The organism is Gilliamella apicola (genome assembly GCF_003202915.1).
GTDB lineage: Bacteria > Pseudomonadota > Gammaproteobacteria > Enterobacterales > Orbaceae > Gilliamella > Gilliamella apicola_Q.
This window is the reverse complement of sequence record NZ_QGLP01000005.1, coordinates 57,672-288,357: the sequence shown is the minus strand read 5'-3', so window position 1 is coordinate 288,357 and position 230,686 is coordinate 57,672. Positions and strand designations below refer to the sequence as shown.

Here is a 230,686-nt window from a genome sequence, read left to right as displayed (position 1 = left end):
CAATAATTGGTGTCGTCTTTTTCATGTTTATAATTTCTGTTTCGTTATATTTCAGGTTATTTCTCTTGATGATCAGCAAAATCAACTAATAAATTTTTAATATAATCAATGCGATCAATGCGTTGTAAATCAGATTTAATTAATTTTAATCGATTAGTCCCTTCTAAGCGATAAATTTTTGGCGATTTTTGTATTATTTCAATTAAATAATCTACTGAAATTTTGTTATTAGCGCCAAATTCAATAAAGCCACCTTTATCACCCAATTCGATTTTGGTAATACCCAATCTACTTGCTTGATAGCGAATTTTAGTCGTTTCTAATAAAAACAGCACAGGATCAGGCAATTTGCCAAATCGGTCGCGCATTTCGACTTGAATATCAGTCAGTTCATCTAGGTTTTCAATGCTGGCGATGCGTTTATAGAGTGATAAACGAGTATTGACGTCAGGAATAAAATCATCAGGGATTAGAGTCGGTAAGCGTAGTTCGACTTCTGTCTGTTGATTATTGAGTAGTGATTCGAGAGTCGGTTCCTTGCCTTCTTTAAGGGATTTAACCGCATCATCAAGTAATTCGATATAAAGGTTAAAGCCTATGGTTTCAATTTGTCCACTTTGGTCACTGCCCAATAGTTCACCTGCACCACGAATTTCAAGGTCATGAGTGGCTAAAGCAAAGCCAGCCCCTAAATCTTCTAGCGTGGCTATTGCATCAAGACGCTTTTTAGCATCTTTACTAAGTAATTTAGGGTGTGGCGTTAATAAATAAGCGTAAGCTTGATGATAGGAACGTCCAACCCGTCCACGCAATTGGTGTAGCTGGGCTAAACCAAATTTATCTGCGCGTTCAATAATGATAGTATTAGCATTAGGAATGTCGATTCCGGTTTCGACAATAGTAGTGCACACCAATAAGTTGAATCGTTGATGATGAAAGTCATTCATAACCCGTTCGAGATCACGCTCATGCATCTGTCCATGACCGACTGCAACCCGAGCTTCTGGTACCAGTTCGGTTAACTTTTCCGCCACTGTTTCAATATCCGACACATCATTGTGCAAGTAATAAATTTGGCCACCACGCAAAATTTCCCGCAAAATTGCTTCACGAATAACTAGGTTATCATATTCTCGAACAAAGGTTTTCACAGCTAAACGGCGAGCTGGCGGAGTGGCTATAATTGAGAGATCACGCATGCCACTCATGGCCATGTTTAAGGTTCGTGGAATAGGGGTTGCGGTCAAGGTTAGGATATCGATATTGGCACGCATTGCTTTAATTCGCTCTTTTTGACGAACACCAAAGCGATGTTCTTCATCAACAATTAATAAGCCTAAATCTTGCCATTTTACATCTTCTTGTAATAGTTTATGGGTACCTATAACAATGTCGATTTTTCCTTCAGCTAACTCTTGAATTATCGCTTGTTGCTGTTTAGCTGTTTTAAAGCGAGATAAACTTTCGATACGGATTGGCCAATTGGCAAATCTGTCGCAAAAGCTTTCGTAATGTTGTTGGGCAAGTAAGGTAGTAGGAACTAAAACTGCTGCTTGCTTATGATTTATTAATGATAAAAATGCTGCACGAATCGCCACTTCGGTTTTACCAAAGCCGACATCTCCGCAGACTAGGCGGTCCATTGCATAAGGTGAACACATGTCACCAATAACCGCGCCAATGGCATTTTGCTGATCTTCGGTTTCTTGATAAGGAAACGCTTGGCAAAACAGTTCGTATTGTTCACGATCTTGTTTGAATTCAAAACCGGGTTTACTCTCACGTTCCGCGTAAATATCTAACAGTTCGGCAGCAACATCTCGTACTTTTTCGGCCGCTTTTTGTCTTGCTTTACTCCATGTATCTGTACCTAATTTATTGAGTGGCGCATTTTCCTCATCTCCGCCTGAGTAACGGCTGATCAAATTGAGTGATGAAACGGGGACATAGAGCTTAGTCTCATTAGCATAGAGTAAAATCAGGTATTCAGCGGTAATACCACCGGTTTCTAATGTGGTTAAACCTGCATAGCGACCCACACCATGCTCCAAATGCACTACAGGTTTACCCGGTGTTAATTCAGCTAAACTTCGAATTAAGCTATCGGTATTGATCGCTTGTTTGCTCTCTTTTTTACGTCGAATAACCCGACGTCCTAAAAATTCGTTTTCCGTGATAAAAGCAAAATTTTGTTGCAGATCGATAAAACCTTGTTCACTAGCACCAATCATTAAATTGTATCGATTATCTGTGTTTGACAACTGGTCAAGTTGAGTAATGCTGGTTGGATGAATTCGTATCCGACCTAAAATTTCTTGCAAGGCCTCTTTACGACCTTCGGATTCGACCGAAAAGATAATCTTACCGTCAAAATCTTGGATAAACTGCTCAAAATGAGAATAAGGATCTTTCTGTTGAATCTGTATGGCAATTTCAGGTAGTAAACTAAACGGTAAGTTAATACTTTTGTTTGAATCACTGATTTCAGTATGCGACACCGTAATGCGTGGATATTGTTTAAAATGAGCAAAAATTTCATCAGTTTTAGACCAAATAACTGTTGGCGCTAACAATGGCCGCATCGGATCGACTTTACGATTTTCATAACGTTGGTTAATATCCTGCCAATATTTATTGGCGAACGATTCGATATTGGTTGTATTGATAATCAACGTATTCGCTAAAAAATAGCTAAACAGCGGCGTGAGAGGTTCGTTAAAAAATAAGGCCTGCCAATACTCGATACCGGTTGGTAAAATATTTTTACTAACTTGTTGGTAGATGCTTTCTGGATCTAATCTTACTTCAAACTTTTCACGCCATTGACTACGAAATAGTTCGATTGATGTTTTATCAAAAGGAAATTCGTGCGCGGGTAGTAGTTGAATTTGGCTAATTTCATCAAGAGTCCGCTGAGTTTCGACATCAAAGGTACGAATGCTGTCAATTTCGTCATCAAAAAAATCAATACGGTAAGGGGTATCACTTCCCATAGGATAGATATCAAATAGCGCACCGCGAGTGGCATATTCGCCATGTTCCATGACTTGACTAACCGAACGGTAACCGGCATTTTCAAGTTGCAAACGTAGATTTTCACGACTTATGGCTAAACCTTTTTTCATCATAAAGACATGCCTAGCTAAATAATTTTGTGGACAGACTTTTTGCATAAGTGTATTGATTGGTAGGATTAATGCGCCTTTGGTTAAATGGCCCAAATGATAAAGGCAGGATAACCGTTCAGATACAATATCTTGGTGGGGCGAAAAACTATCATAAGGCAATGTTTCCCAATCGGGGAAGAAAATTGCTGGAAAGCGAGAAAATTGTTTTAGCTCCTCATGAAGACGAGTAGTTTGTTGCATATCATCGGTAACAATCACCACTAAACCATCGTGTGCCTCTATTGTTTGCGCACAAAATTGAGATAATGAAGAACCAACAAGTTGACCAACTTGTTTAACTTCACCTGATTTTTTAGGAATGATGTTTGAAATATTATATGTTTTAGGCATGTTGGAGTAATAGATAATTGCGACAAAGTTATTTCACGATTATAACGTAATTATATGGCTGTTTTCTATAACTGTTTAATCCTGTATCATAAGTATCTTATATCCTACGTGTTAAACTTGATTAAAACTTCAGGTACCTTATTACTATTATGTCAAAAATATTTCGTCCATTAGTGTTTTATATAGGTTTTCGCTATGTATACGGGCAAAAAAACGATGGTTTTGGTCGCTTTGTATCATGGCTATCAATGATTGGGATCATGTTAGGCTCCATCGGCTTAATCGTGGTATTGTCGGTAATGAATGGGCTGGAAGATCAGATGCAAAATAGTATCTTAAAATTTTTTCCGCAAGCGCAAGTAACCTCGAAAACAGGTAAAATCGATTCTACGCTAATTAATTCGTCACAATTTAAAAATCTTCCCGGTGTAGAGCGAATAACGCCGATTATTACCAGTGATGTGGTGTTACAAAGTCAACAAAGTATTACTGTTAGTACCTTGATGGGGATCACTGCCGCAGATCACGATCCGATTGAGGATTTTGTGTACACCGGTTCGCTCAATACTTTGCAAGCCGGTAGTTATAATGTGATTTTAGGGCACACGTTAGCCGATCAATTAGGCGTAATAGTTGGTGATAAGATTCGTTTGATGGTGACCGATGCCAGTCAAATTACACCAGTAGGGCGTATTCCTTCACAACGTTTATTTACCGTAAGTGGATTGTTTTCAGTTAATCATGATATCAATCAAGCGTTAATCTATGTCAATCAAACTGATGCTAAAAATTTGTTGCGTTATCCAACTAATAATATTAGTGGCTGGCGTCTATTTTTAACGCATCCACTTGAAATCTCATCAGTAACCAAAACGCCTTTACCTGAAGGTTTGGTATTTACCGATTGGCGAGCCAAACGTGGTGAGTTGTTCCAAGCAATTAAGATGGAAAAAAACGTGATGGGATTATTGATTAGTTTGATCGTGATTGTTGCGGCTTTTAATATTATCACTTCACTTAGCTTATTAGTTATGGAAAAACAAGGCGAAGTAGCCATTTTAAAAACGCAAGGTTTGTCACGTTTTAAGATTATGTTGATTTTTATTATACAAGGTGCCAGTTCTGGCGTTATTGGTACCTTACTAGGCAGTGCCATAGGGTTGTTAATTGCCTCATATCTCAATGAATTGATGTCGGTTCTTGGGTTATCCTTTGCAGGTATTGAATTACCTAGTTTGGTTAATCCTTCACAAATTGTATTTATTATTTTCGGATTACTTATGTTATCGTTAATTTCAACTATTTATCCTGCATATCGTGCAGCCAATATCCAACCAGCCGAGGCTTTACGTTATGAATAATTCACAGCCACTTCTATCTGCTAAAAATCTAAATAAAACCTATAAAGAAGGTAAAATGGTGACTGAGGTATTGAAAGATGTATCGTTTGATATTTATCCTAAATCTCTGCTGGCTATCATTGGTAGTTCAGGTTCTGGTAAAAGTACCTTATTGCATCTGTTAGGTGGGTTAGATCAACCGACTTCCGGTGAAATTATGTTCAAATCCCAACAACTTAATCGCTTATCAGAGCAAGAAAAAGCACGTTTACGTAATCAAGAAATTGGTTTTGTTTATCAATTCCACCATCTATTACCTGAATTTACTGCTCTTGAAAATGTAGCAATGCCTTTATTGATCGGAGGTGTTTCACCAAGTGAAGCTAAAAAACGTGCTATGGTGATGTTAGAGTCGGTGAATTTAGTTAAACGCGCTAATCATCGTCCAGCTGAATTATCCGGCGGTGAGCGGCAACGCGTCGCTATTGGCCGAGCTTTGATTAATAATCCAGCTCTAGTCATGGCTGATGAGCCCACGGGTAATTTAGATAAATCAAGTGCAGATGCAATTTTTGATTTATTGGTGAAACTTAATCGTGAGCACGGTACGGCATTTTTAGTGGTAACACATGATCTGGCTTTAGCAAATAAACTCGATCAACAATTGATTATGAGTGATGGTCAGTTATCCTACCGTAATTTGGCGAATTAAAGGTAAATGGATAACTAACTATGAATTTATCATTAATCACCGCTATAAAATTCCGTAAAGGGCGCCGTAAAAGTGGTATGGTTTCCTTGATATCCATTATTTCAACCTTAAGTATCGCTATTGGTATTGCCGCACTGATCATTGGCTTAAGTGCAATGAATGGTTTTGAACGAGAACTAAATGATCGTGTTTTATCGGTGGTGCCTCATGGGCAAATTTATTCTTACACTGGCAATTTGGAAAATTGGCAACATGTTCAAAGCGAACTTCAAGAGAATAACCATATTTTATCCGCTGTGCCTTTTGTTAGTTTTGCCGGTTTGATTGAAAACGCTAGCAAACTTGGTGCGGTTGAAGTGCAAGGACTCGATCCTGAGCAAGAAACCAAGATCAGCTTATTACCAAATTATGTACTTAATAATAGATGGCAAGATTTTAAAGCTGATAATCAGCAGATCATTTTAGGAGCAGGTTTGGCTAAATTACTTGCTGTGGAAGAAGGGCAGTGGGTTACTTTATTGATTCCAGTTTCCAACAATCCAGAACAACTTAAACCACCTCGTCGGGTTCGTTTGCAAGTACATGGCATTTTAGATTTAAGTGGTACGTTAAGTAATAATGTTGCGTTACTACCCTTAACAGATTCACAAAAATTGTTAAATATTGGTGACAGCGTCACTGGGTTGATGATTAATGTGAATAACGTCTATCAAGCTAATGACATTATCGGTCAGGCCACATTAAATCTGGAAGAAAATCTCAATTTCAACAGTTGGGAACATACTTTTGGTTTTATGTACCGTGACATTCAGATGATTCGACAAATTATGTATTTAGCTATGATTGTAGTGATTGGTGTAGCTTGTTTTAATATTGTATCGATGCTGGTTATTGCGGTTAAAGATAAACAACGTGATATTGCTATCCTTAAAACCCTTGGTGCTACCAATAATCTTATAAAACGTATCTTTATCTGGTATGGTGTGATATCTGGTTTAATTGGTAGTGTGATTGGTGTGGTGTTAGGTGTTATTGTTGCCTGGCAACTTTCAAATATAATGGGCATTGTTGAATCGATGATGGGGCATAAAATCTTGAACAGCAATATCTATTTTGTTGATTTTTTACCATCCGAAATTCATCTATTTGATGTTGTTATTGTGTTTATTACCGCAATGTTACTAAGTTTGCTTGCTAGCTATTATCCCGCTCGCAGAGCTTGTAAAATTGATCCGGCTCGAGTTTTAAGTAGTTATTAATTGAACCACGATAATTAAAAAGGCGCAAAGTTGATTTGCGCCTTTATTGGTTAATAATGAAAGCCACCATCCATTTGATAATATTTGTATAGTAGATATAACAGCAAACATGAAATAGCAAATAGCAGCAAAATTAACTTAGTATAGATTTGACATTGGTAGCGGAATTTTTTCAGGCAAATAGTGACTAATCCTCCCAAAATAAACCCGCTAACTGCACCTCCTATATGAGCCATGTTGTCGATAGAAGGCAGCAAACCTAATCCCGCTGTTAGTATTAAACTGACTACAATTGATTTGATAGGCATCTCTTGCAGATCTGTACGATTAATCAATGAATAGGCAAGTAATGCTGTAATAATCCCTAAGATAGCGCCTGACGCGCCGCAGCTAACAACACTATGATGCAGGGTCGAAATATCACTAGCTAAGCTACCAAACAGGCCAGACAATAAGTAGATTCCAATAAAAGCAAATGACGGAATTAATCGTTCTAAAATAATCCCCACGCTCCATAGCGCCAGCATATTCATTGCTAGATGGATTAATCCTTCATGCACAAAAATATTGGTCAGTAAGCGCCAATATTCTCCGGAAAAGGTGAGTAGTGAAACATCTGCGCCCCAGTCAATAAGAAAGTCCATTTTTGTATGGTTCAGAAAAGCTCGTGAATCAAGGAGATGTGAAATTACAAACCAGGCAACATTTAACAGAACTAAAATACTGGTAATTTTGGCTTGTTGAAATAAATATCGGAAATTTTTGAAATAGCTCATGTACTGAGTCTTCCTTTTGAAAAACACAAATAGAATTAAGATAGATGACAGAGTTAATCTAAACGTTTGCCTAAAATAACTAAATCACGTTTAACGCCATCAAGTTCAGCAACTTTTGGCAGTAATGCCCATTGCTTGTAATTCATTTTTTCGAATAGATTTAAGCTAGCAATATTATGCCCAAAAATATAGCTGAGTATGGCTTCAATACCAGCTTGTTTAGCAAATGATTCCATCTTAGCCACTGTGATTTGACCGATTTTTTGGCCTCGAAAATCTTGATGAATATATAGGCTTATTTCAACTGTTTTATCGTAAGCTGGACGACCATAAAAAGATGACAAACTAACCCAGCCACAAGGTTGATCGTGATATTTGATTAACCAAAGCGGACGCTTCTGCGGATTATGCTGTTCAAACCATGCAAAACGACTTTCGACTGAAACCGGCTGCAAGTCTGCCGTTACCTGACGACTGGCAATAGTCGAATTATAAACCTCCACGATAAATGGTAAATCATCTAAGGTCGCATCTGTATAGGTAATCATAACGGTAAAAAAGATAGTGGTTAATTGGCTTTCATTGTAATGATTTTACCACTGGCAAGCAATATTTGTTAAAGACGATTTGATAACCTAAAAGCACATAATCACTGCAATAATTGTTCCCCAAAAAACATTTCTTAATATTTTTTGTTCAATCATTTAAATAAATAATCTGTCTAAAAAAGTATAGGAATTTAGTTTTTCAGATTTAATTGTAATTTTTATGCTTTAGTTTTGATGGAAATAATTAATTATTGCCTGGTTAATCGCCGTCATTTTTAAGTTTTTACGCCATATAAGATAGATATTTATTTTTAATTTTTTATCTTGATTACTGATCAATTTTTTATAGGTCACGCCATCGACTTTTGCTTGTGCCATAGATTGTGGTAAAAGCATCATTGCTTTCCCTAATGCAACTTCGAGTAGCATCGATAAATTATCCGCGAGTTCAGTACGACGTTGTAATGGATGGTTTAAGCTATTAAAAACCTGTTCACATTGGTCGTAAAAAAGTGGATTTGAGTGTTGTTTAAACCAAAATAGTGGTAAATCAAGTACATCATTTAGGTTTACTTTGTCTTGTTTGCTGCATGGATGATTAACGGGTAAAACCAAGGTTAATGGTTCTTGATAGATTAGCAGTGAGTTTTCAGTAAAATCTCTGGCGTCAGAAACAATTGCAAAATCGATATTGCCTTTTTGTAATTCAAGCTGCAACTCTTTAGATGTGTAGTTGTGCTTATATATTTCAGTTTCATCAGCAAACTCCGTTAAAAACGTCTTGAAATAAGGAATATAGTCAAAGCTTAAAGTTTTAGTTGTGCCTATAAGCACTTTTTCTTCATTGTTGGTTGATTTAACTATAGAACAAAGATCATTTAATAGTTGTTTTGCTTTTAGTTTTAATATTTCACCTTCGTTGGTTAATACAATGTTATGCGTATTTCTTAAAAATAGCGGGCTTTGCAGGGTTTCTTCCAAATTTTTAATTTGCGTTGAAAGAGGAGGTTGGCTAATACCCAGTTTTCTAGCTGCAGCAGTAAAACTAAGCTCGTCACAAACAGCAACAAAATATTGTAATTGCTTAATTGTTGGTAATCTTTTGCTATAGATATCCATAATTTTTACTGTCCCTAATCGGCTTTTAGGCTGAGGTGTAGCCGCTTTGTAATTTATAAACTGCAATGATTATTCGGATATTATGAATTAGATTGTTATCTTTTGCATTGGTTTATCATGTTTTTTCTGCAATACGATTTTCGTATAACAAAATATGTATTTCTAAATAAGCGTTTTATTAGTTAATCTCTTAGCAAATTAATCAATCAATACTCTTCAAGCAATGTCTAAAGAAGATTTTATACAGATCAAATCGAGTCTCATCTTATCAGCGCTATTAATCGAATTACTAGTCGGCTCGGTTTATATCAGCCAACTTATCTTTCAAGAAATATCACAAAGTTATCATATTGATATTTTAGCAGCCAGAAATGTGTTTAGTTTATCTTGCTTTTTTTATGCTATTTCGTTTTTTATTTATGGTCCGCTATCAGATAAAGTCTCAACAAAATTATTAGTTCTACTTGGTAGTATTGGGGCGGTTTGTTGTCTATTTTTGTCGGTGATTATTGATAATTTTAATTTATATTTAGTCATTATGTCATTAATCGGCTTTTTTGCCGCAGCTGTTCCTGCAGCATTGTTTGCTTATACGGCTAAAAATACCCCGAATCATAAATTATCCCAAGCAATGGGAATTATGATTTCAGCTTCGATTGTTGGCATTATTTTTAGTCGCAGTGTGGTCGCGATGTTGACCGATTTTTGGTCTTGGCAAGTTGCATTTACCATTTATGCCGGTTTGATAATTGTAACCTGTCTCTTTGTTCCTTTCGGTATAAAGCAATCAGCAAATCCAAATTCAACTACCAGTGTACTTGGCACTTATTTGGCTGCGATTAAATTATTATTCGATAAAATAGTCGTTATTTTTTTAGTAGTCGGATTTTTATTATTTTTTGTTTATTTGGGCTTATCTTCTTTACTCACTTTTTATTTAAAGGGCGCGCCTTTTCACCTTTCTTCAACCGTATTAGGATGGCTTAACTTTGCTGGTCTTAGTGCGGTAATTGGCAGCATAATTAGCGGAAAGTTATCGCAAATTGTTAATGAAAAATACCTTTTGCTTATTTGCTTGCTTGCGGTATTTATCTCAGTTGTCACGATCGGATTTAGCTCATCTTTGTCTGTTATTGTAATAGGAATTTTTTGCCTGTTTCTATTTGTCTTTGCTATTCAACCATTAGTTATTGCCATGCTAAATAAAATTGTGCCAATTAATTCTCGAGGTGCGATTTCATCTTTATATTTACTCGCTTGTCTGGCAGGCGGCAGTATTGGCACATATTTACTCGGTATCGTTTATCAAAATAATGATTGGAGTGAGGCAATAAGTGTTTGTGTTTTTTTTGCAGTAGTTAATCTAATCCTAACTTTATTTGGTATTCAACTTGTTAAAAACAAAGGAAAATATTGACTAAAGTTAATTATTTATAAGTAAGGAGAATTAAAAATGAAAAAAAGTCTATTTCGTCTATCGATATTTATATTTTGCTGTTTTTATGGAGCATTTTGTATGGCAGATTTAACCAAGATTTCCTCGAGTTTTAGTGCACCAACCGGTATAGCATTTGATAGTAAGGGAGTAATGTATGTAACCAATTGGTCAGGTAATTCAATCACCAAAGTCAAATCTAATGGTGACAAAGAGACTTTTTATTCAGGGATATCTTCACCAGCTGGCATCGTTATTGATGCAGAAGATAATGTGTATGTCTCATCATATGGTGATGATTATATTTTAAAAATCAACAGTAATGGTAAAGCAGAAAAAATATCTGATGGTTATCATACACCTACTGGTATTGCTTTTTCTAATCAAGGTCAATTACTCATTACCAATCGCTCAACTGGTGAAATAGTTTCTCTTGATCTTAAAACCAAACAAAAAAGTATTATTGCTCGTGGATTAACTACACCAGTTGGTGTTACTCAATTAGCTGATAATAGTGTCGTTGTTTCGCAATATAGTGGTCGTTTAACTATGGTTAGCCCAAATGGTGATAAGACAGAATTAGGTGCAGAATTTACTCGTCCTGGTGTTGGTATTACTTTAGTTACTCCAGATGTCGTAGCGGTTATTGACAATGGTGCTGGAATGGTGAGAAGCGTTGATGTTAAAACTAAAAAGGTAACAAACTTAGTTAATAATTTATCTGGTGCGGTCGCATTAACTTATCACAATAACCATTATTATATTGGAACATGGGGTGACGGAAGTGTCTATGAGTTTAATCAAAATTAAACTCCGATAGCTCCATTAATTCGCTTTATTGATTATTGAGTGGATTACTTAAAAAATACTGAGGAATAGGGATTTTTAAGATTTAAAATTTAACTCACTTATTAAAGTCATTTACATTATCTAGCATAATGAATAATTTACAATAGTTCATTATTTTGTATAATGCAACTGCTAAACAGAATTAAAATACTATTTAGGAATGTAAATGAAACAAAGAATTAAAGAGCCTTATTATGCTTTTAATCCTAATAAGGCTCATTTTTTATTTGAACGTACTATTACATTTGAATCTCAAGCTGCGCTTTTTGCAAAAATTCCTCGTATTATCCATCATCTCTATTTCCCGAGAAAATTATTTATGCTATTTATTGGCTTGATTTTTGTCTATGTGGTGATGATTTTTCTGTATGCTATCCCCATAGCTGCAACCAATTTTGCCAGAGGATTTCTGGGAATTATTCCTCTGATTGAAGCTGGGATTATAATTTATTTTATACAGTTTTATCTCTATCTCTATCTTGAGATCCGCTTAATTAAGAATATCTATAAAAAAGTGAAGTGGCCAGCAGAGTGTTATTGTGCCTTTTTTGAGGAAGGTATTTATATAAAATCGCCCGGTATGGATGGTATTTTTTATTGGGATGATTTTATGTGTATGGGCTGTAGTTCTCAAGCATTGGGTTTTAACTTTTGTCCTGCTCGTACGCCAAAAGGGAAGTTTTTTAAACAATATTATCCTCGTTTAGATAATTTTTATATTTTTATTGATGGTGACGAGGAAATTTTATCGTTAATGCATGCTATTGATCAACAATATAAAGATCTTATAGCATTTAGGTAATCAATTATAATCCATTATAATTTAACCAATTCACATAGTGATTAAATGGTAATCTAAACTATTCAAGCTAAATAGATTACCATTGCTATAATCTTGGGTTTTGAAATTTTTATAAAATCATTAAATAAATTACTAATTCTTCTTCTAAATAACCAATATTTTTCGTAATAATTTACAATATAAGTATCATGAAGATAAAATGAACAACAATGATTGTTCTTATTATTTGTTAATTATTAAAGAAATTCAAATCATTAAGATTTCGGCGTATTTTATTAATAAAATATATCTTTTTATATTGGGATGAAATAAAAGGAATTTTTCAAAATGGCAATAGTAAAATTTATTAAAAGTAAATTATTTGTTGGATTATGTTTATTGATTGTACTCACACCAACTGCGTTTTCTAAGTCCCTAAGCAATTCATTACCATATGGATGGTCAAAAATAAAAGATATGTCCAATATTAAAGCTATAAATAAAAAATGTGAGTTTGATCATTCGGCTGATTATACAAATTCAGATATAGAAATTTTTCAAAAAAACTGCCCTTTAGAATCTATTTCTGACTATGACATACCTGAAAATATAAAAAAAGAACATTCTATATTAGGTAAAAAAATATATCTTTATCAGTCAGATAAATTTTCCCTTTTTTTAGAAGAAAAACCTATAACAGATCCTGATATTGATCCATATTTTAATAGTCCTACAACTATTTTATTTCTTGAAAAAGATGACCAAATTGTCGATGAATTAACGGTTAGTTGGCATTTTACTGGTGAATTTGGTTTTACAAATGAACTGAGCTACTATATTGATAAAAAATTTAATATTTTTATTATAAATCACGGCGTTACTGAGGATGGTGATTGGTTGAAATTATGGGCACATTACAAAATAGATCCCCAAAAAATTAAATTTGACGCAATAACGGTTAAAACAAAAAGAGAACAAATAGACTTCCCCGATAATTTGACTGTTTTTGCTAATCCAGATTACGATAAAAATTTAGGTCAACTGTGTTTAGAAGAAGAATTAAATACTGAGTGTAGTGAACCAAATACTTATATAGATTATTTTAATGAAGCAAAACAAAACACTGCGTTGTTGGTCAAAAGATCCAAAGCTCCCAAAAATGCTTTTTCATTATTTAAGAAAAAGCTAGATCAAAGATGTATAACAATGCCTAGATTTAATAATAATGAAGAAGGTGTTTTACCATACTTTAAATATCTTTATTTATGCGAAGTGAACGGACTTAAACAAGAACTAATTCGAATTGAAAAAGAGTTGGCTAAAAAATAAAAAAGATATTTATATTAATAATAGTGAAGGATTTTTTACTTAAAATCGATTTTTATAATTTCATCAGGAAATATATTTAACTTGTGAAAACATCAGCATTTTTATGCTGCTTTTGTAGATATATACAAATGTGGGATCTATTATAAAATTTAAAAATTCGCGATAAATCTAAAGAAATAATTGCTGACACTTATCGATAACTCATTTTAAAGTATTTATAAATGTTAAAAATAATTAAAAAACTAGTCATTTACATTATCTAACCCAATAAGTATCATGAAGAAAAATTGAACAACAATGATTGTTCTTATTATTTGTTAATTATTAAAGAAATTCAAATCATTAAGATTTCGGCGTATTTTATTAATAAAATATATCTTTTTATAGTGTTATGAAATATATGGAATTTTTTAAAATGGCAATAATAAAATTTATTAAAAGTAAATTATTTGTTGGATTATATTTATTGATTGTACTCATGCCAACTGCGTTTTCTAAGTCAGTAAGCTATTCATTACCATATGGATGGTCAAAAATAAAAGATATGTCTAATATTAAAGCAATAAATAAATATTGTGAATATGATTTTTTTGCTGATCATACAAAACGAGAAAAAAGATATTTTGAAAAAAACTGTCCTTTTGAATCTTCATCTGATATTGCAGAACCTAAAGAAATACAAGAAGACTATTCACAAGTTGAAAGAAGATACCTTTATCAATCAGATAATTTTTCTCTTTTTTTAAAGGAAAAACCTATAACAGACCCAGATATTGATCCATATTTTAATAGCCCTACAACTATTTTATTTCTTGAAAAAGAAGGGCAAATTGTTGATGAGTTAACAATTCGTTGGCACCATACTCATGATTTTGGCTTTACCGATGAACTGAGTTACTTTATTGATAAACAATTTAACATTTGGTTAATAAATCATGGCGTTACCGAGGAAGGTTATTGGTTGAGTTTATGGGCACATTATAAAATAGACCCCCAAAAATTGAAATTTGAGGCAATAACAGTTAAAACAAGTGGGGAACAAATAAACTTTCCTGATAATTTGGTTGTATTTGCCAATGCTGATTACGATAAAAATTCTGTTCAACAGTGTTTAAAAGAAGAATTTAATAATGAGTGTCATGACGGAAATATTTATACCTATTATTTAAATGAAATAAAAAAGAACACCGCGTTGCTGGTCAAAAAATCCCAAGCTCCTAAAAACGCTTTTTCATTATTTAAGAAAAAGTTAGATAGGTCATGTTTAACAATGCCTAGATTTGATTATATTAAAGGAGCTCCCTTCCCATACTTTAATGATCTTTATTCGTGTGAGATAGAAGGACTTAAACAAGAACTAATTCGAATTGAAAAAGAATTGGCTAAAAAATAATAGAAAAAATATATTCATAATAATAAGTGTGAAGCATTTTTTATTTGAAATCAGTTCTTATAATTTGTTCAGGAAATCTATTTAACTTGTGAAAACATCAGCATTTTTGTGCAGCATATTTATGTCGCTTATACAGATATATAAAATGATGGGATCTATTATAAAATTTAAAAATTCGCCAAAAATCTGAGAACTAATCAATAAAAATTTTTCACTAACAGGTAAATCTTTTTTGTGAAAAATTGCGGACACTTATCGATAACTCATTTTGTAGTATTTATAAATGTTAAATTAATTAAGAAACTAGTCATTTACATTATCTAGCCCAATAAGTATCATGAAGAAAAAATGAACAACAATGATTATTATTGTTATTTGTTAATTATTAAAAAAATTCATATCATTAGGATTTCGGCGAATTTTATTAATAAAATATATCTTTTATATTGGGATGAAATAAAAGGAATTTTTCAAAATGGTAATAATAAAATTTATTAAAAGTAAATTATTTGTTGGATTATGTTTATTGATTGTACTCACACCAACTGCATTTTCTAAACCCTCAAACTCATTATTACCATTTGGCTGGTCAGAAATAAAAGATATGTCCAACATTAAAGCTATAAATAAAAAATGTTATTTTGATTATTCGCTTGATTATACAGATTTAGATATTGAAAATTCTATAAAAAACTGCCCTCTAACATCTTCTGATTCTACTTCTGACTCAGATACACCTGAAAATATAGAAAAAGAAGAATCTTTGTCAGAGAAAAAAATATATCTTTATCAATCAGAGCAATTTTCCCTATTTTTAGAAGAATTTTCCCTTAACTTAAGAGGAGAACCTATTTCAGATCCTACTAGTTATGATGCTTATGATAAAATTTCCAGATATATTTTATTTCTGGAGAAAGACAATCAAATCGTTGATCATTTAACTGTTAGTTGGTTCGAAATAGGAGATAGTGGTTTTACAGATGAACTGAGTTTTTATATTGATAAAAAATTTAATATTTTTATTATAAATCACGGCGTTACTGACCTAGGTGATTGGTTGGGGTTATGGGCGCATTATAAAATAGACCTCAAAAATTTGAAATTTGAGGCAATAAAGGTTAAAACAGAAAGTGAACAAATGAATTTTCCTGATAATTTGGTTGTATTTGCCAATGCTGATTACGATAAAAATTCTGTTCAACAGTGTTTAAAAGAAGAATTTAATACTGAGTGTAATAACCAAAATACCTATAAATATTATTTTAATGAAGTAAAAAAGAACACAACATTGCTGGTCAAAAAATCCCAAGCTCCTAAAAACGCTTTTTCATTATTTAAGAAAAAGTTAGATAGGTCATGTTTAACAATGCCTAGATTTGATTATATTAAAGGCGGTCCCTTCCCATACTTTAATGATCTTTATTCGTGTGAGATAGAAGGGCTTAAACAAGAACTAATTCGAATTGAAAAAGAATTGGCTAAAAAATAATAGAAAAAATATATTCATAATAATAAGTGTGAAGCATTTTTCCTTAAAATCAGTTCTTATAATTTGATCAGGAAATCTATTTAACTTGTGAAAACATCAGCATTTTTGTGGCAGCATATTTATGTCGCTTTTGCAGATATATAAAATGATGGGATGTATTATAAAATTTCAAAATTTGCCAAAAATCAGAGAACTAATCAATAAAAATTTTTCACTAGCAGATAAATCTTTTTTGTGAAAAATTGCGGACACTTATCGATAACTCATTTTATAGTATTTATAAATATTAAAACTAATTAATAAATTAGTTTTAATATTTTGTATTTTTGTTTTGTCGCAATGGTGATTTCGCATAATTATAAAACTCGTCATAATAGATTAGACAATTCCAATTTGCTTCAATGGCGATTAAGTTTGCTTGATTATTCATTTGATTCTTTAACTGATTTTAAATATAGAAAAACCGTTTATAAAAGTTTGAATAAAACGGATATTAAAAATAAATATTAAAAATGAAGGTAAAAGTAAAAACAGTAGTACTTGATTGTAACAAACTGTTTTATCAATAAAATAGTTACTTTACATTTTACCGATTTTTGGTTTCTTTTATTATTTTGACGTTTTTAAATTTCAATCACCACTCTTCCGCGGGTGATATCGCTAATACTCTTTTTAAGGGTTGGTAAATTGTCTTGTGTGATAGCAATAGTCGCTTTGACACCTTCAGCATCAAAATCTTGCTGTTCAATAATTGCATTGAGATCTTTCAAACGGTTTTCTATAATTGGCCATTCATTATAATAACAGTGAAATTGTAATGATATTCTGGCAATAAGCTCGATCAATTCTGCTTGTTGTAAGCAGTGGCTAGCTGAACCCCCATAGGCGCGGATTAATCCGCCAGTACCTAATTTGATACCACCAAAGTAGCGGGTGACTACCACCACCACCTGATCACAATCTTGACCTTCAATAGCAGATAGAATAGGGCGGCCAGCGGTGCTGGTTGGTTCACCATCATCGTTGAAACGATATTGTTGACCGATTTTCCATGCCCAACAGTTATGAGTGGCATTAGGGTCACTGATATTATCGATAAATTCAGCAGCTTGTTGGGCATTAATAATGGGTGCCGCGTTGACGATAAAGCGGCTTTTTTTTATCTCTTCGGTTAATTGGCTAGGATTTGCTAATGTATAAGGCATACTTATTCTGGTAAAATCGTTTTATTGCAACTCATAATACTGAGCAAAATTGAAATGTCTATTAATTTAGCACAATTAAAACTTTCACAACAACAATTAGCCGAGCAGGTAAGCTTGGTGGATAATTTTAATCCAACAATAAAACTAATTGGTGGTACAGATGTTGGTTTTGAACAAGATGGTAAGGTAACACGTGCAGCGATAGTGACGTTGACTTATCCTGATTTTGCCGTGGTTGAGTATCATATCGCTCGATTAGAAACTAGTTTTCCTTATATTCCGGGTTATTTGTCTTTTCGTGAATATCCTGCCTTGCTCAATGCATGGCAACAGTTAAAACAAAAGCCCGATTTATTATTGGTTGATGGGCAGGGAGTTGCACATCCAAGACGATTAGGTATCGCTAGCCATCTAGGGCTATTGTTAGATATGCCAACGATTGGCGTAGCAAAAAGCAAGTTATGTGGGCAGTATGAAGTGCAACCTAAACTTGCTGGAAAGGTAACGCCTTTACTCGATAAACAAGAGCAGATAGGTTGGGTATTGCAGAGTAAAAATAACTGTAATCCGTTATTTATTTCCGCAGGACACAAAATTAGCCAAACTAGCGCATTACATTGGGTAAAACAATGTTTACGAGGTTATCGATTGCCAGAACCAACTCGCTGGGCGGATGCAATTGCCTCAAATAAACCATTATTTAGAAAGTTTAATCATGCCAAATAATCAATTACCGTTAAAACAAGGTGGATTTACCTTTAAACGTTTTTTTGTTGCTCATGATAAAAGTCCAATGAAGGTGACAACGGATAGTTGTTTGCTAGGAGCATGGACACCCATTAATCTTGATGTACAAAATGTTTTGGATATTGGTACCGGTTGTGGTGTTATTGCCTTGATGCTAGCACAACGTTTAGAGAACCGATTATGTCAAATCGATGCAATCGATATTGATCCCAAAGCGGTAGCTCAATGTCAGCAAAATAGTTTAAATGCCAATTTTCTAACGATTCGGGCATTAAATATCGATGTTAATCAATTTAGAATAGATGACCACAGCTGTTATGATTTGATTGTTTCTAATCCGCCTTATTTTCAATCAGCCGTTGAATGCCGAAACACCGAACGTCAGTTGGCACGTTATACCGAGAGTTTGAATTATCAACAGCTTATAGATGTGGTGAGGCGTTTATTAAAACCAAGTGGACTATTTTGTTTAGTATTACCTTATCATTTTGCTGATCAATTTAAACAATTATGTGAGTTAAATCAGTTATATTTACATTCAGAAATGGTAGTAAAATATACCGCGGATAAAGATTTCTCATTATCGTTGATGGCGTTTTCATTCAATCAAAATGATAATTTTCAATGTCAATCATTATGTATGCGGGATGACGATGGGCGTTATTCTCAACAATTCAAGCAGTGGTTAGCTGATTTTTATTTGTTTCGTAAATAACGTCTTATCATTTTGCTAATCAATTCAAACTATTATGTGAGTTAAATCAGTTATATTTACATTCAGAAATGCTAGTAAAATATACCGCGGATAAAGATTTCTCATTATCGTTGATGGCATTTTCATTCAATCAAAATGATAATTTTCAATGTCAATCATTATGTATGCGGGATGACGATGGGCGTTATTCTCAACAATTCAGGCAGTGGTTAGCTGATTTCTATTTGTTTCGTAAATAACGTCTTATCATTTTGTTGACATAATTCAAATAATTATGTGAGTTAAATCAGTTATATTTACATTCTGAAATGCTAGTAAAATATACGGCGGATAAAGATTTCTCATTATCGTTGATGGCATTTTCATACGATCAAAATGATAATTTTCAACGTTAATCATTAGGTATGCGGGATGACGATAGGCGTTATTCTCAACAATTAAGTCAATGGTTAGCTGATTTTTATTTGTTTCGTAAATAACACCTTTATGCATTATTGCGGAATAATGTAGAAGTAAATTATCGCTATAATAGCAAGTATAACGATAGCAACGGCATAAATTTTGTCATGCAGATAGCTAAAAGAGGAAAGGTGTCGCTGCTTTCTGGCATAAAGGTAGAACAGCAAGCCAACACTATATAAGATCATTGAAAGTAACAAATAAGATACACCACCAGCATAGATCAACCAAAACCCATAAATTGAACCCAATCCACCAATAAACAGTAGATATTTTTTTTGTTGTCTGATGGCTAGTTTAAATACAAACAGTGCCGATAGTAGGTAAGGGATAAGCACCATTGAGGTTGATAATTGAATCAGGGTGTTATAACCCGATTGATAAAAATGCGCCAGAATTATCAGTACACTAATTAAACCGGTAGTTAACCATAATGCATTGGCTGGTGTGCTGTTTTTATTCAGTTTGCCAAAACAACTAGGCACGGTGTGTTGATTACCTTGGCCGGCAAGAAATAGCATTTCAGCCGCTAACATTAACCAAGATAATAAGCCACCACAGACCGAAACAATCAAACCGATATTAATACATTTCGCTCCCCAACTCCCGACTACATGCTCGATCACTAATGCCATTGAAGGGTTTTTCATTTCGGCAAGTTCCTGTTGAGGGACAATACCTAAAGATAGTACCGAAACACAGACTAATAATAGACTGGTAATGGCAAAACCAAAAAAGGTCGCTCGACTTATAGTGATTATGTTTTTAGCACGAGCGGCATAGACGGTTGCACTTTCAATCCCTAAATAGACCCATACGGTGTAAAGCATGGTATTTTTTATTTGGTCAAGGATTGACCCTAATTGTGGTGTCCCCCAAAAGTCCATCTTAAATGTATCCACTTTAAACGCTAACACGACACAAATAATAAATAAACAGATAGGGACAATTTTTGCTAATGTCACTAAACAATTAAGTAAAAAAGCTTGATAGATACCTTTTATAACAAAAAAGTGGATAATCCATAAAAAGATAAGTCCGGCAATGACGGCTGGAATAGTTGTACCATTGCCAAAGAAATCGAAACAGTCAAATGATCCTAAGGCACTAAATAGAATGACTAAATAGCTTGTACATGACATCCAAGCGGAGATCCAATATCCCCAAGCCGCATTAAAACCGATATAATCACCGAATCCTTCACGCACATAACCATATAACCCTTCATTGATTTTGTAAAATCGGATTGAAAGATATTGAAAGATTCGGGTAAGCAAGAACATGCCGAATAAGGTTATCACCCAAGCAATTAAAATTGCCCCAGCACCTGATCCTTCGGCCATATTTTGTGGCAGACTAAAAATGCCACTACCAACAATACTTCCTACCACCAGTAAAGTGAGGGGAAGTATACCAAGCTTTTTTCTTACTGGTGTATTCATATCGTTTTCTTTCTTTTAATGGATTAAATTTTATTTGTTTGGTTAAAATCGCAATGACATACAACTTACACCGCCATCAATTTTACGATATTCCGAAGTATCAACCTCGATCACTTGATAGCCTAGAGCGGCAATTTTTGCTTTAGTTATTGGATAACCAGCTGGCATGATGACGCGTTCATTAACCCAGATACAGTTAGCCGCATAGCTCTCTTCTTCAGGTATTTCAATAATATTGAGATGTTGAAACTCAGGTTTAGTAATAAATTCCCCTGCGGCTAATAGATTATTATGTTCCAAATAGGCAAGGCCAGTTTTTAGGTGTAATACTTTCTCTAAAGTTACTACAGAACCTGATAATCCATATTTTTCTAAGATAGCTACCATTTGTTTAGCACCTTCTTGGTTGGTTCGTGCTGATAAACCAATGTAAAAGTGCTTGTCGACCATCATAATGTCACCAGCTTCGACGGTGCCGGGAGCTTGTATATATTCAACTTTATTCGGATAAAAGCGATTAATTGCCTCAGTAATGAGTGTTGTTTCGGCTCGGCGAGTTTCAGCGCCAGGTCTAGTAATAATGGCACAATGCGGTGTACAAAGCGCAACATCTTCGACAAAAACAGAATCAGGAAATTCTTCACTGGCAGGCAGAATGGTGATATCTACATCACACTGCTGTAAAGCACGGATATAGTTGTTGTGTTGATCTAATGCTTTTTGATAATCCGGTTTACCTAAGTTAGCCGAAGTTAGACCATTAATTAACGATTTTGCAGGTGTTCTTGCAATAATATGGCTAAATTTTTTCATTATTAAGTCCTTTAAAATAATTATGCGTTATTTTTGAATAATAATTCACTTTAAAAACAAAATCAAGCTTAAAATAGATGATTTATGCATATAAATGCAAGTTTATCTGTTAGGAGATAGTTGAATTGGTTATAAAGAAAATATTGATGTGGCTTAACTAAGAATTGTTAGTTGGGAAAATAAAGAAATTAATAAATTAAGATAGTAGATTATTTTTAGGACGACAGCTCGCCCTAAAAAATAAGTGTTATTCACCGGCGAAATCGACTAAGGTATAACAATCAATGCCCATTTCGGTTAATTTAGCTTTACCATGTAAATCAGGTAAATTAATGACAAATGCGGCATCCTCAGCAATACCACCTGCTTTTTGGATTAATTTTGCAGTAGCGGCAACAGTGCCTCCGGTTGCAAGTAAATCATCAATAATTAAAACTCTTTCGTTAGGTTTGATCGCATCGCAATGCATTTCTAAGGTATCAGTACCATATTCGAGTTGATACTCTTCTCTAAATACGTTACGCGGTAACTTATTCGGTTTTCTTACTGGTACAAAACCAACGCCTAATGCTAAAGCAAGCGGTGCGGCAAAGATAAAACCACGCGCTTCAGTACCTATAACTTTATCGATTTTTTTATCTTTATAATGTTCAATTAAAAGATCGACAGCGGTTCGAAAAGCGATTGGGTTCTCAAGTAAACTGGTGATATCACGAAACAAAATACCTTGCTTAGGGTAGTTGGGGATGGTGATAATACTATTTTTAATAAGTTCAAGTTTTGATTGAGTCATTGTAAATGTTCTCTAACTATTCTCTTTAAGAGCGACTAATTTTTTATTATATACCTTTGCCCTTTAGACTGGCAATAAACAAACAGTTAACGCACCGTAAAATAGCGAGTTTGCTTAGTTTCAGTACTAATAGGGAGATTTTTTAGGTATTATTTTATCAGGTATATTTTTTTACAACTTTTTACAAATAAATACATTAATTAGACAGTTTATTTGGCAATTGGTGAATAATTAAATAAACTTTACAAAGGAAGGGAAACACAATGAAATTTATTAAACTATTTGCCATGTTAGGGCTTTCAGTCTGTAGCTTATTTAGCCACGCTGAACCAATTAAACAAATTCAAGTTCGTTCAGAATTGTCTTCACCAATTATTCTAGAAGGTAATCCAGAAGCAAATTACTTAAAAATCTCGTTAACTGGTCAAAAAGTTGATACCAACAAACGGGTACCGCTTAATTTAGCTATTGTTATTGATAGATCAGGTTCAATGGGTGGCGATCGCATTGAAAAAGCGAGAGAAGCAGCTATTTTTGCGGTCAATTTGTTGAATGAAGAGGATACATTATCTATTGTTGCCTATGATAACGAAGCAGAAGTGATTGTTCCTGCAAGCAAAGTAAAAGATAAACAAAAAATCATTCAACTTATTAATAAGAATGTTATTGCCGGTGGAGGAACGGCCCTATTTGCCGGTTTGAGTAAAGGAATTAAGCAAGTTGAAAATCAGCTTACCAAAGATAAAGTTAATCGTATTATTTTGCTCTCTGATGGTCAAGCTAATGTTGGACCAAGTTCTGTCAATGAGCTATCTGAGTTGGCAATTATTGCAGCGAAAAAGAATATTGCGATCACCACCATGGGGATTGGCTCAGGTTATAATGAATTATTAATGTCATCGATCGCCAGTTATAGTGATGGTAATCATGTATTTGTCAATAACTCATCAGAGCTTGAAAATGTGTTTGTTCACGAGTTTACTGATGTAATGTCCACAGTTGCTCAAGACGTTGTCATTACTATTCAATTGAAAGAGGGTGTTAAACCGGTGCGGCTACTTGGTCGCGATGGGGTGATTAAAGGGAATCAAGTCACGGTTAAAATGAATCAACTGTTTTCAAATCAAGAAAAATATGTATTGCTAGAGGTGCTTCCGGAGGAAGGAAAAGTCGGTCAAAGTAAGACATTAGCTGAAATTGATTTAAAATATGATAATTTATTGGTCAATAAAGCGGAACATGAAACTCAATTGGTTAGCATTGCTTATACTGACAATAAAAAATTAGTTCAAGATTCTATAATTCAAGATGTTTTAGCTGAGTCAGAAATACAGAAAGTGACTCTTGCGAATGAAGAAGCTTTGTCGCTTTACGATAAAGGAATGCATGCGGAAGCAGAAGAAATGCTTATGCAAAATAGTAGTAGACTAGCATCATTTTCAAACATGATGATATCACCTTCATCAAAAGCAAGAATAAATAGTCAAATTGAGAAAAATAATATTATGGTTGATGCAGTTAAAAATCAGGATAGCAATGTTTCCCGTAAAATAATGACTCAACAACAATTTGAATCAAAAAGTAATGTAATTAAAAAATAGTTATGAAAAAATAGTTATGAAAAAATTAACAACGATTTTATCTTTATTGGTATTAATGGCATTCATCAGCTATTTAGGTTGGCGAAGTGTTGAGCATGAAGTTTTGTTGCGTGAAAATAATGAAACTTTACTCGTGAAAAGCCGTATAAATAATATCAAATTATCGATTGAATCGTTGTTAAATCAGCGCTTATCTTATCTAAGTAATTTGGCATCACAAATTGATAACAACAATGATAAAGCTGACGATTTATTAGCTACGCAAGCTGATATTAAGAATATTTTCATCGTCAATAAAAATAAGATTTTATTTTTAAGTGATTTTGATGATTCTCAGTGGCATAAGTTGGTTGAATCAATTGCAATGGACAATTCGGTTTTGTTTAAGCAACAAGATCATTCTGAACAATTTGAACCAAGTTCTGGTTGGTATCAAATGTATAACCACTTAATTTATTGGTCAATTAAGTCGGATAATATTATTGGTTTTGAACTTTCCAATATCAAATTTTCATTTGATGTTATCAGTTTATTAGATAAACAAGCTTTTGAGGATAATTTTAGATTATCCGACGGTGATAAACAGATTTATAGCAATGGGGAAATTTTTGATAATGAAATTTCGATTGTCCTTGATTATCCCTTACAAAATTGGCATTTAACTTATTATTATCCCTCGCCAAACTTAGTTAATTTATATCTGCTAGGTGCAGGTGTTATTGGCTTATTCCTTATTGTTCTGCTTGGACTTATTTGCTACGCTTATCGAGAATATAGTCGAACTTTGCGTTTAGCAAAACAGCAGGTGAGTTTTGTTGGGCAAGTTTCACATGAATTTAAAACTCCTTTGACCAATATCACGCTATATTCTGAAATGTTATCCGAGTATTTAGAAGATGAATCAGCGCCAATTCCAGATTATCTACATATAATCAGTGCTGAAAGTAAACGACTAACTCGATTGGTGCAAAATGTGTTAACTTTTAATAAACCTAATAGCGTAAATATAAGATCGGTTGATTTAACCTTACTACTTAAGCAGATATATCACACCTTTAAACCTATTTTAGCAGCTAAATCATTGCAGCTTAACATCACTAAGCTTGATAGTGATTGTATTGTCAATACTGATGAAGATTGTGTAATGCAAATTCTCAATAATTTTTTGAGCAATGCCGAAAAATATGCTGCAAATGGTAAACAAGTTGATTTATCTTTAATCAAATCTGGAAAACAGGTAATAATTACGGTTCGTGATTATGGAGAAGGCATTGCCAATCATTTATTGAAACAGATTTTTGAACCATTTTACCGCGTCAATTCATCGATAACCGAAGGGGTTTCTGGCACAGGAATAGGGTTGACGATTGCTAATCAGTTAGCAAATCAGATCCACGGAGAGATTAAAGTTATCAATCAAAATCCGGGGATGGCATTTTCACTTATTTTAACGGAGCAGGGAAATGAAAATCTTAATTGCTGAAGACGATAAGCATATTCTTAATGGTATGGCAGATCTGTTAGAAAAAGAGGGCTATACCATTATCAAAGCGGCTAATGGTAAAGTTGCACTTCAACTATTTGAACAACATCAACCCGATTTTATTATTTTAGATATTATGATGCCCGAGCTTGATGGTTATTCTGTTTGTCGTGCTATCCGTAAATTAGATGAAGATGTGCCAATTTTATTTTTATCCGCTAAAGATGAAGAGATTGATCGGGTAATTGGTTTAGAACTTGGTGCTGATGATTATATGAATAAGCCTTTTGGTATTCATGAACTTAGAGCGAGAATCAAGGCTATTGCTAAACGTTATTTAAAATTAAAAAACGCTAATACTTCCCAAGAGGATTATTTTCAATTTGGTGATTTAAATGTTTATCCTACTGAATTATATGCAAAAAGAAATGAGCAGATTATTGAATTAACATTACGCGAAATTAAGATTTTGCAGTGTTTATATCAACATAAAAATCAAGTTGTTACGCGAGATATGCTTTTTGATTATGTATGGGGATATGACTATTTGCCTAATAGCCGAACACTCGATCAACATATTTCAAAATTGCGAAAACAAATTGAAATTAACCCAACGATTCCAATTTTAATCAAAACAATTCATGGGATTGGTTATAGGCATTAAAGTTGCCATACACATTATTGATCTGAATTTTACGCTGTTTAAAGTAACCGCTCAGAAGTAAATTACGCTAATTCTTGTTAGATGTAACTTGGCATCAGATCTTTCTGAAGGTTTATATCTCTAAAAATTTAAAACTTTTTTAATTGAGTTTTGGGTATTGACTAACTGATAACTATTTTTTGAGTAATTATCAGTTCTTCCGATTTTTATTTTCATGTTCAATTAACCATTTTTTTCTCTCTAATCCGCCGCCATAACCCATTAGCTCACCATTGGAACCTATTACTCGATGACAAGGAACAATAATAGCAACCCGGTTATTACCATTTGCGCTGGCTACTGCTCGAATTGCCAGTGGATTATTAATTCTCTGTGCTTGCTGTTTATAAGTAGATAATTCGCCATAGGGAATTTGTTTTAAGCAATCCCAGACGGTTTGTTGAAATAGGGTACCAGGTGTATGTAAGGCAACGGTGAAGTGAGTTCTTGTTCCGGCAAAATATTCAGCAATTTCAACTTTAACTTGTTGGATATGTTGATTTTCGCCAAAAATAATCTTCATTTTAAGTAAACTTTGCAGTTGTTCAAATTCTGTTTCTAGCATTCTTCGATCGACAAACTCTAATAGGCAAATTCCTTGATTGGTTGCGCAAACAAACATAGGGCCTAAAGGTGTTGTTAATCTGTCGATTAATATGACGTCTTGTTGATTTTCTGCTGACGGTGACTTTTTCATAATTTTTTTATAGGTATAACCAAAGCCACTTAACGAGTTGTAACCCGTATCAAATGCAGTATTGATTACGTTTTTTCCTGATTTTAATTCTTGAAATGCATGGTTAATTCGGTACATTCGTTGATAAGCATGGAAAGTAATTCCATAATGTTTTTTAAACCAACGGCGAATAGTTTCAGGACTTAAGTTATTTTGCTTTAATTGATAATCGGTGATCTTTTCTTTAGGATGATTATTAATCATTGCGATGGCTTTAATTATCTCTTCGGGTGCTTGATTAGCATTTTCGGTTGGTTTGCATATTTTGCATGGTCGATAACCCGCATCAAGTGCAGATTTGAATGAAGAGAAAAATTCAACATTGGCAAATTTCGGTTTTCTGGCTCGGCAAGTAGCAATACAAAAAACCGAAGTAGTTTTGACGCCAACATAAAAGATCCCAACATAACTGTGATCTCTTTTAAGTAAAGCTTGGTAATAAACCTCTTTTTGCTTAGAATTAGTTATTAACATCTTATATATCTTCTATAATAATTTCGCTAGATGGTTAATTAAGCTTATTAAAAATGACAGTAGCTGTGCAACCGAAAAATTGACAACTATTTTTATTTACTCGGTTGACTAAATATTTTAGCTGTTTAATAAAAATCGATTGCTAAAATAATCAATATCCAATCTAATATTGATGCATCACTCATTATTACGCATATTTTCAGCCATCAAAACTGAATAGTTATGCCTTTATTTACCGGTATTGTGGTTAATATCTCGTCTAAGCACTTAAAATTTTTATCCATTTGCATTATCAACTTTAGTACAAATTGTTTTCATTACCTAAGGTATTTAACATTTTGGAGAGTACTATGCTTAGTTATCTGGATTTTCTTATTATCGCTATGAAGCTATTAGTTGTGTTTATCTGCATTGTGTTATTTTTAAAAATAACCGGCAAGACTTCACTGTCACAAATGTCGAGTATTGATTTTATAGGGAATATGATTTTAGGTGGGATTGCTGGTGGCATTATCTATAACCCCAAATTAACTATCTATGATTTTATCATGGTATTGTTGATGTGGACAGCAATCATGTATACCTCAAATTATCTAAAAAAACGCAGTCAAAATGCTAAGGCATTTATTGTTGGTAATCCAATAATATTGATGGATCATGGGAAATTAAAATTGGATGCCTTCACCGCAATAAATTTAGATCTGGCCAGTTTTGCCGTACTGTTGAGAATGAAAAGTGTTTTTAACATTCATAGTGTCGAGAAAGCGATTTTGGAACCGAATGGACAGTTATCAATCGTCAAGAAAGGGGATAAAGATATATCGGTTATTGTCCTAGAAAATGAACAACCGGTTGACAATATTCTAGAACAACTAGGTAAAGATGAAAAATGGTTAAAAACCGAGTTGGCTAAACAAGGTTATAAAAGTTTCGAAGGGCTTTATTGTGTTGAATATTATGATCATCACCTGTTTGTTATTCCTAACGATGCGGTAAGTTAACCTTAGATTTCTAATTTTTAGAATAATTAACCATACAACTTAATTCGATTTGTATGGTTAATTAGGGGGCACTAAGTAAAATTAGTGGTCTGCATAAAGTGGCGAGGTATTTAATGACTTAGCAATAAAGCTTTTAACAGCCAAGGATTTAAGTTCATTTTGTATGGATATTGCTTGTTCTTCAGAGTCACAACGCGTGAAAACACAGGCACCTGTGCCAGTTAATCTGGTTGGTGCAAATTGCGAGAGATAAGCGATAAGTTGATCGACTTGAGGATAACATTGACGTACTACATTTTCACAATCGTTACTAAGTTTATCAAAAGGAATAGCCATAAGCTGATCAATAGTTCGTACCGGTGTATCACGATGCAATTTAGGATGATTAAATATTTTAACGGTTGAAATTTCAATATTAGGGTAGCTAACTAAATACCAATATTCAGGGATAGTAACTTGTTGAAATTGATCGCCAATACCTTCAGCAAAGGCGGCGTGACCATAAATAAAAATAGGTACATCGGCACCAATTGAACGACCTATTTTCATTAATGTCTGTTGTTTAATATTTAAATTCCATAACTGGTTTAAGGCCACCAGAACTGTCGCCGCATTGGACGACGCGCCACCCAGCCCGCCACCCATTGGGATTATCTTCTCTATAGCGATATCAACACCAAGTTGGCTGTTGTTAGCGTAGGATTTTAATCGCTGAGCTGCAATAGTGATTAAATTTTTAGCCTCAGGAATATGGTCAAATTGAGTTAATAATCTTATTTTACCATCATTGCGCACAGCAAAAGTTACCTTGTCACAAATATCTATAAATTGAAATAAGGTTTGTAAATTATGATAATTGTCTGGGCGGCGACCAGTAATATATAAAAATAAATTTAATTTAGCCGGTGATAACCAATGATTCATGCTTGTATCCGTTATTTCAAAGTCCATTTGATAATTTTTAAACGAATAAGCTCATCACCTTGTGAAAGTTCAATGATCGCCGGTAAATCAATATTTTGATTTTTAAAAGTATAAGTTGCGTAGCTTGGGATCTTCAATTGCCATTTATTATCATTCTGCATAAATGAAGTGGTTACAAGTCTCCCTAAACTGTCTAACTTATCGAGTTGACTGTCATTTGAAAAGCCTTTTAACCAATTATGTAGCGAGTTAAGCGGGATGTTGATGTTAGATACTTTTTTCATTAATTGCTCAACATTAACATCAGTGTAATATCCGCCACTTTTATCGATCATTTCGGCATAATCCGGCTTAGATTTTAATGTTAGCACATTGGTGCCAACTGGAGTCGTTAGTTTCACTTCATAATAATCGGGCGATTGTTGGTCAATTAAAAAACGACCATAGCTCTTCGTTGCTGTTCCGGTATGGGCGATGGTACCAATAACTCGGAATGAATTAATTTGTTCAAGAATTTGTTTATGGTTTTGCCATTGTTGCTCAATAGATGCATTAGTTTGATGTTTAGTTGATTGACATGCGGTAATCAGTAGTGACAATATTAAAAATAGCGAAAATTTGATTTTTGTCATAAAATAACCCAGTGGTAGTTATGGTCAAAAGAGGGAATTATTATAGCTGATAATATTAAGAATAAGAAAAGGTAACTGTCATTAACCTTTATAATTTTTTTCGCTATAATATACAGATTAAGACGCTTTATAAACTATTATAAAAGAATCAAGGCAATGTCTATTACATTATTAGGTGTAAATCATAAAAGTGCGTCTGTCGCTTTAAGAGAAAAAATCGCTTTTTCTAATGAGATTATTGATAAAGCATTATATAGTCTCTATCAGCATCCTCTAGTTGATGGATGTGTCATTTTATCGACTTGCAACCGTACCGAAATTTATCTAAGTTATGAACATGAGGCTGATTTTATTCTCCTAAAACAATCTGTGGAAAATTGGTTAACCCAGTTTCATCACATTGATCTGGCGGTTTTTCAAGACTCGCTATATTGCTATGTAGGTCAACAAGCGGTGGAACATCTTATGTCTGTCGCTTGCGGTATTGATTCATTAATTATTGGCGAACCTCAAATTCTTGGTCAAGTGAAGCAAGCTTATTGTTTCGCTCAACAAAATAATTGTTTGTCAGCTCAACTTGAAAAACTTTTTCAATCTATTTTTCATGTCGCCAAAATTGTTCGCACCGAAACTAATATTGGCGCCAATACCGCTTCAGTGGCTTATGCTGCCTGTCTGGTTGCCCGCGATCTATTTCCTAATACCGCTGAGTTAAGTGTAATGCTAGTAGGGGCAGGTGAGACCATAGAACTTATTTCACGATACTTAAAATCACATGAATTCAAACATATTATTGTGGCTAATCGTACCCGCGAGAAAGCCCTAAAATTGACGTCAGTTATTGATGCCGAGATCATCTCTTTACCGGATATTGCTAATCGACTTAAAGATGTGGATATTGTGATTAGTTCAACAGCTAGCCCTTTACCCATTATTGGCAAAGGAATGGTAGAGCGGACATTGCATGAACGAAATGATAAACCAATGTTATTTATCGATTTAGCGGTTCCTCGTGATGTTGAATCTGAAATTAGTCAACTTAAAAATATTCATCTTTATACTGTTGATGACCTAGAACAAACTGTTCAAAATAATTTAGAGCAACGAGTTATTGCCGCAAATGAAGCTGAATATATTATTCGTGAACAAGCTGAATTATATATCGAATGGTTAAAAACCAGACATGCAGTGCAATACGTAAAACAGTATCGGCATAATGCGCAAATCATCAAACGTGAATTGGAGTTAAAAGCATTAAATGCCATTAAACAAGGTGCCAATGTTGATGAGGTGTTTTTTGAGTTTTCACATAAATTAACAAATAAATTAATCCATGCACCAACACAAATATTACTTGATGCGGCAACACATGACTGTGAAGATTGTTTTAAAGTATTAAGTAAAGGATTGGGTTTAGAAGATCTTTAATAGACCTTATTGATCATCATAGGACGATGTAAAAATTGGATCAAATTGAATTTTTTGCCATACAAAGCCCATGTAGCCGTGTATGTGAAACGGATAAGCAAGGTTATTGTATCAAATGTTTTCGTTCTCGAGAGGAAAGATTCAATTGGCTAACATTTTCAGATAGTCAAAAACAGCAAATTTTACGATTATGCAAACAGCGATCTTTAAGGCGTCGTTATCAATTAGCGCAGCAACATCGACAGCAACAACTACAACAATTACAACAATTACAACAACTACAACAACAAAATAGTTTATCAAATACTCAGTCGGCACAAATGGATTTTATTTTTTAATATTAAAATATCTATTTTCTTATATTACTTGTATTCCAGCCAAACTCGGAGTAGCATTTTTAACCACATTATGGCGATTTATTTTAATTACCATCGCTAACTAATTGGGATTTAAAATATGAAAATGTGTATTGCTTGTGGCATGCCAATGACAGCAATTGCTGATTACCCTCTTCATGATTTGTCAAAAAATTACTGTAAACATTGTGCTCATATCGATGGCACAATGAAAACCTTTGATGAAAAATGGCAAGAAGTTACCCTTAAGTATATCAATAACCATAATGTTGATTATTTAGTCGCAAAAGAGACTGCTTATACCATTCTAAAAAAATTACCAGCATGGAAACGCAGATGGTAGTAGAAATTTTAGGCAACTAACTGCGTTTGTAATAATATCTGTTGCAGATATCACAAAGCTTAGTATAATTGCCAACGTTTACTTATTTACACTTCAAATGCCAGTGTGGCGAAATTGGTAGACGCAGCGGATTCAAAATCCGCCGCCCTTAAAAGCGTGTCGGTTCGAGTCCGACCACTGGCACCACTTCTTGTTCTACTCAGCTTAATAAAAATTAGATAAACTCTTTTTCGTTAACAGCTAACAGGATTCATCTACTATTTTCTTTGCACAAAGCATTTTTGCTAATATCATACATGTTATTACGCAAATAATGATAGAAGCATAGCCTCCACCAAACGGTAAAACGGTAAATATACCCATCAATACTTTGAGAATAAATATCACTGGTAACGAACTTAGAGATAGTTTTGCAGGACTATTTAATAAGCGATCAGTGAAAAGTACACCAAATAATGCTGGTAATAAATATTGTAAAGCGTCAAGAATTGGTTGTGTTAGTATATTGAATAATTGCGTGTCTATTACAGTCGGTTAAATTTCAGTTTAGTGAGGATAGCCTCGAAAAAAACATCTATATTTTTGCGTAACATGGTGCAAACCACACTTAGCTATTGATGTGGATACTCACGAAGCTATTAGTATGGACGCTAGCCTTGTCAAGGTTGGCGATAATTAAGTGCAAAGTCTTGTTGAAGCAAATCATAATGAAAATAGGAAACACGTTGGGTAATGTTGCATTTAAAATCGAAGTAAAACCATACTCATCACTCTATGTCACTGAAATATGCGATTTGTTTCATTCGACTATTCATGCTATTGATACCGATATTTATAGCAAAGCAGAGCAAGAAGCATGGTGCCCAACACCAGCAGATTATCAGATGTGGTTAAAACGTTTAGATAACACTCAGCCTTGGATGGTTATCTTTGGCTCACGCCTTGCGGGGTTTATTTAACTTAAAGATGATGGTTACATAGACTGCTTTTACGTGCATCCTGACTTTCAAAAGCGTGGCATAGCTAGAAAACTCTATGACCATGTGCTTGACTTGGCGAACCAGAAAAAAATTTCACAATTAAGTGTAGATGCTTCAAAAGTAGCCATGCCAATTTTCCAAAAATGGGGTTTTAAAATAAAGCGGGCTAACAAAATATCCAGAAAAAATCAGGTACTGATTAATTACCATATGTATAAATCACTTTGATTTTTATTGAGACCTTTGTACGGTAAAGCTTCACTCAAACTAAATTCTTAACTGCGCTTTTTTGGGACATTTGGGCTTATATTTAGACCTAAATACCTCTAGATAAGTGACTATCTATCGCCATTTCTTGTTTTAGGCATAACTTTCCTGAAGTACAGATAACCCTCGTTTGATACCAAAGTTTAATAAGCGGCCTAAAACATGGCTTGAATTAGTTCTGTCAATGGAGTTTTAAATTAAACCGGATTTACGAAACAAAAGAATAACTAGAAAACTTTATAAAGATAGCCGAAAATGAAATACACATCTGGTTTACCAATGATAATGTCGGACGAGTTTAAAAACATGCGCTGACAGCGCGCTTAAGTGAGCCGTATCCGATAAGTTTGGTCTGAGCGTCATTTGATGTACCGAAAGTTAGATTTTATGACAGGTGTTCACGACCGGAAAACAAAGTACGGCAGGCCCTGCGTAGACAAGTTATTGTCATCTTTGCTGACAGCAGAGGATCAACGGGAAGCTGGATGATAACCGCTACGCTACATCAGAAAGATATCACCGAGGGTCGTTTCAAAGTAAGACAATTGATGAAAAAGGCAGAATTATGCAGTAACCAGCCCGGCGTACATAGTTATAAAATAACGACCACAGAGCGGTCAGATATCCCAAATAAGCTGGCGCGGGATTTAAAATAGTTTAACCAAATAAAGTATGGACGGGTGACATTACTTATATTTAGGCCGGTAAATGGATTTATTGGTAACAATTAAATATCAACAATTTATTTAGTTGATATAGGTAAATGAGAAAAGCTAAAAAAATCAATTGATTATTAATATAATAGAGCTTTCTAACGATAATGATGAAAAATTGTTTTTCATCAGCAAGCAGCTAGACAAGTGCAGGTATTAAAAATATCATTATATTATTCCGCTTAAATAGCGGATAATTTATTTGTTGCGAAAATGGTTATTAGTTTTTATATTTAAAGCAATTTATTTAAATATTAACTGAATTTTTATAGGAACGGAATCAATGAAAAAGATAATAACAACCAAGGTATTTTTAATATTATTTTTCTCACTATTTAATATCTTTAGTTTAATCGAATATTTTAATAACGATTCTGTGATTGAATATGTTTCTTATTTGAAAATACTTTCAATAGTAGCCGTTTTTATTTGCCTGACTTTATTACTGATCAAAAAGATATTCAATGATAAATGGGTACTTAAAACTATGGTTAAGCCTGAAGTAATAAAAACAGTTAATAATAATGAAAAAAATTATGAATTTTTAGATTATGAAATGAAGCAGGGCATTGCTATCTTATGGGAAGGTGATGCAATTTTCGCAACTATTAAAGGTGAGAAAAAAAAACTTACTGGTTATATTAAACAATTGATCTTGAAAGATGATGGTATTTTTTACTTTTCTGTTGCTAAAGGCGAAAAAATAGAACAACTAGCAATTAATGAACCCAATTCAAAAATTAAAATTACCCTCAATGGCACGCAGTATAATTTTAAATCACTATGTAAAGAAGTTTTAAAACTGGAATTAAAACGGATATTTAAGTTTGCAGATCATGTAAAAAAACAATTATCTCTCAATGAGAAATTTAGCCTTACATTTAATCCTCCACAAAAAATGTCAATTTTACTGGATAATAAGATGGAATTATGTGAAATCGAAAAGTACTGTATTTATCATAATAATTATCAAGAATTGTTAATAAAAAGTATTAGTCGACAGAAATATACTTTTCTGCCTATTGATAATATTAAGTCTAAAATCCAATTGGAAGATGGCAAAAAAATTGATATTCGTAAATGGTTAGCGTATTTATGTAATACGACCGATATCAATTAGACCTATTTTTTGAACTAGCATTAATGTTAGATAATTAAAATTATTATTCACTCTGTTATCTGACGAGAAAAAGGCAATATAAAATCAAATGATATTTATACTGCCTTTCACACATTATCAGACCATTTATTTTATTAAAGTGTTAATTTCTTCCCTAACCAGAGGAACAGTTAAACCGACAATAATTTGTATTGCTTGACCTTTGTTAACGACATTAATGGCTCCATAGCTCTGAAAATATTCAACATCATAAACTAATTCAGGATTTGCTACTTGCACACGTAGTCGAGTAGCACAATTAGTTAGATGAGTGATATTATCTTTTCCGCCTAATCCTTCGAGAAAAGCTATCGCTTTTTCCTTGATAACATCAATTTCATCTTTATCTTCACTAAGTGCTTTCTCTTCATCGTTATTTATATGATCGGATGTTTCAGATTTACTGTTTTTGTAATCTGCTTTGCTAAATAATTTGATATTATTATCCGAACGTCCTGGTGTCATTAGATTAAATCTGAGAATAAGGAATTTAAATACCAAAAAGTAAATTGCCGTGAAAATTAAGCCAATCACAATTTGAATGACATAGGTTACCCAATGGTTAGCTCCTAATGGTAACCAATTTTGGAAGATAAAATCGATAATGCCTAGATAGAAATTCCCTGATACTCCAAAGAGATACATCACAGTTGCCATCGTTGCTGCTAATAGGGCATGAACAAAAAACAGCATTGGTGCAATAAATAAAAAAGTAAATTCAATCGGCTCTGTAATACCGGTCAAAATAGCCGTGACGGTTGCACCGATTAATAGACCAAAGGTCATTTTCTTATTTTCAGGTTTGGCTGTTGAATAGATAGCCATGGAGATGCCGGTACAACCAAATACTTTGCCCATACCAATAAGCATAAATCCACCCTGCGGAAAGAGTTCAGTTAATGGTTTCGTACTATTTGAGAATTCTGATATGTGTGAGATCCAATAATTAACTGTACCGCCGTCAGTAACGATCGGACCAAAATAAATTGGACTATAGACAAAATGATGTAATCCAGTTGGGATTAAGATGCGTTCTAAGAAAGTAAACAGCCAAACACCAACAGGGCCAGAGTTAAGAATAATTACTTGCAGACTTTGTATTCCACTTTGAATTGGTGGCCAAACAAGAACGGTTAAAATGGCCAAGATTAACATCAAAGGAAAACAAAGGACGACAATAATCGGTGTGCCAGTAAAGACATTCGCCCAATCCGGTAAACGTAAATCGAAATAACGATTGTGTAACCAAACAGTAAAACTTGCCGTCAAAATTGAACCAACAATTGAGGTATTAAGAGTTAACACTCCACAAATTTCAATCAATCCGGCTTGACCGACCTGATAATTTACACCAAGTTGTTCACTCCATACGTCAATAATTCCACCAATAAAATAGTTAAATGTCAAATAGGAAATGAAAGAAGCTAACACTGCTCGACCAGATGCCTTTTTGGCTAAAGCGATGGGTAAACCAAGAGCAAATAACATTGGCATATTTTGGAATACAACCATCGATGCTTTTTGCAGAATACCAACAATTTTTACATAAGATGAACCTTCGATAGCGAAAGGAAATAAATGGGGATTAAGTAACACAACCGTTAAACCCAATAAAATACCGGCAGCAGGGAATAATAAAACCGGAACAAACATTGCTGCGCCAAAGCGTTGAATTGTATTTCTCATATAGACATTAATCCTTTAATAAGTTGATTAATATACATTTTAATTTACCAACAACTTATACTGGCACTAAGGTTGGTTACCAACCCAAGTGCGGTAGGTTGCAGTTAAATTAATTATTTAAAAAATTGCGGTAGATATTGCTTATTTTCGTTTAATATCTCTTCAACGATTATTTTTGCTTTAGGGACATTAACCACGGTTCTATTAAGGGTTAATGCATTGATAAGTTTTTGTTTCGAACCCTCATACCAAGCGTCAACGACCAGTTTTTCATAGCCTAATTGAATTTCAATCATGGCTTTTTGGAAGGCTGGAATATTTCCAATAGCAAAAGCTTTAGGACCATCGGAAGTGAGCATACAAGGAATTTCCACCATGGCATCATCTTGAATATTATTAATGGCTCCATTGTTAGGCACAATGACCAGATAAATATCGCCTTTGTTATAGGCTAAAGATGCAGCTACGCGGATCATATAACGACCATGAATATCAGCATGAAGATCTTCACCTTGAATTGAATTGTTTTCGATGATGCGACGGCACATTGCAAATACCTGTTTTTCTCGGCCATTAATCACCTGACGAGCACGAGTATTATTGATATCCTCTTTACTGACCATTTTTTCCGGGTAGAGATAATATTGGAGATAGGTATTTGGTAGGAATTCTGGATTATCCCTTAACATGACTTCCATATTTTTAAAGGTCGCTTGCCAAGAAGGATCATTGGCAATAACCGAATCAACTGCGGTAATTCCATCTTTTAAGATAATATCTTTTATCTTTTGAGTAAGATCTTCTCCTTGTTTATTTTTTATTTTGGTAAACCAACCATAGTGATTTAGACCAAAATATTCCGGTACAAAATCCCAAATTTCACAGCCAAGTAATTTGGCATAACTTACCATGATGGCTGCCGGCATATCACAAATATTTAAAATTCGCTTGTCATCCGGAAATTCCCGATTTAAAGCTTCGGCAACAATAGCGGCAGGGTTAGTGTAATTTAAGATCCAAGCCTCTTTTTGATAGCATCGAATATCACGAATAAGATCTATCATATCTCCAATAGATCGTAAACCATAAGCCATGCCACCTGCGCCACAGGTCTCTTGACCGACACATTGATGCGAAAGAGGAATTTGCTCATCACGCTCACGCATTTTCAAGCCACCGGTACGGATTTGCATAAAAAAGAAATCTGAATTTTCAAAGGCCACTTTTCTGTCTGTGGTATAGATAAATTCTTCAATTTCCGGATAAAGTTCTTTAAACATGATTTCAGTTGCTTTCGCATTCAATTCTTGACGAGGTCCATCAATATCATAGAAAACCACGCGTCTTAAAGGAAAGTTGGCCTTTTCGCTAACAAGACTGCTCATAATACCTAAAGTATAAGTACTTCCAGCGCCGACAACGGTTAAATTAATCTTTTTCATATTATTTCCTAATAGTAATGTTGAATAAAATACAAATAGCATACAAATATGTTATCAATAAGTATTTAATAAAATAATACTTATTTAATACAAATGTGAAAAAGATCACAAAATATTTCTGGCGTCTATAAACTTGTTAGGATTAAAATTATTAGTAACTGTATGTTTTTATGTGGATTAATAAGAAATTTATCATATGATGATATTTCATAAATTAGATGATAAGATGATACAAATTTATTCTGCTGAGATATTCAATGGCGAAACCACTTTACCGACAAATAGCTGAGACGTTTGAACAAAAAATTTATTCTGGGGAATTAGACTTAGAGGATGTATTACCTACTGAACAAGCTTTACAAGAACTGTATAAAGTAAGTCGTGTTACTATCCGTAAAGCATTAGAACAGTTAGAAAATCAGGGATTAGTTGAAAGAATTAAAGGTAGTGGTACATATGTAAAGTATCACTCAGCCAAACATGATGCTATTAAATTACAGGGATTTGATGAGAATATCACAGCCTTAGGCCGAATTGCTGGTACGAAAGTAATACATTTTCAGTTAGAACAAGCTCTACCAACTATTGCGAGACAATTAAGAATAGAAGTTGGGACATCGATTTTTTCCATAGTACGGATCAGAACTATTGATAATGAACCGGAAATTTTAGAGCAAAGTTATATGCCACTTTCACTCTTCCCCGATCTTAGTGTTAAAGTTATGGAGTCATCCAAATATCATTATGTTGAACAACAGAAAGGTTACCAAATTTCTCATAGTCGACAAGATGTTAAACCCGTCTTAGCCACCACGATTGTTGCAAAACATCTAAATGTAGAAACCAATCATCCAATCTTACGGCTTCGATCGGTTAGCGAATTAAAAACTGGAGAAACTTTTGAATACAGTATTCAGTATTTAAGAGGTTTTCAATATCGTTTTGAATATATTGCACGAAGGGGATTAGATTAATTGTTATTTGAAAAATATGGATAATCAATTAAAATTATTTTAAACATATGTTAATAAATACCATTGGTATAAATGGTATATAATCTTATTAAATTTCATAATTTTTATATTGTTTCATACCGTTAAGCAGTTTATTGCTCTGTATCTTTTTAAGATAGTCACTATTTTTATTAATCAACTTTATCTAAGTTTGCTAAATCTTTTGTAGTTAACTCGTTGTTGTTTAATCATTCATCTAGAAATAGGAGTAAATAATGGCTAAAAATATAAAGATAAAAAAACTAGCAATATTCATCCCTACACTCTATTGTTCTCTATTTTTTTCTTCATCATTCGCCTTTCAAAAAGGATCAACCGAAGATTTTTTAGGGCATGAAGTAGGGGTTACTTATCACACTGCCGAGCAAGCCGTCAGCAGTAAAGAGTACTTGCCGGTTTATCCTGAAGAAGAAAACCCAGAATTTGAAGCAGATAAACTTGCTTATCTTCATGGATATAATTTAAAAGGTACCGAACGTTGGCAGCAGGCAACAATGGATGCTGATTTGCATACTGCCAATGTGGCTAAAATTTTTTCTCAACCGTTAGGTATCACTATTTCGCCGCAAACAACGCCAACGCTATACAAAATGCTTGGTGATTTACTGGTAGATTCAGCAGATAATGCCACCAAAACAGCTAAAGAGTTTTATATGCGAAAACGCCCTTTTGTCTATTTTGGCAATCATACGTGTCAACCTATTGACGAAGAGGATCGATTACGGCATAACGGATCATTCCCATCTGGTCATACCGCTTATGGTTGGACATTAGCTTTAATACTTGCACAAATTTCTCCTTCACATGCTGAGGCAATAATTAAACGAGGTTATGAATTTGGTCAAAGTAGAATGATCTGTGGTGCGCATTGGCAGAGCGATGTGGATGCAGGTAGAATGGTAGGGGCAGTGGAATATTCCAAATTACAAAGTATTCCACAATTTCAAGAAGACCTTCGTAAGGCAACCGAAGAGGTTAATCAACAATATCGTCTACTAAAATAACAAGGTTATCTCCCCTTAGTTTTCCAAAGAACTTTGGGGAGGTTGGTTATGCTTTTTCAAAGCTATCTAACTCTAAATATTTTAATCAAATATATAGTACTATTAATCCAAACTGTGTAGGATTATCGTCCTGGTTTTATAAAATTTGCCTTAGTATTTATAAAATGAAAAAAATTTATTTTTATCCTCACGTTATTTTTAATATCATTAGAAGTTTTAGTCTCTATTTTGAAAAAGAATAAAGCCAATGTCATTAATATTTCTATTCGTCACGCCAACCAAGATAGTGGTTCATTATTGGCATGGACAAAATCGGATAATCTTTTATCAACAAGGTACCGATGAAAAGAGTAAACAACATGTCGGTAATTATAAGGGAATTAATCGATGCTGTTTTGCAAAATCAAGGAAGTTACTATTTACCTTATCAATTACATGCGACAACTGAACAGTTTCAAAAAGCATATCCACAATTTAAACTTAAAGCTCGTTTAGATCCGCAGAATAAATTTAGTAATATGCTATTAAAGCGCTACCACATCGAAACCGTTCAATAAAATAGCAAGAGCAAGATAATTAGTTATTTTTTGTTAAATAACTAATTATCCAAGATCTGAATGTACTTGATCCAGAAATATTAAACATAAAACTATTTGCATATTTGAATATTACTCTTTTGATTCATGGTTTTAATAAACTTGTTTTTAACTAATGTTTGAGCGCATCTAACACTAATTTAAATACATTGGAATGGCCTTTGCGACTAGGATAATAAATATAAAATGGTTCATAAATAATTGAATATTCGCTTAATAATTCTATTAATTGTCCTGAGGCTAATTCATTTTGCACATCTGGATAACCAATCCAACTAATACCTAAACCATCTAACGTCGCTTGTTTTCTTAGATGATTATTGATAGAGAAGTGACAAGAGGGGTGATATTCAATGGTATTACCTTTATCAAAAAATTGCCAAATTGATTCCATTTCATATTGAGTTGAGACTTTTTTACCAATTAACAGATGGTCATCTAAATCTCCGATCTGTTTAGGTTCATTTCTTTGTTTTAAATAATCAGGACTGGCAACTAAAACCATTCGTAAAGGATCAGATATTTTTACTGCTATCATTTCTTTGGCAAGGTCATTACCAATACGACATCCCATATCAAATCCTTCTTTGACAATATCAACTAAATTGTTGTCACATTGAATTTCTATCTTAATCAGAGGGTAGCGTAATGAGAATTGACTTAATTTAGGATAAATAAAATTTTCAATGGCAATATTTGAGGCATTTATTCTAATTGTGCCTGATGGCGTATGCAAATAATCGCCTAGGGCATTGACTTCTTCATTGATTTGATTAAATAAAGGTGCAAGTTGTTTATAAAGTTGTTCGCCTGCTTCGGTTAGTGATAAGCTCCGTGTGGTACGGTTAAAAAGCCTTAGATTTAAGCGAGTTTCTAAATTTCGCATACTATGACTTAATGCCGATGACGAAACGCCCAACGATTTAGCCGCCCCTATAAAGCTTTTAGCTTCAGCAATAATAATAAAATAATTTAGTTCATTATAGTTATACATACTAGTGTAAATTATTGAATTTAATTCACGATACTATAAATGAATAGCGTGTTTATCTCAATAAAAGTTATCTTTAAAATAACATCATCCAAATTGAATTTTTTCAATTTATCAAGTTATTTAAACTTTTATTAGATAGCGAGGAGTAGTTGTATGGATTATATAAAATTAGGTAATTCTGACATTGAAGTTTCACGATTCTGTTTAGGATGTATGAGCTTTGGGGATCCGGCGAGTAAAATGCATGACTGGACGCTTAATCCAGATCAAAGTGAAGCCATTATAAAACATGCTTTAAATCTAGGAATTAATTTTATTGATACTGCTAACACCTATTCAAGTGGTACCAGTGAGGAATATGTTGGACGAGCATTAAAGCGCAACATTGCGCGAGATAAAGTAATATTAGCTACGAAAGTCTATTTTAATGAAGGACATCTATCTGAAGGAGCAATTGAAAGAGAAATCGACGGTTCGCTTAAACGATTAGCTACCGATTATGTCGATTTATATATTATTCATCGTTTTTATTACAGTACGCCTATTGAAGAAACCATGGCAGCATTAGACCATCTAGTAAAAGTAGGAAAAGTACGCGCATTAGGTGCGTCTGCAATGTATGGTTATCAATTTTATAATATGCAATTAGCTGCTAAACAAAATGGTTGGACTCCATTTGTTTCGATGCAAAATCACTATAATTTATTATATCGAGAAGATGAAAGAGAATTAATTCCTGTCTGTAAGCAATTCAATGTTGCATTAACCCCATATAGTCCATTAGCGGCGGGTAGACTTAGTCGATTAAAATGGCAGACTGATACTTTACGTAGTCAGACTGATAAAACTGCTATTGCCAAATACGATAGTACCCAACAAATCGACATGAACATAGTGAAAAGAGTGAATGAAATTGCCGAAAAATATGCTGTCACCATGACACAAATTGCAATTGCATGGCAATTTGCTAAAGGAGTTGCCTCACCAATAATCGGTGCAACCAAAGCGCAATATTTAGATGATGCGGTTGGGTCTTTGCAGGTTTGTTTAACTCAGGATGATATTGCTTATCTAGAGGAGCTATATACACCACATCGTATAGTCGGTGCACTTTAAGTAAACGTAATAGAGAACATTTAATTTACTGACGAATGTCATTGGGACATTTGTCAGTAAGCGTATTTAAATTCTTCCTGAATTTAACTATTTTTGCATTTCATCATTTTGCCTAAAATTGCACCTAAGCCAATTATCGCAGCTAAAAAGCTCAATGTAACACTAACACCTTCTTCATGGAAGCAATCATATTTCATGGTTTTATTACTAGCAATGCACCAACGTAAAAGCCAGATAATAATAAAGCTAAAAATGAAAGAAGTTTAAATTTGATTATATTTATTACAATTAATAAAATATTTGAAATTAAAACACCAAAACCCCAAATTTGTGAATTCATAATATTTTCTTATTTTAGTTAAAGTAAAAAATTCGGAGATAATAGATTTTATGAATCAATTACAAACAAATGATAATTAATCATGTTCACATGAGCTGAGTTCGGTTAAGAATGTATTAAGTTCCCAAAAATGAAGTTATTAATAACTAGTTGTATTTAATTTATTATTTTTAGTTAAATGGCAAAAATTAGATAAGGAAGTACAATGTTTGATGATGACCGTCTTATTACCAATAATCGATTAATTTCAGGATATCAGTTAGCTAAATTTCACACTTTTGAAGCAGCAGCACGTTACGGTTCGTTTATTCGAGCAGCCGAAGAGCTATGTATTACTCCAAGTGCAGTTAGTCATCAAATTAACAAACTTGAAGAAGAGCTTAATTTTAAGCTGTTTACTCGATTTCATCGCCGTATTGAGTTAACTCAAGATGGTGAAAATCTATTTAATATTTTAAAAAAATCCTTGGCAATTCTAAATAGAGAAATATTTGAAATAAAGAACCAAGAGTTGATAGGACAACTAACCATTTATTCTCGTCCTTCCTTTGCACAAGAATGGCTGGTACCGAGAATATCCGAATTTAACAAAAAACATCCTTATATTACATTGAATATTTTAACCGGCAATGGTGTGGTCAATTTTAATCGGCACAGTATTGATTTAGCAATTTATTATGATGATTTGCAACATGAAGATTTGGATGTTTATCATATAATGAATGAAACCATTGTGCCGGTATGTAGTCCCTCATATGCTGAACAATATCAACTAAATGAATGTATTGAAAATCTAAAATATTGTCTAATATTACACGATAATCAAGCATGGCGATATGATTCAAATTTTGATGAATGGCAATTTTGGGGGAAGCATTTTAAACTTGACCTTGATTTTGAAGATTTACCTAAGATGTTATTTGATAGATTCGATTTAGCTATCCTTGCGGCAATTAATCATTCGGGTATCGCTATGGGAAGAAGAAATATAGTCAACAAATATCTTGCGTCAGGCGAGTTAATCACACCGTTTCCTAATATGACATTAGCCTGTAAACAACATTACTATGTTGTTTCTGCTACCAAGCAACGTAATCCTAAAGTTAGAGCTTTTGTGAGATGGTTAAAAGAAAATTTGCATGAACAATCAATCTGAAAATTGCTTTAAATAAATAGCTACCGTTAAAACTAATGATTAGTTACATGATATATATCTAATATGAATATCGATATAATTTTTTCGTATTACCTCGATAGTTTATTCGCAACTATAATGTTTATCACTGAATTTTAGAATTAGTTGTTAAATAGATTAACTAATCTAACTTGATAGGGAGTGATCATGAAAAAATATATTTACATATTTATTCTGTTGGGATTTATATTGCAGGGGTGTGACAACAAGTCAGACTCAAGCCATACCACCCAACAAGATAAAAAGGAAATTGTGGTTGGTTTACCACCTAGTATGCACAACATCATGATGGAAAAAGTGGTCAAACCCGCTTTGGAAAAACAAGGATATAAGGTTAGATTAGTGAATTTCAGTTCACTAAGAGATTCAAATACCGCTTTAGTTGAGGGCAGTATTGATCTTAATGCTGCGCAACATCAATCCTATCTTGATGTGTATAATAAAGAGACTAAAAGCGATCTGGTCTCTTTAGTCCACATTCCTTCTATTTCTGCGGCGCTTTTTTCACAAAAACATCATTCAATTAATGAGATTGCCGATGGGCAGACTATACTTATACCGAATGATCCGGCAAATCAAGCGCGTTCTTTACAATTATTACAAAGTTTGCATTGGATTACCTTAAAATCCGGAAGTAATGTAGGTATTTTAGATTTAAATGCTATAGACGAAAATAAATATAATTTGAAGTTTAAAGCAATATTATCTGAAATGATGCCGAGAATACTTAATGAAGTTGATTACGCCATAATGCCAGGCGGAATTGCATGGTTAAGTCATATTCCAGCAGATAATGTTTTAGTTCAGGAAAAGTTAACGGCGAACCTTGAATTAATGGTTGTGGTTAAGAAAGAGAATTTAAATACTAAATGGGCGCAAGATGTGAAACAACTTTATCAATCCGATGCACTTAAAAAATTCATTAATCAAGATCCTGATGCAAAAGGGCGTTTTATTTGGCCACAACAATAATCAATCTATTAAAAATATCCTCACATTTGACATTGTTGGGATATTTTTATCTATTGCATAAAACAATTCAAAGGTTGAAGTTAAACTGATGTTTGAGGATTTTCATCAAATTACTTAAAAGTTAAATTATTTATTTATTATAATTTTTAACATGATAGAATTAACATCCCTTAAGTTATAAAATAATAATTGAATGTGATGAAAAAAATACAATATTCCGCATTAATTGCTTGCGGTTTTACGCTTTGTAGCTGTTTTAGTGGTCCAACGTCAGTAGTGCGGGTAATTGATAATCCTACTGCAAATGAAATTGTCATTGCCATTGATGGTAAAGAATTAACCATACCTGCCAACTCTAAAACTTCATATACTTTCGAATATGGTAAACATAGTTTAACCTATAACAATCAGTCGGTTAATTTTGTTGTCAAACCAGCTAAATTTTCTGGTAGCGGTTTTATTAATCCAACCCAAAGCAACTATATGTTCCATACTTTTATCTATGCAACCGACAATACCACCGATGAAGCTTATGATAAGATGTATGAAAAAACGCTTAATAAGGTCACTGTCATTTTGAATGGTGAAAAAGAAGAGGTTGAGCTGCCGGTAAAAGTTGTTAATGATGTTTTCATTGAAGACGAACATAACCGATGGGACTATACTATTGACGAAGAAATGCCTGAAGAAGTTTCTGAAAGAATTAATAGTAATCAGGCTTATCAAGTTCGTAAAACTAAAGTTTATCGTGAACACGAATATATGAATTATCTTAAAGAAGACGGTTTAGAAGAGGATTTAAGCTTCCCTAACGAACCAGTTAAATTGACCGAAATTAATCAATATGTGTTCCCGACAATTAATCTAGATGGAATTAAATGTGAACCAGGTAAAAAATACTTAGCGGAAACATTAGCTAATTGGCAACAACTGTTTACATTAAAAGGTAACGATTTTGCCAATAAGTATGAAGAATTAGGTGGCGATAAAGGTAGATATGCATTAGTAGATTCTAAAAAACTTTGCCCTAAAGAGATCGATCCAGAACAAACCTATTACCCAGCATTTCGTCAATTAGATCAAATTTTAGATAAAACTCGAGATATTCATTTTTACATCATTAAATAAATGTAAAAATCACCTTTTCGAAGAAACAAAATATAAATATAAAAGGCATAAATTCTGATAATTAAATTTATGCCTTTTATTTTTTTATATTAACCATAGCCATTTTCTAATGATAAAATATTACAAATCATTAATATAGGATTAATTAATGTGATGAGGTAGGCAATTTGTAATACAACATTTAAATGATTGGAACAACCTCTTTACCTTAAAGGGTGAAAATTTGACTAAATTATATAGTCAAATAACCACCAAAGATAATTTTAGAGAAAAACGTAGTATGATGGAAAAATGTACTGCAGAAAATGATCCAAATCATACTTATATGTCTGCAACGAGAGAAATTGAATCAGCATTAAGAGATACCGATCAAAAAAATCTGTTCATTATTAAATAATATGGTCATATATTGAGTTGAGTAATAAATACTATATTTATAGGCACCTAATTGAATTACTAGGTGCCTTTTTTCTTAACAAGGAAAAATTATTCTTAGATAAATAATTTTCGTGTTCGTGATCACTAATTAGCACGATTTGTAAATGATTTTATTGATATAAATCACATAAATTATAAAAAAAAGTATGATTAAATTCTAATCAATATAATATCTAAGATGAGTTAATTAATGAAAGGAATATCTTATGAATAAAACAAAATTAAAAATGGCCGCATTGGTCGGTGGGATCATTCTTTGTACTTCAAATGTTTATGCATCACTCGATGATGCCAAACAACTAAAAATCATCAGTTATAATGTTTATAACGGCATGAAATTGGATGAAAGTGAAGGTAAACAGCAATATATAGATTGGGCGAAAGCACAAGATGCTGACATCATCGCATGGCAAGAGATGAATTTCTTTACTCGTGAAAAGCTTGAAAAATTTGCAGCTGATTATGGCCATAAATACGCGGTACTTTTAAAAGAATCTCCAGATGATCCGGCTTTTTTTCCTGTTGCTATTACCTCAAAATATCCTATCGTCAATGTGAATAAAGTAGTCGATAACTTATGGCATGGTGCGTTGTTTGCTGATGTTGGTAATTATCATTTTGTGATCACCCATATGAATCCTTTTTGGACAGCTAAACGGATTGATGAAATCAATTTGATTATTGATTCAATCAAATACAGCCGTGATCCTAACGGAAAATGGATAATAGCCGGTGATTTGAACTCTTTCTCACCAGCTGATAAATCTGACTATGATAAAAGTACGCTTTTAGAGGATATCAAAGAAAAACAGAAGAAAAGACCAATTTTGGAAAATCTGGTCAATGGGCAACTAAGTTATACTGTACAGCAAAACCTGCTTGATGCTGGATATATTGATGCTTTAAAGTTAAAACATAAAGAATTTATTTCAACAGCACCAACTAAAGTATTTTATGATCAAGCATCAGTGCCTTTACGTTATGATTATATTTACGTTTCTCCATCGCTTAAAAATAATGTGATTGATGTTAAGGTGTTAAAAGATGATTTTACAGATAAATATTCCGATCACTATCCGGTTCAGATGATTATCAATAATAAATAATTTTAGTCGATCAAAAGCTATATGAGAAAGATATAGCTTTTGAGTTTCTATTTTACTAAAAAACATCAAGTTAACTGGACTATTGGTAAATAAGCTTTTAGGTGTCTCACTATTATAATGTTATTAATGATAGACATACTATCGAATTAATGCATACTTCCATATCATTTGTTTTTTTTCTTTTGTTTCGTATAGTTATGCCTCAGAAGATTTAGTTAAAACTCAATATAGTACATCACCCAATAACGTATATGTTAATAAAGATAGGCCCTCAATTACCATTGCTAATTTTAATAATGGCGAGTAATGGCAGTGGACAAATTGGCCATTAGTCAGTGATCATATTCCGGTTATCGCTAAATTAACTTTAGTAGAACAATAATAAGTTAACAGAACAATAACAAGTTAACGGGCTAGATGCCTGTTTTTAAATTTCATTAACTAATTTAAGATAAAGCGTTCTGCTTTTTTTGCAGTAATTAGTTTCATTGCATTAATTTGAATAAAGTTTCAGTTAAGTACCTATCATTCTGAAAAACTAATGTGTTAATTCGCACCTTAATAAAACTAAAAAAACAGCGATTTTTGTCATTTCAAGTCGGTTGAATTTATTATTTTTTGGCTACAAATACTGCTCGCATTGGGGCAGGATAACCTTCAACCGTTTTCGATAAATCGTTAGGATCCAAAAATTCAGCTAATGAATCAGATTCCATCCATGCAGTTTTACGTTGTTCATCCAAACTGGTTTTCGACATATCAACCATGTCTACCTCTTTAAAACCACATTTATGTAACCAATTAATCATAGTGGGTACTGATGGAATAAAATAAACATTTCGCATTTGTGCATAACGTTCACCAGGCATTAATGCTTGATTTTCAGCTCCCTCAATAATTAAGGTTTCGAGTACTAGTTGACCACCTTCAACTAACTGATCTTTTAATTGAAAAAGATGATCTAACGGCGATCGTCGATGATATAATACGCCCATTGAAAAAACCGTATCAAATGCCTTTAGTTTTGGCAACTCTTCAATACCCAATGGTAACAAATGAGCTCGTTGATCATTACCTAAAAGTTTGCGAATTGCTTCAAATTGGCATAAATAAAGTGCCATAGGATCAATGCCTACCGCCAATTTAGCGCCAGCACCAACCATACGCCACAAATGGTAACCACTATTACAACCTACATCGAGAACAGTTTTACCTTCTAAGTCCTCGATATGATCAACTAATCTTTCCCATTTCCAATCAGAACGCCATTCGGTGTCGATATCCACACCATAAAGATAGAATGGTCCTTTACGCCACGGCATCATAGTTTTTAACAATTGGGTGATTCGTTGCTGTTCGCCGTCAGATAAAGGTTGCTCTGTTTTTGCTGTTACGCTGCTGCGCAAATCGATTTGAAAAGGAGTAATCGCCGGTAAATGTTTAATACTGTTGATCCATTGAGTGAAGCGATTATCAATATTCTGTTTTTGCCAATTGGCTAATTGAGCAGGTAACACTTCAAGCCAATTTTTAAGTTTATTTTTTGCGATAATTTGGTAAAAATCACCAAAATCAATCATTCTTTTTTCCTTAGTTAATAGATTAGAACTGGAGGTTATTTTATAGCAATGATGGAGCCAAAATTAAAACATTGAAACCATGTGTTTACATGCCCAAATCCAGCGTTGTTTAGACGTTGCTTATGGGTTTCAATGGTGTCGGTAAGCATAACGTTTTCTAGCATATTGCGTTTTTGGCTAATTTCAAGTTCACTGTAACCATTTGCGCGTTTAAAATCATGATGCATATTAAATAGTAATTCATCGATGGTTTTATCACTAAAACTAAATTTTTCCGATAGAACTAATATTCCATTAGGGATTAGTGCTTGATAAATATTATTTAAAACGCGTTGCCGATTGTTAGGTGTTAAAAATTGTAAAGTAAAATTTAGCACCACCATTGAGGCATTTTGCATCTTGATATTACAAATATCTTCACATATAACTTCAACAGGTGTTGTTGCTTTATAAGCATCAATATGTTTTTTACAGCGTTCGACCATCGGTAATGAATTATCAACCGCAATAATACGGCAATTATCTTGTTTGATTTGACGACGAATTGCTAACGTTGCGGCACCAAGTGAACATCCCAAATCATAAATCATTGAATTGGGTTGAACAAATCTATCTGCAAGCATGCCTATCATTGAAATGATATTCGAATAACCGGGGACAGATCGTTGTACCATATCGGGAAAAACTTCGGCAACTTTTTCATCAAAAGTCCAATCGCCTAATTTATCGATCGGCGCTGAAAATAACTGGTCTTTTTTGGTATGCATAAAAGTTATTGGAACTAAAGAATCTAATTCTGCTATCATACCATCTTTTGTCTTCGTTTGTTCGGATAATTATGACTTTGGTTGATTTTACAGCCATTTTGGCAACAATTATTATTAATGTTTTGGTCACATTCTACTTAGGTAGACGCTGGCAGTTTTGGTTTAATGTTCATTTAACCGGTTTTTGTCAGATTATCTATTGGTTTGTGATCTGTTTTGCCGGATTATCGTTAACATTTGCCCGATTATTCAATGATTTTTTAGTCTCATGGTTACATCTTTTATTAATAACCATTTCAGGTTTAATAATTTGTAGTGTTTTCATAACCGTTATTTTTGATGTAATTTATTGGCTTAGTAAGAAACAGTTTAAACCCCATTTATGGTTTAAGGTCAGCTATATTATTGCCGTTTTAGCTTTGTTCTGCTTTGGTCATGAAATGGCGATAAATCCTCAAATAGTCCATTATCAAGTTGATATTGCTAAATCAGCTAAAATTGACCACTTAAGAATTGTTCAACTTTCCGACATTCATATTAATGCAGATACTTCTAGTAAAACGGTGCAACAAATGGTGGAAAAGGTAAATGCCTTAAAACCAGATTTTATTATGATAACCGGTGATACACTAGATGCACGTTTAAAACCTTTTATAGAAAAAGGTTTTGATAAACAGTTTCGAAAATTGCAGTCAAAATATGGTAATTATATTATTTTTGGCAACCATGAATATTTAGGGACTCATGCTACCGATAATCGTGAGGAAGATATCATTGCTGCATTTAAACAAGCAAATTTAAAAGTTTTAAAAGATGACATTGTTTATCTTGATGAGTTGGGTATTACATTAATAGGGCGGGATGATTTTTCTTCATCTCGCTATGATGTTAATCGAGCTTCTTTATCCGATTTGATTATGTTTGCTCAGCCAGAGAAACCAATCATTTTATTAGATCATCAACCACGAAATATTAATGAAGTCTCCGAACAAAATGTAGATCTGATGCTTTCGGGGCATACTCATGGTGGACAAATTTTTCCCATCAATATTTTGGTGGCGATGATGTATAAAAATGGTTATGGAATTTATCAAGATAGTAATCATCATTTCACTAATATCGTGAGTTGTGGTTATGGATTTGGTGGACCGCCATTAAGACTTATGACGCGGTCTGAAATTGTCGTAATCGATGTCTCATTTGCTCCAAAAACGACAGCAGAATAGATTATTTTAAATAGGAATCATATTTTGAATTATCAATTTATTATCAGTAATGAAGAATTAGCCAGTTATTGTCGGAAAATTGAAAATAGTAACGCTATCGCCTTAGATACTGAATTTGTTCGCATGCGAACATTTTATCCTCAATTAGGACTTATACAGGTTTTTGATGGAGAACATGCTGCTTTAATTGATCCGCTTAATATCACCCAATGGCAGGATTTTTGGGCTATTTTAGCGAATCCTAAAATCGAAAAATACTTTCATTCTTGTAGCGAAGATATTGAGGTGTTTCTTCATGCCTTTAATTGTGTCCCAACTCCGGTTATCGATAGCCAAATTCTAGCTTCGTTCTTAGATAATCCAATTAGTAGTGGTTACGCTAGTTTGGTTAATAAATATCTCGACATTGAGTTAGATAAAAGTGAAACACGTACCGATTGGTTAAAACGTCCTTTGACTGATAAGCAGTGTGATTATGCGATTAATGATGTGTTATATCTTTTTCCATTAATGAATATTTTAAAATCTAAGTTAACATCAAACAATTATCTAGATGCTGCTTATCAAGAGAGTCAAAATCTTATTGCGCGAAAATGTTTACCGTTTGATCCGCAAAATGCTTATTTAAATATTAAAAATAGTTGGCAATTGAAAGGTAATAGTTTAGGTCAATTGGCCAAACTAGCATGTTGGCGATATCAATTAGCCAAAACTCAAGATATTGCTTTGAATTTTGTTGTTAACGAAGTGATTTTATGGAAAATCGCTCGTTATCAACCTACCTCTTTAGCTGAGTTAGATAAATTAGGCATGAAGGGAAAAGAAGTGCGTTTATATGGTCAGACCATTTTGACAATATTGCAAGAACCAATACCAAATATTCCTGCCATTCAAAGAATCAATAGTTATCCAAATTATAAAGATACCGCTGATTTATTAAAGCAAATTGCTGAAAAAATTTCATCAAAAACCGGTCTTAGTAGTGAATTAATTCTTTCAAGACGATTAATTAACCAATATGTACAATGGAAAAAAGATAAAAAAGGCGATATCCCAGAGATTTTATCTGGTTGGCGAAAACCGCTCTTTGAACAGTATGACTTATAAACAGGTAAAATATAATTCAGGGATTGATCGTTGTTAACTGGTGTCAAATACCATTGACACCAGTTTATTATTTAGGCGAGTTCATTTAACATCGATTCAACAATTTTTGATGATTGAGCAGCCGCTAATTTTAAAAAGGATTGAAAATCAACTGCCGATTCGTTATCGCCATTGTCGGAAATGGCTCTAACCACCACAAAAGGTATTTTAAATAACCAACAAACATGACCAATAGCGGCGGCTTCCATCTCGACGGCAATCGCCTCAGGAAATGTTTGTTTAATTCGTTCAAGATTACTTTTACCATTAATAAAAGCATCGCCACTCCCTATAGAGCCAGCAACGGCATTAACACCTTGTTTTTTGATGCAGACTTCGGCTAATGCTTGAAAATCCTCATCAGCAGTAAACGAAATAGGGCAACCCGACATTTGTCCAGGTTTATAACCAAACGCAGTAAGATCAACATCATGATAAAAAACATCTTTCGATACAATAATGTCACCTATATTAAGCTCGGTTGACAGTCCACCAGCCGATCCGGTATTAATTACCGCATCAACTCGATAATTATTTAAAAGCAGGGTTGTGCCAGAAGCGGCGGCTACCTTACCGATACCAGATTGTAATAATACGATGTCACAATTGGCTATTTTGCCTATATGAAAATCACATCCTAAATGGTGTTCTAATTGATAATCGGTAATTTTACTTTTTAGTATGGCAACTTCTTCTTCCATTGCGGCGATAATAGCAATTTTCATCAGGTCCTCTTGGCGTTTATTAGCCATATATTTATTCTAAATGTGCTATGATAATTGCTGAATGTTGACTTGACAATAAATGAATATTACGGAGATAAAATTTGCGCACAATTTTTATAACAGGTTGTTCTAGTGGTATTGGATTGATTTCAGCCATTGCGTTGAAAAAACGAGGTTATCGTGTCATTGCTTCATGTCGTAAAGTAGATGATCAAAAAAAACTAATTGAGCAAGGTTTTGAGACCGTTCTGTTAGATTTAGATAATCCTGACTCAATTATTCAAGCCTCCCAAGAGGTGTTAACTTTATGTGACGGTAAATTATATGCTTTATTTAATAATGCTGGATTTGGGGTATATGGTCGATTAAACACTATTAGTCGAGTACAATTAGAATCACAGTTTTCAACTAATTTTTTTGGCGTTCACCAGCTAACGCAACTACTATTACCGGCAATGCTTAAGCATAATGAAGGCCGAATCATTCAAACAAGCTCGATTGTTGGAATTGTGGCCACGCCGGGTAGAGGAGCTTATTCTGCAAGTAAATATGCCTTAGAAGCATGGTCAGATGTATTACGGTTAGAATTAGCTAAAACGAATATAAAAGTTTGTTTAATTGAGCCAGGTCCTTTAAAAACCTACTTTTCAAATAATGTAAATCAGACAGAAAAAGAGAACATTGTAAAAAATCCACCGATTGCTAAACGCTTTACCTTAGCGCCAGAGGCTGTTTTGCCATATTTATATCATGCATTAGAACATGCTAAGCCAAAAATACGTTACAGGGTAACTAAAGTAACTAAATTAGCGGCTATCGCTAAACGTTTGCTTCCTGACCGATTAATGGATAAAATTTTACAAAATAAATAATCATTTAAAATATTTATAGGGTAGATTATGTCAAATCAATTTATTTTTGATGTTAATGAGCAGAATATTCAAGAAATTATCGAAAAATCAGTTAATAATCCGGTATTATTCTACTTTTGGTCAGCTAGAAGTCCTAACCATCAAGAAATGACCGATACACTTACCAAATTAGCCGCCGAGCATCATGGGCAATTTATTTTAGCTAGTGTGAATTGTGATGAGCAACAAATGCTAGCTGCACAATTTGGATTAAGAGCCATTCCAACGGTCTATATGTTTCAAAATGGACAACCTGTTGATGGTTTTCAAGGACCACAATCTGAAGAAACCATTAAAGCGTTTTTAGCCAAAATTTTACCGAATGAAGATGAATTAAAACTGGTTGAAGCGCAAAAATTATTTAATGAAGGGCAATATGCTCAAGCACTACCCTTATTAAAGCAAGCATGGACTACCTTAACAGATCATTTAGGTAAACCAAGATCCGATATTGCATTTATGTTAGCGAAAGCGCAAATTGAACAAAAACAACTCTCTGATGCTAAAGAAGTTTTGGTAACAATACCTTTACAAGACCAAGATTCAGCATTTCATGGCTTGCAAGCTGAGATTGAGCTACTTGAGCAAGCAGCAAATTCACCTGAGTTACAGCAATTACAAGCTGAATTAGCAAAACAGCCAGATAATGTGGAATTGATGATCCAACTATCATCACAACTAATGCAAGTCGGGCGACACGAAGAAGCACTAGAGCTATTATTTAAACCGTTAACTAAGGATCTAAATGCTGGCAACGGACAAGTTAAGAAAACGCTACTTGATCTGCTAGCAGCCCTAGGTACCAATAATGCATTGGCGAGTAACTATCGTCGTAAGCTTTACACGCTATTATATTAAAATTTATGAAACCAAAGTATAAAAGATTTTTTTGGCGTTTTTTGTTGGGGTTATTTTATATGTTAAGCGGTGGTATTTCTTCGCACCCTTTGTTTCGACAAAGTATTCAAATTTTGCAAGAAAAGATACATCGAAGTAAAATTGATGAATTAAACAAAAAATTAGCGGAAAAAAATTCAAATCTAAGACATTTAGGTTAAATTTTATAAAAAGGGATATTCAACAATTGAAGACATTGTTGAATATCCCTTTTTATTTAGTGTTCGATAACGCGAGGAAAGTTTTCATTACTGCGAAGAGTTAAAACCTCAACACCATTGTCTGTCACGAGAATAGTGTGCTCATATTGCGCAGAGAGTCCATGATCTTTGGTTTTAACTGTCCAACCATCTTTCATGGTACGTGTACGCCAATCACCTGTATTAACCATTGGTTCAATAGTAAAAGTCATACCTGGTTTTAAAATTACGCCACCATCATCAGCATCATAATGCAGTACTTGAGGTTCATCATGATATACTTCACCAATACCATGACCACAATATTCCCGAACTGAAGAGAATCCAAACTTATCGACATATTTTTGAATGGTTTTACCAATTTCTCTTAATCGAATTCCTGGTTTAATAATTTTAATCGCTTCATATAAGCTTTCTTGAGTGATTTGACAAAGTTTTTCGCCAGCAACGGTTGGTTTACCCGCGATGTACATTTTGGAAGTATCACCATGATAACCATCTTTGATTACGGTAACATCAATATTAAGAATGTCACCATCTTTTAATTTTTTATCAAAACTAGGGATACCATGACACACAACATCATTAATGGAGATGCAGCTGGTATGTTTAAAACCATGATAACCAATATTGGCAGGAATAGCTTTTTGAACATTCACAATATGTTCATAACAGATTTTATCGAGCTCACCAGTACTAATTCCTGGTTTAACATAGGGTTCGATCATCTCTAGAACTTCAGCAGCTAATTTGCCTGCGATACGCATTTTTTCAATTTCGGCGGGGGTTTTCAACTTAATAGACATTAATGTGTTCCTGTAATTTTCATGGTCATATCCTATCATATACCTCTATTTCGTCAAAGCATAGCAATGGATTAATCATCGTGATTGAAAACTTTAAGTTTTTCGAAAAAAAAGCTGAGTAATGAGTTTTTTGTGTATAAAAAAAGAAAACTAATACAGCTTGAAACCGTTTAATAATATAATAATCTATTATAAGAAAAGGTTTTAACAAGATGCAATGTAACTATTATCAAGAAAAAAAGTGTTTATCCTGCCATAAAATTAATCAAGCGTATTACTCTCAATTAACAGAAAAGCAAGATCATTTATTGCAAACATTAGCAGAGTTTAATCCAAAGCAAGTTAATGCTCCTTGTGCTAGCCCTGAATCAGGATTTCGTAATAAAGCTAAAATGGCGGTGCTAGGCACAGTTGAAAAACCAGTATTAGGCATTCAAAATGATAGCACAATGATTGATTTGTGTGATTGCCCGCTATATAGCACCAATATGCAGCATATTCTAAAACTAGTGCGTACCTATATTCGTAAACAAGGATTAGTTCCTTATAATATTAATAAGCGAAAAGGTGAATTAAAATTTGTCATCATCACTGAAAGTAGGATAGGTGATGAAAGTTATTTTATGTTGCGATTTGTTTTAAAATCTCAAAAATTTGTCGATAAAATTAAAAATAGTTACCATCTTTTACAAGATAAAATAAATAATTTACAAGTTGTCACAATCAATATTCAACCCAATCATGCTGCTATATTAGAGGGGGATGAAGAACTGATTTTAACGGATAATCCTTTTTTAGCATTCCAATTAAATCAAGTACCTTTATATATTAAATCGAAAAGTTTTTTCCAAACCAATAGTTATATAGCCGAAAAACTCTATAAAACAGCAAGTGATTGGGTGGCGGACTTGAATGTAAATTCGATATGGGATCTTTTTTGTGGTGTTGGTGGTTTTGGTTTGCATTGTATACAACATGCTAGGAGACATCACATCCAATTGACTGGAATTGAAATTAGCCCGGATGCGATTGAATGTGCGACTAAATCCGCTGAAAAACTTGGTTATAACAAACTCAATTTTAAATCACTTGATGCCACCAAGTATGTGACTAATGAACAAGATACTCCTGATTTAGTCTTACTTAATCCACCTAGACGTGGCGCAGGTAAGACCTTAATTCAATACTTGCAAACTATAAAACCTAACTATGTTTTATATTCCAGTTGTAACTTAACATCAATGGCCGAAGATTTACGACTTTTGAGCGGCTATCAAATGACTAAAGTACAATTGTTCGATATGTTTCCACATACTTCACATATGGAAGTTTTGGTGCTATTGCAATCTATATAACTGCACTAATTTAGGTTAGTTTTTATTGAATGATAATTAACAACAATAATCAGCAAAAAAGACTGGCCTACTTTTACGTTTCCCCACCTACTAAGCTTTAATAAAGTAAATATCGATTTTAGGATTTCTCACTATTTCAAGTTTTTGGCGCCAATCTAGCTATTATTAACTTTTTGTCTTGCTCACAAGCTTGGTAACCAATTAAAAACTACATTAATTCAATAGTAACATTTGGAGACAAATTATCGTTTTGCTTTGACTCAATTTCGTGAATAGCAAGAACCAATCGCACTATTCAAGTTCTCATCAATATTAATCAGTTAAAACTTCAGAATTTATTCAAGATGAATTTTCGATTGAAGATTTGACTGTTAAAAAACCGGATGGAATCTTTCAGTTAAAACTATCGAATCTTTATCTGAATAAAGGAAATTCAGTTGTTTTATCTGGAGCATCTGTATTGGTAAATCGAGATATTTTCAAAATATTATCTGATCTTTATTCTATTATGATGAGGTTATAAAAATGCCAAAAATGAGAATCCTATTTTTGTCACAGGACACTTATTTTCCAGTTGGAAGATTAGCTCAAGTAATAAGTTATCCTGAACCATTATTGGAAAAAGATTTAAATTTTATTAAACAACTGCTTTTAGATGTGGGGTTATCTGCTGGAAGTATTGATAGAAATTTACTTAATGATAATTTAAAAATACTTTCTGGCGGTGAAAAATAACATGTGATTATTGCTAGAATTTTAATGCATAAACTTGATTGGATTTTTATGGATGAAGTAACTAATGCTTTAGATAAGTAGTCCAAAAGCAATTGTTGAAATTGTTAAAGACGAACCTACCGACAAGTAGTTTTATTATAATTTCTCATACTGATATTGCGAACTATTTTGATAAATGTTACCAATCACGATAAATATAAATTATTTAACTCAATATTCAATATAACAAGGAGTAATAATGTCTGAGTACAAAAATGAGGTTGTTGAAAACACAATAGAAAATTTACATGAAACAGTACACACAATAATATTATCCACGATAACTAAAACAGGTGAGGTAGATACCAGTTATTCACCTTACTTCTTTGATGGTAATGATTATTATATTTTGATATCAAATTTAGCTCCGCATGGTCAGAATATCAAAGCTAATTCTAATATATCTTTTTTAATTATTGATGACGAATGCAACACAAAGAATATCTATGCTCGTAGACGACTCTCCTTTCATGCAACGACAACCATTGTTGCAAGACAATCTGAACTTTTTAATACCATCATTGAACGGTTAGCCAAAAGGGTAAGTAAAATGGTATATATGTTAGCAGAAATGAAAGATTTTAATTTATATAAAATATCACCAACAGTCGTTAGATTGGTTTTGGGTTTTGGAAAAACCTATATTGTCGATCATTCAAATAATCTTGTCACACCGATTGATGAAGACTATATCGCTAATCAGAAAAGCGAACAGATGAATAAACAATAGAATTTTTTAGCATAAGCAGGATTTATAAACTAACCATTATTTATTCAATAGATAATAGTTTTGTTGTTAGTTATGTTCAACTAATTAATCTTCTTTTGTCTATATCAATGGTTATTTTCTCGCAATTAGTAGTGAAATGACCTATATAAACCACTAAACTATGTTAAAATTAAACTAATTTGAACTAAATTTAGGAAATATACAATTATGATTCCTGATGTTTCTAAAGCACTAAGTTGGTTAGAGAAGCACTACACTATTTTACAGGGTATTCAACGTGGGCTTGAACGTGAAACATTACGTATTTTACCTGATGGTTCGCTATCAAAAACACCTTTTCCTCAAAAAATTGGGGCTGCATTAACCCACCCATGGATCACTACCGATTTTGCCGAGTCTTTGTTGGAATTTATCACACCGGTTAATACCAATATCGATTACATGTTGACTTTTTTACGTGATTTACATCGCTATGCAAGTGTGAATATTGGTGATGAGCTAATGTGGCCATTAAGTATGCCATGTTTTGTTGCTAACGAAGACGATATTATCCTAGCTCAGTATGGAACGTCTAATGAGGGCCGTTTTAAAACTGTGTATCGTGAAGGTTTGAAAAATCGTTATGGCGCAATGATGCAGACTATTTCTGGTGTTCATTATAACTTTTCATTACCGATGGCATTTTGGCAAGCAAGAGATGGCGTAAAAAACAGTGAAGAAGGTAAAGCGGTTATCTCGGAAGGTTATTTTACTTTAATACGTAACTATTACCGTTTTGGTTGGGTTATTCCTTATCTGTTTGGTGCATCACCTTCAATGTGTTCTTCATTTATACAAAATCCTGAGAAAGCAAAAGCTTTTATTGAACAAACCAATGGTAATTGTTATCTACCTTATGCGACATCTCTTCGTTTAAGTGATATTGGCTATACTAATAATGCACAAAAACAGTTAGGTATTACTTTTAACCATTTAGATACCTATGTTGAGGGATTAAAAAGAGCCACCAAAACCAAATCACCTGAATTTAGTAAATTGGGGATTAAGGTTGATGGCCATTATCGTCAATTGAATGATAATGTTTTACAAATCGAAAATGAATTCTATGCTCCGATTCGCCCTAAACGTGTGCCACGATCAGGTGAATCACCTTCGGATGCGTTATTACGTGGCGGAATTGAGTATATTGAAGTTCGTGCACTTGATGTTAATCCGTTCTCACCAATCGGTATTACCGAAGAACAGATTCGCTTTATCGATCTATTCTTAATTTGGTGTGCATTAGCACCAGCACCAGAAATGAGTAGTGGTGAATTAGAATGCGCAAAACTAAATTGGAATCGGGTAATTATGGAAGGGCGTAAGCCTGGTTTAGAAATCGGCATAGGTTGCGATAGTTATCGAGAGCCTTTAGCTAAAGTCGGTCATGACCTTTTCAAAGACTTATTACGTGTTGCCGATGTATTAGATCATCAAGATGATAAACAACAATATCGCAAAGTTTGTGAACGACTTGATGTTATGTTTGATCAACCAGAATTGACACTTTCAGCAAGAACATTAGAAGCTATAAGTGATTTAGGTACCTCTAAATTTGGCTTAGTTTTGGCTAATCAATATAAAAAGCAGCTTACTTCAGAACCTTTACAACTATTAACTGATGGCGATTTTGTTCAACAAAGAACCTTGTCGATTGAAAAGCAGCAGAAGAAAGAACAAAATGACACTGTGTCATTTGATGAATATTTGCAAAAAAAAATGAACGGCGTAAATGTTTAAAAATCGGGACTACACATTAAGATATATTGGAAATAGTGATGTTGAATTAATATTGCCTAATCATAAGATGGTTCATAATGAACCATTAATTGATCAGACAACATTTTCGATTTTGGTTTGGAATATATTTAAACAGAAAAGGGCAAATTGTATTCATATTCTTGAGCAATACGCCAATCAAACAAAATTGATATTATTACAAGAAGCACAAACTACACCACAATTATTAAACTTTATCTCTGAACATAGTAAGCTTGCTGATCATGTTCCTGCTTATTGTTTTAATGAAATTTTTGCTGGAGTAATGACGATTACCGATTCAGCACCAAGTAAGATTTTATCGTTTAGAGAAAAAGAACCTTTTATTCGTGTACCTAAATCGGCCTTGATTACCGTTTATCCAATTAAAAATTCAACTCAACAGCTGTTAGTTGCCAATATTCATGCTATTAACTTTAGTATTGGGGTAAAAATTTATCGCCAACAAATGTTCATGCTATTGAATTATATAAAACAACATAATGGACCGGTTATTTTGGCAGGGGATTTTAATGCTTGGAGTCGGCAACGACTGAATCTGCTTTATCATTTGGTTCGTTCTATAAAGCTCAAACCGGTAAATTTTGCTATTGATATTCGAAAAACTTTTTTAGGAAGGCCGTTAGATTTTGTATTTTACCGAGGGTTAAAACTTGATGCGGCCAAAATTATCGATACCGCCGCATCAGATCATAATCCATTGTTTGTTAATTTTAAATTGGATTTGAATTTACCAACTTAATTTTTAACACATCACCTTCTTTAACTCGTCCATTTTTCAGTTTATTCCATTGTAAAAGATCAGTGATTTTCACCCGATAATTTTTGGCAATCGAATAAAGATTATCGCCAGCTTTAACTTGGTAGGTAATTTGTTTTTTGCCATTTTTTAAGATAGTTTGGGTTTCCTTAGCGCTAACGGTACTGTATTGAATAGTCGTCGTAGTCGTTGATTTAATTTCAAATGGCATACTTTTATGAGGTACATCTTCTAAAAGTTCAGTCACTTTATTCGTAACTAGATTCTCTTTTTTTAATTTTTTAAATAGATTTTCTGCATGAGAATAAGGAACTAATAGGTGGAAAGGACCACTTACTGTTTGTTGTAAATAACCGGCATTGTATGTCATTAAATCATTTAGCGATAATCCAGTATATTTAGCTATTTTAGCCAATGAGATATTTTTAGACATATCAATTCTGACTAAAGAATTTTGATAGTTACAATCAGGCAATTTGATACCATAGCGTTTGTTATTTTTAACAATATCGATAATTGCTAATATTTTTGGTACATATTGCATGGTTTCTTGTGGTAATTCCAAAGACCAATAATTAATTGGTAATCCTTTTTCTTTATTTTTTTCTATGGCTCGTCGAACACGGCCTTCACCAGCATTATACGCCGCTAAAGTTAACAACCAATCACCGTTAAAACGGTTATTGAGGTTTTGTAATAGCGAAATGGCAGAACCTGTTGACGCAATTAAATCACGACGACCATCAAAGGTATTGCTATTTATTAAGCCATATTCTTTTGCTGTAATTGGCACAAATTGCCATAAACCAGCTGCCTGTGCAGGTGAGGTAGCTAAAGGATCGTAGGCGCTCTCAATCAATGGAATTAAAGCGAGTTCAACAGGTAGATTATTTTTTCGTAACTGATTGATGATGTAATATACATAAGGTTCAGATCGCAGAGCAACGTTTTCAAATCTCTGCGGATTGCGTAATAAACGTTCTCTTTCGGCAACAACACGACTGTTATTTGGCACATTGACATTAATTTGCGTTAGCATGTAATGCCAAGGATTTTGTGTCACTGAAGCGTAATTAACACCACCACTTCTAACGCTTGAATTAAATATTGATTTAGAATTGTATGTTTTTGAGCCAGCAGTGTACCCAGAACCAGGATTCTGACACCCGACCAAAAAAGCACATAAAATTGTAAATATTAATAATTTTTTCATTAGTTTATAAGTTAGGACATTAATTTAAGCAAAGTATTATACCTAAAAAATATCCTTTTGGCTCCTAAAAAAAACAAACAGTTCTAACTCATTGTTACAACTAAATTTATTCTGTAAAATTTTCTCTTCACAGCGTAAAAATAAGTTGATCTGTTTTTCTTGGGTTAAAATAGACGGCAAAGTGATGTTCTTTTTGCGAACAAACTTATCATACTCGAGAATAGCTTGATCATCAGGGACCATCATTTTGGCAAAGTTTAAATTAGCTAAGGTATATTCGTGTCCAGCACAGACAAGCGTATCATCAGGAAGTTGCTTTAATTTATTAAGCGAGCTTAGCATTAGCTTATAATTACTCGCAAAAATTCTACCGCAACCAGCAGAAAACAAGCTATCACCACAAAATAGATATGGCTGACAATAATAAGCTAGATGTCCTAATGTGTGTCCCGGTACTGAAATAATATCAAATCGAAAATCGCTAATTGATATTTTAGCTAACTTATCTAGATAGTTAATCTGCAAATTAATTTCACTAGGCCCGTAAACTTCAATATCGGGATAAGATGCTTTAAGCTCGCTTACCCCGCCAGCATGATCGATATGGTGGTGTGTAAGTAAAATTGCAAGGGGACAGAGGTGATGTTTTTTTAGATAACTAATTACGGGCATTGCTTCGCCTGGGTCAATGATGACAATTTGTTTATCGTTGTTTTCAAGTAACCAAATATAATTGTCTTTTAAAGCGGGGATCACATGTAATTTATACATAATGTTAGCACCTTGTTAGTTATTTAAACAGTTAAATAGGTAAATAGTTATCTAAAATGTTATCTTGAAATTTTATCTGCTCAATCCGTTGATGATGTTTCGAAAATGGTGTCATGTAAAGTGGGTGATTCTGCTTGCGTTTTAGCAATAATATCACAACGTTCGTTTTCAATGTGACCGGCATGACCTTTAACCCAAATCCATTCGATATGATGTGATTTAACTAGTTCATCTAAACGTTGCCATAAATCAACATTTTTAACTGGCTGTTTGTTTGCAGTTTTCCAACCATTCTTTTTCCAACCATGGATCCAATTCATAATACCATTACGTAAATATTGACTGTCAGAATAAAGTTGAACTTCACATGCTTCTTTAAGCTGTTCTAAAGCAACAATTGCTGCTAATAATTCCATTCGATTATTGGTGGTTTTATAATAACCATTAGATAATATTTTTTCTGTCTGTTTATATTTTAAAATCGCAGCATAACCACCAGGTCCAGGATTACCTAAACAAGAACCATCTGTAAAAATTTCTATTTTTTTTGCCATACTAAATAAACTTTTGCCTATTGAATAATAATTAGGATTAAATTTTGATAAAACATCGGTGATGTTGACTGACCACCGACTAAAGTACTGTGGGTATCAACATCAGCACGTTTTGGTGTTAGACTATACCACTAAATTGTTAATTTCCCAATTCTAGAAAAAAAGAAGAGTATAACGTGATAACACATTCGACACGTCAAATTGTATTAGATACAGAAACAACAGGTATGAACCAAGAAGGCAATAATCACTATGAGGGGCATAAGATTATTGAAATTGGTGCTGTTGAAGTCTTAAATCGACGCTTAACTGGCAACCATTTCCATGTTTACATTAATCCAGAACGTTTAATTGATGAAGGAGCTTTTAAAGTTCATGGCATAAGTGATGAATTTGTTAAAGATAAACCGATATTTAAAAATATTGCTCATGATTTTATTAAATTCATTGATGGTGCCGAATTAGTCATTCATAACGCATCTTTCGACATTGGATTTATGGATTATGAATTTCGCCTTTGTGGGTTAAATTTCAAAACCGCCGATCATTGTATTGTTACCGATACATTAGCAATGGCGCGACGGTTATTCCCCGGTAAACGTAATAACTTAGATGCCCTTTGTGAACGTTATGAAATTGATAATTCACATCGTACCCTCCATGGCGCTTTACTTGATGCCGAGATCTTAGCTGAAGTATATCTAGCTATGACTGGTGGGCAAACAACGTTGGCTTTTAGTGCGGAAGATAACCCATCCGCAATATTAAATAATACCGTCAAAAAAATTGAGCGTAATGGAACTCGATTATCTGTGATTAAAGCGAATGAGACTGAGCTTTCTGCCCATGAATCAATTTTAGAGAAAATTGATAAAAAGAGTGGTGGGGCATTATGGAAAGTGCATTAATGATTGTTTTCTATGCAATTAAACATAATTTTAAAAAATTATATTGACGAAAATAAAAATAATCTTTAATATCACGCCTACTTTGATGCCGAGCATTGAAGAGTCTAAAAAGCGGAGCGGTAGTTCAGTTGGTTAGAATACCTGCCTGTCACGCAGGGGGTCGCGGGTTCGAGCCCCGTCCGTTCCGCCAATTCTTAAAAGTTTACTCAATTTGTGTATAATACAAAAAATTCTATAAAACTATCCATATAAAATTTATAACATTTCTTGATTAATTTTACTTTGATCTATTTATTGTTAATAAATACAAAATAAATTTCGTAACAACAAATTAATTTTTTATACTCTTTTTTTAGCTCTAATTTTTCACAAAAGGTGGGGGCATATTTTGTTTAATATCCCGCTGGTTATTTAAAGAGCTTATTAGTTGAAATTTAGATATAAATTGATATAAAAACGGAGATATATCTCCGTTATAGGTTTTATTTTAGGCTAAAATTTAATTTCACATTACATGCATTAAAATATTTCAGAATTATTTTAAAATTTGTATTTAAAGGATTACCCTCAATATTTTTTATTCTGACAGATGAAACACTTAAACGCTTCGCTAACTCAGTTTAAGATAGCTGAATATATTCTCTTGCTGAAAGTAATAATTGTGCTAGTTTCCATTCTTCTTCAGCTTCGTCATATGCCGTTCGGGCAACTGGATTGGCTCATGCTTTTTTCTTAAGTTCATCAAAGGTTGTATCGTGTTTATCATCATCAATCATCTTCTATGATTGTATCCTTGTTTATCGTATCTTAATCAATATTGTTCTATTGTTTAACTAATTCATGTAAACAAAACTAATTCACGATTATTGATATAATAAATCTGAACCAACTGATTTTAATTTCAAATATAGGTGATATCACAACATGAATCTAGCTTAGCAGTGATATTTCGATTTAAATGTACTATAGCCACTTATATTTAATCTCTCTCTCTAAAAATGGGATTCGAGCCTCATTGTTCTATCATTTGATATTTAATTGTAACTTTCTCTATCTATTTATGTTATCTTCAACAATTATTTGTACAAGTTAAAGTTATTTTAATTGATTAGAAATGTTAAAAAAATCACTATTTATTTTTCTTGGTGGGATCTCTTTTGCTTTAGGTACGGTGGGAATTTTTGTTCCTCTGTTGCCTACAGTGCCTTTTTATTTGCTTACTGCATATCTATGGTTAAATAGTTCTGATCGCCTTTATAACTATTTTACTCAAACGCGTTATTATCAAACTTATGTACAAAAAATGATTATTGAAAAAAAGATTTCAAAAACAGGATTAATAAAAATGTTAACCATGGTATTTATCATTTTATTAATTCCATTTATTTTATTTAATTCTTTGCATGTTAGGATTATTTTGTTAATCGTTTTTCTTGCTCATCTGATATTTGGTTCTTATTATTTTTTAAGGAAGAAATAGGGGGCATAAAAAATTACAGGGCAACAAAGTTACCCTGTAACAATATAAGCATGATAAATCACATTACTCAATTATCTTAAAGACTTTTTTTGATTTCGATTGCCAATAATGGATTCCACATAGCGCCAGTTGCACTCATAACAGCATCAGCCCCATTATTGATAAATTGGTGATAATGTTCACTGTTACTCACGCCACCCACACCGATAATGGCAAATTTTAAATCCATTTGTTTACGATATTTATTAAGTCGACTAACCATATCTAAACCCGCCCAACGAATTGCGTCACCACAGATTCCACCTTCTTTGCGGTTTTCCCCTAATGCTGGATGTCCATTGGCATCTACAGGTTTTGCTGATAGGGTATTGATTGCACTTAAACCATCAATTATTTTACCTACTCGAGTTAATAATGAAACAATTCTTTCATCATCAGGGAAGTAAGCTAATTTTAAGATGAGAGGGCGATCCGGTACCGCATTTTTGATTTCATTCACGATGCGTTCAACTCTATCTACATCAAAACAGAGTAGTTTACTTGCGCCTTCATTCGGGCAACTCAAATTGGCTTCTAAAATTGGCGCATTGGTTTCTCTGACTAATTTAGCAGCTAATGCATAATCCTGCTCAATCGCTCCATTACCTTGAGTACCTTGGAAGCTACCTATAACACATTGCCCAATACCGGCTGCCTTGACTGCATCAGCCATATCAGGCTGCCAAATATCCGGAGCAAATGATGGGACACCAAATGAATTGGTTATGGATAACGGTTGACTATAATTGGTATCAGCTAAAACAGTGTCTAAATTGCATGTAAGTTTGCCTTTAGGGTGAACCGATAAGACATTAGGTAATGGATGGCATTTATGTAATTTAGTTCTAACTGTTTTATAGACACATAAATCGAATCCATAGGCAAAAGCAGCTTTAATATAATTTGCATTCAATAGCGGTCCGGCAGGCTGACCAAATGGAAGATTGACTTCAACATTTAAGAATTTGCTTGGTTTAGTGGAAACTTGTTCTGCCTTGTCTAAGTCGGCAAAAAGGCCAAAAGGGCCTTTGGCATAATTATCTTCATAACTAATAGTTGGATTATAAAAAGGGATCAAAGGTTTCATGCTATCTCCTGTTTATGGCTGTACTTGAAGTGGTATTGAAAAATAATTTGATATAAAATTGAGAGGTTAAATTTATAGATATAAAAAATCCTCCATAAAGGAGGATCCATATTCAAAATAAAAAGACAATTTAATTTTACTTTTGTTATTGGTTTTTTTGTTTGCACCACAAGCATAATCAAATTCTCTTTTCTAAATTTGATAAGCATTCTAGCTGAATAAAAATAAACTACAAGTGATAGATATCAAAAAAATTATAAGTAAATGAAATAGTTACAGTGTTTTTTTTTAGACTAGTATACCTCCCATAATAGGCTGACGATTTCAAAGTAATAAAAAATAGACAACCATTTAAAGCTGTATTAGCAAATTGCTTTATAAATTATTAATAAATATAAGGAATTTTTTGTCGAAAAAATGATATTTAGCGACTAATGAAACTTATGTAAGTGGAGAAGAAAAATTTCGGATGCTATGATCCATATTAACATTTAAATATTAATGATTAGGTATTGAAATATGAAAAACAAAGATATTTTTAAACCAGTACTGTTACCCAATGGTATTACTCTAAAAAATCGTATTATGATGGCGCCAATGACCACATGTTCGGGATTTTATGAAGGTTCAGTCACTCATGACTTAATCGAATATTATCGAGCAAGGGCTGGTGAAATTGGCACAATTATTGTTGAATGTGGTTTTGTAGATAATAAGGGATTAGCTTTTCCAGGTGCTATTGGTTTAGATAATGACGATAAGATTGAAGGCCTAGCTAGGGTAGCCCAAGCTATTAAAGAGAAAGGCTCGAAAGCAGTTATTCAAGTCTATCACGGCGGTAGAATGGTTGACCCTAAACTCATCGGAGGCCAAAGTCCTGTAGGACCAAGTGCGATAGCGGCACCAAGACCCGGTGCCGCCACCCCTATAGAATTAACCGCTGAAGAAGTAGAGCAGATGATAGATAAGTTTGGTCAAGCGGTTCGTCGTGCTATTCAAGCTGGATTTGACGGAGTCGAAATTCATGGCGCTAACACTTATCTCATCCAACAATTTTATTCACCTAATTCAAACCAACGGAATGATAAGTGGGGAGGGAGTCGTGATAACCGAGCACTGTTTCCACTAGCAATCTTAGATATTACTCATGAGATGGTAAAACGTTACGCAAATCCTGATTTTATTGTCGGTTATCGTTTTTCACCAGAAGAGTTAGAAGTTCCCGGTATTCGTTTTGACGACTCTATGTATCTGCTTGAAAAGTTGGCTGAAAAAGGCTTAGATTACATTCACTTTTCAATGGGAGCAATCTTAAGACCATCAATCGTTGATACCGAAGATCCGACACCATTAATTAATAAATATGTGGCAATGCGTTCGGCAACCTTAGCTAAAATACCGGTTGTTGGTGTTGGTAATGTGGTAAATGAGAAAGATGTTGAAGCTGCGTTAGAGAATGGTTTTGATTTAGTGGCAGTTGGGCGAGCTTGTATTGCTTATTCTGATTGGACAGATCGTATTAAAAAAGGCGAACAACTTGAACTCTATATCAACAGTGATAAACGTGAAGAACTTAATATTCCTGAACCTTTATGGCATTTTTCATTAGTTGAAAGCTTAATTCGAGATGTAAATTTAAATGTTAAAAAATTCAAACCGGGTAATTATCAAGAAACTGTCAATGATGAATCTTATGATTATGTTATTAATGTTGAACTTGGTAAAGAATTCATCAAAGATATGCAATTAGTCAACCCGACTAATTATGATAGTGAAGTTTTAAATAACTTTTCGGAAATCAAACATCGCATCATTGATTCAAACAGTCCTCATGTGGATGCCATTTCAGGGGCAACATCGCAATGTGAAGCTTTCAAAAAGGCCGTAACCAAGGCTATGGCTCAATCCAACAAAGAAGCTATTATTGCCGAAGGTGGTGATCCTAATACTAAAGCCTATGATGTTGTGGTTGTCGGTAGTGGTGGTGCAGGTTTGGCCGCGGCTATTCAAGCTCACGATCTAGGTGCAAGTGTAGTTGTGGTTGAAAAGATGTCAGTTATTGGTGGAAATACTAATAAAGCTTCAGCAGGTATGAATGCTGCTGAAACAAAATTCCAAAAACTCAAAGGCATCGTGGATAGTAAAGATCTATTTTATAACGAAACCATGACTGGTGGTAAAAATAAAAATAATCCTGAATTATTACGATATTTCGTTGAAAATGCCCCTGATGCCATTGATTGGTTAGACAATAATGGGATTGAACTTAGTGGGATTACGACAACGGGTGGTATGAGTGTCGATCGTACGCATCGTCCAGCCAGTGGCGCAGCAGTTGGCGGTTATTTAATTAGTGGTTTAGTTAAAAATATTAATCGTCGAGGTATCGAAGTCATGCTTGATAGCAATGTGACTGAAATTATTACTGAAAATCATAAAGTTGTTGGCGTTAAAGTTACCGAAGAAGATGGTTCGATTCAAACCATTAAAGCTAAAGCCGTGATTATTGCAACTGGTGGATTTAGTGCTAACCGTGAAATGGTTGAAAAATATCGTCCTGACCTCAAAGGATTTGTCACGACTAATCACAAAGGCGCTACTGGTTCGGGGATCATGATCTTGGAAAAATTAGGTGCTGGCACGGTGGATATGAAAGAAATACAAATTCACCCAACAGTGGAACAAACGACTTCTTATTTAATCTCTGAATCAATTCGTGGGGGTGGTGCTATTTTGGTTTCACAAGCAGGGAAACGTTTTGTTAATGAATTAGATACTCGAGACAAAGTATCAGCCGAAATTATCAAATTACCAGAACACTATTCTTATATATTATTTGACCAACAAGTTCGGGATGAAAACAAGGCTGTTGAAGAATATGTCTCCCAGGATCTCGTGGTACAAGCTGATTCGATCAATGAGTTAGCACAAAAACTCTCAATTGATGCAAATACGCTATGTAACACCATTGAACGCTATAATCAGTTTGTGAATACTAAACAAGATGAAGATTATGGAAGAACAACAGGAATGCGTCATCCAATAAATAAAGCCCCTTACTATGCAATTAAAATTGCTCCTGGGGTTCATCATACCATGGGCGGTGTGACTATCAATACTCATACGCAAGTACTCGACAATGGTAAAAACGTTATCCAAGGTGTATTTGCCGCAGGTGAGGTTGTCGGTGGTGTACATGGCGCTAATCGTATAGGCGGTAACGCAGTAGCAGATATCATCATTTTCGGTATGCAGGCTGGAAGGCAAGCTACAGACTATATCCATCAATAAATTGATAAATAATTCTTGAGTTTATTTAACATGGTTAATTCACGTTATGAATATACTCAAGCGATGATGGGAACAACGGTATCATTAATGCTTTTTGAGCCAAATGATTTCGTTGTTCAACTTGTGTTTAAAACCATTAATCAGCTTGAAAATAGATTGACTGTTAATCGGCCAATATCTGAAGTGATGTTAATTAATAATGCTGCTGGAAAGCATCCTGTAAGGATTAGTCATGCTGTTTATTCGCTTATAGAGCAAGCTTGCAAAATAAGCTTAATGCCAAACAGTAGTTTTAATGTCGCTATTGGTCCATTAGTTAAACTCTGGAAGATAGGTTTTAATGGCCATCAGATACCTAGTAGCGATCAAATAGTGAATAAAAGATCATTGATTGATCCTAATGATATTCAACTTGATGCTAAGTCATGTTCAGTCTTTTTGAAAAAAGAGGGAATGGAAATAGATCTAGGTGCGATAGCTAAAGGTTATATTGCTGATGTTATTAAAGAAGTTTTACGACAAAATAATATTCATCAAGCAATAATTAATTTGGGCGGGAATGTGTTAACAGTAGGTAAATCACCGATTGATAGCCAAGGTGATTGGCACATTGGCCTTAAAAAACCTTTCTCCTCAACTCAGAATGAATTAGTTGGTCTAATTAAAGTAAAAAATAAATCTATTGTTACTTCTGGAATTTATGAGCGTTACTTTATTCAAAATCATCATCTTTATCATCACATTCTCGATTCTAAAACCGGTTATCCTTTGGATAACGAATTAGAAAGTGTGACGGTGATTTCTGATACCGCCCTTGAGGGTGATATTTATTCAACACTTTTGTACGGTTTTGGTTCAATTAATGGATGTGAGTATTTAAAAAAACATCGCAATCTGTCAGGTATTTTTTTATTGAAAAACAAAACAATAAAATTGGTAAACCTAGACAATTTTGCTTTTCAACTTCTTAATGGGACATATCAAATAAACTAATTTTTTCAATAAGATATGTTTATAACATTTCATTATGAATTTGATCAAATTAATTTTTTAATTAAAAGGAAAAAAATATGAATATAGCAAAGAAACCGCCAGTAAAATGGCTTCCACTTCTCATTATTGCGGGGATATCTGCAATTTTGTGGCTTTTGGTATCCCCACCAGAGGGGATTAGTTTACAAGGTTGGCGAACCAGTATTATATTTGTTGCAACTATCGCCTGTATTGTGGCCGAAATTATGCCTATTGGCGCTATTGGTTTATTAGCCATTACGGTTTTTGCTGTATTAAGACCATCTGGTGCTGAAACAGCTACGGATGCAATCAAAATTTCTTTATCTGAATTAAATAGTAGTTTAATTTGGCTTATTGTTATCGCCTTTATGATAGCCAGAGGATTTATCAAGACCGGTTTAAGCAAACGTATTGCTTATTTTTTAGTTAAAATTCTAGGAAAGAACACATTAGGTCTAGCTTATGGACTATCGGTAACCGATGTGGCTTTAGCTCCAGCTATTCCGAGTACTACAGCTCGAGCTGGTGGGGTTATTTATCCAATAGCAGAAGCTTTAGCGATAAACTTTAAATCCAACCCTAAAGATGAATCAAGAAACCGTATTGGGACATTTTTGATGTTAACCATAAGTCACGTTAATGACATTACTTCAGCAATGTTTTTAACTGCTTTTACGGGAAATTTATTAGCAGCAAAATTAGTCACTTCATCTCTTGGGATCACCTTAGGATGGGGACAATGGTTTATAGCAGCTATAGTTCCTTGTTTGGTTTCATTTATTGTTATTCCTTTAGTAATTTATTTCTTAACCAACCCAGAGTTAAAGAAAACCCCTGAAGCGCCAAAATTAGCTGCTGAAGAACTTAAAAAAATGGGTTCAATCACTATTAAAGAGATCATTATGGGCTCTACCGTGATTCTACTTTTAGCACTTTGGATTTTCGGTAAAAATTTCGGTATTGATTCAACTACAACCGCATTTATCGGTTTAACCATTTTAATCTTATCTGGTGTATTGAGCTGGGATGATATCAAAGGTGAAAAAGCTGCATGGGATACTTTAATTTGGTTTGCCGCACTGTTAATGATGGCAGGTCAAGTAAATAAACTTGGTGTAACTAAGTGGCTGGGTGATACCATCGGAAATGCAGTAAAAGGTCATTTAGGTGATAGTAGCTGGGTTTTAGTTATTGTGATTTTATGCATTGCTTATGTTTATTTGCATTACTTCTTCGCAAGTGGTAACGCGCATATTGCCGCATTGTTCCCAGTATTTTTATCTGTTGCAATTGCATTAGGTGTTCCACAAATGATAGCTATATTTGCTTTGGTAATTTGTACTAACTATTTCGGTTCAATTACGCAATTTGCAAATGCACGAAACCCATTACTTTTTGCCGAAGGTTTTGTACCAGTAAAAACTTGGTGGAAAGTTGGATTTATTTGTAGTGTGGTCAACCTAATTATTGTCTTTACCATCGGTATATTATGGTGGAAAATTATTGGATTAGGTTAATATATTCGATAACCAAAACCGCCAAAGTAATGGCGGTTTTTTAATTAATTGTTAGAATAATAATTCAAATTAGAAGGTTTCAATTGATAACTTCCAATCATTAACCGCTTTCCAATATTTTTTTTCTTGCTCTAAATCTAACAAAATCAAACGATTATTTTCAACAAAATGTTTATTAATGGCTAACGTCACTTTAGTTGATTTTTCTTTGGATAAAACTAACTGAAAAGCATTTAAGTCTAAATCAGTATTGCGTTGGTTGTTAATCAGTATCGATAACCTTAAAATTTGTAACATCGCCATAATATGTTTGAATTCAAACAAGCTAAAATAAGGGAACTCGTCAATATTAATTGATTTACGATGATAACGAACTAAGGTGGATAACAACAGTTGTTGTTCTTCATTGAATCCGGGTAAATTACTATTTTTTAATATATAACTTGAATGTTTATGAATTGAGGAAAAGTTTATTTTCAAACCGACTTCATGTAACTGAGCAGACCAATATAAGATTGACTCCACACTATGCGGTACGATCATTGAAGTTTGATCTTTCCATTGAGAAAAAAAGTACTTTGCCGTTTTTACAACTTGTTTAGCATGACGTTCATCAATATTATAATGCTGTGATAGTGATTCGGCGGTGGTTTCCCGTATATCACGGTAATTTGGGCCATCGATAAGTTCGTACAATACACCTTCACGTAAAGCACAAGGACTAAATTGCAGTTGCTGCAAACCTAATGCATTAAAGACACCACTAAATATTGCAAGCCCACTGACAAAAACATTCTTTCTTTCATCAGATAGGGATGGGTAATCAATAGCATGAAAATCATTAAATTCTAAAACATAACTGATTAAGTCATCTAATCGTTTGGGGGTGATAATCCCATCATTAACCCCAAGATCAAGTAAGATATTATAGATACTTTTAATGGTACCTGACGTGCCAAAAGCAGCGGTAATATTCTGTTTTTTTATTATATTAATTAAATTTTCGACTTGTTGTTCTGCGGCTAATTTTGCTTGTAGAAAGGAGTCTTTGTCGATTTTTTTTTGTGGAAAATAGTGTTTAGTATAGGTTACACAACCCATTGGTCGACTGGCAACAAGTATTGGTTTTAGATTATTACCTTTACCTATTGCTATTTCAGTTGAACCACCACCAATATCAATAACAAATTTAGTATCACTTTCGTTGGTTGACTCGGCGGTCATTGTACCGAGATATATCAATCGTGCCTCTTCCTGCCCAGAAATTATTTCAATAGGATAAGGTAAAACTTTGGCCGCTTCATTCAAGAATTTGTGTCTATTGGTCGCAATACGTAGCGTATAAGTGGCGACAATTCTAACATTTTCTGGAGGAAATCCATTTAATCGTTCGGCAAATAGTGCTAAACACTCTATTCCTCGCTGAATACTTGATTCACTCAATTCATTACATTCATTTAATCCGGTGGCTAAATGAATATTTTTCTTATTTTTATAGATGATTTGCCTAGCCCCATCTATATTACGGACTATAACCATGTGAAAACTATTAGAGCCTAAATCTACGACAGCATATTCATTGAATTTGTTCACGTTTAAAATCCTTAGACCGATGATTCCATATGTTTTAAATAATCATAAATGGCATGTTGTGCCCTTACTTTTTTCTTATTACCTCGTTGAACATAATTGTTCGTATTATCTTTGTCAATAATCCTGGCTTTGACATTATCGTTACATTGCAAATTAAAAATGTCATGAATAGTCGATTTTAAAATGGGATCGAAAATTTTAACTCCCACTTCAATTCGGTTATCTAGGTTACGTGGCATCCAATCAGCCGATGAGATATAAGTATCTTTTTTACCTTCATTTTCAAAAATATAGACTCTAGCATGTTCTAAATATTGGTCCACTATACTAGTAACATAAATATTTTCACTTAAATTAGGAATTTGTGGTACTAGCACACAGGTTCCTCTGACAATCATCCTAATTTTGACACCGGCACAAGAAGCTCGATAAAGTTGATCTATCATCTCTTTATCTGTAATAGCATTAAGTTTTAGATAGATCCCTGATGGCTTGCCCACTTTGGCATTATTGATTTCACGCTCAATAAATTCATAAAAACGCTGACGAGTGTTTTGCGGAGATACGAGTAGATGATTAAATGAAACTGGTTTGAAGGGATTTTCAATGAAGTTAAATACTTTGATCACTTCATCAGTAATAGCCGGATCGGCGGTTAATAATGAAAAGTCAGTATAAACCCGAGCTGTTTTCTCGTTGAAATTACCCGAACCTATATGGGCATAGCGAACAATTCTATCGTCTTCTTTTCGATCAATTAAGAATAATTTAGCATGAATTTTCAGTTTTGGTTGTGAGTAGATAACTTTTATACCACTACGAATTAACCTTTTAGCCCATTTTATATTTGCTTCTTCATCAAATCGAGCTTGTAGTTCAACTACTACTGTGACTTTTTTACCATTGTTGGCGGCATTTATTGCTGCATGAATAAAGCGAGAATCTTTAGCAACTCGATAAATATTCATACGAATATGAGTGACAGCAGGATCAAACGATGCTTGTCGCATAATCTCAAGCACATGACCAAATGAATAGTAAGGATAATAGAGCAATACATCACGATCTTTGATGGTTGCAAAAGCATTGCGGAATTTTTTGAATCGATTATAAGCAAGACTAGGTAAATGTTTATTAAGTAAGTTTTTAACACCAAGATCTGGAAAATTAGCTAAATCTTTGAAGTTAGGATAACGTCCTCCGGGCATGGCATCTTGTTCGGTTAATCTTAATTTATTTATCAATAATTCAAATAATGCTTTAGGCATATCTTTTTGATAAGTGAAGCGTACCGGTTGTGCCGTTAATCGTTGTTTTAAACCTTGAGACATGAGTTCAAGTAAACTATCAAGTTCAGTGTTTAATTCATATTCAGCATCACGGTTGATATTAATCGAATAAGCATTTAATTCTACAGCATCAAAAAAAACTTTAAAAATATCCGCTAAACAATAACGCAAAATGTTATCTAAAAAGATGATTGATTTATTTTTGGTGGAAACTTCTGATGGCAACAGCACAAAACGCGGAGCATTATCGGTGGGTAGTTCGAGTAATGCATAACTAATTTTATCTTTACAAATAATTTCAACGGCTAAATAAGCATGATCATCTTTTAAAAACTGGATTAATTCAGTATGACTATCTAAAAGAATAGGGGTGATGTACTGCCTCAAATTTTGTTTATAATAGTTTTTTATCCAAGTTTCTTGGTAAGTGGTAAGTTGCCTTTCATTTATTAAGAAAATCTGATTCCTTGCCATTTCTAATAATAGCTCGTTATAGAGCTGATCAAACTGTAATTCAAGTTGAATGACTTTTTGAGTAACCTGCCGTAATAAATGTTTAGCATTTGAGGTAGATTGAGCCTGTTCTTGCTCAATAAGGACATATTTTTTTAAATTTGCAAATTGGACTTTATAAAATTCATCAAGATTGCTTGAGTAGATGCCTAAAAAACGGATTCTTTCTATAAGAGGATTACTTTCATCTGCAGCCTCTTGTAATACCCGTTGATTAAATGACAACCAACTTAGCTCTTTGGGTAAATATATTTTTTCTATTATCATTTTTTTATTATGTCCATTCCACTAATTTCATATATAACAGAATAGCGGAAGTTAAAAAAAAAGCTAGCATATAGCTAGCTTTTTATCATTCATTTAAACAAAATTAAAAATGGTTAGATGCGATGAACAGAAGTTGTGTTAGTTGTTCCACTTGGAACTAATGCACCTGATACCATAACTATAGTATCACCTTGTTTAACATTACAAATTTTAACTGCCATTTCTTTACCTAAACGGTAGAAATCGTCTGTTGAATTAATTGCATCAATTAAAATAGGTTCAACACCTTTAGATAATGCTAATTGATTAACAGTTTTTTGGCTTGAAGATAGCGCCAAAATACGAGCCGTTGGGAAATAATGGCGAAGTTCACGAGCTGATTTACCACTACGAGTTGCAACAACTATTAATGGAACATTTAATCGTTCTGCGATTTCCACAGCACCACAACATACAGCAGCAGTAATACGTAATGTTTCTTCTTTAGTTGTTAACTCTAATTTAGCTGGAATAGTGCCATCAGTACGTTTACAAATAGTCGCCATCACGCTAACTGCTTCAAATGGATATTTACCTTTAGCACTTTCACCAGATAACATAACTGCATCTGTACCATCAATGATCGCATTAGCAACATCACCCGCTTCAGCACGAGTAGGGCGTGGATTTTTGATCATTGAATCTAACATTTGCGTTGCCGTAATAACTGGTTTTGACGCTTTGTTACATTTTTTGATCATCATTTTTTGAGCAAAAATAACTTCTTCAACCGCGATTTCTACACCTAAGTCACCACGAGCAACCATGATACCGTCAGATGCTTCAAGAATTTCATCAAAATTATCTAAACCTTCTTGGTTTTCGATTTTAGAGATGATTTTAATTTCTTCACCGCCGTGAGCTTTAAGATGAGCACGAATATCTTCTACGTCAGAACGTTTACGGATAAATGATGCTGCAATAAAGTCAACGCCTTGCTCACAACCAAAAATTAAATCATTTTTATCTTTTTCAGCAAGTGCAGGTAATTTAATTGAAACGCCAGGTAAGTTAATACCTTTGTTTTCACCAAGGTCACCGTTATTCAATACTTTACAAATAACTTCGTTACCTTTGATTTCTTGAACATCCATAGCGATTAAGCCATCATCCACCAACACTCGGTTACCTGGTTTTAGATCTTGAGCGAAACCTTTATAAGTAACTGCTACACGTTCTGAGTTACCAACTACATTTTCATCTGTAGTAAAAGTGAAAGTTTGACCCGCTACTAGTGATACATCATTACCACCTTCAAGCTTAATAGTTCGGATTTCAGGCCCTTTGGTATCCAGCATAATGGCTGCTTTCAAGCCAGTTTCTTGCATTACTTCACGTAAGTTTTTAATTCGATTACCATGCTCTTCAAAATCACCATGAGAGAAGTTTAAACGCATTACATTCATGCCTGCATTTAATAATTTTGTTAACATCTCTTTTGATTCGGATTTTGGACCTATAGTACAAACAATTTTTGTCTTTTTCATAATATTATCTACTAGTTGTTAAAGTTAATGTACAAATTTGAATAAATGGTTTTAATTAAAAATATTTAAACAAAAAAAACCAATGCTAATGCATTGGTATAAAAAGGGGAAGAGTAACTTCTTTAAGTTACTCTTATAAAAAACCATATTTAAAGAATTAATTAATTTCATCAAAAAACGGTATCCTTAAAACTTTTTATATTATAGTCTTATCGACATTTTAAATAAAGTTTTTTATCAAAAAACTAAACATCATTTGCTTAAGAAAAAGTAGAATTTCATTCTTGTATACAATTTCAGCTTAGAAGTTATAAAAGATATTCAATCAAATTACATCAGATCCTTAAGTTGGTAAATTAATTCATTATCTTTATTTTTTAATGTTAATTGTTCGTTGTTCAAAATAACTGATGCACCATTTTGAATTAATTGAGTAATAATAGTATCTAATTTATCCAATTGGTTATCTTCACAAACCATGTGTGTTATATTTAATGTAGGACTTATAATCGTATCATTTATTAATGTTACTTTGGTTGTAAAATAATTACACATTTGTCCTGAAATGTTTAGGTTTTCACCAAACTCAAGTTCTGCATGTTTATCAGGTGAAATATCTTGACCATTAGCTTTAATTAACACAAAGCGATGGTGCAGCAAATCTTCTGCTTTAACCTTGTTGGATTGATCACAACCTGTCATTATTAGAGTTCCAATAAGTAGTACAGCTAATAGTAAAGTCTTTTTCATCTTAATTCCTAATAGAAGGTTAAATTTGTTATAATGAATTCAATTAAAAATTGGATACGATTATTTTACTTTTATGTTAACTCAACAGCAAATTAAATCTTTAGAATCAATGACTTTCTTAGATAAATACAAAATAAGAAAGCTTTCAAATAAAATACCAAATTTTAACGATATTCAATCAGCTATTAATCAAGCTGTTGAACATTATCATGACCGATTAAAATCGTTACCTAATCACATTAATTTTCCTGATAATTTACCTGTAGTCGATAAAAAACAGACGATATCCGAAGCAATAAAAAATAATCAAGTTGTGATTATTGCCGGAGAAACTGGTTCAGGAAAGACCACGCAAATACCTAAAATATGCTTAGAATTAGGTTTAGGGGTCAAAGGTCTCATTGGTCATACCCAACCGAGAAGACTAGCTGCTCGCTCGGTTGCAAATCGTATAGCAGAAGAATTAAATACAGAAATAGGGCAATTAGTAGGTTATAAAGTTAGATTTTCAGATCATATCAGTGAAACTACCTTAGTTAAACTTATGACTGACGGGATTTTATTAGCAGAAATTCAGCAGGATAGATTATTACTTCAATATGATACGATTATTATTGATGAAGCTCATGAACGTAGTTTAAATATCGATTTTATTTTAGGTTATTTGAAACAATTATTACCTAAACGCCCTGATTTAAAGGTCATTATAACTTCAGCGACAATTGATGTTGAACGTTTTTCAAACCATTTTAATCAGGCGCCTATTATTGAAGTGTCTGGGAGAACTTATCCTGTTGAAGTTAGATACCGCCCAACTATTTTTACTGAGGATTCTGAAAACGATAAAAATAATGATTTTCAACCTATTATTGATGCAATCGATGAATTATCAGCTGAAAGTGCTGGGGATATTTTAATTTTTCTAACTGGAGAGCGAGAAATACGTGATCTGGCTGAAACATTAAAAAAATTAGAGCTCAAGCATACCGAAATTTTACCTTTATATGCGAGATTATCTGCAACTGAGCAAAATCGTATCTTTCAATCACACACTGCAAGGCGAATTGTTTTAGCAACAAATGTAGCGGAAACATCGTTAACTGTTCCAGGTATTAAATATGTTATCGACCCGGGTTTAGCAAGAATTAGTCGTTACAGCTATCGTACCAAAGTTCAACGGTTACCGATTGAGCCTATTTCTCAAGCGTCAGCAAATCAACGCAAAGGGCGTTGCGGTAGAACTTCCGATGGTATTTGTATCCGTCTATATGATGAACAAGATTTTTTATCTCGACCAGAATTCACTGAGCCCGAAATTCTCCGAACCAATTTAGCTTCAGTTATATTGCAAATGACATCATTGGGATTAGGTGATATAACGGCTTTTCCATTTGTTGAGTCTCCTGATTCTAGGTATATTCGTGATGGGGTACGGCTATTAGAAGAATTAGGTGCTATATATACTAAACATCATCATTATCATTTAACCGAGATAGGGCGAATTTTATCGCAATTACCAATCGATCCTAGACTAGCTAGAATGTTGGTTGAAGCGAGACGATTAGGTTGTATAAAAGAAATAATGATTATTACGGCTGCATTATCTATACAAGATCCTAGAGAACGACCATTTGATAAGCAACAAGCTTCAGATGAGAAACATCGTAGATTTGCAGATAAGGAATCTGATTTTATCTCACTGATTAATTTATGGAACTATGTAGCAAGTCAACAAGCTGAGTTGTCTGGTAATCAATTTAGACGATTATGTCAAAAAGAATATCTTAATTATCTTAGAATTCGTGAATGGCAAGATGTTTATACGCAAATTAGGCAAACAGTTAAACAACTCGCTTTTCCTATTAACAGCCAATTAGCTGATTACCGATCACTACATACGGCACTGTTAAGTGGCTTGTTATCGCATGTTGGAATGAAAGAAATTGAAAAGCATGAATATATTGGTGCAAGAAATATTAAATTTTCTATTTTTCCAAATTCAGCCATTTTCAAAAATCAACCCAAATGGTGTATTGCTAGTGAACTTGTCGAAACAAGCCGATTGTGGGGCAGAACGGCAGCTAAAATTGAAGCAGAATGGATCGAACCAATAGCCAAACATCTAGTAAAATATAGTTATAGCGAACCTAGGTGGTCTAAAAAACAGGGAACGACTATTGCTAATGAAAAGGTGACGTTATTCGGCTTACCAATTCTTGCCAGTCGCATAATTAATTATAGTAAAATTGATCCAATATTAAGTCGTTCTTTATTTATTCGCCATGCTTTAGTTGAGGGCGATTGGCTGACTAATCATATTTTTTATAAACAGAATCAGAATTTAATTAATGAAGTAGAAGATCTTGAACATAAGTCTCGGCGTCAAGATATTCTAATTGATGATGATGACCTGTATGATTTTTATGATAAACGAATAGACAAATCAATTATTTCTGCAAAGCATTTTGATACTTGGTGGAAAAACAAAAAAAAAGTTGATCCTGATTTTTTGAATGTTGAAAAAAATATGTTGATTAAACAATCAGCACAACCGGTAAAACTTAATGATTATCCTGATTTTTGGTATCAGGATAATTTGAAATTACCATTAACTTATCAATTTGACATTGGTAATTCTCGTGACGGTGTAACAATATCTATTCCGCTTAATGTATTAAATCAAATAAAAAATAAAGGATTTGACTGGCAAGTTCCTGGTTTTCGCTATGATTTAATTATTGCTTTAATCAAATCGTTGCCTAAATCATTACGTAAAAGTTTAGTTCCTGCACCTAACTATGCTGATGCGTTTTTAAGTAGAGTCAATTCAACCGAGCATCCTTTACTTGAAGCATTAGAAAATGAATTTAGAAAAATGACGGGCGTTAGAATTAAATCCACCGATTGGCAGTTAGATCAAATACCCAATTACCTTAAGATGAATTTTAGTATTGTAGATCATCATCATGAAATTGCTTATGGTAAAGATCTAATGAAGCTTAAAGAACAACTTAAGAGCGAAGTTCAAAAGGCTTTATCATCATTGACTCAAAAAAAATCATTACAAATAGAGCAAAGTAATATTACCGATTGGGATTTTGGTGTGTTACCAAGTATATACGAAGAAAAACAGAATAATTACACAGTCAAAGCTTATCCTGCAATCATTGATAACCAAAATTCGGTTAGCATAAAACTCGTTGATTCAATTGAAGAACAAAGGCGATTGACAATGCTTGGAATTAGGCGGCTGTTGATTTTAAATATTCCATCGCCAATAAAATATCTACATGAAAAGTTACCAAATAAATCTAAATTAGGCTTATATTTTAATTCGTTTGGTACTGTACTTAATCTTATTGATGATTGTATTGCTTGCGGAATAGATCATTTAATTAAAAAGAATAATCAGAAGGTTCATAATCAAGAACAATTTCAACAATTATTAACTTATACTAAAAATCATATCAATGAAACAGTGGTAGATATTGCAAAACAAGTTGAATCAATATTAACTCTTCATTTTAATATTAATAAAAAATTAAAAGGTCGAGTTGATTTATCCTTAGCATTTGCATTATCAGACATAAAACAGCAGGTTAGTGAATTAATTTATAAAGGTTTTGTTGCCAAAACAGGTTATGACAAACTACACGACATTTATCGTTATTTATCTGCTATTGAAAAACGTTTAGAGAAGCTTAGTATTAATATTGCGAAAGATAGACAAGCGATGAGTGTTATCGAAGATGTAAAAAATGAATATCAAAATTGGGTGAATAGTTTGCCAGAAAATCAAAAAACATTGGGCAAAGTTACCAATATAAGATGGATGATAGAAGAACTTAGAGTCAATCTATTTGCTCAGCAACTTGGAACACCATTTCCAATTTCTGCAAAACGGGTAAAACAACAAATTGAAATGGTATCTTCTGAATTGTGATAAAAAATCGAGTTGTAAAAAAGGGCGTTTAGACGCCCATTTTTATTATTTATAAAGATCAACAAATACTGTGATATTTGGTCCTTTTGAATCGTGAGCAATTCGAGCAATGTGGTAATATTTTGCACCGCCTTCAATAGCACGTTTTCCGGCTTGATAGGAAATTTCCTGATCAGTTACATAATATCCTCTGAACTTTATCGTATCAAAAGCAACCATCTTAGCAGCTGTTGCGTCATTAAGTTCCTGAATTTTTCGCCCATCAGACAGCGTAACCGTATAACGAGTAACTCTTTGAGGTTCGGTAACTACAGAGTTGTTTGTTCCACTATCTGATGGTGTTGCAACTTTAGCAGTTGTGGCTGTAGTTGTGGTAGTGCTTTTTTCAATAACTTTATTATTAAATTTATCTGCATAATATTTTTCATTGAATGCAGAAGAGGAATAATAACCAGGTTTTTCAACTTGCATTGCGGCTTCACCACCTTGAGCTAAGGCCAATTGACCGGCCTCAGAGTCATAAGGTATTGCGTTTTCAGGTTGTAACTTACGTTCTGGAGCATCTTTTTTAAACAAATAAGCAGCTATTTGTAAATTACTCCCTAATTCTGAACGAGAATCAATATAGAAACCATATGCACCTTGAGCAGATGCTTCTTTAGCTATAGCTTGGTTTATATCATAATCAGTTGGAAAGTAACCACGAATACGCACAATATTAAATGGCTCTAAACGAATAGCTTTTGATTTTGGGTATTCATATACTCCTTCAAACTTACGTAAAGTTTCTGTTTTTTCGACAGCTTTAGGTGCATCTGATTTGTATAATTTTGCGTAAACAATACGTAATGTATCATTGGAAGGACTAATATTTGTTGTTGTTATATAAAAAGAAGCTGCACCCTCATTATCTGCAGCTTTTGACATAGCCATAACATAATCGCTATCAGTATAAAATGCACCACGAATTGTAATACTTTTAAAAGATTGCATACTGTTGGCTTGTTCTTCTGTTAATTGCTGTGCAGCAAAAGAACAAAAAGGAATAAGCGCGACAGAGATAGCGATAATTGTTTTTTTTAAACTTGTCATATAAAAAACCTTACAATAAATTTTCGATTATTTTAGCACAAATAAATTCAATTTACTAAATCTATTAAAGCTTCCAAATTATTAATATATATGTATTTACCTTTAGCTGATAAAATATTTTGCTCTTGCATTTTTGATAAATTACGACTAACAGTTTCAATGGTTAATCCTAAATAATTAGCTATATCGGCACGACTCATTGATAATTTTATACTTAAAGAAGTGTGTCCTCTCTGCTGATATCGAAGGTAAAGAGAGTAAATAAAAGTGGCGAGACGTTCATCGGATTTTTTCTGAGAGTAACATAGAACCAATTTTTGATAATTATAAATATCGGCACTTAGTAATTTCAATACTAAATCTCTAACATCTTTATGAGTATCAATCATGTTCATCAATTCATCATAATAAAGTTCACAGATTGATGTATTGCTTAACGCTTGAACATTATTGTTATAAACTTTTGTTGAAATAGCGTCTAATCCAACAATATCTCCAGGTAAATAAAATCCATTAATTTGTTCATTGTTATCAGGTGTTGTTACAAAAGTTTTGAGTGCACCAGAGTGAACAATGAAAAATTTTTTTAATGGTTTTTTTGCTTTAACTATTATTTCGTCCTTGGAATAAGATTTTTTACGTTCTAAAACACTACTTAATGTATTGTTGAGTAACCTTGGAACACACAGTCCGCTAATACTACATAATTCACACGGAACAGAATAACTATTGGAACGTAATGTCTTATAAATACTATGCATATTATCCTAAATATAAACGCAATAAATTTGGGGGTGATAAGGGTACCATATATTGCGATAAAACAAAAATCACCCATTTCTTGTTTATTTTATTATTCAATAAAAAGAAAAGGAATAGAAAATCACCGTTAAATTTTTTACTTATCATAAAGAAAAGATAAGTAATTTAAATAATATAAATCAATTTTTTGAAAAAAAATAGTGTTTTACAGATTTAAAATCGTTGATTGAAGATAACTTACTAAATGGATTCTATTTAATATTTATTATTTAACATAATATACATTATGCGCACTAAAATAATTTTATAATAGGGATGCTAAATGATGCTAAATCATGATGCAAATTTAAATAATAAAAGGTTTTCATTGCTATCATAGCTATCATAAGATGTCGGCTCTTAATACCCAGGATGTTGTTTGCTAAAAATCAATATCAATATAACTCTATCCATATTGCATTATTTTTCTGTTGTTATAGATATAGATTATGTATATGTAATTGAAACTTATTTAAACCAACTTAAACCAATCGATAGTAAATTTTGCAGCTAACATCAGAAAATATTACGAGACATCGAATTATGATTTTTTAACTAACCACTAACTAACCACTTTTAATCATTATCATTTATAAACATAATCATTTATAAACATAATTAAGGAATATTTTATGAATTATTATAAAGAGGTTTTCTTCTAAGTATTTTAATACATCAGGAGGAAATATGATGATTAAAGTCATCAATAACATTAAAGGTTATAAATCGACGATGGATTTCATTACTATCACTCATGAAATCCATTGACCAACACTCTCTTAGACTGCTTGTGGTACTGATAATGGCTCTGAATAACGTAATGGCAATTGTTTATTACAGATATTGAGTTTTAATTGACAATAAAGCCGATAAAACCGTTTATGATTCCACGTATATCCTCATTTCCTGATTGGATGAAAACACTTAGGAAATTCTCAACATCTTAGTTTTTACGATCTGACGTGGCACTATAGCTTTTTTATTATTTTTTGCTGCTGAGAAGTTAAACTTAATTAAGCATACATCTGTTTGAGTTTACGATTTTCAGCTTACAGTTGTTTTAATATCCCAAGATTGCATACCGCCTTATTTATCTCTCCATTTATAAAAAGCACACAGCCATATTATATTGACGGTAAAGCTCTTTAACAGTAACACCTGCTTTAGATTGTTTTAATAATATCTAGACTGTTTTGTGCTCTGATAATTTTTTTCATATTGAAATTCTCCTCGAAAATATTATAGCGAATTTGCTACTTTTTTATGTACTATTTTAATAGAATTATAATCTAATTAAATTTCTCTATAAAATTCAATTGTTAACCTCCCTATTAAAGCTAGCAACATTAAAGCATTAAATTTTAAACAAAATGTCTCAGTGGATATTAAGAATGGTGGAATGATTAGAAATAAATTTAAAAGGTAATTTTTATTAATAAGTATTTTCCTTTATTTATTAATTCCAATACCGCAAATTGGTCAATATGATAAAACAATAAAATATAATTATAATGGTTCTATTCTCTTTTTTAAGTTATTATAACAACCCTCCTTTCTTATAAAATAAATTGATATTAATCAATATATTGGAGTTAGAATAATGTATATTATGTTAAATATAACGCATTATTGCGAACTAAGATTGAATTTATTATTCATCTAAATATTTATCAATAATTACATTTTAATAACAATATCATTTATTTTTTACCAATAAAATCAGTTCGCTACCTGGAGACGATTGTTTAAGAATATGTGTTTTAATCTTACCCCAAACTTGCATTTCACAAGCTTTACAATTAAATTTTAGGATTAACTCTTCATTATTACTTTGAACTAATTTCATTGGAGTTACTTTGGTTTTTACTCCTAAAATGCCTTTAGCTTGTTTGGGACATAAATTAAACGCAAATCTAAGACAATGCTTGGTCGTCATTAAAGGTACGTCATCTTTAACTTCATGTGCTTCAAATGCACTATCAATCAATTTAACCCCATGTATAGCATAAAATTCACGAGCTTTCTGATTATAAACATTAGCCAAAAAGCTTAATTGTTGTTCTGGATATGTTGGCACTGGACAAACTTCTGGTTTACGGTTATTTCTACAATAATGATTTAAACGTTCTAATGATAATTTATCAATGATATCTCGTCTTAATTGGTTTAATTGACTGCTCGGAATAAAATAAATATTTTTTAAATTAATAATGATTTCAGATTGATAATATGTCGTTTGACCTAACTTTGATAAACTGTCTCTAATAGTATTTAGTGCTTTATCCTGTTGTTTGGCTAATTCGAATTGACCTTTTAGTTCAATATTAACGCAACTACCCTCTTCGCTTGTTGCGAATAATTGTATGCTATTTGTGCTATTTTTAAGCTCAAACTTCACACCGATTCGACGAGAACTTGATTCTTTTAATAAAATTTGTTGCCAATTATGATCCAAATTACGATTAATTTGATAAGGTAATTTTATGGAATGTAATGCATTAGGTATTTCATTAGAAAATACTCGATAAAGATTATTAGTAATTTTTTCTACTTTATCTGCTCTAAAACCTAAAATTTCTCGTTTAATTAATACATTTAAACCATCACCATTGATTAACGGATTTTCTGATTTGATATCAATTGATTGTTTAGCAATTTTTATGATTTCACCTATAGGTAACCCAATAAATTTGGGAGAATCAAAAGCACCAATATTGGGTTGTCTACCACGAACAAAATAATCGGTAGCTCCTCGATGAAATGTTCTATTTGGATCTGGAGCAAAAAAGAGTTCTGTTTTACCACTTGATGCCTTTATAAAATCTGTGTTCATTTCTAAGATTTCATCTAATTTTTTACGATAAAATGCGGTAATATTTTTTACATAACTCAAATCTTTATACCGACCTTCAATCTTAAAAGATCTTACCCCTGCTTGTATTAGCTGGATTAAGTTATCTGATTGGTTATTATCCTTCATTGATAAAAGATGCTTTTCATACGCTACAACTCGACTTTGATCGTCTTTCAATGTAAATGGTAAGCGGCATGCTTGGGAACAATCACCTCGATTGGCACTTCTGCCCGTTTGAGCATGAGAAATATAACATTGACCTGAAAATGCAACACATAAAGCACCATGAATAAAAAATTCGATATTGGCATCGATTTGTCGATGAATATTCGCTATTTCGGTTAGATTTAGTTCTCTAGCTAAAACTATTTGAGAAAAACCAACATCAGAGAGAAATTTAGCTTTTTCCGGCGTTCGAATATCCATTTGAGTACTAGCATGTAGATCGATTGGTGGAATATCCAAGGCTAATATTCCCATATCTTGAACTATTAAAGCATCTACACCTGCATTATATAGTTGCCAAATTAGTTGTCTTGCAGCTTCAAGTTCATTGTCATGAAGAATGGTATTTAAAGTTACAAAAACTTTGACATAAAAATGATGAGCAAATTCGACTAATTTAGCAATATCATTTACTGAATTACCTGCATTATGACGAGCACCAAAATGGGGACCGCCAATGTAAATAGCATCAGCTCCATGTAATATAGCTTCTTTTGCAATTTCTATATTTTTTGCAGGACTAAGTAATTCTAATTTATTGTTAGTGATATTTTGCCGATACATAAAAAATACTCAGGGAATATAATAGTTTGAAATGATCATTACATTTTAAAATGGCAAATAGAATAAATATTTGCCATTAGTGTTTTTTAATCAAATTTTTTAATCAATATAAGATTGATTACGTAATGCTTCAATACGTTTATCTAAAGGTGGATGAGATAAAAATAATTGCGAGAACTTAGCTTTCTTTTCACCATTGATACAAAATGCCAATATTGAGGCTTCTTCGTTTGGTTCATGGCTTATTTTTAGTTTTTCTAATGCGGCTATCATTTTAGTTGAGCCAACCAATTTTGCTGAACCTGCATCGGCATGAAATTCTCGGTAACGCGAGAACCACATCGCAACCATACTAGCTAAGATTCCAAAAATAGTTTCAAATATCATCGCAATCACATAGTAAGCTATATCAGCTAATGTTTCACTACGTTCTTCCAATGCTTTAGCAAACACAGAGGCTATAATTCGTGAAATGAAGATAACAAACGTATTTAGTACACCTTGTAGGAGTGCCATAGTCACCATATCACCATTAGCAACATGACTCATTTCATGTCCGATTACGGCTTCAGCTTCGTCTTGAGTCATCGCTGACAACAGACCAGAACTTACTGCCACCAATGAATTGTTTTTAGTTGCGCCAGTTGCAAATGCATTAATATCATCAGCTTGATAAATTGCAACTTCTGGAGTTTTTATTTTTAGTATATTAGCTTGACGACTAACAATATCTACTAACCATTGTTCTTGAGCGTTGCGAGGATTTGTAATTTTTTCCCCACCTACAGAGCGCAGAGCCATTCTTTTGGATAAAAGAAGGGAAATAAAAGAACCACCAAAACCAAAAATAGCAGCAAATATGAGTAATCCTAATGTACTATGAGCGTTAACCCCAAAGATACTTAAAATTATACCAAATACAAACATAACAGCTAAGTTAGTTAGAATAAATAATCCAACTCGCATCATAAATAATTCCTCACTAATATTTTTCTAAAATAAATAATTTTACTCAATAAGATAAATAAAATTTAAAATATGATCGCAAAAATGTTTCATTACTACAACCTCTTTGATAGGAAATTTTGAAAGGATAATTTAAGTGGTTATTGAATAACCAACAACGTAATTGGAGGCAGTAAATTGATGTTAAGATTTAAGTTTTAAGATTTTGGCGGAGACCCTATCAGCCGCATCCCACACACATATTTTTTACTTTGGCTGCTTCCTTCCGGACCTGACCTGATGAGCAAAAAAATGTTGCAAGAGGACCCATAGAGCCTCCATTGAAGAGGCAGTATTATGCTTTAATTAGCAATTTATTACAATATTTTTTTATAAAAATTTAACCTTTCTGTCTTGTAATAACAACAGAAAGGTTATTACTTATAAAACGAAATTTAAGAACTAATTTAACTTATAGCGTTAAATTTTTCTCGATTCGTTCTCTAAATTTAATACCAGGTCTAAATGTCACAACTCGTCGAGCTGAGATATCAACACTTTCCCCGGTTTTTGGATTACGACCTGGTCGTGAATTTTTATCACGAACAGCAAAATTGCCAAATCCAGAAAGTTTAACCGGTTCACCTTTTTCTAAAGCAACTCGAATTTCTTCGAAAAAAAGTTCAACTAGGACTTTAGCTTCTTGACGATCAATATCAAATTTATCGGCAAGACGATCTGCAATATCAGCTTTAGTTAATGTCATAATTATTATTCTCTTAATTGGGCATTAAAACGATTTTGTAAAGCAATAATACATTTGCTTACAATGTTTGTTATATCTTCTTCTTCCAGTGTACGTGATTTGTCTTGTAAAATCAAACTGATAGCAAGGCTTTTCTGGTTTTTTTCGATATTTTCGCCTTGATAGACATCAAATAAATTAACTCTTATAAGCTGTTCACCACCAGCACGCTTACACTCAGTAATAATATCTGCTGCTGGTATAGTATTTGATACGACTACAGCTATATCACGCTTGTTAGACGGATATTTAGATAATTCATGAGCAACAGGAACTCTTTTGCCATTAATTTTATCTAAATTTATTTCAAAAACAAGCGTTTTACTATTTAAAGATAATTTTTTTTCAATTTCTGGATGTAAAACACCAAAATTGCCGATAAGCACGTCATTTATGTAAATTGCCGCACTTTGGCCGGGATGTAATGCCTCAAGTTCTGATTTTCTATATTCGACTTTGTCAATACAACCTAAAAGAGTGAATAGCAACTCTAGATCCCCTTTTAAGTCGTAAAAATCGATATGTTGTTTAGGTAATGTCCAGTGTTCTTCATAGAGGCTACCGGTCACAACACCTGAAAGCATCAATTCTTGACGAACGCCAAATTCATCTGAATTGTCAGGGATAAAACGCAAACCTGTTTCAAATAATCTCATTCGAGATTGTTGGCGGTTTTGGTTGTATAACACAGCATCTAATAATCCAGACCATAAGGACAAACGCATAACCGACATTTCACTCGAAATTGGGTTTGGTAATGTGATCTGTGCTTGTTGTGGATGTAATGCTTGTTGAATTTTAGGATCAACAAAACTATAAGTCACAGCCTCTTGATAACCTTTATCAACAAATAAATTTTTTACTCTAGACAAAGGAATCATACTTTCTGGTTTTGGCTTCATTACAGATTCAATCTTCAAATTCACATTAGGAATGTTGTTATAGCCATAAATACGAGCGACTTCTTCAACTAAGTCTTCTTCAATTTGTAAATCAAATCGCCAACTAGGTGATTTTACCGTCCAAACGTTTTCCTTATAGGAAACTTCACAACCTAATCTAATTAAAATGTCAGTAATTTTCTGAGTTTCAATTGAATAACCAATAATTCGATCTACTTTATTTCTACGTAATTGAATTGTAGCTTGTGCAGGAAGTTCTTGTTCGTTGGTAACTTCAGTGATTGGACCAACATCACCACCACAAATATCAATGATTAATTGTGTTGCTCTTTCTATAGCAGAAAATTGTAAATAAGGATCAACACCTCGTTCATAACGATGAGAGGCTTCAGTATGTAAGCCATACTCACGTGCTTTTCCTATTATAGCTAAAGGAGAAAAGAATGCTGATTCAAGGAAGATATCTTTAGTTGTATTAGTAACACCTGATTTCTCCCCCCCCATAATACCAGCTATAGCTAAAACTTTTTGATGATCGGCAATTACTAATGTTTCTTCATTAAGTTCAACTTCATTACCATTGAGTAACACAAGTTTTTCTGCTTGATTTGCATAACGAACAACTATACCCTTTTCTATCTCGGCTAAATCAAACGCATGCATTGGGTGACCAAGTTCTAATAAGACGTAGTTAGTAATATCGACAATTGCGTCGATAGAACGAATACCACCCCGACGTAACTTTTCTCTCATCCACAGTGGCGTAGTTGCATTAACATTGATATTTTTAATGATTCGGCCTAAATACCGAGGAGCAGCATTAGTTTCATTAACTTGTATTGACAAAGTATCTTGAATAGTAGGCGTAAATTCTTGAATTTTCAATTCTTTAACTGGAATATTATTCACAGCAGAAATATCTCTTGCAACACCAATGATGCCGAAACAATCGGCACGGTTTGGTGTTACACTAATATCAATCATTACATCATCTAAATTTAAATATTGTCGTATATCTTGTCCTAAAGGGGCATCCTCTGGTAATTCAATAATTCCATTGTGATCGTCGGAAATGCCTAACTCAGAATAAGAACACAACATCCCTTCCGATGGTTCACCTCGGAGTTTTGCTGCTTTGATTTTAAAATCGCCTGGTAATACAGCGCCAATTGTGGCACAAGCTACGGTTAAACCTTGACGACAATTAGGTGCGCCACAAACAATATCCAATAATTCTGGTTTACCAATATCTACTTTGGTTACTCGTAATTTGTCAGCATTAGGATGTTGTTTACATTCAACAACTTTTCCCACTACTACACCGGTAAAATCACCAGCAACTTTTTCAATATCATCTACTTCTAAACCAGCCATAGTTAACTGGTCAGCTAGTTTTTCGCTACTTATTTCTGGATTGATCCATTCACGTAGCCAACTTTCACTAAATTTCATGTTTTGATCTCCAGAATTAATTAAATTGCTTTAAAAAACGTAAATCATTTTCAAAGAAAGAACGTAAATCAGTGACACCGTAACGCAACATGGTCAACCTCTCTATTCCCATTCCAAATGCGAAACCACTATACACTTCAGGATCTATCCCTACATTGCGTAGTACATTCGGATGAACCATACCACAACCTAAGACTTCTAACCATTTACCATTTTTAGCCTTAATATCCACCTCTGCAGAAGGTTCCGTAAAAGGGAAATATGCTGGTCTAAATCTGATTTCCATATTATCTTCAAAGAAACAATGAAGGAAATCATGTAACAAGCCTTTCAAATGGGTAAAACTGATATCTTTATCAACCAATAAACCTTCCATTTGATGGAACATTGGTGTGTGAGTCTGATCGTAATCATTACGATAAGTTCTTCCCGGTGCAATAATCCGGATTGGTGGTTTCTGATTTTCCATAGTTCGGATTTGAACGGTTGAAGTTTGGGTACGTAATAAACGTTTTGCATCAAACCAAAAGGTGTCATGATCAGCACGAGCAGGATGGTGTGCTGGGATATTTAATGCATCAAAATTATGATAATCATCTTCAATTTCTGGTCCAGTCTCAACAACAAAACCTAGTTCACCAAAAAATTCCACTAACCGATTAATTGTTTTAGTAACCGGATGTAACCCGCCTAATTCAAGTGATTTGCCTGGAAGTGTGATATCAATAGTTTCATTTGCTAATTTTGCATTAAGAGCCTGACGCTCTAAAAAATTACGCTTTTGATTTAATAATTCAATAACTTGTTGTTTAGCATCATTAATCTTCTGACCTACAGCTGGTCGCTCATCGGCGGAAACATCACGTAAAGAAGCCATTTGCATGGTAAAATAGCCTTTCTTACCAAAATATTCTACACGAATCTGCTCGATGGTATTAATATCATTAGCACTTTCAATAGCAGATTTGGCATTGTTTACCAGTTCAACTAATTGAGACATACAGTTCTCCTGCTTATTATTTATTACATAAAAAAAGCCTCTTCTGAGGCTTTTATAATTATTTTTCGTTTTTCATTTGCCTCATGAACGAATAGCAATACTGAAGCTAAAAAAGAAACGAAAAATAACTAGATTCATAATCAACGCTTAAATAATTAAGATTATAAAACATAAAAGCCGAGATAACTCGGCTCTTATAAAGCTATTAAAGTGCAGCTTTTGCTTTTTCAACTAATGCAGCAAATGCATTTTTATCAAATACTGCAATATCAGCAAGGATCTTACGATCGATTTCAATTGAAGCCTTCTTTAAACCATTAATGAAACGGCTATAAGAAAGACCACATTGACGAGCAGCAGCATTGATACGTACAATCCATAATTGACGGAATTGACGTTTACGTTGACGACGGTCACGGTAAGCATATTGTCCTGCTTTAATTACTGCTTGGAAAGCAACACGATATACACGTGAACGAGCACCATAATACCCTTTTGCTTGTTTTAAAATTTTCTTGTGACGTGCACGAGCAATAACACCACGTTTAACACGAGCCATAAACTATATCCTCTAAATAATTAATCAATATTTAAGCGTATGGAACACACGCCACTACTAAACCTAAATCGCCTTTTGACACAGTAGTCAAACCACGTAAATGACGTTTACGTTTAGTTGATTTTTTAGTTAGGATATGGCTCTTGTTAGCTTGTTTATGCTTAAAGCCACCAGAAGCTGTTTTTTTAAAGCGCTTTGCTGCGCCTCTTACAGTTTTAATTTTAGGCATTTTATAATTCCTACTTCGCATTGTTAATAAAAATAAAATAATGGTGTAATTTTTAGAAAACTAAAGATTAACTTGTAAAACCATTACTTCTTCTTCGGCGCTAACACCATAATCATTTGACGACCTTCAATCTTAGTTGGATAAGATTCAATTACCGCCAAATCAGCTAAGTCTTCTTTAATGCGATCAAGCATTTCTGTACCTAACTGTTGGTGAGCCATTTCACGTCCACGAAAGCGCAACGTGACTTTAGCTTTATCGCCATCTTCAAGAAAGCGAATCAGGCTGCGGAGTTTTACCTGATAGTCGCCTTCGTCTGTACCAGGTCGGAATTTAATTTCCTTAACCTGAACAACCTTTTGCTTCTTCTTCTGTTCTTTTGTTGCTTTACTCTTTTCATAGAGGAACTTGCCATAATCCATAATTCGACAAACAGGTGGCTCTGCATTAGGACTTATTTCAACTAAATCTAACGTTGCTTCTTCAGCTTGCTTTAAAGCTTCATCTAAGCTAACAATACCGAGCTGTTCACCATCGACGCCGGTTAACCTCACCTCGCGAGCGGTAATCTCATCATTGATCTTATGCGCGCGTGTTGACTGAATTCGTTTACTGACTTTAATATCTCATTCCTCCAAAGTAATTTATCATTAATTCATCTGTTCTAATGAACGACTATGAATTTCATTAAGCAATAATTCTATAACATGTTTCACTTCAAAGCTACCAAGATCTTTACCTTGGCGAGTTCTAACTGAAATTGTTCCTGATTCCATCTCTTTGTCTCCACAAACAAACATATAAGGAACGCGTTTTAGAGTATGCTCGCGAATTTTAAACCCAATTTTCTCATTTCTCAAGTCTGCTTTTGCTCTAATACCGATTTTTTGTAGTTGTTCGGTTAATTGTTTTGCATAATCAGCTTGATTATCGGTGATATTAATAACGGCAACTTGTAATGGTGCTAACCAAGTTGGGAAGAAACCAGCACAATCTTCGGTTAAAATTCCCATAAAGCGTTCCATCGAACCTAAAATCGCTCGGTGAATCATAACCGGAACGTGACGTTCGTTATCTTCACCAACATATGTTGCATCTAATCGTTCTGGCAACATAAAGTCGAGTTGAATAGTACCACACTGCCATGCACGACCTAAGCAATCATGAAGTGTAAATTCGATTTTTGGTCCATAAAAAGCACCTTCACCAGGTAAATACTCAAATTCAATGCCATTTTCTGTTAAACATTCAGCTAAATCTTTCTCAGCTAAATCCCAAGTTTCATCTTTACCAATGCGTTTTTCTGGGCGAGTAGATAATTTAACGGTGATGTCTTTGAAACCAAATGTGCTATAAGTATCATAAACCATTTTGATACAGTTATTAACTTCACTTCGAATTTGGCCTTCAGTACAGAAGATATGCGCATCATCTTGAGTAAAACCTCGAACTCGCATTAAACCATGCAAAGATCCAGATGGTTCATTACGATGACAACTACCAAATTCGGCCATGCGTAGTGGTAAATCACGATATGATTTTAAGCCTTGATTAAAAATCTGAACATGGCCTGGACAGTTCATTGGTTTAATACAGTATTCACGATTTTCTGATGAGGTAACAAACATTAACTCTTTATAGTTGCCCCAATGCCCTGTTTTTTCCCATAATACACGATCCATCATAAATGGACCTTTCACTTCTTGATAATCGTATTCTTTTAGTTTGGTACGAACAAAAACTTCAAGTTCACGGAAAATAATCCAACCATCATTATGCCAAAATACCATTCCAGGTGCTTCTTCCTGCATATGATACAGATCAAGCTGCTTACCAATTTTACGATGGTCTCGTTTAGCCGCTTCTTCTAAAAATTGTAAGTAGCTATCAAGTTGTTTCTTATCAGCCCATGCAGTACCATAAATACGTTGTAACATTTTATTGTCACTATTACCACGCCAATATGCTCCGGCGATTTTTTGCAATTTAAAATGGTGACAAAAACGCATATTAGGCACATGTGGCCCGCGACACATATCAATATATTCTTCGTGATGATAAAGCGCCGGCGTAGAATCTTTGGGGATATTTTCATCTAAAATAGCAATTTTATATGGTTCATGACGTTCCCAGAATACTTCTCTAGCGCGTTCCCAACTTACTACTTCTTTTTTTACTTCATAATCTTTTTTGGCCAATTCATGCATACGTTTTTCTAAAGCATCAAGATCTTCCTGAGTTAAAGAGTGATCTAAATCAACGTCATAATAAAAGCCATTATCAATTGTTGGTCCTATCGCCATCTGCGTATTTGGCCATAATTGTTTAATAGCATGACCTAATAAATGTGCACATGAATGACGAATAATTTCAAGCCCATCTTCGTCTTTTGCGGTAATAATAGCTAAGGTAGCATCTTGATCAATCACATCACACGCATCTTTACGCTCGCCATTAACACGACCAGCAATACAAGCTTTAGCAAGCCCTGCTCCAATACTTTGAGCAACTTCTAATACAGAAACCGGTTTATCGAATTGACGTTGACTTCCGTCAGGAAGAGTAATAATTGGCATAATAAATCCTTATAACAGTGGTGCGCCACACGAAAGCGCACATGCGTACATAAATAAATAGACGGAGTATACTATCACTTATCATAAGGATTTTAAATAGGTTTAAACTTGATTTAAAATTAGACTTTATTGATTTTATTATTGGATGTTATTTTCTGTGCAATATAATTGTCCAAATTAATTTATTTTAAAAGTTAAATCAATATTAATTGAATCTATATATTAGGGATTAAATAAAGAGTTTAAATAGCCTAGCTTTAGTTGTCTAACAAAAGGCTAGGCTTATATAAATTATAATTCAGCTAAATAATTTTCCGGTATAATTGGCATAGGACCACTTTGAGTACAGACGTAAGCAGCCATATGATTTGCTTTACTATTAATTTCCTTTAAATCTTTACCTTTTAAATATAACACACTACTAATAGCCATAAATGAATCACCAGCACCGACAGTATCAATTGCAGTGATTTTCTCTGCAGGATGATAATTTTGCTCGCTTTTTGTGATTAGGTGACTGCCATCACTACCACAAGTATATATTAATAACTCAAGTTGATAATGCTGATTAAGATAATCGAAAAGTACTTTGGGGTCAGAATTTATTTTTAACAAATCGGCAATAATTGGTAATTCTTCATCATTTAACTTTAAAATATTGGCATGTTCAATACACAAAAGTAAAGTCGCGTTATTATAATGGTTTTGACGCAAATTAATATCAACAATGAGTTTGGTTCTTGGTGAACGATAAGTAATAATTTCTTTCAGTAAGTCATGATTATGTTGATTGCGTTGAATTAAACTACCAAAATAAATTGCATCTAAATCGTCTTGTTTAATAAGTGCTAATAGCTGATCAGTTAACTGAATATCATCCCAAGCAACAGGATTAACTATATCATAAGTTGGTTTCCCTGCTGAATCCAATTTGACTAATACCGTTCCTGTTGGATAACTTTTTGATATTTGAAGTTGTTGGGGAATTTGTAGTTTTTCAAGTTGATTGCTCAATTCTTTACCATTTTCGTCATCACCAATGGCTGAAACCAAAATTGCGTTTGCTCCAGCTGATTTCGCATGATAACAAAAATTGGCAGCAGCCCCGCCAATTTTTTTTCCGTTAGGTAAACAATCCCATAAAAACTCACCTATTGCGACAACTTTTATGTCATTCATTTTCAATTAGTCCTTGTTTGACATCAATGTTTTTTTCCATACTGTCGGCTTGCTTTTGCCAATCATCAAATTGACCATATGCTGTATATATAGTTGATCCCGTTGGTAATTCAGGGTATTCATTTTCACCATTTGTCCCCCAATTCACCCAACCTGAATCTTTACGTTGAACAATTTGATAACGTCCGACAATATTGCTCGTATACCAGACCATAGCATACCCTGATTCCTGATTAATTTCAGCCGTTTTATTTGCAGCAAGTGGAAAAATAGTCTGTTCAGGTACACTGTTAACATCGACTTCTTTTGCGAATAATACTGCTTTATTTCGGTCGCTATTATGTACTACATGATGTGCTTTACGTAAAATCGTTTTAACATGTGCTTTTATTTCTTCATCACTCAATATACCTTCTTTAACACAAAAAAGTCGCCAGAAGAAATCCCAAGATACAGCATTGATGTTATCACCTATTGATTCGCGATAACGTCTTGCATTTGGAGGAAGTTTATCAAGCGGTTGAGATAAAATTCGATTTACTTCATCCGCTAGAATGTTAGCATACAGATCTCCCTGCCGATAATAAGTACCACCATAACTAGCAAAACGAGAAAATACCACATTGTTTTGACCACTCTCATACTCATCACCAACAGTTATCTTATTTATCACAGGCATCCCATCAACAGAAGTTTCAAAATCATCAACATAATAAGTACGTCTAAACCATGGTGATTGATAGAAAAACTCCCACACAATTGAGAATGCTTTATCATGCAAAGCTGGATCTAAGCCATTGGGAATTTTTCCATTGAAACGATATCGACAATAGATTGGCCCTTCAACCTCTGTTTGGCACTCTACGATGGTATGCTCAGGTGGATTAATTAAACCATTAGCAGGAGTAAAAAAAGGTCCATAAAAACCACCTATAGCATTAGAACAATCTTTAATTAAATTACGCCCTTCTGCTTTAGCTGCGAAATAACGAATTCCCCATTTCCCATATGATGTTCCATCAGCAGTACCACGACATAATTCTAAAATATAGTGCCCAGTATCAAGTCGTTTTACACCATCATTTAAAGTTGGCGCTAGTTGTTTTATGCCACTTACATTGCTTATTGACGTTTTTTCATCAATATACAAAGTATAATTTTCAACTAACTGCTCTAAATTGGTTACTATAAAGGCGATTGAGCAAGCCGAGATTAATGTATTAGTATCATCATAAACGATATCAAACAATTGATGTGGTATAACTTTTCCTTGCTCATTAACTAGTTTTAATTTAGATGGATCTATTGGTTGTTCTTTGAAAAAAAGACTCGCGATTACCGGTTCATTATGTCGAGTAATACCATCTGGGTTATTTAACATCAAAGTACATTTTTTCATTCTATTATCCTATTAATTAAATTGGTTATTATTCATATATAAAAAAAACAAATTAGCCTAAATTAGTTTGCTTTCTTGCGTTTTAGCATATCGACATAGACGGCTAAAAAGATGATTACGCCTTTTGCAACTAATTGCCAAAATGAATTAACACCTAATAAATTCAAACCATTATTAATAATGCCGATAACAATTACGCCTAAAATAGTGCCACTAATGCGACCTATTCCTCCTGACATCGAAATACCCCCAAGCACACAAGCTGCTATGGCATCCATTTCATAGCCCTGCGCAACTGATGGTTGTCCTGAATACATTCTTGCTGCAAGCACTATTCCTGCGAAAGCAGCTAAAAAACCGGCAATGGTATATACAATGATTTCAACTCGTTTGATGGCAATACCTGATAATCTTGCTGCCTCACGGTTACCACCGAGAGCATAAATATAGGTACCTAAACGTGTTCGATTAACTACCACTAACATAACGACAATAAATACCAACATATAGATAACAGGGTATGGAATCATGCCTAAGTAACCTGTACCGATACTCGTAAAACTCTCATCAAAGATACGAATTGATTGACCACCACTATAAATATAACCTACGCCACGAGCGATCATCATCATTGCTAATGTAACGATGAATGGTGGAATACCTGTATACGCAATAGCAGCCCCATTTGCTGCACCACATAAAGTACCAATAAACAAACCCAACAAAATAGCAGGAATAATGCCCATTTCACCGATTGAAATAAACCCAACCGTGAGTGTCCCTGCCATAGCGACTATCGAACCCACCGATAGATCAATACCACCCAATATGATAATTAATGTCATACCTAAGGCTAAACACATATTAGTGGATACTTGTCTTAACACTGAAAGCATATTTTCTTGAGAAAGAAATACCGGGCTGGCAAAACTTAAAATGATACTAATTAATAGAAGCGCAATTAAAATTCCTATATTATTTGTAATAAAATTTTTAAAACTTCTAATAATGATATTATTGATTATTGTAGAGTGATGATAGCTCATATCATCTGATTGTTTCATTGATTGGCTAGCCATTTTAAGCTCTCCCTGTTGCTAATTTCATAATTTTTTCTTGTGTAAGTTCTGATTGCGATAATTCACCTTGAATTTGTCCATTCGCGACGACACAAACACGATCACACATATTGATAATTTCTGGTAATTCTGAGGAAATCATAATAATAGCCATTCCACTTGCACAAAGTTCATCGATAATTTGATAAATTTCAGCTTTAGCACCAATATCAATTCCTCGAGTAGGTTCGTCTAAAATGATGATTTTCGGTTTAGTTGCTAGCCACTTAGCTATCACAACTTTTTGTTGATTACCGCCACTAAGTTGACCAACAATTTTGTCAGCATCAGGGGTTTTTATATTGAGCTTATCAATATAGTATTGAATGATATCTTTCTGTTTTTGTTGATTAACTAAACAACCATGCATAAATTGTTTCAATACCGTTAATGTTAAATTGAAAGCGATACTATTACCTAAAATAAGCCCCTGTTTTTTCCTATCTTCAGGAACTAAGGCTATTCCTATATCAATAGCATCTTGCGGAGATTTGAGCTTAACAAGCTTATTGTCAAAATAAATTTCACCACTATCATATTGGTCTGCACCAAAAACTGCTTGCATGATTTCACTTCTACCAGCGCCCATAAGACCGGCAAAACCTAAAATCTCTCCTTTCTTTAAATGAAAATTGACGTTCTTAAATACTCCTTTTTTCGAAAGATTTTTAACTTCTAATAAACGTTCTCCATTTTCTTGATAGTGACGTTGATAATAATTATTTAAGTTACGCCCAACCATCAATTTGACTAATTCATCAATATTGGTTTGTTTAGTATTGACGGTATCTATATAACTACCATCCCTAATTACAGTTATTCTGTCTGTGATAGTAAATAACTCATCCATACGATGAGAAATATAAATGATACTTACGTTATGTTCGGTTAGTTTTTTAATCATAATAAAAAGCTGTTCAACTTCTTTATTAGTTAAAGAAGATGTTGGCTCATCCATGATTAAGATACGAACGTTAAATGAAATAGCTTTGACGATTTCGATAAGTTGTTGTTGTGCAATGGTTAACTCATGTACAGGCCGTAACACATCGATCGTTAACCCCATATTTTCCATCATTATTTTGGCTTTGGCGATCATTTGACGATGATCTTTAAAACCTAGGCGTGTTCTCGGTTCACGGCCTAAAAAAATATTTTCGTATACACTAATATAAGGAACTAAGACAATCTCCTGATGAATAACATTAATTCCTCTTGCTTGTGCATCTTTAATACCATTAATTATCTCAGTTTTACCATTAATCTTAATTTCACCGGCATCTGGTTTATAGATGCCGCCAATAATTTTGATTAAGGTTGATTTGCCAGCGCCATTTTCGCCCAACAATCCATGAACTTCACATTGTTTAAGGTTAAAGTACATATCTTTTAACGCATGGACACCAGCAAATTTTTTTTCTATATGAGATAGTTGTAATGCAACTTGTTCCATATAAATATCACCTTATTGATTTCAATAGATATAACTTGATTAAAGTCATTGATTACTGCCAGACTTTTACTCCATATTGATCAATCATTTCTTTGGTAATTGGAAAAGTTGGCACTAATATTTCTTTAGCAACGCTTTCTCCAGCTAGAACCTGTTTACCGACTTTATAGGTTTCTTTAGCTAATTGAATTGGAGCTTGAGCTACAGTTAACGTTATATCGCCATCGCTAAATGCTTTTTTACCATCAGGTGAACCATCAACAGTATAGACCTTAACATTTTTAAGTTTATTTGATGCTTTCAAAGCAACAACAACACCTAAAGCAGAGGGATCATTTACGGCAAAAAATGCTTGTAAATCAGGATGAGCTTGAATAATATCTTCGGCAATGGGCATTGTGACTTCTAAAGCACATTTGCCATTTTGTTGAGACACCACATCAAACTTGCTTCTGTTTTCACCTAATCCCGCATAAAAACCATCAGCTCTTAGAACACTAGCACGATTAAAAGGACAATCAATAACAGCAATTTTGGCACCATTAGGATAATCTTTAGCCATTTGTTCGCCATTAATTTTACCGGCCAAGAAATTATCTGAAGCTACTGTGCTAACCACTAAATCATCATCACTAATAGGATTATCAATCACTACCACTGGAATCTGTTTTTGTTTTGCTGCCAATAATCCTTGGCGAATACCTTCTGAATCAACAGCGATTAAGTAAATAATGTCAACTTTCTGATTAATAACATCTTCCATCATTGAAATTTGTTTAGCTTGATCATATTGAGGATCGACAAGAATATATTGATCACCATTTTGTTTGGCAATTTCAGAAAATGTATCGGATATTGCAGTAAAAAATGAATTGTTTAAAGTTGAAGTAATAAAAGCAAATTTAATAGGCTTTTTTGTATCAGCATTTACAAGTTGAAAACAACTTGTAAAAATAATAAATGTAATTGTTAAAAACGATGTTATGAATTTTTTCATAAACCCACCTCAGATAATCAAATGATTTGTAATAATAATTTCCTTAAATACTAAAACCCAAAAATATTTTGCAATATATTTTGAGTAAATTCAGTCTAATTATCTGCAACAAGCTTAACAATATTAATCTATTTCTTTTTATTATTTATGATATCAAAGTCACTTTTTTTGATAACTTGTAAAATTTAATTTATCAAGTTTAATGGTTATGTCATACTAGGTATATTCAATTAATGTTCTATAGGTAATATGATGGCAAATAAATGTGAGCAGATTTATCAGGAAATATTATTGCAAATCAAAAGTGGAATTTTAGATTGTAATAGTGCCCTTCCTTCTTCATCTGATTTAAGCACAATATATAAGACTTCCCGACCAACAATAAGTAAAGTATTTTCAAGATTAAAAACGGAAGGTTATATTGAAGGTAAACAAGGTGGTAAATTTTATGTTAGGCAACCCAAAGATCAACAAGTAAGCAAATATATTTTTGGAATATTGGCTCCTCGTTTAGAACAAGATGAAAGTAGAATGATTCTTGATAGTTTATATTCTGAAATAGCAAGTTTAGCCAATAATTATCAGTTTTCTCTTTTATGGGCTGGTATGCTAACCAAAAGTCAGGATATTCAATCTATTTTAAATGACGTAGAAAGAGTCATTATTAATTATACAAAAAATAATATCAACGGAATATTTTTCACACCTTTAGAGTTTCACCCTTACGCGAATATTATAAATAAAAGAATAATGGATTATCTGAAACTCTACAATATTCCCTGTATATTGTTAGAAAGAGACTATTGTGTTTTCCCTTCTCGAGGTAAAGCTGATTTAGTCAGTATCGATAACATTGCCGCCGGTTACGTTGTCACAAACCATTTCATTCAACATAAAAATACTCGAATTGCTTTTATCTCAAAAAGTGATTCGGCTAATACTATTGCTTTAAGAATAATAGGATATAAACAAGCACTATATGACGCAGGTATTACAAAAATTAATGATTGGATAATTCAAGTGCCACAAATTGATGAAAAAGTAATTAATCAATTAGCTAAGTTGAACATCAAACATGTAGTTTGTGGTAATGACTTTACAGCAATGCAATTAATCTCATTGAATCAAAGAATAAATCCAAAACAAAAATTATTTACTATCAGTTTTGATGATGCTGACTATGCTGGCCATCTATCTACCCCGCTGTCTACTTATAAACAACCGTTAGCAAGTATAGCTTTAACTGCGGTAGAAACATTAATCCAAAGGATAAATAACCCAACCTTACCAATTCGTACTATATACGTAAATGGTGAATTAGTTATCCGTGCATCAAGTGGAGCATAATAAAGAACTCAATAACCAGTCAATAAAATACAGCCAAATTTAATATATATTTACATAATATTCAAATGCATAATATTGTATATATTACTGGACATACTTAGAAATGGAAATCTTAATGAATAAATTTTATAACCTATATAATGTACTAGTGATTGGTTTAATCAGTTTAATTTTAAGTGGATGTCATCAGGCAATCAATACAAATAATACTTCAAATGATAGAGGATGGGGTCGAATCTCATGTTCGAGAAGTTAAATTAGCGCGTATTAATAACACACCAATAAACGTTGCTGTAATCCATTATTCTAAGAAAGCATTTATGCATAGAAAAAGTTCAGGAACTCCTGTTCAATGGCGATGTTGGTATGTCAATAATTGATGATAACAATAATAAATGGTCGCTTTTCAAACAGGATGATGAAATCAATATGCTTGGTGAAGCGGACAAAAATTATCAACTTTATTATGTCAATTATTCAAGAAATACTTACGAAATTATAGCTAATCTGTTGATGGACTAGATGTTATCAACGGAAAAACAGGTTCATTGAACAATAATGGTTATATTTTAAGACCGTATAGTAAGCTATCAATTAAAAGATTTCGAAAAAATGACCGTGAAGTTGTCTCATTTACATTTTCTCAAGCACTTAAAGCTTATGCAAATCATACCGATCAAGGTTCAGCAAACAATATTGGGGTGATTGGTACAGCAATTTTCCAATTGGAAAATGGTAATCAATATAAGAAATCATCGAATTCTAACGCTTTCCCTGCCGATAGTTATAATAATAAATATGCTAAACCACCAAGATACTAAGTTTAATCGAGTAAATTATACTTAATAAGCTATTCCACCAATAATCATAGGTAGAATAGTGAAATCAAAAGCTAAATTTTCAAGAATAATTCTCTACTCTTAAAAGGTTTTGATCCTATATATGGTTTTAAAGCCATTCGCGTAAAGCGCTTTGCGGCTTTAAGTGTATCGGTATTATGAAACTTTCTATTACCTAAAGCTAAAACTTGCTCGCCAGTAAAACTGGTACTATTTTGTAATAGACTACTAATAAATCCTTTTTCAGATAAATATTGATAATGCATCGATTCAACAATATTATCCCCAGTTGCACTACAATGAAAAAAATCCACGTGATACCCCAAATTATCAAGTAAAGCCAATTCAAATGCTCGCAGTACATTTTCAGCAGGAACTTGTTGTGCTAGTTGCTGTATACTCGTCAGATAATCATCAAATAATGTGGTAAATTCGGTTTCGGCAACTAGCACTCGATGTAATAGCTCATTTAAATAGAATGCACTATATAAAAATACAGAAACTAGCGGTAAGGTAAGCGATATCGCTTCTACTTGACGTAAAGTTTTTATTTCACCTTTTCCGGAATACTGAACAATTAATGGCGTAAAAGGTTGTAAAATACCTTTTAGTGCCGATCGTTTACGTCTAGCGCCTTTTGCCAAGATGATTACTTTTCCGACATCTTCAACGAATAAATCGACTAATAAACTACTTTCACTATATGTTCTCGTATGAAGTACAAATGCTCTTCGCCAATTTTCCATCTACACTGCCTGTCAATTAAATTACTAGTTTTTTTGATCAAAAATAGAGATTGGTTAAAATTTAAATAATTTTGTGTAATTTTAACCTGAATTTATATTAAAAATCCTATATAATAGATAGTTATATATGGGATAACTAAAAAAGAGTCGCTATGGAACTATTTTCAACAATATTACTGATAGTATTAATTGTATCACTTTCCGGTGTCATTATAAAAATGTTACCAATACAAATCCCATTACCACTAATGCAAATATTACTAGGTAGTATTCTTGCTGCTTTAGGCATTTATTTGGAGTTTAATTCAGATTTATTTCTTGTTTTATTCATCCCCCCTCTACTTTTTGCTGATGGTCGAAAAACTTCAGTAAAAGACTTTGTACATAACGTAAGAGAAATTGTTGGATTAGCTCTTGTTCTTGTCGTTATCTCCATTGTTGCTTTGGGGTATTTTCTCCATTGGATGTTACCAGATATTTCAATGGCAGCTGTATTTGCTTTAGCGGCAGTATTATCACCTACTGATGCCGTTGCACTAAGTGGTATTGTTGGTAAAGGAAGAATTGAAAAAGAGAAGATGGAAATCATTGAAGGTGAAGCCTTAATGAATGACGCTTCTGGTCTAGTTTCCTTAAAATTTGCTCTTGCAATTGCTGCTGGCGCATTTGAATTCAACTTATTACAAATCAGTATATCTTTCTTTGTGGTTGCTATCGGTGGTTTAGCTGTTGGGGTTATATTCACATGGTTATATGCGCGTATTTTACGTAAAATAAACCAACTGACTAATAATGACCCTGCAATCCAAATTGTACTGTTATTCCTATTACCATTTGCTGCTTACATCATTGCTGAAGAATGTCACTGTTCAGGCATTTTAGCGGCAGTAAGTGCTGGTATGACAGTTAATCATTCAGGAATGATGCGTAATGCGCCTTTGACAACGCGTTTACAATCAGATAGTGCCTGGTCGATGTTAACTTTCGTATTTAACGGTTTTGTCTTCGTTCTATTAGGTATTCAGTTACCAAGTATTTTGACTAATACATTTGCTGAAAATCAAATCGATACATCAATTGAATTATGGCAACTATGTCTAATTGTATTATTCGTTTTTGTAGTATTAATGGGGACTCGATTTGCTTGGCTCTGGGCAATGAAAAAGATGCCAGCAATGCCATTTGGTACTAAACGTTCACTAGCATTTAGTTCATATACAACACGCGATCTTTGGATCTCGACTTTTGCTGGAGTTCGCGGAGCAATCACACTAGCTGGGGTATTATCTATTCCAATAACCATCGCTGGTCGGTATCAATTAGTATTTATCGCCGCAGGTATCATCCTGATATCATTAATATCAGCTATTATTATATTACCTATTTTATTACGCGGCAGTGTGATTCTGGATAATTCCGAGCAAGAAAACGAAATTTTAACTGTTAAAGGACAAATGGCTGAAGAAGCTATTGTTAGTCTTGAAAAAATGCAGGCTAGTCTTTTACAGGAAACATCTGATGCAGGTTTAGATCAAGAAATTATTCACGAAGTTGGTTCTCGGGTTATTGGTTCATTGAGACGCCGCACTGGCCTTAAAGATTTGGAACAAAAAGCACTTGAAGCAGAAAATCTTGAAAGACGTATGCGTTTAGTGGCAATTGGTGCGGAACGTACAGCATTACTACAAATGAAAGTTCGTGATGAAGTTAGTGAAGAGGTTTATGAACATTTAAATACTGATTTAGATATTTATGAGAAGATGATCTCTGGAGATGCCTAAATGATTGGCAACAAACACCAATTTCTTAGCACAATGCATTCACAATTTGTCGAGAAAGCGCCAAAAATGTTGGGGATGACATTACGATGTATCCCCTTCAACTTAAAAAAACGAACTATCGAACAATTATTACAATTACAATTCAAGCACTCACTTGAAGATGGTGATTTAGATTTTTTAGAAAGTCGTTGGCTTAAAATCCAAGTTACAGATCTTCAACTAGTTTGGTTTGTCAGTTTAATTGATAACAAACTCGTGGTTAGTCGCGAGGAAATACCTAATGTAAGCTTCATTGGTAATGCCAATGATTTAATTATGATTGCGACTAGACGACAAGATCCTGATACCTTATTCTTCCAACGTCGATTAATTGTTGAGGGTGATACTGAATTAGGTCTTTATATAAAAAACTTAATGGACTCAATTGAAATAGAAGCTATGCCAAAATTCTTAAGATTAACACTTGAAAAGCTAGCTGACATTATTGAAAGTGCACCCAAAAACTAAATGACTAGATTAAGTCTATATAAGAAAGAGAATAATAAATTCTCTTTTTAATAACGAAAAAATCTAGATCTAAGCTTTATAAATTTATTTCTAAATTTAATTATTTGATGTAAATAAACAGATTTTTTATTGGATAACAGCCGTTTAATAAACTGTTATGCTTGCTAACGTTGATTAGAATACTACAACGTTGATATTACCTTCCTTATCTATCTCTTACACAAATGTTTCATGACATAATTATGATGGAGAGCGTCACTTATGAATACTATGAAAAAAGTACTACTATTTTTTATTTTTCTAACATTTGCTGTACCAGGATTTTGTAACGAATTCTACAACCAATTTGAAGGTGATTATATTATCAAGAATTTTAAATTTAATGACGGTAATACTATTGAAAATTTAAAAATTCATTATGTCACAATCGGCAATCCTAAAGGAAAACCCGTATTAGTTTTACATGGTACGGCTGGTAATGGAGCTTCAATGCTTAATGATACTTTTGGTCATGTCTTATTTGATAAAGGTATGCCATTAGATGCTGAAAAATATTTTATTATATTACCTGACGCAATTGGCACAGGTAAATCATCAAAACCTTCAGATGGCATGAAAGGCAACTTTCCTCATTATGATTATTCAGACATGGTTAATGCACAATACCAGCTTTTGAAAAATGGATTAGGTATAAATCATCTTGAACTTATTATTGGTAATTCGATGGGGGGCATGAATACTTGGTTATGGATTACTAAGTATCCTGACTATATGACCGCGGCAATTCCAATGGCAGCAACCCCTGCCCCAATATCTAGTCGAAATTGGATTATGAGAAAAATGCTCATTAATTCAATTAAAGATGATCCTGATTGGAAAAATGGTTTTTATAACCAACAACCAGAAAAATTCCAAACTATTTATAATTATTACGATATAGCAACTAATGGTGGTGATATTGCTTGGCAAAATAGAGCCTACAATACTGAAAAAACAGAAGAAATATTGTCAAATAAGTTAAAAGAACGAATTAATATGGATGCCAATGATTTTTTATATCAATGGGATGCTGCAAGAAACTTTGATCCAACACCAGATTTAACTAAGATTAAGGCGTTTATTTTAGTTATTAACTCAGAAGATGATGAAAGAAATCCGCCAAATACGGGTTTGATGCAAAAAGCGTTGAAAGATATTGTAGCAGCCAAATATTATCTTATCCCAGCCAGTGCCATAACCAGTGGTCATGGCACTACAATGAATGCTAAATTATGGATAGAAGAGTTAAAAATATTTCAAAAAGAACTTGATGCTTATTACTAATTTAAGTTTGTTACATAAGTAACTATAAAACGGAGAAGAGGATATTCTTCATCCTCTCCCCCCCCCCAAATTTCCTACTTTTTTGTAATTATTTTTTCAATCTGAAAAAAACAAAAAAACATTTGAGGTTTTTAATTTAGAATTATTCCATTTTTGTACAATAACCTTCTGATTTTATTTTCGAATATACATGTTCATTTTTATTAGCGATATCTTTTTTCTTGAAAAATAATTCTTCTTTAATTGAAAAATGTTTATCTGAGCTTATACCCATTGATGTTGTTATAACTATCGACCCTAATTTGTCATTATTAGTATCAGTTTTACCTAAATACTTATTAATTTTATTAATAGTACTAACATTATCCTTGTATACCCAATCTTTAGCATTATCTTGTTTAAAATATAATTTACCTTCTTCTAACTTATATTCCTCAATAGAAGTAACATCATTTTCTTTTACATAGCCAGATAGTTTGCCATTATTATCTTTTGCAGAAAATTGTTCTAGTTTACACTCCCACTTACCAACAAGGTACTTATCTGAATTAACTGAATTATTTATATCTTCATTATCTCCACAACCAGATAACGCAACGCCAATCAAGCCAACTAAAATTATTCTTTTCATATTACCCTCGGAATTTTTAAATAATGGTAAGTTATTTGAAAAATCTGGGCAATAAAAAGATGCATTGCGATTTATATGAATTTTGATGATGAGTTTTATTACTAACTACATGAGGATTAATTTCCCGATATCTAAAGAAAAAAATTAAGTTTTATAATAATATTAACAATCTTGTGTAGCTTAAATTAAAAGCTCAATATATCCCAATTGTTAATTTTTGACCATTTCCCTTACATCCATAACGAAATTAGAATTCAATAGTCTCTTTTTGTGATATCCTTAAACCTAAAATTGTCATCTATAATCTCAGGTAATCTCTTTAATAATGTTAAGAGTTACTCGTAAAGTGCTATTTTATTTTTTTATCTTCAGGAAAAAACTAAGAACATAATTATGTACACAGCTGCAAATCAAAAATGAAAAAATATTTAAACTAAAATGAGTAAAATTAAACAAATCAATAATTAATCGAAGATTAATAAATAAATGAACAGATGAGATCAAAAAACAATAATGGAAAACAGCACAAATCAACATACTTTTTACTTCCACGATTACGAAACATTTGGCATAAATCCTGCTTTAGATCGCCCCGCCCAGTTTGCTGGCGTAAGGACTGACAGTGACTTTAATATTATTGAAGAACCTTTAGTCATTTATTGTCAGATAGCTCAAGATTATTTACCTGATCCTGAAGCCGTGCTAATAACAGGAATAACACCCCAAAAAACGAATCAAAATGGTATTTGCGAAGCTGAATTTACCAAATTAATCCATCAAGAATTTAGCCGACCAAATACCTGTATCTTAGGCTATAACAATATTCGTTTTGATGATGAAGTTACTCGCAACATCTTATATCGCAACTTTTATGACCCTTATGCCTATAGTTGGCGCAATGGCAATTCCAGATGGGACCTGCTTGATGTAGTTCTTGCCTGTTATGCTTTAAGGCCGGAAGGAATTAATTGGCCAACAAATGTTTCAGGATTTCCTAGTTTTCGGTTAGAAGATCTCACCAAAGCAAACCATATAGAACATGAACATGCGCACGATGCCATGTCTGATGTCTATGCCACGATTGCAATGGCAAAATTAATTAAACAAGCACAACCCAAATTATTTAATTATTTTTTTACTCTACGCAATAAAAACAAAGTTGCCGAATTGATTGATATTGCCAATATGACACCAATCATTCATGTTTCAGGCATGTTAGGTAGTCATCGTGGTAACATGGCATTGGTTAGCCCTCTTGCATGGCATCCGACGCAAAAAAATGCTGTGATTGTTTGTGATCTCAGCGGTGATATTGATTCGCTCATAACGCTACCAGTTGAAACTATTCGAGAAAAACTCTATACCAAAACCGAAGATCTTGATGTTGATGAACAGCGGATTCCATTGAAATTAATTCATATTAATAAATGCCCAATAGTCGCACCATTAAGCACTCTTCTTCCTGATAATGCTAAACGTTTCAATCTTGATAAACAGAAATGTCTAACCAATCAACAAAAATTGTTAGAAAACCAAAATACATTACAAAGTAAAACGTATGAACTATTTAATGTGAGCAATGAATATTCTAACAATAATATTGATGTTGATGCGCAAATCTATGAGAATTTTTTAAATGGCCAAGATCTGTTGAAATGTGAGACAATACGATCAACTCCACCCCATTTATTAGACAGCTTAGCTCTAAATTTTGACGATTCACGATTAGCAAAATTATTTTTTCGTTATAAAGCAAGAAACTACCCACAAACATTAACCGAACAAGAGTTGCGTATTTGGCAAGATCATTGTCGCGACATACTAAATCCGCATAAGATTCAAGATTACTTACAAACCCTTGAACAATTTGCAGAAATTTATATACAACAGCCTGAAAAGTTGGGCTTATTAAAGCAGCTATACCAATATTGTCATTATTTAGTTGGATAATTGAATCTGAGGAGCGTATCATATAATTCTGTTCGGAGTTCTGTGTCATTTTTCAATCAATAACTAACAGCCAAAATTTTTAGTTTAATACATCTAACATTTAACTTATGAAACACTTTTTAGCCAAACATGCAACAATTAAGCATCGACTCTATTCTTTATATTACACACTATTTAGTTATGGTCGAGGCTTAATTATTTTAACTCTCTGTTTATGGGCAGGTAATATTGTTTCTGCATTATTGCCGATAATGATCCCTGGCAGCATTATTGGTTTATTGATTTTGTTTTTTTTACTAGCTTTTCAATTAATACCAACCTGTTGGATCAAAAATAGCTGTAATCTTTTCATGCGATACATGACTATACTCTTTATTCCAGCGGCAATGGGTATTATGGATAATTATTCATTACTTTTAGCTAATTGGATACCGATTATCTTTGCTAGTGTTGGTGGTTCGATTATTGTCTTATATTTAACAGCTTATTTAACTGAGCATCTACATAAGCCAGTAGCTAAAGCGTCTGACAATAAGGAAAAACAATCATGATATGGATGCTACCATTAACTATTCTGGTTTTTCTGATTATTCGAAGAATCTCATTTAAAGTAAAAAACCCGCTATTTAATCCATTAGTTATTTCGGTAATTGTCTTAATTCCTATTTTATTAATAACTAAAACGAGCTACATCGAATATGTTAAAAATGTAAAGATTATTAACGATTTACTTCCCTATTCTGTCGTAGCTTTGGCTTATCCTTTATATGAACTTATTCCACAAATAAAGGCTCGTTGGAAATCTATTATGATGATTACCTTTACTGCCTCTATCGCTTCTATGGTGACAGGTGTATGTATTGCATTATGGTTAGGCGGTAGCAAAGAAATTGCGGCATCAGTATTACCTAAATCTGTCACCACCGCCATTGCAGTCACCATTGCCAGTAATGAAGGTGGTGTTCAATCTATCGCAGCATTATGCGTAATACTTGTTGGAACTTTAGGCGGTATTTTTGGCCATCAATTGTTAAACTTTGCTAAAATCAAAACGGCTTCAGCAAGAGGATTGTCAATTGGTGCGGTATCACATGCCGTTGGCACGGCACGCTGTATTGAAATTGATTATAATGAAGGGGCTTATAGCTCCCTATCACTGGTATTATGTGGTATTATGACCTCATTAACAGCCCCATTTTTATTTCCAATAATGATCTTTATTTTTGATTGGTTTTAGCATGACGTTAAAAAAGCTTATTGCTTATTTTATTGCCTTTTTGTTATCACTATTTGCTTTGGTGATTGGTCTCGATTTTTGGATTAGCTATAAAACAGCGCCTTACATTTATCATGATGAAAACCAACTTCCTTATCAAAAAATTGGGGTGGTATTGGGTACTTCAAAGTATGTCAAACATGGGGGAATTAATGGCTTTTATCGAAATCGAATAGATGGAGCTATTGATTTATATTGGCAAGGTAAAGTCGACTATCTCTTATTAAGTGGAGACAATGCTCAATTAAATTATAATGAACCAATTATGATGCAAAAAGATCTGATTAAGGCTGGTATCCCCAAAGAAGCGATTGTATTAGACTATGCTGGATTTCGCACCTTTGATTCCGTTGTCCGTGCCAATAAGGTCTTTAATGCGGATAAATTTACCATTATTACTCAAGAATTTCACTGTCAACGTGCGATTTTTATAGCTCTAGCTCAAGATATCCAAGCACAATGTTTTGCTGTTCCTGCTCCTAAACAAATGAAATTGGTTCGCATCCGAGAAATGTTTGCGCGTGTTAGTGCTTTTATTGATCTTTATATCCTTAGTAAAGAACCCAAATTTCTTGGTCCATCCATTCCTATCATTAATAATGAAAATTAATAAAGATTAAACGACTAAAACAAGTTGGGGAATATCGTTTTTGAGCTTATATATACGATTAAATTATAAGAACTATAGTATCTTTATGCTTTTTTTACAATTTAGATGATTATCTATGACATTATTCTTTATAATCATAAGCATAAAAAAGGTGAGGAACAGAATTTTATAGCATAAAAATCGGACTAAAACACGCTTGTCTAATAATTTAGATTGCATTTTTATGCAGAAAAAAGTAATATTTAGTCAATTAAAATTTAAACAATTTATCAAAAAATAATGAATATTGAATTAAGCCATATTAACTGTTTTTATGGTAAACATCAGGCATTGAATGATGTCTCTTTATGTTACCCTTTAGGTGAAACGATTGTTTTACTAGGTCAAAGCGGTGCAGGTAAAAGTTCTTTGTTGAAAGTATTTAATTTACTTGAAATTCCATCATCAGGCGAAATGACGATTGCTGATTCACATTTCGATTTTTCGCAAAAGATAAGTGAATCAACGATTCGGTCGCTACGCAAAAATGTTGGCATGGTTTTTCAAAATTACAACTTATGGCCACATTTAACCGTGTTGGAAAATTTAATTGAAGCACCATGCCAAGTATTAAAATTATCGAAACAAGAAGCTAGTTATAAAGCGATGTCAATTTTAGCTCGTCTACAAATTGATGAAATGGCTCATCGCTACCCTCTCCATCTTTCAGGTGGACAACAACAACGCGTCGCGATTGCTAGAGCATTAATGATGGAACCGAAAATTTTGTTATTTGACGAACCGACTGCGGCATTAGATCCAGCAATCACATCGCAAGTTGCCGAAATTATAAATGAACTTTCACGAACCGGCATTACACAAATTATTGTTACTCATGAAGTCGATTTTGCGCGTAAAGTGGCTTCACAAGTGATTTACATGGAACATGGTAAAATTATAGAGCAGGGACAACTCGAGTGTTTTGCTCATCCCAAAACCGAAGAGTTCAAAGCTTATTTATCACATTAATATTAATAAAAATCTGATTGGGTGGATATATGAAAAAAACATTACTAGCTATTTTACTTGCAGGATCTGCATTTGCTGCTCAAGCAGCGGAAACTTTAACCATTGGTACCGAAGCAACTTATGCGCCTTTCGAATTCACTAATGATAAAAATGAAATTATCGGTTTTGATATAGACGTTATGAATAAACTTTGTGACGAAATGAAAGTATCTTGTAAAATTGTTAATCAATCATTTGATGGTTTAATTCCTAGTTTAAAAACCCGTCGAATTGATGCCGCTATTGCCGGTATTGATGTGACCCCAGAACGTCAAAAACAAGTTGCTTTTACTAAAATCTATTATGATGATAGTTCAATCCAATTTATTACCTTGAAAGATACATTAACTAACCTTGACCAATTAAAAGGTAAAAAAGTAGGTATTCAAAAAGGTACCACTTACTTGAAATACTTAACCGAAAAATATCCTGATGTTAAAGCGGTAAGTTATGACAGCTATCAATTTGCTTTCCTTGATTTAAAAGCTAAACGTATTGACGCCATTGTATCAAGCTCTTTTGTTGCGGGGGAATGGTTAGGAAAAGATACTGAGATCGTTCCTTTAGGCGATAAGATCACCGATCATGAATTCTTTGGTGAAGGTTTAGGTATTGCTCTACGTCAAGGTAATGATCAATTACTTGAACAATTTAACCAAGCAATTGATAAATTAAAAGCAAATGGTGAATTGGATGCTATTTATAAAAAATGGTTTAGCAAATAATCATTAATCACAAAATCTGTTCTTTGAGATCTCGCCGCAAACCTTGCGGCGAGTTTATTTTTTAATTTAACTACGGTTTTTTTATGTCAGACTTTTTTGCACACAGTATGGAGTTGTTACTTCCTTCTATTGATGGGTATATTTTGCCGCTTACGAAAGCAACCGCGATTACGTTATCATTAGCGTTAGTATCATTAGTCGTTGGAATGTTTTTTGCGTTCATTTTTACTATTTTAGAGGCGGTACCATTCAAACCTGTTGCATGGCTAATGTTGTTGTTCAATTTAACCATCCGGGCATTACCTGAATTATTAATTGTAGTTGCAATCTATACCGGTTTACCTCTGTTATTAATGGCATTAGATGATGGTTTTACTATTCCGTTAACATCAATCACCATTAAAATGAATATTGAAAATACTCAGCCCGCTCCGTTTTTATGTGGTGTTTTTGCTTTATCTTTACTTTATGCCGTTTATGCCTCACAGACATTACGTGGTGCCTTTAAAGCGATTTCTAGCGGTCAAAAACAAGCGGCTCAAGTGTTAGGATTAAGTAAATCTCGTACCTTCTTTCGCATTATCATGCCTCAAATGTGGCGACATGCATTACCTGGTTTAAGCAATCAGTGGTTAATTTTATTAAAAGACACCGCGCTTGTTTCCGCAATAGCGATAGATGATTTAATGATGCAAACCAAAACAATTGTTGCCAGAACCAATCAACCTTTTTTATGGTACTTTATTGCGATGATTATTTATTTAGTGATATCTGTTTTCAGTCAAAAAGTTATTTCACGTATTGAAAAACGTACTACCCATTTTGAACCATCAGTCAATAGTCAGTAAGGTCATTTTATGTCTGATAATTTTATTTTCTATCTTAAAATCATTCTTCAGGGGCTACCTGATACATTAAGCTTGAGTATTTTTGGAATATTATCGGCTGGTATTTTGGCAATTGTCTTTTCATGTCTTTTATCATTGAATTCTAAGCTGTTAACGAAAACAATTCGGATTTATATTATTATTTTTACCGGCTCACCATTATTAGTGCAGTTATTTTTAATTTATTATGGACCATCACAATTTGGTGAATTTTTAAGCAAGTATCCTGCGTTTTATGATTTTATTTCGTCACCTTGGTTTTGCGCTTATATAGCATTAACCCTTAATAGTGCCGCTTATACCACCCAAATTTTTTACGGTGCATTAAAATCTATACCACAAGGGCAATGGCAAGCATGTAGTGCTTTAGGGATGAATAAAAGACAGACTCTTAAAATTTTGATGCCATATGCATTAAAACGAGCGCTTTCTACTTATTCTAATGAAGTCGTATTTGTGGTTAAAGGAACAGCATTGGCGTCAATGATTCCGGTTATGGATTTAATGGGTTATAGTAATGCACTAAATGGTGAATACTATGACTTCTCAATTTTTGTGGTCGCGGGGCTTATTTACCTCTTGATAAATGGCATTTTAAGCACCATTATGAGGATAATAGAGAAAACAGCCCTCACCTTTGAAAACTAAAATGAGCCAATTTGATTCAACAGCTTTCTTAAAAACAGTCCCACATAAACCAGGTATCTATCAAATGTTTAATGATAAAGATACCATCATCTATGTGGGAAAAGCGAAAGATCTAAACAATCGTTTAAAAAGTTATTTTAATAGTAGTAAAAAAACCATCAAAACGGATCGATTGGTGAGCCATATTCATCGTGTAGAATTTACTATCACCAATACTGAAACCGAAGCACTATTACTTGAACAAACTTATATCAAAAAATATCAACCAAAATACAATGTTTTGCTTAAAGACGATAAAAGCTACCCATTTATCAAATTAAGTAAAGAAAGACATCCACAATTGTCGTTGTATAGAGGGGCAGTTAATCGTAAAAAGGATGAGTTTTTTGGTCCTTATCCTAGTGGTTATGCAGTTAAACAAATTTTAGCTTTATTACAAAAAACCTTTCCGATAAGACAATGTCTAAATAGTACTTATCGAAATCGAACGCGTCCTTGTTTACAGTATCAAATCAAACGCTGTTTAGGCCCATGTGTACCGGGTTTAGTCAGTGATGAAGATTATAATGAACAAGTTAATTACGTTAGGTTGTTTCTTTCCGGACAATCAGACCAAATTTTGCAAAAAATTACTGCAGATATGCAAAAAGCCAGTAGTGAACTTAATTTTGAAAAAGCGGCTGCATTGCGTGATCAGTTACATGCAATTAAACACATTAATGAAAAACAGGCGATATACAATAATAATGATAATTTAGACGTGATTGGCTTCCACTATGAACTTGGTTTAGCTTGTATTTATGTGCTCTTTATTCGAAATGGTCAAACATTCGGGCATCGTTCTTATTTTCCGAAAGTGCCGTCTAATACTGAACTTGAAGAAGTGATCGAGACATTTTTAGGGCAATTTTATCTACAAGGTAATCAAAATAGAAATATTCCGAAGAAAATTCTTCTCAATTTTTCATTATCTGATAAACAAGCAATGGAAGACACTTTATCACTCGTTGCTGAACATCAAGTTAAATTAGTCGATGAGCCTAAAGGTGATAATCTAAAATTACTAAATATCGCGACAGTTAATGCACAAACTGAAGTTAAAAATAAATTACTTGAAAACTCAACCATTAAACAAAGATATGATGCATTAAAAGCCTTTTTGGGCATTGATAAAATCAATAGAATGGAATGTTTTGATATCAGCCATTTTATGGGTAAAAACACCATTGCCTCTTGTGTGGTTTTTGATGATAAAGGCCCGGTTAAATCTGAGTTCCGTCGATATAATATCACCGGTATTACTCCAGGTGATGATTATGCAGCAATGGAACAGGTTCTAACTCGCCGTTATAGCAAGAAAGATCTTCCTGAAGATAAAGTGCCTGATATCATTTTTATTGATGGCGGAAAAGGCCAGCTTAACCAAGCATTAAGAGTTTTTGATAATTTACAAGTAAACTGGGATAAAAATCACCCTATTTTAATTGGTGTCGCCAAAGGTGCTGAACGTAAAGAGGGTTTAGAAACACTTTTCTTTGAAGCGCATGGTAAAGGTTATTATTTAGATTATCACTCCCCTGCTTTACTATTGATCCAACAGATCCGTAATGCGTCACACGATCATGCGATAGTTGGTCAACGGAAGAAAGGCGTTAAGCAGTTAACCGACAGCGCTTTAGAACATATTGAAGGCGTTGGAGGCAAAAGACGCCAAGCATTACTTAAGCATTTTGGTGGGCTTAGAGAGTTAAAAAATGCCAGTATTGATGAAATTGCCCAAGTACAAGGCATTTCAAAATCATTAGCTGAAAAAATTTATCTAAATTTACAGCAATAACACATTGAAAAATTAACATTTTTCAGGCAACATAAGCAAGCAGAAAACCCTGTTTTTTTAATTATCACTAACCATTTGATTAATAAAACAATATGAGCTAATGTCACATGAAAATTAATTTACCTACATTCTTAACGTTATTTCGAGTCATACTGATTCCATTTTTTGTGTTGGCATTCTATCTATTTCCTCATGAATGGTCCGGTTTTTTTTCGGCATTGCTATTTTTAATTGCTGCCGTTACTGATGTTTTTGACGGTTATCTTGCCCGCCGATTAGGCCAAACAACTAAATTTGGTGCATTTTTAGATCCGGTTGCCGATAAAATAATGGTAACAATCGCCTTGGTACTCATTACCCAATATTATCAGGCATGGTGGATTTCTATTCCGGCTATCATCATCGTTTCTCGAGAAATCATTATTTCTGCATTAAGAGAGTGGATGGCTGAAATTGGCAAACGCAATAATGTTGCGGTATCTTCAATTGGCAAAATTAAAACTATTGCCCAAATGACAGCGTTAACTTGGTTACTTTGGCGTCCTTGCGATCTGGTTATATATGCAGGTCTGGCTGCCCTACTTATTGCAACTGTATTAACTTTATTATCTATGTTGCAATATCTTTGGATCGCGCAAAGTGATTTATTAGACGAGGATTAAACATATTTATGGAATATCGCAGATATTATCTGTGTAATCTCTTAATAATCAAGTTAGCTAAATAATTTTGTAAAAATAGACAAAACAGCCTAATTTAACGACTAATCAGTCAAACATTGAGCAATCAAACGATTAATTTGAAATTTTTATTGACTGAAATGATAAGATAGGTAAAATGCACAGCATCCAAAACGCAGTTACCTTTCGGAACTAAGTTTTGAGCCCGGGTGGTGAAATCGGTAGACACAAGGGATTTAAAATCCCTCGGCCTTTTTGGCCGTGCGAGTTCAAGTCTCGCCCCGGGCACCATTTAAAACACTTCTCATGCGGGAATAGCTCAGTTGGTAGAGCGCAACCTTGCCAAGGTTGAGGTCGCGAGTTCGAACCTCGTTTCCCGCTCCACTTAGTTCTTTATAAGAATCAAGCGATATAAAACTAGTTGAAAAAATAGAGATAAAGTTATTTTTCATTCTTCTAAATTTACTCAAATCTATTTAAAGCAATTACCTTTTCAATCTAAAAGAAAAATTATTATGATAGAACCTGTTTAAGTTAACTAGAAGTCAAAGGTTCCCTTATCATACAAACAGCACACAAAAAATACCTGGGCCAATAGCAGTAACATGATATTTCTCAATCTTTCATACTCTGATGGGCTTAGTTATAGATTGTTCTGCAATAAATGAACGAGTAAATACACTTCAAACACTTTTTTGTACAATAATTTATCTTGAATATTATCTATTTGCACAGTCAGCCACATGATAACCGATGAAATTTTAATTATTTTTTCCTAAACAACGAAAAATATGAATAAACAAACATGATAGTAAGTACACCAAGAGTAATACCCCATAATGTTTGATAGTTAGGAATGTTCTCTAAAGGGGAAATATCTATTTCTAACAATACTAAAGAACATGCTGCTCCAATAATAATTCCCCCATTTTGAAAAAGCCTTAACAAGCCACCAATCATTGATTGTTTATCTTTTTTTTGACCCATTGCTATCTGAATTAATGAACTTTGAAACAGTCCGCCACCTAATCCGTAGCACATAGCAGCTATAACATAATTAAAGACTGAAATATTAAAACTAACCAAGAAAAGCAAGGCAAAAGCAGATAACATAAGCGGTAAAGCATAAATTAGTATAATTTTTTTATAATTTGGATTTATTACTTTTTTGACAAACACACTTAAAATAACGCCAATGGGTGAAGCAGTACAAATTAATCCTATTTCGTCAATAGGATAGCTAGTTTCTCTAGTAAATATGATAGGTGATGCTGAAAAAATAATGCCCGCGGTCAGTCCAAAAATCAAACTGCCAATTGAAATGTATCTAATTGACGAAATTGATAATAATTTGACAGGGAAAAAAGGATTGGAGTGTTTTGATTCAATCTTCCAAAAAAATAAAAATATGATCAAAGTAGAAAAACCGATGAAGCTTGTTTCAACCGACGATAGGTTTATATTATTAGAATAAATGAGAGAAACACAACCGACTAACATTATGAAAAATAGTATCATTCCTTTTAAATCGAAAGTCTCTTCATTTACTAAGATTACTGATTTATTTATTCTCAAACAAAAAAGAGATCCCACAATACACAAGGGAACATTAATTAGAAATAAGAATTGCCACCCCCATAATTTTAAAATAATACCGCCAAAAGAAGGTCCTAAAATTGGTCCTAAACTTATCGCCAACATTATGAAAGAATTTAATCTTATTTTCTGTTCACTTGATTGTAAACCAGCCAATCCCAGACAATTTGCTTGCAATAATGCGGCATCTATTCCTTGTCCACATCTTGATAGAATAAGCTGATTAGCAGACTCTGAAAATCCAGCAATCAATGAGGTTATACCAAAAAACAAGAAACCCAGTGTTAAGGCTGTTTTTTGCCCCCAAAAGTCACCAAACCAACCGCTAGGAACTAGAAAAATAATTAGCAATAATAAATATAAAGTAATTGATAATCCGATATATTCTAAAGAAACATCAAAATCGACTGAAAAGGAATTTAACGCTAAGTTTATAATACCAGTATCTAATGTTGATAAGAATAATCCTAAAAAACATATAATATAAATAGAATACATTGGTTTAGTACTATTAACTGCTTGAGTCATTTAAAGGTCTCACCTTACTAAAATTTCGCTTTTAACTGACTACCTACAGAAAAAAGTGAATGCAAAAGTAACCAACCATTAGAATAGAATTTGCAAAAATGAAATATTTTATTTCATAGAGTTTCATGTACTTTCTTTTTGTGTTGGTGAAAATATCCAATTAGTTTATTTACTTTTTAGAAATTATGTTTAAAAAGAAATTTAAACAAATTAGCAAAAAAGCTTATATTAATATGCTTTGCTTAGTTGGTTGCCAATTGAATACTAGCTAAAAATGCCATTGACTTTTTTGGAGATTCTAAAAAGTGAGTAAATTATATTGTGAGGATTTAATACGATTTTCGGATGCTATGTCTGACGTCATTAGAGTTATGATTATTACGGAATTAATGAATGGTAGAGCGCTTTCAGCCTCATGGTTAGCAAATCGACTGAATTTATCACCACAAGCTACTCGTTTTCATTTAAAAAAATTAGAAGATGTTGCACTTATCCATCACAGGACATGTGGTAAACACCGCTACTATGAAATAAAAAATCAAGATACAGCAACGTTTATAGAATCAACGTTTAACATTATTCCGCCAAATGATTGTTTATTTTTATCCAACTCTAAAACTAAAGAAAAATTTAAAGAGGCAAGAACATGTTATAAACACTTAGCTGGCTCATGGTCTGTAGCACTTACCCAATCATTTATTAATAATGAATTTATTGTTATACAAGACAATTTTTTTGTGGTTACTGAAAAAGGTAAAATCTTTTTTAATGAACATAAGTTATTATTTAACACATCTAACACAGCTTGTGTTGGCAAGCGCTGTATAGATTTTACTGAACATCGGGATCATATTGGTGGCACCTTAGGAACTTTAATACTGCAATCAATGCTACAACAAGGATGGTTTAAACAAGAAGATAATAAACGTGAATTAACAATTACCTCAAAAGGAAGAAAAAATTTAAATTTCTTATTAATTGATAAATAGAAAACTTGCAATAAATATTAATTAGTAAAACCGTTAAAAAAATCCTCGATGTTATACTAAAATCCTGATTAACATCAGCTTAAAAAGCGTTATTAGAGTAAATAGAAGTGATAATTTTAGCAACTGACACTCTACTCTAACTCTATTAATCTTCGCAAGTTTCCATTTTAACCATAAACTACTCAATCAATAGCCTGTTTCGATAATGAACTGAAGATAGTTTTAAATATTTATTAATAAACGGCACCCATAAAATCTTAAAGGAAATTGGCAAAAGCATGAGTGTATTAAGGCTTAATTTATCCAACTCAGTTCTGTTGTTGCGTAAAATAAAAATCAAAGCAATAGACAAAAAACTTATGCCAATAAACTGCGTGCAATATAAACTAAAAAATAAAAAAGTACCCATCACTATTTGGTAAGGGTATATTAACCGTGAAGCAATACATACGGTATGTACAAACTGATCCTAATACAATCCCAAAATGGGTAATAGACCATAGATTAACCCACCTGAAATGATATCCGTCATAACGGTACCTAATGATTATTAGGAAATGTAATTATTTTCTTTGTACCAAGTGACAACATCTTTAAACGTTTCATCTAACGGTCTAAATTTACAGCCTAATTCCTTTGCGCTCTTTTCATGACTAAAATGTGTGCGCTTGTATTCATTTCCGATCAACTTCACGGACGAATAACTTAATAAAATAGGTTTACGTGTAAATACGTGATAAATTTCCTGCCCCATTGCAATACCCTTTAATAACCATAAAGGGATACGCTTAGTTGGCATTTTTACACCAGTGCTTTTTTCAAGTAATTTAAAAATATCCTTCATTTCCATATAACGCCCTGCTGCAAGGTACTTTTCACCACTTCTACCTTTTTCTAAAGAAGCAATATGATGTTCTGCAACATCCCTAGCATCAACGACTGAAAAACTTGCAGGTAATATACCTGGCATTTTTCCAGCAACATAATCTAATACTAATTGCCCAGATGAAGTTGGCCCCATATCAAAAGGACCGTACATCCAACCAGGTAATACAATGGTTATAAACATATCAGGATGATTACTTAAAAACTCTTTAACTTTTTCTTCTGCTAAAATTTTGCTTTTATAATAATTATCACTACCTTCTATAGGGCGTCGCATGGTTTCATTAATTAATTCCCCTTTTTTACCACATAAAGTTGCAATGGATGAGGTATATACTGCCTTACGGATTCCTGCTGCATAGGCCGCTTTTAATATTTGTTCTGTACCCTTTACGTTCGTATTAATAAGTTCATCCCAATGCTTACCACCTTTATAATTATCTCTAAAAAAAGCCGCACAATGAAATAATGCATCACATCCTTTTAAATGCGAACTGAAGCCTTTTATATTTAATATATCGCCCTCAATTATCTCAACCAAAGGACTATGAAATTGCTTTTTAGCTTTTTCTACCGACCTTGCCAACACTTTTACTTTAATGTTGCGATCAATCAAAATTCTTACAATACTACTGCCTAATAATCCTGTTGCACCTGTTACAAACACTACGTTCATTGCTAAAATCCTCCATTAAATAGCCCTATTTTGGCATAAAATACCAATCGGTATTCAGATACCTTTTGGTATTTCAACAAACATATGTTATTCTCAACTTTTATAATTGGCAATATTTTTTAGTCATAAATTTATCGTTTTTAAAACGTTTTTTAAAATACGTAAATATTTGGAATCTGTGAAGTAACTAAGTACATAAAGCATGCAAAGGAAAACGAGAACACAACAACAGCAAGAAACCAAAGAAATGTTATTTGCAGCTGCAATAGAACAAATTATGAAATTTGGTTTTGACAAAACAAGTATCAACTCGATAAGTGAAGGAGCTGGTTTCTCAAAAGGTGCTTTCTTCTCAAATTTTAAAAATAAATACGATTTGTTACTACAACTCACAGACAAACTTAAATCAGAAGAAAGATTCAACTTAAAATCAGCGCTTGCTATTAATAATGAAAATAACACCATCTCGATAAATGGATTAAACAGCTATGTTGATCAAATAAAAAACAATACTATTTGTGTTATTTTAGACATAGAAATGCAGCTTATTGCTAGCAGAGATCAAAACTTCAAACAGTACTACGACCAACTGCAACGAGAAAACAATAAATCGCTAGGTGAAATCATATGTTCTGTTTTCAAATCAGAAGGAGTACAACCCTCTTTACCCAATGAATCTTTGGCTCAAATATTTATAGCCCTCACGGAGGGACTGATCTTACAAAATGCCAGCAATCCTGGTGAGCAAATTAAGCATGTACTTTACTCACTAATCGAAAAAGAAAAATATGCTATTAAAACTCTCTAATATAGATACTAAAAGAGTATCGATATTCCGTTGATATTTCTTTAAAGCATGTCATATTAAAATCTTCACTACCATAGTGCCTTCAGTTACTCTGCGAATGGATAAGGTAAACTCACCATCAATTCAATATGCGCATGGAATTTTAGCCGTAGATAGTTTTTTGATCGTTGTGAGCTCTTACCTCGACGTTAATAAAAGAAGGAATACTCGGATAGATATGAAATAAACCAATCTGATCTGAAAAACCATTATCAACAAACAAATAAACGATAAAGACAATGTCCTCTTTTGCATATCAAACTTACCATAAGGAATTTTCTAAAAATTTACTAGCCACTTTCAAAGTCACTGAGCGAATGACTAAGAATATTGCAAAACATTAAGTTGTCTAAACTTCATAAGTTGCAGAAGGTAGCAGATGAGGTTAATTTTGCTGAAGATGCCAAAACTCCTTATAAATCCCATTATGTTGCAATAACTGCTGGTGAGTACCACTTTCCACTATTTCGCCTTTATCAATAACCACAATTTGCTTAGCTCCGATGATAGTTGAAAGTCGATGGGCGATAACTAATACCGTTTTTCCTTGCACGAGTTTATTAATCACCTTTTGCACTGCCAGTTCATTCTGAGTATCGAGTGCAGCAGTTGGCTCATCGAGGATAAGAATAGGCGCGTTTTTTAAAATAGCTCTGGCAATAGAGATACGTTGCCTTTCCCCTCCAGAAAGACTTTTGCCAATATCATTTAGTCGTGTTTGATAACCGTCGCGGAAATTCTGGATAAATTCGTGGCAATTTGCCTGTTTACAAACTTCGATGACTTCCTCATCACTAGCGGATAATTTTGCCATTCTGATATTATTAATAATGGTGTCCTGAAACAAATAGACATCCTGAAATACTACAGAGACTAGACTCATTAACTGACTCTGAGACATATCTCGAATATCAATACCACCAATTTTAATACTGCCTGATTTTACATCAGCAAACCGAAGAATAAGCTTGGTTATTGTAGTCTTACCGCAACCACTGGCACCGACCAAAGCGGTTAATGCATTTTCTGGGATCTGAAGGGATATATCCTTAAGTACATATTTGTCTTGCCCTCGGTACGAAAAGTTAACTCGTTCAAATTCAATATTATAGTGATCAGGTATAATCTCTGCCTTTTTTTCAGGTAATGATGGTGCATTCAACAGTTCCTGCAATTTTTCATACCCTATAACCAATGATTCAAGCATCGATGACATTTGTACAAAATAGTTTAATACATCCGTGGAACGAGCAACGATTAATAACACGCTAGCTAATAAGAGGTAGGAAATGGTTCCAGCATTCACCAAATACGCACCTAACGAGATGATAAGGATCAAACCAATTTGGATCACGATAGTTATAATTAAGTTAGGTTTTTCCCCTTTTTTCGTGCCAATACGCAGTATATTTGCCACATCTGTTGTTACCTTAATAAACTCTGTCATCTTCTCTTCGGTTTGGCCGGTGGATTTCAGTACATCAAGTCCTTGTACAAACTCGACAGCTTCACCTTTTAATTTTGCATTGGCCTCAGCCAGAATACTAAAACCTCTGCGATAGGCTTTCCTACGCCACAGGTAGAGTGGAATTGCCATTGGAAAGACCAAAAGCATCATCAAAGAAAGTTGCCAACTGTAAAATAACAAGGCGATTGCAGCTGATAGTGGTATAACAACGCCGGTAATGATGATATTGAGTAGCATAAATGTAAATACTGCCGCTTCATTTACGCTTTGCATCATAAGGTAATTTATTTCCCCAGATCTAAACTGACTTAAATAATCTAAGGAAATATTACGTAACTTGTTGCCTAATTTTTCCCTTAGTTCGGTAACTGCTAAAGTTGAATAACCATCCGCATCATAGCGTTCACAAAGCACCTTAAAAATAAAGCTACCCACCATTAGAACAATGACAATAATTAAATGAGTAACTGTTGCTGTAACACTTTTGGCTTCTAGCGATGCAAATAAGGGATATAGTAAAACCAACGAAACGCCAAATAGACAAGAGGATATCACAGTATAAATCAGACTGCGGATCAATATTTTCTTTTGCTTACCAGCCGCATTGATTAAGCCAATATATGTTTTCAGCAATGATTTTGTTGTGCGTGTTTGTGTATTAATATACTCTTTCATCACTTTTCTCCATCAGCCAAATTATTGACTGGAATCGACCAATCTTTTGCTTTGTTATACTCTTGCCATAACAATTTATAATCACTTGAATTTTCGATTAAATCATTATGAGTCCCATGAGTTTTAATCATCCCTTTATCCAATAATATTATTTGGTCAGCATTGACAATCGTCGATAAGCGATGGGTTACCATAATGACAGTTTTATTTCTATCAACTAAACGGTTAAAGGCTTTTAATAACAAGGCCTCATTTCGAGCATCAGAAAAAGCCGTCGGTTCATCTAAAATAACGATCGGTCGATTTTGTAAAAAAACTCGGGCAATGGTGATCCTCTGTTTCTGACCACCTGATAATAGCTGCCCTCTTTCTCTTGCCAGAGTGTTATACTGTTTAGGAAGCGTCATAATGAAGTCGTGTATTTCAGCTTTTTTGGCAGCTTCAATGACTTCATCATCAGAGACAGCATTTAATCCATAGCGTATGTTATCTGCGATCGAACATGAGAATAAAAAGTTATCCTGAAAAACAAATGAAATTCTCGACATAAGTTCAGCGTATTCAATATCTTTTATATTAACTCCACCTAAAGTTATCGTTCCAGAGGTTGCATCAAGAAAACGTGGAATAAGATTTGTCAGAGTTGTCTTACCAGAACCAGATGTACCAATAAGAGCAGTAAATGAATTTTCAGGAATATTGATATTGATATTTGATAAAACAGTGCCAGAATTCTGGTAAGAAAACCCAACGTTTTTGAAAATTATCTCATTATTGTCAGGTAATAGCGGGTTGGAAGAAGCTTTTAAAATTGGCAGGTTTTCAACTTCAAATATCCTTTCTATTGCTGCCTTTGACTTTTGTAATATCTGAAACAGACTCATCACCGGATGAACACTTTCTGCTATACCGATCGCCAGCAATAAAAAACAGAACGTCGTAATAAATGAAATTTGGTCATTTAGTTGGGCTAAACTCAATCCAATAACTAATATGATACTCATCGGCATAGCGGAAAAAAGGCTGCGAGCAATTTTTGTAGACAATCGCATAGATTGCAACCAATGAAAGACCACCTGGCTATAGTTTTCCAGTGCTTTTTGATATTGACCAAATGCTCCCTCCCCAGCATCAAATGTTCTTACCGCACTCATTCCCTGAATATATTCAATTATTTTACTGTTGATTTGAATAGTTGCATTGTTATAGCTTTCCTTTAAAAGCTTAGCTTTTTTCATGATAAAACTCAGCAGCAGGAAAGTAACTAAAGTGATGGCAAATACAATGCTTGCAAAGACCCAATTAAAGATAAATAAAACGAGTAAGGTAAAAATTGGTGTAACGAATGCCTCTGCTTTTAAGGGCGGAGCATCAGCTACAAAAGCATGTAATTCTTTAATATCATCAATTAATGTTTTAACAAGATTCCCGTTGCCCATGTTTCTAACCGTTTCAATAGGCAATTGATTGATCTTTTTGATAAGTCTAGTTCGTAATATTTTTTCTAGTTCAAATGCCGCATAGTGATACTTATCGTGAGCATAAGTTCTCAGCGTATAAAAAAGAATGCTCAAAACAAGTAAAGAGACAATCGGCAATCCCGGGAAGACACTGGTATCCAACATCAATTGGTGTAAAACCCAGATCAACATTAGCCAGATACTCAGTTTAAGCACCTGAGCAATTGATGCCAAAAATATAGAATGAGATACTTTATTCTTTACTGGCAGAAATATATCCTTGTGATTCATAATTAAGTGTCTCCTTAGCCTATATCTATCATGCACAAACTAAATAAACTTAATTTTGACTTTAAACTGCTCATATACAAATCCTATTACAATGTTATTCTCATATTGCGGCATATTAATGACCAACTAGTACCTAATCCAAAATTCCGATTTCTGGTTTGTTAGTTAGTGTGTGTGTGTGTTTGTTTGTTTGATTGAAAAGAACAGGACAACCATATATTCCTATCAGTCGAAATTAAGTGTGAAACTCTTGCTGATGTATGTTTGTCAATTCTAAATTATCACCAACTTACCAAAAACAGCATTCTCAAAGTTTTGATTTGTCGCTTTCTATTCAATAATATTCTATTGAATAGCTATTTTTTACTTTTTTAAAAAATGTTATTTATCGCTAGATAGATAACATTGAGTATCAATGATATTGATAACCATTATCAATTGCAGATTTTTATCATATTGAACACTTATTGTCAAACCTATCGATTGCTTGCTTTTTATCTCGCAAAACTTAATTAATGTATTGATATTAAAAGAATTAATTCAAATAACATTTGTATTGAGCCATTTTTTAACGATATACTTTCCCTTTATTATCATAGGTTAAGGTCGTTTTTGGGGCAAAATTGAATTTTTAATTGCAATACTAAATATTTTGATTTTGATCACTTATTTATAAATTTGATTGTCATCTTCAAATCTGTTGATGCAAGACGTTTATCATGAGGCAGGCTTATCAGAAAGCAGTAATCAAAATTAACTGTAAATATTTAAATTGAAACGAACTGTCAACAAGTGTTAAGGATCTGAAAAATTTCGCCCCCCTCCCCCTTGAGATCAGTACTCTATTGGTGTTTGTATGAATATCAGGTGGTTTTATGAAAAGTTTATACTTATCACGGTTTCTTTCGCCTTGCTTATCTATGTTTTAAAGCAGTTTATGCAATAAATTTAATACAATTTAAACAGCATTAAAAAACCGCTTGTTTATGTGGAGTCGTAGTTCTTACATAACTTAGATGTCATAAATACTTATATAATTTGCTTTGTTTACAACTATATAGCAAGCAAAAGAGACAAAAAATAATAAAGTAATACCAACACTCGATATCTTCAAGAATAAGATGGTTAAAAATCTGCTAACATTAGAAAACAAACATCTTTGTAATTTAAGAGAGATTTACTCAGTTCACTCTATACAATGTAGTAGAATTGGTTGTTTTATGTAATCAAAGAACGACATAAGTATTTATTCTTATAATTCACTGTTTTCAAGAATTATTTTGCTCATATACAGCGCTTTACAGATGCGGCTACAACCTTAGCACAAATGAAGTAGATAATTTTTGAATAATGCCAGACCATGCTGAAAATTTTAGATTAATTCATCTTGACTATACTCGCTTAGTTGTTGTAATTCAGAGCTCTTTCGGCCAATGTCCTGTGGTTTGATATAACCATTTTAAAACTCGTTTGGCATAGGAACGATCATTAAGATATGAAAATAGTGTATAAAATAGTAACAGGAGTAAAGGGATAATTTGTGCCCCGGGTATTATCCATAAAAATCTATTCATTATAAAATCAAACTCCTTAATTGGATATATAATCATCAGTAATAATAAAAATACAATTGGGGCAAAAATAGTATAAAAATACCAATTACGTAATAACGTTTTCGCTTTCTGTTTACTTATCCAAATACAATGAGGAATTAAATAGCTTGAACCATCGGTATGATTAATAATCCCTTGTATTTTGTTATTTTCAAATATTAAACTAAGTTTATCTCCTGATGCAATAAACGTCGGATGGCAAAAAGAATAAACAACCGGTATATGATCATTATCTAAAGCAAGTTCATCGAAAAATAGTCGAACACCATTAAAATCAAATAAAATTTTCCTTCGTTGTGATCGATAAATTAATTGGCTATCAATATTAGTCGCAATCCCTTCATATACAGGTAAGTCTGTTGATGAACAATTAAAGGTTTTACGATGTTCTAAAAACGAGGTTTTCATAAAACCAAGATCGCCTTTTTTTAATTTATGATATCGCTGACGTAAAAAAATTTGTTTGGGTAAAACCAAATTTATTAAACGAAATAGCGTTGAACAAATGCACCATATCAAAATTAGAAATAACCCAGCGGCTAAAAATAGCGTTATAAATTGAAGATCCAGCCAAAATCCTATCAAGATCAAAAATGGTAAAATTAATGTAGAAGGATGAGGGATAGCACAATGTAGTTTATTACGAATAGCCAAGTCCCCTTTCCATGAAACCATCCAGTGGAGCCAAAAAGTACCATCATTAAGTGCGTGAGAAGCAATATGGATAATATCGCCTTCATGCAATTTATCTAAGACAGTTATATCGATAAATTGGTTTTTATAAAAAAAATAAACACCCTCATTAGTAATAATACGATAACAATCAGTATGTCCATAGGGAATGCAATCATATCGATAAAATTTAGTAGTAATAAATTGGCAATTATCTTTCATTTTGTGTTCTTAGTTTTTTAGATCGCAATCCACTTATTTGTCGGTTTATCAATGTATCAGCATTGTTTAAATTGTGGCATTACATAATTTCATAGTAAATATTATTTGCTATTTTAATCTTTTATTGCAAATTTAACAGGTCTGTAATAGTGTAAATGGGAGTATTATTCTATACATATCAATCTACACTATCTTTTTTAAAAAATGGATTTAATTATCTTATTCAGATTAATTTTATAATTTCTTTGTTATTCAGTGGTAAAAAGCTAATCTTGCCAAATCTCTTTTGCTAAACGAAACGCAGCCCAAGCTTTAGGCCAACCAACGTAAAATGCTACATGTGTTAAAACTTCTACTATTTCTTGCTTCGTGATGCCGTTATTTTTTGCAGTCTGTAAATGAAATTGTAAAGAACTATCTAAGATACCACTGGCAAGTAATGACGTAACTGTGACTAAACTTCTGTCTCTTGCTGAAAGCTCTTTTTCTCGAGACCAAACCTCGCCAAATAATACATCATCATTAAGTTCAGCAAATTTAGGTGCAAATTCGCCAAATACATCTCTTCCCGCTGTTACTTTGTTCATAATTTTTTCCTTTTATTTTGTGTTACGAAAAAATCAATTTAAAAATCTAACAAATTTGGAGATTTTAATATGATATTGTTCTCTTTCAATCATAATGAATAATTATTTTAATAAAGAAATAACTGAGGAAAACTATTATTATCAATAAATCTTTTCAGTTAATTATAGTTTGTTCATTTTCCTTCTTCAGTCTTTAATCGCCTGATTTCATATTCTGCCTAAATATCAATATCTAATTTCTTGAAAAAATTATGGATTAATTAAGTTATATTTTCGCTATCCATAGTTAGAATTCTCGTCTTTTTATCTTTTTTATCTTTTTATTAACACAAAAAAATTAAAACATTATTTTCAATTATAAGTAAATTGAAAATAACAGTTATCCATATTCCAATCTCCATAAAAAAAGACTAATAAAACACTTGAAATCAAATTAGTTTGTTCTCTAACCAATTTTATCGCAAATTTAAGTAGCAAAATTATTCACTATTCACCATTTATAGTGAATTAAAATCACTCATTTAACAATATTACCTAATACGAATTAATTAAATAATATTTTCAATATCGTTAAATATTTAAAGAGTATCAAATATATTTTCCCTTAAAAATTAATTCATTAATTAAAAAAAAATGAAATTTAAAAAAATTTAGAACTGATACGGTTATTTTAACCCGATATGGGGAGAACTTTTTTAGCAAAACCTTTACTTTATAAATGATAATTATTCTTATTTAAATTTATCTATTGTTGTGAATTAAATGGTATGTAAAAGAGTGTTTATACCTTTATAGAGCATATCAGAATGCTTTTATATGTAGTTTTAGGAAAAATTATATGAGATACAAATTAGCTTTTATTAATAGAGTAACTAATCTCCCCATATCTTCTAAAAAAATTATTATTGATACGCCTTGGCTATTAACCGGTATTTTCTGTTTATCTTTTAGTGCAATGGCAGATACAGTTGACGAAAAAGACGATACTAATCAAGTAGAACAATTAATAGTTACCGCTAGACATGTCAAAGAGTCAGCCAAAGATATTCCATTTACCATTAATATTGCGGATGATAAAAAATTGGTTGACCGTCGCGAAATGACTTTAGAAAAAGCTTTAAATGATACTGTGGGTGTGCAAGTAATTAGTAATATGGGAGCGGCGAAATCGATACGGATGCGTGGCGTAGGTTCGGTATTACCAATGAGTGGCGATGACAGTTCGGTTAGTATTAACGTCGATGGGATGCCACAATCAAGAAGTAATACGACCTTAAATTTACTTGATGTTCAGCGTGTCGAAGTATTAAAAGGTCCACAAGGAACACTATTTGGCCGAAATAGTGAGGCTGGCGCCATCAATGTTATTTCGAAAAAACCAACTAGTTATTTTGAATCAACTTTTAGAACCGAATTTGGACAAGACAATCAAATATTAACGGAAGGTGTCATCAGCGGACCTTTAACCGATCAGTTAAGTGGCCGTTTCGCTGTGCGTTATGATGAAGCAGATAGTATTTTAGAAAATGTTAATGATCATAAACCAGTGAGTATTCTTAGAAATAAAATCGCAAGAGGTTCATTGTTATGGGAAGCTTCAGAACTCACATCTATTTCATTTATTACTGAATTAGAAGATGCAATGGGTATGGATGATATGTATGTTATGCGTCCTTACGGTCACCATCCAAAAATTAACATTCCTAATAGCAGCGATAAGAATGACAAAAATATTTACCGTTTTAATTTTAAAGTTGAACATCAGCTTGATAATAGTATTTTAAGTTCTATTACAAGTTATTCTTACTCTAAAAATGACAATCGAGCACCGATTTACGAAGGTAAATTATATGACCATTTAATAGGTATATCCCCTCCTTCTAATTGGTCGTTTTTAACTAAAGAGAATCTTTTCAATCAAGAATTTAGAATTTCTTCAAAACCTGATGCATCTATATTTTGGGTGGCAGGAGTTAATTATTATACTAATAATCGGCATAGAAATACTTATGATGTTATAGATGTTTTTTATCCTACTAATCCTTTAAATGCAGATATTAAGAGAAGATTTGAGACAGATAACGTGGGTATATTTGGAGAAATTACCTATCCTCTTACCGAAAAACTGAAATTAACAACCGGCATTCGCCAATCTTACGAAAAGAAAAATTATCGAGCAAAATGGTCAGCTAATTCAATTTATACCGACAATGCGCCGGGGATGCAAACTCTAGCATTCGACAAACAAAAGATAACAGATAATTACACTACTGGCCGACTCGGATTAAACTATCTTCTCAACGATAATGCCACGCTTTATGGACTCTATTCTAGAGGTTATAAAACAGGTGGTTTTAATGATGAAGGGACCGACTTTGCCACATTAGGTTATTCAGACCAAGCCTATAAATCAGCTTATACAAACGCTTATGAAATTGGATTAAAAACTGAAAATAATACCGTAGGGTTAAACACCGCATTATTTTATAACGATACAAAACGTGAACATTTAATGGCTTACAATCCAGCAACATTTGTATCTGTGGTTGAAAATTATGATATTCGAAGTTATGGTGTAGAGCTAGATGGTTTTTGGAAAGCACCAGGAAACTTAGACTTTACCGGAAGTATAGGTTACACCAATGCTAAAATAGTCGGCACTCCTAAGCAAAGTTTAGCTCATGTGAAAAAACATAACCAAGTACCGGATACATCGCATTGGAATGCTAACTTAACCATTTTGCACTCTATACCGCTTAATTTAGCTTCAGGAATATCATTGGAAACACAATTAACAGATCGTTATATTGGTTCTCGTAAAGCCGATGTACAAAATAATTTTGGTTTAAAAGCTTATAACAAACTTGATGCTCGAATTGCCGTTAAAACTGAAAATGCTGAATTTTATGTATGGGGCGATAATCTGCTCAATAAATCTTATGATATATGGGGATATTATATTCCTGCCATGTATACGGATGGTCCAGATGCAACCATTGGATCACCTGGTAGAGGTAGAACTTTCGGCGTTGGTTTCATTTATAATTATTAACATGCCGAATATAACAGACTAATATTAGTATTTTTATCTGTGCTGCCATTATTTATCATTATTATATGAATGCTGGCGGCGCATCTCTTTAGGTAACATTCCAAACTGTTTCCTAAATGCTGAGCTGAAATGACTAATATTACTATATCCCAGCATAATAGCCGTTTCCGTAACACTATTTTCGGTTAATAACTGTTTAGCTTTATTCATTCTTTCAAACAAATAATAGGCGTAAATGCTTTTACCAAAAATCTGCCTAAATCCTTTTTTTAACTTGCTATGATTAAGACCAACCTGTTTAGCTAACCAATCAATGGTTGGTGGGTTGGTTAAATCACTGATTAAATAGTCGCGAGCATCATTAAATTGTTTATACTCCCATTGCGTAAATTCTTGACGTCCTAAATGATTATCAAAAGACTTGAAGTACCAATTTAAGTATTTTAATACATGGGCATAGACTAATAATCGATTTGATCGGTTCGTGTTTTGCATCAAGTAGAATAGTTCTCGAGCACAAGATAATACATTGCTATTTTGATGTATGGGATGATGATGCAAGAAAAAATTCACTTTTTTATTCAGACTAGAAAATTGAAAATCCATTTCACCGAGTAAAACATCCAATAATTCTGGTATTATCATAACTTCAATGTTACAAAAATCTTTAGAGTGCTGTAGATGAAAAGTCTCACCATCGGCAAAGCCGAAAGTCAAATCCCCTTTATGAGTAGTAAGTTTTCTATCTTTAACTTGCAGACTCAACTTGCCTTGTAACTGACAATTAAAACATAAACATTTATCACTACTAGGAAATGTTTTACTGATATCGATCGCATCTAGATCATCCGCACTATTCACACATACAGCTAAACCTGGTTGTAACTCAATGTATGAACTGTACTTTTTATTAATGGGTAACTTATCCAAATGTATATATCCTCCAAACGAACAAACGATAACAAATATCATTTGCGTTTACAATAAAATAAAGCTAACATTTATCAGCTAATATCCTTTGGAGAATAGAATTTATAATATTTTTATTATAGAAACTTATAAAACACCCCATGGACGATCAAATAATCTCAGCTAATAAACAAAAAAACTATTTTTTATTCATTATTGCACAGCTCTATATTATACAAGGAATTCCTGTAGGACTAGCTTTTGACGCCTACCCTATCTTATTACGAGATTCAGGTGTTTCACTGGCTGTGATAGCCTTGATTCCTCTAGCAGGCTTACCATGGGTCGTTAAATTTTTATGGGCCCCTATTGTTGAAAATCACTGGATAAATAAAATTGGCTATCGGAAAAGCTGGTTACTACCAATGCAAAGTTTATTAGCAATACTTATAACCATCATAGCCTTCACCCCATTCACATCAGAAACCACCAATTATCTTTTGTTAATCATAATTCTTTGTAGCATAGTTTCGGCAACGCTCGATATTGCTACTGATGGACTGGCAGCTGATTTGTCTCAACAAAATACAATTAGCCAAATAAATAGTATTCAAGTGATGGGCAATATTACTGGTATGCTTATCGGTGGAGCTGGAGTAACAGTTTGTTATGATTATTTAGGAAAAACCTATAGTATCTTAATTTTAGTAACACTTATCATATTTTCAATCATACAGCTTATTATATGGAAAGAACCTGATTTATTGCGTAATTTGCAAAACAACCCAAGAGCAAAAATTAGCCAATTTTTTAAAAGACAAAACGCTTATCATATGATGTTGATTGCTTTGCTAGTTCCTTTTGCTGGTGCTGTAATCTTATCCATAACTAAATTTATTTTACTTGATGTTGGATTTTCTGTGGGTGATATCGGTATTTATACCGGTATTGGTGGTTATATTACCATGCTATTCGGTTGCATAATTGCATCCTATTTATTAAAAATCATGCATCCTTATCAAACACTGAAATTAGGCTTTAGTATATTATCTTGTTTAATTATGTTGTGGTGTGTCATTTACTATCTACCCAATTTTATTAATCCTATTATTATCACTATTCTGATGACCATATTAGGTATTGGTATTGGCATTATAAATGTTAGTATTTATACCATTACGATGATCTATGCAAAACAAGGCAAACAATCAGCTACAGATTATGCTATTTTTCAAAGCACGTTATTACTTTCAGAAATTATCGCATCTTCACTTTCAGTGGCAGTTGCAGAATATTTCAATTACATAACGGCATTTTTATTAGCTTTGATAAGTATCATTGTTATCCATTTAATGAATATGAATAAATAATAAATTAGGTCAATTTTTATTGGCCAATAATAACCGACACTAACTTAACTCTATTCAAAATTGATATTTAATAAATTGACTAAATAGTCACATGTTATGTTATTTTCTTTTCGGTAATGCAATATTCCCTAGATTCTTGTTATAGTCAGAAGAACTTTTATTAAAAAATAGTGCCCAAAAAAGAGTTAAAATAATACCGCTAACAACAATTGTTAAAATTGTTAAGAGAATTTTTAATAGATTAACATATTGAAAAATATTAACATCCCATATTAATAATATTATGCCTATTGAGAAAGCAAAAAGTGCAGCAAGAAAAAAGCTAGCTAAGATTGTTTTCATTTTTTATTCCTTAATTAAAGCTTATCAATATATTCTTTTTTCTTCATATTGAATTCATCTTGGGTTATAGCCCCAATATCTAAAAGTTGTTTTAATTTAGTTAATTTGCTATATATATCATCCGGCTCTGATGATTGGTTAGTTGCAGTATTTTGCTGAGGTTCGGTGTTTGTCATTGTTGGTAAGTAAGTTTTAGTCAACTCTGCCCCTACCACAAACTGAGCACCTAAACTAGCAACAGCACCTTCATTTTTTGCTGCATCTCTTAAAGCTTGCAATTTTTCCATTTCCGCATAACTTAAATTTGCTTTTGAAGCAGCAATAACATCTGCTGAAATATTGGCTATTTTGGCGATTCTATTTTCTGTTTCATTATCAAATTCTGAAGCTAGAATACGAAAATCACACAAATTAAGACCCAATTTATTGATATCATCATATAAACGGGATTTTACTAGCTGAGAAATTTGACTAAGTTGAGAATCAATTGTTTGATACGCATATTGATTTGCAGCCAGTACAGCGGTTATTTCTTGAATTATACGACTTGAAATAAGTTCCTTTGCTTCAGTGACGGAATACTGTTGACGATTTCCTATAATTTCTTGATAAAACTTGCGAATATCATTAATTGAAAACGAGTAATTACCATTCATTTTTAATTGAATGGGGAATTGATATTCAGGATCAATATATTTAACTGGAGATGCCGTTCCCCATCCTTGATTAACAACTTCAGTTGTCTTAAAGAAATAGAGATATAATTTATGCTCACTATTAAAAGATTGTCTTATTTTTAAAATAGTAGTAATAAAAGGATGATTATCAGTCTGTAAATTATAGATACCTGCATCTATAATTACATCGGCAATCTTACCTTCATATACCAATATACACCCTTGTCCAGGCGCTACGATAAGTTTACTAGCATTGATAATCTGATTATTGTTTATGGTTGGAAATTGATACCATAAGATATCAACTGAATTATCATTCCATTCTATAACGGAAGCTAATTGTTTTTTGAAAAATTTGAGCATAATTATTCCCTACTATTTAGCGATTGGGTATCAAGAAGAAAATCTTGTTTTCCTTCATGATTTAATTCAATAAAATGATCCTCTGTCATTAATAAAATATGATCTTTAGTTATTTCAGCATTTAATTGCTTAAACTTAAACGGAAAGTTGTAACTAAATATAATATCGGTATTTTTTGCATTTAATAATTGGACAATATAATTTTCTGTTTTTACTGGCGATGTCGTAAAAGCAATTAAGACCGCATTGTCATTAAAGGTTAGTAGTTTTGGAAAAAAGTAAAGACGATCAGGGGTAAAATCGGCATATTTTATAATTCTCGAATCATTTTTTTTCGTTGGATGAATTAACAGTTTTTTAAAAGGTGTGTTTTCATATATAACAACAACTGGTTGATTCGAAGGATTATCAAATACTTTTCTCCAACGAAACATTGGTTCTTCTCTTGGAAAACCAGGCAAATATTTATATTCATATTTTATTAATTGATGATTCTCGTCCGGATAATCATAGCTTTCTAAATCAAATTGATAACTAATACGTGTGTATGCATTTGCTGGTAATGATTTAAAACCATCTCTAACATTATAAAATGCATCTTCATCATAAAGTTTATCAATCATTGGATAGTAATAAAAATGCTTACCTTTATTGGTATAAACATACAAACCGCTTCCCCATTGTGGTCTAACGAATTCTATTTTAGCCAGACCTTGTGAAAACTCAGCATGATGAGTAAAAAAACGCTGTTCAACATCTTGAAATGTTTTATTTTTTTTGTTCAACTGATAAAGTTTCTGATTATTAACAAGTAATAAAATTTCATCTTGATCTCAAGTTTTTATTTCATAAGATATTTTTTTATTATTGTCATCGGTCACATTAAATTCACTAACGAATTGTTGGGCATTGATATCAAATATCTTAATAAAATATTGAATTTTTGATTGTGTAAACATTTCTGGGTCTTCTACACGCAACTTGCTGTCCATGATTAAAAATGGTGTTTCATTATCAACAAACATTTTGATATTTTTATGTGTCCATTCTTCTTTTTTAATCTTATTACTTTCTAATGAACTATTAGTTGACTGATAACTCTTAGGTTCAATAACCGGATCAAGATCGTTACTGTTTTAAGTTAGAAAAAAATATAAAACTAGAACCAATGGAATTAAACAACCCAATAAACCCAATATTTTGAAATTTGTGATTTTGTTTACTTCAAATGTTTCTTTTGATTGATTTTGTTGATGAATATAAATATGTTGTTCATTTTTATCAATAAAATAAATAGCGCCACAGCTTTCACACTGATATTTATCATTTCCTAATGAACTATGTTTAATGCTACTACATTGATGACATTTGATAGTTAATATATTTACAGTCACTGTCTAATCTTAATTTTTTATTATTTTATATTATCTAAGTAACATATATTATAATCTTTTGTATTAGTAAAAAAATAGAATAAACAATTCTTGATAAAAAATTAAGTTAAATATTTAATTGATTAACATGATTTTTATTTTATTATATTGATTAAAGGCATAAACTGACAAGCGTTAGTTATAGACGATATTTATATTGAAGATATTTGTGAGAAAGCATTGAATTGCATATGTGGGTTGTCAAAAAATGTTGAATTACAGAATTATTTTTTTAATTTCTGAAATATAAATATAACAAAGCTAATGATGCTACAAAATCGGGAGAATCATAGGCAGTAATTATCATTGTGATTAATGAAGGATAGCAAGTATATTTCGTTTAACAATAAATAATCAGCAAAATATAAAGTTTATTTCAATTTCCTATATTATTTTCAATAAAAAAGCCATCATAATAGATGACTTTATTTTTCGATAAATAAAAGGAACAATTAATATCGATTAACTGATCCAAATAATTTCATTCTTTCGGTTATTTTTTCTGCTACCGGATTTAATCCATGATTAATAACCTTACGAGGGTCATTGATGTCATGATCTTTTTGTTCAGCAAATAATTTTCCTACAGCAACGCACCAAGTATACATATTTTCAGTATTAACATTAATTTTGGCTGTTCCTAGAGAAATTGCATGCAACATATCTTCATCACAAATCCCTGTTCCGCCATGAAGTACTAATGGTATATTTATTAAATTAGAAATATGCTGCATTTCATTAAATCCTAATTTAGCTTTTCCTTTATATAGACCATGGGTAGAGCCTAATGCCGCCGCTAAACAATCAACATTCGTTTCTTTAACCATGGTTAGACATTGATGTGGATCAGCATAGATCACTTGAGAATTAACTATTCCATCCTCACTACCGGCTATAGTCCCTAATTCAGCTTCTACCGATACGCCTCTTTTATGCGCATAATCCACTATACGTTTGGTAATTTCGAGATTTTCTTCAAATGGTAAATGCGAACCATCAAACATTACTGAACTGAATCCGGCATTAATTGCGGCGAAACAAGATTCATAACTTTGACCATGATCTAAATGTAAAGCAATAGGTACATCAATATCTAAATAGTCCATTGCATTTTTGACAATAGCATGGATAGTATTGAAGCCCAACATATGTTTAATTGTACCACCTGACACGCCAAGAATTGCTGGCGAACGATTCTCTTTCGCTGTTTTTAAAACCGTTGCTACCCATTCCAAATTATTGATATTAAATTGTCCTACCGCATAATGTTCATGATAAGCATTATTTAGCATGTCTTTCATTGAAACTAACATAATCTACCTCTTAATCTTATATTTATTAATTAGTTATTTAAAATATTCAGTTAAATTTCTTTCAAATCGGCGTTGCGCTTTATTGACTTCAGATAAATTTGGCATCGCTTTGCGAACACCTTTACGTTCAATCGAGATTGCCGCTGTTAAACTTGCAAATGTAATAATTTCTTCAATGTTCCAACCGTAACTCACGCCATAGGAAAATGCTCCATGGAATATGTCTCCGGCACCTGTCGTATCAATTGATTGACATAGAAAGCTAGGGATAACTTTAACTTTTTTATCTTCAATATAAGCACATCCCTTTTCACCTAATGTTATATAGGCCGAACCTCTAGCTATTGTTGCTAATTTTTTCAATGCGATCTCTAATGACTTTTTATTTGTAAATTCATCTATATTGGCATAAGCAAGTGCAAAATTTTCACTAGCAACTAGGTAATCAGTATATTTGGCTAAATAAAGATTACTTTCACGTAACGACCCAGCATCCATGACAACTTTGACATTAGGTAATTGTTTAATGACATATTCACTTAACTCTGGCTCATGCCCATCGATGAGAATGACTAAATCACGCTTATTTTCCTGCAAATATTGAATAAACTGATTTAACTTATTTTTTTCTGTAGTGGTTATAAATGGTGGGGTATTTAATTTGCGCGTAATAATAGTTCGAGAGCCATTTTCTTTATTTACTGTAATAGCAGCAAGTGGTGTAATCATCTCATCTGAGAAAATGATTTGATCTGTTTTCACGCCTATTTGTTTAAATTCAGAGACAATTTTATTGCCATATATATCATCATGTAGATGTCCTAAATGGTAAATATCTTCTCCCCATAGCCCCAATAAATAAGCGGCATTTGCACATGGGCCTCCACCACTTTCAAAAAAATCATAAGCAAATGATTTACTGTTTTCTTTTGGATAACTCGTGGTAAAATAAAACTGATCATAACAAGCAAATCCAATTGTCAGTATTGTCATAATTAATCCTTAATTCATCATTTAACTATAAAAATTGTTTTTACTAAGATTCATTCATTGCAGATAATTATTAACTCATGGTTGAGTATAAAATTACTCGACCATGAAGTTTTAAATTATGCTTGGTCTACATTTTTTGAATCACCAACAACTCTGATAGATTTAAAGAAGAATGGTACACAAAGAACGATGATTAAAATTAAGCAGATAAAATAAATAGCTGTTTGACCGAAAATATTAAATAGTTTACCAATGATGATCCCCCAAACTGCAAAGTCAAAATCAGCAAAAGTTGAATTTTCGAAACCAAGATCGCCCAATGTAGGTAATAATAATGCTGGTAAAAACGCTAATAAAATTCCACCGATAAACGATGCAATAATACATCCACGTTTACCACCTAATTTGTCAGCAAATACACCTGAAGTACCGCCACAGAAGAAATGAGGCACCATGCCAGGAATAATTAGTGCCATACCCATTCCACCTAAAATGAACATCCCTACTAATCCACCGATAAATGAACAAATAAAACCAACGACCACAGCTGTAGGGCTAAAGGTAAAAAATACAGCACAGTCTACTGCTGGTATTGAATTAGGGATAAGTTTCTGGCTAATACCTTGGAAGGCAGGAACAAGATCACCAAGAATTAATCTAACACCGTTATAAACAATGGCGACACCAACCGCGAATTGTAAACCACTTAGGATCGAAAAGATGACTGAGCTTTGTTCGGTGATAGTAGACATATATTCACTGCCCGCAACTAAGCTACAAATTAAATATATGATTACCATTATGATACCTGTTGTCACAGTAGTATCTCGTAAAAATCCCCATTTTTCAGAGATTTCGGTATCGGCAAATGAATTATTTTTATCGCCAACTATTTTAGCAATAAACCCAGATAAATAATAACCAATTGAACCAAAGTGCCCCATGGCAATCCCGCCGTCATCTGTAACTTGCTTGGTATAATTTTGACCAATTGCCGGGGAAATAGCTGACCATGAACCTAGTAAAAAACCACCAATAATAACGAGTTCCCAACCATCGAATGTAGCGGCTCGTAGAACTGCTGAAAATAAGCAGGCAAGAAAGAATGAATGGTGACCAGTTAAAAAGATATATTTATATTTAGTAAACCGAGCAAGAATTAAATTTATAACAAAGCCGAGTAACAAAATACTCATAGTTTCAACACCTAAAACTTTTTGTGCTACTGATACTATTGCTTCATTATTAGGAATAACACCGCGAATACCAAATCCTGCTTCAATAATGCTACCCAATGGATTTAAGTTGCTAACAATAACACCCGCTCCGGCACTCAACATGAGATAACCTAAAATAGGTTTTAAAGTTCCTGTTAAGAGTTTATTTAATGGAGAACGCAAACAAACTAATCCAACAAAGGCAATAATTCCCATTAAAAAAGCCGGTTGACTAAAAATTTCCGTTAAAAATGAAAGTAATAACTGCATAATAATATCTCCTTTGAAAGTACATCAAATTTCAGCTAATTGCTGTAATTTTTCACTAATGTCTTCCTCAATTTGCTTTTTATTGACATAGCTACGAATAACTGCAACTTTTGATTGATCAGAAAATTGTTTAGCTAAATCTTTAATGGTCACATATAAATCTGCTTTTTCACCTTCGGCATTAGCAAAATCAATTGACGCTACATCAGCTTTGATATTCAAAGCTGCACAGATATTCTTAACGTGATTGGCTGCCATTAATGAACTACCAATACCATTTCCACATACTGTTCGAATTTTCAACATTGCTAATCTCCTTTTTGATTTTTTAAATAACGTTGGGTTGTTTTAACTTAAAACTAAAATATAAATTTCTTACAAATTTCTTATTTATTAAGCTATTTGGTGATTTTTATATTAAATAATGAAAAGTTACTGATTCGTGATGTATATCACACTGTTTAATACAGCAAGTGATTCAAGTCACAAAGTAGTCATAAAGTTGAAGCAAGAATAATTAGATGAAGTGAAAGGATTAAAAATTAACATTATGATTATTATTAATAAATTAAAAATTTATTAAAACCACCAAAAACTGATAAATTGAATTTTTCAAGGTAAAAATGCTTATTTTTGTGATCTAGTTCAAAAAAGACACTATCAAAAGAACAAAAAAACAGCGATTTTTTTGTGAAAAGCAAATAACGAGATCGAATATCGAAATAAACAGTAAATTTTACTTAATAATTAAGTTGAAAAAATTAAGGAAGAATAAAAAGCGCCATTAAGGCGCTGATAAATTATAGAAACAATCCTCAAAACATTGTATTGCTGTTTTCAGCATGTTCTGGCACATTTTGGATCACATCCCAATGCTCTACAATCTTGCCATCTTTAACCCGAAATATATCCACTACTGCTTTACCAAGATCATGATTATTAACTTTAGAATGGACATGCAACCATACGATATCCCCATCTACTGACGAGCGAATTATCTTAGCGCTTGATTGAGGATTTTCTTTAAAAAAGCTTTCAAAATAAGTAATAGCTGGTGTTCTACCATTTTGGACATATGGATTGTGTTGTTTATAATCTTCAGCAAGGGTTTTAGTTGCCACATCGACTTGATGTTTATTAAAAAAATTATTATAAAAATTGATAACCAGTGCGCGGTTTTCTTCCTCTTGAGTTAAATTTCTTGGGTTTAAATCTTTTGCAGCAACGGTACCGGTAATACTTAGCAAACAAATTCCAACCAAAAAACGCTTTTTAATTACATTCATATAAATCCCACTCCTATTTGACTTTAAATTAATTCTAGCTATAACAAATAATTGGTCTACAATATAGACTATTTGAATGGTAACAATAAAAATAAAATAAAACAAGAAGTAACACAAATATGACTAAGTCAATCCAAAATGACTTAACGTTTAGGAAAAAAATAAATATGAAAAAAACATCAAAAAATGAATTCATCAAATACGATCATCCATGTCCTATTCGTGATGTTCTCGATAGAATTGGTGATCAATGGAGCCTTTTAATTTTAAAATCCTTAGAACATGATGTGATGCGATTTAATTCATTACATAAAGAAATTGGTGATATATCTCGGCAAATGCTTTCGCGAACATTAAAAAGGCTTGAAAAAGATGGCTATATTACTCGAACCCTCTATGCTGAAGTTCCACCTCGAGTAGAGTATGCTTTAGCTGAACTTGGCTTATCGTTCCTTAAACCAATGAATACCTTAATACAGTGGGCTGATGAAAATCATGAAGCGATTTGTCGAGCGAGAAAAAAATAAAATTTATGATTATTCATACGTCTCTTTTTGAAGAAGTTAAAAACTAGCTAGCCGAAAATAATGGCTAGCTACTTAGTAAATTATTGACATATAAAGTTTTCAGGATTATTGGTATCACCCTCTCCTTTATATATCGTTTTTTGTGGATATTGGCATAGAGGACGTTGTATGGTTATCTCGCCATCTTCAATTTTTTGCGCGATAAGTCTAGTTGGTGCTTGTTTTTTCTCTACCCAAACAACCATTGATTCAAAACCATTAACTTTATCTGGACCGTCGCCACCATTACAATGGTCAACACCCGGCGCTAAATAGAGTTTTAAAAAATCATCTACCGAATCGTACCCACCCATCATTTTCCATACATTATTATAATATTGAATGGTTCCTTTGGGCGCTATTAAACGATCATTTAAACCATGCCAAATTATCATTTTGCCTCCCAATCTTTTAAATTCCGTTAAATCTGGGTTATCCGTTCCCATAATTGGGCGAAATAGTTCTACCGATTCATTAAAATAGTTCTCAAAACCTCTATAACCTAACCTTCTCCAGTCAAAATTTGGAGATTTTTTAACCCAATATTTTAAATAATCAACTGGAATTGGAAAAGGACCTTTACTACTAGCTAAAACATCAAGTGGCGCAGTCGGCTCAATACCAAACCATAAAAACTTGCCATTACTATCTGTTGGGCCTTGCCAAATTTTTTGTAATGCTCGAATTTCATCATCATCAAGCCCTGCGTTAATTAACAACTCTTGATTAACGAATAATGTTGTTGGATCGCTAACTAAGCCATCATTAATACCATCTTTTTCATCAGCAAGCTCAATAATCATTTTTCTAACTTTTTCGAGTTTTTCTTCTTCGAACGGCCTACCTAACTCTTCTTGCATGACCACTTGCGGCCATAATTCTGCAGGTACAAATTTATCCCAATGGATTGCGGGAGCGGCTATATATAAACCATCATAATCATCAGGGTATTTTTGTGCTTCCATTAACCCTTGCCTACCACCGGTTGAACAACCATTCCAATATGCATAATTTGCTGCTTGACCATAATATGACATTATTATTTGTTTGGTTTTGACGGTCATTTCATGCACACTACGATAAGCAAAATCTGTTAGCAAATCGTTTTGTAATTTTCTATCTTTAAGCACAAATTTACCGTCCATCAAATTACCTGTATGTCCGGTATCAGTAGACGCGGCAACATAACCATGTTTAACAGCTTCAGCTAATTTATCATATGGTATAAATCCAGCATAACCACCACCACCAATTGATTGTAATCGCTGATTCCAATTAGTTGGTAACCATATTTCAACATTAATAGTGGGTTGAATCGTTAATTCGACGCGGCAAATTTGTGGTAAATCCACAATCTCTTCGGTGGTAGCTCCTCTTAAGGTATCTGATAATTTAGAAGATGGTGAAAAGCTATCGACAATTATTTCGGTATTTACAACTCTTGCATTATCTAAGTGCAAGTTATTTAAAGCGTGACAACGGTCTTCTACATTAGTATTGATCGCTGCCGCACTAGTTGAAGCTCCTAAACAACTTAAAACTGATAAAACCAATAAACCATATTTTATCATTTCCTTATTCCTACCCTCAAAAAATATAATTTCTAAAACTATTTTAGAGTTAATATTAGTCATTAGTTCTATAAATAACAACATTAATAATAATTATTTCCCATCATTAAATATCATTTTGACAGATTTTAATCTAATATCTAAATTATCTTATTGCATCAATTTCATCTAAAACAATATGAAAAAGAGTCTATCTGTTTGTAATACAGAAATTTTTTACTTTTTCTTTATCATTTTTTTTCCTGAAATTTTTTACCATAAAAGATTAATTGGCTGTTACCTCTTAATATAGAATCGTGAAACTTTTGACGGATATTTTTTTGCTGTTCGTGTTGTTCCGCCTCATATTGCGCTAATTTATACGCCAATAACAATTTAGCTAACCGTTTATTTGCATGTTGACTACGTTCGGTTTGTACTTTAACACTAATACCGGTTGTTAAGTGTATCGCTCTAACAGCTGATTCCGTTTTATTAACATGTTGACCACCTGCACCTGATGATTTCATAGTGGTAAATTCAATGGTATTATCATTTAACTCCATAGGATTAGGCAAACAAGTTACCCCCAAAAACCAATTTTTACGCTTATGGGTTGGGCGATAAGGACTTTGACATATCCATTGTATTGTACCAAGCCAACGCTGTATTAACGCTTTACTTTCTATACCTTCAACCGACAATAATACTGACCGAAAAGTATTGGGCTTATCGCCCAATACGCTTTCTATAATTTCAGTAGTTACTGACTTTTGAACAGCCTCTGTTAAAAATTGTGTTACCGCTTTAGCAACAGCTAAAGTACACTCATCTGGCCCTCTAGCGGAGGAAAAAAACAGCAATGCCATCAGTGACCTCCTTGTGTTTTATAGTTCAATATTGGGGTCAATTGTGCAATAACAGTAACAATATTCGCTTGTTGCATTGATTCAATTACACTATCAATTGATTTATAAGCTTGCGGCGCTTCTTCAAAAATAAGGCTACTATCTTCACAAATAACACGACTACCTAGTTTGGTCCGTTTGAGTTCTTGCATTGAATAGCGATTCTCCAACTTACCTTTACAGTCAGCTCGACGCCATTTACGCCCGGCACCATGTGCTAATGACAGAAGTAGATCATCTCGTTGAATCGGTTTGACAAGATAACTATAATCACCTCGTGAACCAGGTACAATCACCAGTTCATCCATTGCCGACGATGCACCTTTACGATGTAACCAATAGCTCTGTTTATCTATAGTAACTTTTTGTAAAAAATTATGGCAAACATTAAGTACTTCATGGCTTTGAGTATTCAAATTAGTCATTAATCTTTCCGCCACAACTTGACGATTTAATCTTGCAAAAGTAACCGCATCATCATGTTTTTCAAGATAACTTAATGCATCATCACTATCATCTGCTAAGCCTCGATAACCAAAGCGTGATAATTGATTTTGCAAAATAGCATGTCCTAAACCTCTTGAACCGCTATGCACTAATAAAAACAGTTTTTCGGCATTAAGTTGGTAGTGGTTAAATAATGTTGCATCAAAAATCTTACTGACTTTTTGAATTTCAGCAAAATGATTACCGCCACCAATAGTGCCTAGATTATATTTATGACGAGTATCAGGCAAATCAATATTACCTATTTGTTTAGCTAATTTATCAATACTCAATTTGGCAAGATTAATATCAGTTTGCCAAAATCCCATGCCACAGCCGATATCGCTACCAATTAATGCCGGATAAATTATTTCACGGCTTAAATATGCAGCACCAATCGGGTAGCCTTTGCCGGGATGAAGGTCGGGCATCCCCATAACTTTAACCATATTGGGTAACTCGGCCGTTGTTAGTAATTGTTGTATTGCTAAACCTTCGATCCAAGTATTTTTAGATGCTATTAGTGACGCTTTATCAGATAGCACCTGTATAGAATTGTCCATATATCAATCCATTTAAATAAATATTATTGTTGTTTTTCCCAATACTGTTTAAAGACAAATTTTTAAATGAATTATCTAAATAAAACGCATAGGCTACTCAACATTGACCGTTAAGAAATGTTTAATTTTATCTAGTGACGCTGTGATCACTATTAATACGTTTTTCAATAATTGGTTTTACTTGAATAGTATCAAGTTATCTTTAAACAATGGGTATAAATTAATTGGCAGGTTAAGGTCAGCTAGCTGAATTGAAGTAAGAATAGAAAAAGTTACTTAATTATTGGCTGATCAGCCCGCAAAGGTTTGTTAAATAAATCATAATAAAATCTCCTTCGCTATTTATAATGGCGCATATCCTAATTAAATTTTAGTTACTTGTAAAGTAACAAATTATCTTTTTTAGTAATCTATTTTTATTTTTTTTTACACTCATTTTTATTGAATTAAGAATTTTACACTGTATATTTATACATATTCCTTTTTTTAATGCGAATAATCTTGCATTGTTCGTTTTTTATTATTTTGTTGGAGTACTTTCTTGAATAAATATTGTGTAATTCTTGGGCAGGCCAATAGTTCGCTCGCTGTTTATTTACCTCTGGTTGATACACCAGTAAGAGCAGGATTTCCTTCGCCTGCTGATGATTATTTAGAAACAAAATTAGATCTCACTAGCCACTTAGTCAAACATCCAAGCGCAACTTATTATATTAAAGCGATTGGCGACTCAATGATCGATTATGGTATTTATAGTGGTGATCTGCTTGTTGTTGATCGCTCTTTAGAACCGAAAATTGATGATATTGTTGTTGCTGCTGTTGACGGTGAGTTAACTTGTAAATGTTTAAGTTTTATTAATGGCGAACATCATTTATTGTCTGGTAATCGGCTTTATCCACCTATTTCACTAGCGGGCAAAGAAGTACATATTTGGGGAGTAGTAATACATACTATTCATTCTCTGCATAAACGGGGGCATTGATGATTGGTTTAATCGATTGTAATAATTTTTATGTATCCTGTGAACGGGTATTTAATCCTAAATTAGAAGGAAAACCAATCGGAATCCTTTCTAATAATGATGGTTGTGTAATCGCCCGTTCTAATGAATTAAAACCATTAGTCGCTATGGGTATGCCGGCCTATCAAATTCCACCCCATATTCAAAAAAAAATTACCTTATTAAGCTCTAATTATGAGCTTTATGGTGATATGAGTCAGCGAGTATTTGATACCGTTTATCATTATACTGCGGATATCGAGCTTTATTCTATCGATGAAGCCTTTATTCATTTAAACGGATTTAGCCATGTTTTAAATCATTGCCAAAATTTAAAAGCAATAGTAAAACGAGATACGGGCATCCCTGTAAGTATAGGGATTGCCACTACTCGCACATTAGCAAAGTTAGCTAATCATATCGCCAAAAAACAATCTATTCATCAAGGTGTTTATTGTTTTCCTACTAATCAAGAGGAGATAGCAACCACCTTAAAACAATTTTCGGTTGAAGATATATGGGGAGTTGGTTGGCGAATTGCTCAACGGTTAAAAGTATTAGGCATTCACACCGCTTGGGATTTATATCAAGCTAATTTAAAACAAATCAGACAGTTATTTTCAGTTGTCCTTGAACGTACCGTGCTTGAACTCCGTGGTATTAGTTGTATTGAATTAGATGACCTGCATACCGCTAAAAAAAATATTATGACATCACGTAGTTTTGGTCATTTAACCAATGATCTATTTGATATACAAGAAGCAATTCGAGTACATGCAAGTCGTGGTGCAGAGAAACTAAGAAAGCAAAAATCAGTTGTCAATGCCGTATTGATCTTTTTAAAAACCAACCGATTTCGACCAGAATTACCTCAATATAATCCGTCAGTTGTGGTGCCATTATTATCGGCGACCGATGATTCAAGATTAATCATTCATGCAGCTCAAAAAGGGTTACGATCCATTTATAAACCAGATTTTTTATTTATGAAATCAGGTGTGATGTTACTTGATTTAAAAACTAAAGATAATTATTGTCAATCGGATTTATTTACTGCTGAAACATCAGCAACTGAAAAACACAAAAGTGAACAATTAATGAAAACCATGGATGACATCAATCAGAAAATGGGAAAAAACACTATTCATTTAGGTGGTATCAGACAAACTGCAGCATGGCAAATCAAGCGAGAGCGACTTAGCCAACGATATACGACTCGTTGGGATGAGTTACCTTTGGTAAAATAGATAACGGATTAATCGCTAAAATAATAATTTAATTAATTGATTGAATTGAATTGCCTTGTTCATTTCTTACATCAACATAAACATCCCATTTTCTATGATCACTATCGATAGATTTTTCACAAGAAATTGAAAGTCCATATTTGTGAGGAAGATTTTTTGAGCTTAAAGATATTTTATGCCACTTTACCTTTAATGGTAAAAGGCAGCTAGATGCGTAAAATTTTCTATTTGCTTCAATTGTATGTAAATTAGTATGATGTTCATGATTATAGGTGGCTATAAATTCAGCTGCCTTATTATCAATTTCACCGAAAACTTCATCAAGCATCATAGCCTGTGCAAAAGGAACTGTAATAACAGCTACAATTGCGATAATATATTTTAATAAATGAATTTTTTTCATAAAAAAACTTCAACAATTTAAATTGTTAAGTGCAAATAAAGTTAATTTTTGCACTTTTATTATTCATAAAATTAAGAACCCATATTAACAATTGAGCTACGAAAGCGTTTCAGTGCAATAAGGAAAAACACACTACCGATTCCTAATAACCACGCATACGAGGTCCAAACCACACTTAAACCAGCTCCTCGATATAAAATTGCCTGCCCTAATTCGACAAAATGAGTGGTTGGCGCAAATAACATAATATTTTGTACCACTTCCGGCATACTTTCTCGCGGCGTACTACCACCAGAAAGCATCTGTAACGGTAAAAGAATCAAAATAAATAGCATCGCAAATTGTGCTGTTGATTTAGCCACGGTTGCCATAAAGATCCCAAGTGACGTTGTCACGAATAAGTGCAGCGCTGCGCCTATTAAAAATAAAGTAATCGAGCCCTCAATTGGCACATTTAACCAACCATGAACGACAACTAACAGTGCTCCCCAAGTCGAAACAAGTACCACCAACCCCATAGACCAAACTTTTGAGATCATAATTTGAAATGGTGTCACAGGCATTGATAGCAAGTGATCGATAGTACCATGTTCGCGCTCTTTCATTAACGCAGCACCGGTTAAAATAATCGACAATGTGGTAACTATATTAATAATCTCCATGACAGAACCAAACCAAGAACGGGTTAAATTAGGATTAAAGGCCGCATGAACTTCAATATTGACCGGCAAACTGGTTGGTTTATCAATTTGATTAAAGTATTTAGTTATTTCACTGGTGACAATTTGCGTAATATAACCATTACCAACAAAAGCCTGTCCCATTCGGGTTGCATCAATATTAAGTTGAATCTCTGGACTTTGGTTATTTAACACATCACGTTGAAAATTAGGTGGTATATTTAATGCAAAAGTATAACTATCGGTATCCATTCCACGGTCAACTTCATCCATTGAATTTAATTTAACAGGTTTATTAAACATTGGTGGATAAAGCGCTGCGATAATTTGCCTAGATAACGGTGAATCATCTTCATCAACCACAGCAATTGAAGCATGATGAAGCGAGTCTGAAGTTGCGGTAGCTGCGGTATAAATATCCAGTGTAAAGCAATAGGCGATTAACAGTAACATGATTGGATCACGAATCAATCCCCATAACTCTTTAATACCTAAGCGATAAATATTAATAAAACTTTGCATAATATCTATCCTTCTTGTTTCTTGAGGAGGAATATACTTGCACCAAGTATAATCGGAATAGTAATCAGTAAGGTAAATATCGAGTTATGTAAATCAAAAAATCCTAATGCCTTATTGAAAACACCACGGGCAATAATAAGCATATGGGTTGTTGGATAAACTTCACCAATATATCGCCCACTCCCTTCTAATGATGCTACTGGATTGAGTAACCCCGAAAATTGTATTGCCGGTAACATGGTACCAACACAGGTTAAAAAGATAACCGCAATTTGGCTACGTGTTACTGTCGATGCAAGTAAACCAAAACCAGTAGCAATAATACAATAAGCTAATCCAGCTAAACATAAAGTTAGCAAACTGCCTTTTATCGGTACACCAAATATAGTAACGGCCATTAGCAACAGCAGTAAAAAGCTAAGCATCGAAATAACAATATAAGGAACCTGTTTACCTAGTAAAAACTCTGTTCGTGTAACTGGGGTTACATATAAGTTAATTATTGATCCCATCTCTTTTTCGCGCACTACGGATAATGCCGCAAGCATTGACGGAATCATTAAGAGTAAAATAGGAATGACGGCTGGCACCATCGCTTGCAAACTTTTAATATCTGGATTATAACGATAACGGGTCTCAATATTTGCCAATGAGCTAGATGCGGTGCCTGTGGTTGTTTTGATTTTGTCACTTAACCAAGCAAGGTGCATACCTTGTACATATCCTTTAATGGTATCGGCACGTAATGGCATAGCGCCATCAATCCAGATACCGATATTAACCGGATCACCGCGTTGAATATCACGACCAAAATTAGGTGGAATTTCAATAGCTAATGCTATCTCATTACTTCTCATTCTATGGTCCATATCATCATAATCAATGATTGGCGGTTTCTCAATAAAATAGCGTTTAGAACCAGAAAGATTAGTAACATAATTTTGGCTGGTAATCGTTTGATCACGATCTAATACCGCAAAATTTAGATCCTCGACATCCATAGTGATACCATAACCCATCACTAACATTAAGATCGCCGAACCTAGTAGTGCTAACAATGCTCGCAGCGGATCGCGTGATAACTCTAAGGTTTCACGCCATAAACATCCTATTAGACGTGTTAAACTAAATCCTTGTAGATGTTGAGTATCTGTCTGAACTGGTTCATTCGGTACAATTTTCGGCTCTTCACTGATTTTTTCATCGCTATGAGTATCATCTGCTCCTGCATCGACTAAATAACGGATAAAAGCATCTTCAAGGGTTTTCGCGTTTTTGGAATGGATGATATTGTCAGGCGTATCACTCGCTAATACCTTACCAGCATGCATTAATGAGATCCTATCACAACGCGCCGCTTCATTCATAAAGTGGGTAGTGATAAATACGGTGACTTTATCTTTTCGAGAAAGTTCAATAATTAAACGCCAAAAGTCATCACGAGCAATCGGATCAACCCCTGAGGTAGGTTCATCTAGGATAAGAATTTCAGGATTATGCACCACAGCAACAGATAAAGAAAGTCTTTGTTTCACCCCTAACGGTAGACTATCAGGCAAACTTTTCAATTCATTTTCCAGACCAAAACGCTTAACTAACTCCTGAACTCTTGCTGGTATTTTGCTTTCTTCAATACCAAATAGCCGGGCATGTAATACAAGATTCTGTTCAACAGTTAATTCACTATAAAGTGAAAACGCCTGCGACATATAACCTAAATGCCGTCTAACATTAATATCACTGGCATCAACCGGTTTACCAAACAACCAAGCTTCACCTGATGAAATCGGTAATAAACCGGTTAACATCTTCATGGTTGTTGATTTACCACAACCATTCGATCCTAAAAAGCCAAAAATCTCACCCTGCTTTATAGAAAAATTAACGTGATCAACCGCAATAAAATCACCAAATTGCTTGGTTAAGCCTTTGGCTTCAATCGCTACCTGTAAATCTTTGTTCAGATCTAATGGTGGGATTTCAACCGCTTGATAACCTTCTCTAGCATCTTCTGGCATTAACTGAATAAAGGCATCATCTAAATTATCTTTGCCAGTTTTAGCCAATAAGGCTTGGGGCGTGCCGGTTTCAAGAATCTTACCGCCATACATCGCGACTAACCAATCAAAGTTTTGCGCTTCATCCATATAAGCAGTAGCAACAATAACACTCATTTGCGGTCGTTGCTCACGAATTTTATTGATTAATTGCCAAAATTGCGCGCGAGAAAGCGGATCAACACCGGTGGTCGGTTCATCAAGAATAAGTAAATCAGGGTCATGAATCAAGGCAGAGCATAAACTTACTTTTTGCTTCATCCCTCCGGACAAACGTCCAGCAGGCCTGGATAAAAAAGGATATAAGCCCGTGCTTTTAGTTAACTCATCAATGCGACGTCGTCTTTCGGCGGCATCATTACCAAACAGACGAGCAAAGAATTGTAAATTTTCTTCAACGGAAAGTGTAGGATAAAGGTTTTTACCTAAACCTTGTGGCATATATGCAATACGCGTACACACGTTTTTTCGATGTGATTTATCTTTCATATCACCATCTAAAACGTTGACTATTCCTTCTTGAATGACATGCGCACCCGCTATTAATGACAACAGACTAGATTTACCTACTCCATCAGGACCAATCAATCCCACCATACATCTTGGTGGGATTGCAATACTGACATCATTAAGTGCACAGGTCTTTTTATAATGTAATATGACATTACTCACATTTACAACCGCATCATCAATGGCCTTACCATCCGCAAGTAACGTCAAATCCTTTTTACCTGATTCTGACATATGCTATCTCCAATTATTTTGTTTGGCATTTTGCAACATCAGATAAACCTGAAGGCCACTCCGTATTAGGATCAAGTCTTACCCAAGCCACACCAGGAAGACCTGTTTTAACATGAGTAATATAACATCTTAACAATTCTGGGCTTAATTGAGCTTTAACTCTAAACATCAATTTTTGACGCTCATCTTTGGTTTCAACAGTTTTAGGTGTAAATTGCGCAACACTTGAAACAAATGAAATTTTTGCTGAAATCGCTTTATTCGGAAGTGCATCAAGCACTAATCTTACTTCGTCGCCAATACCTACTTTACCGGCAATGGTTTCTGGTAAAAAGAAAGTCAAATAGACATCAGAGAGATTAACCAGATTTAGTACCTTACCACCTGACGGTAAAACCTCACCGAGTTGCGCAATACGATATTGAATCCGACCATCGACTGGCGCAGTTAAGGTACTGTCATCAATATCTGCTTGAATTTGATTGATATTAGCTTGAGCAACATTGATTGCTGATTTTGCACTTTCTACCCCAGCTTGGGCAGCTTCAATAGCCGCATCTGCCGCAGTCACTTGTGATTTAGCTGAATCTAGTGCAGCTTTGGCACTATTTACTTTAGCGGTATCATCATCAAATTGTTGTACAGAAATCGCCCCTTTTTGATAAAGAGTTGCAGTACGTTGTAAATGTTTTTTGGCGATATCTAAATCACTCTCTTTTTGAGTGACGCCAGCTAATGCCGCAACCTTATCACTCATCTTTAAAGCAACTTGGGCTTTTGAGGTCGCTTCATTACTCATTGCTTGTCGATATTGTGCTTGAGCTTCATTTAGCTGAGCTTGCAAAGTATCCGTTTGCATAATGACTAAAGGCTGACCTGCAGTAACAAAATCACCTTCATCAACATTAATTTTTTCAATTCTACCGGCTAATTTTGTCGAGATGTTGATTTCAGTCGCTTCAATGCGTCCATTACCACTGGTAAAATCGGAACCATAACCATCAGGTTTAAATTGCTGCCACAAGATAAAACCGAGAGCAAAAACCACAACGACAATAATAATCCATTTTTTGTTTATTTGTTTCATGAATAATACCTATTCTAAAGTGCCCAATTTGTCATAACCATTAACAAAAAATTTAACTGTTATAAGCTATTTATTTTCAATTAATTCATAATAGCAGATGTTTTTTACAAATAAAATCGACTCTGAAAGCAAGCGCAGTAAATGCTAAAAAAAAAATTTATAACTTTGAGCGTAATTGAAACTAGTATAAATTCTTAGTTATTTAGAAAGGGAAATTAATATAACTGCTGACGATGTACATCCTACATTAATAGAGGAGAATCATTAGTTAAAAGTAGAAAAGTAGCAAACGATAGTTATTCATGCAAAACTCCAAATAACAGTAAGCTTTATTTGGAGTTTGATGATTAATGTTAAAAAAAATTATAAATCAGGTCTAAAACGTCTTAATTCTTTTATCGGAATATCACCTTGGATAGTACACTTAATCGTCATTTCATAACTATCTTTATCCACTCCAATGAAGAATAAACTTTCAGCAGTACCTTTTACTGGCTTAGTGTGGGTTATGACATAGCGATTCTGAGACCAATAACCATTTTTATAAAAAAACGCATTGGCAATATTAATATCTGTATTTTTAGTTTTTTCCCATTCAATCCAAGAAAACGCATTTTTAATCTCTTCTAATGATGCATCGGTGGTAAATCCCCAATAATGGAACTGTTCTTCCTCATTCGTAAAATCACTATTTTCTTCATAGCTTTCTAATTTCACACCATTAAAAATGATCGGTGGATCAAATTTTATGCTCTTTTTGCCTGATTTTCCTTCCGGTTTAACAGCAAATTTACTATAACCAGTAGGTAAAGCTTGAATCGGAAAATATTGGTGATAGTTTTCTTTATTTAAATCAGAAAAAAAAGTTCTATCACATTGAGTAAAACTTTTTAATAAATCTGTAACGTCATCATCAAACGATGAATTTTGTGCGCTTACCAAAAAAGGCGCAAATAATCCAATAAAACAAAATGATTTAATTTTCACTTCCCATTTCCTTATTAACGATGAATGAAAAATTTTTTTACTTTATGTCGAGGTAAAATAAGATATTATATAAGTAATTACAAGTAATATTTTCGTTGGCTTGTTAAAGTATTAACGAAATTATAACACTAAAAACTATGAACTAGTAATATAGCTAGGTGTTTTTCTTTAATAAAGGTGATTTTATGGCACTTCCTTCTTTTTTGACCATCTATAACGAATTAATCTCTACCCCAACCATTAGTAATGTAACCAACGAAAAATTAGACTACTGCAATAAGCCATTAATTGACAAACTAGCAACTTGGTTTACCGATTTAGGCTTTAGCGTTGATCTTCAAGCTGTGCCTAATACTCGCCATAAATTCAACATGTTGGCAACCTATTCAAACAGTGAAAATCAAAGCCAAGGAGGCCTATTACTAAGTGGTCATACTGACACGGTTCCTTTCGATGAGGGACAATGGACCAAAGATCCCTTTAAGTTAACCGAAGAAAACAATAAGCTTTATGGATTAGGTACGGCAGATATGAAAGGATTTTTTGCTTTTATATTAGATGCATTACGTGATATCGATCTAAAAAAACTCAATAAACCAATTTATGTCTTGGCCACCGCTGACGAAGAAACGTCCATGGCAGGAGCTTCATTTTTTGCTGAGCAAACAAAATTAAAGCCTGACTGTACTATTATTGGTGAACCTACCTCATTAATTCCGATACGTGCCCACAAAGGATTTATATCTAATTCAATTAGAGTCATTGGTAAGTCTGGCCATTCAAGTGATCCGGACAAAGGTATTAATGCCATCGAAATCATGCATTTGGTGATTGAACAATTACTTCTTTTAAAGCAGAAATTCAAAGAGCAATATCATAATGATGGCTTTAGTGTCCCCTACCCAACGATGAATCTAGGTGTTATTCATGGTGGTGATGCCGCCAATCGTATTTGTGGTTGTTGTGAACTGATTATTGATATCCGAGTATTACCTGATAATGATGTTGACGCAATCTACAACGCACTTTGTCAAGCATTACAACCTGTTATGGATCAATACCCAAATCGAGTTTCCATCGAATATGAGGTCGCGCCGATTCCTGGTTATGAATGCAAGAAAGATCATCCTGCTTTAACGCATATCGAAAAACTGGTTGGCCAAACTGCGCAAACCGTTAACTACAGTACCGAAGCACCGTATCTCAATCAAATTGCCCCAACCATTGTTTTAGGGCCAGGCTCAATTGAACAAGCTCATCAACCGGATGAATTTATTTCTATGGATTTTTTAAAACCAACTAAATTGACCATTGAAAATTTGATTAAAGATTTTTGCTTATAAATAGATACATTCGCCGACACAGTCGGCGAAAAAGCTTATCGTCGTATAGGTAATAATTAAATATCTCGATATTTAGACGATATTGACTTGGTAATATTTTTTTCAGACCTATTGTTTAATTAATCTAACTCATCATCTTTATGTATATTTCCCCATTGACAAAGCATATCTAAAATAGGTACCAATGTTTTGCCTCGTTCTAACAATCCATATTCAACTTTAGGTGGAATTTGAGGATATTCTTTTCTAAAAATTAATTAATTTATCTCCATCTCTTTTAGAGTATTACTCAATGTTTTAAAATAGATTTCCTTTATGTTTCGTTTTAGTTCATTAAAACGCATAGATGGTCGATTTTCACTTAACCAATAAAGAATAACGATCTTGTATTTTCCTCGGATCATCGAGAGCGTGTAATTAAAGCTGCTATTCTCGAAATTGCCTTCTGCACAATGATGATTTTCCATATTTACACTCTCCCTAAAGATAGTACATAACGATAATTACCTTACTTTAAAAATAGTTGTATCAATACTACTATGAATACAATATTTATCTCAATAAATAGGAATAGTTAAAAATGAAACATACTTTAGTGACTGTTGCTCACCCTGATTTATCATCATCAAGTATTAATCGCTGATGGCTTGATAGATTAAAACAATACAAAGAACAAATAACCATACATGATCTCTATTCATGTTATCTATCCTACCAAATAGACACTAAGTTCGAACAAAAGTTAGTTGAAAATCATGAAAATTTAGTGATTCAGTTCCCAATATATTGGTTTAATTGTCCGCCATTGTTAAAACAATGGTTTGATGATGTTTTTACATATGGATAGGCTTTCGGTGCCCTAGGTGATAAATTGAAAAATAAAAAAGTCACTTTAGCGGTTTCAGCCGGTATAAAGAAAGCTGATTATTGCCAAACAGGAAAATATCAATCTACGCTTGAAGAAATACTAAAACCTTTCGAATTAATAATGAATTACGTTCATGCCGATTATCAACAGATATTTGCAATTTATGGCGCTAACAATGAGCCTGACTATCCAGATAAAATTACCTTGAATGAGATAAATAAAAGCGCGGAGGATTATGTTAATTGGATGAACAGATTAGGAATGTTAATCTAAAAGGCATAACAGCTACCAACGGCTTAAATAAAATGGTTTTATTAAAATCGTTGAATAACAAATTAGTCTTAACGGATTAAGTTCAGATAACTAAAAATAAAATGGCATAGGCTGCTCAATATTTTTTACCAAACGATTATGTTGGACTGATAAAAATAGACGAGAATAATCATACATTAATTTCAACTTTGAGAAGTTTAATTAGCAATGGCCGACGATGTCGGCGTTATTGATTAAACTTGAAAATTGGCAAAATCAGTGGCAATTTCAGTATTAGCAAAGATGCTCCTAGCTTCAGTAACCAGTTTTTGATTATCTTGTAAACTATACCTAGGGCTAATATGCGTTATGATTAACCGTTTAGCATTAGCTTGTTTAGCTATGCTAGCGGCGTGCACTGTCGTTGAATGTCCTCGCTCAATAGCTTTTGCCTCAAGAGCTTGCTCTTGAGTGGCCTCATGCACTAACAAATCGACGTTTTTAGCTAAATCAATGGACGCTTGACAAGGAATGGTATCACCCAAAATAGCTAATTTTTTGCCTTGTTTAATAACACCTTGATAATCCTTACAACTAATTGTTCTAGCATCTTCTAAAGTAACGGTTAAACCTTCTTTTAAATAAGCATAATGTGAATCTATTTGGATGTTATCTTTTTTTAATTTATTAATATCCAATTTTGCCGGAAGATCCTTTTCAACAATACGATAACCAAAACTAGGCACTCGATGTTGTAATAATTTGGCTTCGACGCGAAATTTATTATCTTCAAACACTAAGCTATCTTGTTCAAGTTCAATAATATTTAAAGGGTAAGTAAGCCATGAAGAACTAATTTCAATCACTGTTTGAATAAATTGTTTAATACCTTTAGGTCCAACTAACGTTAATGCCGATTGCTTTTGCATTAATGAACGAGAGGTCAATACACCGGGTAGACCAAATAGATGATCACCATGCAAATGCGTCAAAAAAATCATTTCCAATTTAGATAAACTAAACTTAGCCTTTTGCATTTGCAACTGCGTTGCTTCACCACTATCAAACAGCCATAATCTCCCTCGTTCTTGTCGAAGATCAAGCATAATACTACTTACATTACGTTCAGCGGTTGGAGAACCGGCACTTGTTCCTAAAAAAGTTAAATTCATACCAAAATCAAATTGTGATTGAAAATCTTATTATATACTGAGAATAACTATTGATAATTTTATTTTGTTATAAAGAACAGAAAAATTTTTATAGTAGTAGCTTTGTTCATTAATTCCTTTATAACTGTACGATAAAGCCCAAATGTTGATATTGCTAAAATTAGTAGAATAATTTAAATGATGATTTTATCTTCTACGCGGTTTAATTAAAATTAGACCGATAAAGATCAAGTTGTTTTGTTCGTTGAAAATTTAGTTCAGCAAGGCAAGAGAATTTAAACATATTAAGCGTATTTTCAATTGCCCCACCACCTAACGAATACGCAAAGTCACACTGTAAATCACGATATTTAATAAATTCTTGATTAGTTCTTTTCAGTTTGGTTTTAGCAATTATGATGTACTGTTTGTTTTCATACCAATTTGTAAGTGCGTCGGAAAATTTCTGTTGCGATTTATCTAATTCAGCTTGACTGGTATAAAAAATTTTTTCTAAACATTTAGTCAATTCTCCTTCAGAAGAAGTAGACCCACTACAGTAACTGCGTAATTCAAGCTGATTCAAATCAGCCAACTTCGAATTAGCATAAATCTGTAGTGGCATAGAAATAATAAATATAGTCATTAATTTTATTATTTTCATAACACATCGAAACTCAATTTATAGTGCAGAATTTAGTTAACTTCTTGATTTTTAATATAGATTAGACGTTTTTACGTTCAATGGTCTGTTCGCCCCAGAAGAGCTTATCAGCTTTAGTTTTAGCGAAAGCGCGTTGTAATACTTCATCGCTGCCTTCTTCCCAAATTTGTTCTGCTAATTTTTCATCATCATTAGCTAATTCAAAAATAGCCTCGGCAATTTCAATAGAAGTTTCACGAATGTTTGCCCAAGAACGAATATCATGGATTTCTTTTTTGGTACTATTCATTTTTATTCTCCTTATTTGCTAAGATTACAGGTAAAATAAACCCAATTGAAACAAAACACAATAGGCGGTATTCTTTATGCTGACAATTATCTCTCCATCCAAAACGCTTGATTATCAAAGTCCCCTCACCACCAAAACCCATAGCTTACCCGAATTTTTGCAATCGACAAAACAACTTGTGGCTGTTTGCCAAAAACTTAGCAGTGATGACTTAGCTAAATTAATGTCAATCAGCCCCAAACTGGCTACCGCTAATTATGAACGTTTTCAAAACTGGCAGGCTGATTTTAATTTTGATAATGCAAGACAAGCTATTTTGGCTTTTAAAGGTGATGTCTATGAGGGGTTGCATGTTGAAGATTTTAATGATAGTGATCTAAAATTTGCCCAATCCCATTTACGCATTTTATCAGGATTATATGGTTTATTACGACCACTTGATTTAATTCAGCCCTATCGTTTGGAGATGGGGATCCGTCTTAAAAATGGTAACTATACTAATCTATATCAATTTTGGGGAGATAAATTAACCGATAAACTCAATGATGAATTAGCCAAATCATCGCAGCCAACATTAATTAATTTAGCTTCTAACGAATATTTCAAAGCAATCAAACCCAAACAGCTAAAAGCCAAAATTATCCAACCTATCTTTTTAGATAAAAGTAAAGAGGATTATAAAGTGATTAGTTTTTACGCCAAAAAAGCACGTGGCTTGATGAGCCGATTTATTATAAAAAATAGCATTAATCATAGTGACGATATTAAAAGTTTTAATTTGGCTGGTTACCAATTTGATTCACAACGCTCAACTGAATTAGAATGGTACTTTACCAGAAATCACGCATAAAAGAGTCATGGAATTTCTAATCACATTATGGCAACAGTTTTTAACAACTTTGCCTCTGTTCGTTTTGATTTTATTAGGTTATATAGCGGTAAAAGCAGGTCGTTGGCAAAAAACGGTAACAGATAGTGTTACCAAATTTACCTTCTATATTGCTTTTCCGATTATGTTATTTCAGATTATGAGCCACTTTTCCGAACATTCGGAAATTGACGCCAATCTTTTATTGGTCTTTTTTGGTGGCTCATTTATGGTTTTTGCCTTAGGTTGCTTTATCGCCGTTAAATTTTTCAAACTAAATGGCTCACAAAGTACCATGTTTGCGATGGGGGGAATTTATACCAATACGGTATTTGTCGGTATTCCAATTATCAAAATGTTGTTAGGTGAAAAAGCCATTCCAATTGTGGCCATTATTGTAATCTTTAATGCTCTCATTTTATGGACATTAGCAACCGTATCGATTGAATTTGTACAGATGGGCAAACTATCAGCTAAAGGCTTTATAAAAGCGTTTAAAAATGTATCAAAAAATCCAATTATTATTGGTATCTTTGCAGGAATTGTCGTCAATTATGTGCGAATTCCACTACCATTCTTTATCAATCAAGCGACAAAGATGGTAAGCGATATGACCGCGCCACTCTCACTAATTGTATTAGGAATGGGACTTGCTGAATATAAGATCCGCGATGACTTACCGATCACCATAACAATCTGTATTTTAAAACTGTTCATCTTACCTATTGTTACCTATATCCTAGCAATACTGGTGGGATTGCCACTATTAGAACTGCAGGTTATCGTATTATTAAGTTCAGTATCAATTGCGATAAATTGTTATATGATGGCAAGACAGTTTGCGGTATTGCAAGGGCCTATTGCTTCGAGTTTATTGATATCGACGGCATTATCATCTGTGACAACGCCGTTAATTCTATCAATAATGTTACAGTTACCTTTTGCTTAGAGAAGATTATTTCGATCCTTTGAATTTATGATGAAGAATCAAGGCAAAAACAATAACTGCACTACCTACAGAAAACCGGCCCCAATCAATCGATTGGTGCCATATAATGACGTTGACTAAAATTCCGGTTGGAATAACCAAATTATTCATAATCGCCAGAGTACCAGAATCGACTTTAGTCGCACCTAAATTCCACAAGAAATAACATAAGCCTGAAGCTATAACACCTAACCAAATAATAATCCCCCACTGTAATTGCGTGGTGGGGAGTTTGTCAGTATTACCAAATAATAACCAACCAATAGTGGCTACAACAATCGCCCCTAAATAGACCCAGGCAAAAGCTTGATGTTGTGGTAATGGATAGAGTTCCATAATACGTTTATAGCCGACTTGCCCTAAAGCAAAGACAATATTGGCGCCCTGAATGAGTAAAAAGCCGATGATGAAATCTCGACTAATGTGATCATAACGGATAATTGCCGCACCAATGACTGCTATAATCGCCGTTAATAGATAATTAAGTCTTAGTCGATGTCCCTGCAGTAAATCATAGATAATGGTGACATAAATTGGCGTTGAAATGGTAAATAATAAAACCTCTGGCACCGAAATATATTGGAAAGAGTTGTAATAAAAGAAGTACATAATTCCTAATTGGCACGCACCTACCCCCATCAATAGCAGCATTTGCTTAATAGAGACATTTTTGAAACGTAAAAAAGGAATAAAGGTAATAAAAGCCAGCAAAACGCGCATGACTACCGCAAACCAAGTATCCACTTGGCCACTTAAATAAACCGCAATAAAACTAAATGAAAACGACCAAACAATAGTGACAAAAATAAGGTAATACATAATAGGATAATTGAATAATGATAAACAGGCACGCATCCTAGCAATTCATATCGCAGTTGTAAACCTTTTGAAATATAAATTGATTACAATACTTATACTTATTAATTTCTATATCGAATTATTAATTGATTGTCTTTTCAATGTAGATATATTTATTTTCATCCGTTATAGGAATATCGTCAGCATTCCACATATATTTTCTAACAATTTTAAACAAAAAATTATCATCTTTGCTGTAAATTGAAATAAAATATTTTGGATTAATATAAATTTCATCAAAATTTTCAGCACTATAGTTATTCAATATTGATAACTGTTCATTATCTGTAACGTTAGAATCCTGTAATAATTTTTTAGCTTTGTCAAACGAATAGATACCAGCTCTTCCATAATCAAGGTAGAAATGGTTAACCAACTTAGTTTTATCCAAGATTAAAACATAGTAACCTGCTGTACCACGTTCAGACTCACCCTCAATAAGAAACACGTTAAATAAATTATTTGCAGAACTTTTGTATAGATATGCATTGAATGAAGTACTGTCTAGGAAATCAGGAATTGCTATTGAAAAATCAAAGTTTTTCTTTGACTTTAAAAAAATTACATGACAATTATATTCCTCTTTATCTGGCTGCCAATCGCAACTAATTTGATTATCATCAAATGTCCAAGAGTCACCACTAATTTCTTTGAGGGGAATTTCATGATCATAATATTGCCAAAATGTTAAATTCTTATAATTTGTGGCTTCACATAAACCAATATTGCCAATCATAAAAAACATGATAGCGAAGAAATAAGATTTCATGCCATATCCTTATGTAATTTTGGGAGCGTTCTTTAACAAATTTAATTAGCTAACTGAATTAATAAATCGTAGTATAAATAAATCCTATCTTAAGACATAGCGGCTAACAGATTACTGATACAGTTTAACAAATCAAAGATCCTCAAAAAAGTCATTTTATGGCATAATGTACGCCAATTCACATTTCAACAGTTTTGCTAAAAATGAACGATATCTTTAAGGCAAAATGTATTAAAAACGAGAGAAAAGCTTAGTGTTAAGTACAAATAACATCACAATGCAATTCGGCAGTAAGCCACTATTTGAAAATATTTCTGTCAAATTTGGTAATGGTAATCGTTATGGATTAATTGGTGCCAATGGTAGTGGCAAGTCCACTTTTATGAAGATTCTTGGCGGTGATTTAGTACCAACATCAGGAAATGTTGCGTTAGATCCACATGAGAGATTAGGTAAATTACGCCAAGATCAATTTGCTTTTGAAGACTATAGCGTACTTGATACCGTAATTATGGGGCATACCGAGCTATGGCAAATAAAACAAGAGCGTGATCGCATTTACGCATTAGCTGAAATGAGCGAGGAAGATGGTTTTAAAGTCGCCGATTTAGAAACCCAGTACGCCGAAATGGATGGTTACAGTGCTGAAGCGCGTGCGGGTGAATTACTGCTGGGAGTCGGTATTCCAATTGAGCAACATTATGGATTAATGAGCGAAATCGCGCCCGGTTGGAAATTGCGAGTACTTTTAGCCCAAGCCCTATTTTCTAATCCGGATATCTTATTATTAGATGAACCGACCAATAACTTGGATATCGATACCATTCGTTGGTTGGAAGATACCTTAAACCAACGCGAAAGCACAATGATTATTATATCGCACGATCGCCATTTCCTTAATATGGTCTGTACCCATATGGCGGATATGGATTATGGCGAGCTTCGTATCTATCCGGGTAATTATGATGATTATATGACTGCGTCCACACAAGCTAGAGAGCGACTATTAGCCGATAATGCGAAAAAGAAAGCGCAAATTAGTGAACTGCAATCTTTTGTCAGTCGCTTTAGTGCGAATGCATCAAAATCAAAACAGGCGACCTCTCGGGCAAGACAAATTGAAAAAATTAAACTTGAAGAAGTTAAAGCATCAAGTCGACAAAATCCATTTATTCGTTTTGAGCAGGACAAAAAATTATTCCGCAATGCTTTAGTTGTCGAAAAACTAACTAAAGGATTTGATAATGGACCACTATTTAAAAATCTAAATTTAATGGTCGAAGTAGGCGAAAAAGTGGCTATTTTAGGGACGAATGGTATCGGTAAAACAACATTACTAAAAACCTTAATGGGCGAGCTAACGCCAGAGCAAGGTGACATAAAATGGTCTGAAAATGCCAATATTGGTTATTATGCGCAGGATCATGAATATGAATTTGAAGAAGATCTAACTGTGTTTGATTGGATGAGTCAATGGAAACAGCCAACCGATGATGAACAAGCCGTACGCAGTATTTTAGGTCGCTTATTATTTTCACAAGATGACATCAAAAAACAAGTTAAAGTCCTATCAGGTGGTGAAAAAGGCCGTATGTTATTTGGTAAATTAATGATGCAACGTCCAAATATTATTGTGATGGATGAACCGACCAACCATCTCGATATGGAATCGATTGAATCACTGAATATGGCATTAGAGCTTTATCAAGGAACGCTATTTTTTGTATCACACGACCGCGAATTTGTTAGCTCACTTGCTAGCCGAATTGTTGAAATCACCCCAGAAAAAGTGATTGATTATACGGGCAATTATGAGGATTACTTGCGTAGTCAAGGAATTGAGTAAAGCAAAGGTATCTTTCAATAAAAATAGCCACATTTGTGGCTATTTTTAATTTAACGTTTAGAAATTAGAAATCTAATTCATCCCACCAAATATCAATTAATTCGCTAGTTTTGACATTTTTTAAGCCGCGGCTTTCAAGCCATTTAGTGACAACGTCACGGTTTTCTTCGCTGCAATTACCTAGTTTTTGAGTGCAGACGATCCCTTTCCAGCTTAAATATCCACTTCCTTCATAAGCCAAGCCGTTTGCTTGTATTGCTTCAATAATAAATTGATCGACAACATTATCAATGACTTCTTCACTAGTACCCTCGTCAAATGACCAACTCACAGTGAAACCTAACTCTTTAAACTCTTCAATATGTAATTTTTTTCTTAAACGACGACTGCGATTTACCTTAGCCATAATAATATCCTTCTACTTTAGATGATTTAGTTAGTTTTAGAATATGTATGATGGCTAGATTGCTTCATACTATTCTGATTATTTTTGGGAGTCCGCGTTTTATCAACACGTCTTCTTTTTGCTGGAGCACCTTTTGCTGTCGCTTTTTTTACAGGCTCCGCTTTAATTCGAGGATCGACTTCAAATCCTTGAGTAAAAATTTCTGGAATCGGTTTTTTAATCAATTTTTCAATTGATTTTAATTGAGCAAGCTCATCAATACAAACTAATGATATCGCTTGCCCCTGATTTTGAGCTCGCCCTGTTCTACCAATGCGATGCACATAATCTTCTGCCACCTGTGGTAGCTCATAATTGACAACATAAGGCAATAGTTCAATATCTAAACCTCTGGCCGCAATATCAGTTGCCACCAATGCTCTAATTTGACCATTTTTAAAGTCCGCCAAAGCTTTAGTTCTAGCGCCTTGACTTTTATTACCATGAATCGCTGAAGCTTTAATACCATCTTTGGTTAGCTGTTCAGCGAGATGGTTAGCTCCATATTTGGTTCGGGTAAAAATTAATACCTGTTGCCATTGGTTTTTACCAATCAAATAAGAGAGCAATTCACGTTTACGACGCTTATCTACCCGATGCACATACTGGGTAATTTGTTCTGAAGCACTATTCGTTTTTGCCACAGCAACAGATTCAGGTGATTTTAAAATGGTTTGCGCTAAAGCTTTTATATCATCTGAAAAAGTCGCCGAAAACATTAAATTCTGTCGTTTTTTAGGTAATTTGGCTATCACGCGCCGAATATCATGAATAAATCCCATATCTAACATGCGATCGGCTTCATCCAGTACTAACACTTTTACCGAAGAGAGATCTACCGCATTTTGATGTACCAGATCCAATAATCGTCCTGGTGTAGCAATTAAAATATCCACTCCACCACGAAGTTTCATCATTTGCGGATTGATACTGACACCACCAAATACCACTAGGGAACGAATAGCTAAATAACGGCTATAATCGCGAATATTTTCACCAATTTGTGCTGCTAATTCGCGAGTAGGGGCTAAAATTAATGCATATAAGCGACGCTTACCTTTTCTCGGCTCTGCTTTAGTGACTGTTTTAAGTTGCATTTCATGCAATTTCTGTAAAATAGGCAAACCAAATCCGGCCGTCTTGCCTGTACCGGTTTGCGCGCTGGCCATTAAATCTTTGCCTGATAAAATAACTGGGATAGCTTGTTGTTGAATGGGTGTGGGTTCAGTGTAGTTTTGCTCATGGATGGCTTGTAAAATCTTGGCATCTAAACCAAGAGAGTCAAATGACATGCAATGATTCCTAAATAATCGAAAAAGTGAATAATCTTAAACATTATAAAGCAATTTGATAATAATTGTCTGATTATTTTATCTTTTCATGGTAACTTGTTTATACTATGCTAATATTTAAAAGAATAAACCTAGAAAGTATAGTGTTATTCAGAAGTTAAACTTAATAATAGTGTTCGCTTGTAAGACAAACAAATGATATTGATTATCATTATCAATCATTGTATCATTTGCAACCTTTATATTAATTATTTCATGGAATAGGTATGTCTTTTAATTTCCCTCATTTAAAAAAAATACTCATCATTCTAATTTTAAGCACCTTTAGTCTTAACTGTTTTGCTAAAGATGATATTACTTTCGCCAATTTTCGTGATATTCGTGATTTGAATCCGCATTTATACTCTGGTGAAATGTGGGCGCAAAATATGTTGTATGAATCATTAGTTCACTATAACGAAGACGGTACTTTTTCGCCTTGGCTCGCGGAAAGCTGGACTATCAGTAACGACGGCAAAACTTACACGTTTAAACTTAGAAAAGATGTTACATTTAGTGACGGCGTAAAATTTGATGCGCACAGTGCAAAACTGAATTGGGATGCCGTGTTATCAAATAAAGTCCGTCACACTTGGTTAGAAATGGTGCGCTTAATTACGGAAGTGAAAGCGGTAGATGATTATACGCTACAAGTTAACCTTTCTGAACCTTACTACCCTTTCATGATTGAGATTGCCGTAACTCGCCCAATGCGTTTTATTTCACCTAACTCTATGATCGACGGCGAAACTAAAAATGGTGTTAAATCTTACATTGGTACCGGTCCGTATGTTTTAGGTGATCATAAAAAAGATCAATATGCGGTTTTTAACGCAAATCCAACTTATTGGGGAACTAAACCAATACTAAAAAAAGTGACTATGAAAGTTATAGCGGATAATCAAAGCCGACTAATGGCATTGGAAAAAGGTGAAATCGATCTGATTTATGGTAAAAATATGGTTGATGCTGATTCGTTTGAACGTTTTTCTACCATGGATAAGTTTCAAACCTTAATGTCTAAACCGGTTTCAAGCCGAATTGTTCTAATGAATACGACCCGAAGCCAACTTAGTGATGTTAATGTGCGCCAAGCAATTGAACATATCATCAGTAAAAAAGATATCTCAGAGGGTATTTTCAATAACAGTGAAGCTCCTGCTGATACATTAATGGCAACCAATATTCCTTATGCTAATCTTGGTTTAAAACCTTATGTATATGACACTAAATTGGCAGAAACCCTACTTGATAAAGCGGGCTGGGTGAAAGTTAAAGGTCAAGATTATCGTCAAAAAGACGGTAAGCCTTTTGAAATTACCTTATATTACGACAGTAATACCGCCTCCCAAAAAACGATTGCCCAATATATGCAAGATGAATTTGAGCAAGTCGGATTAAAGCTTAATATTCATGGTGAAGAAGAACAAGGTTATCGTGATCGCCAAAAAGCCGGTGATTTTGATATGGTGTTTGATATCTCATGGGGTACGCCATATGATCCACAATCATTTTTATCAGGGATGAAATTACCTGTATATGGTGATTACATGGCGCAACAAGGCTTAAAAGAAAAACCACAAATTGATGCAAGTATCAGTAAAGCATTAATTTCAACTGATGAAAAAGAGCGACAAGATCTATTTCGTTACGTGCTAGAAACCTTGCATAATGAAGCAGTCTATATTCCGCTAACTTATGAGCGTAATCGTGCGATTGCTGTTAAATCTTTAAAAGGAATTGAGTTTGCTCCGTCTCAGTTTGATATTCCATTTGAGAAAATGCATTTTTAAAAGACTAATATTATTGACCAATAATGTTAAATTATATTATTAAACGTTTAACGATGATGATACCGATATTATTCGGTATCTCTTTTATCGCTTTTTTGCTTATCAATCTAGCACCTTCTGATCCTGCTGAAGTTGCATTACGTTTAAACGAAATCATGCCAACCCCTGATGCTATTGAAAGTATGCGCCAAGAGCTAGGATTAAATAAGCCTTTTTTTGAACGATATTTTATTTGGCTCTATGATGTTTTACATCTTGATTTTGGTCGTTCTTTTATTCATCGAGACAGACTCGTTTGGGATGAGATAATTCGCAGCTTAATTCCTACATTAGTTTTAGCAATGTCGTCATTTGCATTTACCCTCATCATCAGTTTAATTTTAGGCGTATTATGTGCAATTTTTGCTAATTCAGCTTTCGATCATATCGTTCGTATTATTATTTTTCTTGGCACGGCAATGCCGAGTTATTGGTTAGGTTTACTATTTATTTGGCTGTTTGCCAATTATTTAGATTTACTGCCTACCAATGGTTATGGCTCATGGCAAAATCTGATTCTACCAACTTTAACTTTATCGTTTGTTTATATCTCAACTTATATCCGTTTTATTCGCAATAATATGCTTGAAAATATGCATAATTATTCGGTCTTTTATGCTCGCTGTCGAGGTTTAAAAGAAAAAACAATTATAGTTAAACATGTTTTAGTTAATTCACTGCATACGACTATCACCGCCTTAGGCATGACCATTCCGCAACTAATCGCTGGCTCTTTTGTTGTTGAATATATATTTTCTTGGCCGGGATTGGGTCGTTTATGTATCGCAGCTATTATGAATCGCGATTATCCCGTCATTCAAGCTTATATATTGATTATGGCTATTTTATTCGTAGTGTGTAATTTTATTGTTGATGTTATTCATCAATGGCTAGATCCCCGATTACGTGATAATGGTGGTGCTATATGAATCTAAATAAGAAACTTATTAACAATAAAACGGCGTTAATTTGCCTGATCATCATCATCACAATGATTATTTTAGGGATATTAGCACCTTATATTGCACCGTTTGATCCCAATAAAGTTCGCATCGTTCGTAAATATGCTGCGATATCGAGCGAACATTGGCTTGGTTGTGATCATCTTGGCCGTGATATTTTTTCACGACTCCTGTACGGTATTCGCTCAACCCTATTCTTATCACTGTTAACTATGATCATTACAATAATCGTTGGTAGTGTCATCGGCCTTATTTCTGGTTATCGGCGAGGTAAACTTGACGAATGTATAATGCGCCTTTGCGACATCATGCTCTCATTCCCTAGCCAAGTGATGATTTTAGCTATTGTTGGTGTGTTAGGCGTGGGTATCGAAAACGTTATTATTGCTAATATTGTAGTTAAATGGGCTTGGTACAGTCGGATGATTCGAAGTTCAGTAATCAAGTATAGCCGCAAAAATTATATTCTTTTTTCACGAGCCATTGGCGCACCACATTCTTTTATCATTTGTCGTCATTTATTGCCTAATATAATGGCAGAACTGGTTATATTAGCGACGTTAGATACGGGTTGGGTAATCTTAAATATCTCGGCTTTATCTTTTATTGGATTAGGCGTCCAAGCTCCTACCGCTGAATGGGGATTAATGTTAAGTGAAGCAAAAAATGTAATGACGCAGCATCCGATGCAAATGGTCTTCCCGGGTATAGCCATTTTAATCGTTGTGGCAGCATTTAATATGTTGGGTGATTGTTTACGAGATATTTTAGATCCAAAAGAAAAAACTGCATGAGTAGCCCATTGTTAGCCGTAAAACAATTGACCATTACCCTTGATAATGGTAACAAGCTACTCGATGATATTTCGTTTACAGTCAATCATCATCAATGTTTAGGTATTGTTGGGGAAAGTGGCAGTGGCAAAAGTTTAACATGTAAAGCTATCATCGGCTTATTAGAATCCTACTTTAGCGTGACTGGGCAAATCTTGTTTAAACCCCAAAATGCTAATTTAGCGTTCGATCTATTAAAACAGAATAAAAAGACGTTGAATCAAATGCGTGGTAGTGTCATTTCGATAATTTTACAACACCCAATGAGTGCTTTTGATCCACTTTATTGCATTGGTAAGCAAGTGGTCGAAACCCTGCAAGCGCATCTCATTATTAACAAAAACGATGCTATTGCTAAAACGATAGCGATGATTGAAAATATAGGGCTCGAAAAACCCAAAGAGATTTATAAAAAGTATCCGCATCAGTTAAGTGGTGGCATGCTACAACGAATAATGATTGGTATGGCGTTAATGCTTGAGCCTGAACTTATTATCGCCGATGAACCGACAACGGCATTAGATTCGATTAGCCAGTTTCATATTCTAAAAATGCTTGAAAAGATCAAATCCAAAACGACCATGATCTTTATTTCTCATGATCTAGGCGTCATTCATCATATTGCCGATGAAATTATAGTGATGAACAAAGGTAAGATTGTTGAATCGGGGAGTCGTGATCAGATTTTTTATCATCCCAAACATGAATATACTCGTTACCTAATCAATACTCGCAAACAATTATTGAATAAATTTAATGCGGTTACTTATGCCAATCATCCAAATTTAATATTGGAGACAAATTAATGCCACCGTTATTACAAGTTGCTAATGTGAAAAAATCTTTTCTACAACCTAACCAACGTTTGTTTAGTAATAAAAAAACGACAGTTATTAAAGGGGTATCGTTTGATTTAAAACAAGGACAGTGTCTAGGTATTATTGGTGAAAGTGGTAGTGGGAAAAGTACATTAGGAAAGCTGATTTTAGGCTTAGAAAAACCTGACAGTGGCAAAATTTATTTTAATGGACAAGATATTAGTACTCGCACATGGAAAAAATCAGCCATGCGTAAAAATATCAGTGCGGTATTTCAAGATTATAATGCTTCTGTTAACCCCTATTTTACTGCCGCACAGATTATTGCTGAACCGCTTGATATTTATGAAAAGTTAACTAAAAATGATCGAAAGAAGCGTATCAATGTTTTATTAGAACAAGTAGGATTAGACAGCTCTTTTTATGAGCGGCTTCCACACGAAATGAGTGGCGGTCAATTACAGCGCGTCTGCATTGCAAGAGCGATAGCCTGCTCACCTAAATTTATTTTATTTGATGAAGCAGTTAGCTCATTAGATATTTCGGTCCAAACCCAAATTTTAGAACTACTTGCCGATTTGCGAAAACAGCTTAATCTAACCAGTATTTTTATTACGCATGATCTAACCACAATCACTTACCTTTGTGATAAAATTGCTTTTTTTTATAAAGGTGAAATTGTTGAATTCATTGATAAAATAGAACAATTAAGTCAAGTTAAAAATCCTTATTCTAAACAGTTACTTGAATCAATTTTAGGTTTTTAAAAATGACCCATTCATCAACATCGAATCATCAATATCAGTTTAAAGATTATCTTAAGTTAGTTATTCCGTTTATTCTGTCAACTATTACCACCCCTTTACTTGGGGTAGTCGATACGGCTTTAGTTGGTCATTTGCCTAATCCTGCCTTTATTGCTGGTATTGCCATAGGAACAGTAATATTTAATACCATTTATTGGCTATTTGGATTTTTAAGGGTCAGTACCACTGGTTTTGCTGCGCAAGCTTTGGATGATTGTTTATTATTAAGATCGTCTCTTATCCGACCTCTGTTTATTGCCCTTTTTTTAGGTTTGATATTTATTATTTTTCAAAAGTTAATTTTTAGTGCCTCAATGCACATCATCCAACCTAATCAAGATGTACAGCATTATGCGAATCTCTATTTTTCGATATTAATTTTTGGAGCCCCTTTTGTTCTGATTAATTATGTCCTAGTTGGCTGGTTAATGGGGATATCCAAAGTAAAGGCCGTGCTGTTTTTGCAAGTCTTTATCAATCTACTAAATATTATAATGGCGATGCTTTTTGTTTGGTGGATGCATTGGGACATTCAAGGAGTGGCTTTTGCAACATTGATTGCTCAAATATGTTGTACTTTGGTCGGTATTTGGTTTATCTACCAGTACTTACCCAAAACTAAGCAAAAAATAGATGTAAAATCTATTTTGTCATGGCAATCATTAAAAGGGGTCATTTTAGTTAATACTAATTTAATGATCCGCACCATCTGTTTATTAACGGTAACTAATCACTTTATTTCGATTGGTTCAACATTCAATACCGAAGTATTAGCCGCCAATGCCGTTTTATTTCAGATTCATTATATGATGGCTTATCTATTTGACGGTTTTGCTAATGCTTCAAGCGTCTTTAGTGGTCGAGCTAAAGGTAATAAAAATATTCAACTTTATAATCAAACTTTACGATGGTCACTACAAGCCTGCATTATTTGCCCAATAATTTTGATTGCAATTTGGTTAGCCTTTGATACTGCAATTATAAAACTATTAACGAATCAAATTGAGATTATCACCCTATCGCTTCAGTATCAATCTTGGTTAATGGTATTCCCTATTGTTGCAGCAGGTGGATTAATCTATTATGGCGTGTTTTCAGGTATCAGTTATACCTCATCTATACGCGACTCAATGCTATTGGCGTTATTAGTTTGGTTTATAGCACAATACTTTGCCGTGCCCGTCTTTGGAAATAATGGATTATGGTTTTCTTATATTTTATTTAGTTTAGGCCGAACCCTGTTTTTGGTTATATGGATAAAAAAATCACGTACCTACATTACCGGGTAATTGTCATTATAGCCAAATAGCTAGAGTACTTAGTTCAATATTAAACAATTTATTTGAACGCGTTACTTCTATCTTTTTCAGTTGAACAGGCGTAAAATTCGCCTTCATTTGCCAAATTATATTGAATATTGTGCCTAGTTATTCTGCTATCAAAAAAAGGATCCAACTTTATCATAAAATACGTAGTTTTCAGGATAAAGCTCCGCTAATTGTTTTAATCGTTGCTGGTATTATCGGCTCAATTACGGGTATTGTTGGCGTGTTATTTCAATATGCGGTGAATTGGATTATCTCTCTGCGTAAAACGCTATTATTTAATCTTGTTGATAATTTAGTGATTAATTATCTTTTAATCTTCACTATTACTGGAATGATGGGATTACTGGCATATTATTTAGTAAAACGCTTTGCGCCCGAATCTGGTGGTTCAGGAATACCAGAAATAGAAGGCGCATTACTCAATTTAAGACCGGTACGTTGGCGCGCGGTTTTACCGGTTAAGTTTATCGGTGGTGTGGCTGCTTTAGGTTCGGGAATGGTATTAGGTCGCGAAGGTCCTACCGTCCAGATTGGTGGTAACATCGGGGCAATGGTATCAGATCTGCTTAAAGTCAAAAAACAAGCCTATCGACATACATTTTTAGCCACTGGAGCCGCCGCTGGTATCACCGCCGCATTCAATGCACCTCTAGCAGGAATTCTATTTATTATTGAAGAGATGCGACCGCAGTTTCGCTACAATTTAACTTCAATTAAAGCTATTTTTGTTGGTGTCATCATGGCTAGCGTGATGTTCCAATTTTTATACAATCAAGAATCCGTTTTCCAAATAGGTCACTTTAGTGCCGTTCCTATTGAATCCTTGTGGCTTTATCTTATTTTGGGGACATTTTTCGGTGCTATTGGGGTTTTATCCAACAAATGCATATTAACGTTACAAGAACGTTTCAAACAATTTTATCAATTAAATCAATTCTGTTTTATTTTAACCGGATTTTGTTTGGCCGGATCGTTTGGCGTCATAAGTTTTATCTTTCCTGAAATAACCGGTAGCGGTTTTGATTTTATTCCCGATGCTGTTTCCGGTAATTACGCTATCAATACTTTGATGATAGTTTTATGTCTACGTTTTGTCACTACAGTTTTATGCTTTAGTTCTGGCGCGCCAGGAGGAATATTTGCTCCAACCTTAGCTTTAGGAACAACGGTTGGTATTACCTTTGGTTTAATCGCACAACAGCTCTATCCGAATTATCATATCGAACTTGGCGCCTGCGCTATTATTGGTATGGGAGGGTTATTTGCCGCTACAGTAAGAGCACCACTAACCGGTATTGTTTTAGTGATGGAAATGTCCGATAACTATCAACTTATTTTACCGATGATCATTACTTGCTTGGGAGCGACATTAATTGCCCAAGCGTTAGGTGGAATGCCACTTTATACATCTATATTGGAAAAGATATTATTGCGAAGTAAATATCAGCAAGATTTAAATATTCAGATACCAACAAAAGCACCTTAATCAACTCTGCTATTTGCTAAACAAAAAGATAGGCATTTACCAGCATCGAAAAACGTCAGTAGGTTATTCGACATGAGACGTTTACAAAAAAGGTAACACTAAGTGTTACCTTTTAAAGTTACAACATGAAATTACTACTACTTTTTAGTATGATGAGGATCTTTAACTGAATCACCTTGACCACTAACCACATACCAACCATTTTTACTGTGTGGTTTTTTGTTATGCTCCGGACAAGGAGGTAAGGATTTTTTACTTTGGTTTGAATATATATAGCCACAATCAGCACACTTATAAGTGCCAGCCGAAACATCACTACCGTACGCAGCAAATTTTTGTACCATCATAAGCTCCTCTAGTAAAATGTTATAAATAATAAGCCGATTTGCTTATTACAGTAATATATAAACGCTGATTGAAACAAAAATCAAGTCAAGATTGAATAAACTCTCAATATCTTCGCTAAATAGCTTTAAAATATAAAAAAATTAGATTTTAAACCTTAAATACTTGATAACAACAGCAATGTAATTCTATCCTATTTAAATTGATAATAATGGCTTATTAAAAGCAATTAACAAAGGGTACGCAATCATCTTAAAATAACTGGCGAATAATTAATAAAATTCAGCTAATTTTTAAAAGCCCTTTTAAGATATTTTATTTTACGGATAAGACTTATTGGCTTGTTCAACAAGGAAAAAACAATATAAACATCTTAAAATTTTAATTAAAACTAAAATAATGTAACCGAAAAAACAACCGAGTGCAGGAATAAACATCGCAATGATGAATCCTATATCATCATAACCATTACTAACATATTCAAAATAAAAATATAAAATACCAAACCAGCAAAAAGAAAAAATTAATCCACAAAATAATCCTAAAAAAGAAGTCAATACATGTGTCTTAGGGATGATAAATAATTTTATTAATTGTATTAGGAAAAAAACAATTTCAGAGATTATTATTATACAAAATATTATCAAAAGGATATATGGAGCTGCATGACTAATATAGAATTCGCTTCTTAATGAAAAAAAATTAAAAGTAACTATAAATGTCAAATAACTAATCCCAAAAAGACAGATCCATAATTTATCTTTAGATAAATATTTAATAATTTTTGGCATAATTAATCCCTATAGACTTAAGTTAACTTCACTGTTAACCTAAAAAATCCCATCCAAATAAATATAGTTACACTCAGATAAAATTAATATTTAACTGCTTAATAATCAGTTATTCATTCTACTTTAGATGGCTAAATAATTCTCTTAAGCAATATCTAAAAATGACAGTTAATCAAAAAAATATTATTTAGATCTTTCAACAAATAAAACACAATATAAAGAATATAACATTCTAATAAGTATTAAAATAATATAACTGATAAAACTGCCAATCGCAGGCAAAAACGCCCAACCAAAAAACTCAAAACCATCCCATCCCCAACCGTGATATTGGTTGAAATAAACACATAAAATAAATAGCCAAACAAAAGAAAATGCTAACCCCAATATTAATCCTAAATAAGAGGTTAACAAATGTGTACTTTTAACAACAAATAGTTTTATCAACATTGAGAGAAAGAAAATAATTTCAACTACAACCGTTAGAGCAATTAAAATATCAACAATTGGCTTACCTATATTGCTAATAAACGAGTGGCGATTTTCTAAAACTACATAAAATGTTATGTCCATACTAAAGTAGAATATGAAGAAGAGACCGATCAATACAGAATCTTTAAGCAAATATTTAATAATGTTTAACACATCTAATCCTTAAAAATATCATTAAACTTCCCGTTAATCCTTTGGAGAATTGTTTATAAATAATGTTTTTTTAAGGATATAGATTAGTTTAATATTATTCAAAAAACAATTTAGGTATGGTGAAATTAATATTTATGTTTTTATAAATTACTATCACTGATAGTGCGTAAACGATCCCTATCAAATAAAGAAATCGAATTATTCTTAATATCTCACATTGAGCATTCAAATAAATCTGATATATGATTTTTAACTTACATAATTGAAATCAGCATTATAATTTCAATTTTTTTTCTGTGAAAAACTATCTTTAGTGAAAATCATTTAAGATCGTTTTAGTCAAACAAATTTGTCTTACCAATTTCCCCATTTTTGACCAATCAATTTACAAACCATTAGTTTACTTATCAATTGATAATATTAATATTGGATAATTCCTAACCAGCCGACTACCACTTATAGTTGTTTTAATTTCTTAAATATAATTAATACATTATTCAAAATTTGCCTAGATAATGTTTGTTCCATAAGATTTGATAATACTAAGCAAAATCCTCTTAATTTATTATCAATAAAACGGTTGATATTAAAAGTTATTATACCTTTTTAAAAGGCTTAAAACAGGATATTAAGCCAATTAAATTGAATTTTTTTGTGATCGCCATCACTAAATTTGGTTTTTATATTTGTGAATTACAACTTTATTATTTAACTTATTATACCAATTATTTGCTTTTAAATTTTTATCTAAATTAGAGGGAATTATGTTTTTTACTGAAAGGAAATTAAAGCAACGAGTTGAAGAACTATTGCGGTTTGAATTACATGATCTTCAAACAATACAAAGTTTTGATTTTTGTTATGACCGTGAAGGAGTTAATGGCGCCCCGCCCCCAGATGAAAATGCCGATTGGCAAAAAATTGAGCAAGGATTTGAATGGAAAGAAAAGGATATCTATGTTTGGTTAAGGTTAAGTCATACTTTTCCTGAAGCCGATCCGAATCGTTCCACTCATATAGGCCTTTTTAATTTTTCATTATCTTTTCTACGTGATGAATATGAAGCGTTACTCTATGTTAATGGTAAACCATGGCATGGTTTAGATAAAAACCATAATGTTATTTCATTTCCCGACGACTTTTCTGGTAAAACAATTAGATTTGATATTCGTATATGGTCAGGCGTACTTGAAGGTAAAGTTAGACAACATTTTGATGAGTTTCACGTTGGTAACAGTATAAAACAAGTTGCCTTCGGTTTAAGAGATAAAGCCACTCATGATTTGTACGTGACTTCTACCGCTATTTTACAAACATTAGATGTTATCTCTACCAATGATTTTTATTATTCGCGATTACTTAATCTATTAGATAGTTCTTTTCTACTAATTAATTGGCAAAACCCATCTAGTAAAGAATTTTACCAATCAATCAGCAGTGCATCTAGGTATTTAGAAGAAAATTACAGCAAAGATGCGGTGAAATCTCCAGTTGTGATTAATAGTGTTGGCCATACTCATATTGATCTCGCTTTTTTATGGCAGATAAAACATACCAGAGAAAAATGCGCGCGATCATTTTCGACTGTTTTGAAGTTAATGAAACAATTTCCAAAATATAATTTTTTCCAGTCTCAGCCACAACTCTATGAATATATTAAAAATGATTATCCTGAAATTTATGATCAAATAAAACAACGTGTCAAAGAAGGGCGCTGGCAAGTTGATGGCGCTATGTGGGTCGAAGCTGACTGTAATATACCTTCTGGGGAATCGTTTGTCAGACAAATTATGTATGGCAAAAATTTCATGGAAACCGAGTTTGGTATAACACCTGAATGTTTATGGTTACCTGATGTATTTGGATATTCTTGGGCATTACCACAAATTTTAAAAAAATCCGGTATTAAATATTTCATGACAACAAAAATTAGTTGGAATGAATTCAATCAACTACCACACGATACTTTTAAATGGCGAGGAATTGATGGTAGCGATGTTTTAGCTCATTTTGTTACAACACCTGAAGAGGGACATCCGCGATATACCTATAATGGCATTGTTAATGCTAAGTCTGTTCAGGGTTTGTGGGATAACTATAAAGATAAAGGTTTAACCAAAACACTGTTGTTACCATTTGGTTATGGTGATGGTGGCGGTGGGCCAAATGAGCAGATGCTGGAATTATTAGAACGATTCGAAAAAATGCCAGTATTGCCAAATATTCAATTTGGTACTGTTAAGCAATTCTTTCATGAATTAGAAGATAACATTAGTCATAGTAATGATTGGTTCCATACTTGGGATGGCGAATTATATTTTGAAACCCATCGCGGAACATACACCAGTCAAGCACAAATAAAAAAAGCGAATCGATTAGCCGAATTAGATATTCGTTTCATCGAATGGTTATCGGTGACCAACTCAATCTTAAATAATGACTGGTCTAGTTATGAAAAAAATAAACTAGATTATTGTTGGAAACTCATTCTTAGAAATCAGTTTCATGACATCATTCCTGGTTCATCTATACATGAAGTTTATCAAGATGCCAAACTTGAATTTCAGGATTTAAATAATAGACATAACGAAATTCTCAGCCCGCTGTTACAAAATATTACCGATAGTGATGTTAATAGCAAAATTATCCTTAATAGTTCTAACTTTGAGAGAAAAAATGACGTTGTTTATTTTGCTACTTGTGTAGAAAATCTCACTATAAAAGATGACTCCAATCAACATTTCACTATACAAAAATCAAAACAAAATGATGGTTATTTTGTTGAAATACCATCAATTGCGCCACTAAGTTGTATAAATGTAAGTTATGAAAATAACGCTACATCTGAAAATGGCAAGGTAAAAGATGCATTTATCTATAATGATAATGAAATAGATACTCCTTTTTATCTCATTAAGTGGAATGAATTTGGCCACCTTACCCGCATTTTTGATAAGAAGAATAACCGAGAAGTATTATCAGGTTGTGGCAATGTATTGACTGTGTATGAAGATAAACCAATGAAATATGATGCTTGGGATATTGAAATATTTCATATTCAGAAAAAATCGCCAGTTGTACAATTGCAATCAGTTGAACTTACCGAAATAGGACCATTAATTTGTGAAGTCACATTTAAATGGATTTTTAATAAGAGTTCAATTTGCCAGAAAATGCGAATCTACAGTAATAATCCAAAAATCGATTTTATTACTGATATTGATTGGCATGACTGTAATCAATTACTTAAAACAGTATTCCCAGTGGATATTAGAGCAGTTGAAGCAACCTATGACATTCAATTTGGTAATGTTAAACGTTCAACTACCTGGAATACTAGTTGGGACTATGCAAAATTTGAAAGTGTAGCACATCAATGGGCCGATTTATCCGAATATGGTTATGGCGTTAGCCTATTAAATAATTGCAAATATGGTCATGCTATCAGAGACAATATAATGCAATTAACTCTCATCAAATCAGCTATAAGCCCTGATTTACAAGCTGACCAAGGACAACATCAATTTACCTATTCTTTATTTCCTCATACTAAAAATTGGCAAGAAGGTAATGTTGCCCAAGAAGCTTGGTTCTTAAATGAACCGCTAAGAATTTATGATGGCAAATTAAAACCATTTGTTAAGTCATCTAACCTATCAATTCTTACATTAGATAATCAATTAGTTCAGGTTGATGCTTTGAAAAAGGCAGAGTCAGGTGATTGGTTAATTCTCAGAATTCATGATTTCTCCGGTGGAACACAAAATGTCAATATCAGCTCTCACTACAATATCAACTGGTGGAGAGAGTGTGATTTGATGGAGAACTTTATTGATCAAAACATAAATAAAGGGAATTTAAAAATAAAATTAAGCCCTTTTGAAATTAAAACTTACGCAATTTCAATAAATTAATTGCTTAATTCTATTACGAGGTTTGGAAAATGAAAAATCAAAAAATAATCACTATTCCTAAAGCGATAGGTTTTGGGATGATTGATATCATTGGAGGGGGAGCATTCACCATTATAGGTGCATGGTTATTATACTTTTTTACTACTTTTGTTGGATTAAGTCCAATTGAAGCCGCATCTATTGTGGCAATTGCTCGAATATTAGATGCCATATTATGCCTTTTCATGGGCAGTTTCACCGACCACTTTTATAAAAATAAATTAGGTAAAAAATTTGGGCGCAGAAGATTCTTCTTAATAATTGGCGCACCATTAATGCTTTCCTATGCATTATTATGGATTAATGGTATGGGCTACCTATATTATCTAGCTATCTATTTAACTTTTGAGGTAGTTGTCGCCATGGTAATGATTCCTTGGGAAACCCTACCATCTGAAATGACCAGTGATTATGCCGGAAGAACAAAACTATCTACTTGTCGAATGTTTATTTCTGCGGTAGGTACTTTTATGGCAACATTTGTACCGGGCAGATTAATTGCAATTTATGGTGAGAATGATCCTAATGCTTATCTATTTAATGGTATATTTTTTGCTATATTATTCATGATTTGTGTAATTATATCCTATTTTTCAACATGGGAGAGACCACTGACTCCAGAGATGCTAAAAGAATTAGAAAAATCTAAAGCTGATAAAAAAGTTAATCCGGTTATCTTTGTTTTTGGTCTGTTTAAAGAATATTTCTCTACCCTGAAAGTTAGAGCATTCAGAAAACATTTAGCTATCTATTTATTATCTTTTACTGGTAAAGATATTTATAACACTGTATTTGTATTTTTCTGTGTATATTGTTTAACGCTTGATGCTTCTGTAGCCGGAAGTCTATTATCTTTAAGTATTATTGGATTACCAGTTACATTAGTAGCAGGATTCGCATTCGTTAAATATGGTCCAAAAAAACTTCTGGTTAGTGCTTATACGACCATGCTTTTATGTTTAGCTGCTACCTATTTCGTTTTTGTCTTTAATCCATCATCAAAAATAGCCATACTATTTGTTATTGGTACTGTATATCAAATAGGCAGATGTTTGATGGAGTTCACACCATGGAATATTTTCCCATTCATTCCAGATATTGATGAAATGATCACTAAAAAAAGAAGAGAAGGTTTGTTCGCTGCTGTTATGACATTCTCTAGAAAAACAACGGTCGCCCTTTCAACTCTTTGTGTTGGCTTAATATTAGAATTTGGTGGTTTTGTGCAAAAACAAGCAGATCAATCTCCAGAAGCTATAACCACAATTGCATTAATTCTATTTTTAGGAACTGGATTACTGGTTTTCTTAGCGATGTTAGTTACATTTACATTTAATCTAGATAAAGAAAAACATAGATTATTAGTTAACGCAATCGATGTCTTGCAATCAGATGGAGATATTAATCAGTTATCTGAAGAAACTAAATTCATAGTTAAAGACTTAACTGGCTATCCATGCGAAAAATTATTTGAGAAAAAATAAATTCTATTTATAGGCTGAAATTATTAATAAAAATGACTATAAATAGTCCTAACATAAATTAGTAACCTTTGAAATTAGATACTAGATGAAATTCAGCTAGTATCTAATACCTAGTATCTTATTAAATAATCAGTTAAATGATATTTATAAACTCTTCATTAGTCATTTTTTCTTTATTGTTGCTCTGGTTTACGCCATTCTATCGATGATTACCTGTGAAACAACACAATCTGCTATTGACCAAAGAAATATCGCATATTTTTTTGAAAGAATTTTCGATGATTCTCCTGATAAGAATTCATTAGCTATGATAATTTTTAATTCTCGACTATATTTTGACATAAAAAGCCCCCCTGTGATTGCTTGTCCAACTATTGAGGGTCACTTCACAGGTTTAGGCTTATTTTTACCTATTATTTTCCTGTCTAATAATCTAATTCTACTCATCTCAATTTGTGCCTTTACTGCCCTGGCACAACTGATATTACTTAATAAAAAATGATTAATCGTAAATGATAGATTTAATGAAAAATAGCAACAGATTCAATTTAGTTAGGTAAAGATTATATTTCATTTCTATTTGATAGCCATTTAGGAAATTTACAAGATTTTGTTAGATAAACATCTGGATATATTTCGACTAACAATCAGATATCAAAAAAAGATACAATCAATGTAAAAAAAAATTTATTAGAAGGGTTTACACTAGATAAAAGTATTATATTTTTTAAGTGAGATCTCACATGTGACTTTATAAAAACAGACCTTCAGACACAGAAATGGATACATAACAGTTAGTTGAGTAATTTAAAACAGCAAAAATTTATATTTAAAATAAGAAATAATTTTAAGAACAATTAATATCAATTCACAAGATAATAACCCTACTGGACTTGAACCAGTGACCAATCGATTATGAGTTCTTTGCAAGGTCTTTTTAAATCAATAATTTACATATTAATCAATAGGTTGAGATTGCATATAAACACATATAAAGCGCTATAAAATCATATTCGATCGCCAGTTTACCGCCATTTTTTGTTCTATAGCTTCTGTAAATCACGGTGTTATTAATCATGTTCTAGCGGATTTAATCTTACCGCATCTTCAAAATGGTCTGGCGCAAAGTGGGCGTAGCGCATGGTCATTTTGATGTCGGTGTGGCCTAAGATTTTTTGTAGGACTAATATGTTGCCACCATTCATCATGAAGTGGCTGGCAAAGGTGTGTCGTAATACATGGGTTAATTGGCGTTCGGGGAGTTCGATGCCGGTTCTATCTAGTGCCGAGCGAAAGGCTGAATAACAGGCGGTAAAAAGTTGGCCATTTTTGTTTGGAATTTGTTGATATAGTTCGTCACTGATTGGAATGGTGCGGTTGCGTTTACCTTTGGTGTTGATATAAGTGATTTTTCCATCTTTGACTTGTGCGCTTTTTAAGCTTTCAGCTTCACTCCATCTGGCGCCGGTTGCTAAGCAGATTTTGACAATGATGGTAAGATCTTTAGCACTACTTTGCTCACATGAGTTGAGTAGCGATTGGATTTGTTCTTTGGTTAGATAAGCCATCTCTTGTTCGTCAGTTTTAAATGAGCGAACCAGTTCTAGCGGATTTTTATGTTGCCACTCCCCCAATCGAATTAACTCGTTAAACATCGCTTTGAAATAGGTTAATTCAAGGTTCATTGTTCTGGGCGCAACGGTTTTAATGCGGTCGGTGCGATATATCTCACCCTCAATTCGTTTTTGGCGATATGTTGTGAATTGTTTAGCTGTGAAATTGTTTGCTAATGGATTATCCATACATTCACTCGCAAATAGCATGGCTTTTAAGCGAGTTTGCCCATCTTTAAGGGTTTGACCATGCAGCGAATACCAGCTTTGGATTAATTCCGATAAACGGCGTTTATCGATTTTTTCATTAATCCATGGTTTTTCATTAGCTTGCTCTTCAAGGTAGTTTTCATATGCCAATGCCTCTCCCTTGGTGGCGAAGTTCTTACGGATTCGACGGCCACCAGGGAGATATTTTTCAAATAACCACTTTCCATTAGGTTGTTTTCTTACTGACATAACGGCAATTCATCCTAACTTAATTCAAATTAACTGCGCTTTTAATTCATTAAACTCTTGTTCAGTAATAGCTCCCTTTTCTTTTAAGCTTGCTAATCGTTCAAGTTTTATTAATGTTTCGTCAGATATTATGGTTTCTTTAGTCTGATCTGCAGGATTAAATTGCCCTTCTCCGGTCGCTAGCCATTGTAATGATGCCCCCGTTTCATCCATACATTTAACCACCAGATCTGATGGAAATAAATCTCGTCGATAACGGATTGATAAGCTTGCTGCCGATGTACCTAAATAATTGCTGTATTCCACTTTGGATTTGAAACCATATGCTTCAATAATCCGGTCCAATACTTTAGCACCACCAGAATTAAAATTAATACTCATATTAAATTAAGCCTAGATTAAATAAAAAATAAAAATATAATTGACATTAAGCTAAGCTTAATGGTAAATTATATTAAGTTTAATTTTACACATAAATACACATAATTACACATAAGCATATTTATGCTAGGAATAATGCACTATGATGACAACAATTTCAATCACTATTTCTGCTCCTTATGTCACGGTGGATGAATTTGCCCGTGTTTCGGGTATGAATCCCCGTACTGTTAAAAAATATGTCCATGAAGGGTTGCTGCCAATTCGTAAAAAGAAGATCACCGGTAAGCATGATCGTTCAACCACCTTAATTAACATGACTGCTTTGACGCTTGAAGGGGCGAAAGCTTTTAATCCTGAATTAAATTTGCAGGAGCATTGATATGAAACGATCTATCTATTTAAGTCAAAAAACGACCACTGAACCAGTAGTTATTTTAATTGCAACCAATAGACATAATCCTAATGGTTGGATAGAAAAAAGTAACGGTAAAGCCATTAAATTATGGCCAGTTAAGCGTCGCTAAAACTAACTTATTTCAATTTAAATGCCTTTGGCTTTTTCGAAAGACATGGCTCTTTTTTGGATCTCACGACAGTCAAGGTAGGAGTAGCGATGAATAATATTGAGCGGTCTCGTCAACTTGAACATATCAGGCGGTTATATCAACTGATTCATGGCCATCGAAGTTTGGTGCGCAGTAATTTTAATCGGTTAAAACCCGGACAAAAAAGGTTGTTATTAGCCGCCGCGGGTATAACACCTTTATATGCAGGATTCTCATCTTCAGCGCGTAACCTTAATTATGATCTGCTGAATGATGAGGAAATAGACCGTTTAGAAATCGGACTTCGCCGTTTGCAATCCATCGTTGATGTTTTTGCCCACTGCGAGCCTCAAGATTTTACCAAACAATAATAACTAACCAGATGAGGAAATATGATGTATTTAAACAATATCACTCAAAGTAAATTACAAGATTTAACCGAGCAAATTAAACAAGAAACCGAGCAACGACTTTGTGATCGCTATATCAGCCGTTTAATGCAATTAGGCGGACATATTGTTGATAAAGGTTTAACCGCAAGCGAAGTAAATGAACTCCTTTATCAAGAAGGGCAAAAGCTTCGTAACCAAAGCTATGAGACTGAAGCCTAATGCGAGATATTATAGACCAAGCTAATGATTTGGCTCAACTTGAACTGGATAATCTACTTGCTAATCGCCAAGTTTTTAAGGGTGAATCAGCAAAAGATTGTATAGAGTGTGGTGAGCCAATCCCAGAAAAACGCCGACAATTGTTAAAAGGTTGTCAACTGTGCGTGGATTGTCAAAATCTAAAAGAACAGTTTGCTAAACGATAATTGCGACCGAGAATTTATGACTAGCCAATGCCAATCTTTCTCCTTGCCGGCTATTCCCGCTAAACATAAACACTCTTTATTATTAGCGATGCGTGATTACTATGAAAATATTGGCCAATATAAAGCGAATAAAAAAATAGTAAGAACGCCAATAGCACAATATGATTGTGGAAAAAAAATGCCACAATCTTTAAGCTATAATGAAATTAAATTGTGGCAAATAGATCAGGAAGACCACCCATTTCGTGCGCAATATTTTGCTGATTTGCCTGATTTTTTAGCCGGTTATTTTGCCGATAAATATATTCATCTGTTGCGAAAGGAGGGCCGCAAAGCCGCCAATAGTTTTTTACGGCAAACTTTGGGTGGTAATATTCAATCACGGTTATCACAAGTCAAAGCTCGTTATCAAGCTGTTAGCCTTAGTGCCTTAGCGATTAATTTTGCTGATGAATTTGCTCAATTAGCGACTTTAGGCACTAAAAAGTTGGCCAATTTAAGTGTTGAAATAAGTAATTATCTGAATAAACACATTCAACATTGCCTTGCAGATCAGGACTTTTGCTTAACTGCTAATCATATTGAAAGCGATAGTTTGGAGCAGAAACTTTATCGTTGCGTTTTAAAAGAATTAAGCGGTATTAACATTCCCCCACCCTATTTGAATGATTTTAACCATAATAAATTAACCAACGAAAATTGCATTAAGGCATTGGCTAAAATAACCAATCATGAATGGTGGCAGCGTAAATTAAAGACGCGTCGAGATTTTGAGCATGAGCATTTAGCCATTGCTGTAGGTCAAGTACAAAAAAAGGCCTCGCCGTATGCTAGCCGTAGCTGTCAAATGGAGTGGAAGGAGCAAAAGCGTCGCAATCAAAAATATCTTGAAAAGATGATGATTGAAAATCAAGATACTGGCGAACAAATTCCTCTTGATTTGCAAGTGTATAAATCAATTGCGAATCCGGCTATCAGACGAGTAGAACTGATGACACGAATGCGAGGTTTTGAGGATTTGGCCGATGAGCTAGGTTACCAAGGCGCATTTATAACCTTAACGGCTCCCGCCAAATATCACAGCGCGCATGCCAAAGGCGGTTTTGTCGAAAATTGGCAGGGCAACACACCTCGAGAAACACAAGCTTATTTATGCAAAGTCTGGTCACGTATTCGCGCTAAATTAAATCGTGAACATATTCAATTTTTCGGCTTTCGGGTTGCCGAACCCCATCATGATGGTACACCTCATTGGCATATTTTAATTTTTATGCGCCCAGAAGATATCCAAAAGGCTTTTTACACTATGTGGATCTATGCCATGGATGAAGATGGCGAGGAACAAGGTGCCGCCATCAATCGCTTTGAATTTAAGGATATCGATAAACAAAGAGGATCGGCAACCGGTTATATCGCCAAATATATTGCCAAAAACATTGATGGATATGCGCTCGAAAATGAAATAGATACCCAAACTGGCGAAAACTTAAAAGCGTCATCGAAAGCGATCACCGCTTGGGCTAGTCGCTGGAAGATTCGTCAATTTCAACAATTGGGTGGCGCACCTGTCAGTGTTTGGCGAGAACTACGGCGTTTAAAAAGCAAAAAAGTGACTGATGATATTATCGATCCGGTATTAGCCTCAGCTGATATTGGGGATTGGGCAGCTTATACCGCGCATCAAGGAGGACCATTAGTCAAACGTAAAGACCTTAAAGTCCGCCTGGCTTATGAAGATAAGCTGAATCAATATGAGGAGATCATCAAAAAAATAAAAGGCATCTATGCGCCAATTCATGGGATTGCATCGACTATTTACACCAGATTAACTAAATGGCGGTTAGTACCCAAGAGTAGCCTAAATAATGTAAAGGCCAATCAAGCATCACCATTGCGGGCGGAACGCACGCCTTGGAGTTCTGTCAATAACTGTACGGTTACTAATGATTGTGAACAACAAAGGCGAATCATCAAACAACAACTGAAAATTATCGGCTTAGCGGATAATGATTTCAATGTGAATCGCCTCTATTTAAGGGAGAGTATTAAAATCAACCCATGCCAGCATTTGATGCTAACCGACAGGCTCGATGGGCTGCATTTAATAATTAGTAACCATTCTGTCAAAAACCACTGTATCGACAGCCAAAAAATACCGCCAAAAAGGTTATATAAACATGAATTTTAATCTATCAAAAAAGAGCGTTTAGATGATGGTTATTGAGTGCACAAATCAAAAAAATAAGCTAATAAAATCAATGAATAAAGATTATTTATGATCTTAACTAATCTTTAAAAAAAAGGACTTGATCGAATTATTAATTACTATATACTGTATATAAAAACAGTAATACGGTGATAGAGGTGAATAAAATGGATGAATTAGAAAAAATCAAAATAATTGAACGAGCTGAATTACTTTCTCGCATAATTACCGAATATATACATTTAAGAGAAAATGATAAGGACATAATATTGTTCTGGTTCCGCGATTTGCTCGAACCTTTAAAAGAACAGTTACCTCATAACTCTATTGAAAAACGAAATAATTCTTAACATTTTGGGATAGTTGACAATAATTCATGCCCCACTCATCTATAATCATCAACTATCCCCCCATTTCTCTGCATAACCGTCTAAGGATTTTGAGAATAAGGTTTTCAATCGCCAAATAACCCATCTTTAAGTCATTAGCCAATAATTGCCTGGTCATGTAGTTACTGCCGCTAATTAACTTTCCATTCGCATTATTGCTATCCACTTTTTAAAGTGAGTTAACGTTTTAAATCCATAATAAATAAACGGTATTCATTGTCGAACGGCAAACAACAAATCATCATTAAAAGACAATAATAACGTCATGATTATTATTGATTTTTTAAAGTTGTTTTTTAGCCATTTAAGGCCTAATAATTAGGTTTAGCAAGCAAAATACTGTATAATTACACAGTTAAAAATCACTTGATTCTACAAAATTTTAAGAGAAAAAAGGATAAAAGTATGGCAAGAAAAAAAACTATTGTATTAAATTATGATCTGAAGGATGGTTACCATTATTACCAATACGAAATTATCGCCCATAAATGTCGTGATTAATCATAAATTCTCAATCATAGCAAACGGCTTGATTTAAAAGCTAAATTCACCAATAACGGCTTAATTCACTAACCCAAATGGCTACCAAGCTGTAAAATTTTAAACCATATCTTGGTGGCCATGTCTATTTTGAGAATCAATTATGCCAATTAAAGATCCTGATAATGTAAACTGGTATGTGGTCATTTATTTGTTCATCATCACCGCGCTCGGTTCATTAGCCAATTACTTTTATAACGTTTTAAAAGGCAATAAATTTCGTATTGGTACCCTAATCGCCCAGATGTTAATTTCAGCTTTTGCTGGGGCACTGGCTATTTTAGCCGCAAGTTATTTTGATTGGCGATTTGAATTAGCGGGAGGAATAGCGGGCCTAGCAGGTTGGTCTGGCGCAACATTAATTAAAACTCTGGAAGAAAAATTAATTAAACATGCTAAAGGAGATAAACAACAATGAAATTAACCAAACATTTCTCATTAGAGGAATTTAGCTGTTCAACTACCGCAAAACGGTTAAAAATCGAGAATAAAATTCCCGATCACTTGATGGCAAATATTCAATTTACCGCCAACAAACTTGAATTAGTCAGGAAAGTTTTAGCCCATCCAATCATCATCACATCAGGCTATCGTTGCCCGGCTCTCAATACTCAGGTAGGCGGTTCGCCAACTAGCGCGCATACCAAAGGTCTCGCTGTTGATTTTCATTGTGCCTATGGTGATCCTAAACAAATCTGTCAACGTCTAATCACTAGTGGTATCGAATTTGACAAACTTATACAAGAGCATAATCAATGGGTTCATATCCAATTCAACACCACAGGTCATCACCAACAGGTCCTTACGGCTATTAAACAAAACGGCAAAACTATTTATTTACCAGGATTAGTATGAATAAAACTAACTTCACAATCGCTTTCGCGTTTATCTTACTCATTTATATTATTGGCGATTTGCTGCATGATAAACAATCAGCACGAAATGAAGTGCAGCAATTATCTGAAAAATTAGGCCAATTAGAGCAAACAATTTTGAGGAACAATCAACTTATTGCCGACAATGAGCAAAATAAACAGTCATTAGAGAGCCAATCATTGCAAAATCAGGAGCAAATTCATGGTCAACTCAAAGATAATTATTGCGCTAACCAGCTGGTGCCTATGCCTATCTCTGGTAGCTTGTACAACCGAGCGAAAAGTCTTCGTGACGCAACCAATACCCGCTAATTTACTCAATAATTGTCAGCCAAATTTACCGCCTAAGCCAATGACTTTTGGTGATAGCTTAAAATACAATGAACATTTATTGAATGTCATTGAAAAATGCAATGCGGATAAACAAACTATTCGCGAGATTAATCATTAAATTTCAATTTAAATAAAACCGATGAGAGTCGGTTTTAACCTTAATTTCTTTATTTTAAAGAAGAATTTTTAGAGGAATAAATAAAAAGGTTACTCTTTATTATTAGTTTTACCTTTGAGATATGCGGCAATTAGTCCAGCAATATTGATACCAACTGCTGCAGCTCCAAATATTTCATAACCACAAAAAGTAGCGACAACACCTGTTGCAATAATAAGGAAACTCAAAATAAATGCCATCCATTGAGCACGTTTATCACTTTTTATTGCGCCATCAATAGATTTATTATCAATACTATGCCGATGATCTTGTTCCTTAACGAAATGTTCAAAGATCACTTTTGAAAATGAAGGATCGATTTCATCATATTTTTTTAATATATCAGGATGAGGAAGTGGACCTTTATAAGATTCAACTTTATGGATAACGGTTTGCTGTATTAAAGGACTTTCAAATAGTTGATCTAATATCTCGGGATTTTTTTTGATAGCTTTTTCTATCTCCAGAACAACTTCTGAAGATAGCACTTTATTAGTAGGAACATTTTCGTTTTTTTTCTGACTCATAAAGCTCTAAAGCTCTCCTTAAATCTGCAGCTACTTTATTTATATCTGTCTGTGTAGCATTATTATAATTAGATTTATCAACCGAAGTATAAGAGCGATAATCTGTTTTAGGATTTAAATTCATAATACTTCCCGCTGAACGAGAAAAATTTCTACAAGCAAAAGCCATGAATATATCTCCAAATATAAATATATAAAAACACACTAACGATTTTTCGTACGTACGATGACTTGATTATAATTACCTAATGGTAAATAGTAAAGACCTAAAGGTCATATAATAAGGTTAGCCATTTTCTAATAATTATCAGATGTTTTGTATTAATATTATAACTACTTGAGTTAATAGCTTATTGTATCAAATCTATTATAGATCATATTGTATTTCAATTTGTCACAATTTTAGTTAATTGCCTAAAAATCAGTTAACAACGACCATAATATCAAATAACTATTTATAAAGAGTGACCCTCACACCTCGGCGGTTCAATGGTTTTAAGCGATTCGACACCTTTGTCTACCGCCGAGCCCTATTTTATTGATAAATCGGCGATGTCGCGGTTAACAATAAGTCAATAATCAACTTTGGAGTAATTGAAAATGATCGTCTATACCATGCAAAATGAAACCATTGATGCGCTAGCCTATCGAGTTTTTGGCAGAACGGCAGGCATTGTGGAAATAATTTATCAAAATAATCCAAAACTATGTGAGCTACCGGCAATATTACCTATGGGTACCGAGGTCAATGTACCGGAAATGGTAGCCGAAAAAACTAAAAATACCATCAATTTATGGGACTAACTTAATGACAGAACCCACCAGTTTAACTTTTACCGCTGTTTTTAGTGCTTTTTCAGTATCAATGATTTATCCCAACATCGAAAACGGCATTATTTTAGGTGCACTTTGTGGTTCGATTCTATTAGTCATTAGTGAAGAACGCATCTCGGTTTTACGTCGTATCATCCTATTTTTTATCTCATTTGCTATGGGATTGCTGTTAGCTGAAATGACACTCTACTTATTGATACCCATTTTTCCAATCAGCATACAAAACAAAATCCCACTTGGTTTAGGCGCCTTAGTTTCCTCGGCAATAAGTGTTAAATTGTTACTTTGGTTGATTAAAAAATTTGATGATCCAACTGAATTATTCGATATTTTCAAGGGTAAAAAATCATGATAACCACCACCCTCAATGCTATTTTTTGTTTAATGATTGCTGTGCGATTATTTACCTTTGACCACCACAATTCTCGCTACAAAGTTGTATACAGTTGGTTAGCATGGTTAATGATTGTCTCGAGTGTCGCCGTTTGCTTATTTACTTTTTTCAATCTATCACATCGTGCTTATCTGGCGCAGATCGTGATGAATCTAACACTATTACTCTGCTTATTAAAAAGTAAAGGAAATATCGGTACGCTTTGCCGAAAACCAAAATCGAGCCAAAAAAGAAAATCATCATGATTATTCACAACATTAAAGGATTTGTATGAAAAAAATTAATCAATTAAAGCAATTTTTACTTGAACGTAATCTGCTTAATAACAGTACAGCAAGCTCCCATCAATTTACCATCAAAGACGGTTTTATTGAGCCCTTCTCTGTCGACAATTTGGGATTCCAATACCATTTCACTTTGACGATAAGTTTAAGCGCTTATTGCTATCCTTTTAATGAGTTAATCGCTAGCATTGTCAGTTGGATACAAAGTAATCAACCAGAGGCATTGATTAACACCCATTCTCGTCAACAAGCAATTAAGTTTAATGTGGAAAATATCACTGACAACCAATGTGATTTAACCATTGAATTAAAAATATCGGAACGGGTCAAGGCGACAAAAAAACAAGATAATCTGGAATTTGATTCATTATCAGATCGCCAAATTCTGCAAGAACCGTTAGAAAAGTATAGCCATAAATAACTTTTACTTGGCTTAACCAATAAAAATGGCTGAGATTAATATTTTAAATTAGCTGTTTAAAAGATGATTTTAGGGGGTACAAACCCGGTTCTTCAACTATTTCAAAGGTTAAAAAGTGCTCTCCTCAAAATTTTAACTAAAAATTGATTGACTATCAAACGTCTAGTTAATAATTGCAGATTATAACCATGGTTCTAAACTTCTGTTTGATAGAGCAACTAGCACAATATTTAGATAAACCATTGAATTCTAATAAACAAGATATGATCTGGTTAAAAACGCTTATTGAGGTAGTTATTATCTATTTAAAATGGATTAGTTGAATTTAACTAACCCATTTTACTAATCGAAAACTAACGCTTAAAATCGACAAAACTAAATTAGCCATAATAAGACATTAAAAATAGAACGAGCGAACTTAATACAGCCTACACGGCAGTGAACCCGAGAGGGCGAGGAATACAATACTCGTAAGATTTCTAAACTACCTACACGGCAGTGAACTAGAACAATATATACTATAAACTCTGTTAGCAAAAAGGCAAAGTGCTATTTGGCTTTTAAAAACCCTTTTTTTAAACACTTAATTAATGTGTTGATTTTATTGTTATTGTTATTTTAACAAAAAAAAGGGTAGCTAGAAAGTTAATGCTCGCATTATTCCAACCACACTCTGTTCTAACTTAACTCTTTGAAAATTTGTAAGCCTAATCGCTACAACTAAGCTTACTTTATTTTTATTTGATAAAATTTCATTATAGGCATTATGAAAAATTATCATCCCGCCGACTTAGTCGACATTCTACGAAAAATTGAAAACCTGATTCGCCCTGGCGTTGTTTATCAAACCAATGGTGATCGGGTTAAAGTCCGTACCGGTGAATTAATTACCGCGTGGTTACCTTGGTTCACCCATCGTGCTGGTAAAAGCCGTACATGGTGGCGGCCATCAATTGGTGAGCAGGTATTTATTTTAAGCCCTAATGGTAACTTAGCGTTAGGTTGCGTATTACCGAGTATATTCAGTGATGCCAATCCCGCTCCTGCTAAATCTGAAGATGGTTATTTGGTGACCTTTCCTGACGGTGCCTCATTTGAATATGAACCAGAAACCAGTCAATTAACCATTAAAGGGATCAAAACCGCTATCATTGAAGCCAGTGAACAAATTACGGCTAAAGCGGGTAGCAAAATTCAACTTGATACCCCATTAGTTGAATGTAGCGATCATGTAACATTCAAATCATTCAGTGCTAGTGGTGGCGGCGCCAAAGGTAGTACCGGCACATTAACCGGTAATGTGATCCACACTCAAGGACAATTATCATCAAACGGTATTGTATTAGATTCTCACACCCACAGCGGCGTTAAAGCTGGTGGCGATTCAACAGGAAAACCGCAATGAGTTATATTGGCATGAATAGCAAATCAGGACGAACAATTACCGATATGGACCATATCAATCAGTCCATTAAAGATATTCTCACCACACCGATTGGTTCGAGAATTGAGCGACGTAATTATGGTTCGTTACTGTTTTTACTTTTAGACAACCCAAATACAGAAGCAACTAAACTACGTGTGATTTCGGCTACGGTATTGGCACTTACTCAATGGGAACCACGAATAAAACTTGATACGGTCGATGTGTTCCCTGATAAAGAAAAATTAACCTTACAAATAACCGGTTCACGGATAGACAAACCGAACCAAACCTTTAATAGCGAAATCGAGGTAGCAACATGGCAGCATTAACCGACCTTTCAAAATTACCCTCCCCAAATGTAATTGAATCCCTAGATTTTGAAGAGATCTTTAACCGCCGCAAAGCCAAATTCATTTCACTTTATAGTGAGCAAGAACAGGAAGAAGTTGCCAAAACATTACAATTTGAAAGTGAGCCGATTGTCAAACTGTTACAAGAGAGCAGCTATTATGAACTGATTTTACGGCAACGAATCAACGAAGCCTCGCAAGCATTAATGATTGCCCATGCTAAAGATCAGGATTTAGATAATCTAGGCGCCAACTTCAATGTTTATCGTCTAACCGTGCAAGCTGCAGACAATAGTGTCGTTCCGGCTATCAAAGAAATTAAAGAAGCCGATAGTGACTTTAGAGTCCGCATTCAATCAGCTTTTGAAGGATTATCGGTTGCCGGACCGCGCGCGGCATATGAGTTTTTTGCCCGTAGTGCTGATGGAAGAGTCTTAGACGCGGCAGCTGAAAGCCCTTCCCCCGCCTGTGTTACTCTCGCAATTTTAGCTCGGGATAATAATGGTATTGCCTCGGATGAGTTGATTGAAATTGTCAAAAAAGCGGTCAATCAAGATGATCGTCGACCGATTGCCGACAGGGTGACCGTTAAATCAGTCGAATTAATTGACTACCAAATTAAAGCGAAACTTTACTTATATCCAGGTCCCGAGTCAGAACCGATTAAAAAAACTGCCATGGATAATTTACAAGCTTACATTAGCGAAAAACATCGAATTGGCCGAAGAATTAGCCGAAGTGCTATCATCTCAGCGTTACATGTGGTTGGCGTACAACGCGTTGAACTCCAAGAACCGGCACAAGATATTATCATCAACCGGGAACAAGCTAGTTATTGTTCAGACTATCAAGTTGAGGTAGCAGGTTATGGCGAATAAAACGCTACTCCCCCCTACAGCTACCAAACTGGAGAAAAAACTTTCACAAGCGATTGCTTGTGAGCCACCAATACCGTTACGCTCACTTTGGGATCCGCAAACTAGTCCTTACGAATTACTTCCCTATCTGGCATGGCAATATAGTGTAGACCGTTGGGATGAAAATTGGTCTGAGGAGATCAAACGTAAAGTCATCGCCGAAGCCTTTGAAATCCATAAGCTCAAAGGCACCAAAGAGGCAATTCGTCGGGCTGTCGAGCCATTTGGTTTCTTAATCAAGATTACCGAGTGGTGGCAAAACAATCAAACGCCTGGCTCTTTTGGGCTGGAAATTGGCGTATTAGATAAAGGCATTACCGAAGAGTCTTATAACGAACTTAGCCGTATCATTGATGATGTCAAACCGGTATCACGTCAACTAACCGGATTGGCTATCCAGCTCGTATCTAAAGGTTCATTAACCATGGGAGCCAGTAGCTATGATGGTAATACTTTAGATATCTACCCTTATATTGCTGAAACTGTCGCTACTCAATCTGAAAGCCATTCGGGCGCAACTATTCATTTAATCGATACAATGAGCATAAAACCATGAATCAAACATATTTCACCGTCTTAACCAAACAAGGCGCGGCATTATTAGCCAATGCCACGGCACTTGGCATTCCTCTTAAAATAACACAAATGGCAATTGGTGATGGCAATGGTAACATTCCTAAACCCAATGCCAGCCAAACCCAATTAGTACACGAAGTCAGACGTGCCGCTGTCAACACACTATTTGTCGACCAAGAAAACCCCAATCAAATTATTGCCGAACAGATCATTCCTGAGAGCGAGGGTGGCTGGTTTATTCATGAGATTGGTCTATTTGATGATCACGGTAATCTGATCGCCGTGGGTAACTGCCCATCAACCTACAAACCTAAATTAGCTGAAGGCAGTGGCCGAACGCAAGTAATTAGAATGGTCATTATTGTCGACAACACCCAATCTGTCGAATTGAAAATCGATCCAGCCGTTGTCTTGGCCACGCGGCAATACACGAATGACCAGATTACCGCCAAAATGACAGCTCATGAAAAATCAACCAACCATCCAACAGCGACAACATCATCCAAAGGCTTTGTGCAATTAAACTCGGCCACTGATTCAACAATTGAAAGCCAAGCAGCCACCCCCAAAGCGGTTCATGATACTTTTGAATATGTTCGATTTACTGACCAAAAAGCGCAGTCAGCCTTTGACCATGCCAGTAATGCACATAACAGAATAACTGATGTCAATAATGTTCTTTCAAATGTAACTGACCGGTTACGCACTCCAGATTTTGAATCAGAATTATTTTCTGCAGATAAACGATACCTATTTGTTGTACGCAATGACGGAGTTGCTGGGGTATATAATACCTATAAAAACGATTTTTCATGGTTTTTTAATTCCGATGGATGGTGTGGAGGATTTATTGAAGCTCCTCGTGTGGGTGGCTTAGATCAGTTTGTTAGAGACAGAACTCCTCCGGTAGGCGTGCCATTACCTTGGCCACAAGTCTATCCTCCTGCTGGCTATTTTGAATGTAATGGCTCGACATTTAACAGAGATCACTTTCCTAAACTCGCTGCTGCTTATCCATCAGGAAAATTACCCGATTTACGCGGTGAATTTATTCGTGGGTGGGATAACGCTCGTGGCGCAGATCCATATCGTGTCATTTTAGACTGGCAGGCTCCACAAATTTCAGCGCATCGCCATGTTGAGGGATGGGGTGAACATTCAACGCATTTTACTGATTGGCAGAGAGAACACTACGCACCATTTGGCTCAACCGGATTAGGCGGAGTATGGGGCGGCGCGTACAATAATGATTTTGATAATGCACTATTGTACACGAACGATGGTACCAACGGCAGTATATCAACATCAAGGGGCTACACCGATTGGCGCAATCTAAACCCTGATGGATTGGTCGGCAATGAAACTCGCCCTCGCAACGTCGCATTTATGTATATCGTTAAAGCAGAATAATAAAGGAAAGAGAAAAAATGAAATATCAATTACAACCAGTATCAGCCGTATTAAATAAAAATGGTCTAACCATCAGCGCCGGTTGGGCGATTGCTTATCATGTTGATGCAAAGGGTGAATTTTCACAAGCTACCTATCAATATTTACCTGTTGGCGTTGGCTTACCTGCTCATGCTTACTTAGAAGCCCCGAAAAACGTTCAAGATAATCAAGCCATCATCCACAATGGCCAACAGTGGACCTACCCTAAAGACTTACGCGGCACCACGATCTACTCTACCGAAACAGGCGCGGAAACGACTATGCAAGAGGTTGGTGACATTCCAGAAGGTTATACCACATTAAAACCAAATAGTGAATTTGACAAATGGGATGGTAAAAAATGGCAATTAGATAAAAATAAACAGCACCAATCGCAAATCAACCAAGCGACAACTCAAAAAAATCAACTCATTTCAGAAGCAACATCACAAATCAATTATTTACAAGATGCTGTTGATTCGCAAATCGCCAGCGAACAAGAAATTCAATTACTCGCTGAATGGAAAAAATACCGCGCACTAGTCAATCGCATTGATGTACAAAAAGCACCAAATATCGACTGGCCAAAACAGCCTAAATAGCGTTAATAGATAAACAAAAACCTTGGTCTTGTCACCAAGGTTCTATTAATAATTTATCATTTCACTAAACCTCACCTACGCCACTTGTAACCTCGTTTATTACATATCCATTTATTACCTCACTTCATTAGATTATGTCACTATCGTGAGTAAACCATTTTATGAAATGCAAATCGCATGCAGTTTATAAAATATTCAAAAACTAGACATGACAACCGACACTAATAACGCATTCAATTGCCTTATGAGCGATTCGAATTTTTATTTATAGGATACAAATATGAGTCAAAAATTTTGTACATTAATAACCGAGCATGGCGCCGCCTTACTGGCAAATGCTACTGCTTTAGGTGTTCCGCTCAAATTAACTAAAATGGGGGTTGGTGATGGCAATGGTGATGCAACCACGCCAAATGCTGCTCAAACCCACCTTATTCATGAAGTCTATCAAGCACAAATCAATACTTTAACCACAGACGCAAATAATCCAAAGCAAATTATTGCTGAATTAATCATTCCGGAACACCAAGGGGGATGGTTTATTAATGAAATCGGCTTATATGATGAGAACAATACCTTAATTGCGGTCGGTAACTGCCCAGCTACCTATAAACCTCAATTGCCTGAAGGTTGTGGCCGTACCCAAGTAATCCGCATGATTGTTGCAGTAGATAATGCAAGTGTAGTTGAACTAAAAATTGATCCGGCTGTAGTATTAGCCTCGCGTCAATATGTAGATAATTTAATTATCAACAAACTGGCAATCCATGAAAAATCAACTAATCATCCCAATGCCACTACTTCTTCAAAAGGTTTTGTGCAATTAAACTCGGCAACCAATTCAACAATTGAAAGCCAAGCGGCAACCCCCAAAGCGGTTCGTGATGCTTATGAATATGCTCGATATTCTGACCAAAAAGCACAGGCTGCCTATGACCATGCAAGCGCCGCGCATAATCGAATTGATCCAATTGTAGATAAGTTCCGAATGTCCGAATTTGAATCGCAGGTATATTCGGGAGACAAAAGACATATATTTGTTGTACGTAATGATGGAATTTCCGGAGTATATAATACCTATAAAAACGAATTTTCTTGGCATATCAATCATGATGGCTGGATAGCTGGTTATATTGGATCAGAGAGAGTTTTTGGATTGAATGAATTTGTTAAAGAACGTGTTTTACCTGTTGGGATTCCGCAACCTTGGCCTAGTGACCATCTACCTGCCGGTTGGCTCGAGTGTAATGGTTCACCATTTGATGTTAATCAATTTCCTAAATTAGCAGCCGTCTATCCGTGGGGAACCTTACCGGATTTACGCGGGTTATTTATTCGAGGGAAAGATAACGGTCGAGGATTAGACCCTAACAGAGGTATTTTAAGTTTTCAGGATGATGCAATAAGAAATATATATGGGGAAGTTTGGCCGATATCTCATGGGAGAATAAAAAACACCAACACCATTTTTAATGGTGCATTTAGCGAAACTCGGCGTAATACCGAAACCATCGGGTTAAAATACGCCAAAGGAACCATAACTGAATTTACCTCAATCTTACCGCGTCCGGGATTTTATTTTGATGCATCGCGTGTAGTCCCTGTTTCACATGACAACCATCCGCGCAATGTCGCATTTATATACATAGTTAAAGCAGAATAATTAGGAGAACCAATAATGAAATATGAATTACAACCAGCATCAGCCGTATTAAATAAAAATGGTCTAACCATTAAAGCCGGTTGGGCAATTATTTATAATGTTGATACAAAGTGTGAATTTTTACAAGCCACCTATCAATATTTACCTGTTGGCGTTGGCTTACCTGCTCATGCTTACTTAGAAGCCCCGAAAAACGTGCAAGACAATCAAGCCATCATCCACAATGGCCAACAATGGACCTACCCTACAGATTTACGCGGCACCAAGATCTACTCTACTGAAACTGGCGCAGAAACGATTATGCAAGAGGTTGGCGAGATTCCTGAAGGTTACACCACCATAAAGCCTAGCAGTGAATTCGACAGCTGGGACGGGGAAAAATGGGTATTAGATACTGAAAAACAGCATCAAAATGACATCGATGAAGCAACATCACAGAAAAAACAATTATTAAGTAAAGCAACCGAACAAATCAGTTATTTACAAGATGCGGTTGATTTACAAATCGCCACTGAACAAGAAACTCAATTACTCGCCGAATGGAAAAAATACCGCGCACTACTAAATCGCATTGATGTACAACAAGCACCAAATATCGACTGGCCAAAACAGCCTAAATAACGTTAATTGATAAAAACCTTGGTTTAAACTGAAGTGCCCCCCAGTAATTGGTTGTCCAACTATTGGGGGCACTTCAGTTTTTATTAATTGTTTATTTTTTCAAAGAACCTCTCCTACCCCACTTGTAATCTTGTTTATTACATATCCATTCATTAACTCACTTCTTTAGATTATGTCACTATCGTTAGCAAGCCATTTTATGAATAAAAGTCATATGACTTAATAAAGGATAGATAAACTGGCTTCTTAAAACCAAACAAGTAGCTCATTCGATCGCCTTAATGGCGATTCGAATTTTTATTTATAGGAATGAAAATATGAGTCAAAAATATTATACTCTAATTACCCAACAAGGTGCTGCATTACTGGCGAATGCGACCGCTTCAGGTATACCACTGAAATTAAATAAGATGGGAGTTGGCGATGGTAATGGTAACGCAACTACACCAAATGCCAATCAAAGCAAATTAGTTCATGAAGTCTATCAAGCACCCATTAACTCATTAACCATTGATGAAAATAATACAAATCAAATTATTGCCGAATTAATTATTCCGGAAAATCAAGGAGGATGGTTTATTCATGAAATTGGCTTATATGATGAGAATAACAACTTAGTTGCGGTGGGTAATTGCCCGGCTACCTATAAACCACAATTATCCGAAGGTAGTGGGCGAACGCAAGTCATTCGCATCATTATCATCGTTGATAACACTGATGCCATTGCCTTGAAAATTGACCCAGCAGTAATATTAGCCACTCGTCAATATGTTGATAATTTAATTACCGCTAGAATGACGGCTCATGAAAAATCAACCAATCACCCGACTGCGACCACTTCATCGAAAGGATTTGTGCAATTAAATTCCGCCACTGATTTAACCATTGAAAACCAAGCAGCAACCCCATTAGCAGTCAAAAAAGTAAATGAAGCTGTCAAAAGAGTGGATGAGAAAGTCACAAAAGTAGATGAGAAAGTAAAAATTGTGAATGATATAGCTATGGCGGCAGTTAAACGTTCAGGCGATGATATAACTGGTGAGTTGAAAATAAAAGGTCACCCCGTATTAACTAAATATTCTTACGGAATTGGCTTTTCACATGTTCTAGGCAATGAATCCATAGATGAGTCTAAGAACCAGTATAGTGGTTTTTTATTCACTCAACAACAATCACAAGGGTGTAAACCATTCGATTATAGCCATGTAATGCGATCATTTGTTGGTGATTCATTTGGTGATATTGCCATTGATGTTTTAAGTAAGCGAGTTAAATACAGGGGTGTTATAACTTATGAACAAAACCCAAGTTATACTGGCGATTATAGTTGGAATGAATTTATCACCACAGCCAATGTTTCTAATTATATTCCTATCGGTGTGCCTTTACCATGGCCGAATACTCAACCTCCTGCTGGTTGGCTAGAATGTAATGGTTCAACGTTTAATAAAAATCAATTTCCCAAACTCGCTGCTGCTTATCCATCAGGAAAATTACCCGATTTACGCGGTGAATTTATTCGTGGGTGGGATAACGCTCGTGGCGCAGATCCATATCGGGTCATTTTAGCCTGGCAGGCTCCACAAATTTCAGCGCATCGCCATGTTGAGGGATGGGGTGAACATTCAACGCATTTTACTGATTGGCAGAAAGAACACTACGCACCATTTGGCTCAACCGGATTAGGCGGAGTATGGGGCGGCGCGTACAATAACGATTTTGATAATGCACTATTGTACACGAACGATGGTACCAACGGCAGTATATCAACATCAAGGGGCTACACCGATTGGCGCAATTTAAACCCTGATGGATTGGTCGGCAATGAAACTCGACCTCGCAACGTCGCATTTATGTATATCGTTAAAGCAGAATAATTAGGAGAACAAATAATGAAATATGAATTACAGCCAGCATCAGCCGTATTAGATAAAAATGGTTTAACCATCTCCGCCGGTTGGGCAATTATTTATAATGTTGACACCAAAGGTGAATTTTCACAAGCTACCTATCAATATTTACCTGTTGGCGTTGGCTTACCGGCTCATGCTTACCTTGAAGCCCCGAAAAACGTGCAAGACAATCAAGCCATCATCCATAATGGCCAACAATGGACCTACCCTAAAGACTTACGCGGTACCACGATCTACTCTACCGAAACTGGCGCAGAAACGACTATGCAAGAGGTTGGTGACATTCCAGAAGGTTATACCACCTTAAAACCAGGTAGTGAATTTGACAAATGGGATGGTAAAAAATGGCAATTAGATAAAAATAAACAGCACCAATCGCAAGTTAACCAAGCGACAACTCAAAAAAAACAACTCATTTCGGAAGCAACCTCACAAATCAGTTATTTACAAGATGCAGTTGATTCGCAAATCGCCAGCGAACAAGAAATTCAATTACTCGCTGAATGGAAAAAATACCGCGCACTAGTCAATCGCATTGATGTACAACAAGCACCAAATATCGACTGCCCAGATATGCCAAATAGCTAATTTCAATATTAATGACTGTCATTTACTTATCTGATTTCCAGTAATAAATGACAGTTTTTTGTCTGTTATATCTATCTAATCTGATAAACATTTCCGCTATAAATTGTAACAAATTTCGCTACAAATCCAATCACTAACCACTTTGTATTAAATATGCAAATATTGCCATGTACTTTAACTTTACAATATGTAAACCACAACGGAGAACTTATGGCTAACGATTATCATCACGGCGTCCGAGTCATCGAAATCAATGAAGGTTCACGCTCTATCAGAACAGTATCAACCGCTGTTATTGGTATTGTTTGTACTGGCGATGATGCCGATGCGACGCAATTTCCACTTAACACCCCTGTTTTAATTACCAATGTCAATAGCGCAATCGGTAAAGCTGGCTCAACAGGTACACTAAAACCAACGCTAGAAGCGATTGCCGATCAGTGTTCACCAGTGATTGTTGCTGTTCGTGTTGAGACAGGTGCAACTGTTGCAGAAACAGAAGCAAATATCATTGGTACCACCACTGAAGATGGCAAATATACAGGTATGAAAGCGCTACTTTCAGCACAAACGCAATTGAAAGTAAAACCACGTATTTTAGGTGTACCTGGTTATGACTCATTACCTGTTGCAACAGCACTAGTTTCATTAGCACAAAAATTACGTGCCTTTTGTTATGTATCGGCTTACGGCGCTAAAACCAAAGAACAAGCAGTACTTTATCGCGATAAATTAGGTGCGCGTGAAGCAATGGTAATTTGGCCTGATTTTGTCGGTTTCGATGCTACACAAAAACAAAATGTCACTTTAGCTGCAACGGCTAGAGCGTTAGGTCTACGTGCCCAAATCGACCAAAAAGTTGGCTGGCATAAAACATTATCAAATGTTCCTGTCAATGGCGTCACTGGCATTTCTAACGATGTATTTTGGGATTTGCAAGAAGAAAGCTCAGATTCAAATTACTTAAACGAGCACGATGTAACAACTTTAATTTGCAATCAAGGATATCGCTTCTGGGGATCTCGCACTTGCTCAGCGGATACATTATTTGCATTTGAAAACTACACACGTACCGCTCAAGTTTTAGCTGATACTATCGCTGAAGCTCAATTCCAATTAGTTGATGCTCCAATGCATGCCTCATTAATTAAAGATTTAATTGAATCAATCAATAACAAATTCCGTGAATTAAAATCTAACGGCTACATTGTTGATGGTAAAGCATGGTTTGACCCTGAAGCTAATACCCCAGACATTCTAAAAGCAGGTAAATTATATATTGATTATGATTACACACCTGTCCCGCCTCTCGAAAATCTTATGTTACGCCAACGCATTACCGATAAATATTTGGTTGAGCTGGCTAATTCAGTCGCCACTAACTAAGGAGAACAATTAAATGGCTCTACCTAAAAAACTCAAATACTTCAACGTCTACGTTAACGGAACCTCTTTTGCTGGTGAAGTCGAATCATTCACACCACCCAAATTAACCCGCAAATTTGAAAACTATCGCGGTGCCGGTATGCCAGGCAGTGTACCAATCGACATGGGATATGAAGATGATGCATTAAATGTTGAATGGACAATCGGTGGCTTAGCTCACGAAGTGCTAAAACAGCATGGTGGCTTACTCAATGGTGTTACATTACGTTTTGCTGGTGCTTACCAAAAAGATGATAGTGAAGATTTTATTAAAGTCGAAATCATCGTTAACGGACGCCATAAAGAACAAGACCGTGGTGAACTTAAACAAGGTGAAAGCAACTCAACCAAAATTACTACGCAATGTACTTATTATAAAGAGATCATCGACAACGAAGAAATTACTGAAATCGACCTAATCAACATGATCGACAAAGTAAACGGAAAAGATCGTCTATCAAAAGCACGTAGTGCAATTGGATTATAACAATTAATTTAATCCTAATTAATCATTTAAATAAAAAAGCCCGCAAGGGCTTCTTACGAGGGGAAACAAATGACAAGCAGCAAAAAAATCACATTAAAAAATGGAATTAAATCAGGTAAAACCACCATAACCGAATTTACTATTCGCAAACCAGTAACTGGTGATTTACGTGGTGTAAAATTACTCGAATTTATTGATTTAGATATCGACTCATTAGCAAAAGTATTACCACGCATTACCACACCATCAATTGCAGAACATGAAGTATATACTTTAGATTTAATTGACTTGTCGGAAATCACCAAAGAGGTAATCAATTTTTTGTCCCCGAACTCGAACGATGCCAACAAGGAATCCCTAACCGAGTAGAAGAGGCAATGGCAGATATTGCACTAATCTTTCATTGGCAACCGTCTGCCATGGATGAATTAAACTTATCTGAACTTATGGAGTGGCGAGAGCATGCTCGCGTCAGAAACGGTACCAATAATCAACAATAATCAGGGAGTGAATTATTAAAAATAAGGTACCGTTTGACGCCATTGATTATTAAATAATTTAAAAAACGAATTAGTACTTAATCAATGCGCCCAACATAAACATCATTAATCAAAATCAGAAAATAAAAGTTTATTAATTATGGCCAACGAAAATAACAGAAATTCAGAAGATGAAGAAAAAACAAGTTCGCAAAGTGAAAAACTAAAAGAGTTTGGCACAAATCTTGGTAAACCAATATTAAGTTCGGTTGAATCCTTTATAGAACTTGAACAGGCTATGAATAAAGTTGCTAGGCAAGTTAAAGGGCTATATGACCTACAAGGCAAACCAACTAAATTATTTGACAGCATGAAAGAACAAATTCAATCACTAAGTCAACAAATACCAACTGCCAAAGGAGCATTAGATATTGCTGAACAGGTAGAATCCAATGCCAAATTAGGCCTAACTAAACAAAGCGATCCTATAAGCGAACAACACAAACAACTACTAAACTTTACTAAAATCTCAGCAATTTCAGCCAATGCCTTTGGCTTACCGGCAAATGAGTTAGCCTCAGATCTGAGTGAAATTGCCAAATTATTCAATATTCCAATAGAAAATATTGAAAACTTAGCCGACACCATTAATTATCTTAGTGATAACACCGATGCTAATGTAGCAGATATCATAAGCTCACTAAAAAGTATGGATGATATTGCTGATAAACTCGATTTCAAACAAGTTATGGCATTAAATTCGGCATTCTTAAACCTAAATATAAAACCAGATGGTGCGATTGCCGCCACCAATGCTATCGTCAACAGTTTATCAAAAGCGACAACGCAATCGGAGCAATTCCAACAAACGTTACAATCACTTGGATTTGATGCCACACAAATAGAAAAAAATATGTCAATCGATGCCATTGACACAATACAAAAAGTACTAACAACCATTAAACAACAGAATACAACCCAACAAACAGAAATCCTTAGTCAGTTATTTGGTAGCGAACAGGCGCAAAACACCGGCAAACTTACCAATAATTTGCCTTTACTCACCCAACAACAATCAGTAATTAATAACCCCAATGCCATGGGTTCTTTACAAATAAAAGCCGATATTGACAGTAAAAGTTTTGCGTCACAATTTGAAATATTAAAAGCCACACTAACTAATATCTCAAGTTCTATGGGTGGATCCATGCAAGGACCAATAGCTAGTGCAATGCCATGGTTAACCGAGCTAACAGCAAGTACTCAGCAATGGGTAAAAAACCACCCTACTTTTGTTGCTACCTTTATGGAAATAATTTCAATCAGCTCCATGGCAAGTACAGCATTAGGTACATTAGGCGACATTCCTATCAAAGGCGTAATCAATGCATTTAAAAGTTTAGGCACAGTTATCACAACAGTTAGTCAAGCATTTTCACTTAGCACTATCGGCCTTGTTGTTATGGCCATCGCTGCTTCCGCACTGCTGATTCGCAAATTCTGGGAACCAATTAGCGCATTCTTCACTGGTTTCTGGCAAGGACTTACCAATGAAATACAGCCAGTTATTGATGCCTTCTCATCCTTAGGACCAGTATTCACAACGATAGGTGATGCAATAGGTGGAGTAATCAACTGGTTTAGTGAATTATTATCACCAATGAAACTCACAGATGAACAGTTTGAAAGCTGTAAATCGGCCGGAACCTCTTTTGGTTCTGTTGTGGGAAGTATCCTTATGGCACCAATCAGACTCTTTGAAAGTCTTTCAAAAATAGTCGGTGAGACATGGGATCTTATTATGTCATTACCTGAAAAAATAAAAGAACTACCTGAAAAAATAGGACAAATTTTTACTGGTGAAAATGGATTATTTAATAAGTTTTTAAAAATAGGCGGAGATATTATCGACGGAATAATAAACGGTATCAAAAATGCCTGGAACAGCTTAAAGGAAAGTATATGTAATCTTGGAAGTAACATTTGCAGTTGGTTCAAATCAAAACTTGGCATTAAATCACCATCGACAGTCTTTAAAGAATTTGGTGTTAACACCATTGAAGGCTATCAAAATGGGGTTGATGAAACGCAAGATACCGCTTTAGACTCAATGAGTAAATTTGCTGATAAAGTTAGTACCAAGGCGCCGCAGATTCCAACCAATACCGCAAATAATATACCAAATGCTAATAGCAATTCAGCGATTAACACTATTCAAGGTGGAACATCACAATATTACATTACCATCAATGCCGCACCAGGTATGAATGAAGAAGAAATCGCTAGAGTCATCACTCAAGAACTCGATCGTCGAGAACAACAACAATTATTTCAAATTAGAAGCAGCTTAAGGGATATCTACTAAAATGATGATGTGTTACGGCTTTTTTGTTTTCAGCTTAAAAACATTACCCTACCAAGAAATGACATTAAACAAAAGTTGGAACTGGGCAAGCAATAATAGGGTCAACAAACGTTCAGCATTACAGTTCACCGGCCCAAATAACGAAACCATTACCTTATCGGGTTCAGTATTCAGCGAATTAACCCATGGTAGAGTCAGCATTGAAGTCTTAGAACGTATGGCATATTTATCTGTACCACTGCCGCTTATTCAAGGCGATGGGGTACCGCTTGGCTTTTTTGTATTAAATGGTGTCGAAAGAAAATACACCGAACTCGATCGTCACGGCGCTCCACGAAAAATCAACTTCACCATAAAACTAACTAAAGTTGACATTTCAGACTTCTTTGATGAAGGGATAATCAAAGATATTATTGATATTATTGATATTATTATATAGGTACAACATGGCAAAACCATATTTTAAAATTATCTTATTAGATGATGAGCAGCGAGAAGATATTACCGAAAAATTTGATAATCGTCTTATATCAATGACAATTGTAGATAAAAATGGACTTGAAGCAGACACAATCACTATAGTCATTGACGATTCCGATCAGAAAGTCAATTTGCCTAAAAAAAAGGCTAAATTAGAAATTACCCTTGGTTGGAAAGCGGATAAGCCAAAAACCACGATTGACGATGAAGAAGCGAAAATCTTTGAAGCAAATATAAAAAATGTATTTACCATTACGCAAATTACCCATTCTGGTACACCAGATATCATTACTCTGCAAGGTTCAAGTGCCAATCTAATAGACGGAGCCGCCCTAGAACCTCTGGAAAAATCTTATGAAAACCTCACCCTAGGCGAGATAATCGCCCAGATTGCTATACGCAACAAGTTACCGTATCGCTTTGATAAATTGATAGGTTCTAACTTCATACCACATATTGACCAAATGAAAGAATCAGATAACTCATTTCTTACTCGATTAATCAATGACTATGGAGGGGGCGTAACGATTAAAAATGATATGTTAATCGTGTTTAATAAAGGTCAAGGGATGACCGTAAATGGCAAAAAAATCCCAACGGCTAAAATCAAAAGAGCATCTGGAGACAAGCACAGCTACACATTCCTTGATACTCCATATTTAGGTGTAAAAGCCTATTGGTATAATTACAAAAAGCCAACAAAAAAACCATACAAAATTGTTAGTAAACAACAAATTGAAAAAAGTAAAGTTCACATTGCAAAGTCAAAACCAAAGAAACTCAACGAAAAAGAAATCAAAGAACTCAAATATGTTTATGCCAATGAAGAGAGTGCAACAGCAGCAGCAAAAAGTGAATTGAAAAAAATTGAACAAGGAATAGCACAGTTTAAACTCAAACTTGCTTTAGGCCGTCCCGACCTATTTAGCGAAATGCCGGTTGAAGTAGATGGATTCAAACCAGAAATAAACTCAACAAATTGGACTATCGCATCATGTACACATTCATTAAGTAAAGGTAGTGGATTTACTACTGAATTAGAATTACAAATAAAACCTGAAGAAGAAAGTTACGAAAATATCTTAAAATAGTGCCCACACAATACAGTAAACCAACTTAAGTTAAGTTTAAGTTTGTTTTAAATACTTAGCAAATGATGACTCTTACCAAGAGTCATCCATTAAACCCAAAAAAAACAGATAAAATCAATAGATAACCAAGTTATCGCTCAGCTAAACCTCATCACCAATTAACAAAAGACATGGCAAAAAAATAAAAATAGAAAAACACTAGACTTAAACTTAAATTAATGTAAAATTAACTAAAGTTTAATTCAAAGAGGTTAGTCACATGAAATGTCCACATTGCCGAAACAAAACATTTATCCGATCTAGTGAAGAAATAAGCAACTTAACTCGCAAACAGTATTACCAATGTTCCAACATATATTGTGGACATACTTTTACTGCAATGCAATCAATCTCAGAAACGATTGTACCAAGCGCAATCCCAGACCCAAAAGTCAACATCCCAATATCGCCATACAGCCGACACGCCAAAAAAGCCTAAACCATCACCAGATTGCACCTCACAGCAATCTGGTGCCCTCTCCCAATCAAAACATCTACTAACGACATAACTAATATCATTATAAACAGATAGCTTTAATATTGGACTACCAGCCATAATTGCAGAGGAACAACCTAATTTACTAAACGAAAATACCTAACCACCACATTAATAACTACTAACTACTAACTACTAACTATTAACTATTAACTATTAACTATTAACTATTAACTATTAACTATTAACTATTAACTATTAACTATTAACTATTAACTATTAACTATTAACTATTAACTATTAACTATTAACTATTAACTATTAACTATTAACTATTAACTATTAACTATTAACTATTAACTATTAACTATTAACTGACAAGATTAAAAAGTTAAAACGAAAAAAATCAACCGCCATTTTATCGCCATAGCCAAAAATAACACATAAAAGAAAACATTATTAAAATAGATAACTGATTGAATTTAAAGGCATTTGATGGTGGCCCCTACTGGACTTGAACCAGTGACCAATCGATTATGAGTCGACTGCTCTGACCAACTGAGCTAAGGGGCCTCTTTTGAGGTGCTACTGACTTAGTAGGGTTGCGATTATAATAGAGTTAAATTGAATTTGCTACATTTAATTAACAAAATAGGTTGATTTGCTTAATTATTAAACTAACATCTATCAGAATATCATCATTTTTAATAAGCGATATTTTTTAGTTAATTAACCTGATACAATGCTTTTAACAATTACTACTAATAATCGTTATATTGGTTGGGGAAATATTATGTCTATCAAAAAAATTCTTTTTATGAGCGCAGCTTTATCTACTGCATTGTTTTTAAATGGTTGTAGTAACTCAAATTACCAAGCCACTTCAGCTGGTCGACAAGTGCAGTTCATTGATACCAAACCTGCAGCAAATTGCCAATTCATCGGCAAAGCTGAAGGCCGTCGTGGCACTTTCTTTTCTGGTTTAAAAACCCATAGTGAGTTAATTCGTGATGCAGCAACAGATCTGATGAATAAAGCGGCAGCAATGGGCGGTAATGTGATTTATAATGCGCAAGATGCATCTTTACAATATGTTTCAGATATTGCTCCGACAGATGCCGTGATGACTGGTGAAGTCTATCGTTGTAAATAAAAAATCGTCAATAAAAAAAGGGATACTGTTATCCCTTTTTAATTAGCTTACCAATATTATTAACCATTTTGCTTTTCAAATTGTTTCATAAATTCAATCAGGTATTTAACACCATCGATATCCATTGCATTGTAAATAGATGCCCTCATTCCGCCAGCGATTCGATGACCTTTGATACCAATAATATTTGCTTGAGTTGCCTCGCTAACAAATTTTTTATCAAGTTCTTCGTTTGGTGATAAGAAAGTAACGTTCATAATTGAACGATTAGGAATGGCTACAGTATTGTGATAAAAACCGGATTGATCGATAAACTGGTAAAGTAATTGTGCTTTAGCATGATTTCGCTGTTGCATAGCAGTTAATCCACCCAAATTTTTGATCCATTTAAACACTAAGCCTGACATATACCATGCAAATGTAGGTGGCGTATTAAACATCGAATCATGATCCATCAATAGTTTATAGTCTAATACTGATGGTAATACCTTTTGAGCATGGCCAATTAGATCTTCTCGAACGATAACAATTGTGATCCCTGAAGGACCAATATTTTTCTGGGCACCGGCATATATAATACCATAACGACTAACATCGATAGGTTGAGACAGAATACAAGAAGATAAATCAGCAACAACTGTTTTATCGCCAAAGTTTGGTTGTTCGAATATTTCAATTCCGTCGATAGTTTCATTAGGGCAATAATGGACATAAGCACTATTATCACTCAATTGCCATTCAGACATCGGTTTGATTGAGGTTATTCCATCATTTTTAACAACCACATTTTGTTCAATCACATTACAGTATTTGGTTGCTTCTTTGGCTGCACATTGACTCCAATAACCACTATTAATGTAATCGGCATCTGTTTTATTGCCTAATATATTTAATGGCACAGCAGCAAATTGTGCCCTAGCTCCACCTTGGCAAAATAAAATTTTATAATTTTCTGGTACCTTTAAAAGATCACGAAGGTCATTAGTTGCTTCAATTGCACATGCATCAAAATCTTTACCTCGGTGGCTTAATTCCATCACCGATGCACCTGTATTTTGCCAATTTAATAATTCAGCTTGTACTTGTTTTAGAACATCTGCAGGAAGTTTTGCTGGACCTGCACTAAAATTATAACTTTTCTTCATTGCAATTCATTTTCATCCGTCAAAAATAGAAAATCTATTTTTACACTCTATTTACCGATATACAATCAATTTTTTTATCCAAAAAAGTTGCAAATCGTTTTTTTGCAGCATAAAAATGCCGACTAAAGTCGGCATTTAGAATAACTCGTAAAATTAATTATAGTGAAAGTTGCTGCTTGGCGTTGTCAATTGCAAATTTGACCTGTATAGGCGATACCCCACCTTTAGCAGATCGTTTAGCTAAGCAAGATTCCAACGATAAAATTGGATAGACATCATTTTCAATAACATCACTAAATACTTTTAATTCTTCAAGCGTTAATTCTTCTAGTGCTTTTTGCTTAGCTATCGCAGCTACAACTGCTTCACCAACAATGTGATGAGCTTGCCTAAATGGAATACCTTTAGCAACCAGATAGTCAGCAAGTTCTGTCGCGTTAGAGTAGCCTTGTTTAGCAGCATCTTGGCAATTTTGGTAATTAATTTTAATATCCTCAAGAACCAAAGCGGCCATATCTAAACACGCTTGCCAAGTATCCAATGCGTCAAACAGATGTTCTTTATCTTCTTGTAGATCCTTATTATAGGCAAGCGGTAAGCCTTTAAAAGTCACCATAGCACCGGTTAATGCGCCGACTACTCGTCCTACTTTACCTCGAATAAGTTCTAAAGCATCAGGATTTTTTTTCTGAGGCATTAATGATGATCCTGATGTTACCCGCTCCGATAGTTCAACAAAATTTGCTTCACCACTATTGAAAATAATTAAATCTTCAGCAAACCGAGATAGATGTACCATACCTATAGAGGCATTATTAAGTAATTCTAGAACATGATCTCTATCTGATACCGTATCTAAGCTATTATTCGTTGCAGTTGAGAAACCTAACCAATTAGCTAGTTGCTCGCGATCCATTGGATATGCTGTACCGGCTAACGCTCCACATCCCAAAGGACTAACATCCAAGCGTTTAAACGTATCTTGCAAGCGACTTTCATCACGCGTTAACATTTCATAATACGCCAAGCACCAATGCGCAAAAGTGACGGGCTGAGCACGTTGTAAATGAGTATAACCAGGCATAACCGCATCTTGATGTTGCTCTGCGGTAAACACTAAGCGTTTTCTTAATTGATTAATACCAGAAATAAGATGAGCAATTTCAGCTTTACACCATAATTTAAGATCGGTGGTTGATTGATCATTGCGACTACGGCCAGTATGTAATTTTTTGCCTAAATCGCCAACTTTTTCAATGAGTTTTTGTTCTACCCAACTATGAATATCTTCCGCATCACTTTGTAGAATCTGCTGCGGATCTTGCCGTACTGAATCTAATAATTCGTTTAAGGCTTTTTCAAGCTTTTTTTGTTCATCATAAGATAAAACGTCCACAGTAACCAATGCTTTAGACCATGCAATTGATCCAATGATATCTTGCTCTGCAAGCCGATAATCAAAGCGTAAAGAATCATTAAAATGTTTAAATTGCTGATCCGCAGCTTGGCTAAAACGCCCACCCCATAATGCCATAATTACCTCAAATGTTATTTTCAATCAATCCTAAACGATTTAAATTTTATCGTTTTTCTAATAATGTTAATGATAAATTAAAATGCAATAATACGATAAAAAATATATACAGACTAAAGTCTGTATATATTGTGTGTTATATCTTACTAAAAAGTATTAAAAATTACTTTTTACTTTTAGTATTGCTCTTTGAATTTGTAGTTTCTTTTACTGCCACTTTAGCTTTTTTGGCCGGTTGATTTTTCTTACCTTCATTTAATGCTCGAATACGTGAAGATAGTGAAAATAAACGAATAAATCCACCCGCATGGCTATGATCATAAACTTCATCTTCACCAAAAGTTGCAAACTCTTCGCTATATAAGCTATTTGGTGATTTCTTTTGAACAGCTGTTGCATTTCCTTTGTAAAGTTTAACGACAACTTCACCAGTCATATCTTCTGCCAATATATCAGCCGCCGCTTGAATAGAACGACGATATGGCGCAAACCAACGACCATCATAAACAACATATGCCATCTCTAAACCGAGTTGTTCACGCCATTTGAAACTATCACGATCTAAAATCAGTTGTTCTAAACCTCGTAATGCGGTCATCATGATTGTCCCCCCCGGGGTTTCATAACAACCACGAGATTTGATGCCAACTAGACGGTTTTCAATGATATCTACACGACCTACACCATGTTTGGCACCAATTTTATTGAGCGTGGCTACACAGTTATATGGTGATAATTTTTTACCATTAACAGCAACAACTTCACCTTTTTCGATACCAATGGTGACAAGTTCTGGTGTATTTGGCGCATCTTCTGGTGACACTGTCCAAGCCCAACAATCCGCATTAGCTTGATTCCAAGTACTTTCAAGTACACCACCTTCAGTAGAGATATGCCACGCATTCTCATCACGGCTATAGATTTTTTCAACGGTTGCTGTTGTTGGAATTTTTCTTACTTTTAAATAATCAATTAAAGCTTCGCGTGAACGTAAATCCCATTCACGCCAAGGTGCAATAACTTTAAGTTGCGGTGCTAAAGCGGTATAGGTTGTTTCGAAACGGACTTGGTCATTACCTTTACCAGTTGCGCCATGGCAAAGAGTGTCAGCGCCAATTTCTAATGCATATTCAACTTGCGCTTTGGCAATAATTGGGCGAGCCATCGAAGTTCCAAGATAGTAAGTTCCTTCATATAACGCGCCAGTTTTCAAAACAGGGTAAACATAATCTTTAACAAATTCTTCTCGTAAATCGACAACTTTGCACGCTACTGCGCCAGAAGCTTTGGCTTTTTTCTCGACATCTTTTAGTTCTTCAGGATCTTGACCAACATTAGCGACTAATGCGTAAACTTCACAACCGCCATAATTCTCTTTTAACCAAGGAATAATGGCTGATGTATCTAATCCACCCGAATAGGCTAAAACCACCTTTTTTGTTGCACTTTTTTTCATGTTATACCCTTTCTTAATTTACTGACGAAAAAAATAAATGATTTAAAGATTAAATAAAGTATATTTAATAACAAATAAACCCACTTAATATACTAATTGATCTATATTTAAGCAATGATTCTTGTACCTGTTATTCCCGATTTTCCATTAAATAATTCAATGAGTTTATCTGATTCTTTCCAACTGGCTATATCAATTGGTCGTCCGAGCGTTTTTGCTGCTTCAAAGGCCGAATTGACTTTGACTATCATGCCATCAGTGATAATACCTTCGGCAATGAGGTGATCAGCTTCAGCTTGTGTTAATGATGCAATTAGCTGTTTGTTTCCATCTAACACTCCAGAAACATCAGACAACAAAATTAAATCAGCATCTAACGTTTTTGCTAATGCTACGGCAGCGTGATCGGCATTAACGTTCATCATCTTACCTTCATCGGTAATTCCAATTGAACTAACAATAGGTAAATACCCATTATCAAGTAGCAAATTGACTAAAGTTGGATCGCCGACTTCAGCTTCACCTACATAACCTAACTCTTCAGAAATTTGCTTAACTTTGACACTATCACCGTCAGCTAAACACAGACCGATACTTGGAATTTGTAATTTTTTGGCTTCCGATAATATTGTCGTGTTGGCACTCCCTGCAAGACTACCAACAATTACATCAATCTGATCAGCTGGAGTAACACGTAAACCATTACGACGAACCACCGGTAATGAAAGTCGATCCATTAATGCATCAACAACACTACCACCACCATGAACAATAATTAAAGGTCGTTTAAAATTTTTTTTATATTCGCTAATGACAATGAATAATTTACTTAACACATCTTTATTATCGAGTAAAACACCACCAAACTTAATAATTAAAGGTTTCATTTTTCTTTCCTATCCATTTTAATATGAGTCATCTTGTATAATATTATCAATTTATAACAAGGCTGTTGTTTCATCAAAGCCAAATCGAATATTCATACACTGCACAGCTTGTGCTGCGGCACCTTTTAATAAATTATCTTCTACTGAAATTAGAATTAGATGTTGCCCTTTAAGCACAAAGCCAATATCACAATAAGGCAGACCAATTACTGATTTTAATGCAGGCCAATCTTTTTGATAAACTCTTATTAACGGCTTATCTTGATAATATTTGTTTAACGCGTTAAGAATATCATCTGATGTTACACCTGCTTTCACCAAGCAGGTAATGGTGGCATGAATACCCTGCTTAAAACAGCCTAGGTGAGGCGTAAAAATAATTTCTTGCCCTAAATGTGTTGCAATTTCAGGTTGATGGCGATGAGTAAATAGTCCATAAGCATGTAAACTGACTTCACAAAATATATTATTAATTGAGGGTTTACGACCTGCACCACTCACACCACTAACGGAATTTATAACAGGCCACTGCCTTTTGTCTAGTAAGTCTTCTTCGATTAATGGTTTTAATGGCAATTGTGATGCGGTTGGATAACACCCCGGAACTGCTATTAATTGCGCCTGTTTTATTGCCTCAAAATTCCATTCAGCTAATCCATAAACAGCTTTATCCAACCATTGTTTATGCTGATGTTCAAAACCGTAAAATTGAGTATAAAAAGATGAAGAATTAACCCGAAATGCACCGGATAGATCAAAGACTGTACAGCCTTTTTCTAAGAAATATGGCGCTATATCATGACTAACTGAGTGTTCGGTAGCTAAAAAAACAATATCAATATCGTTAATGAGAGATGAATAATCAGCGGTAGCAATTAATGGTAAATCCACCACACCTTTTAATTGCGGATATAAATCATAATCCGAAATCAGCTTGCCACCATCAAGACTATTTTCTGAAACGGTTAAAGCCACCAACTCAATATTAGGATGCTTTGTTAAATAATATGCTAGTTTTGCACCTGCATATCCACTTGCTCCAACAATGATTGCTTTCAACATATCTTTCCTTATTCATTACTATTGATTTTTTTTGGCATTATAGTAGGCTTTCTAAAAAAACAAAGCAAGTAAAAAATGAATTTTTATTCACTTTTTGTGAATTTATTTTCATATAACAAGGTTTCAATCATTGAAAAAGGCGATGTAAAGGTAGGATAATTCCTCCTACCAACTTATTAATAGGAGGAATAACAGTGATTATTTCAAATAACAGGCCGATTTTAAGATAGCAATTAATAATTCCCAATAACGGTAAACACTTTGAATATTGACCTTCTCATCAGGTGAATGTGGTGACACAATAGTTGGCCCAATTGAAATCATATCCATATGTGGATAAGACTGTTTGAATAATCCACATTCTAAACCAGCATGAATGACCATAATTTTAGCTTGTTTTGAGAAAATCTCTTGATACTTATCCTTTGCCAATTGTAATAGGCTAGAATTTAAATTCGGTTCCCAACCTGAATAACCACCGCTGATCTCATAATTAGCGTTTACTAATTGACTTAACGATATTAAGGTTGAAACTACAGCATCTTTGGCACTATCAACTTGTGAACGAATTAAAAAATTCACGCTTAATTGGTTATCACTAATAGTGACAATACCTAGATTTAAAGATGTCTCTACCACGCCGTGAATCTGATTGCTCATACTGATCACACCATTAGGTGCAGTATTTAACATATTGATGATTTTATTTTGTTGTTCAATGGCGATAACCCGTTTAACATTATTTGTTGTAACTTCTTTTACCGTCAATTCGATATCTGGTTCAACTTGACCAAACTCATTTTGTAAAACTGATTGGTATTGTTTAACTATCTCAGCTAATTTAGGTAAATCTTGTTTATTTAAAGTTAATTCAGCAAAGGCTTCTCTTGGAATTGCATTACGTAATGAACCACCTCTAATATCAGCTAATCTAAATGAGATATCTTGTCCATACTCAGCTAGCAATCTCGCCATTAATTTTATGGCATTACCACGCCCCAGATGAATATCACAACCTGAATGACCACCTTTCAAACCTTTTAACCCAAGTTCAATATAGCAATCGTGAATTTCTGGCATTACCGCATAAGTAATTGCAAAATTAATTGAGAAATCTATACCACCCGCGCAACCTGTAAATATCTCACCTTCATCTTCAGAGTCAGTATTGATGAGATAATGGCTTTTTAACCAATTTGGTTGAAGACCAAAAGCACCATGCATGCCAGTTTCTTCAGAAGTAGTGATTAATACCTCTAGTGGACCATGTTCAACAGAGGGATCAATTAATACCGCCAGCGCAGAAGCAAGACCAACACCATTATCAGCGCCTAATGTTGTTCCTTTGGCTTTAACCCATTCACCATCTACATAGGCTTGAATAGGATCGTTTAGAAAATCGTGCTGCGTACCTTCATTTTTTTGAGGAACCATATCCATGTGAGCTTGTAAGGCGATAGATGGGCAATTTTCCATACTTTTAGTTGCAGTTTTGCTTAATAAAATATTTCCAGTTTTATCAAGTTGACAATCAATGTGATGAGATGCTGCAAAATCGACAATATACTTAGTTATCATTTGTTCATGATGAGAAGGATGGGGAATTTTACAAATATCATTAAAAATCTGCCAAACAAATTTTGGATTTAAGGTCGATAGCATATTTTATCCTCAATATTAGGTGGGTAAAAAATTAATGAGTGATTTTTTTATCTAATCACTCTATAATAAGGTGCAATTTTACATCTATTTTAAGTCCATTAATATTAATTTATTGAATTCGTTTATTCGATTAAAATTGCAGGTTACACATGTCAATAGAACAAAATTTAACAGAAGAACAAATCAAAGCCCAAAAACAGCATAAAGCAGAGATCATTGCTGAAAAGAAAAAATTCAACGTTACTTGGGAAATGCTTCAATCTTATGGGCGTCAACTTGCTGAAAGATTATTACCCGCCAACCAATGGAAAGGTATTATCGCCGTTAGCCGAGGTGGCTTAGTTCCTGCTGCAATTCTAGCTCGTGAACTGAGTATCCGTTACGTTGATACCGTCTGTATTTCAAGTTATGACCACGATCATCAACGTGAAAAGTTAATCTTAAAACAAGCTAATGGTGATGGCGAGGGTTTCATTGTGGTTGACGATTTAGTTGATACCGGAAGCACTGCTCACACTATTCGTGAAATGTATCCGAAGGCCCATTTTGTGACTATTTTCGCAAAACCTGCTGGCAAACCATTAGTTGATGACTATGTTATCGATATTGCTCAAGATACTTGGATTGAACAACCATGGGACACTGGTGTAATGTTTGTTAAACCAATAAGCGATCATTAACAATTTAACATTTTTACAAGGTTGCCATGGTTATGACTGAAAACCTGTCAGAAAAGATATTCAAACCACAATATGACTACCCTGAAACGTCATCGCTGATCAAACGATTAGATAGTAGCAATGGTAGCTGTACAAGCCCATTTGATGGTGAAATTGATTCAAAGTGGTACCGAATCATTAACCCTATTTTATGGTATTGGCGAGGTTTGCCTAAATTAGAAACCGAAGCGGTTTTATCACAAATCGCTATATCGACCAAACGACATACCGATGATAAATGGCTAGATACAGTTATTGGTTATCAACCTGGCAATTGGATTTATGAGTTTTTAAATCAAGCAGCAAAATGGCAAGCCAAAGCTGATGCGATAGACCAAACAAACTTATCTGAAGAAGCTAAAAATAATTTACATCAAGATTATTTAATTGCAAGCGAATATGCAAGTATCGCAAGTTATCCTCATTTTAAAAATGATGAACTCGCGATGTATGCACAAACTTGTGCATATCAAGCTTATATGAAAGCACTTGAGTATTCGCCTTACACGACAAAACAGATTGAATTTAAAGTTGAAAATCGTAGTATTAAAACGATTTTACATTTACCACAAAATTGTGATGGTGTATGCCCTGTCGTCTTAGTATGTAATGCATTAGGGAATCTACAAATCGATTATTATCGTTACTTTAGTGAATATCTTGCTCCACAAGGTTTTGCTATGTTAACGGTAGATTTACCAACGGTCGGATTTAGTCGAAATTTTGTATTAACCCAAAATAGTAGCCAAATTCATCAAGCTATTATCGAACAATTAGCAACAGTACCATGGGTAGATAGTAATCGTGTGATAGTTGCGGGATTCCGTTTTGGTTCGCATATTGCAACTCGCCTTGCCTATTTAATGCCCAATAAAATAAAGGGACTTTTCAACTTCACCCCCTTTGTACATCAAATTTTTGTGGATAAAACTTTACAACAAAATTTACCTAACTGTTATAAAGACATGTTGGCTTGTCGATTGGGTTTAACATCTGTATCAAATCAGCAATTAGCGGCAGAATTGAACTATTTTTCGCTTAAAAATCAGGGATTATTAACTCGTTCCTGCCCTGTGCCTATTATGAATATTATCTTTGAAGATGATAAATTGAGTAATATAACTGAGGCGAAATTAATTCAATCTTCAAAACAAAGTAAAATTGTGACTATTGCTAAAACACCGTTACAAAAAAGTTTACAAAACGCTTTAACACAATCAGTTAAATGGATGGAATCTATTTTGTAATAAATGATTTAAATAAGAGTATTGCTATGAAGAATAAAAAACAACTAACGGTCGTTGTTAAGCTAGGTACTAGCGTTTTAACCGGTGGTACTAAACAGTTAGATCGTGCTCGAATAGTAGAGCTGATTCGACAATGCGCTTATTTACATCAAAATGGTCACAAAATTATTATCGTTACTTCAGGTGCTATCGCTGCCGGCCGAGAATATCTAAACTTCCCTAACCTTCCTAATACCGTTGCATCAAAACAGTTACTTGCCTCTGTTGGTCAAAGCAAACTTATCCAACTTTGGGAACAATTATTCTCTATATATAAAATTTATATCGGTCAGATGTTATTAACACGGGCAGATTTAGAAGATCGTGAACGTTTTTTAAATGCACAAGATGCCCTAAAAGCGATGTTAGATAATAATATTATTCCAGTTATCAATGAAAATGATGCGGTTGCCACTGCGGAAATTAAAGTTGGTGATAATGACAACCTATCAGCACTGGCCGCAATTTTAGCTGAAGCCGATAAACTCTTACTACTAACCGATATAGAAGGACTATATACAGCCGATCCGCGAACCGATCACGACGCAAAATTGATAGAAGAAGTTTCTCAGATTGATGATAGTTTACGTAGCATTGCTGGTGATAGTGTATCAGGTCTGGGAACAGGTGGTATGAGTACCAAAATCCAAGCAGCTGAAGTAGCTGGTAGCGCGGGTATAGAAGTAATAATTGCTGCCGGAAGCAAAGAAAATGTGATTATTGATGCCGTCAATAATCAATCTGTGGGTACCCGTTTTTTACCGCAAAAAACACCTTTAGAGCACCGCAAACATTGGTTATATGGTGCTCCAAATGCAGGAAAAATTATTCTTGATGATGGCGCTATTAATGCTATTTTAAATAATGGTAGTTCGCTCTTGCCAAAAGGAATTATCGCGGTTGAAAAAGATTTCTCACGAGGAGAAGTAATTGATATTTGTGATAAGTCTGGAAGACGAATCGCACGAGGTGTAAGTCGTTATAATAGTGATGCATTAAAACAAATTGCAGGCCATCACTCACGACAAATTAGCCAAATCATCGGCTATGAATACGGCCCTGTTGCTGTACATCGAAATGATATGATTATTAAATAACTAATAATAAGAAAATAAAAAATGGGGCTGGCTATAGGTAGTGTAATAGCTAACTGGTTTGGTGTATTAATCGTTTATATGATCTCACTCGACGATGAAATTTATGGAAGTTTGTTATCTATTGCATGTATATCAGCATTAATAAGTACGATAGGAATATTATTTGTAGGAAATAATAAAAAATAGCAAGTATTTTAATTATTATTAGCAGCATAATATTTGTCCCTTTGGGATTTATTGGGATTTTTGGCGCTAGAAAAATAACTGATCTTGCTAATGAAAAAACATTAGAAGAGAGACGCAATTCATAAAATAATATGAATATTATTTTTTTAAGGATAAAAAATGGAATCTCAAAATCAAAATATAAAACAATTTAAAGCTCGACGTCACGTCATACTTTTGATAATAATATGTATTATAGCATTTTTCATTATGTTAATGTTTCCTGTAGAAACAAATGTATGTGTAGGAGTGCCGATAATCCTCGTATTTATTCGTGCTATTTGGCAATTTAATATGATTTATATCGAAATTGGAGATGATTATATTATTTTTATACCTACGGCACCTCTAGGAAGTGCGGCGCGTATGCTTTTTGAAGAAATCTCATCAATTAGTTATCAAAAAAATAAAGTAATTATTAATTACAAAAATGAAATTAGTCATAACGAAAATACTGTAAAAATACCTTTAACAGTTATGGAAAACAAGGAAAAAGAAAAACTTTTAACTACTTTACATACTGTATTAAAAGATAAGGAGCAATAAACTAATAAAAGTTATGATTTAGAGCAAAGATTAAAACATCTTTGTTCTCAACTTTTTTTATTAATTGATGTCTCCACATTAGGAAAGTGATGCTTTTTGGGTACAAATTGTAGATCATCATTCACAACAAATTAGTAAGTTATTGGTTATGAATATGCATCTGCTAATGTATATCGCAATGATATGATTATTAAACAATAAATCTAGGTAAAAATTAAAGATGGACTCTAAAAATCAAAGTGTTAAAGAATTTCACGCTCGAGGTTATATTTTACCAATAGCCCTAATATTTCCAGTTCTACTATTGCCTTTAACAATAAGCCTCGAATTTATCATAATAGTTCTTGGTTTGATTATATTTCTTTCAATTTTAATATTACTTCAATACAAGATGGTTTATGTGAAAATCGGTCATGATTTTATTACATTAAAACCAACAATAGGAAGAATGAAGCAAACGGTTCTTTTAAAAAATATAACCTCGGTAAGATATGAGCCTAAATGTGTGCATATCAATTATTTTAGTAAAATCAAAAATGCAGAGTTAACATTAAAAATATATACCAATCAGTTAACGTCTAAAACTAAAACTGAGCTTTTAAACACCTTACATACCATGTTCAAAGATAAAGAAAAAAGAAGCTAATATAAATATTAAAAGGTTATAAAATTGAGTATTGAAATTAATAGTTATCACGAAAAATGGCAAAAAGATGATCAAGATTTAGTCTTTTATCGGCGTAAATACATCAAAACTTTTATAATAATTCTACTTGTTTGCTTTATTGCTTTCTTTATTTTCTCACACATAATCGCAATCCCTTATCACTTCGGATTAGTTTTATTGTTGATGATTGTTTTTTTGTTATTGCAGTGGGCAGAAAAATATATCATTTTGGGTAAAACATTTATCAGTATTAGAAATAGCCAGTTTACTGTCACGGATCTTATCCTTTTTACACTGTTTTTTATTGTTTATGTATTTCTAAGAAGAAAAGATAACAATAAAATGACCTGTATTCTGTTTAAAAATATTATTAATATCTCAGAAAAAAATCCTAATACTATAATAATAAAATACAAGATAAACAATATTATTGAGGATTATGTTATTGACCTTAATATGATGTTGGATTCAGAAAAACAATTATATTTAGAAAAAATGCAAACTATTAAAAAACTTTGTAAACAAAATCAATAAAGGTTAAGTAATGATAAACGAAATGGGAAAAGCAGCCAAACTTGCTTCATATCGATTAGCACAATGCTCGACGAAAACTAAAAATCAAGCTTTGATTAATATTGCTGAGTTATTAGAACTCAACGCTGACAAAATTCTTAAAGCTAATCAGAAAGATATGACTATAGCAAAGGAGCTAGGATTAAGTGATGCGATACTTGACCGTCTGCTATTAAATTCAGAACGAATATCATCTATTGCCAATGATGTCCGAAATATTCTTTCTTTGACTGATCCGATTGGCCAAGTTATTGATGGTTCGACTTTAGCAAGCGGATTAAAGTTACAACGTCACAGAGTCCCTTTAGGAGTGATTGGCGTCATATATGAAGCCCGTCCTAATGTGACAATTGATATTGCCGCTCTCTGTTTAAAAACCGGCAATGCAGCCATACTGCGTGGTGGAAAAGAGACGGTTAATACTAATGCCGCTATCATAGCTATTATCCAAGAGGCATTAAAGCAAGTTGGTCTACCTGAAACAACTATTCAATCTATCGATAATCCCGATAGGAAATACATCACTGAACTACTTAAACTGGATAAATATGTTGATATGATTATTCCTCGTGGTGGTGCTGCTTTACACAAACTTTGCCTTGAACATTCAACCATACCTGTGATTACAGGTGGTATTGGGGTTTGCCATATTTTTGTCGACGAAAGTGTTGATTTTGATAAAGCTTTTCCAATAATACTTAATGCTAAAACTCAGCGACCAAGTACCTGTAATACCGTGGAAACGTTGCTTGTTCATACCGAAATTGCTAACACCTTCTTACCAAAACTTAGCCAAATCATGGCTGATAACCAAGTCATATTACATGCTGATGCCGATGCTTATAAAATCTTAAATTCAGGGGTTGCTAATGTATTTCCTGTTAAGGATGGCGAACTTAGACAAGAGTGGCTTTCCAAAGATCTGAATATTGTAATTGTAGACTCACTTGAATTAGCTGTTGAACATATACGTGAATATGGCAGTGGTCATTCAGAAGCCATTCTGACTCGCAGTTTATTAAATGCTGAGCAGTTTGTTAACTTAGTGGATGCAGCTGCGGTTTATGTCAACGCATCAACGAGATTTACTGATGGTGCGCAATTTGGTTTAGGCGCTGAAGTTGCAGTTAGTACACAAAAATTACATGCCAGAGGACCGATGGGTTTGGAAGCATTAACGACTTATAAATGGATTGGTTATGGCGAAGATTTAATTCGTCAGTAGAGATAACAACTAACTGTTCAAAAATCTGAACAGTTAGTTATAGTAAAAAGGATTAATCAAAATTACGCATTAAAAGCGCATAATTCAAATCAATATCTTCGGCAACAGGAATATAAACAATGTGACCATCACCAAGGCCAGCAGGAACTGGTTGTCCTTTTTTATTTTCCATTCGTTTAATAATAAAGGTCATATTACCTTTAGGAGTCATCATTTCAACACTATCCCCTACTGAAAATTTATTTTTTACAATAACTTCAGCTAATCCATTTAAACGTTGACCACTAAACTCACCAACAAATTGCTGTCTATCAGAAACTGAGTGACTATGCACATAATTTTGCATATCTTCATGTTTATGACGACGTAAAAAGCCTTCGGTGTAACCTCTATGAGCTAATGAATCAAGTTCAACCAATAATCGAGGATCAAATGGTTTACCTTCACTGGCAGCATCGATAGCTTGACGATAAACTTGAGCGGTTCTAGCACAATAATAAAACGATTTGGTTCGCCCTTCAATTTTAAGTGAATGTACACCTATCTTGGTCAAATCTTCGACTAATTCAACCGCTCTTAAATCTTTTGAATTCATGATATAAGTACCATGTTCATCTTCAAAAGCTTGCATATATTCACCGGGACGCCCCGATTCTTCTAACATAAAAACTTGATCAGTTGTTGTGCCAATGCCCAAAGTAGGTTCAACTTGTTGTACAGGAATTGGCTCACATTTATGCACAATCTGCCCTACTTCATCTTCTTTACCTTCGGACACTTTATACTCCCAACGACAAGCATTTGTACAAGTACCTTGATTCGAATCACGTTTGTTAATATAACCCGATAATAAGCAACGTCCCGAATAGGCCATACAAAGCGCACCATGAATAAAGACTTCAAGTTCCATTTCAGGTACTTTTTCTCGAATTTCTTTAATTTCATCGATGGATAATTCTCGTGACAACACAACACGCGTTAATCCCATCTTATGCCAAAATTGTACCGTTGCCCAGTTAACCGCGTTGGATTGCACAGATAAGTGAATTTCCATCTCAGGAAAATGCTCACGAACCAACATAATTAAACCTGGATCAGACATGATAAAAGCATCTGGCTTCATATTTACGATTGGCTCTAAATCACGAATAAAGGTTTTTAATTTCGAATTATGCGGTGCAATGTTCACAACTACGTAAAACTTTTTACCTTGAGCATGAGCCTCGCTGATGCCGATAGCAAGATTTTCATGGTTAAATTCATTATTACGCACCCGTAAACTATAACGTGGCTGACCGGCATAA

210 protein-coding genes, 5 tRNA genes, 1 other RNA gene and 7 pseudogenes (2 of these 223 only partly in view) are annotated in these 230,686 nt (G+C 33.9%); 129 read left to right on the top strand and 94 right to left on the bottom strand.

Going from position 1 to position 230,686, the window contains the following annotated elements:
- Together DKK79_RS07490 and mfd are read right to left on the bottom strand one after the other, a co-directional pair.
- On the bottom strand, window positions 1-25 hold the 5' portion of the coding sequence (locus DKK79_RS07490; RefSeq protein ID WP_110423544.1) for a DUF945 family protein. The gene continues 1,499 nt to the left of window position 1, outside the view; the window shows 25 of its 1,524 coding nt (coding positions 1-25); its start codon is at window positions 23-25; its stop codon lies off the left edge, out of view.
- Window positions 26-56: 31 nt separating this feature from the next.
- On the bottom strand, window positions 57-3,518 hold the full coding sequence (mfd, locus tag DKK79_RS07485; protein ID WP_110423543.1) for a transcription-repair coupling factor: 3,462 nt from the start codon (window positions 3,516-3,518) through the stop codon (window positions 57-59).
- Between the two features lie 158 nt (window positions 3,519-3,676).
- Here mfd and lolC point away from each other — a divergent pair, with 158 nt between their 5' ends.
- The 3 genes from lolC to lolE are packed head-to-tail and all read left to right on the top strand — an operon-like array spanning window position 3,677 to window position 6,829.
- The gene (gene lolC, locus DKK79_RS07480; RefSeq protein WP_110424053.1) at window positions 3,677-4,879 is read left to right on the top strand and encodes a lipoprotein-releasing ABC transporter permease subunit LolC; all 1,203 of its coding nucleotides are present in this window, start codon (window positions 3,677-3,679) and stop codon (window positions 4,877-4,879) included.
- On the top strand, window positions 4,872-5,570 hold the full coding sequence (gene lolD / locus DKK79_RS07475) for a lipoprotein-releasing ABC transporter ATP-binding protein LolD (protein ID WP_110423542.1): 699 nt from the start codon (window positions 4,872-4,874) through the stop codon (window positions 5,568-5,570). Before lolC ends, lolD begins: the two co-directional genes overlap by 8 nt.
- Before the next feature lie 20 nt (window positions 5,571-5,590).
- Window positions 5,591-6,829, top strand: coding sequence for a lipoprotein-releasing ABC transporter permease subunit LolE (lolE, locus tag DKK79_RS07470; protein ID WP_110423541.1), 1,239 nt, complete (start codon window positions 5,591-5,593; stop codon window positions 6,827-6,829).
- Window positions 6,830-6,879: 50 nt separating this feature from the next.
- On the opposite strand, the gene DKK79_RS07465 is transcribed toward lolE, so the two are convergent.
- The 3 genes from DKK79_RS07465 to DKK79_RS07455 form a co-directional block, all read right to left on the bottom strand.
- Window positions 6,880-7,605 (bottom strand): rhomboid family intramembrane serine protease, encoded by a 726-nt coding sequence (locus tag DKK79_RS07465; protein WP_110423540.1) that lies wholly within the window; start codon window positions 7,603-7,605, stop codon window positions 6,880-6,882.
- Between the two features lie 53 nt (window positions 7,606-7,658).
- Window positions 7,659-8,153 (bottom strand): GNAT family N-acetyltransferase, encoded by a 495-nt coding sequence (locus DKK79_RS07460; RefSeq protein ID WP_110423539.1) that lies wholly within the window; start codon window positions 8,151-8,153, stop codon window positions 7,659-7,661.
- 225 nt (window positions 8,154-8,378) lie between these two features.
- On the bottom strand, window positions 8,379-9,272 hold the full coding sequence (locus DKK79_RS07455) for a LysR family transcriptional regulator (protein ID WP_110423538.1): 894 nt from the start codon (window positions 9,270-9,272) through the stop codon (window positions 8,379-8,381).
- Window positions 9,273-9,495: 223 nt separating this feature from the next.
- Here DKK79_RS07455 and DKK79_RS07450 point away from each other — a divergent pair, with 223 nt between their 5' ends.
- From DKK79_RS07450 to DKK79_RS07425, 6 genes are all read left to right on the top strand, one after another.
- A complete protein-coding gene (locus DKK79_RS07450; RefSeq protein WP_110423537.1) occupies window positions 9,496-10,689 on the top strand; it encodes an MFS transporter in 1,194 nt (397 codons plus the stop codon).
- Between the two features lie 36 nt (window positions 10,690-10,725).
- A complete protein-coding gene (locus DKK79_RS07445) occupies window positions 10,726-11,517 on the top strand; it encodes a Vgb family protein (RefSeq protein ID WP_146211998.1) in 792 nt (263 codons plus the stop codon).
- A gap of 205 nt (window positions 11,518-11,722) precedes the next feature.
- Window positions 11,723-12,358 carry a hypothetical protein gene (locus DKK79_RS07440; protein ID WP_110423535.1) on the top strand — a complete coding sequence of 212 codons (636 nt, stop codon included), beginning with the start codon at window positions 11,723-11,725 and terminating at the stop codon, window positions 12,356-12,358.
- A gap of 327 nt (window positions 12,359-12,685) precedes the next feature.
- A complete protein-coding gene (locus DKK79_RS07435; protein WP_110423534.1) occupies window positions 12,686-13,666 on the top strand; it encodes a hypothetical protein in 981 nt (326 codons plus the stop codon).
- A 415-nt stretch (window positions 13,667-14,081) separates the two neighbouring features.
- A complete protein-coding gene (locus DKK79_RS07430; protein ID WP_110423533.1) occupies window positions 14,082-15,059 on the top strand; it encodes a hypothetical protein in 978 nt (325 codons plus the stop codon).
- A gap of 475 nt (window positions 15,060-15,534) precedes the next feature.
- Window positions 15,535-16,548 carry a hypothetical protein gene (locus DKK79_RS07425; protein WP_110423532.1) on the top strand — a complete coding sequence of 338 codons (1,014 nt, stop codon included), beginning with the start codon at window positions 15,535-15,537 and terminating at the stop codon, window positions 16,546-16,548.
- Between the two features lie 623 nt (window positions 16,549-17,171).
- Here the strand turns inward: DKK79_RS07425 and DKK79_RS07420 are convergent.
- Entirely contained in the window at window positions 17,172-17,753 is a 582-nt protein-coding gene (locus DKK79_RS07420) for an IMPACT family protein (RefSeq protein ID WP_110423531.1), read from the bottom strand.
- Window positions 17,754-17,807: 54 nt separating this feature from the next.
- Here DKK79_RS07420 and nfi point away from each other — a divergent pair, with 54 nt between their 5' ends.
- From nfi to DKK79_RS14490, 3 genes are all read left to right on the top strand, one after another.
- Window positions 17,808-18,479 carry a deoxyribonuclease V gene (gene nfi / locus DKK79_RS07415; RefSeq protein WP_110423530.1) on the top strand — a complete coding sequence of 224 codons (672 nt, stop codon included), beginning with the start codon at window positions 17,808-17,810 and terminating at the stop codon, window positions 18,477-18,479.
- A complete protein-coding gene (locus DKK79_RS07410; protein ID WP_181415262.1) occupies window positions 18,469-19,215 on the top strand; it encodes a tRNA1(Val) (adenine(37)-N6)-methyltransferase in 747 nt (248 codons plus the stop codon). Before nfi ends, DKK79_RS07410 begins: the two co-directional genes overlap by 11 nt.
- A gap of 68 nt (window positions 19,216-19,283) precedes the next feature.
- Window positions 19,284-19,454 (top strand): hypothetical protein, encoded by a 171-nt coding sequence (locus DKK79_RS14490; protein WP_181415261.1) that lies wholly within the window; start codon window positions 19,284-19,286, stop codon window positions 19,452-19,454.
- A gap of 252 nt (window positions 19,455-19,706) precedes the next feature.
- Here the strand turns inward: DKK79_RS14490 and DKK79_RS07400 are convergent, their stop codons facing one another.
- From DKK79_RS07400 to apt, 3 genes are all read right to left on the bottom strand, one after another.
- A complete protein-coding gene (locus tag DKK79_RS07400) occupies window positions 19,707-21,116 on the bottom strand; it encodes a basic amino acid/polyamine antiporter (RefSeq protein WP_110423527.1) in 1,410 nt (469 codons plus the stop codon).
- A gap of 42 nt (window positions 21,117-21,158) precedes the next feature.
- Window positions 21,159-21,929 (bottom strand): dimethylargininase, encoded by a 771-nt coding sequence (gene ddaH / locus DKK79_RS07395; RefSeq protein ID WP_110423526.1) that lies wholly within the window; start codon window positions 21,927-21,929, stop codon window positions 21,159-21,161.
- A 247-nt stretch (window positions 21,930-22,176) separates the two neighbouring features.
- Window positions 22,177-22,722: an adenine phosphoribosyltransferase gene (gene apt, locus DKK79_RS07390; RefSeq protein ID WP_110423525.1), complete on the bottom strand. Its 546-nt coding sequence runs from the start codon at window positions 22,720-22,722 to the stop codon at window positions 22,177-22,179.
- Between the two features lie 263 nt (window positions 22,723-22,985).
- Between apt and DKK79_RS07385 the strand changes: the two genes are divergently transcribed.
- From DKK79_RS07385 to DKK79_RS07375, 3 genes are read left to right on the top strand one after another with little or no spacing between them, the layout of a single operon-like run.
- Entirely contained in the window at window positions 22,986-24,323 is a 1,338-nt protein-coding gene (locus tag DKK79_RS07385) for a vWA domain-containing protein (protein ID WP_110423524.1), read from the top strand.
- Between the two features lie 16 nt (window positions 24,324-24,339).
- Window positions 24,340-25,806, top strand: coding sequence for a sensor histidine kinase (locus DKK79_RS07380; protein ID WP_110423523.1), 1,467 nt, complete (start codon window positions 24,340-24,342; stop codon window positions 25,804-25,806).
- Window positions 25,787-26,470, top strand: coding sequence for a response regulator transcription factor (locus DKK79_RS07375; RefSeq protein WP_110423522.1), 684 nt, complete (start codon window positions 25,787-25,789; stop codon window positions 26,468-26,470). The genes DKK79_RS07380 and DKK79_RS07375 overlap by 20 nt, the downstream gene beginning before the upstream one ends.
- 190 nt (window positions 26,471-26,660) lie before the next feature.
- Here DKK79_RS07375 and DKK79_RS07370 read toward each other — a convergent pair whose 3' ends face one another.
- Entirely contained in the window at window positions 26,661-27,719 is a 1,059-nt protein-coding gene (locus DKK79_RS07370; protein ID WP_110423521.1) for a bifunctional transcriptional activator/DNA repair enzyme AdaA, read from the bottom strand.
- Window positions 27,720-28,069: 350 nt separating this feature from the next.
- Here DKK79_RS07370 and DKK79_RS07365 point away from each other — a divergent pair, with 350 nt between their 5' ends.
- Window positions 28,070-28,720: a DUF421 domain-containing protein gene (locus DKK79_RS07365; protein WP_110423520.1), complete on the top strand. Its 651-nt coding sequence runs from the start codon at window positions 28,070-28,072 to the stop codon at window positions 28,718-28,720.
- 81 nt (window positions 28,721-28,801) lie between these two features.
- Here the strand turns inward: DKK79_RS07365 and ispE are convergent, their stop codons facing one another.
- Both ispE and lolB read right to left on the bottom strand, forming a co-directional pair.
- Complete coding sequence (gene ispE, locus DKK79_RS07360) at window positions 28,802-29,644, bottom strand: 4-(cytidine 5'-diphospho)-2-C-methyl-D-erythritol kinase (protein ID WP_220019094.1); 843 nt, start codon at window positions 29,642-29,644, stop codon at window positions 28,802-28,804.
- A gap of 11 nt (window positions 29,645-29,655) precedes the next feature.
- Window positions 29,656-30,276: a lipoprotein insertase outer membrane protein LolB gene (gene lolB / locus DKK79_RS07355; protein WP_110423518.1), complete on the bottom strand. Its 621-nt coding sequence runs from the start codon at window positions 30,274-30,276 to the stop codon at window positions 29,656-29,658.
- 156 nt (window positions 30,277-30,432) lie between these two features.
- Here lolB and hemA point away from each other — a divergent pair, with 156 nt between their 5' ends.
- The 8 genes and pseudogenes from hemA to DKK79_RS07310 all read left to right on the top strand — a co-directional run bounded on the left by hemA (window position 30,433) and on the right by DKK79_RS07310 (window position 35,483).
- Entirely contained in the window at window positions 30,433-31,704 is a 1,272-nt protein-coding gene (hemA, locus tag DKK79_RS07350) for a glutamyl-tRNA reductase (RefSeq protein WP_110423517.1), read from the top strand.
- A gap of 35 nt (window positions 31,705-31,739) precedes the next feature.
- Window positions 31,740-31,958: pseudogene (locus tag DKK79_RS07345) on the top strand (DUF1289 domain-containing protein); the annotation flags it as partial.
- Between the two features lie 202 nt (window positions 31,959-32,160).
- The gene (locus DKK79_RS07340) at window positions 32,161-32,403 is read left to right on the top strand and encodes a zinc ribbon domain-containing protein (protein WP_110423515.1); all 243 of its coding nucleotides are present in this window, start codon (window positions 32,161-32,163) and stop codon (window positions 32,401-32,403) included.
- Window positions 32,404-32,502: 99 nt separating this feature from the next.
- Window positions 32,503-32,589: transfer RNA gene (locus tag DKK79_RS07335), tRNA-Leu, on the top strand.
- A gap of 521 nt (window positions 32,590-33,110) precedes the next feature.
- Window positions 33,111-33,362 carry a hypothetical protein gene (locus tag DKK79_RS07325; RefSeq protein ID WP_146211997.1) on the top strand — a complete coding sequence of 84 codons (252 nt, stop codon included), beginning with the start codon at window positions 33,111-33,113 and terminating at the stop codon, window positions 33,360-33,362.
- Window positions 33,363-33,377: 15 nt separating this feature from the next.
- Window positions 33,378-33,611 (top strand): annotated as a pseudogene (locus DKK79_RS14925) (GNAT family N-acetyltransferase); the annotation flags it as partial.
- Between the two features lie 467 nt (window positions 33,612-34,078).
- Window positions 34,079-34,306 carry an IS3 family transposase gene (locus tag DKK79_RS14920; RefSeq protein ID WP_110423512.1) on the top strand — a complete coding sequence of 76 codons (228 nt, stop codon included), beginning with the start codon at window positions 34,079-34,081 and terminating at the stop codon, window positions 34,304-34,306.
- Window positions 34,307-34,646: 340 nt separating this feature from the next.
- Complete coding sequence (locus DKK79_RS07310; RefSeq protein WP_110423511.1) at window positions 34,647-35,483, top strand: hypothetical protein; 837 nt, start codon at window positions 34,647-34,649, stop codon at window positions 35,481-35,483.
- A 126-nt stretch (window positions 35,484-35,609) separates the two neighbouring features.
- Here DKK79_RS07310 and DKK79_RS07305 read toward each other — a convergent pair whose 3' ends face one another.
- Both DKK79_RS07305 and DKK79_RS07300 read right to left on the bottom strand, forming a co-directional pair.
- The gene (locus DKK79_RS07305) at window positions 35,610-37,208 is read right to left on the bottom strand and encodes an alpha-glucoside-specific PTS transporter subunit IIBC (protein WP_110423510.1); all 1,599 of its coding nucleotides are present in this window, start codon (window positions 37,206-37,208) and stop codon (window positions 35,610-35,612) included.
- Between the two features lie 113 nt (window positions 37,209-37,321).
- Entirely contained in the window at window positions 37,322-38,650 is a 1,329-nt protein-coding gene (locus DKK79_RS07300; protein ID WP_110423509.1) for a 6-phospho-alpha-glucosidase, read from the bottom strand.
- A 257-nt stretch (window positions 38,651-38,907) separates the two neighbouring features.
- On the opposite strand from DKK79_RS07300, the gene DKK79_RS07295 reads away from it, so the two are divergent.
- The 3 genes from DKK79_RS07295 (at window position 38,908) to DKK79_RS07285 (ending at window position 41,224) form a co-directional block, all read left to right on the top strand.
- Window positions 38,908-39,624, top strand: coding sequence for a GntR family transcriptional regulator (locus DKK79_RS07295; RefSeq protein WP_110423508.1), 717 nt, complete (start codon window positions 38,908-38,910; stop codon window positions 39,622-39,624).
- 254 nt (window positions 39,625-39,878) lie between these two features.
- On the top strand, window positions 39,879-40,667 hold the full coding sequence (locus tag DKK79_RS07290; protein WP_110423507.1) for an acid phosphatase: 789 nt from the start codon (window positions 39,879-39,881) through the stop codon (window positions 40,665-40,667).
- A 341-nt stretch (window positions 40,668-41,008) separates the two neighbouring features.
- Window positions 41,009-41,224 (top strand): hypothetical protein, encoded by a 216-nt coding sequence (locus DKK79_RS07285; RefSeq protein ID WP_146211996.1) that lies wholly within the window; start codon window positions 41,009-41,011, stop codon window positions 41,222-41,224.
- 151 nt (window positions 41,225-41,375) lie between these two features.
- Here DKK79_RS07285 and DKK79_RS07280 read toward each other — a convergent pair whose 3' ends face one another.
- On the bottom strand, window positions 41,376-42,257 hold the full coding sequence (locus tag DKK79_RS07280) for a LysR family transcriptional regulator (RefSeq protein ID WP_110423505.1): 882 nt from the start codon (window positions 42,255-42,257) through the stop codon (window positions 41,376-41,378).
- Window positions 42,258-42,410: 153 nt separating this feature from the next.
- Here DKK79_RS07280 and DKK79_RS07275 point away from each other — a divergent pair, with 153 nt between their 5' ends.
- The 6 genes from DKK79_RS07275 to DKK79_RS07250 all read left to right on the top strand — a co-directional run bounded on the left by DKK79_RS07275 (window position 42,411) and on the right by DKK79_RS07250 (window position 48,552).
- Entirely contained in the window at window positions 42,411-43,373 is a 963-nt protein-coding gene (locus tag DKK79_RS07275; RefSeq protein WP_110423504.1) for an aldo/keto reductase, read from the top strand.
- 545 nt (window positions 43,374-43,918) lie between these two features.
- Window positions 43,919-44,869 carry a DNA-binding transcriptional regulator DsdC gene (gene dsdC / locus DKK79_RS07265; protein ID WP_110423502.1) on the top strand — a complete coding sequence of 317 codons (951 nt, stop codon included), beginning with the start codon at window positions 43,919-43,921 and terminating at the stop codon, window positions 44,867-44,869.
- 186 nt (window positions 44,870-45,055) lie between these two features.
- Entirely contained in the window at window positions 45,056-45,880 is an 825-nt protein-coding gene (locus DKK79_RS07260) for a MetQ/NlpA family ABC transporter substrate-binding protein (protein ID WP_110423501.1), read from the top strand.
- A gap of 198 nt (window positions 45,881-46,078) precedes the next feature.
- Complete coding sequence (locus DKK79_RS07255; RefSeq protein WP_110423500.1) at window positions 46,079-47,008, top strand: hypothetical protein; 930 nt, start codon at window positions 46,079-46,081, stop codon at window positions 47,006-47,008.
- A 223-nt stretch (window positions 47,009-47,231) separates the two neighbouring features.
- Window positions 47,232-47,405: a hypothetical protein gene (locus DKK79_RS14485; RefSeq protein WP_181415259.1), complete on the top strand. Its 174-nt coding sequence runs from the start codon at window positions 47,232-47,234 to the stop codon at window positions 47,403-47,405.
- A gap of 247 nt (window positions 47,406-47,652) precedes the next feature.
- Window positions 47,653-48,552, top strand: a complete 900-nt coding sequence (locus tag DKK79_RS07250; RefSeq protein ID WP_110423499.1) for an endonuclease/exonuclease/phosphatase family protein — start codon at window positions 47,653-47,655, stop codon at window positions 48,550-48,552.
- Between the two features lie 611 nt (window positions 48,553-49,163).
- Here DKK79_RS07250 and cmoB read toward each other — a convergent pair.
- On the bottom strand, window positions 49,164-50,132 hold the full coding sequence (cmoB, locus tag DKK79_RS07245) for a tRNA 5-methoxyuridine(34)/uridine 5-oxyacetic acid(34) synthase CmoB (protein WP_110423498.1): 969 nt from the start codon (window positions 50,130-50,132) through the stop codon (window positions 49,164-49,166).
- Between the two features lie 35 nt (window positions 50,133-50,167).
- Window positions 50,168-50,890: pseudogene (cmoA, locus tag DKK79_RS07240) on the bottom strand (carboxy-S-adenosyl-L-methionine synthase CmoA); the annotation flags it as partial.
- Window positions 50,891-50,970: 80 nt separating this feature from the next.
- Here cmoA and DKK79_RS07235 point away from each other — a divergent pair.
- Window positions 50,971-52,125 carry a metallophosphoesterase gene (locus DKK79_RS07235; protein WP_110423496.1) on the top strand — a complete coding sequence of 385 codons (1,155 nt, stop codon included), beginning with the start codon at window positions 50,971-50,973 and terminating at the stop codon, window positions 52,123-52,125.
- A gap of 24 nt (window positions 52,126-52,149) precedes the next feature.
- Window positions 52,150-53,232 (top strand): ribonuclease D, encoded by a 1,083-nt coding sequence (rnd, locus tag DKK79_RS07230; protein WP_110423495.1) that lies wholly within the window; start codon window positions 52,150-52,152, stop codon window positions 53,230-53,232.
- Between the two features lie 71 nt (window positions 53,233-53,303).
- Here rnd and DKK79_RS07225 read toward each other — a convergent pair whose 3' ends face one another.
- Entirely contained in the window at window positions 53,304-53,996 is a 693-nt protein-coding gene (locus DKK79_RS07225; protein ID WP_110424052.1) for a 5'-methylthioadenosine/adenosylhomocysteine nucleosidase, read from the bottom strand.
- Between the two features lie 101 nt (window positions 53,997-54,097).
- Here DKK79_RS07225 and DKK79_RS07220 point away from each other — a divergent pair, with 101 nt between their 5' ends.
- A complete protein-coding gene (locus tag DKK79_RS07220) occupies window positions 54,098-54,868 on the top strand; it encodes an SDR family oxidoreductase (RefSeq protein WP_110423494.1) in 771 nt (256 codons plus the stop codon).
- Between the two features lie 27 nt (window positions 54,869-54,895).
- Window positions 54,896-55,765 (top strand): co-chaperone YbbN, encoded by an 870-nt coding sequence (locus DKK79_RS07215; RefSeq protein ID WP_110423493.1) that lies wholly within the window; start codon window positions 54,896-54,898, stop codon window positions 55,763-55,765.
- A gap of 256 nt (window positions 55,766-56,021) precedes the next feature.
- Here the strand turns inward: DKK79_RS07215 and map are convergent, their stop codons facing one another.
- Window positions 56,022-56,810 (bottom strand): type I methionyl aminopeptidase, encoded by a 789-nt coding sequence (gene map, locus DKK79_RS07210; protein ID WP_110423492.1) that lies wholly within the window; start codon window positions 56,808-56,810, stop codon window positions 56,022-56,024.
- A 212-nt stretch (window positions 56,811-57,022) separates the two neighbouring features.
- On the opposite strand from map, the gene rlmC reads away from it, so the two are divergent.
- From rlmC to DKK79_RS07185, 5 genes are all read left to right on the top strand, one after another.
- Window positions 57,023-58,165, top strand: a complete 1,143-nt coding sequence (gene rlmC / locus DKK79_RS07205) for a 23S rRNA (uracil(747)-C(5))-methyltransferase RlmC (protein ID WP_110423491.1) — start codon at window positions 57,023-57,025, stop codon at window positions 58,163-58,165.
- Between the two features lie 525 nt (window positions 58,166-58,690).
- The gene (locus DKK79_RS07200) at window positions 58,691-58,900 is read left to right on the top strand and encodes a hypothetical protein (protein ID WP_110423490.1); all 210 of its coding nucleotides are present in this window, start codon (window positions 58,691-58,693) and stop codon (window positions 58,898-58,900) included.
- A gap of 238 nt (window positions 58,901-59,138) precedes the next feature.
- Window positions 59,139-59,669, top strand: a complete 531-nt coding sequence (locus DKK79_RS07195) for a HugZ family pyridoxamine 5'-phosphate oxidase (RefSeq protein WP_110423489.1) — start codon at window positions 59,139-59,141, stop codon at window positions 59,667-59,669.
- A 207-nt stretch (window positions 59,670-59,876) separates the two neighbouring features.
- Window positions 59,877-61,448: a glutamate--cysteine ligase gene (gene gshA / locus DKK79_RS07190; protein ID WP_110423488.1), complete on the top strand. Its 1,572-nt coding sequence runs from the start codon at window positions 59,877-59,879 to the stop codon at window positions 61,446-61,448.
- Window positions 61,441-62,229 (top strand): endonuclease/exonuclease/phosphatase family protein, encoded by a 789-nt coding sequence (locus tag DKK79_RS07185; protein ID WP_110423487.1) that lies wholly within the window; start codon window positions 61,441-61,443, stop codon window positions 62,227-62,229. The genes gshA and DKK79_RS07185 overlap by 8 nt, the downstream gene beginning before the upstream one ends.
- Here the strand turns inward: DKK79_RS07185 and DKK79_RS07180 are convergent.
- From DKK79_RS07180 to rnhA, 3 genes are all read right to left on the bottom strand, one after another.
- Window positions 62,201-63,310: a transglycosylase SLT domain-containing protein gene (locus tag DKK79_RS07180; RefSeq protein ID WP_220019082.1), complete on the bottom strand. Its 1,110-nt coding sequence runs from the start codon at window positions 63,308-63,310 to the stop codon at window positions 62,201-62,203. The genes DKK79_RS07185 and DKK79_RS07180 overlap by 29 nt on opposite strands.
- Before the next feature lie 192 nt (window positions 63,311-63,502).
- Window positions 63,503-64,231 carry a hydroxyacylglutathione hydrolase gene (gene gloB, locus DKK79_RS07175; RefSeq protein WP_110423485.1) on the bottom strand — a complete coding sequence of 243 codons (729 nt, stop codon included), beginning with the start codon at window positions 64,229-64,231 and terminating at the stop codon, window positions 63,503-63,505.
- An 80-nt stretch (window positions 64,232-64,311) separates the two neighbouring features.
- The gene (gene rnhA, locus DKK79_RS07170; RefSeq protein WP_110423484.1) at window positions 64,312-64,785 is read right to left on the bottom strand and encodes a ribonuclease HI; all 474 of its coding nucleotides are present in this window, start codon (window positions 64,783-64,785) and stop codon (window positions 64,312-64,314) included.
- 176 nt (window positions 64,786-64,961) lie between these two features.
- Here rnhA and dnaQ point away from each other — a divergent pair, with 176 nt between their 5' ends.
- The 3 genes from dnaQ to DKK79_RS07155 all read left to right on the top strand — a co-directional run bounded on the left by dnaQ (window position 64,962) and on the right by DKK79_RS07155 (window position 67,173).
- Window positions 64,962-65,693, top strand: coding sequence for a DNA polymerase III subunit epsilon (dnaQ, locus tag DKK79_RS07165; protein WP_110423483.1), 732 nt, complete (start codon window positions 64,962-64,964; stop codon window positions 65,691-65,693).
- Between the two features lie 113 nt (window positions 65,694-65,806).
- A tRNA-Asp gene (locus tag DKK79_RS07160) sits at window positions 65,807-65,883 on the top strand.
- A 924-nt stretch (window positions 65,884-66,807) separates the two neighbouring features.
- The gene (locus DKK79_RS07155) at window positions 66,808-67,173 is read left to right on the top strand and encodes a YbaN family protein (protein WP_110423482.1); all 366 of its coding nucleotides are present in this window, start codon (window positions 66,808-66,810) and stop codon (window positions 67,171-67,173) included.
- Between the two features lie 76 nt (window positions 67,174-67,249).
- Here DKK79_RS07155 and DKK79_RS07150 read toward each other — a convergent pair whose 3' ends face one another.
- The gene (locus tag DKK79_RS07150) at window positions 67,250-68,299 is read right to left on the bottom strand and encodes a dihydroorotate oxidase (protein WP_110423481.1); all 1,050 of its coding nucleotides are present in this window, start codon (window positions 68,297-68,299) and stop codon (window positions 67,250-67,252) included.
- Window positions 68,300-68,818: 519 nt separating this feature from the next.
- Between DKK79_RS07150 and DKK79_RS07140 the strand changes: the two genes are divergently transcribed.
- The 3 genes from DKK79_RS07140 to DKK79_RS07130 all read left to right on the top strand — a co-directional run bounded on the left by DKK79_RS07140 (window position 68,819) and on the right by DKK79_RS07130 (window position 74,121).
- Complete coding sequence (locus DKK79_RS07140) at window positions 68,819-71,590, top strand: flavocytochrome c (RefSeq protein ID WP_110423479.1); 2,772 nt, start codon at window positions 68,819-68,821, stop codon at window positions 71,588-71,590.
- Window positions 71,591-71,620: 30 nt separating this feature from the next.
- Entirely contained in the window at window positions 71,621-72,583 is a 963-nt protein-coding gene (locus tag DKK79_RS07135) for an FAD:protein FMN transferase (protein ID WP_110423478.1), read from the top strand.
- Between the two features lie 77 nt (window positions 72,584-72,660).
- Window positions 72,661-74,121, top strand: a complete 1,461-nt coding sequence (locus DKK79_RS07130; protein WP_110423477.1) for a DASS family sodium-coupled anion symporter — start codon at window positions 72,661-72,663, stop codon at window positions 74,119-74,121.
- A gap of 69 nt (window positions 74,122-74,190) precedes the next feature.
- Here the strand turns inward: DKK79_RS07130 and DKK79_RS07125 are convergent, their stop codons facing one another.
- From DKK79_RS07125 to DKK79_RS07110, 4 genes are all read right to left on the bottom strand, one after another.
- On the bottom strand, window positions 74,191-75,714 hold the full coding sequence (locus DKK79_RS07125; protein WP_220019076.1) for a Ppx/GppA phosphatase family protein: 1,524 nt from the start codon (window positions 75,712-75,714) through the stop codon (window positions 74,191-74,193).
- Between the two features lie 11 nt (window positions 75,715-75,725).
- The gene (gene ppk1 / locus DKK79_RS07120) at window positions 75,726-77,783 is read right to left on the bottom strand and encodes a polyphosphate kinase 1 (RefSeq protein ID WP_110423476.1); all 2,058 of its coding nucleotides are present in this window, start codon (window positions 77,781-77,783) and stop codon (window positions 75,726-75,728) included.
- A gap of 113 nt (window positions 77,784-77,896) precedes the next feature.
- Window positions 77,897-79,309 carry a pyruvate kinase PykF gene (gene pykF, locus DKK79_RS07115; protein WP_034882116.1) on the bottom strand — a complete coding sequence of 471 codons (1,413 nt, stop codon included), beginning with the start codon at window positions 79,307-79,309 and terminating at the stop codon, window positions 77,897-77,899.
- 330 nt (window positions 79,310-79,639) lie between these two features.
- A complete protein-coding gene (locus tag DKK79_RS07110; protein ID WP_110423475.1) occupies window positions 79,640-80,059 on the bottom strand; it encodes an META domain-containing protein in 420 nt (139 codons plus the stop codon).
- A 73-nt stretch (window positions 80,060-80,132) separates the two neighbouring features.
- On the opposite strand from DKK79_RS07110, the gene hrpA reads away from it, so the two are divergent.
- Window positions 80,133-84,002 (top strand): ATP-dependent RNA helicase HrpA, encoded by a 3,870-nt coding sequence (gene hrpA, locus DKK79_RS07105; protein ID WP_110423474.1) that lies wholly within the window; start codon window positions 80,133-80,135, stop codon window positions 84,000-84,002.
- A 45-nt stretch (window positions 84,003-84,047) separates the two neighbouring features.
- Here hrpA and DKK79_RS07100 read toward each other — a convergent pair whose 3' ends face one another.
- The 19 genes and pseudogenes from DKK79_RS07100 to DKK79_RS07020 all read right to left on the bottom strand — a co-directional run bounded on the left by DKK79_RS07100 (window position 84,048) and on the right by DKK79_RS07020 (window position 104,152).
- On the bottom strand, window positions 84,048-85,094 hold the full coding sequence (locus DKK79_RS07100; RefSeq protein ID WP_220019074.1) for a YdgH/BhsA/McbA-like domain containing protein: 1,047 nt from the start codon (window positions 85,092-85,094) through the stop codon (window positions 84,048-84,050).
- A 47-nt stretch (window positions 85,095-85,141) separates the two neighbouring features.
- The gene (locus DKK79_RS07095; protein WP_034882124.1) at window positions 85,142-85,855 is read right to left on the bottom strand and encodes a helix-turn-helix domain-containing protein; all 714 of its coding nucleotides are present in this window, start codon (window positions 85,853-85,855) and stop codon (window positions 85,142-85,144) included.
- Window positions 85,856-86,579: 724 nt separating this feature from the next.
- Window positions 86,580-86,794, bottom strand: a pseudogene (locus tag DKK79_RS14915) (IS3 family transposase); the annotation flags it as partial.
- Between the two features lie 797 nt (window positions 86,795-87,591).
- Window positions 87,592-89,538 carry a peptidase U32 family protein gene (locus DKK79_RS07090; RefSeq protein WP_110423473.1) on the bottom strand — a complete coding sequence of 649 codons (1,947 nt, stop codon included), beginning with the start codon at window positions 89,536-89,538 and terminating at the stop codon, window positions 87,592-87,594.
- Between the two features lie 99 nt (window positions 89,539-89,637).
- Window positions 89,638-90,507, bottom strand: a complete 870-nt coding sequence (htpX, locus tag DKK79_RS07085; protein ID WP_034882128.1) for a protease HtpX — start codon at window positions 90,505-90,507, stop codon at window positions 89,638-89,640.
- A gap of 212 nt (window positions 90,508-90,719) precedes the next feature.
- Window positions 90,720-90,815, bottom strand: an RNA gene (gene ffs / locus DKK79_RS07080) — signal recognition particle sRNA small type.
- 140 nt (window positions 90,816-90,955) lie between these two features.
- Window positions 90,956-91,249: an integration host factor subunit alpha gene (locus tag DKK79_RS07075; RefSeq protein WP_034882129.1), complete on the bottom strand. Its 294-nt coding sequence runs from the start codon at window positions 91,247-91,249 to the stop codon at window positions 90,956-90,958.
- A 5-nt stretch (window positions 91,250-91,254) separates the two neighbouring features.
- Window positions 91,255-93,642: a phenylalanine--tRNA ligase subunit beta gene (pheT, locus tag DKK79_RS07070; RefSeq protein ID WP_110423472.1), complete on the bottom strand. Its 2,388-nt coding sequence runs from the start codon at window positions 93,640-93,642 to the stop codon at window positions 91,255-91,257.
- A 16-nt stretch (window positions 93,643-93,658) separates the two neighbouring features.
- On the bottom strand, window positions 93,659-94,642 hold the full coding sequence (gene pheS / locus DKK79_RS07065; protein WP_034882132.1) for a phenylalanine--tRNA ligase subunit alpha: 984 nt from the start codon (window positions 94,640-94,642) through the stop codon (window positions 93,659-93,661).
- An 81-nt stretch (window positions 94,643-94,723) separates the two neighbouring features.
- Window positions 94,724-94,780 (bottom strand): pheST operon leader peptide PheM, encoded by a 57-nt coding sequence (gene pheM, locus DKK79_RS14910; protein ID WP_122983220.1) that lies wholly within the window; start codon window positions 94,778-94,780, stop codon window positions 94,724-94,726.
- 67 nt (window positions 94,781-94,847) lie between these two features.
- Window positions 94,848-95,201 carry a 50S ribosomal protein L20 gene (rplT, locus tag DKK79_RS07060; RefSeq protein WP_024496189.1) on the bottom strand — a complete coding sequence of 118 codons (354 nt, stop codon included), beginning with the start codon at window positions 95,199-95,201 and terminating at the stop codon, window positions 94,848-94,850.
- Window positions 95,202-95,232: 31 nt separating this feature from the next.
- On the bottom strand, window positions 95,233-95,430 hold the full coding sequence (rpmI, locus tag DKK79_RS07055) for a 50S ribosomal protein L35 (protein ID WP_034882133.1): 198 nt from the start codon (window positions 95,428-95,430) through the stop codon (window positions 95,233-95,235).
- 83 nt (window positions 95,431-95,513) lie between these two features.
- Window positions 95,514-96,053 (bottom strand): translation initiation factor IF-3, encoded by a 540-nt coding sequence (gene infC, locus DKK79_RS07050; RefSeq protein WP_034882134.1) that lies wholly within the window; start codon window positions 96,051-96,053, stop codon window positions 95,514-95,516.
- A gap of 27 nt (window positions 96,054-96,080) precedes the next feature.
- Window positions 96,081-98,006 carry a threonine--tRNA ligase gene (gene thrS / locus DKK79_RS07045; RefSeq protein ID WP_034882135.1) on the bottom strand — a complete coding sequence of 642 codons (1,926 nt, stop codon included), beginning with the start codon at window positions 98,004-98,006 and terminating at the stop codon, window positions 96,081-96,083.
- A 291-nt stretch (window positions 98,007-98,297) separates the two neighbouring features.
- Window positions 98,298-99,185 carry a carbohydrate kinase family protein gene (locus tag DKK79_RS07040; protein ID WP_110423471.1) on the bottom strand — a complete coding sequence of 296 codons (888 nt, stop codon included), beginning with the start codon at window positions 99,183-99,185 and terminating at the stop codon, window positions 98,298-98,300.
- The gene (locus DKK79_RS07035; RefSeq protein ID WP_110423470.1) at window positions 99,178-100,584 is read right to left on the bottom strand and encodes a hypothetical protein; all 1,407 of its coding nucleotides are present in this window, start codon (window positions 100,582-100,584) and stop codon (window positions 99,178-99,180) included. The genes DKK79_RS07040 and DKK79_RS07035 overlap by 8 nt, the downstream gene beginning before the upstream one ends.
- 62 nt (window positions 100,585-100,646) lie before the next feature.
- Window positions 100,647-101,630 carry an ABC transporter permease gene (locus DKK79_RS07030; RefSeq protein WP_110424049.1) on the bottom strand — a complete coding sequence of 328 codons (984 nt, stop codon included), beginning with the start codon at window positions 101,628-101,630 and terminating at the stop codon, window positions 100,647-100,649.
- A gap of 34 nt (window positions 101,631-101,664) precedes the next feature.
- Window positions 101,665-103,155 (bottom strand): sugar ABC transporter ATP-binding protein, encoded by a 1,491-nt coding sequence (locus DKK79_RS07025; protein WP_110423469.1) that lies wholly within the window; start codon window positions 103,153-103,155, stop codon window positions 101,665-101,667.
- Window positions 103,156-103,207: 52 nt separating this feature from the next.
- Window positions 103,208-104,152, bottom strand: coding sequence for a sugar ABC transporter substrate-binding protein (locus DKK79_RS07020; RefSeq protein WP_034882139.1), 945 nt, complete (start codon window positions 104,150-104,152; stop codon window positions 103,208-103,210).
- 252 nt (window positions 104,153-104,404) lie between these two features.
- On the opposite strand from DKK79_RS07020, the gene DKK79_RS07015 reads away from it, so the two are divergent.
- The 3 genes from DKK79_RS07015 (at window position 104,405) to DKK79_RS07010 (ending at window position 106,320) form a co-directional block, all read left to right on the top strand.
- Window positions 104,405-105,499: a GntR family transcriptional regulator gene (locus tag DKK79_RS07015; protein ID WP_034882140.1), complete on the top strand. Its 1,095-nt coding sequence runs from the start codon at window positions 104,405-104,407 to the stop codon at window positions 105,497-105,499.
- Between the two features lie 366 nt (window positions 105,500-105,865).
- The gene (locus DKK79_RS14480; RefSeq protein ID WP_181415258.1) at window positions 105,866-106,021 is read left to right on the top strand and encodes a hypothetical protein; all 156 of its coding nucleotides are present in this window, start codon (window positions 105,866-105,868) and stop codon (window positions 106,019-106,021) included.
- Window positions 106,022-106,047: 26 nt separating this feature from the next.
- Complete coding sequence (locus DKK79_RS07010; RefSeq protein WP_110423467.1) at window positions 106,048-106,320, top strand: hypothetical protein; 273 nt, start codon at window positions 106,048-106,050, stop codon at window positions 106,318-106,320.
- Between the two features lie 71 nt (window positions 106,321-106,391).
- On the opposite strand, the gene recO is transcribed toward DKK79_RS07010, so the two are convergent.
- Window positions 106,392-107,084 carry a DNA repair protein RecO gene (gene recO, locus DKK79_RS07005; protein WP_034882141.1) on the bottom strand — a complete coding sequence of 231 codons (693 nt, stop codon included), beginning with the start codon at window positions 107,082-107,084 and terminating at the stop codon, window positions 106,392-106,394.
- Between the two features lie 152 nt (window positions 107,085-107,236).
- On the opposite strand from recO, the gene DKK79_RS07000 reads away from it, so the two are divergent.
- From DKK79_RS07000 to DKK79_RS06990, 3 genes are all read left to right on the top strand, one after another.
- A complete protein-coding gene (locus tag DKK79_RS07000; RefSeq protein WP_110423466.1) occupies window positions 107,237-108,865 on the top strand; it encodes a Na+/H+ antiporter in 1,629 nt (542 codons plus the stop codon).
- Window positions 108,866-109,372, top strand: coding sequence for a ubiquinone anaerobic biosynthesis accessory factor UbiT (gene ubiT / locus DKK79_RS06995; protein WP_220019071.1), 507 nt, complete (start codon window positions 108,866-108,868; stop codon window positions 109,370-109,372).
- Between the two features lie 261 nt (window positions 109,373-109,633).
- Window positions 109,634-110,695, top strand: coding sequence for an alpha/beta fold hydrolase (locus DKK79_RS06990; protein ID WP_110423465.1), 1,062 nt, complete (start codon window positions 109,634-109,636; stop codon window positions 110,693-110,695).
- A gap of 142 nt (window positions 110,696-110,837) precedes the next feature.
- Here the strand turns inward: DKK79_RS06990 and DKK79_RS06985 are convergent, their stop codons facing one another.
- Window positions 110,838-111,326 carry a hypothetical protein gene (locus DKK79_RS06985; RefSeq protein ID WP_110423464.1) on the bottom strand — a complete coding sequence of 163 codons (489 nt, stop codon included), beginning with the start codon at window positions 111,324-111,326 and terminating at the stop codon, window positions 110,838-110,840.
- A 513-nt stretch (window positions 111,327-111,839) separates the two neighbouring features.
- On the opposite strand from DKK79_RS06985, the gene sbcB reads away from it, so the two are divergent.
- From sbcB to DKK79_RS06925, 12 genes are all read left to right on the top strand, one after another.
- Window positions 111,840-113,276: an exodeoxyribonuclease I gene (gene sbcB, locus DKK79_RS06980; RefSeq protein WP_110423463.1), complete on the top strand. Its 1,437-nt coding sequence runs from the start codon at window positions 111,840-111,842 to the stop codon at window positions 113,274-113,276.
- Window positions 113,277-113,383: 107 nt separating this feature from the next.
- Window positions 113,384-113,827 carry a CidA/LrgA family protein gene (locus DKK79_RS06975; protein WP_110423462.1) on the top strand — a complete coding sequence of 148 codons (444 nt, stop codon included), beginning with the start codon at window positions 113,384-113,386 and terminating at the stop codon, window positions 113,825-113,827.
- A complete protein-coding gene (locus tag DKK79_RS06970) occupies window positions 113,824-114,513 on the top strand; it encodes a CidB/LrgB family autolysis modulator (RefSeq protein ID WP_110423461.1) in 690 nt (229 codons plus the stop codon). The genes DKK79_RS06975 and DKK79_RS06970 overlap by 4 nt, the downstream gene beginning before the upstream one ends.
- A 1-nt stretch (window position 114,514) precedes the next feature.
- The gene (locus DKK79_RS06965) at window positions 114,515-115,162 is read left to right on the top strand and encodes a SanA/YdcF family protein (protein ID WP_110423460.1); all 648 of its coding nucleotides are present in this window, start codon (window positions 114,515-114,517) and stop codon (window positions 115,160-115,162) included.
- Window positions 115,163-115,441: 279 nt separating this feature from the next.
- Entirely contained in the window at window positions 115,442-116,170 is a 729-nt protein-coding gene (gene artP / locus DKK79_RS06960) for an arginine ABC transporter ATP-binding protein ArtP (RefSeq protein ID WP_034882147.1), read from the top strand.
- A gap of 29 nt (window positions 116,171-116,199) precedes the next feature.
- Entirely contained in the window at window positions 116,200-116,934 is a 735-nt protein-coding gene (locus DKK79_RS06955) for a transporter substrate-binding domain-containing protein (protein ID WP_034882148.1), read from the top strand.
- A gap of 83 nt (window positions 116,935-117,017) precedes the next feature.
- On the top strand, window positions 117,018-117,782 hold the full coding sequence (gene artQ / locus DKK79_RS06950) for an arginine ABC transporter permease ArtQ (RefSeq protein WP_220019069.1): 765 nt from the start codon (window positions 117,018-117,020) through the stop codon (window positions 117,780-117,782).
- 9 nt (window positions 117,783-117,791) lie between these two features.
- On the top strand, window positions 117,792-118,469 hold the full coding sequence (artM, locus tag DKK79_RS06945; RefSeq protein ID WP_110423459.1) for an arginine ABC transporter permease ArtM: 678 nt from the start codon (window positions 117,792-117,794) through the stop codon (window positions 118,467-118,469).
- 1 nt (window position 118,470) lies between these two features.
- A complete protein-coding gene (gene uvrC, locus DKK79_RS06940) occupies window positions 118,471-120,306 on the top strand; it encodes an excinuclease ABC subunit UvrC (protein ID WP_110424046.1) in 1,836 nt (611 codons plus the stop codon).
- A gap of 107 nt (window positions 120,307-120,413) precedes the next feature.
- Window positions 120,414-120,968, top strand: coding sequence for a CDP-diacylglycerol--glycerol-3-phosphate 3-phosphatidyltransferase (pgsA, locus tag DKK79_RS06935; protein WP_065578773.1), 555 nt, complete (start codon window positions 120,414-120,416; stop codon window positions 120,966-120,968).
- Between the two features lie 221 nt (window positions 120,969-121,189).
- Window positions 121,190-121,277: transfer RNA gene (locus DKK79_RS06930), tRNA-Leu, on the top strand.
- Between the two features lie 17 nt (window positions 121,278-121,294).
- Window positions 121,295-121,370 (top strand) — tRNA-Gly (locus DKK79_RS06925).
- Window positions 121,371-121,751: 381 nt separating this feature from the next.
- On the opposite strand, the gene DKK79_RS06920 is transcribed toward DKK79_RS06925, so the two are convergent.
- Window positions 121,752-123,110: an MFS transporter gene (locus DKK79_RS06920; RefSeq protein ID WP_110423458.1), complete on the bottom strand. Its 1,359-nt coding sequence runs from the start codon at window positions 123,108-123,110 to the stop codon at window positions 121,752-121,754.
- Between the two features lie 305 nt (window positions 123,111-123,415).
- Here DKK79_RS06920 and DKK79_RS06915 point away from each other — a divergent pair, with 305 nt between their 5' ends.
- The gene (locus DKK79_RS06915) at window positions 123,416-124,099 is read left to right on the top strand and encodes an ArsR/SmtB family transcription factor (RefSeq protein WP_146211995.1); all 684 of its coding nucleotides are present in this window, start codon (window positions 123,416-123,418) and stop codon (window positions 124,097-124,099) included.
- Window positions 124,100-124,649: 550 nt separating this feature from the next.
- Here the strand turns inward: DKK79_RS06915 and DKK79_RS06910 are convergent.
- Window positions 124,650-125,660, bottom strand: a complete 1,011-nt coding sequence (locus DKK79_RS06910; protein WP_086354159.1) for an SDR family oxidoreductase — start codon at window positions 125,658-125,660, stop codon at window positions 124,650-124,652.
- A 202-nt stretch (window positions 125,661-125,862) separates the two neighbouring features.
- Here DKK79_RS06910 and DKK79_RS06905 point away from each other — a divergent pair, with 202 nt between their 5' ends.
- Window positions 125,863-126,468 carry a TetR/AcrR family transcriptional regulator gene (locus tag DKK79_RS06905; RefSeq protein ID WP_110423456.1) on the top strand — a complete coding sequence of 202 codons (606 nt, stop codon included), beginning with the start codon at window positions 125,863-125,865 and terminating at the stop codon, window positions 126,466-126,468.
- Window positions 126,469-126,892: 424 nt separating this feature from the next.
- Here DKK79_RS06905 and DKK79_RS06900 read toward each other — a convergent pair whose 3' ends face one another.
- From DKK79_RS06900 to DKK79_RS06885, 4 genes are all read right to left on the bottom strand, one after another.
- Complete coding sequence (locus DKK79_RS06900) at window positions 126,893-128,650, bottom strand: ABC transporter ATP-binding protein (RefSeq protein WP_110423455.1); 1,758 nt, start codon at window positions 128,648-128,650, stop codon at window positions 126,893-126,895.
- Complete coding sequence (locus DKK79_RS06895) at window positions 128,650-130,401, bottom strand: ABC transporter ATP-binding protein (RefSeq protein WP_110423454.1); 1,752 nt, start codon at window positions 130,399-130,401, stop codon at window positions 128,650-128,652. Before DKK79_RS06895 ends, DKK79_RS06900 begins: the two co-directional genes overlap by 1 nt.
- Window positions 130,402-131,816: 1,415 nt before the next feature.
- Window positions 131,817-132,908, bottom strand: a complete 1,092-nt coding sequence (locus tag DKK79_RS06890) for a hypothetical protein (protein ID WP_110423453.1) — start codon at window positions 132,906-132,908, stop codon at window positions 131,817-131,819.
- A 266-nt stretch (window positions 132,909-133,174) separates the two neighbouring features.
- The gene (locus DKK79_RS06885) at window positions 133,175-133,495 is read right to left on the bottom strand and encodes a carboxymuconolactone decarboxylase family protein (RefSeq protein WP_110423452.1); all 321 of its coding nucleotides are present in this window, start codon (window positions 133,493-133,495) and stop codon (window positions 133,175-133,177) included.
- A gap of 838 nt (window positions 133,496-134,333) precedes the next feature.
- Here DKK79_RS06885 and DKK79_RS06880 point away from each other — a divergent pair.
- Window positions 134,334-136,547, top strand: a complete 2,214-nt coding sequence (locus DKK79_RS06880) for a TonB-dependent receptor (protein ID WP_110423451.1) — start codon at window positions 134,334-134,336, stop codon at window positions 136,545-136,547.
- 48 nt (window positions 136,548-136,595) lie between these two features.
- Here the strand turns inward: DKK79_RS06880 and DKK79_RS06875 are convergent, their stop codons facing one another.
- Entirely contained in the window at window positions 136,596-137,477 is an 882-nt protein-coding gene (locus DKK79_RS06875) for a helix-turn-helix transcriptional regulator (protein WP_181415257.1), read from the bottom strand.
- A gap of 140 nt (window positions 137,478-137,617) precedes the next feature.
- Between DKK79_RS06875 and DKK79_RS06870 the strand changes: the two genes are divergently transcribed.
- The gene (locus DKK79_RS06870; RefSeq protein ID WP_110423449.1) at window positions 137,618-138,826 is read left to right on the top strand and encodes an MFS transporter; all 1,209 of its coding nucleotides are present in this window, start codon (window positions 137,618-137,620) and stop codon (window positions 138,824-138,826) included.
- A 99-nt stretch (window positions 138,827-138,925) separates the two neighbouring features.
- Here the strand turns inward: DKK79_RS06870 and DKK79_RS06865 are convergent, their stop codons facing one another.
- The 8 genes from DKK79_RS06865 to DKK79_RS06820 all read right to left on the bottom strand — a co-directional run bounded on the left by DKK79_RS06865 (window position 138,926) and on the right by DKK79_RS06820 (window position 146,720).
- Window positions 138,926-139,168: a hypothetical protein gene (locus tag DKK79_RS06865; protein WP_110423448.1), complete on the bottom strand. Its 243-nt coding sequence runs from the start codon at window positions 139,166-139,168 to the stop codon at window positions 138,926-138,928.
- Window positions 139,169-139,182: 14 nt separating this feature from the next.
- Window positions 139,183-140,208: an SPFH domain-containing protein gene (locus DKK79_RS06860; RefSeq protein ID WP_110423447.1), complete on the bottom strand. Its 1,026-nt coding sequence runs from the start codon at window positions 140,206-140,208 to the stop codon at window positions 139,183-139,185.
- Between the two features lie 2 nt (window positions 140,209-140,210).
- Entirely contained in the window at window positions 140,211-140,993 is a 783-nt protein-coding gene (locus DKK79_RS06855; protein WP_110423446.1) for a hypothetical protein, read from the bottom strand.
- A gap of 1,100 nt (window positions 140,994-142,093) precedes the next feature.
- Complete coding sequence (gene fba, locus DKK79_RS06840) at window positions 142,094-142,954, bottom strand: class II fructose-1,6-bisphosphate aldolase (protein ID WP_034882176.1); 861 nt, start codon at window positions 142,952-142,954, stop codon at window positions 142,094-142,096.
- A gap of 33 nt (window positions 142,955-142,987) precedes the next feature.
- Window positions 142,988-143,947: a carbohydrate kinase family protein gene (locus DKK79_RS06835; protein ID WP_110423443.1), complete on the bottom strand. Its 960-nt coding sequence runs from the start codon at window positions 143,945-143,947 to the stop codon at window positions 142,988-142,990.
- Window positions 143,948-144,063: 116 nt separating this feature from the next.
- Window positions 144,064-145,434, bottom strand: coding sequence for a PTS ascorbate transporter subunit IIC (locus DKK79_RS06830; RefSeq protein WP_110423442.1), 1,371 nt, complete (start codon window positions 145,432-145,434; stop codon window positions 144,064-144,066).
- A gap of 24 nt (window positions 145,435-145,458) precedes the next feature.
- Window positions 145,459-145,740: a PTS sugar transporter subunit IIB gene (locus DKK79_RS06825; protein ID WP_034882183.1), complete on the bottom strand. Its 282-nt coding sequence runs from the start codon at window positions 145,738-145,740 to the stop codon at window positions 145,459-145,461.
- Between the two features lie 509 nt (window positions 145,741-146,249).
- Window positions 146,250-146,720 carry a nuclear transport factor 2 family protein gene (locus tag DKK79_RS06820; protein WP_110423441.1) on the bottom strand — a complete coding sequence of 157 codons (471 nt, stop codon included), beginning with the start codon at window positions 146,718-146,720 and terminating at the stop codon, window positions 146,250-146,252.
- A gap of 167 nt (window positions 146,721-146,887) precedes the next feature.
- Between DKK79_RS06820 and DKK79_RS06815 the strand changes: the two genes are divergently transcribed.
- Entirely contained in the window at window positions 146,888-147,247 is a 360-nt protein-coding gene (locus tag DKK79_RS06815; RefSeq protein ID WP_034882188.1) for a winged helix-turn-helix transcriptional regulator, read from the top strand.
- 80 nt (window positions 147,248-147,327) lie between these two features.
- Here the strand turns inward: DKK79_RS06815 and DKK79_RS06810 are convergent, their stop codons facing one another.
- The 3 genes from DKK79_RS06810 to DKK79_RS06800 form a co-directional block, all read right to left on the bottom strand.
- On the bottom strand, window positions 147,328-148,857 hold the full coding sequence (locus DKK79_RS06810) for a tannase/feruloyl esterase family alpha/beta hydrolase (protein ID WP_181415256.1): 1,530 nt from the start codon (window positions 148,855-148,857) through the stop codon (window positions 147,328-147,330).
- A gap of 230 nt (window positions 148,858-149,087) precedes the next feature.
- Entirely contained in the window at window positions 149,088-149,705 is a 618-nt protein-coding gene (prfH, locus tag DKK79_RS06805) for a peptide chain release factor H (protein ID WP_110423439.1), read from the bottom strand.
- Window positions 149,705-150,793, bottom strand: a complete 1,089-nt coding sequence (locus DKK79_RS06800; RefSeq protein ID WP_110423438.1) for an RNA ligase RtcB family protein — start codon at window positions 150,791-150,793, stop codon at window positions 149,705-149,707. The genes prfH and DKK79_RS06800 overlap by 1 nt, the downstream gene beginning before the upstream one ends.
- A gap of 541 nt (window positions 150,794-151,334) precedes the next feature.
- Here DKK79_RS06800 and DKK79_RS06795 point away from each other — a divergent pair.
- Both DKK79_RS06795 and DKK79_RS06790 read left to right on the top strand, forming a co-directional pair.
- Complete coding sequence (locus DKK79_RS06795; RefSeq protein WP_110423437.1) at window positions 151,335-151,778, top strand: LexA family protein; 444 nt, start codon at window positions 151,335-151,337, stop codon at window positions 151,776-151,778.
- Window positions 151,778-153,043, top strand: a complete 1,266-nt coding sequence (locus DKK79_RS06790; RefSeq protein ID WP_110423436.1) for a Y-family DNA polymerase — start codon at window positions 151,778-151,780, stop codon at window positions 153,041-153,043. Before DKK79_RS06795 ends, DKK79_RS06790 begins: the two co-directional genes overlap by 1 nt.
- Window positions 153,044-153,071: 28 nt before the next feature.
- Here DKK79_RS06790 and DKK79_RS06785 read toward each other — a convergent pair whose 3' ends face one another.
- From DKK79_RS06785 to DKK79_RS06765, 5 genes are all read right to left on the bottom strand, one after another.
- Window positions 153,072-153,446, bottom strand: coding sequence for a hypothetical protein (locus tag DKK79_RS06785; RefSeq protein WP_110423435.1), 375 nt, complete (start codon window positions 153,444-153,446; stop codon window positions 153,072-153,074).
- Window positions 153,447-153,517: 71 nt separating this feature from the next.
- Entirely contained in the window at window positions 153,518-154,648 is a 1,131-nt protein-coding gene (locus tag DKK79_RS06780) for an ABC transporter permease (protein WP_065651165.1), read from the bottom strand.
- Between the two features lie 5 nt (window positions 154,649-154,653).
- On the bottom strand, window positions 154,654-157,449 hold the full coding sequence (gene rbbA, locus DKK79_RS06775) for a ribosome-associated ATPase/putative transporter RbbA (RefSeq protein ID WP_110423434.1): 2,796 nt from the start codon (window positions 157,447-157,449) through the stop codon (window positions 154,654-154,656).
- Between the two features lie 13 nt (window positions 157,450-157,462).
- Complete coding sequence (locus DKK79_RS06770) at window positions 157,463-158,536, bottom strand: HlyD family secretion protein (RefSeq protein WP_110423433.1); 1,074 nt, start codon at window positions 158,534-158,536, stop codon at window positions 157,463-157,465.
- A 363-nt stretch (window positions 158,537-158,899) separates the two neighbouring features.
- Window positions 158,900-159,523 carry a hypothetical protein gene (locus DKK79_RS06765; protein ID WP_110423432.1) on the bottom strand — a complete coding sequence of 208 codons (624 nt, stop codon included), beginning with the start codon at window positions 159,521-159,523 and terminating at the stop codon, window positions 158,900-158,902.
- A gap of 185 nt (window positions 159,524-159,708) precedes the next feature.
- Here DKK79_RS06765 and argE point away from each other — a divergent pair, with 185 nt between their 5' ends.
- Complete coding sequence (argE, locus tag DKK79_RS06760; protein WP_110423431.1) at window positions 159,709-160,866, top strand: acetylornithine deacetylase; 1,158 nt, start codon at window positions 159,709-159,711, stop codon at window positions 160,864-160,866.
- A 119-nt stretch (window positions 160,867-160,985) separates the two neighbouring features.
- Here the strand turns inward: argE and DKK79_RS06755 are convergent.
- Window positions 160,986-161,333 (bottom strand): annotated as a pseudogene (locus DKK79_RS06755) (winged helix-turn-helix transcriptional regulator).
- A 113-nt stretch (window positions 161,334-161,446) separates the two neighbouring features.
- Here DKK79_RS06755 and DKK79_RS14695 point away from each other — a divergent pair.
- Window positions 161,447-162,007 (top strand): annotated as a pseudogene (locus DKK79_RS14695) (NAD(P)H-dependent oxidoreductase).
- Window positions 162,008-162,240: 233 nt separating this feature from the next.
- On the opposite strand, the gene rnz reads toward DKK79_RS14695, so the two are convergent.
- The 3 genes from rnz to DKK79_RS06735 form a co-directional block, all read right to left on the bottom strand.
- Window positions 162,241-163,158, bottom strand: a complete 918-nt coding sequence (gene rnz / locus DKK79_RS06745; protein WP_110423430.1) for a ribonuclease Z — start codon at window positions 163,156-163,158, stop codon at window positions 162,241-162,243.
- A 202-nt stretch (window positions 163,159-163,360) separates the two neighbouring features.
- Window positions 163,361-163,801, bottom strand: a complete 441-nt coding sequence (locus DKK79_RS06740) for a lysozyme inhibitor LprI family protein (protein ID WP_110423429.1) — start codon at window positions 163,799-163,801, stop codon at window positions 163,361-163,363.
- A gap of 61 nt (window positions 163,802-163,862) precedes the next feature.
- The gene (locus DKK79_RS06735; protein ID WP_086364319.1) at window positions 163,863-164,090 is read right to left on the bottom strand and encodes a YccJ family protein; all 228 of its coding nucleotides are present in this window, start codon (window positions 164,088-164,090) and stop codon (window positions 163,863-163,865) included.
- Between the two features lie 76 nt (window positions 164,091-164,166).
- Between DKK79_RS06735 and yaaA the strand changes: the two genes are divergently transcribed.
- Together yaaA and DKK79_RS06725 are read left to right on the top strand one after the other, a co-directional pair.
- Window positions 164,167-164,940 carry a peroxide stress protein YaaA gene (yaaA, locus tag DKK79_RS06730; protein WP_110423428.1) on the top strand — a complete coding sequence of 258 codons (774 nt, stop codon included), beginning with the start codon at window positions 164,167-164,169 and terminating at the stop codon, window positions 164,938-164,940.
- A gap of 7 nt (window positions 164,941-164,947) precedes the next feature.
- Window positions 164,948-165,907: an AEC family transporter gene (locus tag DKK79_RS06725; protein ID WP_034882209.1), complete on the top strand. Its 960-nt coding sequence runs from the start codon at window positions 164,948-164,950 to the stop codon at window positions 165,905-165,907.
- A 6-nt stretch (window positions 165,908-165,913) separates the two neighbouring features.
- On the opposite strand, the gene DKK79_RS06720 is transcribed toward DKK79_RS06725, so the two are convergent.
- Together DKK79_RS06720 and DKK79_RS06715 are read right to left on the bottom strand one after the other, a co-directional pair.
- Window positions 165,914-166,765: a carboxylate/amino acid/amine transporter gene (locus tag DKK79_RS06720; RefSeq protein ID WP_110424045.1), complete on the bottom strand. Its 852-nt coding sequence runs from the start codon at window positions 166,763-166,765 to the stop codon at window positions 165,914-165,916.
- 121 nt (window positions 166,766-166,886) lie between these two features.
- A complete protein-coding gene (locus DKK79_RS06715; protein ID WP_110423427.1) occupies window positions 166,887-167,573 on the bottom strand; it encodes a hypothetical protein in 687 nt (228 codons plus the stop codon).
- A gap of 253 nt (window positions 167,574-167,826) precedes the next feature.
- On the opposite strand from DKK79_RS06715, the gene DKK79_RS06710 reads away from it, so the two are divergent.
- Window positions 167,827-169,419, top strand: coding sequence for an ABC-F family ATPase (locus DKK79_RS06710; protein ID WP_110423426.1), 1,593 nt, complete (start codon window positions 167,827-167,829; stop codon window positions 169,417-169,419).
- Window positions 169,420-169,483: 64 nt separating this feature from the next.
- On the opposite strand, the gene DKK79_RS06705 is transcribed toward DKK79_RS06710, so the two are convergent.
- Together DKK79_RS06705 and rhlE are read right to left on the bottom strand one after the other, a co-directional pair.
- On the bottom strand, window positions 169,484-169,825 hold the full coding sequence (locus DKK79_RS06705) for a YggL family protein (RefSeq protein WP_110423425.1): 342 nt from the start codon (window positions 169,823-169,825) through the stop codon (window positions 169,484-169,486).
- A gap of 26 nt (window positions 169,826-169,851) precedes the next feature.
- Entirely contained in the window at window positions 169,852-171,156 is a 1,305-nt protein-coding gene (rhlE, locus tag DKK79_RS06700; RefSeq protein WP_110423424.1) for an ATP-dependent RNA helicase RhlE, read from the bottom strand.
- A gap of 266 nt (window positions 171,157-171,422) precedes the next feature.
- Between rhlE and nikA the strand changes: the two genes are divergently transcribed.
- The 7 genes from nikA to clcA all read left to right on the top strand — a co-directional run bounded on the left by nikA (window position 171,423) and on the right by clcA (window position 179,260).
- Window positions 171,423-172,988, top strand: coding sequence for a nickel ABC transporter substrate-binding protein (nikA, locus tag DKK79_RS06695; protein WP_110423423.1), 1,566 nt, complete (start codon window positions 171,423-171,425; stop codon window positions 172,986-172,988).
- 23 nt (window positions 172,989-173,011) lie between these two features.
- A complete protein-coding gene (gene opp1B / locus DKK79_RS06690; protein ID WP_110423422.1) occupies window positions 173,012-173,956 on the top strand; it encodes a nickel/cobalt ABC transporter permease in 945 nt (314 codons plus the stop codon).
- Complete coding sequence (gene opp1C / locus DKK79_RS06685) at window positions 173,953-174,783, top strand: nickel/cobalt ABC transporter permease (RefSeq protein ID WP_110423421.1); 831 nt, start codon at window positions 173,953-173,955, stop codon at window positions 174,781-174,783. Before opp1B ends, opp1C begins: the two co-directional genes overlap by 4 nt.
- Window positions 174,780-175,628, top strand: coding sequence for an ABC transporter ATP-binding protein (locus DKK79_RS06680; protein ID WP_110423420.1), 849 nt, complete (start codon window positions 174,780-174,782; stop codon window positions 175,626-175,628). Before opp1C ends, DKK79_RS06680 begins: the two co-directional genes overlap by 4 nt.
- Window positions 175,628-176,407: an ABC transporter ATP-binding protein gene (locus tag DKK79_RS06675; RefSeq protein WP_110423419.1), complete on the top strand. Its 780-nt coding sequence runs from the start codon at window positions 175,628-175,630 to the stop codon at window positions 176,405-176,407. Before DKK79_RS06680 ends, DKK79_RS06675 begins: the two co-directional genes overlap by 1 nt.
- 2 nt (window positions 176,408-176,409) lie before the next feature.
- Window positions 176,410-177,735 (top strand): MATE family efflux transporter, encoded by a 1,326-nt coding sequence (locus DKK79_RS06670; protein ID WP_110423418.1) that lies wholly within the window; start codon window positions 176,410-176,412, stop codon window positions 177,733-177,735.
- Window positions 177,736-177,865: 130 nt separating this feature from the next.
- Window positions 177,866-179,260: a H(+)/Cl(-) exchange transporter ClcA gene (gene clcA / locus DKK79_RS06665; protein WP_220019058.1), complete on the top strand. Its 1,395-nt coding sequence runs from the start codon at window positions 177,866-177,868 to the stop codon at window positions 179,258-179,260.
- A gap of 137 nt (window positions 179,261-179,397) precedes the next feature.
- On the opposite strand, the gene DKK79_RS06660 is transcribed toward clcA, so the two are convergent.
- From DKK79_RS06660 to DKK79_RS06650, 3 genes are all read right to left on the bottom strand, one after another.
- On the bottom strand, window positions 179,398-179,607 hold the full coding sequence (locus DKK79_RS06660; protein ID WP_220019052.1) for a hypothetical protein: 210 nt from the start codon (window positions 179,605-179,607) through the stop codon (window positions 179,398-179,400).
- A 318-nt stretch (window positions 179,608-179,925) separates the two neighbouring features.
- Window positions 179,926-180,396: a hypothetical protein gene (locus DKK79_RS06655; protein ID WP_110423415.1), complete on the bottom strand. Its 471-nt coding sequence runs from the start codon at window positions 180,394-180,396 to the stop codon at window positions 179,926-179,928.
- A 183-nt stretch (window positions 180,397-180,579) separates the two neighbouring features.
- The gene (locus DKK79_RS06650) at window positions 180,580-181,041 is read right to left on the bottom strand and encodes a hypothetical protein (RefSeq protein WP_110423414.1); all 462 of its coding nucleotides are present in this window, start codon (window positions 181,039-181,041) and stop codon (window positions 180,580-180,582) included.
- 764 nt (window positions 181,042-181,805) lie between these two features.
- Between DKK79_RS06650 and DKK79_RS06645 the strand changes: the two genes are divergently transcribed.
- Window positions 181,806-184,955, top strand: coding sequence for an alpha-mannosidase (locus DKK79_RS06645; protein ID WP_110423413.1), 3,150 nt, complete (start codon window positions 181,806-181,808; stop codon window positions 184,953-184,955).
- 29 nt (window positions 184,956-184,984) lie between these two features.
- The gene (locus tag DKK79_RS06640) at window positions 184,985-186,478 is read left to right on the top strand and encodes an MFS transporter (RefSeq protein WP_110423412.1); all 1,494 of its coding nucleotides are present in this window, start codon (window positions 184,985-184,987) and stop codon (window positions 186,476-186,478) included.
- 1,070 nt (window positions 186,479-187,548) lie between these two features.
- Here the strand turns inward: DKK79_RS06640 and DKK79_RS06630 are convergent.
- Window positions 187,549-188,550 (bottom strand): phage integrase, encoded by a 1,002-nt coding sequence (locus tag DKK79_RS06630; RefSeq protein WP_110423410.1) that lies wholly within the window; start codon window positions 188,548-188,550, stop codon window positions 187,549-187,551.
- Between the two features lie 24 nt (window positions 188,551-188,574).
- A complete protein-coding gene (locus tag DKK79_RS06625; protein WP_065651187.1) occupies window positions 188,575-188,931 on the bottom strand; it encodes a helix-turn-helix domain-containing protein in 357 nt (118 codons plus the stop codon).
- 142 nt (window positions 188,932-189,073) lie between these two features.
- Here DKK79_RS06625 and DKK79_RS06620 point away from each other — a divergent pair, with 142 nt between their 5' ends.
- The 11 genes from DKK79_RS06620 (at window position 189,074) to lysC (ending at window position 194,757) form a co-directional block, all read left to right on the top strand.
- A complete protein-coding gene (locus tag DKK79_RS06620; RefSeq protein ID WP_110423409.1) occupies window positions 189,074-189,313 on the top strand; it encodes a MerR family transcriptional regulator in 240 nt (79 codons plus the stop codon).
- A 1-nt stretch (window position 189,314) separates the two neighbouring features.
- Window positions 189,315-189,458, top strand: coding sequence for a hypothetical protein (locus tag DKK79_RS14475; protein ID WP_181415255.1), 144 nt, complete (start codon window positions 189,315-189,317; stop codon window positions 189,456-189,458).
- 89 nt (window positions 189,459-189,547) lie between these two features.
- Window positions 189,548-189,850, top strand: coding sequence for a hypothetical protein (locus DKK79_RS06615; protein ID WP_110423408.1), 303 nt, complete (start codon window positions 189,548-189,550; stop codon window positions 189,848-189,850).
- Window positions 189,851-189,871: 21 nt separating this feature from the next.
- Complete coding sequence (locus DKK79_RS06610) at window positions 189,872-190,090, top strand: DUF2732 family protein (protein WP_110423407.1); 219 nt, start codon at window positions 189,872-189,874, stop codon at window positions 190,088-190,090.
- Window positions 190,090-190,296, top strand: coding sequence for a TraR/DksA C4-type zinc finger protein (locus tag DKK79_RS06605; RefSeq protein ID WP_034882229.1), 207 nt, complete (start codon window positions 190,090-190,092; stop codon window positions 190,294-190,296). The genes DKK79_RS06610 and DKK79_RS06605 overlap by 1 nt, the downstream gene beginning before the upstream one ends.
- Window positions 190,297-190,312: 16 nt before the next feature.
- Complete coding sequence (locus tag DKK79_RS06600) at window positions 190,313-192,484, top strand: replication endonuclease (protein ID WP_110423406.1); 2,172 nt, start codon at window positions 190,313-190,315, stop codon at window positions 192,482-192,484.
- A 185-nt stretch (window positions 192,485-192,669) separates the two neighbouring features.
- On the top strand, window positions 192,670-192,852 hold the full coding sequence (locus DKK79_RS06595; RefSeq protein ID WP_034882231.1) for a hypothetical protein: 183 nt from the start codon (window positions 192,670-192,672) through the stop codon (window positions 192,850-192,852).
- 682 nt (window positions 192,853-193,534) lie between these two features.
- Window positions 193,535-193,849 carry a phage holin family protein gene (locus DKK79_RS06590; protein WP_034882237.1) on the top strand — a complete coding sequence of 105 codons (315 nt, stop codon included), beginning with the start codon at window positions 193,535-193,537 and terminating at the stop codon, window positions 193,847-193,849.
- Window positions 193,846-194,286: a D-Ala-D-Ala carboxypeptidase family metallohydrolase gene (locus tag DKK79_RS06585; protein WP_110423405.1), complete on the top strand. Its 441-nt coding sequence runs from the start codon at window positions 193,846-193,848 to the stop codon at window positions 194,284-194,286. Before DKK79_RS06590 ends, DKK79_RS06585 begins: the two co-directional genes overlap by 4 nt.
- Window positions 194,283-194,618 (top strand): hypothetical protein, encoded by a 336-nt coding sequence (locus DKK79_RS06580; RefSeq protein ID WP_110423404.1) that lies wholly within the window; start codon window positions 194,283-194,285, stop codon window positions 194,616-194,618. Before DKK79_RS06585 ends, DKK79_RS06580 begins: the two co-directional genes overlap by 4 nt.
- Entirely contained in the window at window positions 194,596-194,757 is a 162-nt protein-coding gene (gene lysC / locus DKK79_RS14470) for an Rz1-like lysis system protein LysC (RefSeq protein ID WP_181415254.1), read from the top strand. The genes DKK79_RS06580 and lysC overlap by 23 nt, the downstream gene beginning before the upstream one ends.
- A gap of 89 nt (window positions 194,758-194,846) precedes the next feature.
- Here the strand turns inward: lysC and DKK79_RS06575 are convergent, their stop codons facing one another.
- Window positions 194,847-195,323, bottom strand: a complete 477-nt coding sequence (locus DKK79_RS06575; RefSeq protein WP_110423403.1) for a DUF2335 domain-containing protein — start codon at window positions 195,321-195,323, stop codon at window positions 194,847-194,849.
- Window positions 195,289-195,492: a hypothetical protein gene (locus tag DKK79_RS06570; RefSeq protein ID WP_034882247.1), complete on the bottom strand. Its 204-nt coding sequence runs from the start codon at window positions 195,490-195,492 to the stop codon at window positions 195,289-195,291. The genes DKK79_RS06575 and DKK79_RS06570 overlap by 35 nt, the downstream gene beginning before the upstream one ends.
- 431 nt (window positions 195,493-195,923) lie before the next feature.
- Between DKK79_RS06570 and DKK79_RS06565 the strand changes: the two genes are divergently transcribed.
- The 22 genes from DKK79_RS06565 to DKK79_RS06455 all read left to right on the top strand — a co-directional run bounded on the left by DKK79_RS06565 (window position 195,924) and on the right by DKK79_RS06455 (window position 214,148).
- Window positions 195,924-196,127 carry a tail protein X gene (locus tag DKK79_RS06565; protein WP_110423402.1) on the top strand — a complete coding sequence of 68 codons (204 nt, stop codon included), beginning with the start codon at window positions 195,924-195,926 and terminating at the stop codon, window positions 196,125-196,127.
- Window positions 196,128-196,131: 4 nt separating this feature from the next.
- The gene (locus tag DKK79_RS06560) at window positions 196,132-196,509 is read left to right on the top strand and encodes a putative holin (RefSeq protein ID WP_034882252.1); all 378 of its coding nucleotides are present in this window, start codon (window positions 196,132-196,134) and stop codon (window positions 196,507-196,509) included.
- The gene (locus tag DKK79_RS06555) at window positions 196,506-196,796 is read left to right on the top strand and encodes a phage holin family protein (RefSeq protein WP_110423401.1); all 291 of its coding nucleotides are present in this window, start codon (window positions 196,506-196,508) and stop codon (window positions 196,794-196,796) included. Before DKK79_RS06560 ends, DKK79_RS06555 begins: the two co-directional genes overlap by 4 nt.
- Before the next feature lie 25 nt (window positions 196,797-196,821).
- A complete protein-coding gene (locus DKK79_RS06550; RefSeq protein ID WP_110423400.1) occupies window positions 196,822-197,256 on the top strand; it encodes a phage tail protein in 435 nt (144 codons plus the stop codon).
- Between the two features lie 766 nt (window positions 197,257-198,022).
- Entirely contained in the window at window positions 198,023-198,661 is a 639-nt protein-coding gene (locus DKK79_RS06545; RefSeq protein WP_034882259.1) for a phage baseplate assembly protein V, read from the top strand.
- Window positions 198,658-199,011 carry a GPW/gp25 family protein gene (locus DKK79_RS06540; RefSeq protein ID WP_034882260.1) on the top strand — a complete coding sequence of 118 codons (354 nt, stop codon included), beginning with the start codon at window positions 198,658-198,660 and terminating at the stop codon, window positions 199,009-199,011. Before DKK79_RS06545 ends, DKK79_RS06540 begins: the two co-directional genes overlap by 4 nt.
- Complete coding sequence (locus DKK79_RS06535; RefSeq protein ID WP_110423399.1) at window positions 198,999-199,910, top strand: baseplate J/gp47 family protein; 912 nt, start codon at window positions 198,999-199,001, stop codon at window positions 199,908-199,910. Before DKK79_RS06540 ends, DKK79_RS06535 begins: the two co-directional genes overlap by 13 nt.
- Window positions 199,900-200,505 (top strand): phage tail protein I, encoded by a 606-nt coding sequence (locus DKK79_RS06530; protein ID WP_110423398.1) that lies wholly within the window; start codon window positions 199,900-199,902, stop codon window positions 200,503-200,505. The genes DKK79_RS06535 and DKK79_RS06530 overlap by 11 nt, the downstream gene beginning before the upstream one ends.
- On the top strand, window positions 200,502-201,935 hold the full coding sequence (locus DKK79_RS14600) for a phage tail protein (RefSeq protein ID WP_110423397.1): 1,434 nt from the start codon (window positions 200,502-200,504) through the stop codon (window positions 201,933-201,935). Before DKK79_RS06530 ends, DKK79_RS14600 begins: the two co-directional genes overlap by 4 nt.
- Window positions 201,936-201,952: 17 nt before the next feature.
- Window positions 201,953-202,558, top strand: a complete 606-nt coding sequence (locus DKK79_RS06520; protein WP_110423396.1) for a tail fiber assembly protein — start codon at window positions 201,953-201,955, stop codon at window positions 202,556-202,558.
- A gap of 280 nt (window positions 202,559-202,838) precedes the next feature.
- Window positions 202,839-204,221, top strand: coding sequence for a phage tail protein (locus tag DKK79_RS14595; protein WP_220019047.1), 1,383 nt, complete (start codon window positions 202,839-202,841; stop codon window positions 204,219-204,221).
- Between the two features lie 15 nt (window positions 204,222-204,236).
- On the top strand, window positions 204,237-204,842 hold the full coding sequence (locus tag DKK79_RS06505) for a tail fiber assembly protein (protein ID WP_110423395.1): 606 nt from the start codon (window positions 204,237-204,239) through the stop codon (window positions 204,840-204,842).
- A 317-nt stretch (window positions 204,843-205,159) separates the two neighbouring features.
- Window positions 205,160-206,719: a phage tail-collar fiber domain-containing protein gene (locus DKK79_RS06500; RefSeq protein ID WP_181415253.1), complete on the top strand. Its 1,560-nt coding sequence runs from the start codon at window positions 205,160-205,162 to the stop codon at window positions 206,717-206,719.
- Window positions 206,720-206,734: 15 nt separating this feature from the next.
- Window positions 206,735-207,343, top strand: a complete 609-nt coding sequence (locus DKK79_RS06495) for a tail fiber assembly protein (protein WP_110423393.1) — start codon at window positions 206,735-206,737, stop codon at window positions 207,341-207,343.
- A gap of 210 nt (window positions 207,344-207,553) precedes the next feature.
- Window positions 207,554-208,729, top strand: a complete 1,176-nt coding sequence (locus DKK79_RS06490) for a phage tail sheath protein (protein ID WP_110423392.1) — start codon at window positions 207,554-207,556, stop codon at window positions 208,727-208,729.
- A 13-nt stretch (window positions 208,730-208,742) separates the two neighbouring features.
- Window positions 208,743-209,255, top strand: coding sequence for a phage major tail tube protein (locus DKK79_RS06485; RefSeq protein ID WP_110423391.1), 513 nt, complete (start codon window positions 208,743-208,745; stop codon window positions 209,253-209,255).
- A 69-nt stretch (window positions 209,256-209,324) separates the two neighbouring features.
- Window positions 209,325-209,624 carry a phage tail assembly protein gene (locus DKK79_RS06480; RefSeq protein WP_110423390.1) on the top strand — a complete coding sequence of 100 codons (300 nt, stop codon included), beginning with the start codon at window positions 209,325-209,327 and terminating at the stop codon, window positions 209,622-209,624.
- A gap of 8 nt (window positions 209,625-209,632) precedes the next feature.
- A complete protein-coding gene (locus DKK79_RS06475) occupies window positions 209,633-209,755 on the top strand; it encodes a GpE family phage tail protein (RefSeq protein ID WP_110423389.1) in 123 nt (40 codons plus the stop codon).
- 139 nt (window positions 209,756-209,894) lie between these two features.
- Window positions 209,895-212,099 (top strand): phage tail tape measure protein, encoded by a 2,205-nt coding sequence (locus tag DKK79_RS06470; RefSeq protein WP_110423388.1) that lies wholly within the window; start codon window positions 209,895-209,897, stop codon window positions 212,097-212,099.
- Window position 212,100: 1 nt separating this feature from the next.
- The gene (locus DKK79_RS06465; RefSeq protein WP_110423387.1) at window positions 212,101-212,538 is read left to right on the top strand and encodes a phage tail protein; all 438 of its coding nucleotides are present in this window, start codon (window positions 212,101-212,103) and stop codon (window positions 212,536-212,538) included.
- 7 nt (window positions 212,539-212,545) lie between these two features.
- Entirely contained in the window at window positions 212,546-213,670 is a 1,125-nt protein-coding gene (locus tag DKK79_RS06460; protein WP_110423386.1) for a contractile injection system protein, VgrG/Pvc8 family, read from the top strand.
- 259 nt (window positions 213,671-213,929) lie between these two features.
- On the top strand, window positions 213,930-214,148 hold the full coding sequence (locus DKK79_RS06455; protein WP_082205083.1) for an ogr/Delta-like zinc finger family protein: 219 nt from the start codon (window positions 213,930-213,932) through the stop codon (window positions 214,146-214,148).
- 493 nt (window positions 214,149-214,641) lie between these two features.
- Here DKK79_RS06455 and DKK79_RS06450 read toward each other — a convergent pair.
- Window positions 214,642-214,718 (bottom strand) — tRNA-Ile (locus tag DKK79_RS06450).
- Window positions 214,719-214,938: 220 nt separating this feature from the next.
- Here DKK79_RS06450 and DKK79_RS06445 point away from each other — a divergent pair.
- Window positions 214,939-215,298: a DUF4156 domain-containing protein gene (locus tag DKK79_RS06445; RefSeq protein ID WP_110424043.1), complete on the top strand. Its 360-nt coding sequence runs from the start codon at window positions 214,939-214,941 to the stop codon at window positions 215,296-215,298.
- A gap of 59 nt (window positions 215,299-215,357) precedes the next feature.
- On the opposite strand, the gene serC is transcribed toward DKK79_RS06445, so the two are convergent.
- The 6 genes and pseudogenes from serC to DKK79_RS06415 form a co-directional block, all read right to left on the bottom strand.
- Window positions 215,358-216,443 carry a 3-phosphoserine/phosphohydroxythreonine transaminase gene (gene serC, locus DKK79_RS06440; RefSeq protein ID WP_110423385.1) on the bottom strand — a complete coding sequence of 362 codons (1,086 nt, stop codon included), beginning with the start codon at window positions 216,441-216,443 and terminating at the stop codon, window positions 215,358-215,360.
- A 157-nt stretch (window positions 216,444-216,600) separates the two neighbouring features.
- Complete coding sequence (gene argH / locus DKK79_RS06435; protein ID WP_110423384.1) at window positions 216,601-217,977, bottom strand: argininosuccinate lyase; 1,377 nt, start codon at window positions 217,975-217,977, stop codon at window positions 216,601-216,603.
- 244 nt (window positions 217,978-218,221) lie between these two features.
- Window positions 218,222-219,433, bottom strand: a pseudogene (locus DKK79_RS06430) (argininosuccinate synthase); the annotation flags it as partial.
- A 107-nt stretch (window positions 219,434-219,540) separates the two neighbouring features.
- The gene (gene argB, locus DKK79_RS06425) at window positions 219,541-220,320 is read right to left on the bottom strand and encodes an acetylglutamate kinase (protein WP_110423382.1); all 780 of its coding nucleotides are present in this window, start codon (window positions 220,318-220,320) and stop codon (window positions 219,541-219,543) included.
- 51 nt (window positions 220,321-220,371) lie between these two features.
- A complete protein-coding gene (argC, locus tag DKK79_RS06420) occupies window positions 220,372-221,382 on the bottom strand; it encodes an N-acetyl-gamma-glutamyl-phosphate reductase (RefSeq protein ID WP_110423381.1) in 1,011 nt (336 codons plus the stop codon).
- A gap of 198 nt (window positions 221,383-221,580) precedes the next feature.
- Window positions 221,581-223,044, bottom strand: coding sequence for an aminoacyl-histidine dipeptidase (locus DKK79_RS06415; RefSeq protein WP_110423380.1), 1,464 nt, complete (start codon window positions 223,042-223,044; stop codon window positions 221,581-221,583).
- A 149-nt stretch (window positions 223,045-223,193) separates the two neighbouring features.
- Between DKK79_RS06415 and gpt the strand changes: the two genes are divergently transcribed.
- The 7 genes from gpt to proA all read left to right on the top strand — a co-directional run bounded on the left by gpt (window position 223,194) and on the right by proA (window position 229,382).
- Window positions 223,194-223,724, top strand: a complete 531-nt coding sequence (gpt, locus tag DKK79_RS06410) for a xanthine phosphoribosyltransferase (protein WP_110423379.1) — start codon at window positions 223,194-223,196, stop codon at window positions 223,722-223,724.
- 32 nt (window positions 223,725-223,756) lie between these two features.
- Window positions 223,757-225,010 carry an esterase FrsA gene (frsA, locus tag DKK79_RS06405; protein WP_181415252.1) on the top strand — a complete coding sequence of 418 codons (1,254 nt, stop codon included), beginning with the start codon at window positions 223,757-223,759 and terminating at the stop codon, window positions 225,008-225,010.
- Window positions 225,011-225,036: 26 nt separating this feature from the next.
- Window positions 225,037-226,146: a glutamate 5-kinase gene (proB, locus tag DKK79_RS06400; protein WP_181415251.1), complete on the top strand. Its 1,110-nt coding sequence runs from the start codon at window positions 225,037-225,039 to the stop codon at window positions 226,144-226,146.
- Between the two features lie 345 nt (window positions 226,147-226,491).
- Window positions 226,492-226,917 carry a hypothetical protein gene (locus tag DKK79_RS06395; RefSeq protein WP_110423376.1) on the top strand — a complete coding sequence of 142 codons (426 nt, stop codon included), beginning with the start codon at window positions 226,492-226,494 and terminating at the stop codon, window positions 226,915-226,917.
- A gap of 220 nt (window positions 226,918-227,137) precedes the next feature.
- The gene (locus DKK79_RS06390) at window positions 227,138-227,563 is read left to right on the top strand and encodes a hypothetical protein (RefSeq protein ID WP_110423375.1); all 426 of its coding nucleotides are present in this window, start codon (window positions 227,138-227,140) and stop codon (window positions 227,561-227,563) included.
- 24 nt (window positions 227,564-227,587) lie between these two features.
- On the top strand, window positions 227,588-228,118 hold the full coding sequence (locus DKK79_RS06385; RefSeq protein WP_110423374.1) for a hypothetical protein: 531 nt from the start codon (window positions 227,588-227,590) through the stop codon (window positions 228,116-228,118).
- Between the two features lie 10 nt (window positions 228,119-228,128).
- The gene (gene proA / locus DKK79_RS06380; RefSeq protein ID WP_110423373.1) at window positions 228,129-229,382 is read left to right on the top strand and encodes a glutamate-5-semialdehyde dehydrogenase; all 1,254 of its coding nucleotides are present in this window, start codon (window positions 228,129-228,131) and stop codon (window positions 229,380-229,382) included.
- 52 nt (window positions 229,383-229,434) lie between these two features.
- On the opposite strand, the gene trhP is transcribed toward proA, so the two are convergent.
- On the bottom strand, window positions 229,435-230,686 hold the 3' portion of the coding sequence (gene trhP, locus DKK79_RS06375; RefSeq protein WP_110424042.1) for a prephenate-dependent tRNA uridine(34) hydroxylase TrhP. The gene runs 86 nt beyond the window's last position; the window shows 1,252 of its 1,338 coding nt (coding positions 87-1,338); the start codon falls outside the window, past its right edge; its stop codon occupies window positions 229,435-229,437.

Excerpts from the sequence above, each read along its gene's own strand:
- ubiT (WP_220019071.1), top strand. The coding sequence starts at position 108,866 with ATGATTGGCAACAAACACCAATTTCTTAGCACAATGCATTCACAATTT.
- DKK79_RS07305 (WP_110423510.1), bottom strand. The coding sequence starts at position 37,208 with ATGAGAAATACAATTCAACGCTTTGGCGCAGCAATGTTTGTTCCGGTT.
- pgsA (WP_065578773.1), top strand. The coding sequence starts at position 120,414 with ATGAAAATTAATTTACCTACATTCTTAACGTTATTTCGAGTCATACTG.
- DKK79_RS06910 (WP_086354159.1), bottom strand. The coding sequence starts at position 125,660 with ATGAACGTAGTGTTTGTAACAGGTGCAACAGGATTATTAGGCAGTAGT.
- DKK79_RS06465 (WP_110423387.1), top strand. The coding sequence starts at position 212,101 with ATGATGATGTGTTACGGCTTTTTTGTTTTCAGCTTAAAAACATTACCC.
- DKK79_RS06500 (WP_181415253.1), top strand. The coding sequence starts at position 205,160 with ATGAGTCAAAAATATTATACTCTAATTACCCAACAAGGTGCTGCATTA.
- yaaA (WP_110423428.1), top strand. The coding sequence starts at position 164,167 with ATGCTGACAATTATCTCTCCATCCAAAACGCTTGATTATCAAAGTCCC.
- ddaH (WP_110423526.1), bottom strand. The coding sequence starts at position 21,929 with ATGAAAAAATTTAGCCATATTATTGCAAGAACACCTGCAAAATCGTTA.
- argC (WP_110423381.1), bottom strand. The coding sequence starts at position 221,382 with ATGTTGAAAGCAATCATTGTTGGAGCAAGTGGATATGCAGGTGCAAAA.
- DKK79_RS06535 (WP_110423399.1), top strand. The coding sequence starts at position 198,999 with ATGGCAGCATTAACCGACCTTTCAAAATTACCCTCCCCAAATGTAATT.
- DKK79_RS07000 (WP_110423466.1), top strand. The coding sequence starts at position 107,237 with ATGGAACTATTTTCAACAATATTACTGATAGTATTAATTGTATCACTT.
- htpX (WP_034882128.1), bottom strand. The coding sequence starts at position 90,507 with ATGATGCGAGTTGGATTATTTATTCTAACTAACTTAGCTGTTATGTTT.
- DKK79_RS06735 (WP_086364319.1), bottom strand. The coding sequence starts at position 164,090 with ATGAATAGTACCAAAAAAGAAATCCATGATATTCGTTCTTGGGCAAAC.
- DKK79_RS07425 (WP_110423532.1), top strand. The coding sequence starts at position 15,535 with ATGGTAATAATAAAATTTATTAAAAGTAAATTATTTGTTGGATTATGT.
- pheS (WP_034882132.1), bottom strand. The coding sequence starts at position 94,642 with ATGTCTCAATTAGTTGAACTGGTAAACAATGCCAAATCTGCTATTGAA.
- DKK79_RS06485 (WP_110423391.1), top strand. The coding sequence starts at position 208,743 with ATGGCTCTACCTAAAAAACTCAAATACTTCAACGTCTACGTTAACGGA.
- DKK79_RS07110 (WP_110423475.1), bottom strand. The coding sequence starts at position 80,059 with ATGAAAAAGACTTTACTATTAGCTGTACTACTTATTGGAACTCTAATA.
- uvrC (WP_110424046.1), top strand. The coding sequence starts at position 118,471 with ATGAGCCAATTTGATTCAACAGCTTTCTTAAAAACAGTCCCACATAAA.
- DKK79_RS06545 (WP_034882259.1), top strand. The coding sequence starts at position 198,023 with ATGAAAAATTATCATCCCGCCGACTTAGTCGACATTCTACGAAAAATT.
- rpmI (WP_034882133.1), bottom strand. The coding sequence starts at position 95,430 with ATGCCTAAAATTAAAACTGTAAGAGGCGCAGCAAAGCGCTTTAAAAAA.
- DKK79_RS07370 (WP_110423521.1), bottom strand. The coding sequence starts at position 27,719 with ATGTTAATAACTAATTCTAAGCAAAAAGAGGTTTATTACCAAGCTTTA.
- DKK79_RS06640 (WP_110423412.1), top strand. The coding sequence starts at position 184,985 with ATGAAAAATCAAAAAATAATCACTATTCCTAAAGCGATAGGTTTTGGG.
- DKK79_RS06740 (WP_110423429.1), bottom strand. The coding sequence starts at position 163,801 with ATGAAAATAATAAAATTAATGACTATATTTATTATTTCTATGCCACTA.
- DKK79_RS07310 (WP_110423511.1), top strand. The coding sequence starts at position 34,647 with ATGAAAAAGATAATAACAACCAAGGTATTTTTAATATTATTTTTCTCA.
- proA (WP_110423373.1), top strand. The coding sequence starts at position 228,129 with ATGATAAACGAAATGGGAAAAGCAGCCAAACTTGCTTCATATCGATTA.
- prfH (WP_110423439.1), bottom strand. The coding sequence starts at position 149,705 with ATGGCATTGCTGTTTTTTTCCTCCGCTAGAGGGCCAGATGAGTGTACT.
- pheT (WP_110423472.1), bottom strand. The coding sequence starts at position 93,642 with ATGAAATTTAGTGAAAGTTGGCTACGTGAATGGATCAATCCAGAAATA.
- DKK79_RS07235 (WP_110423496.1), top strand. The coding sequence starts at position 50,971 with ATGACTTTGGTTGATTTTACAGCCATTTTGGCAACAATTATTATTAAT.
- DKK79_RS07225 (WP_110424052.1), bottom strand. The coding sequence starts at position 53,996 with ATGAAAATTGCTATTATCGCCGCAATGGAAGAAGAAGTTGCCATACTA.
- DKK79_RS06475 (WP_110423389.1), top strand. The coding sequence starts at position 209,633 with ATGGCAGATATTGCACTAATCTTTCATTGGCAACCGTCTGCCATGGAT.
- DKK79_RS06895 (WP_110423454.1), bottom strand. The coding sequence starts at position 130,401 with ATGAATCACAAGGATATATTTCTGCCAGTAAAGAATAAAGTATCTCAT.
- DKK79_RS07295 (WP_110423508.1), top strand. The coding sequence starts at position 38,908 with ATGGCGAAACCACTTTACCGACAAATAGCTGAGACGTTTGAACAAAAA.
- DKK79_RS07435 (WP_110423534.1), top strand. The coding sequence starts at position 12,686 with ATGGCAATAGTAAAATTTATTAAAAGTAAATTATTTGTTGGATTATGT.
- DKK79_RS06965 (WP_110423460.1), top strand. The coding sequence starts at position 114,515 with ATGACGTTAAAAAAGCTTATTGCTTATTTTATTGCCTTTTTGTTATCA.
- DKK79_RS06955 (WP_034882148.1), top strand. The coding sequence starts at position 116,200 with ATGAAAAAAACATTACTAGCTATTTTACTTGCAGGATCTGCATTTGCT.
- ppk1 (WP_110423476.1), bottom strand. The coding sequence starts at position 77,783 with ATGATAATAGAAAAAATATATTTACCCAAAGAGCTAAGTTGGTTGTCA.
- proB (WP_181415251.1), top strand. The coding sequence starts at position 225,037 with ATGAAGAATAAAAAACAACTAACGGTCGTTGTTAAGCTAGGTACTAGC.
- DKK79_RS07340 (WP_110423515.1), top strand. The coding sequence starts at position 32,161 with ATGAAAATGTGTATTGCTTGTGGCATGCCAATGACAGCAATTGCTGAT.
- DKK79_RS07215 (WP_110423493.1), top strand. The coding sequence starts at position 54,896 with ATGTCAAATCAATTTATTTTTGATGTTAATGAGCAGAATATTCAAGAA.
- opp1B (WP_110423422.1), top strand. The coding sequence starts at position 173,012 with ATGTTAAATTATATTATTAAACGTTTAACGATGATGATACCGATATTA.
- DKK79_RS07250 (WP_110423499.1), top strand. The coding sequence starts at position 47,653 with ATGAATAAAACAAAATTAAAAATGGCCGCATTGGTCGGTGGGATCATT.
- gloB (WP_110423485.1), bottom strand. The coding sequence starts at position 64,231 with ATGTATAAATTACATGTGATCCCCGCTTTAAAAGACAATTATATTTGG.
- DKK79_RS06460 (WP_110423386.1), top strand. The coding sequence starts at position 212,546 with ATGGCAAAACCATATTTTAAAATTATCTTATTAGATGATGAGCAGCGA.
- DKK79_RS06890 (WP_110423453.1), bottom strand. The coding sequence starts at position 132,908 with ATGAAAGATAATTGCCAATTTATTACTACTAAATTTTATCGATATGAT.
- lolE (WP_110423541.1), top strand. The coding sequence starts at position 5,591 with ATGAATTTATCATTAATCACCGCTATAAAATTCCGTAAAGGGCGCCGT.
- DKK79_RS07140 (WP_110423479.1), top strand. The coding sequence starts at position 68,819 with ATGAAAAACAAAGATATTTTTAAACCAGTACTGTTACCCAATGGTATT.
- DKK79_RS06790 (WP_110423436.1), top strand. The coding sequence starts at position 151,778 with ATGATTGGTTTAATCGATTGTAATAATTTTTATGTATCCTGTGAACGG.
- rbbA (WP_110423434.1), bottom strand. The coding sequence starts at position 157,449 with ATGTCAGAATCAGGTAAAAAGGATTTGACGTTACTTGCGGATGGTAAG.
- DKK79_RS07300 (WP_110423509.1), bottom strand. The coding sequence starts at position 38,650 with ATGAAAAAGATTAATTTAACCGTTGTCGGCGCTGGAAGTACTTATACT.
- DKK79_RS06815 (WP_034882188.1), top strand. The coding sequence starts at position 146,888 with ATGAAAAAAACATCAAAAAATGAATTCATCAAATACGATCATCCATGT.
- hrpA (WP_110423474.1), top strand. The coding sequence starts at position 80,133 with ATGTTAACTCAACAGCAAATTAAATCTTTAGAATCAATGACTTTCTTA.
- rplT (WP_024496189.1), bottom strand. The coding sequence starts at position 95,201 with ATGGCTCGTGTTAAACGTGGTGTTATTGCTCGTGCACGTCACAAGAAA.
- DKK79_RS06630 (WP_110423410.1), bottom strand. The coding sequence starts at position 188,550 with ATGTCAGTAAGAAAACAACCTAATGGAAAGTGGTTATTTGAAAAATAT.
- DKK79_RS06660 (WP_220019052.1), bottom strand. The coding sequence starts at position 179,607 with ATGATGGTACAAAAATTTGCTGCGTACGGTAGTGATGTTTCGGCTGGC.
- DKK79_RS14595 (WP_220019047.1), top strand. The coding sequence starts at position 202,839 with ATGAGTCAAAAATTTTGTACATTAATAACCGAGCATGGCGCCGCCTTA.
- DKK79_RS06390 (WP_110423375.1), top strand. The coding sequence starts at position 227,138 with ATGGACTCTAAAAATCAAAGTGTTAAAGAATTTCACGCTCGAGGTTAT.
- rnz (WP_110423430.1), bottom strand. The coding sequence starts at position 163,158 with ATGAATTTAACTTTTTTAGGAACAAGTGCCGGTTCTCCAACCGCTGAA.
- recO (WP_034882141.1), bottom strand. The coding sequence starts at position 107,084 with ATGGAAAATTGGCGAAGAGCATTTGTACTTCATACGAGAACATATAGT.
- DKK79_RS07090 (WP_110423473.1), bottom strand. The coding sequence starts at position 89,538 with ATGTATCGGCAAAATATCACTAACAATAAATTAGAATTACTTAGTCCT.
- DKK79_RS14490 (WP_181415261.1), top strand. The coding sequence starts at position 19,284 with ATGCTAGTAAAATATACCGCGGATAAAGATTTCTCATTATCGTTGATG.
- lolD (WP_110423542.1), top strand. The coding sequence starts at position 4,872 with ATGAATAATTCACAGCCACTTCTATCTGCTAAAAATCTAAATAAAACC.
- argB (WP_110423382.1), bottom strand. The coding sequence starts at position 220,320 with ATGAAACCTTTAATTATTAAGTTTGGTGGTGTTTTACTCGATAATAAA.
- DKK79_RS06800 (WP_110423438.1), bottom strand. The coding sequence starts at position 150,793 with ATGGACAATTCTATACAGGTGCTATCTGATAAAGCGTCACTAATAGCA.
- DKK79_RS07325 (WP_146211997.1), top strand. The coding sequence starts at position 33,111 with ATGAAAATAGGAAACACGTTGGGTAATGTTGCATTTAAAATCGAAGTA.
- DKK79_RS07450 (WP_110423537.1), top strand. The coding sequence starts at position 9,496 with ATGTCTAAAGAAGATTTTATACAGATCAAATCGAGTCTCATCTTATCA.
- DKK79_RS06770 (WP_110423433.1), bottom strand. The coding sequence starts at position 158,536 with ATGAAACAAATAAACAAAAAATGGATTATTATTGTCGTTGTGGTTTTT.
- DKK79_RS06610 (WP_110423407.1), top strand. The coding sequence starts at position 189,872 with ATGATGTATTTAAACAATATCACTCAAAGTAAATTACAAGATTTAACC.
- DKK79_RS07385 (WP_110423524.1), top strand. The coding sequence starts at position 22,986 with ATGAAATTTATTAAACTATTTGCCATGTTAGGGCTTTCAGTCTGTAGC.
- DKK79_RS06835 (WP_110423443.1), bottom strand. The coding sequence starts at position 143,947 with ATGACAATACTGACAATTGGATTTGCTTGTTATGATCAGTTTTATTTT.
- DKK79_RS06900 (WP_110423455.1), bottom strand. The coding sequence starts at position 128,650 with ATGAAAGAGTATATTAATACACAAACACGCACAACAAAATCATTGCTG.
- DKK79_RS07255 (WP_110423500.1), top strand. The coding sequence starts at position 46,079 with ATGAAAAAAATACAATATTCCGCATTAATTGCTTGCGGTTTTACGCTT.
- DKK79_RS06480 (WP_110423390.1), top strand. The coding sequence starts at position 209,325 with ATGACAAGCAGCAAAAAAATCACATTAAAAAATGGAATTAAATCAGGT.
- DKK79_RS07260 (WP_110423501.1), top strand. The coding sequence starts at position 45,056 with ATGAAAAAATATATTTACATATTTATTCTGTTGGGATTTATATTGCAG.
- DKK79_RS06540 (WP_034882260.1), top strand. The coding sequence starts at position 198,658 with ATGAGTTATATTGGCATGAATAGCAAATCAGGACGAACAATTACCGAT.
- DKK79_RS06880 (WP_110423451.1), top strand. The coding sequence starts at position 134,334 with ATGAGATACAAATTAGCTTTTATTAATAGAGTAACTAATCTCCCCATA.
- DKK79_RS07200 (WP_110423490.1), top strand. The coding sequence starts at position 58,691 with ATGCCAAAAATGAGAATCCTATTTTTGTCACAGGACACTTATTTTCCA.
- DKK79_RS06885 (WP_110423452.1), bottom strand. The coding sequence starts at position 133,495 with ATGAACAAAGTAACAGCGGGAAGAGATGTATTTGGCGAATTTGCACCT.
- ispE (WP_220019094.1), bottom strand. The coding sequence starts at position 29,644 with ATGAATCATTGGTTATCACCGGCTAAATTAAATTTATTTTTATATATT.
- DKK79_RS07130 (WP_110423477.1), top strand. The coding sequence starts at position 72,661 with ATGAATATAGCAAAGAAACCGCCAGTAAAATGGCTTCCACTTCTCATT.
- DKK79_RS07365 (WP_110423520.1), top strand. The coding sequence starts at position 28,070 with ATGCTTAGTTATCTGGATTTTCTTATTATCGCTATGAAGCTATTAGTT.
- DKK79_RS07410 (WP_181415262.1), top strand. The coding sequence starts at position 18,469 with ATGCCAAATAATCAATTACCGTTAAAACAAGGTGGATTTACCTTTAAA.
- DKK79_RS06530 (WP_110423398.1), top strand. The coding sequence starts at position 199,900 with ATGGCGAATAAAACGCTACTCCCCCCTACAGCTACCAAACTGGAGAAA.
- DKK79_RS06560 (WP_034882252.1), top strand. The coding sequence starts at position 196,132 with ATGACAGAACCCACCAGTTTAACTTTTACCGCTGTTTTTAGTGCTTTT.
- DKK79_RS06565 (WP_110423402.1), top strand. The coding sequence starts at position 195,924 with ATGATCGTCTATACCATGCAAAATGAAACCATTGATGCGCTAGCCTAT.
- DKK79_RS06495 (WP_110423393.1), top strand. The coding sequence starts at position 206,735 with ATGAAATATGAATTACAGCCAGCATCAGCCGTATTAGATAAAAATGGT.
- DKK79_RS06655 (WP_110423415.1), bottom strand. The coding sequence starts at position 180,396 with ATGCCAAAAATTATTAAATATTTATCTAAAGATAAATTATGGATCTGT.
- DKK79_RS07280 (WP_110423505.1), bottom strand. The coding sequence starts at position 42,257 with ATGTATAACTATAATGAACTAAATTATTTTATTATTATTGCTGAAGCT.
- DKK79_RS14475 (WP_181415255.1), top strand. The coding sequence starts at position 189,315 with ATGAAACGATCTATCTATTTAAGTCAAAAAACGACCACTGAACCAGTA.
- DKK79_RS06675 (WP_110423419.1), top strand. The coding sequence starts at position 175,628 with ATGCCACCGTTATTACAAGTTGCTAATGTGAAAAAATCTTTTCTACAA.
- nfi (WP_110423530.1), top strand. The coding sequence starts at position 17,808 with ATGTCTATTAATTTAGCACAATTAAAACTTTCACAACAACAATTAGCC.
- DKK79_RS07095 (WP_034882124.1), bottom strand. The coding sequence starts at position 85,855 with ATGCATAGTATTTATAAGACATTACGTTCCAATAGTTATTCTGTTCCG.
- thrS (WP_034882135.1), bottom strand. The coding sequence starts at position 98,006 with ATGCCAATTATTACTCTTCCTGACGGAAGTCAACGTCAATTCGATAAA.
- DKK79_RS06990 (WP_110423465.1), top strand. The coding sequence starts at position 109,634 with ATGAATACTATGAAAAAAGTACTACTATTTTTTATTTTTCTAACATTT.
- DKK79_RS06550 (WP_110423400.1), top strand. The coding sequence starts at position 196,822 with ATGAAAAAAATTAATCAATTAAAGCAATTTTTACTTGAACGTAATCTG.
- lolB (WP_110423518.1), bottom strand. The coding sequence starts at position 30,276 with ATGACAAAAATCAAATTTTCGCTATTTTTAATATTGTCACTACTGATT.
- apt (WP_110423525.1), bottom strand. The coding sequence starts at position 22,722 with ATGACTCAATCAAAACTTGAACTTATTAAAAATAGTATTATCACCATC.
- pykF (WP_034882116.1), bottom strand. The coding sequence starts at position 79,309 with ATGAAAAAGACAAAAATTGTTTGTACTATAGGTCCAAAATCCGAATCA.
- DKK79_RS06470 (WP_110423388.1), top strand. The coding sequence starts at position 209,895 with ATGGCCAACGAAAATAACAGAAATTCAGAAGATGAAGAAAAAACAAGT.
- fba (WP_034882176.1), bottom strand. The coding sequence starts at position 142,954 with ATGTTAGTTTCAATGAAAGACATGCTAAATAATGCTTATCATGAACAT.
- DKK79_RS06785 (WP_110423435.1), bottom strand. The coding sequence starts at position 153,446 with ATGAAAAAAATTCATTTATTAAAATATATTATCGCAATTGTAGCTGTT.
- DKK79_RS06415 (WP_110423380.1), bottom strand. The coding sequence starts at position 223,044 with ATGCTATCGACCTTAAATCCAAAATTTGTTTGGCAGATTTTTAATGAT.
- DKK79_RS07135 (WP_110423478.1), top strand. The coding sequence starts at position 71,621 with ATGGTTAATTCACGTTATGAATATACTCAAGCGATGATGGGAACAACG.
- rlmC (WP_110423491.1), top strand. The coding sequence starts at position 57,023 with ATGCAATGTAACTATTATCAAGAAAAAAAGTGTTTATCCTGCCATAAA.
- DKK79_RS06820 (WP_110423441.1), bottom strand. The coding sequence starts at position 146,720 with ATGAATGTAATTAAAAAGCGTTTTTTGGTTGGAATTTGTTTGCTAAGT.
- DKK79_RS07195 (WP_110423489.1), top strand. The coding sequence starts at position 59,139 with ATGTCTGAGTACAAAAATGAGGTTGTTGAAAACACAATAGAAAATTTA.
- DKK79_RS07465 (WP_110423540.1), bottom strand. The coding sequence starts at position 7,605 with ATGAGCTATTTCAAAAATTTCCGATATTTATTTCAACAAGCCAAAATT.
- DKK79_RS06705 (WP_110423425.1), bottom strand. The coding sequence starts at position 169,825 with ATGGCTAAGGTAAATCGCAGTCGTCGTTTAAGAAAAAAATTACATATT.
- DKK79_RS06590 (WP_034882237.1), top strand. The coding sequence starts at position 193,535 with ATGCCAATTAAAGATCCTGATAATGTAAACTGGTATGTGGTCATTTAT.
- DKK79_RS07275 (WP_110423504.1), top strand. The coding sequence starts at position 42,411 with ATGGATTATATAAAATTAGGTAATTCTGACATTGAAGTTTCACGATTC.
- DKK79_RS06975 (WP_110423462.1), top strand. The coding sequence starts at position 113,384 with ATGAAACACTTTTTAGCCAAACATGCAACAATTAAGCATCGACTCTAT.
- DKK79_RS06395 (WP_110423376.1), top strand. The coding sequence starts at position 226,492 with ATGGAATCTCAAAATCAAAATATAAAACAATTTAAAGCTCGACGTCAC.
- nikA (WP_110423423.1), top strand. The coding sequence starts at position 171,423 with ATGTCTTTTAATTTCCCTCATTTAAAAAAAATACTCATCATTCTAATT.
- argE (WP_110423431.1), top strand. The coding sequence starts at position 159,709 with ATGGCACTTCCTTCTTTTTTGACCATCTATAACGAATTAATCTCTACC.
- DKK79_RS07030 (WP_110424049.1), bottom strand. The coding sequence starts at position 101,630 with ATGAGCTATCATCACTCTACAATAATCAATAATATCATTATTAGAAGT.
- DKK79_RS06520 (WP_110423396.1), top strand. The coding sequence starts at position 201,953 with ATGAAATATCAATTACAACCAGTATCAGCCGTATTAAATAAAAATGGT.
- DKK79_RS06600 (WP_110423406.1), top strand. The coding sequence starts at position 190,313 with ATGACTAGCCAATGCCAATCTTTCTCCTTGCCGGCTATTCCCGCTAAA.
- DKK79_RS06620 (WP_110423409.1), top strand. The coding sequence starts at position 189,074 with ATGATGACAACAATTTCAATCACTATTTCTGCTCCTTATGTCACGGTG.
- artP (WP_034882147.1), top strand. The coding sequence starts at position 115,442 with ATGAATATTGAATTAAGCCATATTAACTGTTTTTATGGTAAACATCAG.
- DKK79_RS07150 (WP_110423481.1), bottom strand. The coding sequence starts at position 68,299 with ATGAAACCTTTGATCCCTTTTTATAATCCAACTATTAGTTATGAAGAT.
- DKK79_RS06625 (WP_065651187.1), bottom strand. The coding sequence starts at position 188,931 with ATGAGTATTAATTTTAATTCTGGTGGTGCTAAAGTATTGGACCGGATT.
- rhlE (WP_110423424.1), bottom strand. The coding sequence starts at position 171,156 with ATGTCATTTGACTCTCTTGGTTTAGATGCCAAGATTTTACAAGCCATC.
- map (WP_110423492.1), bottom strand. The coding sequence starts at position 56,810 with ATGTCTATTAAGTTGAAAACCCCCGCCGAAATTGAAAAAATGCGTATC.
- rnhA (WP_110423484.1), bottom strand. The coding sequence starts at position 64,785 with ATGGCAAAAAAAATAGAAATTTTTACAGATGGTTCTTGTTTAGGTAAT.
- frsA (WP_181415252.1), top strand. The coding sequence starts at position 223,757 with ATGACTGAAAACCTGTCAGAAAAGATATTCAAACCACAATATGACTAC.
- DKK79_RS07040 (WP_110423471.1), bottom strand. The coding sequence starts at position 99,185 with ATGAATGACATAAAAGTTGTCGCAATAGGTGAGTTTTTATGGGATTGT.
- DKK79_RS07100 (WP_220019074.1), bottom strand. The coding sequence starts at position 85,094 with ATGACAAGTTTAAAAAAAACAATTATCGCTATCTCTGTCGCGCTTATT.
- DKK79_RS06670 (WP_110423418.1), top strand. The coding sequence starts at position 176,410 with ATGACCCATTCATCAACATCGAATCATCAATATCAGTTTAAAGATTAT.
- DKK79_RS06680 (WP_110423420.1), top strand. The coding sequence starts at position 174,780 with ATGAGTAGCCCATTGTTAGCCGTAAAACAATTGACCATTACCCTTGAT.
- DKK79_RS07420 (WP_110423531.1), bottom strand. The coding sequence starts at position 17,753 with ATGCCTTATACATTAGCAAATCCTAGCCAATTAACCGAAGAGATAAAA.
- gshA (WP_110423488.1), top strand. The coding sequence starts at position 59,877 with ATGATTCCTGATGTTTCTAAAGCACTAAGTTGGTTAGAGAAGCACTAC.
- DKK79_RS06585 (WP_110423405.1), top strand. The coding sequence starts at position 193,846 with ATGAAATTAACCAAACATTTCTCATTAGAGGAATTTAGCTGTTCAACT.
- DKK79_RS07075 (WP_034882129.1), bottom strand. The coding sequence starts at position 91,249 with ATGACATTAACTAAAGCTGATATTGCAGATCGTCTTGCCGATAAATTT.
- DKK79_RS07455 (WP_110423538.1), bottom strand. The coding sequence starts at position 9,272 with ATGGATATCTATAGCAAAAGATTACCAACAATTAAGCAATTACAATAT.
- argH (WP_110423384.1), bottom strand. The coding sequence starts at position 217,977 with ATGGCATTATGGGGTGGGCGTTTTAGCCAAGCTGCGGATCAGCAATTT.
- DKK79_RS07155 (WP_110423482.1), top strand. The coding sequence starts at position 66,808 with ATGTTAAAAAAATCACTATTTATTTTTCTTGGTGGGATCTCTTTTGCT.
- artQ (WP_220019069.1), top strand. The coding sequence starts at position 117,018 with ATGTCAGACTTTTTTGCACACAGTATGGAGTTGTTACTTCCTTCTATT.
- mfd (WP_110423543.1), bottom strand. The coding sequence starts at position 3,518 with ATGCCTAAAACATATAATATTTCAAACATCATTCCTAAAAAATCAGGT.
- DKK79_RS07185 (WP_110423487.1), top strand. The coding sequence starts at position 61,441 with ATGTTTAAAAATCGGGACTACACATTAAGATATATTGGAAATAGTGAT.
- DKK79_RS06575 (WP_110423403.1), bottom strand. The coding sequence starts at position 195,323 with ATGAGTCAGAAAAAAAACGAAAATGTTCCTACTAATAAAGTGCTATCT.
- DKK79_RS14480 (WP_181415258.1), top strand. The coding sequence starts at position 105,866 with ATGTCAATAATTGATGATAACAATAATAAATGGTCGCTTTTCAAACAG.
- DKK79_RS06505 (WP_110423395.1), top strand. The coding sequence starts at position 204,237 with ATGAAATATGAATTACAACCAGCATCAGCCGTATTAAATAAAAATGGT.
- cmoB (WP_110423498.1), bottom strand. The coding sequence starts at position 50,132 with ATGATTGATTTTGGTGATTTTTACCAAATTATCGCAAAAAATAAACTT.
- DKK79_RS06645 (WP_110423413.1), top strand. The coding sequence starts at position 181,806 with ATGTTTTTTACTGAAAGGAAATTAAAGCAACGAGTTGAAGAACTATTG.
- DKK79_RS06445 (WP_110424043.1), top strand. The coding sequence starts at position 214,939 with ATGTCTATCAAAAAAATTCTTTTTATGAGCGCAGCTTTATCTACTGCA.
- DKK79_RS06970 (WP_110423461.1), top strand. The coding sequence starts at position 113,824 with ATGATATGGATGCTACCATTAACTATTCTGGTTTTTCTGATTATTCGA.
- DKK79_RS07290 (WP_110423507.1), top strand. The coding sequence starts at position 39,879 with ATGGCTAAAAATATAAAGATAAAAAAACTAGCAATATTCATCCCTACA.
- DKK79_RS06780 (WP_065651165.1), bottom strand. The coding sequence starts at position 154,648 with ATGCAAAGTTTTATTAATATTTATCGCTTAGGTATTAAAGAGTTATGG.
- DKK79_RS06555 (WP_110423401.1), top strand. The coding sequence starts at position 196,506 with ATGATAACCACCACCCTCAATGCTATTTTTTGTTTAATGATTGCTGTG.
- gpt (WP_110423379.1), top strand. The coding sequence starts at position 223,194 with ATGTCAATAGAACAAAATTTAACAGAAGAACAAATCAAAGCCCAAAAA.
- DKK79_RS06905 (WP_110423456.1), top strand. The coding sequence starts at position 125,863 with ATGCAAAGGAAAACGAGAACACAACAACAGCAAGAAACCAAAGAAATG.
- DKK79_RS06455 (WP_082205083.1), top strand. The coding sequence starts at position 213,930 with ATGAAATGTCCACATTGCCGAAACAAAACATTTATCCGATCTAGTGAA.
- DKK79_RS06725 (WP_034882209.1), top strand. The coding sequence starts at position 164,948 with ATGGAATTTCTAATCACATTATGGCAACAGTTTTTAACAACTTTGCCT.
- DKK79_RS06570 (WP_034882247.1), bottom strand. The coding sequence starts at position 195,492 with ATGGCTTTTGCTTGTAGAAATTTTTCTCGTTCAGCGGGAAGTATTATG.
- DKK79_RS07440 (WP_110423535.1), top strand. The coding sequence starts at position 11,723 with ATGAAACAAAGAATTAAAGAGCCTTATTATGCTTTTAATCCTAATAAG.
- DKK79_RS06605 (WP_034882229.1), top strand. The coding sequence starts at position 190,090 with ATGCGAGATATTATAGACCAAGCTAATGATTTGGCTCAACTTGAACTG.
- DKK79_RS06615 (WP_110423408.1), top strand. The coding sequence starts at position 189,548 with ATGAATAATATTGAGCGGTCTCGTCAACTTGAACATATCAGGCGGTTA.
- DKK79_RS07445 (WP_146211998.1), top strand. The coding sequence starts at position 10,726 with ATGAAAAAAAGTCTATTTCGTCTATCGATATTTATATTTTGCTGTTTT.
- dsdC (WP_110423502.1), top strand. The coding sequence starts at position 43,919 with ATGTTTGATGATGACCGTCTTATTACCAATAATCGATTAATTTCAGGA.
- DKK79_RS06720 (WP_110424045.1), bottom strand. The coding sequence starts at position 166,765 with ATGTATTACCTTATTTTTGTCACTATTGTTTGGTCGTTTTCATTTAGT.
- DKK79_RS07015 (WP_034882140.1), top strand. The coding sequence starts at position 104,405 with ATGGCAAATAAATGTGAGCAGATTTATCAGGAAATATTATTGCAAATC.
- opp1C (WP_110423421.1), top strand. The coding sequence starts at position 173,953 with ATGAATCTAAATAAGAAACTTATTAACAATAAAACGGCGTTAATTTGC.
- DKK79_RS06715 (WP_110423427.1), bottom strand. The coding sequence starts at position 167,573 with ATGAAATCTTATTTCTTCGCTATCATGTTTTTTATGATTGGCAATATT.
- DKK79_RS06860 (WP_110423447.1), bottom strand. The coding sequence starts at position 140,208 with ATGCTCAAATTTTTCAAAAAACAATTAGCTTCCGTTATAGAATGGAAT.
- DKK79_RS07460 (WP_110423539.1), bottom strand. The coding sequence starts at position 8,153 with ATGATTACCTATACAGATGCGACCTTAGATGATTTACCATTTATCGTG.
- artM (WP_110423459.1), top strand. The coding sequence starts at position 117,792 with ATGTCTGATAATTTTATTTTCTATCTTAAAATCATTCTTCAGGGGCTA.
- DKK79_RS14600 (WP_110423397.1), top strand. The coding sequence starts at position 200,502 with ATGAATCAAACATATTTCACCGTCTTAACCAAACAAGGCGCGGCATTA.
- DKK79_RS07430 (WP_110423533.1), top strand. The coding sequence starts at position 14,082 with ATGGCAATAATAAAATTTATTAAAAGTAAATTATTTGTTGGATTATAT.
- serC (WP_110423385.1), bottom strand. The coding sequence starts at position 216,443 with ATGAAGAAAAGTTATAATTTTAGTGCAGGTCCAGCAAAACTTCCTGCA.
- DKK79_RS06810 (WP_181415256.1), bottom strand. The coding sequence starts at position 148,857 with ATGATAAAATATGGTTTATTGGTTTTATCAGTTTTAAGTTGTTTAGGA.
- DKK79_RS06985 (WP_110423464.1), bottom strand. The coding sequence starts at position 111,326 with ATGAAAAGAATAATTTTAGTTGGCTTGATTGGCGTTGCGTTATCTGGT.
- DKK79_RS07380 (WP_110423523.1), top strand. The coding sequence starts at position 24,340 with ATGAAAAAATTAACAACGATTTTATCTTTATTGGTATTAATGGCATTC.
- DKK79_RS07035 (WP_110423470.1), bottom strand. The coding sequence starts at position 100,584 with ATGAAAAAATGTACTTTGATGTTAAATAACCCAGATGGTATTACTCGA.
- DKK79_RS06580 (WP_110423404.1), top strand. The coding sequence starts at position 194,283 with ATGAATAAAACTAACTTCACAATCGCTTTCGCGTTTATCTTACTCATT.
- DKK79_RS07285 (WP_146211996.1), top strand. The coding sequence starts at position 41,009 with ATGAAAAGAGTAAACAACATGTCGGTAATTATAAGGGAATTAATCGAT.
- DKK79_RS07400 (WP_110423527.1), bottom strand. The coding sequence starts at position 21,116 with ATGAATACACCAGTAAGAAAAAAGCTTGGTATACTTCCCCTCACTTTA.
- DKK79_RS07020 (WP_034882139.1), bottom strand. The coding sequence starts at position 104,152 with ATGAAAAAATTCATAACATCGTTTTTAACAATTACATTTATTATTTTT.
- DKK79_RS07025 (WP_110423469.1), bottom strand. The coding sequence starts at position 103,155 with ATGGAACAAGTTGCATTACAACTATCTCATATAGAAAAAAAATTTGCT.
- DKK79_RS06865 (WP_110423448.1), bottom strand. The coding sequence starts at position 139,168 with ATGAAAACAATCTTAGCTAGCTTTTTTCTTGCTGCACTTTTTGCTTTC.
- DKK79_RS07375 (WP_110423522.1), top strand. The coding sequence starts at position 25,787 with ATGAAAATCTTAATTGCTGAAGACGATAAGCATATTCTTAATGGTATG.
- DKK79_RS06830 (WP_110423442.1), bottom strand. The coding sequence starts at position 145,434 with ATGCAGTTATTACTTTCATTTTTAACGGAAATTTTTAGTCAACCGGCT.
- sbcB (WP_110423463.1), top strand. The coding sequence starts at position 111,840 with ATGGAAAACAGCACAAATCAACATACTTTTTACTTCCACGATTACGAA.
- DKK79_RS06490 (WP_110423392.1), top strand. The coding sequence starts at position 207,554 with ATGGCTAACGATTATCATCACGGCGTCCGAGTCATCGAAATCAATGAA.
- DKK79_RS06870 (WP_110423449.1), top strand. The coding sequence starts at position 137,618 with ATGGACGATCAAATAATCTCAGCTAATAAACAAAAAAACTATTTTTTA.
- DKK79_RS06825 (WP_034882183.1), bottom strand. The coding sequence starts at position 145,740 with ATGTTGAAAATTCGAACAGTATGTGGAAATGGTATTGGTAGTTCATTA.
- DKK79_RS06595 (WP_034882231.1), top strand. The coding sequence starts at position 192,670 with ATGGATGAATTAGAAAAAATCAAAATAATTGAACGAGCTGAATTACTT.
- DKK79_RS06920 (WP_110423458.1), bottom strand. The coding sequence starts at position 123,110 with ATGACTCAAGCAGTTAATAGTACTAAACCAATGTATTCTATTTATATT.
- hemA (WP_110423517.1), top strand. The coding sequence starts at position 30,433 with ATGTCTATTACATTATTAGGTGTAAATCATAAAAGTGCGTCTGTCGCT.